At 69.9% G+C, this 227,673-nt stretch carries 196 protein-coding genes, 2 tRNA genes, 3 pseudogenes and 3 riboswitches (2 of these 204 cut by a window edge); of the genes and pseudogenes, 92 read left to right on the plus strand and 109 right to left on the minus strand.

Going from position 1 to position 227,673, the window contains the following annotated elements:
• The 5 genes from ACEJ41_RS10040 to pilG all read right to left on the minus strand — a co-directional run.
• Positions 1–5,485, minus strand: partial view of an Hpt domain-containing protein gene (locus ACEJ41_RS10040; protein ID WP_374012137.1) — the 5' portion only. 1,379 nt of this gene lie to the left of the window's left edge; 5,485 of the gene's 6,864 nt are visible here — the first part of the coding sequence; the start codon lies at positions 5,483–5,485; its stop codon lies off the left edge, out of view.
• Positions 5,486–5,567: 82 nt separating this feature from the next.
• Positions 5,568–7,604: a methyl-accepting chemotaxis protein gene (locus tag ACEJ41_RS10045; RefSeq protein ID WP_374012138.1), complete on the minus strand. Its 2,037-nt coding sequence runs from the start codon at positions 7,602–7,604 to the stop codon at positions 5,568–5,570.
• A 40-nt stretch (positions 7,605–7,644) separates the two neighbouring features.
• The gene (locus ACEJ41_RS10050; protein ID WP_374012139.1) at positions 7,645–8,175 is read right to left on the minus strand and encodes a chemotaxis protein CheW; all 531 of its coding nucleotides are present in this window, start codon (positions 8,173–8,175) and stop codon (positions 7,645–7,647) included.
• Positions 8,175–8,540 (minus strand): PleD family two-component system response regulator, encoded by a 366-nt coding sequence (locus ACEJ41_RS10055; protein ID WP_374012140.1) that lies wholly within the window; start codon positions 8,538–8,540, stop codon positions 8,175–8,177. The genes ACEJ41_RS10050 and ACEJ41_RS10055 overlap by 1 nt, the downstream gene beginning before the upstream one ends.
• A gap of 18 nt (positions 8,541–8,558) precedes the next feature.
• Positions 8,559–8,960 (minus strand): twitching motility response regulator PilG, encoded by a 402-nt coding sequence (pilG, locus tag ACEJ41_RS10060; protein WP_374012141.1) that lies wholly within the window; start codon positions 8,958–8,960, stop codon positions 8,559–8,561.
• A gap of 251 nt (positions 8,961–9,211) precedes the next feature.
• Here pilG and gshB point away from each other — a divergent pair, with 251 nt between their 5' ends.
• Together gshB and ACEJ41_RS10070 are read left to right on the plus strand one after the other, a co-directional pair.
• Entirely contained in the window at positions 9,212–10,162 is a 951-nt protein-coding gene (gene gshB, locus ACEJ41_RS10065) for a glutathione synthase (protein WP_374012142.1), read from the plus strand.
• A complete protein-coding gene (locus tag ACEJ41_RS10070) occupies positions 10,159–11,022 on the plus strand; it encodes an energy transducer TonB (RefSeq protein ID WP_374012143.1) in 864 nt (287 codons plus the stop codon). The genes gshB and ACEJ41_RS10070 overlap by 4 nt, the downstream gene beginning before the upstream one ends.
• Before the next feature lie 43 nt (positions 11,023–11,065).
• Here the strand turns inward: ACEJ41_RS10070 and ACEJ41_RS10075 are convergent, their stop codons facing one another.
• Together ACEJ41_RS10075 and pyk are read right to left on the minus strand one after the other, a co-directional pair.
• The gene (locus tag ACEJ41_RS10075) at positions 11,066–12,073 is read right to left on the minus strand and encodes a class I fructose-bisphosphate aldolase (protein WP_374012144.1); all 1,008 of its coding nucleotides are present in this window, start codon (positions 12,071–12,073) and stop codon (positions 11,066–11,068) included.
• 264 nt (positions 12,074–12,337) lie between these two features.
• Positions 12,338–13,801: a pyruvate kinase gene (pyk, locus tag ACEJ41_RS10080; RefSeq protein ID WP_374012145.1), complete on the minus strand. Its 1,464-nt coding sequence runs from the start codon at positions 13,799–13,801 to the stop codon at positions 12,338–12,340.
• 264 nt (positions 13,802–14,065) lie between these two features.
• Between pyk and ACEJ41_RS10085 the strand changes: the two genes are divergently transcribed.
• Positions 14,066–15,046 (plus strand): transaldolase, encoded by a 981-nt coding sequence (locus ACEJ41_RS10085; RefSeq protein ID WP_374012146.1) that lies wholly within the window; start codon positions 14,066–14,068, stop codon positions 15,044–15,046.
• Between the two features lie 118 nt (positions 15,047–15,164).
• On the opposite strand, the gene msrA is transcribed toward ACEJ41_RS10085, so the two are convergent.
• Both msrA and ACEJ41_RS10095 read right to left on the minus strand, forming a co-directional pair.
• Entirely contained in the window at positions 15,165–15,818 is a 654-nt protein-coding gene (gene msrA / locus ACEJ41_RS10090; protein ID WP_374012147.1) for a peptide-methionine (S)-S-oxide reductase MsrA, read from the minus strand.
• Between the two features lie 11 nt (positions 15,819–15,829).
• Positions 15,830–16,090 (minus strand): DUF2007 domain-containing protein, encoded by a 261-nt coding sequence (locus ACEJ41_RS10095; RefSeq protein ID WP_374012148.1) that lies wholly within the window; start codon positions 16,088–16,090, stop codon positions 15,830–15,832.
• Between the two features lie 124 nt (positions 16,091–16,214).
• Here ACEJ41_RS10095 and ACEJ41_RS10100 point away from each other — a divergent pair, with 124 nt between their 5' ends.
• From ACEJ41_RS10100 to ACEJ41_RS10120, 5 genes are all read left to right on the plus strand, one after another.
• Entirely contained in the window at positions 16,215–17,978 is a 1,764-nt protein-coding gene (locus tag ACEJ41_RS10100; protein ID WP_374012149.1) for a glutamine--tRNA ligase/YqeY domain fusion protein, read from the plus strand.
• Positions 17,979–17,988: 10 nt separating this feature from the next.
• Entirely contained in the window at positions 17,989–18,549 is a 561-nt protein-coding gene (locus tag ACEJ41_RS10105; protein WP_374012150.1) for a nucleoside deaminase, read from the plus strand.
• A 55-nt stretch (positions 18,550–18,604) separates the two neighbouring features.
• A complete protein-coding gene (gene rlmM / locus ACEJ41_RS10110) occupies positions 18,605–19,660 on the plus strand; it encodes a 23S rRNA (cytidine(2498)-2'-O)-methyltransferase RlmM (protein WP_374012151.1) in 1,056 nt (351 codons plus the stop codon).
• A gap of 95 nt (positions 19,661–19,755) precedes the next feature.
• A complete protein-coding gene (locus ACEJ41_RS10115; protein ID WP_374012152.1) occupies positions 19,756–20,892 on the plus strand; it encodes a Gfo/Idh/MocA family protein in 1,137 nt (378 codons plus the stop codon).
• 83 nt (positions 20,893–20,975) lie between these two features.
• Positions 20,976–21,356, plus strand: coding sequence for an EF-hand domain-containing protein (locus tag ACEJ41_RS10120; RefSeq protein WP_374012153.1), 381 nt, complete (start codon positions 20,976–20,978; stop codon positions 21,354–21,356).
• Between the two features lie 35 nt (positions 21,357–21,391).
• On the opposite strand, the gene ACEJ41_RS10125 is transcribed toward ACEJ41_RS10120, so the two are convergent.
• Together ACEJ41_RS10125 and ubiH are read right to left on the minus strand one after the other, a co-directional pair.
• Positions 21,392–22,570, minus strand: coding sequence for an FAD-dependent oxidoreductase (locus tag ACEJ41_RS10125; RefSeq protein ID WP_374012154.1), 1,179 nt, complete (start codon positions 22,568–22,570; stop codon positions 21,392–21,394).
• Entirely contained in the window at positions 22,567–23,769 is a 1,203-nt protein-coding gene (gene ubiH / locus ACEJ41_RS10130) for a 2-octaprenyl-6-methoxyphenyl hydroxylase (protein WP_374012155.1), read from the minus strand. The genes ACEJ41_RS10125 and ubiH overlap by 4 nt, the downstream gene beginning before the upstream one ends.
• 177 nt (positions 23,770–23,946) lie before the next feature.
• Between ubiH and ACEJ41_RS10135 the strand changes: the two genes are divergently transcribed.
• On the plus strand, positions 23,947–24,540 hold the full coding sequence (locus tag ACEJ41_RS10135) for a hypothetical protein (protein ID WP_374012156.1): 594 nt from the start codon (positions 23,947–23,949) through the stop codon (positions 24,538–24,540).
• 24 nt (positions 24,541–24,564) lie between these two features.
• Complete coding sequence (locus tag ACEJ41_RS10140) at positions 24,565–25,128, plus strand: cob(I)yrinic acid a,c-diamide adenosyltransferase (RefSeq protein WP_374012157.1); 564 nt, start codon at positions 24,565–24,567, stop codon at positions 25,126–25,128.
• Positions 25,129–25,932: 804 nt separating this feature from the next.
• On the opposite strand, the gene sucD is transcribed toward ACEJ41_RS10140, so the two are convergent.
• Positions 25,933–26,808, minus strand: a complete 876-nt coding sequence (sucD, locus tag ACEJ41_RS10145; protein WP_374012158.1) for a succinate--CoA ligase subunit alpha — start codon at positions 26,806–26,808, stop codon at positions 25,933–25,935.
• 171 nt (positions 26,809–26,979) lie between these two features.
• Positions 26,980–28,140 carry an ADP-forming succinate--CoA ligase subunit beta gene (gene sucC / locus ACEJ41_RS10150; RefSeq protein WP_374012159.1) on the minus strand — a complete coding sequence of 387 codons (1,161 nt, stop codon included), beginning with the start codon at positions 28,138–28,140 and terminating at the stop codon, positions 26,980–26,982.
• Between the two features lie 302 nt (positions 28,141–28,442).
• On the opposite strand from sucC, the gene ACEJ41_RS10155 reads away from it, so the two are divergent.
• The 5 genes from ACEJ41_RS10155 to ACEJ41_RS10175 all read left to right on the plus strand — a co-directional run bounded on the left by ACEJ41_RS10155 (position 28,443) and on the right by ACEJ41_RS10175 (position 33,670).
• Positions 28,443–30,044 carry a PAS domain-containing sensor histidine kinase gene (locus tag ACEJ41_RS10155; RefSeq protein ID WP_374012160.1) on the plus strand — a complete coding sequence of 534 codons (1,602 nt, stop codon included), beginning with the start codon at positions 28,443–28,445 and terminating at the stop codon, positions 30,042–30,044.
• A gap of 25 nt (positions 30,045–30,069) precedes the next feature.
• Positions 30,070–31,488 carry a sigma-54-dependent transcriptional regulator gene (locus ACEJ41_RS10160; RefSeq protein WP_374012161.1) on the plus strand — a complete coding sequence of 473 codons (1,419 nt, stop codon included), beginning with the start codon at positions 30,070–30,072 and terminating at the stop codon, positions 31,486–31,488.
• A 61-nt stretch (positions 31,489–31,549) separates the two neighbouring features.
• A complete protein-coding gene (gene rsmA / locus ACEJ41_RS10165) occupies positions 31,550–32,332 on the plus strand; it encodes a 16S rRNA (adenine(1518)-N(6)/adenine(1519)-N(6))-dimethyltransferase RsmA (protein ID WP_374012162.1) in 783 nt (260 codons plus the stop codon).
• An 89-nt stretch (positions 32,333–32,421) separates the two neighbouring features.
• Entirely contained in the window at positions 32,422–32,808 is a 387-nt protein-coding gene (apaG, locus tag ACEJ41_RS10170; RefSeq protein WP_374012163.1) for a Co2+/Mg2+ efflux protein ApaG, read from the plus strand.
• A gap of 10 nt (positions 32,809–32,818) precedes the next feature.
• Entirely contained in the window at positions 32,819–33,670 is an 852-nt protein-coding gene (locus ACEJ41_RS10175; protein WP_374012164.1) for a symmetrical bis(5'-nucleosyl)-tetraphosphatase, read from the plus strand.
• A 133-nt stretch (positions 33,671–33,803) separates the two neighbouring features.
• Here ACEJ41_RS10175 and ACEJ41_RS10180 read toward each other — a convergent pair whose 3' ends face one another.
• The 9 genes from ACEJ41_RS10180 to ACEJ41_RS10220 all read right to left on the minus strand — a co-directional run bounded on the left by ACEJ41_RS10180 (position 33,804) and on the right by ACEJ41_RS10220 (position 42,140).
• Positions 33,804–34,352 carry a dihydrofolate reductase gene (locus tag ACEJ41_RS10180; RefSeq protein WP_374012165.1) on the minus strand — a complete coding sequence of 183 codons (549 nt, stop codon included), beginning with the start codon at positions 34,350–34,352 and terminating at the stop codon, positions 33,804–33,806.
• On the minus strand, positions 34,349–35,143 hold the full coding sequence (locus ACEJ41_RS10185) for a thymidylate synthase (RefSeq protein ID WP_374012166.1): 795 nt from the start codon (positions 35,141–35,143) through the stop codon (positions 34,349–34,351). Before ACEJ41_RS10185 ends, ACEJ41_RS10180 begins: the two co-directional genes overlap by 4 nt.
• Positions 35,140–36,027 carry a prolipoprotein diacylglyceryl transferase gene (gene lgt, locus ACEJ41_RS10190; RefSeq protein ID WP_374012167.1) on the minus strand — a complete coding sequence of 296 codons (888 nt, stop codon included), beginning with the start codon at positions 36,025–36,027 and terminating at the stop codon, positions 35,140–35,142. The genes ACEJ41_RS10185 and lgt overlap by 4 nt, the downstream gene beginning before the upstream one ends.
• Positions 36,028–36,109: 82 nt before the next feature.
• Positions 36,110–36,859 carry a TerC family protein gene (locus ACEJ41_RS10195; RefSeq protein WP_374012168.1) on the minus strand — a complete coding sequence of 250 codons (750 nt, stop codon included), beginning with the start codon at positions 36,857–36,859 and terminating at the stop codon, positions 36,110–36,112.
• 27 nt (positions 36,860–36,886) lie between these two features.
• Complete coding sequence (locus ACEJ41_RS10200; RefSeq protein WP_374012169.1) at positions 36,887–37,267, minus strand: diacylglycerol kinase; 381 nt, start codon at positions 37,265–37,267, stop codon at positions 36,887–36,889.
• A gap of 173 nt (positions 37,268–37,440) precedes the next feature.
• A complete protein-coding gene (gene tsaB / locus ACEJ41_RS10205) occupies positions 37,441–38,166 on the minus strand; it encodes a tRNA (adenosine(37)-N6)-threonylcarbamoyltransferase complex dimerization subunit type 1 TsaB (RefSeq protein ID WP_374012170.1) in 726 nt (241 codons plus the stop codon).
• Positions 38,167–38,251: 85 nt separating this feature from the next.
• Positions 38,252–40,423 carry a bifunctional (p)ppGpp synthetase/guanosine-3',5'-bis(diphosphate) 3'-pyrophosphohydrolase gene (locus ACEJ41_RS10210; RefSeq protein WP_374012171.1) on the minus strand — a complete coding sequence of 724 codons (2,172 nt, stop codon included), beginning with the start codon at positions 40,421–40,423 and terminating at the stop codon, positions 38,252–38,254.
• Positions 40,424–40,569: 146 nt separating this feature from the next.
• A complete protein-coding gene (gene gmk, locus ACEJ41_RS10215) occupies positions 40,570–41,232 on the minus strand; it encodes a guanylate kinase (protein ID WP_374012172.1) in 663 nt (220 codons plus the stop codon).
• 47 nt (positions 41,233–41,279) lie between these two features.
• Positions 41,280–42,140, minus strand: a complete 861-nt coding sequence (locus tag ACEJ41_RS10220) for a YicC/YloC family endoribonuclease (protein WP_374012173.1) — start codon at positions 42,138–42,140, stop codon at positions 41,280–41,282.
• 109 nt (positions 42,141–42,249) lie between these two features.
• On the opposite strand from ACEJ41_RS10220, the gene rph reads away from it, so the two are divergent.
• The 6 genes from rph to pepQ all read left to right on the plus strand — a co-directional run bounded on the left by rph (position 42,250) and on the right by pepQ (position 49,108).
• A complete protein-coding gene (rph, locus tag ACEJ41_RS10225) occupies positions 42,250–42,975 on the plus strand; it encodes a ribonuclease PH (RefSeq protein ID WP_374012174.1) in 726 nt (241 codons plus the stop codon).
• Between the two features lie 7 nt (positions 42,976–42,982).
• The gene (gene rdgB / locus ACEJ41_RS10230; RefSeq protein WP_374012175.1) at positions 42,983–43,657 is read left to right on the plus strand and encodes an RdgB/HAM1 family non-canonical purine NTP pyrophosphatase; all 675 of its coding nucleotides are present in this window, start codon (positions 42,983–42,985) and stop codon (positions 43,655–43,657) included.
• 49 nt (positions 43,658–43,706) lie between these two features.
• Entirely contained in the window at positions 43,707–44,855 is a 1,149-nt protein-coding gene (gene hemW / locus ACEJ41_RS10235) for a radical SAM family heme chaperone HemW (RefSeq protein WP_374014118.1), read from the plus strand.
• An 86-nt stretch (positions 44,856–44,941) separates the two neighbouring features.
• Positions 44,942–47,272 carry a DUF1631 domain-containing protein gene (locus ACEJ41_RS10240; RefSeq protein ID WP_374012176.1) on the plus strand — a complete coding sequence of 777 codons (2,331 nt, stop codon included), beginning with the start codon at positions 44,942–44,944 and terminating at the stop codon, positions 47,270–47,272.
• Positions 47,269–47,619, plus strand: a complete 351-nt coding sequence (locus ACEJ41_RS10245; protein ID WP_374012177.1) for a PilZ domain-containing protein — start codon at positions 47,269–47,271, stop codon at positions 47,617–47,619. Before ACEJ41_RS10240 ends, ACEJ41_RS10245 begins: the two co-directional genes overlap by 4 nt.
• A 166-nt stretch (positions 47,620–47,785) precedes the next feature.
• The gene (gene pepQ / locus ACEJ41_RS10250; protein ID WP_374012178.1) at positions 47,786–49,108 is read left to right on the plus strand and encodes a Xaa-Pro dipeptidase; all 1,323 of its coding nucleotides are present in this window, start codon (positions 47,786–47,788) and stop codon (positions 49,106–49,108) included.
• Positions 49,109–49,200: 92 nt separating this feature from the next.
• Here pepQ and ACEJ41_RS10255 read toward each other — a convergent pair whose 3' ends face one another.
• Positions 49,201–49,800, minus strand: a complete 600-nt coding sequence (locus ACEJ41_RS10255) for a TetR/AcrR family transcriptional regulator (RefSeq protein WP_374012179.1) — start codon at positions 49,798–49,800, stop codon at positions 49,201–49,203.
• A 173-nt stretch (positions 49,801–49,973) separates the two neighbouring features.
• On the opposite strand from ACEJ41_RS10255, the gene ACEJ41_RS10260 reads away from it, so the two are divergent.
• From ACEJ41_RS10260 to ACEJ41_RS10270, 3 genes are all read left to right on the plus strand, one after another.
• Positions 49,974–50,915 (plus strand): alpha/beta fold hydrolase, encoded by a 942-nt coding sequence (locus ACEJ41_RS10260; protein WP_374012180.1) that lies wholly within the window; start codon positions 49,974–49,976, stop codon positions 50,913–50,915.
• Positions 50,912–53,383, plus strand: a complete 2,472-nt coding sequence (locus ACEJ41_RS10265) for an acyl-CoA dehydrogenase (protein WP_374012181.1) — start codon at positions 50,912–50,914, stop codon at positions 53,381–53,383. The genes ACEJ41_RS10260 and ACEJ41_RS10265 overlap by 4 nt, the downstream gene beginning before the upstream one ends.
• Before the next feature lie 91 nt (positions 53,384–53,474).
• On the plus strand, positions 53,475–53,852 hold the full coding sequence (locus ACEJ41_RS10270; protein ID WP_374012182.1) for a hypothetical protein: 378 nt from the start codon (positions 53,475–53,477) through the stop codon (positions 53,850–53,852).
• A gap of 79 nt (positions 53,853–53,931) precedes the next feature.
• On the opposite strand, the gene ACEJ41_RS10275 is transcribed toward ACEJ41_RS10270, so the two are convergent.
• Both ACEJ41_RS10275 and ACEJ41_RS10280 read right to left on the minus strand, forming a co-directional pair.
• The gene (locus ACEJ41_RS10275) at positions 53,932–55,824 is read right to left on the minus strand and encodes a M48 family metallopeptidase (RefSeq protein ID WP_374012183.1); all 1,893 of its coding nucleotides are present in this window, start codon (positions 55,822–55,824) and stop codon (positions 53,932–53,934) included.
• Positions 55,825–55,840: 16 nt separating this feature from the next.
• A complete protein-coding gene (locus ACEJ41_RS10280; protein ID WP_374012184.1) occupies positions 55,841–56,446 on the minus strand; it encodes a LemA family protein in 606 nt (201 codons plus the stop codon).
• 175 nt (positions 56,447–56,621) lie between these two features.
• Between ACEJ41_RS10280 and ACEJ41_RS10285 the strand changes: the two genes are divergently transcribed.
• Entirely contained in the window at positions 56,622–57,911 is a 1,290-nt protein-coding gene (locus tag ACEJ41_RS10285; RefSeq protein ID WP_374014119.1) for a serine hydrolase domain-containing protein, read from the plus strand.
• A gap of 493 nt (positions 57,912–58,404) precedes the next feature.
• Here the strand turns inward: ACEJ41_RS10285 and ACEJ41_RS10290 are convergent, their stop codons facing one another.
• The 7 genes from ACEJ41_RS10290 to ACEJ41_RS10320 all read right to left on the minus strand — a co-directional run bounded on the left by ACEJ41_RS10290 (position 58,405) and on the right by ACEJ41_RS10320 (position 64,286).
• The gene (locus ACEJ41_RS10290; RefSeq protein ID WP_374012185.1) at positions 58,405–59,094 is read right to left on the minus strand and encodes a hypothetical protein; all 690 of its coding nucleotides are present in this window, start codon (positions 59,092–59,094) and stop codon (positions 58,405–58,407) included.
• 782 nt (positions 59,095–59,876) lie between these two features.
• Entirely contained in the window at positions 59,877–60,272 is a 396-nt protein-coding gene (gcvH, locus tag ACEJ41_RS10295) for a glycine cleavage system protein GcvH (RefSeq protein WP_374012186.1), read from the minus strand.
• A gap of 89 nt (positions 60,273–60,361) precedes the next feature.
• Positions 60,362–61,483: a glycine cleavage system aminomethyltransferase GcvT gene (gene gcvT, locus ACEJ41_RS10300; protein WP_374012187.1), complete on the minus strand. Its 1,122-nt coding sequence runs from the start codon at positions 61,481–61,483 to the stop codon at positions 60,362–60,364.
• Positions 61,484–61,558: 75 nt separating this feature from the next.
• Positions 61,559–61,990 carry an NfeD family protein gene (locus ACEJ41_RS10305; protein WP_374012188.1) on the minus strand — a complete coding sequence of 144 codons (432 nt, stop codon included), beginning with the start codon at positions 61,988–61,990 and terminating at the stop codon, positions 61,559–61,561.
• Positions 61,991–61,993: 3 nt separating this feature from the next.
• On the minus strand, positions 61,994–62,950 hold the full coding sequence (locus ACEJ41_RS10310; protein WP_374012189.1) for an SPFH domain-containing protein: 957 nt from the start codon (positions 62,948–62,950) through the stop codon (positions 61,994–61,996).
• Positions 62,951–63,045: 95 nt separating this feature from the next.
• A complete protein-coding gene (gene hemP / locus ACEJ41_RS10315; RefSeq protein ID WP_374012190.1) occupies positions 63,046–63,243 on the minus strand; it encodes a hemin uptake protein HemP in 198 nt (65 codons plus the stop codon).
• A gap of 68 nt (positions 63,244–63,311) precedes the next feature.
• Positions 63,312–64,286, minus strand: coding sequence for an aldo/keto reductase (locus ACEJ41_RS10320; protein WP_374012191.1), 975 nt, complete (start codon positions 64,284–64,286; stop codon positions 63,312–63,314).
• Positions 64,287–64,467: 181 nt separating this feature from the next.
• On the opposite strand from ACEJ41_RS10320, the gene ACEJ41_RS10325 reads away from it, so the two are divergent.
• The gene (locus ACEJ41_RS10325; protein WP_374012192.1) at positions 64,468–65,448 is read left to right on the plus strand and encodes a ribokinase; all 981 of its coding nucleotides are present in this window, start codon (positions 64,468–64,470) and stop codon (positions 65,446–65,448) included.
• A gap of 133 nt (positions 65,449–65,581) precedes the next feature.
• On the plus strand, positions 65,582–66,574 hold the full coding sequence (gene dusB / locus ACEJ41_RS10330) for a tRNA dihydrouridine synthase DusB (RefSeq protein WP_374012193.1): 993 nt from the start codon (positions 65,582–65,584) through the stop codon (positions 66,572–66,574).
• A gap of 371 nt (positions 66,575–66,945) precedes the next feature.
• Here the strand turns inward: dusB and ACEJ41_RS10335 are convergent.
• Positions 66,946–67,995: pseudogene (locus ACEJ41_RS10335) on the minus strand (metal-dependent hydrolase); the annotation flags it as partial.
• A 128-nt stretch (positions 67,996–68,123) separates the two neighbouring features.
• On the opposite strand from ACEJ41_RS10335, the gene metK reads away from it, so the two are divergent.
• Positions 68,124–69,344, plus strand: a complete 1,221-nt coding sequence (metK, locus tag ACEJ41_RS10340; RefSeq protein WP_374012194.1) for a methionine adenosyltransferase — start codon at positions 68,124–68,126, stop codon at positions 69,342–69,344.
• A gap of 102 nt (positions 69,345–69,446) precedes the next feature.
• On the opposite strand, the gene ACEJ41_RS10345 is transcribed toward metK, so the two are convergent.
• Entirely contained in the window at positions 69,447–72,320 is a 2,874-nt protein-coding gene (locus tag ACEJ41_RS10345) for a protein kinase (RefSeq protein ID WP_374012195.1), read from the minus strand.
• A 22-nt stretch (positions 72,321–72,342) separates the two neighbouring features.
• Positions 72,343–75,057 (minus strand): phosphoenolpyruvate carboxylase, encoded by a 2,715-nt coding sequence (ppc, locus tag ACEJ41_RS10350; RefSeq protein WP_374012196.1) that lies wholly within the window; start codon positions 75,055–75,057, stop codon positions 72,343–72,345.
• 210 nt (positions 75,058–75,267) lie between these two features.
• A riboswitch (S-adenosyl-L-homocysteine riboswitch) is annotated at positions 75,268–75,391 on the plus strand.
• A gap of 38 nt (positions 75,392–75,429) precedes the next feature.
• Here ppc and ahcY point away from each other — a divergent pair.
• On the plus strand, positions 75,430–76,893 hold the full coding sequence (ahcY, locus tag ACEJ41_RS10355; protein ID WP_374012197.1) for an adenosylhomocysteinase: 1,464 nt from the start codon (positions 75,430–75,432) through the stop codon (positions 76,891–76,893).
• 100 nt (positions 76,894–76,993) lie between these two features.
• On the opposite strand, the gene ACEJ41_RS10360 is transcribed toward ahcY, so the two are convergent.
• A complete protein-coding gene (locus ACEJ41_RS10360; RefSeq protein WP_374014157.1) occupies positions 76,994–77,734 on the minus strand; it encodes a hypothetical protein in 741 nt (246 codons plus the stop codon).
• A 123-nt stretch (positions 77,735–77,857) separates the two neighbouring features.
• Positions 77,858–78,415, minus strand: coding sequence for a DUF3228 family protein (locus ACEJ41_RS10365; protein ID WP_374012198.1), 558 nt, complete (start codon positions 78,413–78,415; stop codon positions 77,858–77,860).
• A 116-nt stretch (positions 78,416–78,531) separates the two neighbouring features.
• On the opposite strand from ACEJ41_RS10365, the gene metF reads away from it, so the two are divergent.
• Together metF and ACEJ41_RS10375 are read left to right on the plus strand one after the other, a co-directional pair.
• Positions 78,532–79,356 (plus strand): methylenetetrahydrofolate reductase [NAD(P)H], encoded by an 825-nt coding sequence (gene metF, locus ACEJ41_RS10370; RefSeq protein ID WP_374012199.1) that lies wholly within the window; start codon positions 78,532–78,534, stop codon positions 79,354–79,356.
• A gap of 54 nt (positions 79,357–79,410) precedes the next feature.
• Positions 79,411–80,166 (plus strand): hypothetical protein, encoded by a 756-nt coding sequence (locus ACEJ41_RS10375; RefSeq protein WP_374012200.1) that lies wholly within the window; start codon positions 79,411–79,413, stop codon positions 80,164–80,166.
• A gap of 52 nt (positions 80,167–80,218) precedes the next feature.
• Here the strand turns inward: ACEJ41_RS10375 and ACEJ41_RS10380 are convergent, their stop codons facing one another.
• The gene (locus ACEJ41_RS10380) at positions 80,219–81,349 is read right to left on the minus strand and encodes an HD-GYP domain-containing protein (protein WP_374012201.1); all 1,131 of its coding nucleotides are present in this window, start codon (positions 81,347–81,349) and stop codon (positions 80,219–80,221) included.
• Between the two features lie 142 nt (positions 81,350–81,491).
• Here ACEJ41_RS10380 and ACEJ41_RS10385 point away from each other — a divergent pair, with 142 nt between their 5' ends.
• The gene (locus ACEJ41_RS10385; protein WP_374012202.1) at positions 81,492–82,403 is read left to right on the plus strand and encodes a branched-chain amino acid transaminase; all 912 of its coding nucleotides are present in this window, start codon (positions 81,492–81,494) and stop codon (positions 82,401–82,403) included.
• Between the two features lie 55 nt (positions 82,404–82,458).
• Here the strand turns inward: ACEJ41_RS10385 and ACEJ41_RS10390 are convergent, their stop codons facing one another.
• The 6 genes from ACEJ41_RS10390 to ACEJ41_RS10415 all read right to left on the minus strand — a co-directional run bounded on the left by ACEJ41_RS10390 (position 82,459) and on the right by ACEJ41_RS10415 (position 89,163).
• On the minus strand, positions 82,459–83,826 hold the full coding sequence (locus ACEJ41_RS10390; RefSeq protein WP_374012203.1) for a sensor histidine kinase: 1,368 nt from the start codon (positions 83,824–83,826) through the stop codon (positions 82,459–82,461).
• Entirely contained in the window at positions 83,813–84,496 is a 684-nt protein-coding gene (locus tag ACEJ41_RS10395) for a response regulator transcription factor (RefSeq protein WP_374012204.1), read from the minus strand. The genes ACEJ41_RS10390 and ACEJ41_RS10395 overlap by 14 nt, the downstream gene beginning before the upstream one ends.
• Positions 84,497–84,873: 377 nt before the next feature.
• A complete protein-coding gene (gene rimK / locus ACEJ41_RS10400) occupies positions 84,874–85,752 on the minus strand; it encodes a 30S ribosomal protein S6--L-glutamate ligase (RefSeq protein ID WP_374012205.1) in 879 nt (292 codons plus the stop codon).
• A gap of 123 nt (positions 85,753–85,875) precedes the next feature.
• Positions 85,876–87,459, minus strand: a complete 1,584-nt coding sequence (locus tag ACEJ41_RS10405; RefSeq protein WP_374012206.1) for an FG-GAP-like repeat-containing protein — start codon at positions 87,457–87,459, stop codon at positions 85,876–85,878.
• 28 nt (positions 87,460–87,487) lie between these two features.
• A complete protein-coding gene (locus ACEJ41_RS10410) occupies positions 87,488–87,802 on the minus strand; it encodes a hypothetical protein (RefSeq protein WP_374012207.1) in 315 nt (104 codons plus the stop codon).
• Complete coding sequence (locus tag ACEJ41_RS10415) at positions 87,802–89,163, minus strand: tryptophan--tRNA ligase (protein ID WP_374012208.1); 1,362 nt, start codon at positions 89,161–89,163, stop codon at positions 87,802–87,804. The genes ACEJ41_RS10410 and ACEJ41_RS10415 overlap by 1 nt, the downstream gene beginning before the upstream one ends.
• A 120-nt stretch (positions 89,164–89,283) precedes the next feature.
• Between ACEJ41_RS10415 and ACEJ41_RS10420 the strand changes: the two genes are divergently transcribed.
• The gene (locus tag ACEJ41_RS10420) at positions 89,284–90,201 is read left to right on the plus strand and encodes a hypothetical protein (RefSeq protein ID WP_374012209.1); all 918 of its coding nucleotides are present in this window, start codon (positions 89,284–89,286) and stop codon (positions 90,199–90,201) included.
• A 186-nt stretch (positions 90,202–90,387) separates the two neighbouring features.
• Here the strand turns inward: ACEJ41_RS10420 and ACEJ41_RS10425 are convergent, their stop codons facing one another.
• The 7 genes from ACEJ41_RS10425 to birA form a co-directional block, all read right to left on the minus strand.
• Complete coding sequence (locus ACEJ41_RS10425; RefSeq protein ID WP_374012210.1) at positions 90,388–90,603, minus strand: CsbD family protein; 216 nt, start codon at positions 90,601–90,603, stop codon at positions 90,388–90,390.
• A gap of 216 nt (positions 90,604–90,819) precedes the next feature.
• Positions 90,820–90,972, minus strand: coding sequence for an entericidin A/B family lipoprotein (locus ACEJ41_RS10430; protein ID WP_374012211.1), 153 nt, complete (start codon positions 90,970–90,972; stop codon positions 90,820–90,822).
• A 117-nt stretch (positions 90,973–91,089) separates the two neighbouring features.
• Complete coding sequence (rocF, locus tag ACEJ41_RS10435; RefSeq protein WP_374012212.1) at positions 91,090–92,010, minus strand: arginase; 921 nt, start codon at positions 92,008–92,010, stop codon at positions 91,090–91,092.
• A 134-nt stretch (positions 92,011–92,144) separates the two neighbouring features.
• A tRNA-Thr gene (locus ACEJ41_RS10440) sits at positions 92,145–92,220 on the minus strand.
• A gap of 40 nt (positions 92,221–92,260) precedes the next feature.
• Positions 92,261–92,938, minus strand: coding sequence for an SPOR domain-containing protein (locus ACEJ41_RS10445; RefSeq protein WP_374012213.1), 678 nt, complete (start codon positions 92,936–92,938; stop codon positions 92,261–92,263).
• 30 nt (positions 92,939–92,968) lie between these two features.
• Positions 92,969–93,709 carry a type III pantothenate kinase gene (locus ACEJ41_RS10450; RefSeq protein WP_374012214.1) on the minus strand — a complete coding sequence of 247 codons (741 nt, stop codon included), beginning with the start codon at positions 93,707–93,709 and terminating at the stop codon, positions 92,969–92,971.
• A complete protein-coding gene (birA, locus tag ACEJ41_RS10455) occupies positions 93,706–94,683 on the minus strand; it encodes a bifunctional biotin--[acetyl-CoA-carboxylase] ligase/biotin operon repressor BirA (protein WP_374012215.1) in 978 nt (325 codons plus the stop codon). The genes ACEJ41_RS10450 and birA overlap by 4 nt, the downstream gene beginning before the upstream one ends.
• Positions 94,684–94,811: 128 nt before the next feature.
• Here birA and ACEJ41_RS10460 point away from each other — a divergent pair, with 128 nt between their 5' ends.
• Together ACEJ41_RS10460 and ACEJ41_RS10465 are read left to right on the plus strand one after the other, a co-directional pair.
• Complete coding sequence (locus tag ACEJ41_RS10460; protein ID WP_374012216.1) at positions 94,812–95,093, plus strand: hypothetical protein; 282 nt, start codon at positions 94,812–94,814, stop codon at positions 95,091–95,093.
• Positions 95,060–95,842 carry a zinc-dependent peptidase gene (locus ACEJ41_RS10465; RefSeq protein WP_374014120.1) on the plus strand — a complete coding sequence of 261 codons (783 nt, stop codon included), beginning with the start codon at positions 95,060–95,062 and terminating at the stop codon, positions 95,840–95,842. The genes ACEJ41_RS10460 and ACEJ41_RS10465 overlap by 34 nt, the downstream gene beginning before the upstream one ends.
• Before the next feature lie 113 nt (positions 95,843–95,955).
• Here the strand turns inward: ACEJ41_RS10465 and ACEJ41_RS10470 are convergent, their stop codons facing one another.
• The 4 genes from ACEJ41_RS10470 to dusA form a co-directional block, all read right to left on the minus strand.
• Entirely contained in the window at positions 95,956–97,326 is a 1,371-nt protein-coding gene (locus ACEJ41_RS10470) for a sensor histidine kinase (RefSeq protein WP_374012217.1), read from the minus strand.
• Positions 97,327–97,426: 100 nt separating this feature from the next.
• Positions 97,427–98,110 (minus strand): response regulator transcription factor, encoded by a 684-nt coding sequence (locus tag ACEJ41_RS10475; protein ID WP_374012218.1) that lies wholly within the window; start codon positions 98,108–98,110, stop codon positions 97,427–97,429.
• 62 nt (positions 98,111–98,172) lie between these two features.
• Positions 98,173–98,577 carry a PepSY domain-containing protein gene (locus ACEJ41_RS10480; RefSeq protein ID WP_374012219.1) on the minus strand — a complete coding sequence of 135 codons (405 nt, stop codon included), beginning with the start codon at positions 98,575–98,577 and terminating at the stop codon, positions 98,173–98,175.
• A gap of 154 nt (positions 98,578–98,731) precedes the next feature.
• Positions 98,732–99,787 carry a tRNA dihydrouridine(20/20a) synthase DusA gene (gene dusA / locus ACEJ41_RS10485; RefSeq protein WP_374012220.1) on the minus strand — a complete coding sequence of 352 codons (1,056 nt, stop codon included), beginning with the start codon at positions 99,785–99,787 and terminating at the stop codon, positions 98,732–98,734.
• A gap of 403 nt (positions 99,788–100,190) precedes the next feature.
• On the opposite strand from dusA, the gene ACEJ41_RS10490 reads away from it, so the two are divergent.
• Both ACEJ41_RS10490 and ACEJ41_RS10495 read left to right on the plus strand, forming a co-directional pair.
• Positions 100,191–100,439 (plus strand): DUF4160 domain-containing protein, encoded by a 249-nt coding sequence (locus tag ACEJ41_RS10490; protein ID WP_374012221.1) that lies wholly within the window; start codon positions 100,191–100,193, stop codon positions 100,437–100,439.
• Positions 100,426–100,875 (plus strand): DUF2442 domain-containing protein, encoded by a 450-nt coding sequence (locus tag ACEJ41_RS10495; RefSeq protein ID WP_374012222.1) that lies wholly within the window; start codon positions 100,426–100,428, stop codon positions 100,873–100,875. The genes ACEJ41_RS10490 and ACEJ41_RS10495 overlap by 14 nt, the downstream gene beginning before the upstream one ends.
• 308 nt (positions 100,876–101,183) lie before the next feature.
• Here ACEJ41_RS10495 and ACEJ41_RS10500 read toward each other — a convergent pair whose 3' ends face one another.
• The 6 genes from ACEJ41_RS10500 to ACEJ41_RS10525 all read right to left on the minus strand — a co-directional run bounded on the left by ACEJ41_RS10500 (position 101,184) and on the right by ACEJ41_RS10525 (position 104,557).
• Entirely contained in the window at positions 101,184–101,435 is a 252-nt protein-coding gene (locus ACEJ41_RS10500) for a hypothetical protein (protein WP_374012223.1), read from the minus strand.
• A 45-nt stretch (positions 101,436–101,480) separates the two neighbouring features.
• Positions 101,481–102,059, minus strand: a complete 579-nt coding sequence (locus ACEJ41_RS10505; protein ID WP_374012224.1) for a hypothetical protein — start codon at positions 102,057–102,059, stop codon at positions 101,481–101,483.
• A gap of 59 nt (positions 102,060–102,118) precedes the next feature.
• Positions 102,119–102,592, minus strand: coding sequence for a hypothetical protein (locus ACEJ41_RS10510; RefSeq protein WP_374012225.1), 474 nt, complete (start codon positions 102,590–102,592; stop codon positions 102,119–102,121).
• A gap of 107 nt (positions 102,593–102,699) precedes the next feature.
• Positions 102,700–103,428 carry an HAD family hydrolase gene (locus ACEJ41_RS10515; protein ID WP_374012226.1) on the minus strand — a complete coding sequence of 243 codons (729 nt, stop codon included), beginning with the start codon at positions 103,426–103,428 and terminating at the stop codon, positions 102,700–102,702.
• Positions 103,429–103,592: 164 nt separating this feature from the next.
• Entirely contained in the window at positions 103,593–103,952 is a 360-nt protein-coding gene (locus ACEJ41_RS10520; RefSeq protein WP_374012227.1) for an EF-hand domain-containing protein, read from the minus strand.
• Positions 103,953–104,164: 212 nt separating this feature from the next.
• Positions 104,165–104,557 carry a hypothetical protein gene (locus ACEJ41_RS10525; RefSeq protein WP_374012228.1) on the minus strand — a complete coding sequence of 131 codons (393 nt, stop codon included), beginning with the start codon at positions 104,555–104,557 and terminating at the stop codon, positions 104,165–104,167.
• Between the two features lie 266 nt (positions 104,558–104,823).
• Here ACEJ41_RS10525 and ACEJ41_RS10530 point away from each other — a divergent pair, with 266 nt between their 5' ends.
• Entirely contained in the window at positions 104,824–106,194 is a 1,371-nt protein-coding gene (locus tag ACEJ41_RS10530; protein ID WP_374012229.1) for an SH3 domain-containing protein, read from the plus strand.
• A 35-nt stretch (positions 106,195–106,229) separates the two neighbouring features.
• On the opposite strand, the gene ACEJ41_RS10535 is transcribed toward ACEJ41_RS10530, so the two are convergent.
• The 3 genes from ACEJ41_RS10535 to ACEJ41_RS10545 are packed head-to-tail and all read right to left on the minus strand — an operon-like array spanning position 106,230 to position 109,623.
• Positions 106,230–107,315, minus strand: a complete 1,086-nt coding sequence (locus ACEJ41_RS10535; RefSeq protein WP_374014121.1) for a homoserine dehydrogenase — start codon at positions 107,313–107,315, stop codon at positions 106,230–106,232.
• 8 nt (positions 107,316–107,323) lie between these two features.
• Complete coding sequence (locus ACEJ41_RS10540; protein WP_374012230.1) at positions 107,324–108,535, minus strand: O-succinylhomoserine (thiol)-lyase; 1,212 nt, start codon at positions 108,533–108,535, stop codon at positions 107,324–107,326.
• Positions 108,532–109,623 (minus strand): homoserine O-succinyltransferase, encoded by a 1,092-nt coding sequence (locus ACEJ41_RS10545; RefSeq protein ID WP_374012231.1) that lies wholly within the window; start codon positions 109,621–109,623, stop codon positions 108,532–108,534. The genes ACEJ41_RS10540 and ACEJ41_RS10545 overlap by 4 nt, the downstream gene beginning before the upstream one ends.
• 10 nt (positions 109,624–109,633) lie before the next feature.
• Positions 109,634–109,752, minus strand: a riboswitch (SAM riboswitch).
• Between the two features lie 265 nt (positions 109,753–110,017).
• Here ACEJ41_RS10545 and ACEJ41_RS10550 point away from each other — a divergent pair.
• From ACEJ41_RS10550 to ACEJ41_RS10565, 4 genes are all read left to right on the plus strand, one after another.
• Positions 110,018–110,962 (plus strand): peptidoglycan DD-metalloendopeptidase family protein, encoded by a 945-nt coding sequence (locus ACEJ41_RS10550; RefSeq protein ID WP_374012232.1) that lies wholly within the window; start codon positions 110,018–110,020, stop codon positions 110,960–110,962.
• Between the two features lie 68 nt (positions 110,963–111,030).
• Positions 111,031–112,635, plus strand: a complete 1,605-nt coding sequence (locus ACEJ41_RS10555) for a peptide chain release factor 3 (protein ID WP_374012233.1) — start codon at positions 111,031–111,033, stop codon at positions 112,633–112,635.
• A 68-nt stretch (positions 112,636–112,703) separates the two neighbouring features.
• The gene (locus ACEJ41_RS10560; protein WP_374012234.1) at positions 112,704–113,381 is read left to right on the plus strand and encodes a hemolysin III family protein; all 678 of its coding nucleotides are present in this window, start codon (positions 112,704–112,706) and stop codon (positions 113,379–113,381) included.
• 83 nt (positions 113,382–113,464) lie between these two features.
• The gene (locus tag ACEJ41_RS10565; protein WP_374012235.1) at positions 113,465–115,450 is read left to right on the plus strand and encodes an AsmA family protein; all 1,986 of its coding nucleotides are present in this window, start codon (positions 113,465–113,467) and stop codon (positions 115,448–115,450) included.
• A gap of 183 nt (positions 115,451–115,633) precedes the next feature.
• On the opposite strand, the gene ACEJ41_RS10570 is transcribed toward ACEJ41_RS10565, so the two are convergent.
• Genes ACEJ41_RS10570 through mtgA form a run of 3 tightly spaced genes read right to left on the minus strand, consistent with a single transcriptional unit; the run spans position 115,634 to position 117,826 of the window.
• Positions 115,634–116,062: a CBS domain-containing protein gene (locus ACEJ41_RS10570; RefSeq protein WP_374012236.1), complete on the minus strand. Its 429-nt coding sequence runs from the start codon at positions 116,060–116,062 to the stop codon at positions 115,634–115,636.
• Entirely contained in the window at positions 116,022–117,065 is a 1,044-nt protein-coding gene (locus ACEJ41_RS10575; protein ID WP_374012237.1) for a glycosyltransferase family 2 protein, read from the minus strand. The genes ACEJ41_RS10570 and ACEJ41_RS10575 overlap by 41 nt, the downstream gene beginning before the upstream one ends.
• A gap of 26 nt (positions 117,066–117,091) precedes the next feature.
• Complete coding sequence (mtgA, locus tag ACEJ41_RS10580) at positions 117,092–117,826, minus strand: monofunctional biosynthetic peptidoglycan transglycosylase (protein WP_374012238.1); 735 nt, start codon at positions 117,824–117,826, stop codon at positions 117,092–117,094.
• A 145-nt stretch (positions 117,827–117,971) separates the two neighbouring features.
• Here mtgA and ACEJ41_RS10585 point away from each other — a divergent pair, with 145 nt between their 5' ends.
• Complete coding sequence (locus tag ACEJ41_RS10585; RefSeq protein WP_374012239.1) at positions 117,972–118,907, plus strand: Hsp33 family molecular chaperone HslO; 936 nt, start codon at positions 117,972–117,974, stop codon at positions 118,905–118,907.
• A gap of 174 nt (positions 118,908–119,081) precedes the next feature.
• Complete coding sequence (locus ACEJ41_RS10590) at positions 119,082–119,921, plus strand: hypothetical protein (RefSeq protein WP_374014122.1); 840 nt, start codon at positions 119,082–119,084, stop codon at positions 119,919–119,921.
• A 342-nt stretch (positions 119,922–120,263) separates the two neighbouring features.
• On the opposite strand, the gene ACEJ41_RS10595 is transcribed toward ACEJ41_RS10590, so the two are convergent.
• The 6 genes from ACEJ41_RS10595 to ACEJ41_RS10620 form a co-directional block, all read right to left on the minus strand.
• The gene (locus ACEJ41_RS10595; protein ID WP_374012240.1) at positions 120,264–121,502 is read right to left on the minus strand and encodes an ABC transporter permease; all 1,239 of its coding nucleotides are present in this window, start codon (positions 121,500–121,502) and stop codon (positions 120,264–120,266) included.
• Between the two features lie 64 nt (positions 121,503–121,566).
• A complete protein-coding gene (locus tag ACEJ41_RS10600) occupies positions 121,567–122,280 on the minus strand; it encodes an ABC transporter ATP-binding protein (RefSeq protein ID WP_374012241.1) in 714 nt (237 codons plus the stop codon).
• Complete coding sequence (locus ACEJ41_RS10605; RefSeq protein WP_374012242.1) at positions 122,277–123,800, minus strand: efflux RND transporter periplasmic adaptor subunit; 1,524 nt, start codon at positions 123,798–123,800, stop codon at positions 122,277–122,279. Before ACEJ41_RS10605 ends, ACEJ41_RS10600 begins: the two co-directional genes overlap by 4 nt.
• Before the next feature lie 89 nt (positions 123,801–123,889).
• Positions 123,890–125,200: a sensor histidine kinase gene (locus tag ACEJ41_RS10610; protein ID WP_374012243.1), complete on the minus strand. Its 1,311-nt coding sequence runs from the start codon at positions 125,198–125,200 to the stop codon at positions 123,890–123,892.
• Positions 125,201–125,338: 138 nt separating this feature from the next.
• The gene (locus ACEJ41_RS10615) at positions 125,339–126,058 is read right to left on the minus strand and encodes a response regulator transcription factor (RefSeq protein WP_374012244.1); all 720 of its coding nucleotides are present in this window, start codon (positions 126,056–126,058) and stop codon (positions 125,339–125,341) included.
• A 100-nt stretch (positions 126,059–126,158) separates the two neighbouring features.
• Complete coding sequence (locus ACEJ41_RS10620) at positions 126,159–126,821, minus strand: arylesterase (RefSeq protein ID WP_374014123.1); 663 nt, start codon at positions 126,819–126,821, stop codon at positions 126,159–126,161.
• Positions 126,822–126,936: 115 nt separating this feature from the next.
• On the opposite strand from ACEJ41_RS10620, the gene ACEJ41_RS10625 reads away from it, so the two are divergent.
• Both ACEJ41_RS10625 and ACEJ41_RS10630 read left to right on the plus strand, forming a co-directional pair.
• Positions 126,937–127,548 (plus strand): ABC transporter ATP-binding protein, encoded by a 612-nt coding sequence (locus ACEJ41_RS10625; protein ID WP_374012245.1) that lies wholly within the window; start codon positions 126,937–126,939, stop codon positions 127,546–127,548.
• Positions 127,545–130,031 (plus strand): ABC transporter permease, encoded by a 2,487-nt coding sequence (locus tag ACEJ41_RS10630; RefSeq protein ID WP_374012246.1) that lies wholly within the window; start codon positions 127,545–127,547, stop codon positions 130,029–130,031. The genes ACEJ41_RS10625 and ACEJ41_RS10630 overlap by 4 nt, the downstream gene beginning before the upstream one ends.
• A gap of 105 nt (positions 130,032–130,136) precedes the next feature.
• On the opposite strand, the gene ACEJ41_RS10635 is transcribed toward ACEJ41_RS10630, so the two are convergent.
• Positions 130,137–130,547 carry a rhodanese-like domain-containing protein gene (locus ACEJ41_RS10635; protein WP_374012247.1) on the minus strand — a complete coding sequence of 137 codons (411 nt, stop codon included), beginning with the start codon at positions 130,545–130,547 and terminating at the stop codon, positions 130,137–130,139.
• Positions 130,548–130,644: 97 nt separating this feature from the next.
• Here ACEJ41_RS10635 and ftrA point away from each other — a divergent pair, with 97 nt between their 5' ends.
• Positions 130,645–131,607 (plus strand): transcriptional regulator FtrA, encoded by a 963-nt coding sequence (ftrA, locus tag ACEJ41_RS10640; RefSeq protein ID WP_374012248.1) that lies wholly within the window; start codon positions 130,645–130,647, stop codon positions 131,605–131,607.
• Between the two features lie 60 nt (positions 131,608–131,667).
• The gene (locus ACEJ41_RS10645; protein ID WP_374012249.1) at positions 131,668–132,039 is read left to right on the plus strand and encodes a DMT family protein; all 372 of its coding nucleotides are present in this window, start codon (positions 131,668–131,670) and stop codon (positions 132,037–132,039) included.
• Positions 132,040–132,058: 19 nt separating this feature from the next.
• Here ACEJ41_RS10645 and ACEJ41_RS10650 read toward each other — a convergent pair whose 3' ends face one another.
• Together ACEJ41_RS10650 and mazG are read right to left on the minus strand one after the other, a co-directional pair.
• Positions 132,059–132,382 (minus strand): YnfA family protein, encoded by a 324-nt coding sequence (locus ACEJ41_RS10650; protein ID WP_374012250.1) that lies wholly within the window; start codon positions 132,380–132,382, stop codon positions 132,059–132,061.
• The gene (mazG, locus tag ACEJ41_RS10655) at positions 132,379–133,200 is read right to left on the minus strand and encodes a nucleoside triphosphate pyrophosphohydrolase (protein WP_374012251.1); all 822 of its coding nucleotides are present in this window, start codon (positions 133,198–133,200) and stop codon (positions 132,379–132,381) included. Before mazG ends, ACEJ41_RS10650 begins: the two co-directional genes overlap by 4 nt.
• A gap of 586 nt (positions 133,201–133,786) precedes the next feature.
• Here mazG and recQ point away from each other — a divergent pair.
• Positions 133,787–135,652 carry a DNA helicase RecQ gene (gene recQ, locus ACEJ41_RS10660; RefSeq protein WP_374012252.1) on the plus strand — a complete coding sequence of 622 codons (1,866 nt, stop codon included), beginning with the start codon at positions 133,787–133,789 and terminating at the stop codon, positions 135,650–135,652.
• A 42-nt stretch (positions 135,653–135,694) separates the two neighbouring features.
• On the opposite strand, the gene ACEJ41_RS10665 is transcribed toward recQ, so the two are convergent.
• Positions 135,695–140,371: a DEAD/DEAH box helicase gene (locus ACEJ41_RS10665; RefSeq protein ID WP_374012253.1), complete on the minus strand. Its 4,677-nt coding sequence runs from the start codon at positions 140,369–140,371 to the stop codon at positions 135,695–135,697.
• Positions 140,372–140,516: 145 nt separating this feature from the next.
• On the opposite strand from ACEJ41_RS10665, the gene ACEJ41_RS10670 reads away from it, so the two are divergent.
• Positions 140,517–140,592 (plus strand) — tRNA-Lys (locus tag ACEJ41_RS10670).
• 50 nt (positions 140,593–140,642) lie between these two features.
• On the opposite strand, the gene queC is transcribed toward ACEJ41_RS10670, so the two are convergent.
• The 17 genes and pseudogenes from queC to ACEJ41_RS10755 form a co-directional block, all read right to left on the minus strand.
• Positions 140,643–141,323 carry a 7-cyano-7-deazaguanine synthase QueC gene (gene queC, locus ACEJ41_RS10675; RefSeq protein ID WP_374012254.1) on the minus strand — a complete coding sequence of 227 codons (681 nt, stop codon included), beginning with the start codon at positions 141,321–141,323 and terminating at the stop codon, positions 140,643–140,645.
• 37 nt (positions 141,324–141,360) lie between these two features.
• A complete protein-coding gene (queE, locus tag ACEJ41_RS10680; protein WP_374012255.1) occupies positions 141,361–142,020 on the minus strand; it encodes a 7-carboxy-7-deazaguanine synthase QueE in 660 nt (219 codons plus the stop codon).
• 73 nt (positions 142,021–142,093) lie between these two features.
• Positions 142,094–142,912, minus strand: a complete 819-nt coding sequence (gene ybgF, locus ACEJ41_RS10685) for a tol-pal system protein YbgF (protein WP_374012256.1) — start codon at positions 142,910–142,912, stop codon at positions 142,094–142,096.
• A gap of 3 nt (positions 142,913–142,915) precedes the next feature.
• Entirely contained in the window at positions 142,916–143,428 is a 513-nt protein-coding gene (gene pal / locus ACEJ41_RS10690; RefSeq protein ID WP_374012257.1) for a peptidoglycan-associated lipoprotein Pal, read from the minus strand.
• Between the two features lie 73 nt (positions 143,429–143,501).
• Entirely contained in the window at positions 143,502–144,821 is a 1,320-nt protein-coding gene (gene tolB, locus ACEJ41_RS10695) for a Tol-Pal system beta propeller repeat protein TolB (RefSeq protein ID WP_374014124.1), read from the minus strand.
• 460 nt (positions 144,822–145,281) lie between these two features.
• Positions 145,282–146,265, minus strand: a complete 984-nt coding sequence (locus tag ACEJ41_RS10700) for a TonB C-terminal domain-containing protein (RefSeq protein ID WP_374012258.1) — start codon at positions 146,263–146,265, stop codon at positions 145,282–145,284.
• Between the two features lie 9 nt (positions 146,266–146,274).
• Positions 146,275–146,709 (minus strand): protein TolR, encoded by a 435-nt coding sequence (gene tolR, locus ACEJ41_RS10705; RefSeq protein WP_374012259.1) that lies wholly within the window; start codon positions 146,707–146,709, stop codon positions 146,275–146,277.
• Between the two features lie 37 nt (positions 146,710–146,746).
• The gene (gene tolQ, locus ACEJ41_RS10710) at positions 146,747–147,526 is read right to left on the minus strand and encodes a protein TolQ (protein WP_374012260.1); all 780 of its coding nucleotides are present in this window, start codon (positions 147,524–147,526) and stop codon (positions 146,747–146,749) included.
• Between the two features lie 95 nt (positions 147,527–147,621).
• Positions 147,622–148,011: pseudogene (ybgC, locus tag ACEJ41_RS10715) on the minus strand (tol-pal system-associated acyl-CoA thioesterase); the annotation flags it as partial.
• Positions 148,012–148,572: 561 nt separating this feature from the next.
• On the minus strand, positions 148,573–149,178 hold the full coding sequence (locus tag ACEJ41_RS10720) for a transposase (protein ID WP_374012261.1): 606 nt from the start codon (positions 149,176–149,178) through the stop codon (positions 148,573–148,575).
• 330 nt (positions 149,179–149,508) lie between these two features.
• On the minus strand, positions 149,509–151,239 hold the full coding sequence (pilB, locus tag ACEJ41_RS10725) for a type IV-A pilus assembly ATPase PilB (protein WP_374012262.1): 1,731 nt from the start codon (positions 151,237–151,239) through the stop codon (positions 149,509–149,511).
• Between the two features lie 127 nt (positions 151,240–151,366).
• A complete protein-coding gene (locus tag ACEJ41_RS10730) occupies positions 151,367–153,286 on the minus strand; it encodes a sensor histidine kinase (protein WP_374012263.1) in 1,920 nt (639 codons plus the stop codon).
• A 2-nt stretch (positions 153,287–153,288) separates the two neighbouring features.
• Positions 153,289–155,514, minus strand: a complete 2,226-nt coding sequence (locus ACEJ41_RS10735) for an EAL domain-containing protein (RefSeq protein WP_374012264.1) — start codon at positions 155,512–155,514, stop codon at positions 153,289–153,291.
• A 247-nt stretch (positions 155,515–155,761) separates the two neighbouring features.
• Positions 155,762–156,748, minus strand: coding sequence for a diaminopimelate dehydrogenase (locus ACEJ41_RS10740; RefSeq protein WP_374012265.1), 987 nt, complete (start codon positions 156,746–156,748; stop codon positions 155,762–155,764).
• A gap of 247 nt (positions 156,749–156,995) precedes the next feature.
• Positions 156,996–157,241: a type II toxin-antitoxin system RelE/ParE family toxin gene (locus tag ACEJ41_RS10745; protein WP_374012266.1), complete on the minus strand. Its 246-nt coding sequence runs from the start codon at positions 157,239–157,241 to the stop codon at positions 156,996–156,998.
• A 28-nt stretch (positions 157,242–157,269) separates the two neighbouring features.
• Positions 157,270–157,569 carry a type II toxin-antitoxin system RelB/DinJ family antitoxin gene (locus ACEJ41_RS10750; RefSeq protein ID WP_374012267.1) on the minus strand — a complete coding sequence of 100 codons (300 nt, stop codon included), beginning with the start codon at positions 157,567–157,569 and terminating at the stop codon, positions 157,270–157,272.
• Positions 157,570–157,902: 333 nt separating this feature from the next.
• Positions 157,903–158,154 (minus strand): pilin, encoded by a 252-nt coding sequence (locus ACEJ41_RS10755; protein ID WP_374014125.1) that lies wholly within the window; start codon positions 158,152–158,154, stop codon positions 157,903–157,905.
• A gap of 29 nt (positions 158,155–158,183) precedes the next feature.
• Here ACEJ41_RS10755 and ACEJ41_RS10760 point away from each other — a divergent pair.
• A pseudogene (locus tag ACEJ41_RS10760) lies at positions 158,184–159,076 on the plus strand (IS5 family transposase).
• A 385-nt stretch (positions 159,077–159,461) separates the two neighbouring features.
• On the opposite strand, the gene ACEJ41_RS10765 reads toward ACEJ41_RS10760, so the two are convergent.
• The 4 genes from ACEJ41_RS10765 to ACEJ41_RS10780 form a co-directional block, all read right to left on the minus strand.
• The gene (locus ACEJ41_RS10765; protein ID WP_374012268.1) at positions 159,462–161,330 is read right to left on the minus strand and encodes a sulfatase-like hydrolase/transferase; all 1,869 of its coding nucleotides are present in this window, start codon (positions 161,328–161,330) and stop codon (positions 159,462–159,464) included.
• On the minus strand, positions 161,320–161,943 hold the full coding sequence (locus ACEJ41_RS10770) for a class I SAM-dependent methyltransferase (protein WP_374012269.1): 624 nt from the start codon (positions 161,941–161,943) through the stop codon (positions 161,320–161,322). Before ACEJ41_RS10770 ends, ACEJ41_RS10765 begins: the two co-directional genes overlap by 11 nt.
• 108 nt (positions 161,944–162,051) lie before the next feature.
• The gene (locus ACEJ41_RS10775; RefSeq protein ID WP_374012270.1) at positions 162,052–162,465 is read right to left on the minus strand and encodes a pilin; all 414 of its coding nucleotides are present in this window, start codon (positions 162,463–162,465) and stop codon (positions 162,052–162,054) included.
• A gap of 110 nt (positions 162,466–162,575) precedes the next feature.
• Positions 162,576–163,007 (minus strand): pilin, encoded by a 432-nt coding sequence (locus tag ACEJ41_RS10780; RefSeq protein ID WP_374012271.1) that lies wholly within the window; start codon positions 163,005–163,007, stop codon positions 162,576–162,578.
• A 374-nt stretch (positions 163,008–163,381) separates the two neighbouring features.
• On the opposite strand from ACEJ41_RS10780, the gene ACEJ41_RS10785 reads away from it, so the two are divergent.
• From ACEJ41_RS10785 to ACEJ41_RS10830, 10 genes are all read left to right on the plus strand, one after another.
• Positions 163,382–164,641, plus strand: coding sequence for a type II secretion system F family protein (locus ACEJ41_RS10785; protein WP_374012272.1), 1,260 nt, complete (start codon positions 163,382–163,384; stop codon positions 164,639–164,641).
• 16 nt (positions 164,642–164,657) lie between these two features.
• Positions 164,658–165,524: an A24 family peptidase gene (locus tag ACEJ41_RS10790; RefSeq protein ID WP_374012273.1), complete on the plus strand. Its 867-nt coding sequence runs from the start codon at positions 164,658–164,660 to the stop codon at positions 165,522–165,524.
• Positions 165,525–165,719: 195 nt separating this feature from the next.
• Positions 165,720–166,001, plus strand: a complete 282-nt coding sequence (locus ACEJ41_RS10795; protein ID WP_374012274.1) for a type II toxin-antitoxin system RelE/ParE family toxin — start codon at positions 165,720–165,722, stop codon at positions 165,999–166,001.
• A 7-nt stretch (positions 166,002–166,008) separates the two neighbouring features.
• Complete coding sequence (locus ACEJ41_RS10800; protein ID WP_374012275.1) at positions 166,009–166,302, plus strand: HigA family addiction module antitoxin; 294 nt, start codon at positions 166,009–166,011, stop codon at positions 166,300–166,302.
• A 368-nt stretch (positions 166,303–166,670) separates the two neighbouring features.
• Complete coding sequence (locus ACEJ41_RS10805) at positions 166,671–167,588, plus strand: histone deacetylase family protein (RefSeq protein ID WP_374012276.1); 918 nt, start codon at positions 166,671–166,673, stop codon at positions 167,586–167,588.
• Between the two features lie 360 nt (positions 167,589–167,948).
• A complete protein-coding gene (gene lptD / locus ACEJ41_RS10810) occupies positions 167,949–170,252 on the plus strand; it encodes an LPS assembly protein LptD (RefSeq protein WP_374012277.1) in 2,304 nt (767 codons plus the stop codon).
• 2 nt (positions 170,253–170,254) lie between these two features.
• The gene (locus ACEJ41_RS10815) at positions 170,255–171,589 is read left to right on the plus strand and encodes a peptidylprolyl isomerase (RefSeq protein ID WP_374012278.1); all 1,335 of its coding nucleotides are present in this window, start codon (positions 170,255–170,257) and stop codon (positions 171,587–171,589) included.
• 4 nt (positions 171,590–171,593) lie between these two features.
• The gene (gene pdxA, locus ACEJ41_RS10820) at positions 171,594–172,574 is read left to right on the plus strand and encodes a 4-hydroxythreonine-4-phosphate dehydrogenase PdxA (RefSeq protein ID WP_374012279.1); all 981 of its coding nucleotides are present in this window, start codon (positions 171,594–171,596) and stop codon (positions 172,572–172,574) included.
• A 118-nt stretch (positions 172,575–172,692) separates the two neighbouring features.
• The gene (gene mpl / locus ACEJ41_RS10825) at positions 172,693–174,096 is read left to right on the plus strand and encodes a UDP-N-acetylmuramate:L-alanyl-gamma-D-glutamyl-meso-diaminopimelate ligase (RefSeq protein WP_374012280.1); all 1,404 of its coding nucleotides are present in this window, start codon (positions 172,693–172,695) and stop codon (positions 174,094–174,096) included.
• 66 nt (positions 174,097–174,162) lie between these two features.
• Positions 174,163–174,765 carry an LON peptidase substrate-binding domain-containing protein gene (locus ACEJ41_RS10830; RefSeq protein WP_374012281.1) on the plus strand — a complete coding sequence of 201 codons (603 nt, stop codon included), beginning with the start codon at positions 174,163–174,165 and terminating at the stop codon, positions 174,763–174,765.
• Positions 174,766–174,792: 27 nt separating this feature from the next.
• On the opposite strand, the gene ACEJ41_RS10835 is transcribed toward ACEJ41_RS10830, so the two are convergent.
• On the minus strand, positions 174,793–175,359 hold the full coding sequence (locus tag ACEJ41_RS10835) for an adenylate kinase (RefSeq protein ID WP_374012282.1): 567 nt from the start codon (positions 175,357–175,359) through the stop codon (positions 174,793–174,795).
• A gap of 146 nt (positions 175,360–175,505) precedes the next feature.
• Here ACEJ41_RS10835 and ACEJ41_RS10840 point away from each other — a divergent pair, with 146 nt between their 5' ends.
• Complete coding sequence (locus ACEJ41_RS10840; protein WP_374012283.1) at positions 175,506–176,762, plus strand: 6-phosphofructokinase; 1,257 nt, start codon at positions 175,506–175,508, stop codon at positions 176,760–176,762.
• Positions 176,763–177,157: 395 nt separating this feature from the next.
• Here the strand turns inward: ACEJ41_RS10840 and ACEJ41_RS10845 are convergent, their stop codons facing one another.
• Positions 177,158–177,610, minus strand: a complete 453-nt coding sequence (locus ACEJ41_RS10845) for a hypothetical protein (RefSeq protein ID WP_374014126.1) — start codon at positions 177,608–177,610, stop codon at positions 177,158–177,160.
• Positions 177,611–178,089: 479 nt separating this feature from the next.
• Between ACEJ41_RS10845 and ACEJ41_RS10850 the strand changes: the two genes are divergently transcribed.
• The 3 genes from ACEJ41_RS10850 (at position 178,090) to ACEJ41_RS10860 (ending at position 182,188) form a co-directional block, all read left to right on the plus strand.
• A complete protein-coding gene (locus ACEJ41_RS10850) occupies positions 178,090–180,117 on the plus strand; it encodes a sodium-translocating pyrophosphatase (protein WP_374012284.1) in 2,028 nt (675 codons plus the stop codon).
• 167 nt (positions 180,118–180,284) lie between these two features.
• Entirely contained in the window at positions 180,285–180,818 is a 534-nt protein-coding gene (ppa, locus tag ACEJ41_RS10855; protein WP_374014127.1) for an inorganic diphosphatase, read from the plus strand.
• Between the two features lie 257 nt (positions 180,819–181,075).
• Positions 181,076–182,188, plus strand: a complete 1,113-nt coding sequence (locus ACEJ41_RS10860; protein WP_374012285.1) for an HDOD domain-containing protein — start codon at positions 181,076–181,078, stop codon at positions 182,186–182,188.
• A 24-nt stretch (positions 182,189–182,212) separates the two neighbouring features.
• Here the strand turns inward: ACEJ41_RS10860 and ACEJ41_RS10865 are convergent, their stop codons facing one another.
• The 3 genes from ACEJ41_RS10865 to ACEJ41_RS10875 all read right to left on the minus strand — a co-directional run bounded on the left by ACEJ41_RS10865 (position 182,213) and on the right by ACEJ41_RS10875 (position 186,563).
• Positions 182,213–182,815: a DUF4136 domain-containing protein gene (locus ACEJ41_RS10865; RefSeq protein ID WP_374012286.1), complete on the minus strand. Its 603-nt coding sequence runs from the start codon at positions 182,813–182,815 to the stop codon at positions 182,213–182,215.
• Between the two features lie 223 nt (positions 182,816–183,038).
• Positions 183,039–184,949 carry a phosphomethylpyrimidine synthase ThiC gene (thiC, locus tag ACEJ41_RS10870; RefSeq protein ID WP_374012287.1) on the minus strand — a complete coding sequence of 637 codons (1,911 nt, stop codon included), beginning with the start codon at positions 184,947–184,949 and terminating at the stop codon, positions 183,039–183,041.
• A gap of 106 nt (positions 184,950–185,055) precedes the next feature.
• A riboswitch (TPP riboswitch) is annotated at positions 185,056–185,164 on the minus strand.
• A gap of 34 nt (positions 185,165–185,198) precedes the next feature.
• A complete protein-coding gene (locus ACEJ41_RS10875; RefSeq protein ID WP_374012288.1) occupies positions 185,199–186,563 on the minus strand; it encodes a cellulase family glycosylhydrolase in 1,365 nt (454 codons plus the stop codon).
• 316 nt (positions 186,564–186,879) lie between these two features.
• On the opposite strand from ACEJ41_RS10875, the gene ACEJ41_RS10880 reads away from it, so the two are divergent.
• From ACEJ41_RS10880 to ACEJ41_RS10950, 15 genes are read left to right on the plus strand one after another with little or no spacing between them, the layout of a single operon-like run.
• Positions 186,880–187,695 carry a prepilin-type N-terminal cleavage/methylation domain-containing protein gene (locus ACEJ41_RS10880; protein ID WP_374012289.1) on the plus strand — a complete coding sequence of 272 codons (816 nt, stop codon included), beginning with the start codon at positions 186,880–186,882 and terminating at the stop codon, positions 187,693–187,695.
• A gap of 7 nt (positions 187,696–187,702) precedes the next feature.
• Positions 187,703–188,251: a hypothetical protein gene (locus ACEJ41_RS10885; protein ID WP_374012290.1), complete on the plus strand. Its 549-nt coding sequence runs from the start codon at positions 187,703–187,705 to the stop codon at positions 188,249–188,251.
• Positions 188,248–189,657, plus strand: a complete 1,410-nt coding sequence (locus ACEJ41_RS10890) for a hypothetical protein (RefSeq protein ID WP_374012291.1) — start codon at positions 188,248–188,250, stop codon at positions 189,655–189,657. Before ACEJ41_RS10885 ends, ACEJ41_RS10890 begins: the two co-directional genes overlap by 4 nt.
• A complete protein-coding gene (locus ACEJ41_RS10895) occupies positions 189,654–190,214 on the plus strand; it encodes a hypothetical protein (RefSeq protein ID WP_374012292.1) in 561 nt (186 codons plus the stop codon). Before ACEJ41_RS10890 ends, ACEJ41_RS10895 begins: the two co-directional genes overlap by 4 nt.
• Complete coding sequence (locus ACEJ41_RS10900; protein ID WP_374012293.1) at positions 190,211–190,846, plus strand: hypothetical protein; 636 nt, start codon at positions 190,211–190,213, stop codon at positions 190,844–190,846. Before ACEJ41_RS10895 ends, ACEJ41_RS10900 begins: the two co-directional genes overlap by 4 nt.
• Position 190,847: 1 nt before the next feature.
• Positions 190,848–191,606 carry a type II secretion system protein gene (locus tag ACEJ41_RS10905; RefSeq protein WP_374012294.1) on the plus strand — a complete coding sequence of 253 codons (759 nt, stop codon included), beginning with the start codon at positions 190,848–190,850 and terminating at the stop codon, positions 191,604–191,606.
• A 32-nt stretch (positions 191,607–191,638) separates the two neighbouring features.
• On the plus strand, positions 191,639–193,378 hold the full coding sequence (gene mshL / locus ACEJ41_RS10910; RefSeq protein WP_374012295.1) for a pilus (MSHA type) biogenesis protein MshL: 1,740 nt from the start codon (positions 191,639–191,641) through the stop codon (positions 193,376–193,378).
• Complete coding sequence (locus ACEJ41_RS10915) at positions 193,378–194,247, plus strand: tetratricopeptide repeat protein (protein WP_374012296.1); 870 nt, start codon at positions 193,378–193,380, stop codon at positions 194,245–194,247. The genes mshL and ACEJ41_RS10915 overlap by 1 nt, the downstream gene beginning before the upstream one ends.
• Positions 194,244–195,689, plus strand: coding sequence for an AAA family ATPase (locus ACEJ41_RS10920; protein ID WP_374012297.1), 1,446 nt, complete (start codon positions 194,244–194,246; stop codon positions 195,687–195,689). The genes ACEJ41_RS10915 and ACEJ41_RS10920 overlap by 4 nt, the downstream gene beginning before the upstream one ends.
• Complete coding sequence (locus tag ACEJ41_RS10925; RefSeq protein ID WP_374012298.1) at positions 195,676–197,379, plus strand: GspE/PulE family protein; 1,704 nt, start codon at positions 195,676–195,678, stop codon at positions 197,377–197,379. Before ACEJ41_RS10920 ends, ACEJ41_RS10925 begins: the two co-directional genes overlap by 14 nt.
• Complete coding sequence (locus ACEJ41_RS10930; protein ID WP_374012299.1) at positions 197,376–198,632, plus strand: type II secretion system F family protein; 1,257 nt, start codon at positions 197,376–197,378, stop codon at positions 198,630–198,632. The genes ACEJ41_RS10925 and ACEJ41_RS10930 overlap by 4 nt, the downstream gene beginning before the upstream one ends.
• 14 nt (positions 198,633–198,646) lie before the next feature.
• On the plus strand, positions 198,647–199,375 hold the full coding sequence (locus ACEJ41_RS10935; RefSeq protein WP_374012300.1) for a type II secretion system protein: 729 nt from the start codon (positions 198,647–198,649) through the stop codon (positions 199,373–199,375).
• Positions 199,376–199,418: 43 nt separating this feature from the next.
• Positions 199,419–202,406, plus strand: coding sequence for a hypothetical protein (locus ACEJ41_RS10940; RefSeq protein WP_374012301.1), 2,988 nt, complete (start codon positions 199,419–199,421; stop codon positions 202,404–202,406).
• The gene (locus tag ACEJ41_RS10945; protein ID WP_374012302.1) at positions 202,403–203,503 is read left to right on the plus strand and encodes a type II secretion system protein; all 1,101 of its coding nucleotides are present in this window, start codon (positions 202,403–202,405) and stop codon (positions 203,501–203,503) included. The genes ACEJ41_RS10940 and ACEJ41_RS10945 overlap by 4 nt, the downstream gene beginning before the upstream one ends.
• Positions 203,500–204,861, plus strand: a complete 1,362-nt coding sequence (locus ACEJ41_RS10950) for a type II secretion system protein (RefSeq protein WP_374012303.1) — start codon at positions 203,500–203,502, stop codon at positions 204,859–204,861. The genes ACEJ41_RS10945 and ACEJ41_RS10950 overlap by 4 nt, the downstream gene beginning before the upstream one ends.
• Before the next feature lie 7 nt (positions 204,862–204,868).
• On the opposite strand, the gene ACEJ41_RS10955 is transcribed toward ACEJ41_RS10950, so the two are convergent.
• Together ACEJ41_RS10955 and ilvD are read right to left on the minus strand one after the other, a co-directional pair.
• Positions 204,869–205,741, minus strand: coding sequence for a BTAD domain-containing putative transcriptional regulator (locus ACEJ41_RS10955; protein ID WP_374012304.1), 873 nt, complete (start codon positions 205,739–205,741; stop codon positions 204,869–204,871).
• Positions 205,742–205,867: 126 nt separating this feature from the next.
• Positions 205,868–207,721 (minus strand): dihydroxy-acid dehydratase, encoded by a 1,854-nt coding sequence (ilvD, locus tag ACEJ41_RS10960; RefSeq protein ID WP_374012305.1) that lies wholly within the window; start codon positions 207,719–207,721, stop codon positions 205,868–205,870.
• A 424-nt stretch (positions 207,722–208,145) separates the two neighbouring features.
• On the opposite strand from ilvD, the gene ilvC reads away from it, so the two are divergent.
• The 8 genes from ilvC (at position 208,146) to gdhA (ending at position 216,940) form a co-directional block, all read left to right on the plus strand.
• The gene (ilvC, locus tag ACEJ41_RS10965; protein ID WP_374012306.1) at positions 208,146–209,138 is read left to right on the plus strand and encodes a ketol-acid reductoisomerase; all 993 of its coding nucleotides are present in this window, start codon (positions 208,146–208,148) and stop codon (positions 209,136–209,138) included.
• A 9-nt stretch (positions 209,139–209,147) separates the two neighbouring features.
• Entirely contained in the window at positions 209,148–210,893 is a 1,746-nt protein-coding gene (ilvG, locus tag ACEJ41_RS10970; RefSeq protein WP_374012307.1) for an acetolactate synthase 2 catalytic subunit, read from the plus strand.
• Positions 210,877–211,140: an ACT domain-containing protein gene (locus ACEJ41_RS10975; protein WP_374012308.1), complete on the plus strand. Its 264-nt coding sequence runs from the start codon at positions 210,877–210,879 to the stop codon at positions 211,138–211,140. The genes ilvG and ACEJ41_RS10975 overlap by 17 nt, the downstream gene beginning before the upstream one ends.
• A gap of 105 nt (positions 211,141–211,245) precedes the next feature.
• Positions 211,246–212,406 (plus strand): threonine dehydratase, encoded by a 1,161-nt coding sequence (locus ACEJ41_RS10980; protein WP_374012309.1) that lies wholly within the window; start codon positions 211,246–211,248, stop codon positions 212,404–212,406.
• Positions 212,403–213,959 (plus strand): 2-isopropylmalate synthase, encoded by a 1,557-nt coding sequence (locus ACEJ41_RS10985; protein WP_374012310.1) that lies wholly within the window; start codon positions 212,403–212,405, stop codon positions 213,957–213,959. The genes ACEJ41_RS10980 and ACEJ41_RS10985 overlap by 4 nt, the downstream gene beginning before the upstream one ends.
• A gap of 155 nt (positions 213,960–214,114) precedes the next feature.
• Entirely contained in the window at positions 214,115–214,318 is a 204-nt protein-coding gene (locus ACEJ41_RS10990; RefSeq protein WP_374012311.1) for a hypothetical protein, read from the plus strand.
• Between the two features lie 126 nt (positions 214,319–214,444).
• On the plus strand, positions 214,445–215,539 hold the full coding sequence (gene leuB, locus ACEJ41_RS10995) for a 3-isopropylmalate dehydrogenase (protein WP_374012312.1): 1,095 nt from the start codon (positions 214,445–214,447) through the stop codon (positions 215,537–215,539).
• 60 nt (positions 215,540–215,599) lie between these two features.
• Positions 215,600–216,940 (plus strand): NADP-specific glutamate dehydrogenase, encoded by a 1,341-nt coding sequence (gene gdhA, locus ACEJ41_RS11000; RefSeq protein ID WP_374014128.1) that lies wholly within the window; start codon positions 215,600–215,602, stop codon positions 216,938–216,940.
• Between the two features lie 413 nt (positions 216,941–217,353).
• Here gdhA and leuD read toward each other — a convergent pair whose 3' ends face one another.
• Together leuD and leuC are read right to left on the minus strand one after the other, a co-directional pair.
• Positions 217,354–218,010: a 3-isopropylmalate dehydratase small subunit gene (gene leuD, locus ACEJ41_RS11005; protein ID WP_374012313.1), complete on the minus strand. Its 657-nt coding sequence runs from the start codon at positions 218,008–218,010 to the stop codon at positions 217,354–217,356.
• 13 nt (positions 218,011–218,023) lie between these two features.
• Positions 218,024–219,451, minus strand: a complete 1,428-nt coding sequence (leuC, locus tag ACEJ41_RS11010; RefSeq protein WP_374012314.1) for a 3-isopropylmalate dehydratase large subunit — start codon at positions 219,449–219,451, stop codon at positions 218,024–218,026.
• Between the two features lie 125 nt (positions 219,452–219,576).
• Between leuC and ACEJ41_RS11015 the strand changes: the two genes are divergently transcribed.
• Positions 219,577–220,470: a LysR family transcriptional regulator gene (locus ACEJ41_RS11015; RefSeq protein ID WP_374012315.1), complete on the plus strand. Its 894-nt coding sequence runs from the start codon at positions 219,577–219,579 to the stop codon at positions 220,468–220,470.
• Between the two features lie 495 nt (positions 220,471–220,965).
• Here ACEJ41_RS11015 and ACEJ41_RS11020 read toward each other — a convergent pair whose 3' ends face one another.
• Entirely contained in the window at positions 220,966–224,133 is a 3,168-nt protein-coding gene (locus ACEJ41_RS11020) for an efflux RND transporter permease subunit (protein ID WP_374012316.1), read from the minus strand.
• A 3-nt stretch (positions 224,134–224,136) separates the two neighbouring features.
• On the minus strand, positions 224,137–225,288 hold the full coding sequence (locus ACEJ41_RS11025) for an efflux RND transporter periplasmic adaptor subunit (RefSeq protein ID WP_374012317.1): 1,152 nt from the start codon (positions 225,286–225,288) through the stop codon (positions 224,137–224,139).
• An 86-nt stretch (positions 225,289–225,374) separates the two neighbouring features.
• On the opposite strand from ACEJ41_RS11025, the gene ACEJ41_RS11030 reads away from it, so the two are divergent.
• The 3 genes from ACEJ41_RS11030 to ACEJ41_RS11040 form a co-directional block, all read left to right on the plus strand.
• A complete protein-coding gene (locus ACEJ41_RS11030) occupies positions 225,375–226,037 on the plus strand; it encodes a TetR/AcrR family transcriptional regulator (protein ID WP_374012318.1) in 663 nt (220 codons plus the stop codon).
• 142 nt (positions 226,038–226,179) lie between these two features.
• Complete coding sequence (locus tag ACEJ41_RS11035) at positions 226,180–226,842, plus strand: protein-L-isoaspartate O-methyltransferase (RefSeq protein WP_374012319.1); 663 nt, start codon at positions 226,180–226,182, stop codon at positions 226,840–226,842.
• Between the two features lie 94 nt (positions 226,843–226,936).
• Positions 226,937–227,673: the 5' portion of a TolC family outer membrane protein gene (locus ACEJ41_RS11040; RefSeq protein ID WP_374012320.1), read on the plus strand. The gene runs 628 nt beyond the window's last position; the window shows 737 of its 1,365 coding nt (coding positions 1–737); the start codon lies at positions 226,937–226,939; the stop codon falls past the right edge of the window.

The following is a 227,673-nucleotide window of genomic DNA, read 5'->3' on the forward strand; positions in this document are numbered from 1 at the left end:
ACGGCACCATGCGCGCGCTCATCAGCCCGTCCTGCAACTCCGAACTCACCCGCGACTGCTGCTGCAGGAGGACGTCGTACTGGCGCGCCATGTCGTCCAGCACGCCTTGCAGGCCGGTCAGGTCGGCGGCCGACTCGGCCAGGCCACGGCTCAGCTGCTGCAGGGTCGAGAAGCGGTCCAGCTCCAGCGGATCGAAGGTCTGGTCGGCGCTGTCCTGTTCGCGCTGGTAGCGGGCCACGATCTGCGCTTCGGTTTCCAGGTCCAGGCGGCGCAACTGGTCGCGCAGGCGCGCGTTGGTCCGGTCAAGCTCGCCCATGGCACCGCGGAAGGCGCCCAACTGCTGCTCCAGGCGGGCGCGGTAGATCGCCACCTCGCCGGCGTGGTTGACCAGGTTGTCGAGCAGGTCGGCACGCACGCGCACCTGTTCCTGCGGCGCGCGCGCACCGGTCTTGTCCTCGGCCGAGGCCGCAGCCTCGTCCTTGACCGGCGCCGACAGCGGCGTGGCCAGGAACGGCGCGGGCACGGCGTGGGCCTGCGCCGCAACCGGCGCCGGCACCGTGGCCGCTGCCTGCGCGGGGGCTTCGGTGGCCGCCTGCTCCGGCTCGGACACTGCCGGCTCGGACGCTGCCGGTTCGGACGCAGCCTGTTCGGGCACTGCTTCCTCGGCCTCGGCCTGCTCCTGCGGTGCCTGCGCACCCGCCTGGGCTGCGCTGGCTTCGTCGTCGAGCGCGGACGTGGACGGCACGTAGGCTTCGCCGCGGATGCGCGCCTCGAACTCGTCGATCAGCGCCTGCGGCATCTGGGTGGTGCGATGGCCACGGGTGCGCACCAGCAACCGGTGCAGCGTATCGAAGCCACGCTCGAGCAGCTGGATGTCGCCGCTCTGCAGCTCGGTGCGGTGCTCGGCCGCTGCTTCCAGCAGCGATTCGATCACGTGGCCCAGGTCGCCGATGGTGGCGATGCCGGCCATCCGGGCGCCACCCTTGAGCGTATGCAGGTCGCGCTGCAGGCCGATGATCGTCTCGCGCGCGCCCATGTCCTCGCGCAGTTCCTGGATCAGGCCGTCGATGTGGTCGAGCAGGTCGCCGCCTTCCTCGACGAAGATGTCGAGCAGGTCGCGATCGAGCTCGCTGAAGTCCAGCATCGTCCCGTCGTCGTCGGCCGCCGTTGCACTGGCCGCCATCGGCTCCGGCTCCGGCTCGTGCAGCGCGGGCAGGTCCACGGCCACGGTCGCGGCCGGTACGTCGGCCTCGGCCTCAACCTCTGCTTCGGCCTCAACCTCCGCTTCGACTTCAACCTCTGCCTCGATCCCGGCGTCGTCCTCTGCCTCGACTTCGGCTTCGGCTTCGGCTTCGGCCACCGCGTCATCGGCGCTGGCCTCGGCCTGGTCTGCGTCATCCGGCTGCAGCGAGGCCTCGTCGGTGGCCGCAACCTCGGCGACCTCGTCGGCTTCGGAAACCTCGCCCGCAACCGGCTCGTCCGCGGTTGCAGCCTGGTCGGTCGCGGCATCTTCCGCGGCAGGCGCCCCGGATCGGTCGTCGGCCGATTCCGTCACCTGTTCCAGGTGCACGGCCTCGTCGGTCGGGGATGCGTCGTCGGCGCTGGCAGCATCGACAGGCGATGCCGCCTCGGCCGGCTCGAACTGGTCCTGCGGCGTGGCAACGCCATCGCCGGCCACGCTGGACGCCACTTCGGCGCCGCCGTCCTGCTCTTCGGATGCGGGCGCTTCGTCCGGCATGTCCACGGTCAGGTAGGCGCTGAGGTCGCCGATGCCGGTCAGCTCGACCGGCAGGTCCACGCCGTCGTCCATCGGCTCCACGCCATCGTCGACCAGCTCCGACTGCGGCCAGCTCACCTCCGGCAGCGCAGCGGCCAGCGCCTGCAGCCGGCCCACCAGCGCGGTGTGACGGGCAATGCGCGGCGATTCGGACTGCAGCGCGAGGATGCAACCGCGGATCGCCTCGGTGGTGCCGGCGATGGCGTCCACCGCATCGGCCTCGACCGGCTGCCCGCCGCCGAGGGCGCGCTTGATGAAGGTTTCGGCCGCGTCGGTGACGGCGGTGATTTCCGGCACGTCGGTCATCGCGAACGCGCCGTTCATGGTGTGGATGGCGCGCAGCAGGGCGTCGGTGGCAGGCGCTGGCGACTGGCGTGCCGAGGCCAGCCACGCATCCATCGTCTCCAGGTGCGAGGACACCTCCGCCTCGAGGATTTCCCGCAGCACGCTGTCCACGGAGGCGGGCGTGCCCTCGGTGATCTCTGCCGGCTCTGCGGCCACGACCGGATCGGCAACGGCGTCGGGCACGGCGTCCATCGAGGCGGGGGCCTCGTAGAACACGTCCTCGCCGGCGGCAACGCGCTCGGCCACCGCCTCCAGCCCGGCCAGATCGGCATCCAGCGGGGCGCGGCCACGCAACGCGGCGTCGAACTGCGGCAGCACGTCGCATGCGTGCTGGACCATCGCCAGTACCGCTTCGCTCGGCGCGCGGGTGCCATCGAGCACGCGGTTGAGCATGGTCTCGATCTTCCAGCTGAACTCGCCCAGCGCGGTCGCGCCAACCAGCCGGCCACTGCCCTTGAGGGTATGGAACACGCGGCGGATCGAACGCTGGCGCTCGGCATCGGCCGGCGCACTCCGCCATTCCGGCAACAGGCGGCCAAGGTTTTCCATCTCTTCCTCGAACTCTTCGAGGAAGACTTCGCGGATATCGGCATCGATGTCGTGGCTGGGATCGAAGCCACCGGCGACGGAACCATCCGCGGCACCGGCGGGTGCCGGCGGTGCCGCGACGGCAAAGCCGCCTTCGGGAAGCGTGGCCGCCGCCGCCGACATCTCGGCGAACAGCGCCTCGGCCTCTGCAGCGGCAGCGTCCGCATCGGCGTCGCCGGCCGCAGTCTCGACATCGGTCGAGACAGCGGACTCGGCAATCGGCTCGGCAGCGGGCTCAGCGGCGGGCTCGACCTCGGGCTCGGCGACGGGCTCGACATCGGTCTCGGCCACCGGCTCGACCGGCTCGACAACCGGCTCGGCCGTGGCATCGGCAGCGCTGTCCTGGACGGCGGCCTTGGCCGCGCCCTGCTTCGGACGGTAGCGCACGTTGAGGTTGAGCCACTCCTGCGATCCGTCGGCCGAGGCCTGCGTGACGGTGGCGGGCGCGTCCGCTTCGCTGGCCGCAGCGGCGGCATGCGCGAGGTCGTCTACATCGGCACCGGCATCTGCATCGGCGCTGGCATCGGCAGCAGCGTCGGCGTCGGCACCGCCGGCTTCGTGCTCCATGCCGGCTTCGGCGACGTCCAGGACAGGCTCGTCACCGGCCAGCGGCATCGCCGCTTCGATGTCGAGCGCGGTGGCCGCATCGTCGGTCGCGGCCTCGTATTCGGCCGACACCGGATCGAAGGTGAACGCCGTGGCGTCCACCTGCGGAGCGTCCACCAGCGGGGCATCCATCGCCACCGGGACCAGGGACTGCGGTTCGATCTCGAGCGGCGGAATCTCCAGCGTCTGGAATTCGGGCGCGTCGGGCTCGTCGCTGCTGACGGGTACCAGCGGGATCGGCGCGTATTCGTCTTCCAGGGCGACAAAGGCCGGCGGCCGCTCTGCCTGCACCGAGTCCCAGCCGTCGATGACCGGCGTGGGCTCCTGCGCAACCGCAGGTTCCGGCACCGGATCGGCCACCTGCTCCGGCGCTGCGGCAACGGTTTCCACAGCGTCCGCGGTTTCCGCGATTGCCTCGGCTTCCCCGGTCGGCGCGGCTGGCGCCTGGGCGGCGTCCGGGTCGGCCTCGGCGGCGTCTTCCGGCAGCGGCCAGTAGTTCAGGTTCTCGAGGCTGGCGCGCGCGATCTCGAGGATCTCGTCACGGTTCGGGCGGCGGTCGCGCAGCGCTTCGAGGTAGTACTCCAGGCTGGCCATCGCATCGGCCAGGGTATCGAGCTGGCGGCCGCTGGGAACGCGGCGGCGGGCCAGCAGCTCGACCGCAATGTAGCGGCGCACGCCTTCCAGGTAGGCGGCCGGCTGCGGCAGGTTGAGCATGTTCAGCGCGCCAGCCACTTCGTCCAGCAGGCGCGGCACCTCGTCCAGGCGCGCGTGGTCCCAGTTGGTCTCGATGAAGGCGACGAAATGCTCGCGCGCGGTGGCGAAATTGGCGATCGCCTCGTGCGCCAGCACTTCGATGGTGCGCTGGGCTTCGGCCGCGGCCGCATCCTCGGCCTGCTCGCCGTGGGCGCCCAGGCTGGCCACCTGGTCGTCCAGCGTCGCGTCCACGTAAAGCAGCGCGCCGGCGATATCCAGCAGCGCGCCCTCGGAGGCCGGCTGCTCGCCACGGGCAATGGCAGCCAGCGCATCGCGCTGCTGCTGGACCACGTCGCGGGCCACGCCCAGGCCCAGCATGCCCAGGGTGTCGGCAACCTTGGTCAATTCTTCCGCCTGCGGCTGCAGGGCGGCGGCATCGCTGCCGGTTCGCAGGTGCAGGTCCAGTGCATCCTTGACCCGCAGCAGCTCCTCCTTGACCACGGCGCCAACGGTGTTGAGCAGTTCGCGGTTGCGCCCGGCCAGGCTGCCACGCGCATGGTCCAGCTCGGCCTCGGTGGGCACGTGCGTGTCCAGGTCGAATGCGCGACGCAGTTCGTCCAGCGCCGGATGCGGGGTTCGCGCCTGGGCGACCAGGTACAGCAACTGGCGGGTCGGCTCCTGGCTGGCCACGCCCTGGGCCTCGCCCGGCACGGGGCCGTCGGCCTGCGCGTGGCGCAGTGCACGGGCAATGTCGGCGAAGGCATTGCGCAGTGCGTCGCCAGCCGGCAGGGCACCGTCGCGCAACGCCTGCGCAACGCAGGACATCACCCACAGCATGCGCCGGGATTCGTCGTAGCGTGCGTTCTCCAGCAGGTCGGCCGCGATGGCGGCCAACGCCGCCGGGTCGGACGGGGCACCCTGCTCGGACCAGCCGGCCAGTGCCTCTTCAAAGCGGGTCTGCGCCGACGCCACGTGGCCCTGGCGCTGCGCCCACGGCAGGGTCGAGGCCTGCGGCACCTGTTCGGGCAGCGGGCCGCTCAGGTCCGGGGCGAACAGCACGCTCTCGTCCAGGCCGGCGGCACCGCGTGCGGCGCGGATGTCGTTGAGCAGCGGCAACAGCACGATCGGGATGTCGCGATGCCCGTTCTGCAGCCGCTCCAGGTAGTCGGGCAGCAGCACGGTGCCGCGCATCAGGGTCGCGCAGGCTTCGTCGCGGTCGTTGGCCGCACCCTGCTGCAGGGCCTGGGCCAGCAGTTCCATCTCCTCGGCCACCATCGCCGGGGCGTACAGCTCGACCATGCGCAAGGTGCCCTGCACCTGGTGCAGGTAGCCGGCGCAGAAACGCATGCGGCTGTCGTCGGCCGGGTTCTCGACAAATGCCTCGATCTCGCCACGGGCCTGGCGCAGGGTCTCGTCCAGCTCGGGCTTGACCCAGCCGAGCACGGCGTGGCTCATCGCGTCGCGCAGCGCACTCATTGCGACCTCCCCGCCAGGTAGTCGCCACTGCGCGTGTACCGGGTCTTGCTCATTACTTCTTCCCCCGTCGGGCGCGGCATCGTCAGCCAGGCAGCTTGAAGTCGGCGACCGATCGGCGCAGGTCCGCGGCCAGTTCCGCCAGGTGCCCGATCGACTCGGCGGTCTGCCCGGCACCGCGCGTCGTCTGGCCCGAAATCTGCTGGACCACGCCCATCGTCTTGGTGATGTCGGCCGCCGCGCCGGCCTGCTGCTGGGCGGCGACCGAGATGTTCTTGATGAGGTCGTTCAGGGCGTTGGACACGCGCTCGATCTCGGTCAGCGCGGTACCTGCGTCCTCGGCCAGGCGCGCACCGGACACGACCTCGGCGGTGGTCTGTTCCATCGAGTTGACCGCTTCGTTGGTATCGGCCTGAATCGCCTGGACCAGGCCTTCGATGCGTCGGGTCGCGTTGGAGGTGCGTTCTGCCAGCCGCTGCACTTCGTCGGCCACCACCGCAAAGCCGCGGCCGGTCTCGCCCGCCGAGGCCGCCTGCACCGCGGCGTTCAAGGCCAGGATGTTGGTCTGCTCGGAAATGTCGTTGATCAGTTCCACGATCGAGCCGATTTCCTGCGAGGACTCGCCCAGCCGCTTGATGCGCTTGGAGGTTTCCTGGATCTGGTCGCGGATCTGGTCCATGCCGTTGATGGTCTCGCGGACCACGCCCGCGCCCTCCGCGGCGATGACCACCGAGCGCTGCGCCACCTCGGCCGATTCGGTCGAGTTGCGCGAGACCTGCTCGATGCTGGTGGCGATCTCGTTGATGCGGTCGGATGCGGCGGTGATCTGCTCGGCCTGGTGGTTGGAGGCCTCGGCCAGCTGCAGCGCGGTGGCCTGGGTCTCCTGCGAGGAGGCGGCGACCTGCACCGAGGTGTCGTTGATCGTGGTGACCAGGTTGCGCAGTTCGTCGACCGCGTAGTTGATGGCGTCCGCGATCGCGCCGGTCATGTCCTCGGTCACCGACGCCTTCACCGTCAGGTCGCCTTCACCCAGCGAGGCGATTTCGTCCAGCAGCCGCATGATCGCCTGCTGGTTGCGGCTGTTGAACTCCACCTGGGCCTGGTAGCGCACTTCCTGCTCGCGGGCGCGGTTGCGCACCGAGCTCCAGACGAAGCCGATCAGCGCAATCAGCGCGACCGCGCCGGACACCACGCCGATCCAGAAATTGGGGAACAGGCGGGTGTCGCGCACCGAGCCGAACGAGGCGAATGCGTCGAACACGCGACGGCTGTCGTCGAGCATGCGGCCGGCGCCACCGGTGATGCTGGCCGCCGCGGCCTGGGCGGCGAACAGGTTGCGCGAGCTGCCGAGGATCGCGTCCAGGTCCTTGCGCATCTCGCCCCAGTGCGTCTGCGACTGGTTCAGGGCCGACAGCGCCGCCGGGTTGTTGACCGCGGCCACGCCCAGTTCCTGATTGCCCTCGCGCAGGCCGTCGAGCACCTGGCCGAACACCAGCGCGTCGCGGGTCAGCGCGTCACCGGCACTGGCCGCACCCGGGCCACCGGCGCGGATCTCGGTCACGCGGCGGGCCATGGTGCCGGCCACCACCACCTGCTGCAGTGCGTTGAACACCTGCGAGGCAGGCGCGCCGGAGGCGGTCATCGCGCGCACCACCTCGTTGAGCTGGGCCTGCAACTGCGGCACCCGCCCCACGAACCGGTCGGCGTTGCCGGCCAGTGCCAGCACTGCCTGCTCGGAGGCGATGATCTGCCCGGCACTCTTGCCCAACGGGGTCCAGGTGGCCACCAGCCGCTCCAGCGGCTCGGCCACGCCCGGCTCGCTGCCGAAGCGCGATTGCAGGGTTCCGACCCGGTCCTCGATCTCGCTGCGGGTGGTGCGGAAGGCCTTGAACGCCTCGGCGTTGCCCGCCACCGCGTCGCGGCCGTGGTTGGCAAGCTGCTGCGAAAGCACCTGCAGGTCGGCCGCGCTGGTGCTGGCGCCGGTCAGGCGGCTGCCCTGCCAGGTCGCCACGCCGGTGTTCACGCCGAACAGCACCACCGACAGCGCGAGGAGTACCAGCCAGAACCCGGTGCTCACGCCGCCCAGCCGGCTGGTCTTGGGAGTCTCGGGGGTAGTGCTCATGCGTGTTCTGCCTCGATCGGTAACGGGAACAGGCGGGCCGTCAGGCCGCGGCCTGCCGGAATTCGGGGGTACGGGCCAGCCGCGACAGCGAGAACACGCCCCAGTCGGCGTCCTCGCCGTGGAAGGCACGGTCGATGAAGTGGGCGTAGCGGCCCTGCGCCAGTTGCGCCGGATCCACCGCCTGCTCCTGGTCGAAGCCGCGCTGGCCGTAGAGTTCGTCGATGGCCAGGGCCACGTCGCCACCGTGCTGGCGCATCACCAGCACGCGCTGGCCCTCGTGCAGCACCGTGCGCTCGCCTTCCAGGAACAGCTTCAGGTCGACCACCGGGAACAGGTTGCCGCGCAGGTTGCCGATGCCCAGCAGCCAGGGCTGCGCGCCCGGCACCGGGGTAACCGGTGGCATCGGCAGGATTTCGACCACTTCGTTGAACGCCGAGACCAGCCGGCGCTGGCCGACGCGATAACCGACCCCGCGCCAGGTATCGGCACCGAGCTCGCGCGCCGGCAACTGCACCACGTGCGCCAGGCTGCGCTGTTCGTAATCGGACAGGATGTCGAACGGAGTGCGCATCAGGCGGCTACCAGCTGGTTGATCCGCGCCATCAGTTCGGTCTCGCGCGGAGGTTTGACCACGTAGTCCACCGCGCCCTGGCGCATGCCCCAGGCGCGGTCCGTTTCCATGCTCTTGGTGCTGACGATCAGCACCGGAATCTTGGTGGTGGCCGTGTCCCGGCTGAGCGCGCGGGTGGCCTGGAAGCCGCTCATGCCTGGCAGCACCACGTCCATCAGCACCAGGTCGGGCAGCTGCTGGCGGGCCATCTCGATCCCGTCTTCGGCATTGGATGCGTACACGACCTCGTGGCCGGCGCGTTCCAGCCACTGCGTGAACACGGCACGGTCGGTCGGTGAATCTTCGATCAGCAGGATGCGAGCCATGGTTGCCTGCCCCCCCGGTCAGGCGTTGACATAGGTACGGATGGCGCTGAGCAGTTCTTCCCGGGTGAAAGGCTTGGTCAGGTACTGCTCCGAACCCACGATGCGGCCGCGGGCCTTGTCGAACAATCCGTCCTTGGAGGAGAGCATGATCACGGGCGTGGACTTGAACTTCTGGTTGCCCTTGATCAGTGCGCAGGTCTGATAGCCGTCCAGGCGCGGCATCATGATGTCCACGAAGATGATCTGCGGCTGCTGGTCGGCAATCTTGGCCAGCGCCTCGAAACCGTCACTGGCGGTGACGACCTCACAGCCCTCGCGCTTGAGCAGGGTTTCGGCGGTGCGACGGATGGTCTTGGAGTCATCGATCACCATGACCCGCAAGCCGCCCAATTCCCCGTTCGGGGCCGTGTTGTCTGTCATTACCCAAGTTCCCCTTGCGCGCGGCGCTTCATCGTCCGGCGTCGCTGCGATGCCGTTCTATATCCCAGCACCGCCACGGACTGTCAAGTACGGCCGCACGCGCCGGAGCAGGCAGGTGAAGGCCCCCGGCGACGCAAACCGCGCGCGTGGTCGGCAGCACGGCGCCAGACTCAAGGGCGGTGTGCGCACTCCCGGGGCATGACCCCGGATCGGCTACCATCGCAGCCTCCCCCGCACCCATGCCCTGCCCCATGCCCCTGGACGTCATCGTGGTGATGGACCCGATCGGGTCGATCAAGATCGCCAAGGACACGACCTTCGCCCTGCTGCTGGAGGCCCAGCGCCGCGGCCACCGGCTGCACTACGCCGGCCGTGGCGGGCTGTCGCTGCACGATGGCCGGGCCCTGGCGCGGGTGGCGCCGCTGTCGGTGCGCGACGATCCGGCAGGCTGGTTCGAACTGGGCGCCTGGACCGAGCTGGCCTTCGGCCCCGGGCAACTGGTGCTGATGCGCAAGGACCCGCCGTTCGACGGCGAGTACCTGTATGACACCCACATCCTGGACATCGCCGGGGCCGCCGGGGCGCAGGTGGTCAACGCCCCGCAGGGCCTGCGCGACTTCAACGAGAAGCTGGCCGCGCTGCTGTTCCCGCAATGCTGCCCCCCCACCCGGATCAGCCGCGACGCGGCCGAGCTGAAGGGCTTCGTGACCGAACACGGGCGCGCCGTGCTCAAGCCGCTGGACGGCATGGGCGGCCGCTCGATCTTCCTCACCCAGGCCGGCGACCCCAACCTCAACGTGATCCTGGAGACGCTGACCGGGGGTGGCCAGCGCCTGGCGCTGGCCCAGCGCTGGCTGCCGGAAATCAGCCAGGGCGACAAGCGCATCCTGCTGATCGACGGCGAGCCGGTGGACTACTGCCTGGCGCGGATCCCGCAGGGCGACGACTTCCGCGGCAACCTGGCCGCCGGCGGCCGTGGCGAGGGCCGGCCACTGAGCGAGCGCGACCGCTGGATTGCCGCCCAGGTCGGCCCGGAGATGCGCCGCCGCGGCATGCGCTTCGTCGGCCTGGACGTGATCGGCGACTGGCTCACCGAGGTCAACGTGACCAGCCCCACCTGCGTGCGCGAACTGGACGCGCAGTTCGGCCTCAACATCGCCGGCATGCTGTTCGACGCGATCGAGGCCGGACCGGCGGCATGAGCACGGCCGCGGCCGCACCGCCGCAGATCGGCGAGCAGCAGCGGCTGACCGCCACCCTGGTGTTGTCCCTGCTGATGCACGCCATCGTGATCCTGGGACTGGGTTTCGTGCTGGAGGACGAGGCGCCGCTGGTGCCGACCCTGGACGTGATCTTCAGCCACACCAGCACCCCGCTGTCTCCCGAGCAGGCCGACTTCCTGGCCCAGGCCAACAACCGCGGCGGCGGTGAACACGAGCGCGCCCAGCGTCCGCGCGACACCCAGGCCGGCACCATCCCGCTGGCCGAACCCGGGCAGGCGGCGCTGCCGGAGTTGCCGCGCCAGGCCAGCGCGCCACCGCCGCAGACCCGGGTGATGACCAGCCGCAGCGGCGAGGTGCCGGCGCCGGCAGCGGTGCAGGCGCAGCCGGACCTGGGGCCGGTGAGCCCGGTCCGCGCGGCGCGCGATGCGGAGATGGCGCGGCTGGCGGCCGAGGTGTACCTGCGCTCGGAGCTGTACGCCAAGCGCCCGACCCGCAAGTTCGTCTCCGCCAGCACCCGCGAATACGCCTACGCCAACTACCTGCGCGCGTGGGTGGACCGCGCCGAGCGGGTCGGCAACCTCAACTATCCGGACGAGGTGCGCCGTCGCCGGCTGGGCGGCCAGGTGGTGATCAGCGTGGGCGTGCGTCGCGACGGCTCGGTGGAAAGCACGCGCATCCTGCGCTCCAGCGGCACCCCGATGCTGGATGCGGCAACCGAGCAGATCGTGCGCCTGGCCGAGCCGTTCCCGCCCCTGCCCGACAACGGCGACCAGGTGGACATCCTGCACGTCACCCGCACCTGGGTGTTCGTGCCCGGCGGGCAACTGCGGACCGAATAACCCCAAGCCCCCGCCAGGAACAGGCAACGATTGGCAGCCTGGCTCAGCCGCCCTGCCACTGCCCCAGCGCGGCCAGGCCGTTGGCGCGGGCACGGGCGTACACCGTTTCCTGTGCCTTGCCGGTGTTGCCGGCGATGTCCTTGGCCCACAGCGCCATGGCGGCCTGCTGCATCGCCCGGCCATAGGAGAAGCTCAGCGGCCACGGATTGGGGCCGAGCCGGTTGATCGCATCCAGGTGCGCAGTGGCATCCTCGTCGCCCTGCCCGCCGGACAGGAACACGATGCCCGGCAGGATCGCCGGCACCGTGCTCTTCAGGCACATCAGGGTGGACTCGGCCACTTCCTGCACGTCGGCCTGTTCTGCGCAATCCTTGCCGGACACCACCATCGACGTCTTCAGGATGGTGCCTTCCAGCAGCACGTTCTGCTCGTACAGCGCGCCGAACACCGAACGCAGCACGGCCTCGGTGACCTCGTAGGCGGTCTCGATGTCGTGGTCGCCATCCATCAGCACTTCCGGCTCCACCATCGGCACCAGGCCCTGCTCCTGGCACAGTGCGGCATAGCGGGCCAGGGCATGGGCATTGACGTCGATGCAGGTGCCGGTGGGGATGTCATCGCCGATGTTGATCACCGCGCGCCACTTGGCGAAGCGCGCACCCAGCCGGTAGTACTCCTGCAGCCGCGCGCGCAGGCCGTCCAGGCCCTCGGTGACCAGTTCGCCGGGGAAGCCGGCCAGCGGCACCGTACCCGAATCCACCTTGATTCCCGGGATCATGCCGTGCTCGGCCATGTACCGGGCGAACGGCACGCCATCGCGGGTGGACTGGCGCAGCGTCTCGTCGTACAGGATCGCGCCGGAAATGTGCTCGGACAGTTTCGGCGTGGTCAGCAGCAGCTCGCGGTAGACGCGGCGGTGCTCCTCGCTGTTGTCGATGCCCACTGCGGCAAAGCGCTTGCCGATGGTGGCGGTCGACTCGTCGACCGCAATGATGCCCTTGCCCGGCGCGACCATGGCCAGGGCGGTTTCGGCAAGCTGCTCGATGCTCATGGGGATACCTGCGCACGACGTGGGAGGGGCCGCAGAGTATAGCCGCCGGGCCGCGACGGCCCGGCATGCACCACCCCGCCGCGATGCGGCCGCAGGCGCGGAAAACCGCCGCCACGGCGGCACGTCCCGCACGGCCGGTCCTGCCTGTGCGCTGCAGGATGGGATGGCCGGCAAGCCGGCGCCTGCACGGCAGCACGACGCGCCGGAAACGACACGGGCGCCTTGCGGCGCCCGTGTGCGTTCAAGCCTGGCCCGGCGCAGTGTTTACAGGTCGCCCAGGCCGCTGGCGCGGCCGTCGCCACCCACTTCCAGCAGGCGCAGGGTGTTGGTGGCGCCGTGGGTTTCCATGTGCTCGCCGCTGGTGAACACCACCCGGTCACCGGGCGCCAGCATGCCGGCATCCACCAGCAGGCGGATGCTGCCGCGCGCGGCCTCGCGCGGGGTCAGGCCGCGGCTGTCGAAGCCGATCGGGAACACATCGCGCATCATCGCCATGCGACGGCGCGCGCCGTCGTGGCGGGTGATCGCGTAGATCGGCGCACTGGCCCGGAACCGGGACAGGTAGCGCGCAGTGCCGCCGGACTCGGTCATGGCCACGATCGCGCGCACGCCGATGTGCTCGGACAGGAACATGGTGGCCATGGCGATGGCCTGGTCGGCGCGCTCCAGGTTGCCCTGGGCCTTGCCGAAGTCGGCCAGGGTCTGGAACTGGCGCTCGGCCCCCAGGCAGATGCGAGCCATCGCCTCGACCGCGCGCACCGGGTAGGCGCCCGCGGCGGTCTCGGCCGACAGCATCACCGCATCGGTGCCGTCGATCACCGCGTTGGCCACGTCCAGCACCTCGGCGCGGGTGGGCATCGGGCTTTCCACCATCGACTGCAGCATCTGGGTGGCGGTGATCACCACCTTGTTCTGCGCCAGCGACTCCTTGATGATCTTCTTCTGCAGGCCCGGCAGCTCGGCATCGCCGATCTCCACGCCCAGGTCGCCGCGGGCGACCATCACCACGTCCGAAGCCTCGACGATCTCGGTCAGGTTCTCGATGGCCTCGGTGCGCTCGATCTTGGACACCAGTGCCGCGTCGCAGCCATGCGCGCGGGTGATGGCACGGGCGTCATTCATGTCCTGCGCGTTGCGGCAGAAGGACACGGCGATGAAGTCCACGCCGATCTTGGCGGCGATGCCGATCAGTTCCTTGTCGTGGTCGGTCAGCGCGCCCAGCGACAGGCCGCCGCCCAGCTTGTTCAAGCCCTTGCGGTCGGACAGCACGCCATCATTGAGCACGGTGTTGACGATGCGCTCGCCCTGCACCTCCACCACCTTCAGCTGCATCAGGCCGTCGTCCAGCAGCAGCACGTCGCCGGCGCTCAGGTCGCCAGGCAGCCCCAGGTAGCTGACCCCGACCTGGGTGGCATCACCGGGCGGGACATCGGCGGCGGCGACCAGGTCGAAGCGATCGCCGGCCTTCAGCGTCACCTTGCCCTGGGCGAAGCGCTCGATGCGGATCTTCGGGCCCGGCAGGTCGGCCAGGATGCCGACCTCGACACCGGCCTGCTGCGCGGCCGCGCGCACTTCGCTGGCCCGCTTGGCGTGGCCGGCCGGGTCGCCGTGGGAGAAATTGAGGCGGACCACGTTCACGCCGGCGCGGAACAACGCCTCCAGCACGCCCGGCGGATCGGTGGCCGGTCCCAGGGTGGCAAGGATCTTGGTGCGACGGCGAGTGGTCATGAGGGCTCCTGAAAGGCAGGGAAAACTACCACATCGCCTCGCGCGGCGGCAGCGTCCCCGTTGCCGCGACGCGCGCGCGGACGGCGCCGGCACCCTTGCATGGCGCCATCGGTGCCCCCATACCTGTTGCCACAGGACACGATCGTGCGCCAGCGGATGGTTGCAGATACAACAGACCGCAGGGCTGGCGCCGCCTCCACCACCGGGCCCGCAAGGGCTTAGGATGGATAGCTGTCTCCCACGCATTCCAGAGCCCAGATTCCGATGACCGACACCACCACCACCTCTCCCTCCCGGCTCGCGCAACTTCGCGAGCTGTCCGTGATCGTCGCCGACACCGGCGATTTCGAGGCCATCAAGCGCCTCAAGCCGATCGACTGCACCACCAACCCCACCCTGGTGAAGAAGGCGCTGGTGCTGCCGGTGTACGCCGACCTGATCGACCGCGAGCTGGGCTGGGCACGCGCCCAGGGCAAGCCGGCAAGCGACAAGGCGCTGGTGGACGAGGTTGCAGACCGCCTCACCGTGGGCGTGGGCGCGATGCTCAGCACCCTGGTGCCCGGCCGCGTCTCCACCGAGGTCGATGCCGACCTGGCCCATGACACCGCCGCCACCGTGGCCAAGGCGCGCAAGTTCGTGGCCATGTACGCCGAGCGCGGGGTGCCGCGCGACCGCATCCTGATCAAGGTCGCCGCGACCTGGGAGGGCGTGGAGGCCGCGCGCCAGCTGCAGGCCGAGGGCATCGACTGCAACCTGACCCTGATCTTCAACCCGACCCAGGCGCTGGCCTGCGCCGAGGCCGGCGCGTTCCTGATCTCGCCGTTCGTGGGCCGCATCCTGGATTGGTACAAGGCGCGCGGCCAGGTGCCGGCGACCATCGACGAGGATCCGGGCGTGAAGTTCGTGCGCGGGGTGTACCGCGAATTCAAGCGCCGCGGCCACGACACGGTGGTGATGGGCGCCTCGTTCCGCTCGGCCGACCAGGTCCTGGCGCTGGCAGGCTGCGACCGCCTGACCATCTCGCCCGAGCTGCTGGAGGAACTGGAAGGCTCCACCGGCACGGTGCAGCGGAAGCTGGAGCCGGTTGCACGCGAGGACGCGGCCGCCGCGCCGGTCAACGCCACCAGCTTTGCCGCCGACCTGGCCGCCGATGCGATGGCCAACGACAAGCTTGCCGAGGGCATCGCCACCTTCGCCAAGGACCTGGACGCGCTGCGCGCCGATATCGCCAAGCGCCTGGCATAAGCCCGGGCCACCGGCGGGACCGGGCTGGCCGCGCATGCGCGTGCCGGCCCGCCTCCACGCCGGGCCGGACGCGGCCGGTGACGCAGGCCACCCGTGGCGCTCGGCCGAAGACTGCGCTTCAGACCGGGCAGGACACCCCGGTGCCCGCCAGCCCGCAATAGCCGTTGGGATTCCTGGCCAGGTACTGCTGGTGATAGGCCTCGGCATAGTGGAAGGCCGGCGCCGGATAGAGGACCTCGGTGGTCACCGGCGGATAGCCGGCCAGCCGCAACTGCTCCTCATAGGCCTGGCGGCTGGCCAGCGCCGCCTCGTACTGCACCGCCGTCTGGCAGTACACGACCGAGCGGTACTGGGTGCCCAGGTCATTGCCCTGGCGCATGCCCTGGGTGGGATCGTGGCTTTCCCAGAACACCTTGAGCAAGGTGGCCAGGTCGGCCTGCGCCGGGTCATACACCACCCGCACCACTTCGGCATGCCCGGTGCGGCCGGAGCACACTTCCTCGTAGGTGGGGTTGGGCGTGCCACCGCCGGCATATCCCACCGCGGTGGTGAACACGCCGGGCAACTGCCAGAAGCGCCGCTCCGCGCCCCAGAAGCAGCCCAGCCCCAGGTCAATGGTTTCCATGCCGGGGAAGTCGCCCTGCAACGGGCGCCCGTGCACGTGATGGGCAGCGGGCGGCACCAGTGGTTCGGCGCGGCCGGGCAGCAGGTCCTGCGGCCGCGGCGGGCGTTGCTTCCATGCGCCAACGCCCAGGTTCGGTCCGGAGTTCATGGGTTCCTCCTTCAGGCAGGCAACAGGCCGGGGACGCCATCGGGCGCCGGGTCCGCAGGCGGCTCGCGCAGGCCGGCGGCCTGCAGCGCGGCATCGGCCTGCGGCTCCCAGGCGTCGGGCACGCAGACCCGCAGCACTCCGAACAACGGCAGCTCGCCAGCACCGCCCAGCAGGCTTTCGCCGAACACGAAGGCGGGGATGCCGGCATCTTCCAGCGCATGCTTGGCCAGGTGCGCGTCGATCAGGTTCTGGGCGCGGTAGACGAGTTGCACGGCAGGATGGCTCCGACGATGGCACCGTCCAGCATACGCCGCCACCGCGCGCGGACACAGTGAACCGGCCACCGCCGACGGCCTCGGCTAGACTGTGGGATTGCCCCCGCTCCCTGCCCGCCCCATGTCCGACAACGCCTCTTCCCCTGCCACTGCCCCGCACGCGGCCGATGCCGCCGCCCCGGAGAAGCGGGACTTCATCCGCCAGATCGTCCGCGAGGACCTGGCCAGCGGCAAGCACACCGCCATCCGCACCCGCTTCCCGCCCGAGCCCAACGGCTACCTGCACATCGGCCACGCCAAGGCGATCTGCCTGGACTTCGGCATCGCCGCCGAGTTCGACGGGCGCTGCAACCTGCGCTTCGACGACACCAACCCGGCCCGCGAGGACCCCGAGTTCGTGCGCGCGATCCAGGACGACGTGCGCTGGCTCGGGTTCGAGTGGGCCAGCCTGCGCCACGCCTCGGACTACTTCGGGGTGTATTACCTGGCGTGCGAGAAGCTGATCGGCGACGGCAAGGCCTACGTGTGCGACCTCTCGCCCGAACAGGTGCGCGAGTACCGCGGCACCCTGACCGAGCCGGGCCGCGAATCGCCCTGGCGCAACCGCAGCGCCGAAGAGAGCCTGGACCTGTTCCGGCGCATGCGCGCGGGCGAGTTCCCCGACGGCAGCCGCACCCTTCGCGCGCGGATCGACATGGCCAGCGGCAACATCAACATGCGCGACCCGGCGCTGTACCGGATCAAGCACGTCGAGCACCAGAACACCGGCAATGAGTGGCCGATCTACCCGATGTACGACATCGCCCACGCCCTGGGCGACGCGATCGAGGGCATCACCCATTCACTGTGCACGCTGGAGTTCGAGGACCACCGCCCGCTGTACGACTGGTGCGTGGACAACGTCGACCTGGCCGGCAACCCGGAGCTGCTGGAGCCGCTGCTGGCCAAGGGCCTGCCGAAGGAAGCGGCCAAGCCGCGCCAGATCGAATTCTCGCGCCTCAACATCAGCTATACGGTGATGAGCAAGCGCAAGCTGACCCAGCTGGTGGAAGAGCGCCTGGTCGACGGCTGGGACGACCCGCGCATGTACACCCTGCAGGGCCTGCGCCGGCGCGGCTACACCCCTGCCTCGCTGCGCCTGCTGGTGGACCGTGTCGGGATCAGCAAGCAGAACTCGGTGATCGACTTCTCGGTGCTGGAAGGCTGCCTGCGCGACGACCTGGACGCCACCGCGCCGCGACGCATGGCCGTGGTCGACCCGCTGAAGCTGGTGCTCAGCAACCTGCCGGAAGGCCATGAAGAGTCGCTGACCTTCCCCAACCACCCCAAGGATGCCGCCCAGGGCGAGCGCCAGGTGCCGTTCTCGCGCGAGCTGTGGATCGAGCGCGACGACTTTGCCGAGGTCCCGCCCAAGGGCTGGAAGCGGCTGGTGCCCGGTGGCGAGGCGCGGTTGCGCGGTGCCGGCATCGTGCGCATCGACGAGGTGGTCAAGGACGCCAGCGGCAACGTGACCGGGCTGCGCGGCTGGCTGGACCCGGAATCGCGCCCGGGCATGGAAGGCGCCAACCGCAAGGTCAAGGGCACCATCCACTGGGTCAGCGCGGTGCACGCGGTGGCGGCCGAGATCCGCCTTTACGACCGCCTGTTTGTGGTGGAAAAGCCGGACGACGAAACCGGCGGCAAGACCTACCGCGACCACCTCAACCCCGATTCGAAGCGGATCGTCCAGGGCTGGGTCGAGCCGGCCGCGGCGCTGGCGGCGCCCGAGCAGTCGTTCCAGTTCGAGCGCACCGGCTACTTCGTCGCCGACCGCCATGACCACCGCGCCGACGCGCCGGTGTTCAACCGCAGCGTCACCCTGCGCGACGCCTGGTCGGCGCGCTGAGCACCACGCCATGCTGCGCAGCGAGATCCACCTCACCTTGCCGGCCTGGATCCACGAGGCGTTCGATCCGGATGCCGTGTTCGCCAGCGACCAGGACAAGGTGGCGCTGGCGATCGAGCTGTCGCGGCGCAACCTGCAGGAGCGCAGCGGCGGGCCGTTCGGTGCGGTGCTGTTCGGCCCCGACCACCGGGTGCTGGCCGCAGCCGTGAACCGCGTGGTGCCGCACGCCACCTCGCTGGCGCATGCGGAAAACATGGCCTACATGCTCGCCCAGCAGCGCCTGCATACGCCGCGGCTCAATGACGTGGTCTCGCCCGTGGTCCTGGCCGCCTCCTCGCAGCCGTGCTGCCAGTGCTACGGCGCCACCATCTGGGCCGGCATCGACCGGCTGCTGATCGGCGCGCGCAGCGAGGACGTGGTGGAACTGACCGAGTTCGACGAAGGCCCGCTGCCGGCCGACTGGATCGGCGAGCTGGAGCGCCGCGGCATCACGGTGCATCGCGACATCCTGCGCGAGCAGGCGCGCGCGGTGCTGCGCCGCTATGGCGAGGCCGGCGGCGAGCGTTACTGATGGCGCCTGCCCGCATGCACGTCGGCCATCCGCCGCACATCGCGCCGGGGCCGCGGTGAACGGCCTGCTCGGCTACTGCCGCCAGGGCTTCGAGCCGGAGCTTGCGGCCGAACTGGGCGAGCGCGCCGCCGCTGCCGGGATCGCCGGCTATGCCCGCGCCAGCCGCGACGACGGCCACGCCCTGTTCGTCACCGCCGACGCCGACGATGCACGGGCGCTGTGCCGGGCGTTGCCGCTGCGCGGGCTGGTCTTTGCCCGGCAGAAACTGCGCCTGCTGGCCGAGCTGCGCGGCCTGGACCCGAAAGACCGGATCACCCCGCTGCTGGCGGCACTGCCGGCCGGGCTGCGGTTCGGCGACGTGTGGGTGGAGCATCCGGACTCCGATGCCGGCAAGCCGCTGTCGGCGCTGGCGCGCAGCTTCGGCAACGCGCTGCGTCCGGCGCTGCGCAAGGCCGACCTGCTGGCCGCGAAGGAAGACCCGCGGCTGCCGCGCCTGCACGTGTGCTTCCTCGCCGGCGACCACGCCCTGCTCGCCTGCGCCGATCCACGCGACAGCGCGCCATGGCCGCAGGGCATCCCGCGCCTGAAGCTGCTGCCCGAGGCGCCGTCGCGCTCGGCGCTGAAGCTGGAGGAAGCGTTCCTGGTCCTGCTCGACGCCGACGAGCGCGAGCGCCTGCTGCGCCCGGGCATGACCGCCGCCGACCTGGGCGCCGCACCCGGCGGCTGGACCTGGGTGCTGACCCGCCACCACCTGCGCGTGACTTCGGTGGACAACGGCCCCCTGCGCCCGCACGTGCTCGACACCGGCCTGGTCGAGCACCTGCGCGCCGACGGCTTCCACTGGCAGCCGCAGCGCGCGCTGGACTGGATGGTGTGCGACATGGTCGAGCAACCCATCCGGGTTGCCGCGCGCATGGCGCAGTGGTTCGCGCAGGGCTGGTGCCGGCACGCGGTGTTCAACCTCAAACTGCCGATGAAGAAGCGCTGGCAGGAAACCCGCCTGTGCCTGGACCTGCTCGCCGACCAGGCCGGGCGCCCGCTCACGATCCGCGCGCGCCAGCTCTACCACGACCGCGAGGAGATCACCGTCTTCGCAACCTCCGCGCCGTAGCGCAGGGCCAGGCCCGCAACTGCCGCCCATTCCATGCCCGGCACGCGCTGTGGCAAGGTGGCGTACTTGGGCCACGCATCATCCTGGGAGGGAACATGCAGCTTCACGGAATCACCCGTCGCCATCTGCTGGTGGCAATGGCCGGGGTCGGGCTGGGCGCCGCACTGCCCGCGACCGCCGCATCCACGCGTGTGCAGACACCGGCGCCGCGGCGCAAGGATTCGGTGGGCGTGGCCCTGATCGGCCTGGGCTACTACGCCGGCCACCTGCTCGCCCCTGCCCTGCAGCTGACCCGCAACTGCCACCTGGCCGGCATCGTCACCGGCTCGCCGGAGAAGATTCCGGTGTGGCAGCAGAAGTACGGCATCGCCGACCGCAACGTCTACAGCTACGACGACCTGGACCGGATCGCCGACAACCCCGACATCCAGGCGGTCTACATCGTCACCCCCAACCACCTGCACCTGCCGCTGACCCGGCGCGCGGCCGCGGCCGGCAAGCACGTGTGGTGCGAGAAGCCGATGGCGATGAACGCAGCCGAAGGCGAGGCCATGATCGAGGCCTGCCGCGGCAACAAGGTGCAGCTCACCATCGGCTACCGGATGCAGCACGAGGCCAACACCCGCCGGCTGATGGCGATGGCCCGCGAGCTGCCTTACGGCCGGATCCTCAAGGTCCGCGCCGACGCCGGCTTCCACGCCTATGACGATGTCGACCCGGCCAACAAGCCGTGGCGCCTGGTCGCAAAGTACGGCGGTGGCGCGATGTACGACATGGGCGTGTACTCGCTCAACGCCGCCCGTTACGTCACCGGGCAGGAACCGGTGGCGGTGAGCGCGCGCCACGAGATCCAGCGCCCGCACCTGTTCGACGGGGTGGACGAGACCACGTACTTCACCCTGGAATTCGCCGATGGCCTGGTCGCCGAGTGTTCCACCAGCTTCGGCCGCAACATGAACCTGCTGCACGTCGATTGCGAGCGCGGCTGGTATGAGCTGGATCCATTCCAGGGCTACGACGGCATCACCGGCCGCACCAGCGATGGCCAGGTGTTCCCGAACACCGGCGTGTTGCCCTACCAGCAGGCCACCCAGATGGACAACGATGCACTGGCCATCCTCGAGGGCACCGCGCCGGTGGCGCCGGGCGAGGAAGGCCTGCGCGACCTGCGCGTGCTCGACGCGGCGTTCGCGTCCGCGCGCGAGGGCGGACGCCGCATCGTGCTGGCCTGAAACGCGGCGCGACGAAGGCGCGTTTACCGCCGCTTCACCGCGGCGCGCCTAGGGTCTGCGGCATCGTCGCCTGGGCCACCGCCATGGATCGCCGCCTTCGCCCCGCTTTCCTGATGATCGCCGGCCTGCCGCTCGCCCTGGGCAGTGCCGGCGTGCTGGCCCAGGCCGTTCCGCTGCCGCTGCCGCCGGACACGACGCCGTCGCGGGCGCCGATCCAGCGCCAGAGCGGCATGCTGGTGATCGACGGCGCGCACGACGAGCGCACCATCATCAGGTCGTTCGAACCGGACAGCGTGGTCGGCCACTACCGGATCGACTTCGAGGTGCTGGACGTGGACGGCGATGGCCTCATCGACCGCAACGAAGCGGCAGCCAATCCGACCCTGGCCGCCGAGTTCCGCGCGGTGGACGCCAATGCCGACGGCCGCCTGGACCGGGACGAACTGGCCGGCTGGATGCGCTGATCCCGCCGATCCCCTGGCTGCGCTCCCGGGCGCGGCTACGGGTCGCCCGCGGCATGGCGCCACAGCGCGTGGCGCAGCGGCGGCAGCTTGCCGGCCAGCCCCAGCAGCGGACCGCGCACCAAGGTGGCCAGCGGACGATCGTTGGAGTACAGCCGGTCGATGCCTTCGAACGCGAGCGCGGACACGGTGTTGTCACTGCGCCGGCGGCGCGCCCAGCGCTGCAGGCGGTGCGGCGCGGTCCAGTCGCTGCGGCGGCGTCCGGCGGCCTCGATTTCGGCGGCCAGTGCGGCGACGTCGCGCAGGCCCAGGTTCACGCCCTGCCCGGCCAGCGGATGCACCACGTGGGCGGCGTCGCCCAGCAGCAGCACGCGTCCGGCGGCCTGCCGCCGCACGAGTTGCCGCCGCAGCGGGAACGCGGCGCGGGCCGAGACCGGCACCAGCGATCCCAGGCGCGCGGCCGACGCATCGGTCAGCGCAATCGCGAAGCCGGCATCGTCCAGCGCCAGTACCCGCGCCGCTTCGGCGTCCGGCAGGCTCCACACGATCGAGACCAGGCCGTCGGTGAACGGCAGCAACGCCAGGGGCCCGCCAGGCAGGAAGCGCTGCCAGGCCGTGTCCTGGTGCGGCTCGGCGGCCCTGACGTAGCCGACCACGCCGCGCTGGCGATAGTCGTGCGCATCCACCTCCACTCCCGCCAGCCGGCGCAGCACCGAGCCGGCACCATCGGCGGCCACGGCGATCCGTGCGTCCAGGCGCAGGCCGTCGTCCAGGCGCAGGCGCACGCCCGCCGCATCCTGTTCCATCGCCTCCACCCGCGCCGGGCAATGCAGGCGCACGCCGGCCGCCGCCAGCGCAGACCACAGCCGGTCCACCAGCACGGCGTTCTCCACGATCCAGCCCAGCGCGTCGCGGGCCATGGACGCGGCGTCGAACTGGAGCTCGCCGCGTCCGGCCGCATCCCACACCCGCATCCGCCGGTATGCCTGCGCGCGCGCGGCCAGCACCCGCGGCCACACGCCCATGCGCTGCAGCAAGGCGACGTTGTCCGGGGCCAGCGCGAACACGCGCAGGTCCGGCTCCTGCGCCGACCATTGCGGCGCCGGCTGCGGTTCCACCAGCGCCACGGCCAGGCCGGCCTGGGCCAGGGCCAGCGCACAGGCCGCACCGACCACGCCGCCACCGGCCACCACCACGTCCAGGCGCGCGCGGCTCACCGGCACAGCTCCGGCACGTCGCCGCGAAAACCCATCGCCCCGCCCACCAGCCATGCCTGCAGCCAGCCGCTGCGATCGGCTGCCAGCAGGCCCAGGCTGCGCAACGGGCGCAGCAGCGAGGCGCGGTTGGCGGTGATCCGCGCCAATCCATCGGAGAAGGCCAGGGTGCGCGCGCGATCCTCGCCGCGGCGCTGCACGTGGCGCTGCAGCAGCGCCGCGTCACCGGGGTCGCCTGCATGCGCGTGCAGCAGCTCGGCCAGGGTCAGCGCATCGCGCAGGCCCAGGTTGAAGCCCTGTGCGCCGACCGGGTGGATGGTCTGGGCGGCGTTGCCCAGCAGCACCGCGCGCGGCGCCACCAGTGCATCGGCCACCTGCGAGGCAATCGGGTAGGTGCTGCGCGGGCCGGCTTCAAGCAGGCGCCCGGCGCGCCAGCCGAACACGCGCTGGATGCGCGCGGTCCAGGCCGCATCATCCAGCGCCGCCACCGCCTCCGCCTCGGCGGTGGGCACGCCGTGGATCACGCCATAGGCGCGATCACCGCGTGGCAGCAGCGCGGTGGGGCCGCTGTCGGTGAACCGCTCCCACGCGGTTCCATCCGGCGCACGCTCCGCGCGCATCCGCGCCACGAACAGGGTCTGGCCGTAGTCGTGGCCATGGGCGGTGATACCCAGGCACTGGCGCACCTGGCTGTGGCTGCCGTCGGCGGCCACCAGCAGGCGTGCCTGCACCCGCAGCTCGCCTTCGCCGGTAGCCAGGCGTACACCGCGCGTGTCATCGCCACCGGCATCGTCAAGCGCGATGAAGCGCGCCGGCCGGTAGCGGGTGAGCCGGGGCAACTGCGCCAGCCTGGCTTCAAGGGCCTGGCCGAAATCACGCGCCACCACCACCTGGCCGAAGGCGTCGCGGCCGTAGTCGGCGGCGGCCAGGCGCACGCTGCCGAAATCGCCGGCCCGGCTGACATGGATGCGGCGGATCGGCCCGGTTGGCGCGTGCAGCGCGCCGGTCACGCCCAGCGCGTCCAGCGCCTTGACCGAGGCGGCCGCCAGGCTGAGGTTGCGCTGGTCGAACACCGGCGGCAGTTCGCCGGCCGGACTGGCCTCGACCAGGGCGACGTCCAGCGGCAACTGCTCCAGCGCGATCGCCAGGCTGGCGCCCACCAGGCCGCCACCGACGATCAGCACGTCATGGGTTCGGATCATCGGCACATGATACGTGGACCGTCCACGGACCCGCGTGCGCCCGCCCGGCCGCCTGCACCTGCATCGGCCCGGGCCGGAGCACCGCTGCGACCGCCACCGCGCCGACCGGGTGGCCCCCGGCCCGGCGCCGGCCCCGCTCGGCTAGAATGCCTGCAGTTTCCATTCCTCACGTGCACCATGACCGTCTCCACCCAACGCGCCTTCATCCTGTCCGTCCTGGTCCTGCTGATGGCCGCCTCGCGCGCGCACGTGTTCGACCATTTCTCGCCGCCGGATGCGAGCTGGGCGGTGTTCTTCATCGCCGGTTTCCACCTGCGCGGCTGGGGCCGCTGGGTATTCCCGCTGCTGCTGGCGCTGGGGGTGGCGGTGGACTGGCAGGTGATCTCCCGCCAGGGCATGGATTTCTGGGGCCACTACTGCATGTCCGCCGGCTACTGGGGCCTGGTGCCCGCCTACGCCGCGATGTGGGCCGGCGGCGCCTGGCTGCGGCGCCACTACACCGGCGCGGACTGGGAAGCACTGGGCCGCACCGCGGCCGCGCTGGTGGCCGGCGTCGTGGTATGCCACCTGTTCGCCCAGGGCGCCTTCTACTGGACCAGCGACGTGGTCGCCGAGCCGAGCCTGGCCGGCTGGTGGAAGAACTACACCGACTGGCTGCCGGCCTACCTGTCCACCGCCGGCACCTACGTGGCGATTGCCGCGGCGCTGCAACTGGCCGCCGAACGCATCGGCCCGCTGCTGCGCGACCGTTCCGGCCGCACCGCGGACTGACGCCGCGCAAGGCCTCCGGCAGGCATGGGCAACCGGCTTTCGAAGATCTACACCCGCACCGGTGACGATGGCAGCACCGGCCTTGGCGACGGCAGCCGCACCGGCAAGGATGCATTGCGGGTGTGCGCCTTCGGCACGGTGGACGAGGCCAACTCGGCGATTGGCGTGGTCCTGGCTGCACCCGGCGTGGCGGACGATATCCGCGACCTGCTCACCTCGATCCAGCACCAGCTCTTCGACCTGGGCGGGGAGTTGTGCATTCCCGGCCACGCGGCCATCACTGCCGCCGACATCGATGCGCTGGAGCGGCACCTGGACCGCCACAACGACACCCTGCCGCCGCTCAAGGAGTTCATCCTCCCGGCCGGCGGCGAGGCGGCCGCACGCTGCCACGTGGCGCGCACGATCGTGCGTCGCGCCGAGCGTGAGGCGGTGGCACTGGCCCGGGTGGAAGAGGTTCGCGGGGAGGCGTTGCGCTATCTCAACCGGCTGTCGGACCTGCTGTTCGTGCTGGCCCGGGTGCTGGCCCGCGCCGACGGCCAGGGCGAAGTGCTGTGGCGGCACGAGCGCCGCCGCACGGCGGACTGATCCGCGGCAACGCGCGTAACTGATCCCCTGCACACTGCGCGGCAATCCGCGGCACTTCGTCGTCGCCATTACGAAAAGTCCCTTCACCCGGAAGCGAAGAGCATCCGGTTGCGATGCTGCGGCGCTTCGGCATGTGGTGTGCTGCCGCTCATGTCCCCCGGTCCCGGCCCTGCGGGCCAGGACCTCCTCCTTGACCTCCCGTCAGCACACCACATGCCAAATCGCTTTGGATCTGGCTGGCGGCCTATGGAAAAGCCGAAGCCGGGCATTAACGCCGGCGAAGCGCCCTGGCCATTCGCGCGGAGCATGGATGCGCCTTGTGGGAGCCGGCTTTGCCGGCGACCGGGCTGCATACCGCGGTCGCCGGCAAGGCCGGCTCCTACATGTGGCGGCCGATGAACGTGATACGGAGTGATGCAATGCCTGCCTTGTGCGGCGGCCGAAGCGCATCGTCGCTCTTTTGTTGTAGGAGCCGGTCTTGCCGGCGACCGCGGTGGGTGGGGTGTGTGGCAATGCCGTAGCGCGCATCGGGTCGCCGGCAAGACCGGCTCCTACAAGCGGCGGCCGATGAACGTTGGACGGCGTGGTGCGATGCCTGCTGACGGGAAGTCAAGGAGGAGGCTGTGGCCGCAGGCCGCAGCCGGGGGACATGAGCGGCAGCAGGCATCGCGCCGCACCGCCGCGACCAGGCCGCCCGCCGCCGCATTCCTGCACACCTGGCCGCATCTGTTCCCGCAAAGTGGATGAGACCCACGAAAAAGGCCGCCCGGAGGCGGCCTTCTACGTGTACGCGCGCAGTTGCGATCAGCCGCCCAGGCGGGCCTTGATCGCCGCGCCCAGGTCGCCCGGCGAACGCACCGTGGTCACGCCTGCAGCCTCCATCGCCGCGAACTTGCCCTCGGCCGTGCCCTGGCCGCCCGACGCGATCGCGCCGGCATGGCCCATGCGCTTGCCCGGAGGGGCCGATGCGCCGGCGATGAAGCCCACGACCGGCTTGCGGACGTGGTTCTTGATGTACTCGGCGCCCTCCTCCTCGGCGCTGCCGCCGATCTCGCCGACCATGATGATGCCCTCGGTCTGCGGATCCTCGTTGAACAGCTTGAGGCAATCGACGAAGTTCAGGCCGTTGATCGGGTCGCCACCGATGCCGATGCAGGTCGACTGGCCCAGGCCCACGTCGGTGGTCTGCTTGACCGCCTCGTAGGTCAGCGTGCCCGAGCGCGAAACGATGCCGATCTTGCCCGGCTTGTGGATATGGCCCGGCATGATGCCGATCTTGCACTCGCCCGGGGTGATCACTCCAGGGCAGTTGGGGCCGATCAGCACCACGTCCTCGTAACCGTTGAGCACGTTCTTGACCCGCAGCATGTCCAGCACCGGGATGCCCTCGGTGATGCACACGATGACCTTGATGCCACCGGCGGCGGCTTCCAGGATCGCATCGGCCGCGAATGCCGGCGGCACATAGATGACCGACGCATCGGCACCGGTCGCCTGCACCGCATCGACGACGGTGTTGAACACCGGCAGGCCGATGTGGGTCTGGCCGCCCTTGCCCGGGGTGACGCCACCGACGACCTTGGTCCCGTACTCGACCATCTGCTCGGCGTGGAAGGTGCCCTGCTGGCCGGTGAAGCCCTGCACGATCACCTTGGTGTTCTTGTTGATAAGAACGGACATGCTTGAAATCCTCGAATTTCGTTAAAGATGCCGGCTTCCGGAGACCAGACATCGGCTGCGCCGATGTCCCGGTGCGCTCCTCCACAACCCCCGTCTCGCCGCTTCGCGACGATCCACCCCCTTGACTCAAGGGGGGAGGCCGGATTCACGCCATATCCGTCGCCGTCAGGATCAGGCGACCGCGGCGACCGACTTCCTGGCGCCGTCGTTGATGTCGTCGGCGGGGACGATGGCCAGGCCGCTTTCCTTCAGCAGCTTCTTGCCTTCCTCCACGTTGGTGCCCTCCAGGCGCACGATCACCGGCACCTTGACGCCCACGTCCTTGACCGCGGCGATGATGCCCTCGGCGATCATGTCGCAGCGGACGATGCCGCCGAAGATGTTGACGAAGATCGCCTTGACCTTGTCCGAGGACAGGATCAGCTTGAACGCGGTGGTCACCCGCTCCTTGGTGGCGCCGCCGCCCACGTCCAGGAAGTTGGCCGGCTCGCCGCCGCTGAGCTTGATCACGTCCATGGTCGCCATCGCCAGGCCGGCGCCGTTGACCATGCAGCCGATGTTGCCGTCCATGGTGACGTAGTTGAGGTCGTGCTGGCTGGCCAGCACCTCGGTCTCGTCCTCCTGGCTCTTGTCGCGCATGGCGACCAGGTCGGGATGGCGGAAGCTGGCGTTGTCGTCGGAATTGACCTTGCCGTCCAGCGCGTACAGGTCGCCGCTGTCCAGGATCGCCAGCGGGTTCAACTCGACCAGGGACAGGTCCTTGTCGTTGAACAGCCGGTACAGCCCGGTCATGATCTTGACCAGCTGGCCGGTCTGCTTGGCGGTCAGGCCCAGGGCGAAGCCGACATTGCGCGCCTGGTACGGCTGCAGGCCTTCGACGAACTTGACGTTGAGGGTCTGGATCAGGTGCGGCGTTTCCGCGGCCACCGTCTCGATGTCCACGCCGCCCTCGGACGAGGCGATGAAGGTGATCGACTTGCTGCCGCGGTCCACCAGCACCGACAGGTAGAGCTCCTTGGCGATCTCGCCGGCCTCGGTCACCAGCACCTGGTTCACCGGCAGCGCCACGCCGGCGGACTGGTAGGTGGCCATCTTCGTGCCGAGCATGCCGATGGCGGCGTTGAACACCTCATCGGTGGTCTTGCAGAACTTGACGCCGCCGGCCTTGCCGCGGCCACCGGCGTGGATCTGGGCCTTGACCATCCAGGGGCCGCTGCCGAGGGCCTTGGCCGCATCGACCGCTTCTGCCGGGGTGGAGGCGACGCGACCTGCCGGGACCGGAATGCCATAGTCGGCAAACAGTTGTTTCGCCTGGTACTCGTGGAAATTCATGCTTCACCAGTGGGGTGGGGAATGACCGCCGGGCACGGGCGGGCCAGCCGAAGCAGGCGGGGCGTGCGGACGGGGGGCAGTATTGTCGCCGACCGGACCCGGCGGTGCAAAACGCCGGTACTGCCGCGTCCGGCCGCCATGCCACCCGCATGCCGGCCCCGTGCCGGCGGCTGCGGCCCGGCCACCGGCACAAGTCGCTGAAACCGAAGGCATTCAATTGCCAGGCGGCAGGCCGGCCAGCCGCGCAACCGGGGGCGCGGGATTCCCTATACTGGCCTGCAGCCGCGAACCGGGAACCACGCGTGCCCCACGCTTCGCTCATCCAGCGCATCGAATCGATCCCCACGCGCGAGCTCTACTTCTTCGCCCTGTACCGGGTGCTGGAGGCCGGGCTCGTGGCCGCGCTGGTGTTCAGCCCGTTGAGCGAGATGGTCGGCTCGCCGCGCAGCGCGGCATTGGGCGGCACGGTGGCCGTGGTCTACCTGCTGGCCTCGCTGGCGCTGCTGGCAGTCAGCCGCAACGAGCGCTGGCTGGTGCCACTGGTGTTCAGCGGCACCTGCCTGGACATCCTGGCCGCGACCCTTGCCACCCATGCACTGCCATCGGTGGGCGCGGGCATCGCCATGATGCTGCTGTTCAACGTGGCCGCCGCGGCGATGCTGCTGCCGCTGCGCTATGCGCTCACCGTCGCGGTGCTGGCATCGGTGGCGATGGTGGCCGAGTTCGTCTGGTCGGTCCTGGGGGGCGGCGCATCGCCGCGCTCGCTGGCCGAGCTGTCGATGTTCATCACCAGCTACCTGGCCCTGGCTTGGCTGGGCAACCAGATCGGCCAGCGCGCGCGCTCCAGCCAGCAGCTTGCCGCCCGGCGCACCGCCGAGGTCGCCAGCCTGGTGGAGATCAACGAGCTGATCATCCGGCGCATGCGCACCGGCGTGCTGGTGGTGGACGCCGACCAGCAGATCACCCTGGCCAACGAGGCCGCGGCGCTGCTGCTGGGCGAGGCCACCAGTGCCGGCGGCACCTCGCTGGCGGCGGTGGTGCCTGAACTGGCGCGGCGCCTGCAGCGCTGGCGCAACGGCTGGGACGTGGACGACACCCCCATGCAATTGCAGCCGGACCACCCGGAAGTGCAACCGCGCTTTGCCCGCCTGCTGGCCGACAGTGACGTGGTGCTGGTGTTCCTGGACGACGCCACCGTGGTGTCGCGGCGCGCCGAATCCTTGACCCTGGCCACGCTGGGCCGGTTCTCGGCGAGCCTGGCGCACGAGATCCGCAACCCGCTGGCGGCCATCAACTACGCCGTGCAGCTGCTGGAGGAAAGCCGCACCATCGACGATACCGAGCGTCGCCTGCTGCAGATCATCCACCAGCAGTGCCAGCGCACCAACGGCATCGTCGAAAGCGTGCTGGGCCTGGCCCGGCGCGAACGCGCCAAGCCCGAGAACATCGAGCTGGCCGGGTTCGTGCGCCGCTTCGTGGACGAATACCGGCAGACCCTGGCCATCGAAACCGACAGCCTGGAAGCGGTGCTGCCGCCGCATCCGGTGGCCGCCATGGCCGACCCCCGCCACCTGCAGCAGATCCTCACCACCCTGGTGCACAACGCCCTCAAGTACGGGCGGGTGATGGAGGAGCCGGCGCGGGTCCGGCTGCGCGTGTTCCAGGCCGGGCGCAATGCGCTGGTGGATGTGCTCGACCGCGGGCCCGGCATCCCCGAAGGCGTGGTGGTGCAGCTGTTCCGGCCGTTCTTCACCACCTCCGAGCACGGCACCGGGCTGGGCCTGTACATCGCCCGCGAGCTGAGCCGGGCCAACCAGGCCACCCTGGAGTACGTGTCGGTCCCCGGCGGCGGCGCCTGCTTCCGCCTGGCCCTGCCGGGCCCGCACAACATGCTGCCGGAGTGACCGTCCCGGCACGCCGGCTTGGCCCATGCCGGCCAGTCCGCTATCGTCTTGCGCCATGACCCAGAGCCGCAGCGCCCTTATCGTCGACGACGAACGCGACATCCGCGAGCTGCTGGTCCTCACCCTGGGCCGCATGGGCCTGCGCGTGGATACCGCCGCCAACCTGAGCGAGGCGCGCGAGCTGCTGGGTCGCGGCCACTACGACCTGTGCCTGACCGACATGCGCCTGCCGGACGGCAACGGCATCGAGCTGGTGGGCGAGATCGCGCGCCACCACCCGCAGACCCCGGTGGCCATGATCACCGCCTTCGGCAACATGGACCTGGCGGTGGAGGCGCTGAAGGCGGGGGCGTTCGACTTCGTCAGCAAGCCGGTGGACATCAACGTGCTGCGCGGCCTGGTCCGGCACGCGCTGGAACTGAACAACAGCGAGCGCCTGCGCGCCGCGCCACCGCAGGAGCAGGCCAGCCGCCTGCTCGGCGACTCCGCGGCCATGGACACCCTGCGCGCCACCATCGCCAAGGTCGCGCGCAGCCAGGCGCCGGTCTACATCCTGGGCGAGTCGGGCGTGGGCAAGGAGCTGGTTGCGCGCACCATCCACGAGCAGGGCGCACGCACGGCCGGGCCGTTCGTGCCGGTCAACTGCGGCGCGATCCCGGCCGAACTCATGGAAAGCGAGTTCTTCGGCCACAAGAAGGGCAGCTTCACCGGCGCCCATGCCGACAAGCCGGGCCTGTTCCAGGCCGCCAGCGGCGGCACCCTGTTCCTGGACGAGGTGGCCGAGCTGCCGCTGGCGATGCAGGTCAAGCTGCTGCGCGCGATCCAGGAAAAGTCGGTGCGTCCGGTCGGCGCGCCCGGCGAGGTGCCGGTGGACGTGCGCATCCTGTCGGCCACCCACAAGGATCTTGGCGCGCTGGTGGCCGACGGCCGCTTCCGCCACGACCTGTACTACCGGATCAACGTGATCGAGCTGCGGGTGCCGCCGCTGCGCGAGCGCACCGGCGACCTGCCGCAACTGGCCCACGCCATCCTCGCCCGCCTGGCCGCCGGCCAGGAGCGGCATCCGCCCGAACTGACCGAGGCGGCGCTGGCCGCACTGGCCAGCTACCCCTTCCCCGGCAATGTGCGCGAACTGGAGAACGTGCTCGAGCGCGCACTGGCCATGGCCGATGGTGACCGCGTCGACGCGGCCGACCTGCACCTGCCGCAGGTCCCGGTCCGGCTTGGCGCCGAATCCGGCCCGGCCCACGCCGCGCACCAGGAAGCGGTGCTGGACCTGGATCCAGGCACCGGCGCCCTGCCCTCCTACATCGAGCAACTGGAGCGCGCGGCCATCCAGAAGGCGCTGGAGGACAATCGCTGGAACAAGACCCGCACCGCCGCGCAGTTGGGCATCACCTTCCGCGCGTTGCGCTACAAGCTCAAGAAGCTGGGGATGGATTGACCGGCGGCGCCCGGTCCACGGCCGCGCAGCACCGCGCCTCCACATCCGGCGATAATGGCGCATGAGTACCCGTCACCTGCCGAAGAAGTCGCTGGGCCAGCACTTCCTGCATGACCGCAGCTACATCGAGCGCATCGTCCAGGCGGTGTCGCCCAGGCCCGGTGACCGGCTGGTGGAGATCGGCCCCGGCCAGGGCGCCATCACCCTGCCGCTGCTGCGCCGCCATGGCAGCCTGACCGTGATCGAGTTCGACCGCGACCTGATCGCCCCGCTGCTGGCGATGGCCGACGGCGTCGGCGAACTGGACGTCATCCACCGCGACGTGCTGCAGGTCGATTTCACCGCGCTGGCCGCCGGCACTCCGCTGCGCCTGGTCGGCAACCTGCCCTACAACATCTCCTCGCCGATCCTGTTCCACGCGCTGGACCACGCCGCGTCGATCACCGACATGGTGTTCATGCTGCAGAAGGAGGTGGTCGACCGGATGAGCGCCGCGCCCGGCAGCAAGGTCTACGGCCGCCTGAGCGTGATGCTGCAGGCCTGGTGCCAGGTGCAGCCGCTGTTCGTGGTGCCGCCCGGTGCGTTCCGGCCACCACCCAAGGTGGATTCGGCCGTGGTCCGGCTGCTGCCGCGCGACCCGGCCAGCGTCGGCATCGATGATCGGGCGCGCTTCGCCGATGTCGTGCGCGCGGCGTTCGGCCAGCGCCGCAAGACCCTGCGCAACGCCCTGAACGGCGTGTGCGACGCCATCCAGTTCGAAGCCGCCGGTGTCAGCCCGGATGCGCGCGCCGAGCAGATCGACGTGGCAGCGTTCGTGCGCCTGGCCAATGCCGGGGGCCGATGACCTGCGCGGGGCGCCGCGCGCTGCCGGCAGCGCGGCCCGTGCCGGCCGGCCTCGCCTCGACCGTCACGCCCTTCGCTTAAACTGTCGGCATGCAGCAGCCCGATACGCCGTATGCGATCAACGTGGACGTGACCCCGCGCTTCCTCGCCGACCAGTCCGAGCCGGACGCCGGCCGCTACGTCTTCGTCTACACCATCCGCATCAGCAACCGTGGCAGCGTCGCCGCGCGCCTGATGGCGCGCCACTGGAGCATCACCGACGGCAACGGCCGCACCGAGGAAGTCCACGGCGACGGCGTGGTCGGCGAGCAACCCTGGCTGGAGCCGGGCGAGGACTTCGAGTACACCTCCGGGGTGGTGCTGGAGACCGGCGATGGCGCCATGCACGGCCGCTACGACATGCTGGCGGCCGACGGCACCCGCTTCGACGCGCCCATCGCCCCGTTCCTGCTGACCGTCCCGCGGATCCTGCACTGAGGCCGCGGCGATGAGCATCTGGGCCATCGGCGACCTGCAAGGCTGTTACGACGCCACCCGGCGGCTGCTCGAGAAGATCCGCTTCGACCCGGCGGCCGACCGCCTGTGGTTCTGTGGCGACCTGGTCAACCGCGGCGGCCAGTCGCTGGAAACCCTGCGCCTGGTCCACTCCCTGCGCGAGCAGGCGGTGGTGGTGCTGGGCAACCACGATCTGTCGCTGCTGGCCATCGGCGAGCGCTCGCAGGCCGAGAAGCGCAAGGTCAACATGGACCTGCAGCGCGTGGTCCTGGCCGAGGACGCGGACGTGCTGCTTGGCTGGCTGCGGCAGCAGAAGCTGGTGCATGCCGACCGCGCGATGGGCTGGATGATGGTGCACGCCGGCCTGGCCCCGCAGTGGACCACCCAGCAGGCCGAGCAATACGCGGCCGAGGTCGAACGCCAGATGCAGGGCGACGGCTACCGCAACCTGCTGCGCAACATGTACGGTGACAAGCCGAACTGGTCGCCGGGCCTGCGCGGCCATGAACGCTGGCGGGCGATCATCAACTGGTTCACCCGCGCCCGTTACTGCACGCCGCGCGGGCGCATCGCGATCGACGAGAAGGGTGCGCCCGGCACCCAGGCCGCCGGCCTGTATCCCTGGTTCGCCGCTCCCGGCCGCGCCGAGCGCGACCTGAAGATCGTCTGTGGCCACTGGTCCACGCTGGGCCTCACCCTCACCCAGGGCGTGCACGCCATCGACACCGGCGCGGTCTGGGGCGGGAAGCTCACGGCCCTGCAACTGGACTGCGATGAACTGCGCGTGGTGCAGGTTGCCGGGCGCGACGTATCTGCAATCCCGCCGCACTTGCGCAAGGATTAGGTTGCGGCGGGAGGCAAGGTTGCGGCGGTGCGGCGCGATGCCTGCCGCCGCTCATGTCCCCCGGCTGCGGCCTGCGGCCACAGCCTCCTCCTTGACTTCCCGTCAGCAGGCATCGCACCACACCGTGTCACGATCATCGGCCGCCTTGTGAGGGAATTTTCTGGTATTCCACGAACTCGAAGGCGTGCGCGTGGCGGTCGTCGGCCGCGTGTGCTTCGCGCGAGGTTTCCTGCCACTGCCCTGGATCCCAGGCCGGGAAGAACGCATCGGCACCCTCCACCACGGTGTCCACATGGGTGAGGTGCATCGCATCGGCGTGCGCCATCGCCAGCGCATAGACCTCGCCGCCGCCGATCACGCACAGCTCGCCGGCGCCCTGTGCCGCTGCCAGCGCCAGCGCCTGGTCCAGCGAGGCCACCGCCTGCATCCCGGCAAACGGCACCTGGCCGCTGCGGGTCAGCACCAGGTTGGTCCGGCCCGGCAGTGCCCGGCCCAGCGACTGGGCGGTCTTGCGCCCCATCAGGATCGGCTTGCCCAGGGTCAGCGCCTTGAAGTGGCGGAAATCGTCCGGCAGGTGCCACGGCATCGCGTTGCCGCGACCGATGCCGTGGTTGCGGTCCAGCGCGGCGATGAGGCTGAGCCGCGGCGGGTGCCGGGGATCACGCCCGCCGCCCCCGCTCACACCGCCACCGGTGCCTTGATCGCCGGCAGCGGATCGTAGCCTTCGATCGCGATGTCGTCGTGGGTGAAGCCGAACAGGTCGGTCACCGCCGGGTTCAGCCGCAGCGTCGGCAGCGCGCGCGGCGTGCGTGCAAGCTGCTCGCGCGCCTGTTCGACGTGGTTGGAGTACAGGTGCGCATCGCCCAGGGTGTGGACGAAATCGCCGACCGCCAGCCCGGTCACCTGGGCCACCATGTGGGTCAGCAGCGCATAGCTGGCGATGTTGAAAGGAACGCCCAGGAAGATGTCGCCACTGCGCTGGTACAGCTGGCAGCTCAGCTTCCCGTCGGCCACGTAGAACTGGAACATCGTGTGGCACGGCATCAGCGCCATCGCCGGCAGGTCGGCCACGTTCCAGGCCGAGACGATCAGCCGGCGCGAATCGGGGTTGCGCGCGATCTCGTCCACCACCCAGCGGACCTGGTCGATCTCGCGGCCGTCGCTGCCGGTCCAGCGCCGCCACTGCTTGCCATACACGGGGCCCAGTTCGCCGTGCGCATCGGCCCATTCGTCCCAGATGCTGACCTTGTTGTCCTTCAGGTAGGCGATGTTGGTCTCGCCCTTCAGGAACCACAGCAGCTCGTGGATGATCGAGCGCAGGTGCAGCTTCTTGGTGGTCACCAGCGGGAAGCCCTGGCCCAGGTCGAAGCGCATCTGCCAGCCGAACACGCTGCGGGTGCCGGTGCCGGTACGGTCGGACTTGGCGGCGCCGTGCTCCAGCACGTGGGCCAGCAGTTCCAGGTATTGCTTCACGCCGCGTCCCCCGTGGCCGGCGGCACCGGCTGCAGCACCGGCGCGCGGTGCGAGCGCCACAGCAGCAACAGGCCCAGCGCCACCAGCGGCAGGCTCAGCACCTGGCCCATGGTCAGCCAGCCGAAGGCCAGGTAGCCGACGTGGGCATCGGGTACGCGCACGAACTCCACCACGAAGCGGAAGACGCCGTACAGCAGGGCGAACAGGCCGGACACCGCATAGCGGGGACGCGGACGGCGCGAGAACCACCACAGCGCGCCGAACATCACCGCGCCCTCGAGCAAGGCCTGATACAGCTGCGAGGGATGGCGCGCGAACGCGTCCAGCGCACCGGCATCGAACTGCGCCTTCAGCGCCGCCGGGTCCAGGCCGCGGAAACGTTCCGGCAGGCCGGTCGGGAACACCACGCCCCAGCCGGCCCCGGTGTACTTGCCCCACAGCTCGCCGCCGACATAGTTGCCGATGCGGCCGAAGCCCAACCCCAGCGGCACCAGCGGCGCAACGAAATCCATGGTGTCGAAGAAGTGCAGGCGCTGCCGGCGCGACCAAAGCCAGCACGCGGCCAGCACGCCAAGGAATCCGCCATGGAAGCTCATGCCGCCGTCCCACAGGCGCGGCACCATCAGCGGGTCACGCAGCGCGTCGTCGAGCGCGTAGAACAGCACATACCCGAGGCGGCCGCCCAGGATCACCCCGAGCATCCCGTAGAACAGCAGGTCGGAAAACCCGTTGGCGTCCACGCCCGGCACGCGGCCCGCGTTGACCCGCCGCTGCCCCAGCCACCAGGCGGTGGCGAAGGCCAGCAGGTACGTCACCCCGTACCAGTGCACCTGCAAAGGCCCGAGCGACAACGCGATGGGGTCGATCTGGTGAAGGACGATCATGGTGCCTGCCAGTGCTGCGAAGGTCCTATTGTGCCGTTGTCGCCGGCGCGCAGGCCATGGCCGGCCGGCGCACCGTTGCTCATCAGAACTCGCCGGCGCCCGGCACCTGCTTGCGCAGCGCGCTGCGGCGCATCAGCAGGTTGAGCGTCTCCACCAGCACCGAGAAGGCCATGGCGAAGTAGATGTACGGCTTGGGCACATGCACGTCGATGCCGTCCAGGATCAGGATCATGCCCACCAGCAGGATGAACGCAAGCGCCAGCATCTTGATGGTCGGGTTGGCATCGATGAAGCGGCCCAGCGGGTTGGCCGCCAGCAGCATGATCGCTACCGCCAGCAGGATCGCCACCACCATCACCGGGATGTGCTCGGCGATGCCCACCGCGGTGATCACCGAATCGAGCGAGAACACGATGTCGATGATGGCGATCTGCACGATCACCACCCAGAACACCTGCGAACTCTTGGTGGTGCGCGGATCGTCGTCGTGGCCGCCGGTGATCAGCTCGCGGATTTCCATCGCGCCCTTCACCAGCAGGAACGCGCCGCCCAGCACCAGCACCAGGTCGCGGGTGGAAATGCCCATGCCGAACACGCTGAACAGGTCGTGCTGCATCCGCGCAAGGAACGCCAGCGAGACCAGCAGCAGGATCCGGGTGATGCACGCCACGCCGATGCCGAACTTGCGGGCGAAATCGCGCCGCTCCGGCGGCAGCCGCCCCACCGCGATGGAAATGAACACCAGGTTGTCGATGCCCAGCACGATCTCGAGCGCACTCAGGGTGACCAGGGTCAGCCAGACGTTGGGGTCGGCCAGGAATTCAAGGTTCATCGCAGGTTCCTACGTTCGTTTCACACATCAAAGCAGCCGCGGGCCGAGGACCAGGCCCCAGCACAGCAGCACGTTCATCATCAATACGAAGACCGCGGCCGACCCCATGTCCTTGGCCCGCCCGGCCAGCTCGTGGTATTCGGCGCCATAGCGCTCGATCACCGCTTCCACCGCCGAATTGAGCAGTTCGGCGGCCGGCACCAGCAGCAGCGAACCGAGCAGCAGCGCGCGCTCGACCCCGTTGGCCCCCAGCCACAGCGCCAGCGGCGCCAGCACCACCAGCAGGTAGACCTCCAGGCGGAAGGAGGATTCGTGGCGCCATGCCGCGCGCAGGCCCTGCCAGGACCACTGCGCGGCCTTGAGCACGCGCGCGGGCCGGCGCGGGAGATGCCCGGTTTCGTCGGCCATCGGTCAGCGGCCCGGCCGCGCACGGGTGCGGGTGGGCGCCGGACAGGGGCGCGGCGAGGGAATCGACGGGAGCTGCATGGGTGGGGCGACGGCGGCAGAAGCGGCGATTTTGCCACATCCCCCAGCGCGGGCCCGCCACGCGCAGCGGATCGCAGGCGCGGCCGGCGGGGTGATCACGCCTGCGCACGCTTCCCGCGCAAGGCCTGCTGCTCGGCCAGGGTCAGGGCCACGTTGTCGCGCAGGTAGGCCGGCTCGACCCGTTCGGGCGCCAGGGCCTCCCCGCGCGCATGCGCCGCCACGGCCAGGCGCGCCAGCACCGCCGCGCGCGGCAGGGCCTGCGCATCCACCTGCTGCAGCGACAGGTGTTGCACCAGTGCGCCGTCGGCGGCGGCGAACCCGGTCCCCACGCCCTGCCACGCCCCGTCGCCGCCGGCTTCACCGGCCAGCAGCGGCAGCGCCACCTGGTCGGGCCGCAGCACGCGCTCGCCATCCAGCGCCACGATGTGGCCGCCCTCGCGGCCGTAGGCACCGACATAGACCTCGCCCATGCGTGCATCGATCGCCGCCAGGATCCTCGCCGGCCCATCGGCGCGCGCAGCGGCGGCCAGGATCGCCAGGGTCGACACCGGCACCAGCGGCCGCTCCAGTGCCAGGGCGATGCCCTGCGCCAGCGCAATCCCCAGGCGCACGCCGGTGAACGCCCCGGGCCCGCGGCCCACCGCGATTGCATCCAGTTGCGTGCGCGCGATCCCGGCCTCGGCCAACAGCGCCTCGGCGAAGGGCAGCGCGAGCTCGGCATGCCGCCGCGGCGCCACCTCGAAACGCTCGCGCACCTCGCCGTCCAGGTACAACGCGACCGAACAGGCCTCGGTGGCGGTTTCAAGGGCGAGCAGCTTCATCGGATGCGGGACCACGCGGTGACAGGCCGCAAAGGGTAAACGATGCATGGGGCGCGCACGCCCCGCGATTGCCGCGCGCGTGCGGTTACTGGCGGCGCACGCCCTGCACCACGGCGAGGCGGCGCAGGCGGCGGATGACGTCGGCCAGGTGGGTACGGTCGCGGACCTGGATGGCGAAGCGCAACTGCGCCGCGTTGATGTCGCGGTCCAGGTAATCCACGCGCTCGATGTTGGAGTGGCTCTGGGCGACCGCCGCGGCCAGCTGGGCCAGCACCCCGGTGTGGTTTTCCACGTCGACGATGAGCGAGGTGTCGTAATCGCCCGAGACGTTCGGATCCCAGTCGATCGGCACCCAGCGCTCGGGCGACTTGCGGAACTCGGCCAGGTTCGGGCAGTCCAGCCGGTGCAGGACTACGCCCTTGCCGGCGGTGTGGTAGCCCATGATCTCGTCGCCGGGGATGGGCTGGCAGCAGTTGGCGAAGCTGACCACCCCGCCCTCGGTGCCGTTGATCAGGATCTTTTCCTGGAGCCGCCCGGACGGGCCGCCGCTGCGCAGTTCCGCATAGGCCATCAGCGCCTGTGCGGCCTGGCTGGGCATCCAGTTGCCCAGTGCCACCTCGGCCAGGAACGCCTCCAGCCGCGGGAACCGGTGCTCGCCCAGGAACGCCTCAAGCCGTTGCGGCGGCAATTTCTCCAGCGAACTGCCCATCGCCTCCAGCGCACGGTCGAGCATGCGATGGCCCAGTTGCACCGCGTCCTCGTGTTCAAGCTGCTTGAGCTGGTGGCGGATGGCGGTGCGCGCCTTGCTGGTGACCACGAACTCCAGCCATTGCGGCTTGGGCGCGGCCGAGCGCGCGGTGATGATCTCCACCGTCTGCCCGCTTGCAAGCCTGGTCTTGAGCGGCACCAGCTTGCGGTCCACGCGCGCGGCCACCGCCTGGTTGCCCACATCGGTGTGCACCGCGTAGGCGAAGTCCAGCGCGGTGGAGCTGCGCGGCAGCGACATGATCCGGCCCTTGGGCGTGAACAGGTAGACCTCGTCCGGGAACAGGTCGACCTTCACGTTCTCCAGGAACTCCAGCGAGGAGCCGGCCGCGCGCTGCGATTCGATCAGCTCCACGATCCAGGCGTGGGCCCGGCTCTGCGCGCTGTTGGGGCTGTCGCCACCATGCTTGTAGGTCCAGTGCGCGGCGATCCCGCGCTCGGCGATCAGGTCCATCTCCTCGGTGCGGATCTGCACTTCGATCGGCGAGCCGTAAGGACCGAACAGGACCGTGTGCAGCGACTGGTAGCCGTTGGCCTTGGGGATGGCGATGAAGTCACGGAAACGCCCGTCCAGCGGCTTGAACTGCGCGTGCACCGTGCCCAGCGCGTGGTAGCAGTCGGGCACGCTGCGCACCACCACCCGGAACCCGAACACGTCCATCACCTGGTCGAAGCTTTTGCCTTCGCCGAGCATCTTGTTGTAGATGCTCCACGGGGTCTTGATCCGGCTCACCAGCCGGTGTTCCAGGCCTTCGCGGGCCAGGCCCTGGGACAGCTTGACCTCCACCTGCGCCATCGACTCGCGGCGCATCACCGGCTGGCTGCGGATGTGTTTTTCCAGGATGTCGTGGCGCCACGGATACAGCGCGCGGAAGCCCAGGTTCTGCAGCTCGGACTTGACCAGGCTCATGCCCAGGCGCTGGGCGATGGGCGCGTAGATCTCCAGCGTCTCCAGGGCGATGCGCCTGCGCGCTTCACGGCTCTGCGCGCCCAGGGTGCGCATGTTGTGCAGGCGGTCGGCCAGCTTGATCATGATCACGCGCAGGTCGCGCGACATCGCCAGCAGCATCTTGCGGAAGCTCTCGGCCGCCGCCTCGTGGCGGTCGCGGAACTTGAGCTTGTCCAGCTTGGTGACGCCATCGACCAGCTCGGCCACGTCCTCGCCGAACGCCGCGGCGATGTCCTTGCGGGTGAGCGGGGTGTCCTCGATGGTGTCGTGCAGGATCGCCGCGATCAGCGACTCCACGTCCAGGCCCAGTTCGGCCAGCACCCCGGCCACCGCCACCGGATGGGTGATGTAGGGTTCGCCGGACTTGCGGGTCTGGCCGGCGTGCGCACCGTCGCCCATCCGCCAGGCCTCGCGCAGCAACGGCAACTGCTCGCGCGGCAGGTAGGCCGCCAGGCGTTCCAGTTCGAGGACATAGTCGGGCACGGGCTCGCCCGTGGGTGGCGGCCCATTCGCGATTGCCTGGGCGGAATGGCCTGCGGTCATGCGGAAAGACTATGCCAGCGGCATGCCAGCGGCAAACCACGCCCGCGCGGCGACGGGCGCGGCCTGGCGGCGCAGGCGACCACCCGCGGCCGGCGCCGGCCGGGCCACCCATGCAGCGTCGGATGCAATGGCATCGCTTCGGCCCTTCAGGGCGCACCCGGGTCGGTCAATGCCCGGATCAGTTCACGCTGGCGCTCCTGCTGCCGCGCCAGGCGCAGGCGGCTGGCGGTGAACACCGCGCACATCTCATCCACCGCGGTATCGAATACTTCGTTGACGATGACGTAGTCGAACTCGGCGTAATGCGACATCTCCTCGCGCGCGGCGGCCAGGCGCCGGGCAATGACCTCGTCGCTGTCCTGGCCGCGCTTGCGCATGCGCTCGGCCAGCGCCTGCCGCGAGGGCGGCAGGATGAACACGCTGACCGCGTCGGGCACCTTGGCCCGCACCTGGGCCGCGCCCTGCCAGTCGATCTCCAGCAGCACGTCGTGGCCGGCCGCCAGCTGCGGCTCCACCGACTGCCGCGCGGTGCCCTTCCAGTCGCCGTGCACGCTGGCGTGCTCGAAGAAGTCACCGGCCTCGATCATCCGGGTGAATTCCCCGGCCGAAACGAAGTGGTAGTGCTGCGCGTGGCGCTCGCCCGGGCGAGGCGGGCGCGAGGTGAAGGACACCGACAGGCGGATGTTGCGGTCGCGCGCCAGGCAGGCGTTGACCAGGCTCGACTTGCCCGCGCCCGACGGCGCGGCAACGATGAACAGGGTGCCGCGCGGCGCGCCTGGATCGGTGATTGATGGTTGCTGGTCCGACATGACTCCCCGTCCTGATGCGCCTGCTGGCCGTGCCCTGGCGTTGCCGCTTACTCGAGATTCTGTACCTGCTCGCGCACCTGGTCGATCAGCACCTTCAGTTCGACCGCCGCATTGGAGGTGCGCGCATCCACCGACTTGGAGCCGAGCGTGTTGGCCTCGCGGTTGAACTCCTGCAGCAGGAAATCCAGGCGCCTGCCGGCCGGCTGCGATTGCCCCAGCACGCGCCGGATCTCGGCGATGTGGCTGCCCAGGCGATCCAGTTCCTCGTCCACGTCCAGCTTCTGCAGCCACAGCACCAGTTCCTGCTCGGCACGGCCCGGATCAACCGGGTGCGGCAACTCGGCCAGGCGCGCGGCCAGCTTGGCGCGCTGGCCTTCGCGGATGGCCGGGATCAGCCCGCTGACCTGCGCGGCGATGCGCTCGATCCCATCCACGCGCTCGACGATGGCCGCGACCAGCTTGGTGCCCTCGCGCTCGCGCGCGGCCACGAAGTCGTCCAGCACCTGGTCGAGCAGCTCCAGCGCCTGGACCTGCAGCGCCTCGGCATCGGCGTGCGGGGCCTGCAACACGCCCGGCATCTGCAGCAGCGTGGTGAACTCCACCTGCAGCCGCGGGAACTGCGCGTCCAGCCGCCGCGCCAGCTCGGCCAGGCGCGCCACCCGCGCCTCGTCCACCGCCAGGCCGGCGTCCGCATCCGGCGTGCGCAGGCGCAGCACCAGGTCCAGCTTGCCGCGCTGCACCCGCGCGGCCACCCGCTCGCGCAGCAGCGGCTCGAGCGCGCGCAACTCCTCGGCCAGGCGCAGCCCGGTCTCCAGGAAACGGTGGTTGACCGAGCGCAGTTCGCAACTCAACACGCCCCATGGAGTGGCACGTTCGCCACTGGCGAAGGCGGTCATGCTGCGGATCATGCGGAATTCCTTCTATGCAAGGCACGAATGGTAATCTAGCCGGCCTTTCCGCGGCACCTTCGCCTTGCGCAGCCACGCCTGCACCGGTGCCGCCTCCACCGGAACTCCCATGACCGTCGCCCGTCCCAGTGGCCGTACCCCGGAGCAGATGCGCCGGGTGCGCATCGAACGCGCCTTCACCCGCCACGCAGAAGGTTCGGTGCTGGTGTGCTTTGGCGAAACCCGCGTGCTGTGCACGGCCAGCGTCGAGAACCGGGTGCCGGCGTTCCTGCGCGGCAAGGGCGAGGGCTGGGTGACCGCCGAGTACGGCATGCTGCCGCGCGCCACCCATACCCGCTCCGACCGCGAGGCCGCCCGCGGCAAGCAGGGCGGGCGCACCCTGGAGATCCAGCGCCTGATCGGCCGCACCCTGCGCGCCTGCGTGGACCGCTCCGCGCTGGGCGAACGCACCATCACCCTGGATTGCGACGTGCTGCAGGCCGACGGCGGCACCCGCACCGCCGCCATCACCGGCGCATACGTGGCCCTGGTCGATGCGGTGCGCTGGCTGCGCGGCCGTCGCGAGATCACCCGCGACCCGGTGTTCGGCGCTGTCGCCGCGGTGTCGGTGGGCATCTACAAGGGGGTGCCGGTGCTGGACCTGGATTACGCCGAGGACAGTGCCTGCGACACCGACATGAACGTGGTGATGAACGACGGCGGTGGCTTCATCGAGCTGCAGGGCACCGCCGAAGGCCACGCGTTCCGCCGCGAGGAACTGGACGCCCTGCTGGGGCTGGCCGACCAGGGCATCCGGCAACTGTTCGACGCCCAGCGCGCTGCGCTGGGCGCCTGATCCGGCCGTGCCCGACCATCCTGCCCCGCGCCTGGTCCTGGCCAGCGCCAACGCAGGCAAGCTGGCCGAGCTGCGCGCATTGCTGGATGGCAGTGCCGTGCAGCTGGTGCCGCAAGGCGAGCTGGGCGTGGAGGACGTGGAGGAAACCGGGCTGACGTTCGTGGAGAACGCGCTGCTCAAGGCGCGCCATGCCGCGCGCGTGACCGGGTTGCCGGCCCTGGCCGACGACTCGGGCCTGTGCGTGGATGCGCTCGGCGGCGCGCCCGGGCTGCATTCGGCGCGCTACGCCGGCAGCCATGGCGACAGTGCGGCCAACATCGCGCGCCTGCTGGGCGAACTGGATGGTCTTCCTCTTGCTCGGCGCGGCGCGCACTTCTACGCGGTGATCGTGCTGCTGCGCCATGCCGACGACCCGCAGCCGCTGATCGCCGAGGGCGTGTGGCCGGGCACGGTGCTCGATGCGCCGCGCGGCACGGCGGGCTTCGGGTACGACCCGGTGTTCCTGGACCCGGCCCTGGCGCACACCGCCGCCGAACTGGAACCGGCACTGAAGAACCGCATCAGTCATCGCGCCCGCGCGCTGGAGCGCCTGCGCGCGGACCTGCCCGCGGTACTGGCCGCGCTGGGCCAATCCGGCCGCGCTACTCCAGCCGCCGCAGCCGCCGATGTCCGCCTGCGCTGACCCGGCCGGGCACCCGGCGCCAGGCGCGGACGACGCCACCGGCGCGGCCATGCTGATGCCGCCGCCGCTGTCGCTGTACGTGCACCTGCCGTGGTGCGTGCGCAAGTGCCCGTACTGCGATTTCAACTCGCACGCGGCCGGGGGCGAGCTTCCGTTCGACGCCTACGTCGACGCCCTGGTGCGTGACCTGGAACATGACCTGCCGCTGGTCTGGGGCCGCCCGGTACACAGCGTGTTCTTCGGCGGCGGGACCCCGAGCCTGTTTCCGCCTGCGGCCATCGACCGCTTCCTGCAGGCCGCCTCGGCACGCCTGCGCATCGCCCCGGACGCGGAGATCACCCTGGAGGCCAACCCCGGCACCGCCGAGCACGGCCGCTTCGACGGTTACCGCGCCGCCGGGGTGAACCGGGTCAGCTTCGGCATCCAGAGCTTCGACGATGGCTGCCTGCAGCGGCTGGGCCGGATCCACGACAGCAGCGAGGCCGAGGCGGCGGTGAAGCTGGCCCAGGACGCCGGCCTGGACAACCTCAACCTGGACCTCATGTACGCCCTGCCCGGCCAGGACCTGGCCATGGCCGAGGCCGACCTGGCGCGCGCCTTCGCCCTGCAGCCGGCGCACATCAGCCACTACCAGCTCACCCTGGAACCGAACACGGTGTTCTTTGCCCGGCCGCCGCAGGGCATCCCCGACGACGACCTGGCCTGGGACATCCAGGAGCGCTGCCAGGCACTGCTGGCCCAGGCCGGCTACGCCCATTACGAGACCAGCGCCTACGCACGGCCCGGCCGGCAATGCGCGCACAACCTCAACTACTGGCGCTATGGCGACTACCTGGGCATCGGCGCCGGCGCCCACGCCAAGATCACCCTCGGCGCCGAGCAGGCGATTCTGCGCCGCTGGAAGCAGCGCCACCCGGCAGCGTGGATGGAGGCGGCCGGCAGCGCCGCGGCGATCGGCGGCGACGAGCGGATCGAACCGGCCAGGCGGCCTTTCGAGTTCATGCTCAACGCGCTTCGCCTGCATGAAGGCTTCGCCCTGGCCGACTTCGAGGCCCGGACCGGGCTGGCCCGCCACGCCCTGGAGCCGGCCCTGGCCGAGGCGGCCCGGCGCCAGTGGCTGGTGGCGGAGGCCGGAAGGGTGCGCCCGACCGCACTGGGCCGGCGCTTCGCCAACGACGTCATGACCTTGTTCCTGTAACCGCACAGATCGGCCATACTCGGCGGTGTGGCCGCCATCGCGGCACATCCCGCCCGATGCCCGCGTACAGGGAAGCAGCCATCCGGATGTCCGCCAGTCCCCGCACCAATGTCCGCCGCAGCCCCCCCTGGACGCTGGCCACCGCCGCCCTGCCCGGGCGCGTGCGCCACCTGCTGGGCGTGGTCAACACCGCCGCGGCGCAGCACCTGTCCGGTGCGCTGGACCTGGCCCTGGAAGACCTCGAGCGGCAGTTGTTCAAGCAGGCCGAGCGCGCCGGCAGTGGCCCCCAGCAGAGCGACTGCTACGCCGAGCTGCAGTACCTGCGCCAGCATCGCGCCGACCTCATCCCCAGTTACCTGGCCGCACTGGAGGCCGAGCTTGCGCACCTGCGCACCGAGCCCGAACCCGCACCGCTGCCGCCCGAGCCGGAGGATCCGCTGGAGTACCGGCAGCTGACCCTGGTCGAGGACACCGACCTGGACCGCGACATCGTCCTGCGCGAGATCGCCCGGCGCGAGATGCAGCGCGGCGGCACCGCGCTGCTGCTGCTGGGCCAGCGTTTCGGCGTGCTCGCCGGGCGCCCGGCCTACGATCCCGAACAATTGCCGATCGGCCCCTTCGCCCTGTGCCGCCTGCTGCGCGAGACCGGCGACGCCATGCACATGAACCCGGACTCGCAACTGCTGCTGTATCGCATGTTCGAGCGCCAGGTGATGAGCCGCTACGGCGAACTGGTCGACCAGCTGAACGTGCTGCTGGACCGGGAAGCCGTGTTGCCCGGCCTGGTCTACCAGGCCTACGTGCCACGCACGCCGGGGCAGAACCGGCGCGGCCCGGTCACGGCCACCGCACCCGGGCAGCGCCCGCTCACCGGCTGGCACGGGCAGGGCAGCGCGTCCGGCTGGGCTGGCGCGCTGATCGCCGGCCTGGCGGCAACGCCGTCCGGCTCGGCGGACATGCAGATGGCCGCGACCAGTGCCGATGCCGCCGCCGTGGCCGGCTTGTCGCAGAAGGACGTGTTCGATGCGTTGCAGGGCATGCTGGCAAGCCGGCGCCAGGCCAATGCCGCGGACGGCGCCACCCGGCGGCCGGCACCGGGCCAGATCCTGCCCCTGGAGGCGGTGACCAACGCGCTTGGCGCACTGCAGTCCACCGCGCCCGCGCGCCTGCCGGGCAAGCGCCGGCGGACGATGGAGGACCTGCACCACTCCATGCTCGAGCAGGTGCGCCGCGCGCACGGGCCGCAGGCGGGGCTGGCACCGGAACACAGCGACACCTTCGAGCTGCTGGGCATGCTCTACCGCGAGGTCGGGCGCGAAGTGCACGAGGGCGCCCCGGCCCAGGACCTGCTCGAACGCCTGCAGGTGCCGGTGGCACGCGCAGCGGTGCAGGACCCCAGCTTCTTCGTGCGCGACCAGCATCCGGCCCGCGAGCTGCTCAACTCTGTCGCCGAATCCGGCGCCAGCTGGCTGGACGAGGACGATACCGACCCGCAACTGGTGCAGCACCTGGAACGCACCGTGGACCGGGTGGTGGAGGAATACGACGGCGACGAGGCCGTGTTCGAGCGCGCCTATCGCGAGGTCCAGGAACACCACCGCACCCAGGCGCGCAAGGCCGAGCTCAGCGAGCGTCGCCAGGTCGAAGCCGCACGCGGCCGCGACCGCCTGGAAACAGCCAAGAAGCGCGCCGCCGCGGCGATCACCTCGCACCTGGGCGAGCGCAAGCCGCCGCAGTTCATGCAGGCGCTGCTGGGCCAGGCCTGGGCCGACGTACTGACCCTGACCGCCCTGCGCCATGGCGAGGATTCGCCCGAATGGCAGGCACGCGACGCGGCCACCGCACGCATCGTGGAGATCACCTGCACGGCCGACGCACCAGCCGACCCGGCCCTGGCCGAGCAGATCGACACCGCGCTGCGCCAGGTGGGCTACCACGCCGAGGAAGCCAGTGCGATCGCGCGCCGGCTCTCGCGCAGCGACGACGACGAGACCACCTCGCGCACCGAGCTGACCGCCAAGCTCAAGGCGCGCGCGCGCCTGGGTGAAGGCGAGCCGGCCGAAACGGCGGTACCGCCGCCGGCAGCGGCGCCGCTGTCGGAGAAGGAACAGGCCTGCTACCAGCAATTGCGCGCCCTGCCGTTCGGCACCTGGTTCGAGTTCGTGCGCAACCAGCAGGGCGACGTGCACCGGCAGCGCCTGTCCTGGTACAGCCCGGTCACCGACAACGCATTGTTCGTCAACGCCCGCGGGCAAAAGCTGGGCGAGCATTCACTGGACGTCCTGGCGCGGCTGATGGCGCGGGGCCAGGCGCGGGTGGTGACCGAGGGCAACGGGCGCCTGATCGACCGTGCCTGGCACTCCACCCTGCGTGCCCTGCGCAGCCTGGCCGGCGGGCGCCCGGGAGCCAAGCCATGATCCACGAAGCCCGTCGCGCACCACGCCGCCAGGCCGCCGACAGCATGCCGGTGGTGGACGTGATGACCGAGGAGGTCATCGGCCACCTGGGCAACCTGTCCGAATCGGGGATGCTGCTGCTGGCATCCACTGCGCTGCTTGAAGATGCGCTGTACCAGTTCCGCTTCCACCTGGGCACGCGCGGCCACGCACCGGTGCTGGTCGGCGCGCACCTGCTCTGGTCGGGCGCGGCCAACACGCCCGGCCAATCCTGGTGCGGCTTCCGCTTTCTGACCATTTCCGACGAACAGCGCGAGCACATCCGCAAATGGGTCCAGGACGGCGTCGGCACCTCGACCCGCGCGTAGCGCGCCTGCCGGTGCGAGCGCGACATTCGCCACGGCAACCTGCCCGCGGCGCCGGCATCGGTGCCCGCGTTGCGCCCGGGCGCAATGGAGGCAATGCCGACCGTGTCACAGGCGCCGGGCCCGGCATCGTGCACACTGGCCGCATCCCATCCGTCCACCGCGCCCGATGAATCCGACCGACCCGGCATCCCTGTATCCGCAGCATCTGGCCACGCTGTGCGCACGCGCCGACGAGGCCCTGGCGCGCTGTGGACGCGACCACCTGCTCATCCCCAGCGGCCGCCGCCACTACCAGGTGTTCGACGACCGCGACTACACCTTTGCGGTCAACCCGCACTTCAAGCACTGGTTGCCGCTGACCACGGTCACCGACAGCTGGCTGGTCCATACCCCCGGGCAGCGGCCCAGGGTGGTGTACGTGCAGCCGCACGACTACTGGCACGTGGTGCCCGAATCGCCCAATGGCTGGTGGGTGGAGCACGTGGACGTGCACGTGGTCCGCACTCCCGAGCAGGCCTTGCCGCTGTTGCCCGCCGTGGCCGCCCGCTGCGCGATCCTGGGCGAGGCCGGCAGCGCCCTGGGCGACTACGTGCCCGACAACCCGGCACCGGCGCTGGACTACCTGCATTACCAGCGCGCATTCAAGACCCCCTACGAACTGGCGTTGATGCGCACCGCCCAGCGTCGCGCCGCGCGCGCGCACCAGGCCGCCGAAGCCGCCTTCCGCGCAGGCGCCAGCGAGTTCGAGATCCACATGGCCTACTGCACGGCCGCGCGCCAGGACGCCACCGAAGTGCCGTACCCGAACATCATCGCGCTCAACGAGCACGGTGCGGTGCTGCACTACACCGAGCTGGACCGCGCCCCGCCGCCGGAGTCGCGCAGTTTCCTGATCGATGCCGGCGCCAGCCACTGCGGCTACGCGGCGGACATCACCCGCACCCACGCCAGCGATCCGGGCAGCGAGTTCCAGGCGCTGGTCGACGCAGTCGATGCCGCGCAGCAGGCGATGTGCACGACAGTGCGCGCCGGTGCCGACTACCGCCAGTTGCACGTGGATGCGCACCTGGCGCTGATGGCGATCCTGCGCGACTTCGGCGTGCTCCGGGTCTCGGCCGAGGCCGCGCTGGCCACCGGCGTGAGCGCGGCGTTCTTCCCGCACGGCCTGGGCCACCTGATCGGGCTGCAGGTGCACGATGTGGCCGGCTTTGCCGCCAGCGACCGCGGCGGCACCATCGCGCCGCCGCAAGGCCATCCCTACCTGCGCATGACCCGGGTGCTGGAGCCGGGCATGGTGGTGACCATCGAACCGGGCGTGTACTTCATCGACATGCTGCTGGATGAAGTCAGGAAGAACGGCCACGCCGACAGCGTGGACTGGGACAAGGTGGCTGCGTTGCGCCCCTATGGCGGCATCCGCATCGAGGACGACGTGCTGTGCACCACGGGCGAACCGGAAAACCTGACCCGGCCCGCATTCGACGACTGAGCACGGCCGGCGACCCGGGGCCCTCCCGCTGCACACCGGCGTTCCCGGCATGACGGTCGCCGGCAAGGCCGGCTCCTGCAGCGCGCGCGGGCTTACACCGGAATCAGCGTGTTGATCACGTGCTCGAGGTATTCCTCGAACTCCTCGTGGGTCATCTTCGGCTGGTGCGGGCGCAGTTGCAGGAAGCCCACATAGGCGGCGTAGGTCAGGCGCGCGCGATGCTGCGATTCGCCACGGCCCAGGCCCGCCTGGCGGAACGAGGCGGTCAGGTAATCCAGGCGCCGCTGCGACACGCGCTCCACCACCGGCGCCACCGCCGGATGCTCCAGGGCCTTGAGCAGCTCGCTGTAGATGGCATGCGGCTTGGTCTCGTGGCCGACCATCTGGAACAGCAGGCGCAGGCGCTCGCGCGGATCGGGCACTTCCTCCAGGCTGCCGAACACCTGTTCCTGTTCCACTTCCTCCCATCGGTCCAGCGCCGCCTGCATCAGCGCGTCGCGCGACGGGAAGTGCCAGTAGAAGCTGCCCTTGGTCACGCCCAGGCGGCGCGCAAGCGGCTCCACCGCCAGTGCCGACACGCCCGACTCGGCAATCACGTCCAGCGCGGCCTGGGCCCAGTCGCCTGCGCTCAGGCGCGCAGTGCGGGCGGGAGGGGTGCCGGGGTCGGCGGCGGGTACGTCGGAGGCGGGCATTGTGATCATCATCCAAATTTAACCATACGCTGCACGACTGTACAGTATGCGGTTGCCCCGGCAACCAACAGCGCCCGGGCAAACAGCCAAGGTCTGGCGCGGGCACCGGCGCCACGGCACACACCATACGCGGCGGTATTGACTTTCACGCAAGGCGACACATACTTCAAGGTATGGTCGCGCCCGCATGCATCGACGACACCTGCACCGAGCTGGAGCTGTCCGGCTCCGGCATCGCCCTGGCCGCCAGCCGGCATGCGCCGCCCGGCCGAGCATCGACCACCCCCGCCGTGGTGTACGCGCACGGCTTCGGCCAGACCCGCCGCGCCTGGTCGGCCACGGCCGCCCGCCTGTCCGTGCACGGACATGCCGGCCTGGCGTATGACGCACGCGGCCACGGCGGTTCCGGCCGCAATCCCGCCAGCGAGCCTTACACCGGCCGCCAGTTCACCGACGACCTGATCGTGCTGTCCGGCGCCCTGCCCCGCCCGCCGGTGCTGGTGGCCGCGTCGATGGGCGGGCTGTTCGGGTTGCTGGCCGAGGCGCGCTGGCCCGGGCTGTTCCGGGCGATGGTGCTGGTGGATATCACCCCGCGCTGGGAAGGCGCAGGCTTGCAGCGCATCCTCGGTTTCATGACCGCGTTCGCCGACGGCTTCGACTCGCTCGACCAGGCGGCCCGGAGCATCGCCGCCTACCTGCCCCAGCGGCGCACGCGCAAGTCGCCGGACTCGCTGCGCGAACTGCTGCGCCGCGACGCCGACGGACGCTGGCACTGGCACTGGGACCGGCGCCTGGTGGATGAGCTTGCGCGCGACAGCGCCAGGCACCAGGACGACATCGCCGCGGCCACGCGCGCGGTGCGTTGTCCGCTGCTGCTGGTCAGCGGCGGCCGCAGCGACCTGGTCTCGCCGCGCACCGTGGCCGATTTCCTGGAACTTGCACCGCACGCACGCCACGTGCAGTTGGCCGATGCCACGCATATGCTGGCCGGTGACGACAACGGCCGCTTCACCGCCACCGTCGTGGACTACCTGGCGGACCTGGACCGGATCGAGGGGACCGGATGTTCCCCCACGCATCGGGCCGACCCGCCCGTCACCGGAGCACGCTCATGAGCATCGCCGTACCCATCCTGGCCTTTGTCCTGATCAGTGGTTTTGCCGCCTACCACCGCCTGCGCCTGGCCACCTGGGCGGCGCTGCTGGCCACCGCCCTGGTCGCCTGCTGGCTGCTGGGCGCACACCGCACCACCACCGCCGTGGTCGCGATCGCCTCGCTGGTGGTGACACTGCCGCTGCTGCTGCCGTTCATCCGCAAGCCACTGGTCACCGGGCCGCTGTTGCGCGTGTTCCGCCGGATCCTGCCGCCGCTGTCGCAGACCGAACGCATCGCCCTGGAAACCGGCTCGGTCGGCTTCGAGGGCGAGCTGTTCACCGGCGACCCGGACTGGCAGATGCTGCTCGACTACCCAAGGCCGCAGCTCACCGCCGAGGAGCAGGCCTTCCTCGACGGCCCGACCGAAGAGCTGTGCCGGATGATCGACGACTGGCAGATCACCCACGTCCATGCCGACCTGCCACCGGAGCTGTGGGAGTTCATCAAGAAGAACAGGTTCTTCGGCATGATCATCCCGAAGGAATACGGCGGCCTGGGCTTCTCGGCGCTGGCCCACCACAAGGTGATCCAGAAGATCGCCTCCATCTCCAGCGTGGTCAGTTCCACCGTGGGCGTGCCCAACTCGCTGGGTCCGGGCGAGCTGCTCAACCACTACGGCACCCAGGAGCAGAAGGACTACTACCTGCCGCGCCTGGCCGTGGGCGAGGAAGTGCCCTGCTTTGGCCTCACCGGCCCGTTCGCCGGCTCCGACGCCACCTCCATTCCCGACTTCGGCATCGTGTGCAAGGGCGAATGGAACGGCGCCAACGTGCTCGGCGTGCGCCTGACCTTCGACAAGCGCTACATCACCCTGGCGCCGGTGGCCACGCTCATCGGCCTGGCCTTCCGCATGTACGACCCGGAGGGCCTGCTGGGCGACGAGCGCGACATCGGCATCACCCTGGCGCTGCTGCCGCACGATACCGCCGGGGTAGACGTGGGCCGCCGCCACTTCCCGCTCAACTCGCCATTCCAGAACGGGCCGATCCACGGCCGCGACGTGTTCATCCCGCTCAGCCAGCTGATCGGCGGTGCGGAAATGGCCGGCAAGGGCTGGAACATGCTCAACGAATGCCTGGCCGTGGGCCGCTCGATCACCCTGCCCTCCACCGCCTCCGGTGGCGCCAAGTTCGGCGCCCGGGTGACCGGCGCCTATGCGCGCATCCGCAAGCAGTTCGGCCTGTCGATCGGCCGCTTCGAGGGCGTGGAGGAAGCGCTGGCGCGGATCGGCGGCAAGGCCTACACCATCAGCGCACTGTCCCAGGCCACCGCCGCGGCAGTGGATCGCGGCGACGTGCCCTCGGTGCCGTCGGCCATCGCCAAGTACCACTGCACCAACATGGGCCGGGAGGTGGCCTCGGACGTGATGGACGTGCTGGGCGGCAAGGGCATCATCCTGGGCCCGCGCAACTTCGCCGGGCGCAACTGGCAGGCGGCACCGATCAGCATCACGGTCGAGGGCGCCAACATCATGACCCGCAGCCTGCTGATCTTCGGCCAGGGCGCGATCCTGTGCCATCCGTGGGTGATGAAGGAAATGAAGGCCGCGCAGGACCCGGACCACCGCGCCGGCCTGGATGCGTTCGACGAGAGCCTGTGCGGGCACGTGCGCTACGGCATCTCCAACGCGTTGCGCTCGTTCTGGTTCGGCATCACCGGCTCGAAGATCGGCGGCGCCCCGGGCGACGACTACACCCGCCCGTTCTTCCGCAAGCTGGACCGCTATGCGGCCAACCTGGCGCTGATGGCCGATGTGTCGATGCTGCTGCTGGGCGGCAAGCTGAAGTTCAAGGAGTCGCTGTCCGGGCGCCTGGGCGACGTGCTCAGCCACCTGTACATCGCCGGCGCGGTGCTCAAGCGCCACCACGACGAGGGCGCCCCGGAGGCCGACAAGCCGCTGCTGGCGTGGAGCATGTACAACAGCTTCCACAGGATCGAGCAGGCATTGAGCGATGCCCTGCGCAACTTCCCGATCCGGCCGGTGGGCTGGGCGCTGTGGGCGCTGGTGTTCCCGCTGGGCCGCCGCGCCGAGGCACCGGGCGACCGCCTGTGCCACCGCGTGGCTGCGTTGCTGATGTCGCCCAACGAGGCACGCGAGCGCCTCGGCACCGGCGTGTTCCTGACCCCGTGCGCCAACAACCCCGGCGGCCGCATCGACAGCTACCTGGCCACGGCGGTGCATGCCGAGCCGGTGGAACGCAAGTTCCTCAAGGCACTCAAGACGCGCGGGATCGAGGCGCTGGAATTCCCCGCCCAGCTTGACGAGGCGGTGGCCGAAGGCGTGATCACCGTGGAGGAGCGCGTGCTGCTGGAAGAACTGCGCCGGATCACCCTGGAGACGATCACGGTGGACGACTTCGACGTCCACGAACTGCGCGCCGCCAGCTACTACGACCAGCCCCGGCCGGACCCGCACGGCGGCGCCTGATCGCTGCCGCAAGACGGCGGGCCGCGACCCGCCGTCTTGCCTGGCAGCATGGCCGGCCACCTGCGCCATCGCCGCTCGCCCCGGAACCCGCATGCACCTGGACGTGCCCCTGCTGCTCTGCGCCGTGCACAGCTTCGGCTTTGCGGCCTTCCACCTGGCGTTCTGGAAGCTGTTCGGCTGGAAGCGCGAGTTGGCCAAGGTCGGCCTGCCGACCCGCGCGATCACCCAGATCCTCAACCTGCGCCTGGTCTATGTATTCCTCGGCGTCGGCACGGCGTGCCTGCTGTTGCCGGCCGAGCTGCGCGGCACCACGCTGGGACGCGGACTGCTGGGCTTCATGGTGCTGTTCTGGGTGGGACGCACGGTGGAGCAGTTGGTATTCCTGCGGGTGAACCATCGCCTGGTGCACCTGCTGACCGGGTTGTTCGTGCTCGGCGCGGTGCTGTTCGCGCTGCCGCTGCTGGGCTGACATCCATCACGGCAACGGCGATCACGACACTGCCGCAGTGCACCGGCCAGGCTGGCCGCCGATAGCCTCGGCCCGAGGATCAGCGCTGCTCGAGCATCACCGGCAGCGGACAGTGCAATACCGCGCACACGGTGCGCAGCAATTCCGCTTCGGCCACGCCGACCCGGCCGTCATGCGACACCGCGTCCACCAGCGCCTCGACCAGCACCTGCTTGGCCGGCGGCGCCAGTGCGTCCAGCGGCTCCCATACCGCGTCCAGGGCGCGCACGCCGTCATCCGGGGGCGCGTATGGCAGGTGGTCACGCGGCAGCACCCGCTGCAGCCCGGCCAGGTAGGCGCGCTGCGCCTGCTGCGGCTGGCCCGGGTGCCCGGCCTGGGCCAGCACCGCGAGCAGGGTGGCGAACTCGGCGCGCACGCCGGTGGCCTTGCGCCGCCCGAAGCGCGCATGCCGCGACGGGTCCAGCGCCTCGCGCACCTGCACCTGCAGCAGCCGCGACAGGCAGTACTCGAACACCGACACGCGGCCATCGGCATGCACCATCGCCTCGATCGCGGCGAGGAAGGCGTCCAGTTGCGGACGCGGATGCTGGCGCAACGCCGGGAATGCCAGCCCCGCCAGCGGCAGGCGCTGGGCCGGATGCAGCGCCTGCAGGCGCTGCCGGAGCAGCTCGAAGGCATGCACCGCCATCGCCTCGCCGCAATGCGCCACCAGGGCCTGGCGCTGGCGTGCAGCCAGGGCCGGGTCGGCATCCAGCAGCAACGCCGCCAGCAGCGGCATTGCCGTGGCCCGCGCACGCGCCAGCTCGCGCAGGGTATCGGGCAGGCCTTCCACCAGTTCGTGGGCGTGCTGGTAGTCGTCTTCACCGGGCGCGCCCACCTGCCCGGATACCTGCGCCGGCGTCACCGCCATGCGCTGCCGGGTAGGCGGCAAGCCCGGCGGCGACGCGGGCGCGGGCGCCAGGCCCAGGGCGATGTCCTCGGCCAGGCCATCGGGCGGCTGCGCCTGCCAGCGCAACTCCAGTGCCTGCAACTGGCGGGCGTCGAACTGCGGCTCAAGGCGGCGGATGCGCGCCACCAGCGGCGGATGGGTCGCCATCCAGCTGGCGGCCGCCCTGCCCTGGCCGAACAGCATGTGGCTGATCTCCTCGGCATCGGCCTTGTCGTCCAGCCGCGAGCCCGCAGGCAGGCCGCCGATCTTCTTCAATGCACCGGCCAGGCCGCTGGTCTGGCGGGTGAACTGCACCGCCGCCGCATCGGCCAGGTATTCGCGCTGGCGGCTGACCCCGGCCTTGATCAGCCGGCCGAAGAACACGCCGATGCCGCCCACCACCAGCGCCACCAGTGCGGCCAGCATCACCACGCTGACGTCGCGGCTGCGGCCGGCGCGTCCGTAGACCAGGATCCGCTGGCCGATCAGGGTCAGCATCATGATCCCGAACAGGATCCCCATCAGGCGGATGTTCAGGCGCATGTCGCCGTTGAGCACATGGCTGAACTCGTGCGCGATCACGCCCTGCAACTCGTCGCGGTTGAGCCGGTCCAGCGCGCCGCGGGTCACCGCGATCGCCGCATCCGACGGGCTGTAGCCGGCGGCGAAGGCGTTGATGCCCGGCTCCTGCTCCATCACGAACAGCCTGGGCACCGGCACGCCCGAAGCGATGGCCACTTCCTCCACCACGTTGCGCAGGCGCCGCAGCGCCGGGTCACGGGTGTCCTCGGGCACCCACGTGCCCCCCATCTGCGCGGCCACCACCGCACCGCCCGCGCGCAGCGAAGCGATCCGGTACAGCGAACCCAGGCCGATCACCGCGACCGTGGCCACGGTCGCGGCCACGGTTGCGCCGACGCTGCCGGTGACCAGCAGGGTGACCGCGTCCACCGCCAGCACGATGCACAGCACCGCAAGCGAGAACAGCACCACCAGCCGGAACGAGCCGCGTCGCGCGGCCGCCTGGTGTTCGAAGAAGTTCATGGCGACGGATGCACGCTCAGAACTGCACCTTCGGTGCCGCCCGCACCTGTTCGGCCTTGTCGGCGGGGATGTCCAGCAACGCGGCGGAGGCGAAGTTGAACATGCCGGCCACCACGCTGGAGGGGAACATCTCGCGCCGGTTGTTGTAGGCCATCACCGCGTCGTTGTACGCCTGCCGCGCGAACGCCACCCGGTTCTCGGTGGAGGACAGCTCTTCGGACAACTGCATCATGTTCTGGTTGGCCTTCAGGTCCGGATAGGCCTCGGCCACGGCCAGCAACCGGCCGAGCACGCCGTTGAGCTGGCCCTGGCTGGCCGCCAGTTCGGCCATGGCCGCCGGATCGCCGGGGTTGGCCTTGGCCGCGGCCAGGCCCGACTGCGCCGCCGAGCGCGCCGCGACCACCGCCTCCAGGGTCTCCCGTTCATGGGCCATGTAGGCCTTGGCGGTTTCCACCAGGTTGGGGATCAGGTCGAAGCGCCGCTGCAACTGGACGTCGATCTGGGCGAAGGCGTTTTTCCATGCGTTGCGGGCGGTGACCAGCCCGTTGTAGATGCCCACTGCCCACAGCGCCACCGCCGCCAGCAACCCCAAAAACACCAACAGGATCAACAAACTGCCCATTCATCTTCTCCTGGTTTGTCGAATGCGGAAAGCCGGGGATAGAATCGGCCCAAGCAGTAGATTACAGGCACCAGCAGCGATGAATGATGCGTGCGCCCGCCCCGGTTCCAGGTCCTCGTTCTTCACGCCGTGCAGCCGGTCGTTGAAGACCGCTTCGCTGGCACTGCTGCTGGCCATGGCGCTGCCATCGGTGGCACGCACTCCCACCTTGCCCGAGCAGGCGCTCTCGCCAACGCAGCCGCTCCCGTACCGCAGCTTCCCCGCCGCGCCGGTGCAGCAGGTGCATGCCGGCTTCGACGCGGCCTCCTTCGAGGCAATGGCCGAGCAGCTGGTGCAGGGCCATCGCGTGCCGGGCATGGCGATGGCGATCGTGCACGACGGCCGGGTGCTCAGCGCACGCGGCTACGGCGTCACCGACGTGGTCCAGCCACAACCGGTGGACGCGCACACCGTGTTCCGCCTGGCATCGCTGTCCAAGGCGTTTGCCGGGACGATGGCCGGGCTGCTGGTCAACGATGGCAGCCTGCGCTGGGACAGCCATGTGTCCGACTCGGTACCCGGCTTCCAGTTGATCGACGAGGAGTACGCGCGCCAGGTCACGGTGACCGACCTGCTCAGCCATCGCGTGGGGCTTGAGGCCTACAACGCGTTCGACCGCGACATCGAGCGCAATGCCGGCTACCACCAGGTCGTGCAGAAGCTGGCCGAGGCGCCGATGCGCTGCCCGCCCGGCGAGTGCTACGCCTACCAGAACGTCGCCTTCAGCCTGATCGGCGACGTGGTCTTCGCCGCCTCCGGCACGTTCTACGACCAGGCGGTGCAGCGGCGGCTGCTTGAACCGCTGGGCATGCGCGATGCCAGCCTCGGGCTGGACGGCCTGCGCAGCAGCACGCGCTGGGCACGGCCGCACGTGCGCAGCCGCAACGGCTGGGTATCGCTTGAGCCCAAGCCCACCTATTACCGGCTGTCCCCGGCGGCAGGCGTCAATGCATCGGCCAGCGACATGGCGCAATGGCTGCTGGCCCAGACCGGGCACCGCACCGATGTGCTGCCGGCACCGCTGCTGGCCACCCTGCACGCGCCGATCATCGCCACTCCCGGGCAGACGCACTCGGGCTGGCGCAACGCGCGGGTCAATTCGGCCAGCTATGCGCTTGGCTGGCGCGTGTTCGACTATGCCGGCGAGCAGGTCGTGTACCACGCCGGTGCGGTGCAGGGTTACCGCGGCCTGATCGCGCTGCTGCCCGGGCGCGACCTGGGCGTGGCCATGCTCTGGAACGGCGAGAGCAACGTGCCCTCGGGCATGCTGCCAACCATCCTCGACCGCGCCCTGGGCTTGCCGGCGCAACGCTGGCTGGACGTGGACATCGACTTCGGCAGCGACAACCTGTTGGCCGACGACGACGCCCCGGCCTCACCGGCGGCGGGTGTGTCCTCCTCCTCGTCGGTCGCCTCCCCGCGCTGACCTTCGGTCCGTCCTTCCGCCTGCCGCAATGCAGGGAAGCGGGCGGCCTGATCGCAGCGGTGCGGCGGGAGTTGATCGCGGCGTTGCGGTGGGAGGTTGATCGCGGCGTTGCGGCGCGATGCCTGCTGCCGCTCATGTCCCCCGGCTGCGGCCTGCGGCCGCAGCCTCCTCCTTGACCTCCCGTCAGCAGGCATCGCACCACACCGTGGCGCGTTCATCGGCCGCCGCGTCGTGTCACGATTATCGGCCGCCGCATGTAGGAGCCGGTCTTGCCGGCGACCGCTGTACGGGGTGGTGTGTCGCGATGCCGCAACCGGCGCCTGGTCGCCGGCAAGGCCTGCTCCTGCACGAGGCGCCCTGCCGCCAGCCGTGCCGAGCGCCGCAGCACTGCATCCGCATGCTCTCCCGTTGCTGGGAGATGGACCAAAAAAAACTCCCTCCCCGCTGGGCATCGGGGAGGGAGCCATGTTGTCGTACGGCTATCGGGGATTGATCAGATCAGCGGCGCCGGGGTTGCCGGCAGCGCAACCGGAGCAGGCTTCTTCTTGGCCGGCTTCCGGGCGGTCTTCTTGGCAGCCGGCTTCTTGGCAGCCTTCTTGGCGGCCGGCTTCCTGGCGGTGGCCTTCTTGGCAGCCTTCTTCACCGCCTTCTTGGCGCCTGCCTTCTTCGCAGTCTTCTTGACGGCCTTCTTGGCGGTCTTCTTGACGGCCTTGCGGGCAGTTGCCTTCTTGGCGGTCTTCTTCACCGCCTTCTTGGCAACCGACTTGCGGGCAGTCTTCTTCACCGCCTTCTTGGCGGTCTTCTTGGTGGCCTTCTTGGCGGTGGTCTTCTTCGCCGCCTTCTTCACCGCCTTCTTTGCGGTCTTCTTCACTGCCTTCTTGGCCGTGGCCTTGCGGGCAGTCTTCTTCACCGCCTTCTTGGCGGTGGCCTTCTTGGCGGTTTTCTTGACGGCCTTCTTGGCGGCGGCCTTCTTGGCGACCTTCTTCACTGCCTTCTTGGCGGCGGGTTTCTTCTTCGCAGCTTTCTTAACAGCCATGGTATGGCTCCTCGTCAGTGGATTACGGATGGGTAACGCCCAGTCGCGAAAACCCGCGGCGAGCTGCGCCGGGGGGAGTCCGTCGGCGCGGTACGCACGTCGATACGGATACGGGAATGCCCGCGCGTTGCGATGGCGCGGAGGCAAGGTTCGGGGTTCGCTGCTTTTTTTGGAGGGAAGCGGGCCTGATCCACCGTCGTGATCTTCTTGGCGGATGCCCGGGTCGTGCTTCGCGTTGTGGTGATGATTCGAATCACTCGCTTCGGCAGGCAGCGTCTGCTGGGCGAAACCTAATCACGGTTTTTTTTACTGTCAACACCCGCGCCGGATTTTTTTTTGCTGGCGCGCGGCCGACCTGCCCTCCGGCATGCGCCCGTCCACGCGCCGCGGCGACCCGCCTGCATCCATGCCGACGACGCGCTTTGTAAACGGATGCATAAAACAAGATGTTTTTTGCATGGCCGCCATCGCGCGTCGGTGCACGCCGGCATTTCCAACTGCGCCCGGACGCTGTCCGCCGGCGCGTCACGGCGGTGTCGACGCACGCCGAAATTTTTTTGCGGCAGCGTGTTCCTATCGCGTCGCACAAGCCGATTTGCGCAGAACTTTGCGCGTCGATCGGACGCCTTCGGCGCACCTCTTCCGGGTCGGTCGGCATGCCCGACCGACGCTGCGAGCGGCATGCATGCGTCGACCATGCGCGAAGTCGACACGCGAAGGCGGCACGCGCAAGCGGACATCGCACCCGGCGTCCGCATGGCAGATCACGCCGCATGCACGGCGGAAGGATGCGTCCGGTCCGGCGCGTACCCGGCGTCGCTGCGTTGATGCCTGCCGTCCGCATGCGGCGCACCCCGACCACAACGACGACGCCCGCCGGAAGGCGGGCGTCGTGTGTCTTGCGGGGAGGGTGCCGCGGGCGGCGCCGGTCAGCTGTCGTCGTTCTCGATCAGCTCGGCATAGTCGTCCGGCGCGAGCAGCTCGGCCAGCTGGTCGGCATCGCTGACCTCGAGCACGAACAGCCAGCCATCGCCGTAGGCGTCCTCGTTGATCGTCTCCGGCTTGTCGGCCAGGGCGTCGTTGACCTCGACCACCGTGCCGCTCACCGGGCTGTAGACGTCGGAGGCGGCCTTGACCGACTCCACCACCGCCGCCGGGTTGCCGGCTTCCAGTTCGTCGCCGACTTCGGGCAGCTCGACATAGACCAGGTCGCCGAGCAGGCCCTGGGCGTGGTCGGAAATTCCCACGGTGACGCGTCCGTTGCCCTCGACGCGCGCCCACTCGTGGGACTTGAGGAACTTGAGGTCACCAGGGATTTCGCTCATGGCAGTGCTCCGGTCGCACGCTGCTTGTGGAAGGAGCCGCCAGTCTAGCGGAGGACCCGGCGCTGTCGCAGCCCCGCGCGGGGGCGGGTTCAGCCCAGGGCGCCCTGCTGCACCTTGCCGTCACGCACCAGCGGGAACCGGGCCACCCGCACCGGCACTTCGCGGCCGCGGATATCCACCCGCACCGGCTCCACCGCACCGGCCGGCACGCGGGCGAAGGCAATGGCCTTGCCCAGGGTCGGGGAGAAGGTGCCGGACAGGATCACGCCCTCGCCGGCGGCACTCAGTACCCGCTGGCCGTGGCGGAGCACGCCCTTGTCGTCCATCACCAGCCCGATCATCTGCCGCGGCACGCCCGCCTTGCGCTGCGCCTCCAGCGCGGCGCGGCCGACGAACCCGCGTGGCTGCCCCGGCGCGACATCGTCCAGTGCCACGGTCCAGCCCAGGCCGGCTTCCCAAGGAGTGGTGGAGTCATCCATGTCCTGGCCGTAGAGGTTCATCCCCGCTTCCAGGCGCAGGGTGTCACGCGCACCCAGGCCGGCCGGCGCGACCCCCGCCGCGAGCAATGCATTCCACATCGCCACCGCATGTTCGCGTGGCAGGGCGAGCTCGAAGCCATCCTCGCCGGTGTAGCCGGTGCGGGCCAGGAACACCGGCGCGCCATCGGTGCTGCGCACCTGCGCCGCGGCGAAGCGGCCCAGCGCCTGGGCGGTGGCGCGGTCGTCGGCATGCAGCAGGCCGATGGTGCGGTCGCGCGCCAGTGGCCCCTGCACGGCGATGATCGCCAGCCCGGTGTTCTCGCGTACCTCCACGCCGAACTCCGGCGCGCGCGCGCCGATCCATGCCAGATCCTTCTCGCGGGTGGCCGCGTTGGAGACCACGCGGAACCAGGACTCGTCCATCAGGTACACGATCAGGTCGTCGATCACCCCACCGCGCTCGTCGAGCATGCACGAGTACAGCGCCTTGCCCGGCGCCTTGAGCTTCTCCACCGAGTTGGCCAGCAGCCCGCGCAGGAATTCGCGCACGCGCGCGCCATGCAGGTCGATCACCGCCATGTGGCTGACGTCGAACATGCCGGCCTGGCGACGCACCACATGGTGCTCGTCGATCTGCGACCCGTAATGGATCGGCATGTCCCAACCGCCGAAGTCGACCATCTTCGCGCCCAGCGCGCGATGGGTGTCGTTGAGCACGGTCTTGCGGGTCATGGCGGTCTCGCGGAAGGGAAGGCCGCCATTATCCCAGAGCGCGCCAAGCCCCGCGCCCGTGCCCGGACCCCGTGCTCAGGCCTCCTGGACCTTCAGCACCATGCCGTCCACCGCGATCACCCGCACCGCGGTGCCAACCGGCAAGTCCGGGCCTTCGACCAGCCAGAACGCATCGCCCAGCTTGATCCGCCCGCGGCCACCGACGATGGCCTGTTCCAGCGGCGTCACCACGCCGATGTGCTGGTGGGCGCGGCGGTTGAGCAGCGGGCTGTCGCTGGGACGCGCGCGCTTGCGGAACCAGCGCCGGTACACCTGGATGGAGACGAAGCTGAGGACCACGAACGCGGCGACCTGCCACAGCAGCGGGATGCCCGGCACCAGTGCCACGCCGACGAACACCACCATGGCGGCAAACCCCATCCACAGCATGAACGCGCCCGGCGCCAGCGCCTCGGCCGCCATCAGCGCCAAGGCCAGCGCCGCCCAGGTCATGACATCGCCGCGCATGGCTCAGTCCCCCAGCCGCGGCGGCCGCCGCGCCGCGGATGCCTGCTGCTGCCCTGCCAGCGCTTCCTTGGCCAACTCGGCGATGCCGGCGATCGAGCCGATCACGCCGCTGGCCTCCATCGGCATCAGCACGAACTTCTGGTTGGGCGCGGTGGCCAGCTTCTCGAACGCTTCCACGTACTTCTGCGCGATGAAGTAGTTGATGGCCTGGACATCGCCCTGGGCAATCGCCTCGGACACCATGGTGGTGGCCTTGGCCTCCGCCTCGGCCAGGCGCTCGCGCGCCTCGGCCTCGCGGTAGGCGGCTTCCTTCTGGCCTTCGGCCTGCAGGATCGCGGCCTGCTTGTCGCCCTCCGCGCGCAGTATCTCGGACTGGCGCAGGCCCTCGGCCTCGAGGATCTGTGCGCGCTTCTCGCGCTCGGCCTTCATCTGCCTGGCCATCGAATCGACCAGGTCGCGCGGCGGCTGGATGTCGCGGATCTCGATGCGGGTGACCTTCAGGCCCCACGGGTTGGTCGCATGATCGACCACGTTCAGCAGCTGGGCATTGATGGTCTCGCGCTGGCTCAAAGATTCGTCCAGGTCCATCGAGCCGATCACGGTGCGGATGTTGGTCTGCACCAGGGCGATCATCGCGATCTCCAGGTTGGCGACCTCGTAGGCTGCCTTGGCCGCGTCCAGCACCTGGAAGAACACCACTCCGTCGACCTTGACCACCGCGTTGTCCTTGGTGATCACCTCCTGGCTGGGCACGTCCAGCACCTGCTCCATCATGTTCACCTTGCGGCCGACGCCGTAGATGATCGGGATCAGGAAGTGCAGGCCGGGATCGAGGGTGTGGGTGTACTTGCCGAAGCGCTCGACCGTCCACTCATAGCCCTGCGGGACCATGCGCACGGTCTTGAACAGCACGATCACCCCGGCGACCAGCAGCACCAGTGCCAGAAAACTCGAAGACATCCGCTCCTCCCGGCCATGCGGCCATTCCATGAAGGCCAAGTATAGGCATGCCGGCGCCCGTCCACGGGCCCGGCGCAGCCCGGGGGAGCAACGGCCTATTTGGTCAGGATCAGCTTGTCGTTGCTGGTATGGCGCAGCCGATAGACCCGGTCGCCGTGGCGGATGAGGATCTCGCGCTGCCCCTTCAGCAGTCCTGCGCTGTCCAGTGCATCGGGCATGGCGGGAGCCGGAATGAGGGCAGCGGCAGGGCTCACCTTCCTGGAGTGCGGCAGGGAGAGGAGATGCACGTTCATGGTGGTGCTCCTGGGCTGGGGATGGGAACCATGCGGATGATAATGCTTCGCATTCTCCTGTCAAACGCTTATCGCGCCACAGCCGCCTCCAGCCGCCGCCACACCGGCTCGTCATGGCGCCCGGCCAGCTCCAGCGCGCCGAGGTTCTCCTGCAACTGCGCAACGCTGCTGGCGCCCAGGATCACGCTGCTCACATGCGGGTTGCGCAGGCACCAGGCGATGGCCAGCGGCGCAGGCCGCTCGCCCAGCTCGGTGGCCAGCGCCGCGAAGCCCTGCGCGCGCGCCAGCCGGCGGTCTTCCTCCTGGCCGATCACCAGTTCCTGCAGCCAGGCGGCCTCGGGCCGTGCCAGCCGCCCCTGCCCTTCGGCGTCACCGCCGTACTTGCCGGTGAGCAGGCCGGAGGCCAGCGGCGACCAGGTAGTGGTACCCAGGCCCAGTTCCGAATACAGCGGCGCGTACTCCAGTTCCACCCGCTCGCGATGCAGCAGGTTGTACTGCGGCTGTTCCATCGCCGGCGCGGCCAGGTGGTTGGCACGCGCGAACCTGGCGGCCTCGCGGATCAGCGCTTCGGGCCATTCGGAGGTGCCCCAGTACAGCACCTTGCCCTGGCGAACCAGCAGGTCCATCGCGGCCACGGTTTCCTCCACCGGGGTATCCGGATCGGGGCGGTGGCAGTAGTACAGGTCCAGGTAGTCCACGCGCAGGCGCAGCAGCGCGGCGTGGCAGGCATCGACCACATGCTTGCGCGAGAGCCCGCGCTGGGTCGGCCGCGGTGACTGCACCGAGCCGAAGAACACCTTGCTCGACACGCAGTAACCATCGCGCGGCAGGCGCAGGTCGGCGATCACGTCGCCCATCACCCGCTCGGCGTCGCCATTGGCATAGGCCTCGGCGTTGTCGAAGAAGTTGACCCCGTGATCCCAGGCCGCTGCCACCAGCTCGCGCGCCAGGGTGCGGCCGACCTGGCGGCCGAATGTCATCCAGGCGCCAAACGAGAGCGCCGAAAGCTGCAGGCCTGATGCGCCAAGGCGGCGGTATTGCATGGTCGGTTCTCCTGGGCAGGCGATGGCCGCAGTGTAAGCGTCGCGGACGGCGCGTACCGGATCACGACGGCGCGGCGCTGCAGGACGGCAAAGCAGGAGTACCCTCATATCGGGCGCGGCGCATCTGCGCGGCGATGGCCACGCGGCGCCGCATCGGCGCAATCGCATCGGGAGCACGTGCATGGGTTCGGTGATCGTCGTCGGTTCGTTCAACGTCGACCATGTGTGGCGCTGCACCGAACTGCCGCCGGCGGGCGCCACCGTGGCCGGGCAGTACGCCAGCGGCCCCGGCGGCAAGGGCTTCAACCAGGCCATGGCCGCAGTCCGCGCCGGCGCGGCCACCACTTTCGCCTGCGCCCTGGGCGACGATGCGGGCGGCCACCTCGCCCGCACGCTGGCCGCATCGGAAGGCATCGTGCTGCACGCGCAGGACAGCAGCCTGCCCACTGGCACCGCCGGCATCTATGTGGATGCGCGCGGGCGCAACTGCATTGTCGTGGGCGCCGGCGCCAACGGGACACTCGATCCGGCCCATGTCGTCGCCGGGCCCGCCCGCGCGGGCAGCGGCGACGTGGTCCTGGCCCAGCTCGAATCGCCGCTGGCAGCCGTTGCCGCGGCACTGGCGGCGGCGCGCGCGGTGCGGGCGACCACCATCCTCAACCCGGCACCGGCCGATGCCGCCATCGAAGCGGCCCTGCTGCACCAGGCCGACCTGCTGACCCCCAACGAAACCGAGTTCGCCGCCCTGCTCGCCCGCCATGCGGGCGACCGCGTGGATGCCGATGTGATCGCCACGCTGGACGTGGCCCGGCTGCATGCACTGGCCCGCAAGCTGCTGCCGCATGGCAGCGTGGTGGTGACCCTGGGCGCGGTGGGCGCATTTGTCTCGCATCCGGACGCGGCCAGGCGCGGCGATGCGCAGCCTGCCTACCGCATCGGCGCCGAGCGCGCGGCCACCACCGACACCACCGGTGCCGGCGATGCGTTCAACGGCGCCCTGGCCGCCTCGCTGGCGCGGGCGCCGCAAGCGCCGTTCGGCGACCACGTGCGCTATGCAAACCGCTTTGCCGCCCTGTCCACCGAACGCCCTGGCGCGGCCGCGTCGATGCCGGTGCATGCCGATATCCAGGAGCGCTTCCCCGGCCAGGCCGCGCCCGGGTGAGACGCGGGCGCCGGCTCACCGGCGCGCCGACGCACACCCGCAGCCACGGCCACAACGCACCCCTGCCGCATTGCGCGCCGCCAGCCGCCAGGCAACGGCACGCGCCGCCGCTACCGCCGCTACAATCGCGACCATGCAGATCGGCCCCTACACGATCCAGCCCAACGTGATCCTGGCGCCGATGGCGGGGGTCACCGACAAGCCGTTCCGGCTGCTGTGCAAGCGCCTGGGCGCAGGCCTGGCCGTGTCGGAGATGACCATCAGCGACCCGCGCTTCTGGAACACGCGCAAGTCGATGCAGCGCATGGACCACGCCGGCGAGCCGGACCCGGTGAGCGTGCAGATCGCCGGCACCGAGCCGGCGCAGCTGGCGGCGGCTGCGCGCCACAACGTGGACCTCGGCGCGCAGATCGTGGACATCAACATGGGCTGCCCGGCCAAGAAGGTGTGCAACGCCTGGGCCGGCTCGGCGCTGATGCGCGACGAGACGCTGGTCGCCCGCATCCTGGAAGCGGTGGTCGCGGCGGTGGACGTGCCGGTGACGCTGAAGATCCGCACTGGCTGGAGTGCCGACCACCGCAACGCGCAGGCCATCGCCCGCATCGCGCAGGACGCCGGCATCCAGGCCCTGGCCGTGCACGGCCGCACCCGCGACCAGCACTACACCGGGCAGGCCGAGTACGACACCATCGCCGCGATCAAGGCCGACGTGCGCATCCCGGTGATCGCCAACGGCGACATCGATTCGCCGCAGCGCGCCGCGCAGGTGTTGCGCGTCACCGGTGCCGACGCGGTGATGGTCGGCCGCGCCGCGCAGGGGCGGCCATGGATCTTCGGCGAGATCGCCCATTACCTGGCCACCGGCCGGGAATTGCCACCGCCCGCGCTGGGCCAGGTGCGCGCGATCCTGCTCGAACACCTGGAGGCGCTGCATGCCTTCTACGGCGAGGAACAGGGCGTGCGCATCGCGCGCAAGCACCTGGGCTGGTACGCAAAGGACCGGCCCGAGAACGCGGCCTTCCGCACCGTCGTCAACCGTGCCGATACCGCCGACGCGCAACTGCGCCTGACCGCCGCCTACTTCGACGCCCTGATCGCCGGCGAAGCCCTGTCAGCTGCGGCCTGATCGCGCGTGCCTTGCCGGCGACCTTGGCCGGCCACCCGTAGGAGCCGGTCTTGCCGGCGATCACCATGGTGAACCCGTCGCCGACCATCGGTTGCCCGTGGCGGTTGCCGATGGTGGTCATCCATGCACGCCCATGGCGATTGCCGGCGGCCGTGGTCCACCGCGTTCGCCGGCAAGGCCGGCTCCTACAAAAGCGGAGTTGCCGGACGCGACACATCCACCGGATTTGCCGCACGTGGCGCATCAATCGCATGGCCCGGGTTTGCCGGACGTGGCGCATCAACCGCATGGCCCGGATATTCCGCACGTGACGCATCAGACGGATGGCCCGGATTCGACACATCAGCCGGGCGGACCGGTCTTTCGGGATGCGGCGCATTGGCCGAATCATGTGGATCGGCCGGCTGCCGCGGGTCCGGTTCGTGCCAGATGCGGTGCCACATCGTGCCCAGCCGGCGGCGTGCCTCCCACGGCGGGCGCAGTTGCTGCGGCGCGATCGCATGCCAGCGCCCGTCCTGCTGCCGGGCCACGGCGAACACGAAGCTGTAGTCGGGTTCGGCGCCCATGCGCAGGTCGCTCAGTTCCAGAACTCCGTCGCGCACGCGCGCCTTCATGAAGCCGTGGTTGAACCAGGCCAGCCGCCGCACCGCCGCCAGCCCGCCGGCCTGCTCCAGCGCCTGCACGTCGGACTGGTAGGCGCGGAACACCATCGGCCCGCGGTCGGCCGCCAGCGAGCGCTCGCCTTCGACGAAGCCGTCGGGACTCATTGCCACCACCCGCCACAACAAGGTGTTGAACGGCATCGGCACCGAGAAGCGCGGTGCGTCCTCCAGCCCCATGGCAGCCAGCGCGCGTGCCGCGTCGCGCTCGATCATCGCCTTGGCCAGCAGCGACCAGCCCAGGTACGCGGTGCTCAGCGCCAGCCCGGCCAGCAATGCATGCCGCGCCAGCGGCCGCGCGCGCGCCAGCCAGGCCACCCCCCAGGCCAGCAGCAGCCACACGGTGTAGGCCGGGTCGATGATGAACACGCTCGACCACATCGTCGGCGCCAGCGGCAGCGGCCACCACAGCTGCGTGCCATAGACGGTGAATGCATCCAGCAGCGGGTGGGTCAGCAGCGCGGCCTGGATCGCCCAGAACCACGCGCGCGGCGCTTCGGCCACGCGACCGCGGCCGAAGCGGCGGAACAGCCACCACACCAGCCAGGCCACGAACGGCAGCACCAGCAGCGAATGGCTGAAGCTGCGGTGCACCGTCATCAGCACCACCGGGTCATCGCTGACCAGCAGGATCGGCAGCGAATCCAGGTCCGGAAGAGTGCCCAGCGCGGCGCCGGCCAGCAGCGCGGCACGACGGTGGGCAGCGGGTGCGATCGCGGCGGCAACCGCGCCGCCAAGCAGAATCTGGGTCAGTGAGTCCATGGCGCGCATTCTAGTGGCGGCCATGCCGGCAGATCGCCGCGCCCGGCCCCCACCAACCGGATGCGCCGGCGCCCGGCGGCGTGTATCATCCGCAGCCATCTTTTCATCCGAATTGAAGGATATAGCCGATGTCCAGCTACCTGTTCACCTCCGAATCGGTCTCGGAAGGTCATCCGGACAAGATTGCCGACCAGATTTCCGACGCGGTGCTGGACGCGATCCTGGCCCAGGACAAGCGCGCGCGCGTGGCCTGCGAGACGATGGTCAAGACCGGCGCGGCGATCGTGGCCGGCGAGGTCACCACCAGCGCCTGGGTCGACATCGAAGCGCTGGCGCGCAAGGTGATCAACGACATCGGCTACAACAACTCCAACGTCGGCTTTGATGGCCACACCTGCGCCATCATCAACATGCTCGGCAAGCAGTCGCCGGACATCGCCGCCGGCGTGGACCGCAAGAAGCCCGAGGAACAGGGCGCCGGCGACCAGGGCCTGATGTTCGGCTACGCCTGCAACGAGGCGCCGGAGTTCATGCCTGCGCCGATCTACTACAGCCACCGCCTGGTCGAGCAGCAGGCCAAGGTGCGCAAGAAGAAGAATTCGCCGCTGCCGTGGCTGCGCCCGGACGCCAAGTCGCAGGTCACCCTGCGCTACGACGACGCGCACAAGGTCATCGGCCTGGACGCGGTGGTGCTGTCGACCCAGCACGACCCGGGCATCAAGCAGAAGGACCTGGTCGAGGGCGTGTACGAGCACATCCTCAAGCCGGTGCTGCCGAAGAAGTGGCTGGAAACGCTGCAGAAGAAGAAGATCCACATCAACCCGACCGGGATCTTCGTGATCGGCGGGCCGGTGGGCGACTGCGGCCTGACCGGGCGCAAGATCATCGTCGACACCTACGGCGGCATGGCCCGCCACGGCGGCGGCGCGTTCTCCGGCAAGGATCCCTCCAAGGTGGACCGCTCGGCCGCCTACGCGGCGCGCTACGTGGCCAAGAACATCGTGGCCGCCGGCCTGGCTGACAAGTGCGAGGTGCAGGTGTCCTACGCCATCGGCGTGGCCGAGCCGACCTCGATCTCGGTGACCACGTTCGGCACCGGCAAGATCAGCGACGACAGGATCGAGAAGCTGATCCGCAAGCACTTCGACCTGCGCCCCTACGGCATCGTCAAGATGCTCGACCTGATCCACCCGGTGTACCAGGCCACCGCCGCCTACGGCCACTTCGGCCGCAAGCCGCAGCAGGTGTCCTACACCGACGGCGCCGGCAAGAACCAGGTCGCCACCGCGTTCTCGTGGGAGATGACCGACCGGGCCGAGGCACTGCGCAAGGATGCCAAGCTGAAGTAACAGGCGCCGGCCTGGCGCGCCGTCCGCGCAGCGCGCCACGACGATCCCGGGACGGGCCGCGAAAGCGGCCCGTTCGCTTTTGCGGGTGCGGGTACCGCGCCGCTACTCCCAGCGCCCGTCCAGCGCCAGCGTCGCGTTGTCGCGCACGCTGCGCATGCTGGCGTTGAGGGTGCCCGGGTCCAGCGCGATCACCGGGTCCAGGAAGCGGGTGCGGATGTCGTCCATGGCGGGCGCGTCGTGCAGGTGGTGCAGCGCCACGTACAGGCGCGAGGCGCTCTCGATGGTGTGCGCATCCAGCATGCCGCGGGTGCGTGCGCGGATCTCCAGCGCCCGTGCGTGCGCGTCGCGCGAGCCGCTCCAGTTGCCGGCGCCGCGCTCGATGCGGCCGATCAGGTCCAGGGTGGCGGTGCTGATCGGATGTTCGGGGCCGACCGCCTCGCCAAGGCCGGCCAGGGTGGCGTTGGCGTGGCGCCGCGCCTCGTCGTAGCGGCCCACGTAGCTGAGCAGGCTGGACATCGAGCCACGTGCAAACAGGGTGTCCAGGTGTTCGGCTCCCAGCGTGCGCAGGCAGCGGGCGTAGTGTTCGCGCTGCAGCGCCAGTGCCTCCTGCTGCCGCTCTTCCTTGCTCAGCAGGCGGATCCGGTCGACCACGAACTGGCGCGTGGCCGGGTGGTCCATGCCCAGGATCCGGCCCTGCACCCGCAGCAGCCGGTCCAGCAGCGCGTGCACGTCGGCAAAGTCCTTCGGGGTGACGGCCAGGCGCACCAGGCTGGTGGCGGCGGTGCCCCAGGCGCTGAGCGTGTCCGGGTGCTCGGCGCCGAGCCGGCGTTCGCGCGTCTCGGCCACCTCGCGCGCCAGTTCGGCGGACAGCTCGAAGTCGTTCCGGGCAAAGGCGTTTTCGGCCAGGATCAGCTGCACCGCCTGGGTGCGGTTGGACTCTTCGCCGAAGCGGCCGCGATACAGCGGCAGCAGCTCCTGCATTTCGGCCTGGGCATCGTCGCGCCGGCCCAGCTTGACCAGGGTGTCGGCGTAGTCGCGACGCAGGGTGAGCAGTTCCAGGTCGTCCTCGGGCAAGGCCGCCATCCACTCACCGCGCAGCTCGCCCTGGCGTGCCAGCGCCGCCTGCAGGCCGCCACGGGCGGCGGCCACCCGCGCGGCACCGGCTTCGGTGGCACGCCGCAACGGGTCCAGCGCGGGACGCTCGTTGGCGTCCTCCAGCGCACGGGCGAACACCCGGGTCGCTTCTTCGTCGCGTGCCTGCAGGTGCAGCGCCTGGCCGAGGTCGGCGCGCACCGACAGCAGCCTGGGGTCGGCACCGGGCAGCACGGCGGTGCGTGCTTCCAGCGCCCGCTCCAGCTCCTGTGCCGCATGCGGATAACTGCCGATCGCCATCAGCACCCGAGCCAGCGACTGGCGCATGTCCGCCGCCAGCAGCGGCGCGTCGGCGAAGTCGTGGTCCAGCCGCGACAGCGCATAGGACACCACATGCTCCTCCAGCGCGTCGCGGGCGATGGTGGGGGCGCCGACCTGGCCGAAGGCCTGTTCCAGCCGGTCCTCCAGCGGTTGCCCGGGCGGTTGCCGGGACAATGCCTCCAGCACCTGGCGCTGCTGGGTTTCGGTCAGGGCGTGGCCCATCGCGTCGATGTCCACGCCTTCGAGCATGGACTGCTGGAAATCGACGATCCGCTGCAGGTCGCGCCCGCGCTGCTCGGCCACCGCGTGCTGCACGCGCGCCTCGCGCAATGCGTACAGCGAGGCCACCAGGCCGGCCAGCACCGACAGCGCCACCACCGCCGCGCCGGCAATCGGCCAAGCGTTGCGGCGCAGGTAGCGGCGCAGGCGATACCAGCGCTCGCCGCCGCGCGCGGACACCGGCCGGCGTTGCAGGTAGCAATGCAGGTCGTCGGCCAGCGCAGCCACCGAGGCGTAGCGCTGCTCCGGCTCCTTGCGCAGCGCCTTGAGCACGATCGCATCGATGTCCGCCGGCACCGAGCGGTCGCGCCCGCGCACCGGCGCAGGATCGCCGCGGCGCAGCCGGCGGCTGGGCGGGGTGACGTCGGTGCGGACAATGGCGTGGTAGAGGCCGGCGGGGGTATCGACATCGGCGAACGGGGCGCTGCCGCAGACCAGCTGGTACAGCACCGCGCCCAGCGAGTACACGTCGGTGGCGGTGGTCAGCGGCTGGCAGGCCACCTGCTCCGGGCTGGCGTAGGCCAGGGTCAGCGCATGCTGGCCGGTCTGGGTATTGGCCGAGACATCCTCGTCCTCGATCAGCCGGGCGATGCCGAAATCGAGCAGGCGCGGCTGGCCGCGCGGGTCCACCAGGATGTTGGCCGGCTTGAGGTCGCGATGGATGACCAGGCAGCGGTGGGCGTCGGCCACCGCTTCGCAGACCTTGGCGAACAGGGCGATGCGCTCGTTCAACGGCAGCCGTTCGGCATGCAGATCGATGCGCTCGCCTTCCACGTACTCCATGGCCAGGAACGGGCGGCCGTCGGCGAGGATGCCGCCATCCAGCAGGCGGGCGATGCCGGGGTGGTCGAGCCGGGCCAGCAGTTCGCGTTCGCGGGCAAAGCGCTCGCGCAGTTCGGGCGAGGCCTCGGCCACGGCATTGAGCAGCTTCAGCGCCACCGTCTGCACGAAGCCGCCATCGCTGCGCTCGGCCAGGTAGACCACGCCCATGCCGCCGGCGCCAAGCCGGCGCAGCAGGCGGTACTGGCGCGGCGTCTGCGCCGAGGTGGCCTGGCCGCTGAGGTCGCTGCCGGGGTCGGTGGCGTCGGCCTCGGGCTGCAGCGACACCGCCAGGGTCGGGTCGGCATCCATCTCGGCCAGCAGCGCGCGGACCTCGCCGGCCAGCGCGGGGTCGTCGCCGGTTTCGCGCGCGATCAGGGCCTCGCGGGCCCGGCCGCCCAGTTCCAGGGCGTCCAGGACGATGCGCTTGATCCGCTGGTAACGGCCGTTCTCCCCCGCTTCCATCCCCACCCCCGTGGCTGTCCGGTCAACCGGTATTCTGCACTCCCTGCGAGATGCCGTTCACGCTTGCCACCAGGGCACGCAGCAGCGCCTCGTCCTGGCGGTCGCTGGCGCGCCAGCGCTTGAGCAGGTCCACCTGCAGCACGCTGATCGGATCCACGTACGGGTTGCGCAGGCGGATCGACAGGGCCAGGCGCTGGTCGTGCTGCAGCAGCCACTCGTTGCCGTTCAGGCGCAGCGCCCACTCATGGGTGAGTGCATGCTCGGCCTCGATCCGCGGGAAGAACTCCGCGTGCAGCTCCTCGCCGGCCAGGTCGGAGAACATCCGCGCGATGCCGATGTCGCCCTTGGCCAGGACCATGGAGATGTCGTCCAGGAACACCTTGAAGAATGGCCAATCGCGGCCCATCTCGCGCAGCACGTCTTCGCCATGGGCGGCCACGGCCGCACGCAGGCCGCTGCCCACGCCATACCAGCCGGGAATCACCGCGCGCGCCTGGCTCCAGGCAAACACCCACGGGATCGCGCGCAGGTTGCTCAGCGCCGCATCCTGGCCGAGCCGGCGCGAAGGCCGCGAGCCCAGGGTCATGCGCTCGATCACGTCGATCGGCGTGGCGCTGCGGAAATAGTCCATGAACCGCGGGGCCTGGACGAAATCGCGATAGGCGCGGCTGCTGGCGTCGGCCACGGTGGCCATCACGTCGCGCCACTGCGCCTCGCGTGGTTCCGCGGCGCGCGGGCGGATGCTGGACACCAGCACCGCGCCGGTGGCCTGCTCCAGCGAGCGCAGCGCCAGTGCACGGATGCCGAAGCGGCGGTGGATGGCCTCGCCCTGCTCGGTCACCCGCAGGCGGCCGTCGACGCTGCCGCGCGGCGAGGCATCCACCGCGCGGGTGGTCTTGCTGCCGCCACGGCTGAGCGAGCCACCGCGCCCGTGGAAGAAGGTCAGCTTGATCCCCAGCTCCGTGGCGGCCTGCATCAGCTCCACCTGGGCGCGCTGCAGGTTCCAGCGCGAAGCCGCGATGCCGCCGTCCTTGCCGCTGTCGGAGTAGCCCAGCATCACCGTCTGCACGTCGCCGCGCGCGGCCAGGTGCTGGCGGTACACCGGGTCGGCCAGCAGGTCGCGCAGGGTATCCGGGCCGTGGCGCAGGTCATCGACGGTCTCGAACAGCGGGGCGATGTCCAGCGGCACCATGCCTGCGTCGTCCACCAGCCCGCCGCGGCGCGCCAGCGCCAGCACGGTGAGCACGTCGGCGCGGCTGCGCGCCATGCTGATGACGTAGGCGCCGATGGCGTCGCCGCCATGGCTGCGGCGGGCGCCATCCAGCGCGGCGAACACCGCGTCCAGGCGCTGGTTGCCGGGTTCGTCCACCTGCGGCAGGACCTTGTCGCCGCCGGCATAGGCGCCCAGTACCGCGGCCTGCTCGACCGCATCGCGCGATTCCCACTGCGCGTCGTCCAGCGCGGTGGCGACCGCGCGCGCGTGCACGCTCGATTCCTGGCGCACGTCCAGCCGCGCCAGGTGGAAGCCGAACGTGCGCAGGCGCCACACCAGCCGGCGTACCGAGAACCAGCCGGCGTGGATGCCGCGATTGTGTTCCAGGCTCTTGCGGATCAGGTCGACGTCGTCGGCGAATGCCTCCGGCGAGGGATAGCCCTCGGCACGATCTTCCAGGGTGGCTTGCAGGCGCGCGCGCATCAGGTCGATCAGCAGCCGGTAGGGCATGTCGGCATGGCGCGGGCGCGCGGCGGCGGCCGCTTCGGGCAGCAGCACGCGGTAGCGCTCGACCTGCTCCATCACCCCGGCGTCCACGCCCACGGTGCTGGAGGTCTGGGTCAGCAGGCTTGCAAGCTGCTGCAGCTCGCCCAGGTACTTGCCCAGGATGCTGCGCCGCTGCGCCAGCAGCGTGGTGCGGATGGTGCCGGCGTCCACGTTCGGGTTGCCGTCCATGTCCCCGCCCACCCAGGTGCCGAAGCGCAACAGCCGCGGCAACTCGGTGGCGATGCCGAAGGTCTCGCCGATCGCCTGTTCCAGGGTTTCGTAGAACGCGGGCATCACCCGGTACAGCACTTCGGTCAGGTAGAAGCCCACGTGCTCGCGCTCGTCCTCCACCGCCGGGCGCACCGGCGAGGAATCGGCGGTCTGCCAGGTGGAGGTCAGGGCCATGCGGAAGCGTGCAAGGTCGGCGGCGCGCTCGTCCGGGGTGCGCCCGCTGTCGAGGTCGTCGATCAGCGCGGCCACCATCAGCTGCTCCTTCTCCAGCAGCGCACGCCGCACCGCCTCGGTCGGATGGGCGGTGAACACCGGCTCGATGTCGATCCGCTCCAGCCAGGTGCCCAGCTCGGCGGGGGTGACGCCCTTGTCCTTGAGCCGGTGCAACGCGTCGTGCAGGCTGTCGGGCTGGGGCACGCCGGTGCCGGCGCGCTGGTAGTCACGGCGGCGGCGGATGCGATGCACGCGCTCGGCGATGTTGACCACCTGGAAGTAGGTGCCGAATGCACGGATCAGGGCTTCGGCGTGCGCCGGCTCAAGGCCGTCCAGCAGCGCGGACAGCGAGGCCATCTCGCCACCGTTCTGGCGCCGAGCGATGGCGGTGGTGCGGACCTTCTCCACTTCATCCAGAAAAGCGGGCGACACCTGCTCGGCCAGCATCTCGCCGACCAGCGCGCCGAGGCGGCGCACCTCGTCGCGCAAGGGCAGGTCCGGGGGGGCGAATTCGAGGTTGCGGGGTGCGTTCATCGAAGCGCGCGGGCTCCCTACGGCAAAAGCGAACTCCCGAGCTTAGCCGCGTTTTGTGCGCCGCGGCAAAAGTTTCTGCAGTACCGACCCCCGCCCGCCGCCGTCCGGGGCACGTCGCCCGGCGGCCAACGCCATGCCCGGCGGGGCGTTGCCGGCCCCCACCCCCGGGCTACCACTCCGGCACCGGCCGGCCCGATATAATGCGCGACGCCCGCCGAGGGGCGCTGCGACCGAGGACCGGCGGACCATCCGCAGGCGCCGGCATCCATTGCCGCCGCCACGCTCCGCGGCCAGGCTCGGCGCGCGCGGTACGCAACAACGGCGCCCGGCCAAAGCGGGGGGACATCCCCCCACCCAACCGGAGCATCCGCCATGAACGCCGTCGCCAAGACCTTCTCATCCGAAGGCGACTACAAGATCGCCGACATCACCCTGGCCGACTGGGGCCGCAAGGAAATCGACATCGCCGAGCACGAGATGCCGGGCCTGATGTCGATCCGCCGCAAGCACGCCGCCACCGCACCGCTGAAGGGCGTGCGCGTGACCGGCTCGCTGCACATGACCATCCAGACCGCGGTGCTGATCGAAACGCTCAAGGACATCGGTGCCGACGTGCGCTGGGCCTCGTGCAACATCTTCTCCACCCAGGACCACGCCGCCGCGGCCCTCGCCGCCACCGGCACCCCGGTGTTCGCCTGGAAGGGCGAGACCCTGGAGGAATACTGGGACTGCACGCTCGACGCGCTCTCCTTCCCCGACGGCAAGGGTGCGGACGGTAAAGACAAATTCCTCGGCCCGGAGCTGGTGGTCGACGACGGCGGCGACGTGACCCTGCTGATCCACAAGGGCTACGAGCTCGAGCAGGGCGACGAGAGCTGGGTGAACTCGCCCTCGGGCAGCCACGAGGAGCAGGTGATCAAGAACCTGCTCAAGCGCGTGGCCAAGGAGCGCCCGGGTTACTGGACCCGCGTCGTCGCCGACTGGAAGGGCGTCTCCGAGGAGACCACCACCGGCGTGCACCGCCTCTACCAGCTGGCCCAGGACGGCAAGCTGCTGGTGCCGGCGATCAACGTCAACGACTCGGTCACCAAGAGCAAGTTCGACAACCTCTACGGCTGCCGCGAATCGCTGGCCGACGGCCTCAAGCGCGCGCTGGACGTGATGCTGGCCGGCAAGGTGGCGGTGGTGTGCGGCTACGGGGACGTGGGCAAGGGCTGCGCGGCCTCGCTGCGCGCCTACGGCGCACGCGTGATCGTCACCGAGATTGATCCGATCTGCGCCCTGCAGGCGGCGATGGAGGGCTACGAGGTCACCACCGTCGAGGACACCCTCGGCCGCGCCGACATCTATGTCACCACCACCGGCAACAAGGACATCATCCGCGTCGAGCACATGCAGGCGATGAAGGACCAGGCCATCGTCTGCAACATCGGCCACTTCGACAACGAGATCCAGGTCGATGCGCTCAAGGCGCTGGCCGGCGTGGAGATCGTCAACATCAAGCCGCAGGTGGACAAGTACGTAATGCCGAACGGCAACGCGATGTTCCTGCTGGCCGAGGGCCGCCTGGTGAACCTGGGCTGCGCCACCGGCCACCCGAGTTTCGTGATGTCCAACTCGTTCGCCAACCAGACCCTGGCCCAGATCGACCTGTGGGCTAGGAAGGACGAGTACGCCAACAAGGTGTACATCCTGCCCAAGCTGCTGGACGAGGAAGTCGCGCGCCTGCACCTGGAGAAGATCGGGGTGAAGCTGACCCGGCTGACCGCTTCCCAGGCCGACTACCTGGGCGTGCCGGTGGGCGGGCCGTTCAAGCCGGAGCACTACCGCTACTGAGCACGGCCGCGGCCGTGGCAACACCGCAACGGGCGCCGCGAGGCGCCCGTTTGCGTGGTGGCGCTGCTGCGTGCCGACCGTGCCGGTGCTGCTGCGGGCCTCAGCCCGGAAGCACGGCCTCGGCGCTCGCCGGGTGCGGGTTGCCGGCGTCGCGGCCGGCCGCTGCGCCGGCGCCCATCCCCGGAACCGCGGCGGTCTTCATCGCGATCGAGCGGATCGCATCGGTCACCCCGGCCAGGGGCACCTTCTCCGCCAGCCGCCGGAAGGTATCGCGGCTGTCATAGCCGGAGCCGTCCTTGAGGTACATGTCGTACATCGACAGCAGCTCCTCGCAGGCCTGCGCCAGCGCGCGCTGGCTGCCGCCGGCCAGCGCCTTGCCGAGCTGGTCATAGGTGTGCAGGCAATCGGCCAGCCACAGCAGGTCGTAGCGGGCCTTGTTCGGCTCCTGCCCGTAGTGGCCGCGGGTGTACGCGCTGTAGCTGCGGATGGTGGTGGCCACGCGGGCCACATGCTCGAGCAGGATGCCGAGTTCGCCGGACAGGTCCAGGCTGTCGATCATCACCATCGGGATCGGCCGCTCGACCGGCGCCTGTTCGCGCGCCTCGACCACCTGCTTCAGTGCCAGGTAATCAGCATGCAAGCCTTCGTACTGAGCCACGGCGGCGGCCACCTGCGCTTCCTGGCGGCGCAGCGCGGCACGGTAGCGCGCGCCCCGCTCCTGCTCATCGGCGTGCGCCTGCTGCTCCCGCCGCAGCGCCCGCCCGCGGACGAAGGCCAGCGCCGTGGCGAACACGATCCAGCCGGCCATGAAGCTGATGAGGATGATGGAAAAGATGCTCATTGACCGGCCGGGTGGGAATCGGGATCGCATTCCCGACGCGCCAGGGTGCGACCGGCGGCATAGGGATGCACATGTCAGATCGGCACCTGCCCCCGTTTACTTGAGCGTGGCCGCCGCCGGAATTCACGGGCGCCAGTTGGCGTTGTTTTCCCAGAACCGGACCGCGCGCCGGTACGCCGCGCGGTCCAGCGGCACGCCCGAGCCGCCCTCCTCCACGCCCAGCGCATTGCGCAGCATGGTGCTCGGTGCCATCGGGATCTCCTCCGGCGTGGCGGTGTACAGGCAGCCGACCACGCCCCAGTCCGCGTCGATCGGCGCCCCCTCCCGGGCCAACTGCCCGCGGTCATAGAGGATCGGCAGCAGGTACGCGGCCACCGGCGGCACCACGCCCTCGAACCAGCGCACCAGCACCGGCAGCTCCTCGCGCGAGCGCGCCTCGTAGGCCGACTGCAACCGGTGCCGGTTGGCAGCGGTGACCGGCACGGTCAGGCAACGGGTGGAGGTCCAGTTGCGGTGCACGTGCAGCTTGCAGAACGGCGCGTAGCCGTCGAGCACCTGCAGCGGTGCGTGCTCGTTGAGATAACTTTCGAACTGCTCGGGCGTGCAGTCGAGGATGGTGTTGCCACGCGGCTCGCGCGGGAACAGGCGGGTGCGGGCAAACGGCGTGAGCTGGATCGACATGCGCAGGTGCGGGCCGGGGACCTGCCGAGTCTAGCGGCAGCCCGGAGCCCGCAAGGTATTCACATTCATCGCGATAAAGAGATATTATCCACCGACCCTTCCTGGCCCGTATCGCGATGACCGCCATCAGTTTCGAGTTCTACCCGCCCAAGACCGACGAGCAGCGCGCGCAGCTGGACCGCGCGGCCGGGAAGCTGTCGGCGCACGCGCCCGAGTACGTCTCCTGCACCTTCGGCGCCGGTGGCTCGACCCTGAGCTACACCTCCGAGACCGTGCGCCACCTGCACCAGCAGCACGGCTTCGAAGCAGCCCCGCACCTGTCGTGCGTGGGCGGCAGCCGCGAGGAGATCCGCGAACTGCTGCGCCTGTACCGCGCCATCGGCTGCCGCCGGATCGTGGCCCTGCGCGGCGACCTGCCCTCGGGCATGGGCCATCCCGGCGACCTGCGCTACGCCGTCGAACTGGTCGAGCTGATCCGGGCCGAGCACGGCGACCACTTCCGCATCGAGGTGGCTGCCTACCCGGAAACCCACCCCCAGGCCACCGACGCGCTGGCCGACCTGCGCCATTTCCAGGCCAAGGTGGCGGCCGGCGCCGACGCCGCCATCACCCAGTACTTCTACAACGCCGACGCCTACTTCCGCTTCGTCGATGACGCCCGCGCGCTCGGGGTGGACGTGCCGATCATCCCGGGGATCATGCCGATCTCCAACTACGCGCAGCTGAGCCGTTTTTCCGAAGCCTGCGGCGCGGAAATCCCGCGCTGGATGGACCGGCGCCTGCAGGCCCTGGGCGAGGACGTGGCGGCGGTACGCGAGTTCGGTGCCGACGTGGTCGCCGCACTGTGCCGGCGCCTGCTGGACGGTGGCGCACCGGCGTTGCACTTCTACACGCTCAACCTGGCCAGGCCGACCGAAGCGGTGCTGCAGCGCCTGGGCTGAACGGCGCCCGTGCCGATGCTTCTCCACCGGCCACGCTGCCGCTAGGCTGCGGCCATGCATTGCCGCCCATCATTGCTGCTGATCACCGCGCTGGCCGCCCTGGCCTGGGCGGCACCGGTGCCGGTGCCGGCCGCCACTCCGGTACAGCGCTGCGTCACCAGCGACGGCCGCACGGTGTACACCGACCGGCACTGTGCGGACCTGGGCGCGGTGAGCCGGATCCCCCCGGCACGCACAGGCGGCAGCCGGCGTGACGTGCACCTGCACCGCATCGGCTGCGCGCGCACGTTGCCCGCACTGACCGGCGAAGTGGCCGCGGCGGTACGCGCGCGCGACGTGAACCGGCTGGCCAGCATCTACCACTGGGCCGGCGTGTCCAACGCGTCGGCGCGGCGCATCCTCGACCGGCTCGAGGCGGTGGCGGCGCGGCCGCTGGTGGATATCGTGCCGGTCATGGCCTACGAATCAGCCGACACCGCCGAGGCCGTGCGCGCCCTCCCTGCCCTTCCCGCTCCGCCGCCGGCGCAGGATGCAGTGGAGCCGGCAGCCTCACCTGGCCGCGCGGACTGGCGCACCCAATGGATTCCCTCCGCCGCCGCGCCGACTGCGAATAATGTGGATGCGGGCGCGGCCGTGGGCGCGGCGCCGGCAGCCTCGCCCGCGCCGGATGCCATCCCTGTCCCGGCCCCGCGCCGGCAGCCGCGGCCGGTCGCCCTGCGGGTCGAGCAGACCCTGGCCGGCAGCGCGACCCCGTCGCGCACCGTGTTCGGCCTGCGGCGCAACTTCGGATGCCTGTGGATCTCGCTGTGACCGCACGTGCACGCCATGGGCGGGGGCATGCCTGCAGGCGCGACCGCGATGGCTAACGCCAGAGCTTGCGCACCGGCGCCATCGGGAAGCGGTACTCGCTGGGCGGCAAGGTGGCGATGATCGCGTAGAGCGGATCCTGCGGGTCGCGCGCCACCGGCACTGCCCGCGGCATGCCTTCCATTCCCACCACCGACCGGATCTCCGGCAGGCTGGCGTTGTCGGTGCGGCCAACCACCACCGCGACCTCGCCGCAGGACAAGCGCACGAAACTGCCGGGCGGGTAGATTCCCACTGCCTTGATCAGCCCCGCGGCCAGCTCCGGGTCCACCTGGCGCCCGCGCTCGAGGAAGATTTCGCGCATGGCCTCGCGTGCCTGGATCGCGCCGCGGTAGGCGCGCGGGCGGATCATGGCCGAGTAGATGTCGGCGATCGCCAGCACCCGCGCCGCCTGGCTGATGTCCGGCTCGCGCAGGCCACGTGGATAGCCGCTGCCATCGACGCGTTCGTGGTGGCTGAGCACGCTGTCCAGCCACACCTCGTCGTCCACGCCGGCCCGGCGCAGCAGGTCCACGCCCAGTTGCGGGTGGGCATGCAACTGGGCCTGCTGCTCGCCGGTCAACCCGGACGCCTGCATGGACAGCGCTGCGTGCAGGGCGTGCATGCCCAGGTCGTAGCTGAGCGTGGCGGCGCGGATGGCGCGGCGCATGGCCGGATCCAGGCCCAGGCGGTCGGTCATCAGTTCGGCCAGCACGCACACGTGCAGCATGCGGCTGGAGGCGCTGTCAGTAGCCGCGCCGATCTGCAGGGCCGCAAGCATCGCGTCCTGGTCGGCCTCGAAACAGGCGAGCACGCGCCCGGCCAGGTCATGGATGGCGGCGCCGGCATCGGGCGCACGGCCGCCGACCACCGCGTCGTGCAGCAGGCCCAGTTCACCGGAAAAGGCCTCGACCTTCTCGAACACGGTCGGCGGCGGTGGCGGTGCCTCACGCTCGGCACGCCGCGCACCGGAGGCGGCCTCGCCGCCGCCATCGCGCCAGCCACGCTCGAGCACGCGCTCCCAGACCGATTCGCTGGCGATCAGCACACCCTTGGACAACAGCTTGTTGCCATGCAGATCGAAGATGTCATACGGCGCCTCGCGGCCCACCTGGATCTCCGATCTGTGCAGTGGCACCAGATCCATACCCCCCCCCACGACAGGGACTGCCTCACATCCCTATCGGGCTTAGGCCGGGGAACTTGAGCCGCCACGCGCCGCCGCGGCGTCCAGCGCAGGCGCCCCGCGCTTGCGGCAGAATAGCCTCTTCCCCCTACGGAGCAGGTCGATGCAGTTCCCCGAGAAGATCTGGCACAACGGCACGATCAAGCCATGGGCCGAAGCCACCACCCACGTGATGGCGCATGCGATCCATTACGGCTCGTCGGTGTTCGAAGGCATCCGCGCCTACGACACGCCCAAGGGAACCGCGATCTTCCGGATGACCGAGCACAACAAGCGCCTGTTCAACTCGGCCAAGATCTACGACATCGCCATTCCGTACACGCTGGACCAGCTCAACGCCGCCTGCCGCGACATCGTCAAGGCCAATGGCCTGCGCAGCGCCTACCTGCGCCCGGTGGCGTTCCGCGGCGTGGGCAGCGTGGGCATCGCCGCCGAAACCCCCATCGACGTGGCCGTGGCGGCGCTGGATTTCGGCCGTTACCTGGGCGCGGAGGCGCTGGAACAGGGCATCGACGCCTGCGTGTCGAGCTGGCAGCGGTTCGCGCCCAACACCGTGCCGGCCGGGGCCAAGGCCGGCGGCAACTACCTGTCGGGCCAGCTCATCACCCGCGAGGCGCGACGCCACGGCTACGGCGAGGGCATCGCCCTGGCATCCTCGGGCCTGCTCAGCGAGGGCGCGGGCGAGAACCTGTTCCTGGTGTTCGACGGGGTGCTGCACACCACCCCGGCCAGCGCCTCCATCCTGACCGGCATCACCCGTGATTCGATCATCAAGCTGGCCCGCGATACCGGGATCGAGGTGGTCGAACGCGACATCCCGCGCGAGTACCTGTACCTGTGCGACGAACTGTTCATGTGCGGCACCGCCGCCGAGATCACCCCGCTGCGCTCGGTGGACGGCAAGCCGGTGGGCGACGGCAAGCCGGGCGAGGTGACCCGCCGGCTGCAGAAGCTGTTCTTCGGGCTGTTCGACGGCACCACGCCGGACACGCGCGGCTGGCTGGAATACGTCTGATCGATCCGACGCCGGGCCTCGCCCCGGGCGCTGCACCCCGGTCAGGCGGGCCCGGTCAGCCTGGCCCGTTGCCAGCTTGCGCAGCCATGCTGTCGCCGAAGGCCAGGGTGGCCAGCACGCCGTCGCGGCCATCCTCGCGCGGGCGCACGCTGACTTCCCAGCCGTAGAGGTCGCACAGGCGGCTGACGATGGACAGGCCGATGCCCGCGCCCTGCGAGTGCCCGGCATGGGTGCCGCGGTAGCCGCGCTGGAACAGGCCGGCGGCGTCCTCCTCGCTCAAGCCGGGGCCGCTGTCGATCACCTGCACCGCGTCGGGCTGCAGCCGCACCAGCACCTCGCCGGCCGGGGTGTACTTGACCGCGTTGCCGACCAGGTTGCCCAGCGCCACCGACAGCGCCGCCTCCGGCGCATCCAGGATCACCCCGGGCTCGCCTTCCAGGCGCAGCACCAACGATTTGCCGCCAAGCTGGGCGCGATGCGACTCCAGCAGTTGCTCGGCCACCTTGGCCACGTCGCTGCTGCCCTGGCCGCGCTCGTTGCGCGACAGCAGCAGCAGCGAGCCGATCAGGTCGCTGCACTGCTGCTCGGCGCGCTCGATGCGCTGCAGCCGCGCACGGGTGCGCTCGTCCAGGCCCGGGCGTGACAGCAGCAGCTCCACCGCGCCCTTGATCACCGCCAGCGGGGTGCGCAGCTCGTGGCTGACGTCGGCATTGAACTCGCGGTCGCGCTGGACCACCTCGGTCAGGCGGGTGGCGTAGTCGTCCAGCGCCTCGGCCAGCTGGCCGACCTCGTCGTCGGGGAAGTGCATGGCCAGGCCTTTGGGCTGGCTGCTGCCGCGATAGGCGCGCAGGCGCCCGGCCAGTTCGGTCACCGGGCGCATCACCCGCGAGGCCGACCACCAGCCGATCAGCAGCGACAGCGCGCTGAACAGCAGGATCGAGGCGATCAGCGCGCGCTTGAGCTGGGCTTCGCCGCGGGTGGCCCGGCTCATGTCGTAGGCCAGGAAAAACCACGCCTCCGGCGTCTTGCGTACCGCCAGCCGGTAGGGGAACGACTCGCCGTCCGGGCCGATGTCGGTGACCGTGTGGTTGCCGTTGGGCAGGCGTGCCCACTCCGGGTATTCCTGGCGCACGCGGTCGAAGCGGTCGGCCGGGTACACCCAGGCCCGCATCTGCTGCACCGGCAGCTCCGGGTTGCGCGACGGCTCCATGGCATACAGCCGCGCGAACTCGTCGATGTTCTTGTTCATCACGTCCTCGACCAGCTGGCTCTCCACCCGCTGGCGGGAGTAGTCGGTGAGGAATGCGAACAGCGCGGTCAGTCCCGTGCCCAGCAGCAGGAACGAGAGGATGATGCGGGTGCGCAGCCGGCGGCGGAAGCGCCGCGAACGGCGTGGCAGCGCAGCGCCGTCAGTTGCCGCCATCGGGAGCGGCGATGCGGTAGCCGATGCCGTGACGGGTCTGGATGTAGGGCACCGGGAACGGCTTGTCGACCACCGCGCGCAGGCCGTGGATGTGCACCCGCAGCGAGTCCGAATCCGGCAGCTCCTCGCCCCACACCCGGGTCTCCAGTTCCTGGCGGGTGACCACCGCCGGGGACGCTTCCATCAGCGACTGCAGGATCTTCAGCGCGGTGGGATTGAGCTGCAGCAGCTTGCCCTCGCGCCGCACCTCCAGGGTGTCCAGGTTGTACTCCAGGTCGCCGGTGTTGAGCACCCGGGTCTGCACGCCCTTGCCGCGCCGGGCCAGCGCGTTCAGGCGCACCTCGACCTCCTGCAGGGCGAACGGCTTGATCAGGTAGTCGTCGGCGCCGGAATCGAACCCGGCCAGCTTGTTCTCCAGGCTGTCGCGCGCGGTGAGCATCAGCACCGGGGTCTGCTTGCGCGCCTCGTTGCGCAGCTTGCGGCAGACCTCGATGCCGTCCATGCCCGGCAGGTTCAGGTCCAGCACGATGGCGTCGAAGTCGTGGACCACGGCCAGGTGCAGGCCGGTCACGCCGTCGGCGGCGAAGTCCACGGTATGGCCGCGGTCTTCGAGGTAGTCGCCCAGGTTGGCGGCGATATCGCTGTTGTCTTCGATGACGAGGATGCGCACGTTCTGCTCCGGCCCTGCGGGCCCTTCGTGTGGTTGGCGCGGGCGCCACGCGGACGCCGCGTCGCGCGAGCGGTCACACCGGGCACGTCGGGCGTGGTTGCAACGGATGATGCCGGTGTCCGCGTTGCCGAGGCAAACCGGCACGCTGCGCATCCGACCGTCGCAATCCGGGCACAAAAAGGCCCAAGCGGGGTCACCGCCTGGGCCAAAGTATTGCCCCGATTACCGTATCTCTTGCACATCCGGTGGCGCGAAGGCCGCCGGCTGACGATGGAGCTGCGGTCCGGGGGAGACTAAGCCCGGATCGATTAAGCGCGTGTTAAAAACCGGCCCCGGCGGTCGGCCCCGGCACCCGTATTCATTCGCAAGTAATTGATTCACCTGGAAATACCCGAGGTGACGTACTCGATAATCGCCCCGGCGACGTCCATCTGGCACACCGATTCGATGCCTTCCAGCCCCGGGGTCGAGTTGACCTCCAGCACCAGCGGGCCGCGCGCGGACCGGACCAGGTCGACCCCGGCCACCCCCAGCCCCAGCGCCCGTGCCGAGCCCACCGCCACCGCCTGCTCCTGCTCGGTGGCCTGGGCCGCACTGGCATGGCCGCCGCGGTGCAGGTTGGAACGGAACTCGCCCTCCGGGCCCTGCCGGCGCATGGCCGCCACCACCCGGTCGCCGACCACGAAGCAGCGCAGGTCGGCCCCGCCGGCCTCGGCCACGAACTCCTGCACCAGGAAGTTGGCATACAGCCCGCGCAATGCCTCCACCGCCGCCCGCGACGCGGCCGGCTTCTCGGTCAGCATCACCCCGGCACCCTGGGTGCCCTCGTTGAGCTTGATCACGTGTGGCGGCGGCCCCAGCAGGGAGAGCAGGTCGTCGGTGTCATCCGGGTTGTCGCCAAACACCGTGGTGGGCAGGCCGATGCCCTGCGCGGCCAGCAACTGGTGCGCACGCAGCTTGTCGCGCGAGCGCAGGATGGCATCGGAGGGGTTGGGGCAGTACACGCCCATCAGCTCGAACTGGCGCAGCACCGCGGTGGCATAGCGGGTGACCGAGGTGCCGATGCGCGGGATCACCGCGTGGTATCCGGACACCGGCTTGCCCTTGTAGCGCATGGCGAACCCGCCCGGGGCGATGCGCAGGTAGCAGCGCAGCGGGTCGAGCACGCGCACCGTGTGCCCGCGCGTGCGTGCCGCCTCGACCAGGCGCCGCGTGGAATACAGCGAGCCGTTGCGGGAGAGGATCGCCAGCTTCATCGACGTCGGCATGCGCGGCCGCAGGGCCCGGCTACCGGGCGAAGGAAACGAGGTGCGGATATTAGCCGACCGCGCACGCCAGGCGTGGACTTGCCGTGACGAAATGGCGATGCCGCCGTGCGCTCACCGCGCCGGCAGGTTCTCGAACAGCAGCAGCCGCGGGCTGCCCTCGGCGGTGACGTCGCCGGGCATCTCCGGGCGGGTGGCCGGGTTGAACGGAAATCCCATCCGCTCCAGCAGCAGGTCCATGCGGAACGCCGCGGCGACCACGTCCAGGCGGCCGTCGCCGTTGGCGTCCACCACCCGCAGCGACACCAGCCCGGCCGGGCGGCTGGCGATGGGGTGGGCGGTGAAACCCTGATTGCCATCGTTCTCGTACCACACCAGGGTGTGGCGCCCGGGGTCGTTCCAGTAGTTCACCCAGCTGCTGGCCACCACGTCCAGGTCGCCATCGCCGTCCAGGTCGCCGACCGCGGCGGTGGCGGCGCCGTACAGCCGGCCGATCTCGTGGAAGCGGAACTGCATGCCGCCCAGGTTCTCCAGCCACTGCACGCCGTGGTACGGCTTGGGTTCGGTCTGCAGGTCGAATGCATCGCCGTTGGTGAACAGCAGGTCGAGGTCGCCATCCTGGTCCAGGTCCACCGGCATCAGGAACGTCGACCCGTACATGGGATGCGGCGCGCGCACGACCATGTGCTGTTCGAAGCGCCCCTGCCCCAGGTTGCGGAACACCAGCACCATCTCGTGCTCTTGCGCCACGAGGCTGACCAGGTCCAGGCGCCCGTCGCCATCCAGGTCCACCGCATCCAGGTTGAGGGCGCCGGCCATCGAGGCCAGCGTGTGGCGCATGAATTCACCGCCGCCGCGGTTCTCCAGCCACAGGATCTCGCCACGGCTGCCGCCGCCGAACACGGCCACGGCCAGGTCCAGGTCGCCATCGCCATCCAGGTCCACCGCGCGCACGTCGGTCACCCGGCCCAGGTCCTCCAGGATCGTGCGCCGCTCGAACCCGCCCGATGCCAGGCCGCGCAACATCAGTACCTTGCCCACGCGCCGCTCAGAAGGCGGCAGCTCGCCCAGTTCGGCCACCAGGATGTCCAGGCGCCCGTCGCCGTCCAGGTCGATGACCTGGGTATGCACCGGCACCTGCACCTCGGCCAGTACCGCTTCCTTCCACTGGTCGTCCTCGCGCCACACCCGCAACACCTGGTGCTGGCCGGCGTCGGAGACGATGAGATCGGTCGGTGCGCCGCTCGGTCCCGGGCCCAGGTGGGTCACCAGCGGCACGTCGGCGCGCGCACCCAGGGTGGTGGCACGGAAGCTGATCGGTGCGACGGACGGCTCCGGGTACGGCAGGCGCGGCAGTTCGGCCGGGCTGCTGCCGTAGTAATAGGCGGTGATGTGCGGCAACGCATCGGCCGGGATGAACTCGTGGCCCATGGCCACTTCCGCCATCTCGGCCATGGTCTTCACCGCGGCCGGCCAGCTGCGCTTGGGTAGGACATCCGGCGGCGGCACCAGGTGGCAGGCACCGCAGTACTGGTCGACCATCGCCATGACCTGCTGGAGGGTCCTGCGCTCCGGCGCCGGCGCGTCCTGCGCAAGGCCCGGCGCCGCCGCCAGCAGGGTCAGCCAGGCCAGGCACAGCAGCACCGGCAGCGACAGTGCAGCGCAGGCGCGCACGAGGGTGCCGCGGGCGCGACGCACGGGCTCCTCGCCTGCCGGCGCCGACCGCCTAGCCACGACCGCTCCAGCGACCGGCCAGCAGGCGCTGGCGCAACAGCAGCGCCACGGTCATCACCGCCAGGAACGCACCGTAGCCGTACAGCACCGCAAGCACCTGGCGCCAGATCGGGCCACTGCCGGCGTGGGCCATGCCCTCGGCATATCCCCACTGCATGCCGGCCACGCTCAGGACCAGGGCCAGCACCAGCACGACGGCATCGAACACGCGCCGCGCCGGTGGCCGCGGCTGCCGCGGGTAGTACCAGTACAGCACGCTGATCAGGCCGAACCAGGGCAGGAACAGCAGCAGCGACAGCCACGCCATCAACCTGCCCCTTCTGCCATTGCGCGCAGCGCATCGACCAGCACGTCCACCCCGGCCACGTCCTCGCCCAGCACGCCGATCCGTTCTCCGGCCAGCCCGACCGCGCGCTGCTCCAGCGCATGCAGCGCATCGGCGCCCTCGCGCTTGAGCCTGGCGATCAACTGGCCGGCCTGGCGCGGGGATTCCACCCCGTCGCCCTGCAACAGCAGGCGCCCTTCGGCGTCGACCAGCTTGAAATGGAAACGGCCATCGGCCTCGCGGTACTGCTTGATCTGCGGCAGGCGCGCGCTGGCCGGCTGCACCGGGCCGGCGGGTACGGCAGGTGCGATGAACGGCCCCAGCCCGACCGCGCGCTGCAGCCCGTCCAGCAGCGGCGTGGTGACGTCGCGCGCCTTGCGCGCGCCGTCCAGCAGGATGTCTTCCAGGTGCGCCGGCCGCGCGATCAGCTGCGCATAGCGCTCGCGCATCGGCGCCACCGTTTCGTCGACCACGGCAAACAGGCGCTGCTTGGCATCGCCCCAGCCAATGCCATCGGCGAAGGCGTGGCGCATTTCCTGCGCCTGCTGCGCCGTGGCGAAAGCCTGGTACAGCTGGAACAGCGCCGAGCCTTCGGTGTCCTTCGGCTCGCCGGGCGCACGCGAGTCGGTGACGATCGACATGACCTGCTTCTTCAGCTCGGCCGGCGATGCGAACAGTGCAATGGTGTTGTCGTAGCTCTTGGACATCTTGCGCCCGTCCAGGCCGGGCAGCGTGGCCACGTTCTCGTCGATCTGCACTTCCGGCAGCACCAGCGGCTCGCCCTGCCCGCCGGTGGCCGCACGCCAGGCATCGCCATAAAGGTGGTTGAAGCGCTGGCCGATGTCGCGCGCCATCTCGATGTGCTGGATCTGGTCGCGGCCCACCGGCACCTTGTGCGCGCCGAAGGCCAGGATGTCGGCGGCCATCAGCACCGGGTACATGTACAGGCCGGCGGTGACGCCGAAATCCGGGTCCTCGCCGACCTCGCGGTTGCGGTCCACCGCGGCCTTGTAGGCATGGGCACGGTTGAGCAGGCCCTTGGCGGCCACGCAGGTCAGCAGCCAGGTCAGCTGCGGGATCTCCACGATGTCCGACTGCCGGTAGAAGGTGACCTTGTGCGGGTCCAGCCCGCAGGCCAGCCAGGTGGCGGCGATCTCCAGGCGCGAGCGGGCCACGCGCTGCGGATCGTCGGCCTTGATCAGGGCGTGGTAGTCGGCCAGGAAAAAGAAGCTCTCCACGCCGGGCGCGCGCGAGGCGGCAATGGCCGGGCGGATGGCGCCGGCGTAATTGCCCAGGTGCGGGGTGCCGGTGGTGGTGATGCCGGTGAGGACGCGGACGGTCATGGCGGATACGGCTGGGGGACGCGTGGATTCTAGCCTGACCGGCGCATGCCGGCCGCGCACGGCAACCCCGTTGGCATGTGCCGGGCGTTTCCATGCACACCCCCCTTTCGGAGCGGAACGATGCACCTGCCCTCGCTGTTCCCGCTGTTGTCCCGGCGCAGCTGGCTGGCACTGCCTGCCTTGTGTGCACTGATCCTGGCCGCAAGCCCCGCGGCCATGGCCACCCGCGTCATCGGCCCGCACGCGCCGCTGGTGGAACTGAGCGTGATCGACCGCGACAGCGGCACGAGCCTGCCGCAGTACCGCCATCGCGGACAGGCCTGGCTGCCCGGCGAGCCCGGCCGGCGCTACGCGCTGCGGCTGCGCAACCTCGGCCCGCAACGCCTGCTGGCGGTGGTGTCCGTGGACGGTGTCAACGTCGTGGACGGGCGCACCGCCGACCCCCGCCAGGCCGGCTACGTGCTGGGGCCGTGGCAGACCGTGGAGATCGATGGCTGGCGCAAGTCGCTCGATGCGGTGGCCGGATTCGTGTTCGTCGATCCGGCCGCCAGCTATGCGGCCCGCACCGGGCGCCCGGCCAATATCGGGACGATCGGCATCGCCGTGTTCCGCGAACAGGCACGCATGCCGCGCCCGTCGCCTCCTGCACGGATTGCACGCGCCGCCGAAGCCGAAGCCTCGACCATGATGGATGCACCCCCGGCACCGGCACCGCGCGGGTACGGCGCCAACGGGCCGCAACAGGCCGCCTCGGCACGCGCCGATTCCGCTGCGTCTGCGGCCGACCTGCAGCACGCCCCCGAGGGCCGCAGCATGGCCAAGCCCCGCCTGGGCACCGGCCATGGCGAGCTGGAGCGCGCGCCGGCCTACCACACCGCATTCCAGCGCGAAGCCTCGCCTGCGCAATTGACCGAACTGCGTTACGACACCCACGCTGCACTGGCCGCACGCGGCATCCGCATGGGCGCGCCGCCGATCCGCTACGACGACCGGCCCCGCGCCTTCCCCGGCAGCGGCTTCGTCCCCGATCCGTGGTGATGATATTGGTGCATCGATGGCCGCCAAGGCGGGCGCCGTACATATGAAGTGACCTGCCAAGGCGGGCGCCGTACATATGAAGTGACCTGCCAAGGCGGGCGCCGTACATATGAGATGGCCCGCCAAGGCGGGCCATCATCATTGGCGCGTCATGCGCTGGATGCGCAGTGACTGGACGGCCAGGCGTCAGTGGCGATAGCGCGCGTCCAGGCCACGCTCGAAGTCGGTCACTTCGCGCTCGGCGCGGTCGCGCTCCCAGCCGTAGCTCTCCTGCAGCTTGCCGGCCAGGTACTTCGCGTCGCCTTCGGCGACATCGAACACGTCGTCGGTCAAGTCGCCCCACTTGGCCTGCATCTGGCCCTTCAGCTGTTTCCAGTTGCCGGCGATGATGTCGCGATTCATAGAGTGCTCCTGCGTGTTGTTGTGCAAACGGGCCGCGGTTGCGACCGTGCCTGCAGGTTGCGCCAGGCCGCGTTGCGTGCCGGTCCAGTGCGCGTCAATGCCGGGTTATGCGGCTGAATGCTCGCTTGCCGGTACCGGGTGCACGCATGCGGCGCGCCAGACGCAGGACGGGGCCGTCGCCGGCCCCGTCCGCAAACGCCACAGTGACGCTGCCTGTCAGCAGCGGCCGTCCTTGCAATCCTGGGCCTTGTCCTCCAGCTTCTCGCCGGCCTTCTGCACATCCTGGCCGGCACCGGCCATGGTGTTGCAGGCCGAGAGCATGGATACGGAAAACAGGCCCAGCATGGCCAGGGTGATGATGCGCTTCATGGTGAACTCCTTGTGACGGTGGACGCGCGCACAGCGGTGCGGCGTTGCCGACAATCTCGCGGCAGTCCCGTCGAACCGGCGTGAATCCCTGCCGCCAGCATTCACCCGGGCATCAGCTCAACCACGCATCAGGGTCGACTTTCCGAACAGGCTCTCCACCAGGTCCACCGCCAGTTGCGCGGTGCGGTTGCGCTCGTCCAGGGCGGGGTTGAGCTCGACGATGTCCAGCGAGCCCAGTTGCCCGGTGTCGGCAATCATCTCCATCACCAGCTGCGCCTCGCGGTAGTTCGGCCCGCCCGGCACCGCAGTGCCCACGCCCGGCGCGATTCCCGGGTCGAGGAAATCCACGTCGAAACTCACGTGCAGGTGGGTGTGCCGGTCCATGCCTTGCAGCGCCTGCTCCATCACCACTTTCATGCCGATCTCGTCGATGTAGCGCATGTCGTAGATGTCCAAGCCGTACTGCCGGACCAGGCGCTTCTCCTCCGGGTCGACCGAGCGCACGCCGATCTGCCGGACTTGCCCCGGCTCGATCGCTGGTGCGTCACCACCCAGCCGGGTCAGGACGTCCGGCCCCAGCCCGCACAGGCACGCCACCGGCATGCCGTGGACGTTGCCCGAGGGCGTGACCTGGCTGGTGTTGAAATCGGCATGCGCATCCAGCCACAACACCCGCAGGCGCTTGCCGGTGGCGCTGCAGTGGCGGGCCACCGCGGTGATCGAGCCGATGGCCAGGCAGTGATCGCCGCCCAGCATCACCGGCATGCGCCCGTCGCGCAGCTCGCGCAGGCTGGCTTCCATCAGCAGCCGGTTCCATTCGGCCACCTCCACGAGATGGCGGTAACCGGCATCGGGCGGCTGCCAGGGATTGGCGGGACCTGCCAGGTTGCCGCAGTCGCGCACATCGACACCGCGCGCGGCCAGGGCCTGGCCGATGCCGGCGATGCGCAGCGCCTCCGGTCCCATCGAGGCACCGCGATGACCGGCACCCACATCGGTGGGCACGCCGATCAGGGAAATGGCGGACGGTCTGTTCATGGCATGCACGGCGCCTTGGTGCCTGGCGCCAGTCTAGGCCACGGCCCGTGACGGCCTCGCGCGGCGCTGCAGCATCGCACCCGCAATGGGCGACGCATCACCGGGGCCGGGATGCCCACCGCGACCAGGCAAGCTGGTGCCGCTTGTCCGAATCGAACGGACGACCTACTGTTTACAAGACAGTTGCTCTACCAACTGAGCTAAAGCGGCATGCGCAGGATTCTAGCGCAGAGATGCTGGCTCAGAGCTTCTAGCGAGCATCGGTGCCGGCGGCGTCCACGGCGCCGAGCAACTGGCAGTCGCCGATCTCCACGCCCTCCAGGCGCGCGCGCACCACGTCGGCCTGGCCGCTCTCCGCTTCCAGCCACCATTGCGAGGTGGCCGCCTGGCCACGCGCGCGCATCACCGCCGGGAAGCCGGCGCGGCGCAACGCCTGCATGCGGGCCATGGCGCTGTCGCGGCTGCGGTAGCTGCCCAGCGCGATGGCGTTGGCTTCCCCGCCCTGCGGGATCACCAGGTAATCCTCGAAGCCGGCATCGGCAATCCGCTGCGCCTGCGCCTGCGCCGCGGCCGCGTCGGATGCCGGCAGTATCAGTACCCGGTAACCGGCCGCCTCGGCCGGGATCTCGTCCAGCACCGGGTCTGCAACCAGCAGGGCCAGCGCCACCTGCGCCGACTGCGCGGCGGCCAGGTCCGGGAATGGACCGATCCGCAGGCACTGCATCGGCAGCGCGCGGATATCGGCTGCGTCCTGCGCGGCCACGTCGGGCCCGACCGCCTCGGCCTGCGGCCGCAGCACCTGCAGCGGTGCCACGCCCGCTTCCACGGCCGGCACGCGATACGGCGCCGGCGCCTCGCGCAGCAGCCACCAGACGGCCACGCCAAGGTTCAGGGCCAGCAGGACGACAATCAGGACACGTGCAAGCATCAGGGTGGACCGGTACGGATCGACACGATTCTAGGCATTGCCATGCACGCTCGCCCATAGCGCCAGGCCTTCCAGCACCAGCGCCGGGTGCGCGCGTGCCTGCGGCAGCAACTCCTGCAGGGCCGGCGCACCACCGCCGTGCAGCAGCAGTACCGGCGCGCGGCCGAGCAGTTCCTGGCCCTGGCGCAGCGAACGTTCGATCAACGCCACCGCCGCGCCATCGCAACCGGAGGCCAGCGCATCGTCGGTGTCGTCGGCAAACTCGCGGTAGCTGCCACCGCTTGCCGGCAGTTGTGCCGCGCGCTGGTGCAGCGCCTGGCGCATGAGGGTTGGTGATGCGGCGATGCGCCCGCCGTGGTGGACGCCGTCGGCACCCAGCAGGTCGATGGTCAGGGCCGTGCCCACGCCCGCCACCAGCACGTCACCGCCCATCGCGCGCGCGCCGAGCAAGGCCAGGAACCGGTCCACGCCCAGCCGCTGCGGCTGCGCATAAGCCACGCGCACCCCTGCGCATTCGGCACGGCTCTCGGCCACGTGCACCTGGTCGAAGCGCTCGCGCAACAGCGACAGCAACTGCAGGGTCAGGGCCGGTGCGGCCACGCTGGCCACCCACGCGCGACGGCCGCGCGGCAATGAGCCCTGGCTTGCGTCCCCGGCCACCAGTGCATCGGCGCCGTGCGGCCAGGCCAGCAGCTGCCCGATGCCGCCATCGGCCTGCCACGGTGCCGCCTTGAAGCGGGAATTGCCCAGGTCGAACAGCCAGTCGCTCATTGCGGCCTCACGCTCACTTCGCCGGAGTGGAAGGCGCGCTCGCACCCGTCCACCTCCACCCGCAGGGCACCATCGGCGGCCAGGCCCAGCACCCGCCCATTGCAATCGGCCGGGCCGGCCAGCACCCGCACCTGGCGCCCGGCCAGCGCATCCAGTGCCGCATAACGCGGCAGGAAAGGCGCCAGGCCTTCGCGGTCGAACTGCGCCAGCGCCGGCAGCAGGGCCGCCACGACGGCGGCCGCGAGCGTGGTGCGCGACGGCGGTCCGCCTTCGCCTGCCAGCCGCGCCAGGTCGGTCCATGGCTGGTCGATGGCCGCCGCCGCCGTTTCCGGCAGGTGCACATTGATGCCGACACCCACCACCGCATGTGCCGAGCCGCCGATTTCACCGCCACCTTCCACCAGCAGCCCGGCCAGCTTGCGTCCGCCGGCAACCAGGTCGTTGGGCCATTTCAGGCCGACCTGTGCGAACCCCAGGCCACGCAGCGCCTCGGCCGCCGCCACGCCGGCCACCAGGCTCAGGCCGCCCAGCCGGGCCAGGCCGCCGTCGAAGCCGCGGCGCACCGACAGGCATATCTGCGCACCCAGTGGCGAGGTCCAATGGCGGCCCATGCGGCCGCGGCCGGCGCTCTGGCGCTCGGCCAGCAGCACCGCAACCCCCGTCGGCAACGGCCGGCGCAGCAGCTCGCTGTTGGTCGAATCCAGGCTCCAGGCCACTTCCAGCGAGTCCCGCGGCGTGAGCAGGCCACGGGCCACCAGCGCGGCACGCAGGGCGTCGCCGTCCAGCAGGTCGGGCGCGCGGTCCAGGACGTACCCCGTGCCCGGGCGGGCGTGGATCTCGAGCCCGGCCGCACGCAGCGCCCGGATCCGCTTCCATACCGCTGCCCGGGTGATGCCCGCCGCGCGCGCCAGGGCGTCGCCGGACACGCCGCCGGCACCCAGCCGGGTCAGCAGTTCACGATCGTCCAAATCCATCCCTCGCCGGCAGCGGCAGCTTCATTGCGGGGATTATGCCTGTCACGCCAGGTCCCGCCCGGCCGGCACATGCCGGCAACAGTTGCAGGCGTTATAATCCGGGTTCCGCTCCAGTCCACGGGTCCACCATGCGCCGCCTGGTCCCGCTCCTGCTGCTTGCCGCCCCTGCACTGTGCTGGGCCGCCGATACCGATGACAGTCCGGCCCCCAAGCGCGGCGCATGCGTCTACGTGCGCCCTGCCAACGCCGCGCCCGGCCACGAGGCGCCACAGGCACTGCCGGCGATACCCGCGGTAAGCCGTGGCGCACCCAAGGCTGCCCGCGGCAATGGCGGCGATGCCGAAACCACCCCGGCTCCCCGCGCCCGCACGCCGCACTGGCACAGCTTCCTGCCGGGCATGTTCCGCTGATCGGCAGGCTTTCGCGCTGGTTGCGGCCGCGCCCACCTGAAATCGACGACGCCCTCTGGGCGGCGGCCAGCGCGCAGTTGCCCTGGGCCGCGGCGCTCGATGCGCAACGCCACGCGCGCCTGCGCCAGATGGCCGCACGCTTCCTGCACGAGAAAACCATCACCCCGCTGGCCGGGTTGCAGCTGGCACCGGCGCAGCAGGTATTACTGGCGACACTGTGCTGCCTGCCGCTGCTGGAATACGGTGCGGCCGGCCTGCGCGGCTGGTCGCAACTGATCGTCTACCCGGAAGCCTTCCGCGTGCGCCGCAGCCACGTAGACGCGGCCGGCGTGCTGCACGAGTGGGACGACGAGCTGATCGGTGAGGCCTGGGACCACGGCCCGTTGATCCTGTCCTGGGCCGACGTGCAGGCCGACCTGGACGAACCCGACGCCGGCTATTGCGTGGCCGTGCACGAGATGGCGCACAAGCTGGACGCACTGGACGGCGAGCTGGACGGCACCCCTCCATTGCCGTCGCGCTGGCAGCGGCAGTGGGCGCACGACTTCCAGCGTGCCTTTGATCGGTTCCGCGCGCATGTGGAGGCCGGCCGCGATACTGCGATCGATCCCTACGCGGCCGAGGCGCCGGAGGAGTTCTTCGCGGTCGCCAGCGAGTACCACTTCTCGGCACCGGCGCTGCTGCGCGAACAGGTGCCGGAAGTGGCTGCGCACCTGCAGCGGTTCTACGGGCCCTCGCCCTTCGCCTGACCGCACCGGGCGCCAACCGCCAAAGTCGTGCGCAGCGGCAATGCCTGTCGCACCAGCGTGCGTTCGGCATCAACGGGCAATGCGCGTGCATGGGCGCATGCCCGGTGCCAGCGTCACAGCCCGGGCGGCAGGGTCACCTCGAAACGGGCGCCGCCCAGTTCGGACGAACGGCTCACGTGCAGCTCGCCGCGGTAGTCGCGCACCAGGTCCTGCACGATCGACAGGCCGATGCCGTGGCCCTGCACGCGCTCATCGCCACGTACCCCGCGCTGCAGCACCTTGGCCACGTCCTCGGTGGCGATGCCGGGGCCGTCGTCGTCCACCGCCAGCAGCAGGCCTGCACGCCGGTTGGGCGCGGCCGGGCCCGGGCGCGCGCTCAGCAGCACCCGCCGGGTGGCCCACTTGAAGGCGTTCTCCAGCAGGTTGCCCAGCAACTCCTGCAGGTCGCCCGCCTCACCGTAGAACTGCACGTCCGGGGCGATGTCGAACTCGCACAGCACGCCCTTGGCCGCGTACACCTTCTCCAGGCCGCGCACGATCTCCTCGGCGGTGGGTTCCACCGCCACCGGCGCGGAGAACAGCTTGTGCCCGCCCGAGGCGGCACGCGCCAACTGGTAGGACACCAGGTCGTTCATGCGCTTGAGCTGCAGATCCAGCTCGTCGCGCAGCACCGTCTCGCCCGCGCCGCCCTGCGCTGCGCCTGCATCAAGCTGGGTGCGAAGCACCGCCAGCGGCGTCTTCAGGCTGTGGGCCAGGTCGGCCAGGGTGTTGCGCTGGCGCTCCAGGTGCTCGCGCTCGGAATCGATCAACGCATTGATGCTCTCGGTGAGCGGTTCCAGTTCGCGCGGATGGCGCTCGCTCATGCGTTGCAACTGGCCGCGCTGGACCCGGATCAGCTCGATGATCACACGCTTGAGCGGGTGCAGGCTCCACTGCAGGATGAGCCCTTGCAGCAGCAGCAGGACCAGGCCGGCACCACCCAGGTAGATCCACAACGCACCGCGGAACACGCGCACCTGCGCGGCCAGGGTCTGGGCGTCCTCCATCACGTAGATGGTGTAGGGAAACTCGGCTTCGGGCGTGCGCTCGGCCCAGATCAGGCCGATGCCATAGCGGTACACCGAGCTCTGGCTGCCGTCGATCTGGGTGATGGGCAGCGGGCCTTCGAAGCGCTCGGCGCGCGCGGGCAGCACCCCGCCCACCTCCGGCAGCAGCGGGCCTTCGGCCGACAGCGATGCCCAATGCCCGTTGGGCAGCACCACCTCGGCATACAGGCCGCTGCCGGGACGGTGAAAGCGCGGGTCAGGGCCGAGTTCAGGCGTGTACAACGAGCCGTCGCGGCCGAAGTCGATGTTGTCCGCATACGCCATGGCAAAGCTCTTCAGCCGCTGGCGCAGGTTGTTTTCGGCGGTTTCGGCGAACGCACGGTCCAGGGCGAAGCCGGCCAGCATCAGGAATGCGACCAGGCCCAGGCTGGCAGCCATGAGCTGCCGCGCCTTGAGCGAGCGCGGCCACCACGGCCGGAATCCGATGCGTCCCCCTGCCACCTTGCCCCTCCCGCGGAGGCTGCCTGCCGGCCGCTGCTCAGCCGTCGCTGCGTGGAATGGCGAAGCGGTAGCCGCGGCCGCGCACGGTCTCGATCGGCTTCAGCTCACCCTCCGGGTCCAGCTTCTTGCGCAGGCGGCCGATGAAGACCTCCAGCACGTTGGAGTCGCGGTCGAAATCCTGCTGGTAGATGTGCTCGGTCAGGTCGGCCTTGGAGACCAGTTCGCCGGCATGCATCATCAGGTATTCCAGCACCTTGTACTCGTAGCTGGTGAGGTCCACGTTGCTGCCGTGCACGCTGACCGTCTGCGCGGCCAGGTCCAGGGCCACCGGCCCGCACTCCAGCACCGGCTTGCTCCAGCCGGCGGCGCGGCGCACCAGCGCATTGAGCCGGGCCAGCAGCTCCTCGACGTGGAACGGCTTGACCAGATAGTCGTCGGCACCGTGCTTGAGGCCCTCGACCTTGTCCTGCCAGCTCGAGCGCGCCGTCAGGATCAGCACCGGGAAGTTCTTGCCCTCGTCGCGCAGAGCCCTCAACAGCTCCATGCCCGACATCCGCGGCAGGCCCAGGTCAATGATGGCCACGTCGAACGGCACTTCCCGGCCCATGTACAGGCCCTCCTCGCCATCCTGCGCGGCATCGACCGCGAAGCCCTCGCGCTTCAGTCGCGCGGCCAGGGTTTCGCGCAGCGGCGCTTCGTCTTCGACCAGAAGGATACGCATGCACTCTCCATGAGTTTGCGGTGGTGGGGAGGCCCGGGAACACCGGGCCGGCGAACCATCGTCTACGGCGTGCCGTGATTGCCCCGTCGCGGTGTTGCGCGCCCGGGACCCGGATCGTCCATATAGCGGACACGGCCGCGGTCGTCCATGTACTTGATGCGGGTGATGTTGCGGCCTTCAAACGGTACCTGCTCGGCGCCCAGGATCTGGCCGCCGGTGCTGCGCTGCACCCGGCGCACCGCCTCGGACATGGAGCGGCGCTGCTGCATGCGTGGTTCCATCGCCCGCGCCTCCGAGCCAGGGTTGCGGTACACGGGCCCGCCCGGGCGCTGTGCGCCATGCGGCGCGGCCGCCTGCGGCTGCACCGGCATCGCCCTGGCAACGGGCTCCTGCGCGGCGGCGGCCATGGACAGCAGCAGCATCGGGACGACAGCGCAACGGCGGAACAAACGGGACATCGATCTCATCCTAACGGATTGGCTGCATCGGCCGGCCATTGGGCACGGGACGATACGGATATCGGCTGGATGGGATGTTCGTTATGACGCCGTGAATCCGGTCTGAACTTATCCACATGGCGGGCCGCTGGGGTTCAGCCATGTGGCGGAACCGGCGCCGTCCTCATGCCGCACGCCGCTGCCCGGCGGTCGCTGCCAGCGCGCGTTCCAGCACGGACCAGTCGGCGCCTGGCAGGTGCGCGCCCTCGCTCAGCACCTGGCGGAAGGCGCGGCCGCCGGGCTGGCCGTGGAACAGGCCAAGCACGTGGCGGGTGATGTGCTTGAGCGCCACGCCCTGCGCCAGTTGCGCCTCGACGTAGGGCCGCAGCGCGCGCAGCAGCTCGGCACGTGGCCGCGGCTGGACCCCGCGCAACGCCGCATCGGCCCGATGCAGGGTGTAGGGATCGTGGTACGCAACGCGCCCGAGCATGGCCCCATCGACATGCCCAAGGTGCGCCAGCGCCTCGGCCATCGAGGCGATGCCGCCGTTGACCACCACCTGCAGGTGCGGCCGCTCGCGCTTGAGCCGGTACGCCCAGTCGTAACGCAGCGGCGGAACCTCGCGGTTCTCCTTCGGCGAAAGTCCCTTGAGCCAGGCGTTGCGCGCGTGCACCACGAACATCGCGCAGCCGGCCGCAGCCACCGTGTCGATGAAGGCCATGAAACGGTCGAAATCGTGGTCGTCGTCCACGCCAAGGCGGCACTTCACCGTCACCGGCACCGCGCGATCCAGGCCCACCACCGCGGCGATCATCGCCGCCACGCTGTCGCCCACCAGCGCGGGCTCGCGCATCAGGCAAGCGCCGAAGCGCCCGGCCTGGACCCGGTCGGAAGGACACCCGCAGTTGAGGTTGACCTCGTCGTAGCCCCACTGCGCGCCGATCCGCGCCGCCTGCGCCAGCAGTGCCGGCTCGCTGCCGCCAAGCTGCAGCGCAACCGGATGCTCCACCGGATCGAAGCCCAGCAGGCGCTCGCGGTCGCCCAGGACCACGGCATTGGCATGGACCATCTCGGTGTACAGCCGCGCCTGCGGCGCCAGCAGACGATGGAACACGCGGCAGTGCCGGTCTGTCCAGTCCATCATCGGGGCAACGGACAGGCGCAGGGATGCGGCGTAGCGGGAGCCATCGTGCAGATCCAATGGCGTGCCTGCGTTCTCGTGTTGCTCAGTTGCGCTCATGATCGGCTAGTTTCGCGAGTTTTCGGACGCCCATTGCTACGCTGGATGCTACGAAAACAGCCATGTAGCATCGGCCACATGGGGACCATCGTCAGCCGTCGCCGCAAAGGCGGATCGCTAGGGTACACGGCCCAGATACACATACATCGGCAGGGCAAGTGCATCCATTCCGGGTCGGAGACGTTCGATCGGCCGCCAGTTGGCCACCGAATGGATGCGCCGCCGGGAAGCCGGGCTCGACCAGCAACGTACCCGCGGGGAGCCGCTGGCGAGGGTTCAACCCTGGTCCACGTCGAAGCGTGCCGCAGGGGCGGTGCCGGAACGCCCTGCCAGTAATCCCCAGCCTGAACCGGCCACGTCCAGCCAAGCTCCATAAACCCAAATGGCTTAGGTTCTTGATACAATGGCAACCGTCCTGAAGGTCCTGGGCTACCGGGTCGTCATTTACTCGAACGATCACCGCCCCTGCCACGTTCATGTCATGAGCGCGGAACACGAGGCCATCTTCGAGCTGAACTGCCCGGAAGGCCCACCCTCACTGAGGGAGAGCTACGGATTCAGAAAGGCCACGCTGAACCTGATTGCATCGCACCTGCAGGACAACCTGGCCGACTTGTGCAAGCGGTGGAGAGAAATTCATGGCGATTACTGACCAGCAAATGCAAGCCGCTCGCGCCCAGGCACAAAAGATCAAGAGTCATGTGCCGCAAGCGACGGGCGCCTCCTACAACCCGGACACCGGGCTGGTGTGCATTCGCCTGTCCAACGGCATCGTGATCGGGTTGCCCGCAGCACAGACGCAGGGCCTGGAAACCGCCGACGAGGACGCCCTTTCGTCCATCAACATCAGCCCCAGCGGCTACGGCATCCACTTCCCCGGGCTCGATGTGGACCTCTACCTCCCAGCCCTGATGGAAGGCATCTTCGGCACGAAGGCGTGGATGGCCGAGCGCGGACGCAAGGGTGGCCAAGCCACGACGAAGGCCAAGAAAGCCGCAGCCCGCGAGAATGGAAAGCTGGGCGGCCGCCCCCGGAAGGCCGTAGAGGCTGAAGAGCCCGCACGGCCTGGAAAGCGCAAAGCGGCTTGATCGCACACAGGAGCCATCGCCATGACACCTGAACGTCAAGACCCGCCAACTGCATCAGACGCTACCGCCACCGAAAGTCGGCAGGCCCCACCCCATTCCGATGAAAATTCACCGCTCGACGGCTGGGTCCAAGGCATGGTCCGGACGCAAATCGAACTGAGCCAAGACCCCATCCGCCACTATCACGCGAGCAAGCACGGCTTCTGAGATGGCCGACCGCCCGCTCCGCCTTGGGCTGACCCGAACCGCACTCCTCTGGAGCGCTGGAACCAGATGGCCGGGCATGCCTGGCCACGGGCGCGCGCCGCTCAGTAATGCAGCTGAAGCTCGGTGATGGCGTGGCGATGGGTGTCGTAGAGGCCCTGGAACTCCTCTTCGGACAGTTCGTCAGGCGCGTACACCGCCACCGGCGGCCAGTCGCGGCCGTCCTGGTGCAGGGGGGTGCGCGGGCCGGCACGCAGGGAGACGCTGCGTCCGTTCCAGTCGGTCACCACCGGCGCATCGACCCATTGCGCGCGCTCCCAGTGCGCCGCGTCGTAGAGCAGGATGATCGTGTTCATCGGGGTTCCTCTCGGTTGCTGAAATTCCGCTGCCGCTGCGCGCCCTCAGCGCGCGGGCTGTGCATCCGCCGCCTGCGCGTGTGACTCACGGGCGCGCAAGGCGCGCGCCAGTGCCGCGTCCGGCTGCAGCGGACGCGCCCACCGGCGGTAGCTGTCGGCCAGGGCAAGGCGCACCTGCGCAAGCTCGCGCGGGCCGGCATCGATGTCTTCAAGTACCTGTGACCACGGCGCCAGGGTGCCGGCACGCGCACGTGCGCGCACCACGCTGCGACAGGTCGCATCGATGGCACGTGCAAGGAAACAGGCGAACCAGGCATCGCCTGCGGCCCAGCCTGGCTGGGCCAGCAGGCCACGCAGGTAGTCGCGCGGGATGGCGGCGTAGCGTTCCAGTTCGGAGGCGAAGGCGGCCGGATAACGCGCCTGGTACGCATCGATATCGGCAAGGCGCGTATCCAGCCACTCGTCGCCGGTGCCATGGCCGGCATCGAGTGCCGACGTGGCGTCGGATGCGACTGCGTCTGACTGGGTCGCGGCGTGCAGCCCTGGCACCGCAAGCGGCATCGCCCCGAGGATCAACCCCAGGGCGATGCGCGTGACCGGATGCTGCTTTGGCGTGCGGCGCATGCCGCCATTCTGCCGCAGACAGCGGGCGCTGTCAGGGCAGCACTGCGGATGCGATGGTGTCAGCGCCCGCCACGCCCGTATCCGTGCCCGTGTCCGCGACGGTTGTCATGGCGGCCATGGCCGTAGCCGTTGCCGTGACGACCGCGCTGCTGGTGCCCGTAGTTGTAGCTGGCGCGGTGGTGCGGCGCCGGCTTGTGATGATGGCGCGGCGGGGCGCCGTAGTACGCACGCGGCGGCGGCGCCACGACGTGGTAACGCGGCGGCGCGTGCACCACCACCGGGCGCGAGACATGGCGGTAGTAGACCGGGCGCTGCCAGCGGTCGTACTCGACCACCACCGGATGATAGTGGCCATGCTCGTAGTAGTACGGATTGCCGCTGCGGAAGATCAGGTCGGCCAGGTCGACCAGCACGCGCACCTGTACGTCGGCGGCCTGGGCACGCATGGGCATAAGCGATGCGACACCCAGCGACAACAGCATGGCGCAGATCCAGACCGGATGCAGGCGGCGGACAATCGGCTTGGTGTTCATGGCGGCACTCTCCGTCGGGTGTGCTGTGAAGGTGCGTTGATCGGGGTGAACCGGACTTTAACCCGGCCATTTGAAAACGTTACCGCCTGCGCAGGCGGCAGAAGCGTTCAGCAGGCGTTGGCCGGCGCGGCAGCGATACGCTCCAGCGCATCGGGCAGTTGCGCGGCCGCTGGCACCGACAGCACGCGCGGATGGGCCTCGGCCAGCCCGTGCTCCGCCTCGTGCGCCCAGGTCAGCGGATAGGGCACGTGCACGCCCCAGCCGCCCAGGCGCACCACCGGCTCGATGTCCGAGCGCAGCGAATTGCCGATCATCACGAATCCGGCCGCATCGACCTCGAACTCGGCCAGTACCCGCGCATAGGTGGGTGGATCCTTTTCCGACACGATCTCGATCCGCGGGAACAGGTCGCCCAGGCCCGAGCGCGCGATCTTGTCTTCCTGATGGAACAGGTCGCCCTTGGTGATCAGCACCACCGGCCAGCGCGCGGCGATGGCGGACACGGCCTGGCGGATACCGTCGATCAGCTCCACCGGGTGCTGCAGGGTGGCACGGCCGATCTCCACCACCTGCTGCAGGTCGCGCGCGGCGATGCGGCCCCCGGTCAGCTCGATCGCCGCCTCGATCATCGACAGGGTCATGCCCTTGGCGCCGTAGCCGAACACGCGCAGGTTGCGGCGCTCCACCTCCAGCAGGTGGCGCAGGGTGCCGGCATCGTGCAGGTCGATGTAACGGCCGATGATCTGCTCGTACTGCTTCTCGGCCGCGCGGTAGTAGTCCTCGCTGCGCCACAGGGTGTCGTCGCCGTCGAAGCCGACAAGCTGGATGTCCGGCATGGAGGACGCTCGCTGCAAGGGAGCCGGCAGGATAGCAGCGGCCTGCACCATCGATCGAAGGCGAGCGGCCACCGATCCGGGCGATGTACCGGCCGCGCGCGCAGGCGAATCGCCGCCCGCGCGCACGGGCGGCGATGCACGATTCCCGGATGATTCTTGGCGGGTTATTCCTGCGCCGGGTCGTTTCGCTGGGCCTGGAGGTAGTCGCGGTATTCCTCGCCGCTCAGGTCGCCATCGGCGTTGGCATCGGCTGCGGAGAACACATGGGCCATGCCGGCATGGCGCTGCGCCTCCTGGCGGTTGAGGCTGCCGTTGCCGTCGGTATCCAGCTCGGCCCAGCTCAGGCCCTCGCCGGTGGCGGAGGAGTGCGCCGGTTGCTGCTCGACCGCGCCGGTGGCCGGCGTCTGGCTGCCCTGTGCGTAGGGATGCTGCTGTTCTTCGGGTGTGGTCTGGGCCATGGCCAACGGCGCAACCGCTGCCAGGCCCAGGATGAGCGTGCCGGTAAACAGACGTGGGTGATTCATTGGAGGCTCCTGCTCGGATGGATGTGGGTTGCGTGGACGCGCTTGGCCATCCACGCCCCCACAACCTGCCCGGCTGCGCATGAATCCTGTTTGGGCGACGATCGCCGCTTCCACGCGGCGTTAACCACAGCGCGCCCGGATGCGGTTACCGCAGCGGTTAGCGCGGCATGAGTACCGGGTTAACCCGTGGTTCAACGCCTGGGCAACAGGGGCTACGCGCCGCCCTCGGTGTCACCCTGGGCGCCCGGCGCACCATGCCGGGCGCTGAACAGCCACCAGCCCAGCACGACGCCGGCCAGCGCACCCACCATTTCCAGCAGCACCCGCAAGCCGAGGTTGTCCGGGTCGTGGATGCCGGCCAGGGCCAGGCGCGCGTACAGCGGCGACTCCAGTTTCACCATGCCCAGGTAGAACAGGTTCCAGGCATCGATGCCCGCGCCGATCGCGACCGCGATCGCGGCACTCCAGCCCAGCGCGTAGCCGATGGTCAGCCCCGCGCGGCGGCATACCCAGGACCATGCGGCATATACGGCCAGGCCGATCAGCAGGGCGATCAGCCCGGCCTCCAGGGCACCGAGCATTCCGAAGTGCAGCGGCAGGTTCATGGCAACACGGGTCGTGGCAGGCCCCACATTCTAGACGCTGCAGCACCCGGACCTGCCCACGCTGCTGCACCGCACGTCCGGCAATGATGCACATGGCACACGAAAACGCGCTGCACCAGCGTCTGCACCGAGGCGCCCCGCTACACTGCGCGCGCATGCCGCACCACATCACACCAATGCGCTCACCGGTTGTCTCCCGCACCCGGCCCCGCTGCCCGCGCACCGCGCGCCGCAACGGCCGCTGCCTGCCTGTCGCGCTGGTGGCGATGGCACTGGCACTGGCCTGGCTACCGGGTGCCGCCATCGCCCGCGACGCGCTGGTACCAGGGGCCATGGCCGGGCTGCAGCCGGACGCCATGTCGGCGGCACACTGGATCGACGCGCTGGCCGCGCCGGACCAGGTGCTGCTGGACCACGCCGGGATCCAGGCACGCAACGCGCGCTTGCGCGCACTGGACCCGTCCATCCACGACCTGGCAACCCTGCCCCACCCGCTGCCGCGCGCCTGGGTGCGCGAACGCATCATTGCCCGCTCAAGCCTGCCCGCCGGCATGCTGTACGACGCACGCGGGGATGCGCTGACCGCGCGTGCGCGACGGGCGCTGCAACAGGCCCTGGCGCTGGACGCGATCCCGCTGCAGCAGCCGGCGCGCCATGGCCTGGTGGTGCGCCGCGCCGACTTGCGGACCTTCCCCACCGCCGCGCCCGCGCACTCCAGTCCGCACCAGCGCGACATCGACCGCTTCCAGGAATCGGCGCTGTTCCCGGGCGATGCGGTGGCGGTCCTGCACCGCAGCCGCGACGGTGAGTGGCTGTTCGTGGCCAGCGAGCGCTACCTGGCCTGGATCGCGGCTGATGCGGTGGCCCTGGGGCAACGCGACGTCGTGCTCGGCCATGCGCAGCGCACGCCACACCTGGTGGCCACCGGTGCCAGCGTGCGCAGCGCGGTTGCACCGGGCGAGCCGCAGGTCTCGGCGCTGCCGCTGGACATGGGCGTGCGCCTGCCACTGCGCGTGGACTGGCCGCCGGAGCAGCCGGTCAACGGCCAGTTGCCGCTGGCCGCACACGTGGTGGACCTGCCCACGCGCGACGTCCATGGCCGATTGGCAATAGCGCCGGCCCTGATCCCGCGCGCGGCCGACGTCACCGCCGGCTACCTGCCGCTGACGCCGGCCAACCTGCTGACCCAGGCATTCAAGTTCCTGGGCGAACGCTATGGCTGGGGCCATGCGCACGGCACCCGCGATTGCAGCGGCTTCGTGTCCGAGGTCTATCGCAGCTTCGGCGTACTGTTGCCGCGCAACACCGGCGACCAGGCAGCCAGCCCGGCGCCGGAGCGCATCGCATTCGGCCCGGAAGATGGCCATGCCGCGCGCTTGGCCGCGGTACGCGCGCTGCAGCCGGGCGACCTGGTCTACATCCCCGGCCACGTGATGATGGCCGTTGGCCATCGCGATGGCGTGGCCCATGTCATCCACGACATCCATGACGGCCGCTGGCGCCAGGACGACGGGCGCATGGCCGGCGGCCGGCTCAATGGCGTGGTGGTGACGCCACTGGAGTCGATGCTGGCCAGCGATGGCCGTTCCTACATCGAACACATGGTGGCCATCCAGCGGGTCGGCGCCACGCGCTGAGCGGGTGCGGCGCAGCTGCGCGGCAACGCGCCGCGTCAGCCGGCGCCGATCCGCAACACGTCGTCCAGCAAGGCCGCCGCGGTGACCTGGGCGCCCGCGCCCGGGCCCTGGATCAGCAGCGGACGGGCGGTGTAGCGGTCACTGCTGATCGCCACGCGATTGTCGGTGCCACTGCCGGCGCACAGCGGGTGGTCGGCCGGCAGCACCTGCACGCGCACCTGTGCGCCCTGCGCATCGAAGCGCCCGACAAAGCGCAGGTGGCCGCCGCGCGCGCGCGCATCCTGCAGGCGTGCATCCAGCGGCGCATCCAGCAGCGCCAGGGCCTGGCGCACCGATGCCGCATCCGCGGCGGCCAGTGCCCCGGGCACCAGCGATTCCACCTGCACCTGGCGGATCTCCAACGGCAACCCGGCCGCACGCGCAAGCACCAGCAGCTTTCGGCGCACGTCCTCGCCGGACAGGTCCACGCGCGGGTCGGGTTCGGTGTAGCCGGCGTCGGCCGCTTGCGCCACCAGCGCAGAGAACGGCTGTCGTCCGTCGAAATGGTGGAACAGCCAGGCCATCGACCCGGACAGCACGCCCTCCACTGCATGGATGCGGTCGCCACCGGCCACCAGCGCGCGCAGGCTGCGCAGCACCGGCAGCCCGGCACCAACGGTGGCAGCGTCGCCATAGCGTGCACCGGAGGCCGCCTGCGCCTCGCTGATGGCCTGCGAGCGCGCCAGCAGGCCGCCGTGGCCCAGCTTGTTGGCGGTGACCACGTTGACGCCGCGCGCCAGCCATTCCGGGTGCCAGTTGGCGACCAGGTCGCTGGCGGTGGCATCGACCACGATGTCGCCTTCGCGCAGGGCCTCGGCCTCGGCCCATCCCTGCAGCGCCGTGGCCCGTGCAGGCGCGGCCACCGCCTGCGCCAGCGCGGCCTCCAGTGCGGCGCCGGTGCCCAGCACGGTGCGCGAGTTGGCCAGCCAGGCGAACCGCGGCAGGCGCTGGTTGCGCTCCTGCAGCATGCGATAGCGGCTGACGAATGCGGCACCGACCGTTCCGGTGCCCAGCAATGCCAGGCGCGGTTGCGAGGCCGCCGCGCCCTTGCGCGCAGCGGACGCCCGCGGCTGCAGGCCCAGCGCCGCGTTCACGCCTCCACCGGCGCACGGCCGGCACCGGCGAGCGTGCGCTCGGCGGCGCCCAGCGCGGCGGTGAGATCCTCCAGCAGGTCGGCACCGGCCTCGATGCCGATGGACAGGCGCAGCAGGCCATCGGAAATGCCGGCCTGGGCGCGCGCCTGCGGGCTCATCGCCGCATGGGTCATCGTTGCCGGGTGTGCGACCAGGCTCTCCACCCCGCCCAGCGACTCGGCCAGGGTGAACCAGCGCAGCGCATCGACGAACGCGCGCACCGCCTCGACCCCGCCCTTCAACTCGAAACTGAGCATGGCGCCGAAACCGGATTGCTGGCGCGCGGCCAGCGCGTGCCCCGGGTGCGTGGCCAGGCCCGGATAGTGGACCTTCTCCACCACCGGGTGCCCGTCCAGCAGCGCGACCACGGCCTGCGCGTTCTCCTGGTGCACGCGCATGCGCGCATCCAGCGTGCGCAGCCCGCGCAGGGTGAGGAAACTGTCGAACGGCGAGCCGGTCAGGCCCAGCGCGTTGGCCCACCACACCAGCTGCTGGTGCAGCTCGGCATCGCGCGCCACCACCGCGCCACCGACCACGTCGCTGTGGCCGTTGATGTACTTGGTGGTGGAATGGATCACCAGGTCCGCGCCCAGCGCCATCGGCTTCTGCAGCGCCGGCGAAAGGAAGGTGTTGTCCGCCGCCACCAGCGCGCCAGCCTCGTGCGCCGCATCGATCACCGCACGCAGGTCGGTGATGCGCAGCAGCGGATTGGACGGGGTTTCCACCAGCACCAGCCTGGTCGGGCGGGACAGGGCCTCGGCCAGCGCGCTCGGATCGGTGAGGTCGGCGGTGACCAGTTCGAAATGGCCCTTGGCCGCCAGCGCATTGAACAGGCGCCAGCTGCCGCCATAGGCATCGTGCGGCACCACCAGGCGCTCGCCCGGTTGCAGCAGTGCATTGAGCACCAGGTTGATCGCAGCCATGCCGGTGCTGGTGACCACGCCGCCGGCGCCGCCCTCCAGGTCGGCCAGGGCCTGGCCCAGCAGGTCGCGGGTGGGGTTGCCGCTGCGGGTGTAGTCGTACTGGCGCTTGTTGCCGAAGCCGTCGAAGCTGAAGTTGCTCGACAGCACGATCGGCGGCGTCACTGCGCCATGCGCGGTATCGCTGTCGATGCCGGCGCGCACCGCGATGGTGGCCGGGCGGCGGGCGGAAGAAGGGTCGTGGCTCATTCGGGGGCTCCGGGGCCGCGCAGGACGGCGGCAAGAATCAGGTCGATGCGGTCGGTTTCTTTGAGGAAGGCGTCGTGGCCGTAGGGCGAGCGCAACACTCGCAACTGGCCGCGCCCGGCCAGGCCCTCGACCAGGGACACCGAGTCGGACAGCGGCACCAGGCGATCGCCCTCCACCGCGACCACGGTCACCGGCACCTGGATGCCGGCCGGGTCCAGGCGGTGCAGGTCGATGGACTCGGACAGGCGCAGGAAGGCGTTGACCGGTGTGCGCGCCACGTAGCGCGAGCCGGCCACGTCCAGGTAGTCCTCGGCGGCGCAGCGCACCCGGCCGTTGACGATCTGCGCGGCAACGTCGAAACGCTCGCCGAATTCCTCCGGCGTGCGGTAGCTGAGCATGGCGAACTGGCGCGCCAGGGCCAGGCCTTGCGCATCGGCGCACTGCAACTGGCCCAGCGCCACCGCGCGGCGCTGCAGTGCGCGCCAGGCCGATGCATAGGGGTGGGGGCGATGCACGCCGCTGACCGCCACCAGCCGCTGCAGCCGCTGCGGGTGGCGCAGCGCCATTTGCAGCCCGACCATCGCGCCGTAGGAATAGCCGACGAACGCCTGCATCCGGGCGATATCCAGCGCATCCAGCAGCGCGGCCACCGCATCGGCCTGGTCGGAGGTGTCGATCGGCACGTCCAGGCCGCCGTCGGCACCGACATAGTCGAACGCCAGCACCCGACATCGCGCCGGATCCAGCGTGCGCCCGGGCGCGACCAGTGCATTGGCCCAGCCCGGCTCGGGGAAGGCCTCGCTGGCGGCGACGTGACGGTGCGCGGAAATGCCGCCGGCCACCAGCACCACCGGCGCATCGGCCACGCCCTGCAGCTCGTAATGCAGGGTGACGGTGCGGGCCCCTGCGTGGCGCATGGACAGCTCCACCGTGACCTGGCCGCGACGCGCAGGCGGCACCGCGCCGGGCGACGGCGTGGTGATGGCGGCGATGGCGGGGTCGTGCTGCACGGCGGCGTGGGTACTCGAGCGGCGGGTCGGGTTGCAACCGCCATCGAGCCTGTAGGAGCCCGTGTTCGTCGCGCGCATTGCGCGGTACGAACCATCTTCCGGAGCGCGCGTGGCGCTCCGCAGGATTTGGCACCTACGCGTGCGCTTGCGCGCTCACGGGCTGCCCCGGCATCAAAGGGCCTGTCCCTCCGCCGGTCTCGATGGCGGCCACAGACTGCCAGTGGCCCGTCGCGCTGTCAATCGCTCCATCCGGATGCAGCGATGAAATCCCGCCCTTCCCGCAACGGCCGGTGGCTGGGGATAATCGCCGGATGTCGATGCCCCGCTTCCGCCCCCTCCTGCCCGCTGGCACCCCCCGTGCGGACGGCCACGCCGCTGTGTGCGCCGGCCGGCCAGGCCGCGCATGCGCACTGCCCGCCGCCGCCCTGCCCGCAGTCGCGCTCGCGCCGCCGCGCCCGGCCGATTGCACACGATGAACGCATCCCGCTCCCGCCCGGCCGGCTTGCTGCTGGCCGGCCTGGCCATGCTGCTGCCGCAACACCCGGCCGATGCCGCCCGCCTGTGGCACTGGCGCGATGCCGAAGGGGTGGCCCACTACGGCGATCGCCCGCCACCGGACGCCGTGGCCGAGGACGCGCAGACCCAGAGCTTCCGCCGTGAACCGAGCGCGCCGGTGTCGCTGCGCATGGTCAGCCGCGGCCACTATTACGAGGCCTGGGCCGACAACCGCCTGCCCGGCCCGGCCCAGGTGCAACTGCGCCTGCGCCATGGCGACAACATCTCCGTGGCCCCTGCGCTGCCCGCGCGCACCACCGTGCCCGCCGATGGCCACGGCCTGGTGGCTCGCATCTACCCGACCGATCCACGCCTGAGCAGCGGCTTCGACCTGGTCCTGGACTACCTGCCCGGCGACCCGCAGGCGCGGCCGCTGGACTTCGAATACCGCCTGCCCTTCGACTACGCGCACGTGCGGGTGGACCAGGGCTTCGGCGGCAGCTTCAGCCACAACGACGCGCAGAACCGCTACGCGATCGACTTCGCCGTGCCCGAAGGCACGCCGGTGCTGGCCGCGCGCGAGGGCGTGGTGCTGCAGGTGGAGTCGGACTTCGCCCGCGCCGGCCTCAACCGCGAGCGCTACGGCGGACGCGCCAACTACGTGCGCATCCTGCATCCGGACGGCAGCATGGCCCTGTATGCCCACCTCCAGCCGGAAGGCGTGCTGGTGCGGCCGGGCCAGCGCGTGCGCCAAGGCCAGCGCATCGCCCTGTCCGGCAACACCGGCTTCAGCACCGCCCCGCACCTGCACTTCGTGGTCCAGGTCAACCGCGGCATGCACCTGGAGGCGATCCCGATCCGGGTGTTCGGCGCGCTGGGTGAACTGAAGTTCGCGCGCGAGGCATCCAGCCCCGCGCACTGAGGCTTGGGCAAGCCCCGTATAATTGCCGGCTACCCATCTTCATGTGCGCCGTCCCGGCGCCCGCCCCCATGCCCGAAGTCTCCACCGAAGCCGCGCGCCGGCGCACCTTCGCGATCATCTCGCACCCCGATGCGGGCAAGACCACGCTGACCGAGAAGCTGCTGCTGTTCGGCGGGGCGATCCAGATGGCCGGCTCGGTCAAGTCGCGCAAGACCGCGCGCCACGCCACCTCGGACTGGATGAAGCTGGAGCAGGAGCGCGGGATCTCGGTCACCTCCTCGGTGATGCAGTTCCCCTACGAGGGCCACATCGTCAACCTGCTCGACACCCCCGGCCACGCGGACTTCGGCGAGGACACCTACCGCGTGCTCACCGCGGTGGACAGCGCGCTGATGGTGATCGACGTGGCCAAGGGCGTGGAGGAGCGCACCATCAAGCTGATGGAGGTATGCCGGCTGCGCGACACGCCGATCATGACCTTCATCAACAAGCTCGACCGCGAGGGCAAGGACCCGGTCGACCTGCTGGACGAGATCGAGACCGTGCTGGGCATCCGCTGCGCGCCGGTGACCTGGCCCATCGGCATGGGCCAGCGCCTGAAGGGCGTGGTCCACCTGATCAGCGGCGAGGTCCACCTGTACGAGCCGGGGCGCAACTTCACCCGCCAGGATTCGACCATCTTCCCGTCGCTGGACGCGCCAGGCGTGGCCGAGCGGGTGGGTGCCGACACCCTGGCCCAGCTGCGCGAGGAGCTGGAACTGGTGCAGGGCGCGGCCGATACCTTCGACCAGGGCAAGTACCTGCGCGGCGAACAGAGCCCGGTGTTCTTCGGCTCGGGCGTGAACAACTTCGGCGTGCAGCCATTGCTGGATTTCTTCGTCGAGCACGCGCCGCCGCCGCAGCCACGCGCCACCACCGGGCGCGAGGTCGCGCCGCAGGAACCCAGGCTGACCGGCTTCGTGTTCAAGATCCAGGCCAACATGGACCCGCAGCATCGCGACCGGGTGGCGTTCATGCGGGTGTGCTCGGGCCGCTTCAGCGCCGGCATGAAGGTGCTACACGTGCGCAGCGGCAAGGACATGAAGCTGGCCAACGCGCTGACCTTCATGGCCAGCGACCGCGAGATCGCCGCCGAGGCCTGGCCGGGCGACGTGATCGGCATCCACAACCACGGCACGGTGGCCATCGGCGACACCTTCACCGAAGGCGAGGCGCTCAGCTTCACCGGCATTCCCAACTTCGCCCCGGAGCTGTTCCGGCGCGCGCGCCTGCGCGATCCACTCAAGCTCAAGCAGTTGCAGAAGGGCCTGGCCCAGTTGTCCGAGGAAGGCGCGACCCAGTTCTTCCGCCCGCTGATGAGCAACGACCTGATCCTGGGCGCGGTGGGCGTGCTGCAGTTCGAGGTGGTCGCCTACCGGCTCAAGGCCGAGTACGGCGTGGATGCCAGCTTCGAGCAGATCGGCGTGGCCACCGCGCGCTGGATCCGCTGCGGCGACGAGAGGAAGCTCGAGGAGTTCCGCGACAAGAACGCCAACAACCTGGCCATCGATGCGGCCGGCGAACTGGTCTACCTGGCGCCGACCCGGGTGAACCTGCAACTGGCCCAGGAGCGCGCGCCGGAGGTGGAATTCCTGGCCACCCGGGAAACGGCGCACACCGTGGCCACGGCCTGATCCGGCGCCTGAACCACGTCGCCGGGCATGCCCCACCGGCCCGCGTCCATGCGGTAACGTACCGCGCCATGACCGACTCCAGCCGTCTGCGGATCCTGCGCGCGCGCAAGCGCGCCGACCACCTGGTGGATATCCGCGATGAAATCGCCAGCGCCCTGACCCATGGCCTGGGCGCGATGGCCGCACTGGCGGCCGGCGCGGTGCTGATCACCCTGGCCGCCATCTATGGCGATGCCTGGCAGCTGGCCGGGGCGATCGTGTTCGGGGTGGCGCTGCTGCTGCTGTACGTCGCCTCCACCCTCTACCACGCGATCCAGCACCCGGTGGCCAAGGGCCGGCTGAAGGTGTTCGACCACTGCGCCATCTACCTGCTGATCGCCGGCACCTACACCCCCTTTACCCTGATCGGCCTGCGCGGGCCGTGGGGCTGGGGCCTGTTTGCCGCGATCTGGACCCTGGCCCTGGCCGGGGTGGTGTTCAAGCTGTTCTACACCGGCCGCTTCAAGCGCCTGTCCACCGCCATCTACATCGCCATGGGCTGGCTGGTGGTGGTAGCGATGGAGCCGCTGGTGGAGTCGCTGGAGGGCTGGACCCTGGCCTGGCTGCTGGCCGGTGGCGTGTCCTACACCCTGGGCACGTACTTCTACCACCGTGAATCGATCCGCTATTCGCACGCGATCTGGCACATGTTCGTGATCGGCGGCAGCGTGTGCCACTTCGTGGCGGTGACCCAGCAGGTGTTGTGACCACCGCGGCGCGCACGCGCCGTCGATGAACGCCCGCCGCCGGCGTTCGCATCCTGTCCACGCCTGCTGCCGATACTGGCGGCATGGAACCCCGCCTGCCCGCGACCGGCCGCATGCGGCGCCTGCGCCAATGGCGTCCCGCGCGACGCACCGGCATCGTGCTGGGCGTGATGGCCGCGGCCTTGCTGTTGCTGCTCCTGCTGTGGGACTGGAACTGGTTCAAGCCGCCGCTGGAACGCGCGGTGGGCAACGCGACCGGACGCGAGTTCCGGATCGACGGCGACCTGGACGTGGACCTGGGCCGCACCATCACCGTCTCGGCCGATCGCCTGCGCCTGGCAAATGCGCCGTGGTCGGAGCAGGAGCGCATGGGCAGCGCCGAGCGGGTGGAGATCGACATCGCGCCGTGGCCGCTGCTGGCACTGCGCCTGCGCATGAAGGAGGTGCGCGCGGTCCGCCCGGACATCTGGCTGGAGACAGCGCCGCAAGGCAGCGGTGGCAACTGGACCTTCGACAAGCGCGACGCCGCCCAGGACAGCGGCCAGCCGCGCTGGCGCCTGGACCGGCTGTGGATCGAGGACGGCCGCCTGCGCTTCACCGATGCAGCCGACAGCACCGACATCGACATCCGCCTGGCCAGCATCGCTGCCGACACGAAGGCACGACCGGGGGCCGAGGCACCGGTGGCGGTGGAAGGCAGCGGCCACTGGCGCGGCGTGACCTTCCGCCTGGAAGGCCAGGCCGCCTCGCCACTGGACCTGGCCGACACCGACACGCCCTACCGCATCGACCTGGATGCGCGCGCCGGGGCAACCCGCGCCAGTGCCACCGGCACCCTCACCAACCCGTTCCGCTTCCAGACCTTCGACCTGCGGATGCAGCTGTCCGGGCAGGACCTGGAGCACCTGTATCCACTGCTTGGCCTGGCCCTGCCGCCGTCGCCGCCGTACCGCCTGGACGGGCGCCTGCTGCGCAATGGCGACCTGTGGCACTACGAGGGCTTCGAGGGCAAGGTGGGTGACAGCGACCTGGGCGGCGACGTCAAGGTGGACGTGACCGGCACCCGGCCGGTGTTCACCGCGCGGCTGCTGTCCCAACGCCTGGACCTGGACGACCTGGCCGGCTTCCTCGGCGCGCCACCGTCCACCGGCCCGGACGAAACCGCCAACACCGCGCAGCAGGCGCAGGCCGAGCGCCTTGCGGCCAGCCCGCGCCTGCTGCCGGACACGCCCTACGACCTGGCCAAGCTCAATGCGATGGACGCCGACGTGCGTTGGCGCGCGCGCCGGATCCACGCCCCCGCCGTGCCGATGATCGAGGACATGGATGCGCACCTGCTGCTGGAATCCGGCCTCCTGCGCCTGGACCCGCTGAACTTCGGCGTGGCCGGTGGCGACGTGCGCGCAACCATCCGCATGAACGCGCGCAAGGCGCCAATCGATACCCGGGCCTCGATCGCCGTGCGCGGGGTCGAGCTTCCCAGGCTGTTCGCCAATGCCGAACTGGCGCAGGGCTCGGCCGGCCGCATCGGCGGCGACATCAAGGTGCGCGGCAGCGGCAACTCGATCGCGGCCATCTTCGGCAGCGCCGACGGCGACATCGCGCTGGGCATGGGCCGCGGCCGGGTCAGCAACCTGGTGATGGAACTGGCCGGGCTGGATGTGGCCGAGGCGCTCAAGTTCCTGCTCACCAAGGACCGGCAGGTGCCGATCCGCTGCGCCTTCGCCGATTTCGGGGTGGAGGACGGGGTGATGACCTCGCGCGCGCTGGCCTTCGACAGCACCGACACGATCATCGTCGGCGAGGGCACGGTGAACCTGGCGACCGAGCGCCTGGACCTGCTGCTCAAGCCGCGCCCCAAGGACCGCAGCATCCTCACCCTGCGCTCGCCGTTGCGGGTGGGCGGCACCTTCAAGGATCCGTCCTTCCGCCCGGACATGGGCGCGCTCGGCTTGCGCGGCGCGGTCGCCCTGGCGCTGGGCAGCATCGCGCCACCGGCAGCGCTGCTGGCCACCTTCGAAACCGGCCCCGGCGAGGACAGCGATTGCGGCGGGCAATACGCGCGCTGAGCAGGCGTTGCATCACCGCGTTGCAGGAGCCGGTCTTGCCGGCGACCGTAGAGACGGATGCCTCATCGGCTCCCGGTTTCACCAGACGCATCCGCCACGCGGGTGGGGCGGAGGAATCACCGGATCGCGGTTTCATGCAGATCCATCCGCCATGGCGGATGAACCTCACGAGGCGTGCGGCGCTCAGCCGGCGATGTAGCGTTGCAGCTGTTCCAGCTCGGCCTGCTGGTCGGCGATCACCGCCTTGACCAGATCGCCGATGGAGATCACCCCGACCACCCGCCCGTCCTCGATCACCGGCAGGTGGCGGATGCGGCGCTCGGTCATCACCTGCATGCAGCGCGGCACCGCGGTGTCGGGATCCACCGTGACCACCTGCGCGGACATGATCGCGCTGACCGGGGTATCGGCCGAGGAGCGCCCCTGCAACACGATCTTGCGGGCGTAGTCGCGTTCGGAAAGGATCCCCGCCAGTGCCGCGCCGTCGAGCACCAGCACCGCGCCGATCGACTTCTCGGCCATCAGCCGGATCGCATCGACCACCGGCGCCCCGGGCGCCACCGCAAAGACCTCAGCCGGCTTGTCCGCCAGCAGTTGACGTACCGTGCGCATGACCGCCTCCGTCGTCCGGGTGACGGCCACAGCATACCCCCGGGGGCGCCGGTTGCCACGTATCCACCAGGTACAGCGGACGCCGCTTGGCTTCCACGTACAGCCGCCCCAGGTATTCGCCGATCAGGCCCAGCGCAATCAGCTGCACGCCACCCAGGAACAGGATGACCACCATCATGGTCGGCCAACCCGCCACCCGGTCGCCCCACAGCAGGGTCTTGGCAACGACGCCCACACCGGCGGCCAGCGCCGCCAATGCGGTCAGCAGGCCCAGGTAGGTGGCCAGCCGCAGCGGCGCGGTGGAGAAACTGGTGATGCCTTCCAGGGCGAAATTCCACAGCCGCCACAGGCCGAACTTGCTGTGCCCGGCCAGGCGCGGCTGGCGACGATACGGCAGCGCCGCGCGGCGAAAGCCGACCCAGCCGAACAGCCCCTTCATGAACCGGTGCCGCTCGCGCAGTTCGCCCAGCGCGGCCAGGGCGCGCGCCGACAGCAGGCGGTAGTCGCCGGTGTCGGCCGGCACCGGAGTGCGCGACAGGCGCCCGATCACCCGATAGAACACCGCCGCCGCACCGCGCCGCACCCAGCCCTCGCCCTCGCGCGCGATGCGGGTGCCATAGACGTCGTCGTAGCCCTGCCGCCACAGCTCCACGAACTGGCCGATCAATTCCGGCGGGTCCTGCCCGTCGGCATCCAGGATCATCGCCGCACCGTGTTCCACCCGGTCCAGGCCGGCGGTCAGCGCGGCTTCCTTGCCGAAGTTGCGCGACAAGCGCAGCAGCGACACCTGCGGGTCGGATGCGGCGATGCCCTGCAGCACGTCCCAGGTGTCGTCCACGCTGCCGTCGTCCACGTACAGCACCCGCGTGCGCAGCCCGTCCAGCGCATCCAGCGCGGCGCGGATGCGCGGATGCAGCAGCGGCAGCGACTGCGCCTCGTCGTGCGCGGCCACCACCACGGTCAACGGCTCGTCGGCAGGGACGGAGGATGCAAGCGGGTCCATGCGCCGATGGTATGCGAGTACCGCGCTCAGTCCAGTCGGCGCAGGTAGTCCTGGCCGCCGAGCTGGCGCATCTGCCGCTGGATCCAGGTCGCGCGCCGCTGCACGTAAGGCCCGGGATGGCTGGCGCTGTAGCGCCGCGGCGCCGGCAGCACCGCGGCCAGGCGCGCACTCTCGGCCATCGACAGCTTGCCTGCATCCTTGCGCCAGTAGCTGCGCGCGGCCGCCTGCGCGCCGTAGATGCCATCGCCGAACTCGGCCACGTTCACATGCATCTCCAGGATCCGGCGCTTGGGCCACAGTGCCTCGATCAACACCGTGTACCAGGCCTCCAGGCCCTTGCGCAGCCAGCTGCGTCCGCGCCACAGGAACAGGTTCTTGGCCACCTGCTGGCTGATGGTGCTGGCCCCGCGCACGCGCTTGCCGCGCGCGTTGTTCGCCAGCGCCTTCTCGATCGCATCCAGGTCGAAGCCGCGGTGCGAGGCGAAGCGCTGGTCCTCGGCGGCGATCACCGCCAGTGGCAGGTGCGGGGAGATCGCCTCCAGGTCGCGCCACGCATAGGCAACCCTGAAATCCCATTGGCCCTGGCCCCAGGCTTCGGCCTGGCGCGCAAGCATGAACGCCGAGACAGGCGGGTCGACGAAGCGCAGCATCGCCACCTGGGACACGGTGACCACCACGAATGCCAGCGGCAGCATCGCCAGCCGTCGCAGCCAGCGGCGCCAGCGCGGCGCCGGAGCGGGCGCGGGAGTGTGGTTGTCCATGTCGATACAAGATCCCGGTATGGCCTGCAGGCTGCCGGCCATACCGGCCAGGCTGAGGTCCCGCGACGGCGCATCGTAACCTTGCGCCGGTAGAGCGCGGACATGCTCTATTGGAAAGCCGCCATCGCGCCCGCATCCTGTGTCCATGGATACCACTGCCAAGCCCTCATCCACCGCCTCCGGCGACGACCTGCGCGGCCGCTTCCTGCTGCCGCAGGCCGGCGTGCGCGGGGTTTACGTGCGCCTGCGCCGCAGCTGGGGCGAACTGCTCTCGCACGCCGACTACCCGCCCGCAGCGCGCACGCTGCTGGGCGAGGCGATGGCCGCCGCCGCGCTGTTCACCGGCCACGTCAAGGTCGACGGGCGCCTGTCGATCCAGGTGCGCGCCGGCGGCCCGTTGCGCACCCTGTTTGCCGAATGCACCGCCGCCGGCAGCGTGCGCGGCATCGTGCGCCTGGATGAAGGCGCCGATGCCCCGCGCGCGCCCGCCGACCTGGGCGAGGACGCGCTGCTGGCCGTCACCATCGAGAACCCGGGCCTGGACCCGCGTGAGCCGCAGCGCTACCAGAGCCTGGTGGCGCTGGACGCGGCGCACACCCTGGCCGGCGCATTCGAGGATTACTTCCGCCAGTCCGAGCAGTTGCCCACCCGCCTGTGCCTGGCCGCCGACGGCCAGGCGGTGGCCGGGCTGATGCTGCAGAAGCTGCCCGGCGAGCAGGGCGGGCAGGCCGACGCGGACGGATGGGACCGCGCCAGTGCGCTGTTCGACACCCTGGGCGAGGCGGAACTGCTGGCCACCGCGCCGACCTTGCTGGTCCACCGCCTGTTCCACCAGGAGGCGCCCGCCCTGCTGGAAGAGCGGGCACTGGCGTTCGGCTGCTCCTGCTCGGAGGAGCGGGTGGCCGGCATGCTGCGCGGCCTGGGCCAGGAAGAAGCACACGGGGCCGCCCGCGACAGCGGCGGGACCCTGGAGGTACGCTGCGAGTTCTGCGGCCACCTGTACCTGTACCCGCAGGAGCGGATCACCGAGCTGTTCGCGCAGCCCCAAGCCAATGCACCGGCGCCGGAACGCCTGCAGTAGCAAGGCTCCCGGGGCGACCCGGGGCCGCGCGGCCGGGGCCTGCACCCGGCAACTTGTTAATCAATTGTGAATCGCCTAGCATGGATTTCCCATGCCCGCGGAACTGTCCCGCGGATGTCCGGGTCTGATCGAGTCGCCATGTCCTTGCCACGCCTGCCACTGCTGGCTCTCCTGCTGACCGCGCTTGTCGCGGCCACGGGCGCGCATGCGCAGACCAGGCCGGCCGGCGCGCAAGGCCAGACCATGCTGCCGGTATGGAACAAGGGCAGTGGCAAGGTCGAGGCCCTGCTGCTGCTTGAACCAGCCGACAAGGCCGGCAAGAACCGCTGGAATTTCGGCAACCAGTCGCTCGATGCCGCGGTCGGGCTGGACGTCGGCGATTCGCTGGGCCTGCTGTGCAGCAGCACCAGCGGCGCGAACATCGGCAACCTCGCCAGCCGCTGCCTGCTGGCCAGCCTGGGCGACGATGCATATCGCGGCAGCCGGCGCCTGGCCGGCTCGGCGTCCATCGGCAACCAGAACAACCGCTTCGGCTTCGCTGCCGGCACCGCGCGCGAGAACGTCCTGCCGTCATGGCTGGAAGCCGACCGCGGCTCGGCCCTGGCCGGCGGCGGCCAGATCGAGCAGCACGACCTGCAGGTGTTCGGGCAGAAGGCCCTGGGCAGCGAGGCCTACGTCTCCATTGCAGGCACCTACGCGCGCGCGCGGCTGATCCCGCTGGCCGACGCCGGCCCCGGCCTGGCCGAACGCTGGGACAGCAAGAGCCTGAGCGTGGGCGGCGGCTACGGCCCGTTCAGCGCCAACATCGTCGGCCGGGTGGTCGACATGCGCGGCCAGCCCGGCAACAAGTGGGAAGGCCTGGGCCTGGGCCTGACCTGGCGTACCCCGTGGAGCGGCCAGCTCACCGTGGGTGCCGAGAACGTCATCACCCGCGGCCGCAACCCGTTCGCACCCTCCAACGGCGAGGCCGACCAGGGCACCGTGCCCTACGTCCGCTACGAACAGGGCCTCTGAGCCCCCCGCTGCCCGGTCGCGCCAGGCACTGATCCACCTCCGCTTTTTCTCTTGCAGCCTGTACCTGGCGCCTCCAGCCGGGACGGTCGTGGCCGGGCAACGGCTTCCCAGGCGATGCCGACGCCCGCGAAGGACGCCGCGTCCCGGGGCATGGACCAAGTGGCACATGGATGTGCCACGGCCCCGAGTAAAGACAGGATGTCGTCCCGAGGGGTGGGCCATGCCCCGGGGCGCGGCGGCCCCGTCCGAAGCGCGCACACCCCTGCGTCTTGCCACATGCGGTGAGCGGACTTTATGCATGCACGCTGCGAGCCAGCGTCCGACCACGCCCACGCGCGCTGCCTACTGCCGCAGTGCCTCGATCGGATCCAGTTGCGACGCCTTGCGCGCCGGGTAGTAACCGAAGAACAGGCCCGTGGCGATGGAGAATGCCGCCGCCAACCCCACCACGCGCCCGTTGAGTGCCACCGGCAGATCGCTCACCTGCCCCACCAGCAGCGCCCCGACCACGCCGATGGCGATGCCGATGACCCCGCCGATCAACGAGATCAGCATGGCCTCGGCCAGGAACTGCCGGCGCACATCCGTCGGCCCGGCTCCGACCGCCAGGCGCAACCCGATTTCCTTGATCCGCTCGGTCACCGACACCAGCATGATGTTCATGATGCCGATGCCGCCGATCACCAGGCAGATGGTGGCCACCGCTCCCAGCAGCTTGGACATCAGGTTGGTGGTGGCGGTGCGGGTGGCGACGATCTCGCTGATGTTGCGCACCCGGAAGTCATCCTCGTCGCCGGGACCGATGCGGTGGCGCTGGCGCAGCAGCGACTCCACCTCGCCCTGCACATAGTCCAGGTTGCGCGCGTCGGTCACGGTCAGCGCGATCTGCATCACCGCACCGGCCGGCATGCCCATCGCACCCATCAGGCGCCGGCGCGCCGTCTCCAGCGGCACCATCACCACATCGTCCTGGTCCTGGCCGAAGCCACCCTGTCCCTTCGGCGCCAGGGTGCCGGCCACGGTGAACGGCACCCGGCCCAGGCGCACCGTCTGGCCGATGCCGCTGTCCTCGCCGAACAGGGTCCTGCGCACCGTCTCGCCCAGGATCACCACCTTGCCGGCGCCGGTGTAGTCCTGCGGGTCGAAGCCGTCGCCATCGGCCAGGGTCCAGCCGTTGATGACGAAATAATCGGGCTGCACGCCCTGCCAGCTGGTCGAAAGGTTGTTCTCGGCGAACACCGCCTGGGTGTTGCCGCGCAGCGAGCCGGCCACGTACTGCACTTCGGGGATCTCGTCGCGGATGGACTGGGCATCGCCCACGGTGAGGGTGTAGAAGCTGCTGGCGCTCTGGCGCGCGCCGCCGGGTCCGCGCCCGGCACCAGGGCTGATGTCCAGGCGCTGCGAGCCCAGGCCGGACACCAGCTTGTCGATCTCCTGCTGGGTGCCCTGCCCCACCGAGACCATGACGATGACCGCGGCGATGCCGATGATCACCCCCAGCGATGTCAGCGCGCTGCGCATCCAGTTGCCACGCAGGGCGAAGATCGCGGTGCGCACGATGTCGGAAAAGGTCATGGACATGGGCGGGTCCCGGGTCGAAGGCTGGCAGCAGCCGGAAGCCACGCGCGCGAACGGACATCCACGGTCATGGCCCGCCCTCCTCGTGCAGCAGCCCGTCGCGCATCACCACGATGCGGTCCGCATGCGCGGCCACCTCGGCATCGTGGGTGATCAGGATCACCGTGTGGCCGTCTTCGCGCAGGCGCTTGAACAGGGCCAGGATCTCCTCGCCGGTGCGGCTGTCCAGCGCGCCGGTGGGCTCGTCGGCCAGCAGGATCGGCGGCGCGTTGATCAGCGCCCGGGCAATGGCCACGCGCTGCTGCTGGCCACCGGACAACTCACTGGGCCGGTGCCCGCCGCGGTCGGCCAGGCCCACCGAGGCCAGGGCCTGGCGCGCACGCTGCTCGCGCTCGGCCGGCGGTACCCGGGCATAGCCCAGCGGCATCGCCACGTTCTCCAGCGCGCTCATGCGCGGCAACAGGTGGAAGCCCTGGAACACGAAGCCGATCTTGTCCCGGCGTAGGCGCGCCAACGCCTCCGCGTCCAGCAGCGCCACATCCATGCCGTCGCAGCGGTAGCTGCCGGCGGTGGGCGTATCCAGGCAGCCGATCAGGTTCATCAGGGTGGACTTGCCCGACCCCGATGGCCCCATGATCGCCAGGAACTCGCCGGCCTCCACTCGCAGGTCCACCCCGTCCAGCGCAATCACCTCGGCCTGGGTGCCGGCGGCGTAGACCTTGCGCAGGCCGCGGATGTCGATCACCGGCACCGGCACGGCAGCCGAAGGCAGGGCCGTCATCCGCGCGCGCGCTCGCCGGTGATGATGACGTCGCCCTCCTGCAGGCCACCGCCGGACACCTCGGTGCTGCTGCCGTCGCTGGAGCCGATCCGCACCATCACCGGCTGCGGCTGGCCATCCACCAGCCGGTAGAGGGTGGCGCGACGTGCATTGACCAGTGCGGCCAATGCAGCGTCCCAGCGCGCCTTGCGTGGATCGTCCAGGCTGGCGCGGAACTCGGCGAAATCCTCCTTCATGCGCGCGGCCATGCGCTGGCGCACCTGCGATTCGATGTTGGCGTTGCCACCACCCGGCGCAGCCCCGCCCGGCGGCCCGAAGCCGCCACGGCCACCAGCACCGCCCTGCGGGCCACTGGCGCGACGCGCGTCCTGGCGCTGGCGCAGCGCGGCCAGGGCCTGCTCGAAGCGGGCCTGCTGCTCGGCGCTGGGCTGAAGCTCGGCCACCGCGCGCGCCAGGTCGTCGGCCAGGCCCTCGCCGGAACGGCGCGGGCCGCCACCGACTGCCGGACCGGTGGCAGCACCGGTGGCCGGCTTGTAGCGCAGTGCGGCGTTGGACACCTTGAGCACGTCATCGCGGCGCGCGACCTCGATCTCGGCATTGACCGTCAGCCCCGGCAACAAGGTGCCGTCGCTGTTGTCCACGTTCACCACCACCGGGTAGGTGACCACGTTGTTGGTGGTGGTGGCAGCCAGCCGCACCTGCTGCACCTGGCCACGGAACTGGCGGTCGGGAAAGGCGTCGGCAGTGAAGGCCACCGTCTGCCCCTGCTGCACCTGGCCGATGTCGGCCTCGTCCACCGCCAGCTCGATCTTCATCTGCGACAGATCCTCGGCGATGGTGAACAGTTCCGGCGCCTGCAGGCTGGCGGCCACGGTCTGCCCGGGCTCGATGCTGCGGGTCAGGACCACGCCATCCACCGGCGAGCGGATCACCGTGCGATCCAGGTTGACCTGGGTGGTCCGGGTGGACGCGGTCTGCTGGCGGATCTGGGCCTGGGCCGAGGCGACCTGGGCATTGGCCTGGTCCAGCGCGGCGCGGGCCAGGTCCACGTCGCTGCGTGCCACCAGCTGGCGCTGGACCAGTTCGGCCTTGCGCCGGTAATCGAGCTCGGCATTGCGCTGGCTGGCCAGGGCCTGGTTGAGGCTGGCGCGGGCACTGGCGACCTGGGCGTTGCCCTGTTCGATCTGTGCCTCGTAGGTCTTCGGATCGATCCTGGCCAGCACCTGGCCGCGTGTCACCTGGTCGTTGAAATCCACCAGCACCTCGAGCACCTGGCCTGAAATCTGGCTGCCGACGGTCACCGTGGAGATCGCGCTGAGGGTGCCGGTGGAGGAGATCGCCACGCGGATCGCGCCGCGCTCGACCGAGGTCGTGCGCCACGCGTCAGCGCTGCCGGCGGCGCGCTGCTTGAGCCAGTAGCCGGTGCCGGCCACGGCCAGCGCCAGCACTACCAGGGCAATGAGGACACGCGGCAACCACGCACGCGCACGGGAAGACTGCGGGGGACGGGCTGGGCTCATGCGCTGGCGGTGATCGGCAGGGTGGTCATGCATCGGTTAACGCACCGCCATCGCCGCGGTTGACAGCACCACGACCACGAGGCGCCACGCTATGCCGGCACGTCCGCGCCGGGCGCCGGCCCGACACCGGACCCGAAGTGGATCCGCGCCGTGGTCCCGCGGTCGGGCGTACTCATCAGGTCCACCTGCCAGCCGAATCGCTCGCACAGCCTGCGCACGATCGACAGCCCCAGGCCAGTGCCCTGCGGCCGTTCCGGCGCGCCGCGATAGAAAGGCTCGAACGCATTGTCCAGGGTTTCCTGGGACATGCCGATGCCGCTGTCGCTGATCGTCACCTCGGCGGCATCGACGACCACGCGCACCTGGCCGCGGTCGGTGTAGTGGCAGGCGTTGCGCAGCAGGTTGCCCAGCACCACGTGCAGGACCCGTGGCGGTGCGAACAGCATTGGCTGGCGCTGGCAGTCCACTTCCACCTTCACCGGCTTGTCGCCCAGCAGCAGGCGTGCGTTGTCTACTTCCTGCTCGACCACCTCGCACACCTGGAACCATTCGCTCTGCGGTGCCACGTCCGGCTCGCGCGCAAGGATCAGGAAGGCATCGACCACCGCCTCCATGTCGCGGCCGGCGCGCTGGATCCGCTGCACGCCGCGCGCAACCCGCGGGGCCAGGCTGTCGTCGGACAGGATCACGTCCGATGCCATGCGGATCACGGTCAGCGGCGTGCGCAGTTCGTGGCTGGCGTGGCGGGTGAAATTGCGTTCGCGCGAGACATGCGCCTGGACCCGCTCGCCCAGCGCGTGCAGGGCCTGGGCCAGTTGCCGCGCCTCGCCCTGCACGTCGGCAGGCAGGCGCTCCGGGGCAAGCTCGGCCACGTCCGGCCGGCGCGGGTCCCAGCGCCCGACCAGGCGCGCCAGCCACGCCACCGGCGACACCAGCCGTTGCGAGGAGCGGTAGGTGAACCAGGTCGCGCCGTAGATGGCGAACAGCGCCAGCATCGCCGGCAGTACCGCGAACCACAGCGCGGCGCGGGTGGCCTGGCTGCGCAGGAAGACCAGGTACAGGGTGCCGGCCTGCTGGCGGTCCACCCACACCAGTTGCCCGTCTTCCTCCAGGTCGTGGAAACCGGGCTCCAGCTCACGCAGGCCGGCCGGCAGCGACAGGCTGGAATAGCCCGTTTCCACCAGGTAGCCACGCAGGTTGTAGGTGTTGGGCGGCGGCTGCACCGGCGAGGCCTGGTGCAGTTGCCAGTAGTGCTGGGCTTCGTCCTGCAGGGTCTTCTGGATGAAGCTGTACTTGAACAGGATCGCAACCACGTAGAACGCGACCACGATCGCCAGGCTCGCCATCACCACCTGCAGGATGAAGGCGATACGGATCTTGCGGGGCAGGCCGTGTGGCATCGTGCGCAATCAGTGCAGGGGCGACCGAGTGTAGGCAACAGCACATCGTTGCTTCGTGAGCGACGACGCTGGATGGCACCTTCCCCGTGTGGCGGCGTTGACCGCCATTCATCCCCCTTGCTGGTAATGGAGCGCGCGTCAGTTGGCCGTCACCGGCTGGCCGATGTCGGCGACCCGGTAACCGGCACTCTGCACGGTATGCAGCAGCGGCCGGTCGAACGGCTTGTCGATGACCTTGCGCAGGTTGTACAGGTGACTGCGCAGGGTATCCGAATCGGGCAGGCTGTTGCCCCAGATCTCGCGTTCGATCTCCTGGCGGCTGACCACCCGCGGCGACTCGCGCATCAGGATGGTCAGCAGCTTCAGGCCGATCGGCGAGAGCTGCAGCTCGATGCCGCCACGGGTCACGCGCATGCTCACCGGGTCCAGCACCAGGTCGGCCACGGTCAGCACTTCCGAGCCGACCTGGCGGCGTTCACGCCGGATCAGGGCACGCAGGCGCGCTTCCAGCTCCTGGATGGCGAACGGCTTGGTCAGGTAATCGTCGGCGCCGTGGCCCAGGCCGGTGAGCTTGTCATCCAGCGTGTCGCGCGCGGTCAGCATCAGCACCGGCGTGGACTTGCGCGCATCGCTGCGCAGCCGCCGGCACACCTCGATGCCGTCCAGGCGCGGCAGCATCAGGTCCAGGATCACCGCGTCGTAGCTGTTCTCGGCGGCCAGGCGGTAGCCGTCCAGGCCATCGGCAGCGTAGTCGACCTCGAAGCCCCGGCTTTCCAGATATTCGCCGATCATCTCCGAAATGTTGCGGTTGTCCTCGACTACCAGGACCAACCCCGAGGTTTCTTTGCCTTGCCGCATGTCCCGCTCCGTGCTGTTTTCAGGTTTGTGAAACATGCAGGAGCCCCGGTGGATGGCGTGTGAAGAAGCCGCCATCGTGGTCGCCGGCCGGGGCCGGCACCTACAGGAGCGGCTCCAGCGCCGGCCAGACGTTCTCCAGCAGGTGCGGCTGGGCCGCGGCCGTGGGGTGCAGGCCATCCGCCTGCATCATGCCGGCCTCCAGCGCCACGCCCTCCAGGAAGAAAGGCACCAGCGCCGCGCCATGGCGTTCTGCGAGGTTTGCGTAGGTGCGGCGCAGGCGCTCGCGGTAGCCGGGGCCGTAGTTGGGCGGTACGTCGATGCCCAGCAACAGCACCCTGGCCCCCGATGCACTGGCCAACTCCAGCATCCGCTCCAGGTTGCCGGCCAGCTGCGCCGGGGCCAGGCCGCGCAGGGCATCGTTGCCGCCCAGTTCGACCACCAGTACCGACGGGCGATGCTTTTCCAGCAGGGCCGGCAGCCGGGTCAGGGCGCCGGCGCTGGTTTCGCCGCTGATGCTGGCGTTGACCACCGCGCGCACGCGCGCCGGCTCGCGGCGCAGCCGCTGTTCCAGCAGGCTGACCCAGCCCGAGCCTCTGGGTATGTTGTGTTCCGCGCTCAGGCTGTCGCCCAGCACCAGCACCGGCCCGACCGGACCTTTGGCACGGGCGGCAGGCGCGGCCAGCAGCGACCCTGACATCATCAGCGCCACCAGCACGGCCACCATCAGGTGACCTGCGCGCCGCCACTTCCCGAATATCCGCATTCCGGAGCCTCCCATCGATATCCAGTCCAGTTCCAGCATAGCCACCGCCATCCAGGTCCGCGGCGTCGGCAAGTCCGCGACCGGGCCCGAGGGCGAAGTACGCATTCTCGATGGCGTGGACCTCACCGTGGCTGAAGGCGACAGCGTGGCCATCGTCGGCGCGTCCGGATCGGGCAAGACCACCCTGCTGGGCCTGCTGGCCGGCCTGGACCTGCCCAGCCGCGGCACCATCACCCTGGCCGGCGCACGCCTGGACACCCTGGACGAGGAGGCCCGCGCGGCCTTGCGTGCGCGCGAAGTGGGCTTCGTGTTCCAGAGTTTCCACCTGCTGCCCTCGCTGACCGCCGAGGAAAACGTGGCCCTGCCGCTGGAGCTGGCCGGGCGCGAGGATCCGGCACGGGTGCAGGAAGTGCTGGCGGCGGTGGGGCTGGAACATCGCCGCCGCCACCATCCACGCCAGCTCTCCGGTGGCGAGCAGCAGCGCGTGGCGCTGGCGCGCGCCTTTGTCGGCCGCCCGCGCATCCTGTTTGCCGACGAGCCGACCGGCAACCTCGACCAGGCCACCGGCCAGCAGGTCAGCCAGTTGTTGTTCGAGCTCAACCAGCGCAACGGCACCACCCTGGTGATGGTGACCCACGACCTGGCACTGGCGCGACGCTGCCACCACGTGCACCGCCTCGACCGTGGCCGGCTGCAGCCGCTGGACGCGGGCGGGGACAACGCATGAACGTGGTCCGGCATGCGGCGCGGACGCTGCGCCGCGAGTTCATGGCCGGCGACCTGTTGACCGTGTTCGCCGCGCTGGTGCTGGGCGTGGCGGCGATGACCGCGGTCGGCACCCTGGTGGATCGGGTGACCCTGGCCTTGACCGCCAGCGCAGCCGAAGTGATCGGCGGCGACCTGGGCGTGCAGGCCCGCGCCGAACCGCCCGCCGGCTTCGCCGAGCAGGCGCGCCAGCGCGGCCTGGCCATCGCCCACCGGGTGACCTTTCCCAGCGTGCTGTTCCACGGCGAGTCCAGCCTCATGGCGACCATCAAGGGCGTGGACGGCGCGCATCCGCTGCGCGGCCGCCTGCGGGTAGCGCGCGATGTCGCCGGGCTGCACGCCGAGGACGCTGGCGGCCCGCCGGCGGGCGAAGCCTATGCCGATCCGCGCCTGCTGGCCGGGCTTGGCGTGAGCATCGGCGACACCATCGAACTGGGCGCCAGCCACGTGCGCATCACCCGGGTGCTGCTGTCCGAGCCGGATGCCTCCGGCGGACTGATGGAAATGGCGCCGCCGCTGCTCGTGCATCGCCACGACGTGGCCGCCGCCGGCCTGCTCGGCGCCGGCAGCCGCGCCTCCTACCGTTTGATGTTCGCCGGCCCGCCCGATGCAGTGGACGGCATGCGCCAGTGGCTGGAGCCGCAATTGCAACCCGGCCAGCGCCTGGTCGGGGTGGAGGATGCACAGCAGGGGCTGCGCGCCGCATTCGACCGCGCCGGCCGCTTTCTTGCGCTGGCGGCCTTGCTGGCGGTGCTGCTGGCTGGCGTGGCCACGGCCCTGGCCGCCAACCGCTTTGCCCTGCACCGGATCGACACGGTGGCAATCCTGCGTTGCCTGGGCGCGCGCCAGCGCGACATCCTCGGCTCGCTTGCCCTGCAACTTGTCCTGCTGGCGATCCCCGCCTGCGCGCTGGGCATCGGCTTGGGCATGCTGGCCCAGGTGGCACTGGTGGAAGCACTTGGCAACCTGGTGCCGGCACGCATGCCGTTGCCGCAGGCCACGCCGATGCTGGCCGGCGCGGGCATCGGCCTGCTGATCCTGTTCGGCTTCGGCCTGCCGCCGCTGCTGCGCCTGCGCGGGGTGCCGCCGATGCGCGTGCTCAACCGCAGTTTCGCCGCGCTGCCGGCGACCTCGCTGCTGGCATACGTGGCGGCACTGGCGGCCACCGTTGCGTTGACGGTGTACGCCACCGGCGACGTGCAACTGGCCGCGTGGGTGCTCGGTGGCCTGGCGGCGCTGGCGGTGATCGCCGCCGCTGCGGGCGCAGCGCTGCTGTGGCTGCTGGGACGGGTGCAGGCGCGCCTGCGCGGCGCCTGGCGGCTGGGCCTGGCGGCACTCACCCGTCGCCGCGGCCTGGCGGTGGTGCAACTGGTCGGCCTGTCGCTGTCGTTGTGCGCGCTGTTGCTGCTGGCGGTGATCGGCCCGGGCCTGCTCGGGCAGTGGCGCGACCGGCTGCCGGCGGACACGCCCAACCACTTCCTGCTCAACGTGCAGCGCGACCAGGCGCAGGCGGTGGACCAAGCGTTGCGCGGCCTGGGCGTGGCCGATCCGGACCTGCAACCGTTCGGCACCGGGCGGCTGCTGGCGATCAACGGAAAGCCGCCGCAGCGCGCGCAGGTGGACGAAGGCGACGACGGCAACGACGCCGACCGCCCGGTGAACTTCTCCTGGCGGCACGGCTTCCCGCCCGCCAACACCCTGCTGGAAGGCCAGTACTGGGATGCCTCCAGCCGCGCCGACGAGGCGTCGCTGGAAGAGGGCTGGGCACGGCGCTACGGCATGTCGATCGGCGACACGTTGACCCTGCAACTGGGCGAGCAGGAGCGCACGTTCACCGTGACCAGCGTGCGCAAGGCCGACTGGGATTCGTTCCGGGTGAACTTCTTCGTGCTGCTCAACGCCGGCGCGGTGGGTGATGCGCCCTACAACCTGATCTCCAGCTTCCACCTGCCTTCCGGCCGTACCGCGGCGCTGGCGCCGGTGGCGCGCCAGTTCCCCAATGTCTCGGTGCTGGAGATCGACGCGATCCTGGAACGGGTGCGCGAGGTGATCGAACGGGTGGCCCAGGCGGTGCAACTGGTGATGGGCTTCAGCCTGGCTGCCGGGGTGCTGGTGCTGCTGGCCGCGCTGCAGGCCACCGCCGGCGAGCGCCGCTACGACAGCGCGGTATTGCGCACCCTGGGCGCACGCCACGGCCAGTTGCGCGGCGCGGTGCTGGTGGAGTTCGGCGCGCTTGGCCTGTTGGCCGCGGTGCTGGCGGTCGCGGCGGCGGCACTGATCGGCGCGCTGGTCTCGCGCCAGTTGTTCGAACTGGCACTGGCACCGCCATGGGTACCCCTGCTGGCCGGTGGTGCCGGCGGCGTGCTGCTGAGCCTGCTGGCCGGCTGGTCCGGCACCCGCAGCATCCTGCGCACCCCGCCGGTGCTGGCACTGCGCCAGGGGTGAGCGCAGGCCTGAGCATCCGCGCGCTCGAATGCCGCAACCCGTGCAGGTGCTCCAGGTCCCCGGCAGATGCCGCACGGACATGCGGAGCGGCAGGCAGGCCGGCGATCATCCGTGCAGCGCCGTTCCCCGGGCCAGTGCAAAGCCTTCGTCAATCCAGCCGGTGATGCCGCCGGCCATCAGCTTGACCGGGCGCCCGAGCCCGGCCAGCCGCACGGCGGCCTTGGCTGCTCCATTGCAGTGCGGGCCGGCGCAATAGACCACGAACAGGCGATCGGCCGGCCAGGGCGCGAACCTGGACTGGATGATCTTGCGGTGCGGCAGGCTGATGGCACCCGGCACGTGGCCGGCGGCATAGGCATCCGGCCCGCGCACGTCGAGCAGGACGAAGCCCGGATCCGGCAGGGCCATGGCTGCGTGAACGTCCCAGCAGTCGGTCTCGAAGGCGAACTGGGCCTGGAAATGCGCGTGCGCCTGCTGCGGCGCCGCGGCGGCAATCCCGGTGACGGGGTTGGACATGATCTGGCCTGGCAGGTGGTGGCGTGCAGGTGATTGTGCCGAGCCACGGCGGCGGCGAGAATTGGCGGCGATGCCGATCTGCGATCAAATCCCGCCAATGCGCAACCGGCGCGTCGCCGTCCTCGTCTACGACGGCCTGTGCATGTTCGAGTTCGCCAGCGCGGCGGAGGTCTTTGGCCTGGACCGGCCCGAGGCCGGACAGGACTGGTACCGCTTCGAGACCGCATCGATCAGCGGCAGGCCGATCCGGACCCAGTTCGGCGGGCGGATGCAGGCCGATGCCGGGCTCGCGCGCCTGCAATCGGCCGGAACCATCATCATCCCCGGGTGGAGCGACGCCCACGCGCCAGTGCCCTGCGCGCTGGCCGACGCACTGCGCAGCGCGCATCGCCGTGGCAGCCGGCTGCTGTCGATCTGTTCGGGCGTGTTCGTGCTGGCCGCCACCGGATTGCTGGACGGCAAGCGCGCAACCACACACTGGCGCTACGCCGACATCCTGCGCCAGCGCCACCCGGCCATCGAGGTCGATCCGGACGTGCTCTACGTGGACAACGGCCGGATCCTCACCTCCGCCGGCAGCGCGGCCGGGCTGGACCTGTGCCTGCACCTGGTGCGCCGCGACTACGGCAGCGAGAAGGCCAACCTGGTGGCACGCCGGCTGGTGATCGCGCCCCACCGCGACGGTGGCCAGGCCCAGTTCGTGCAGCGACCGGTCGCCCCGCGCCCGCGCGATGCGCTGTCGCCGCTGCTGGACCACATCCGCCGCCACCTGGACCAGCCGCACCCGGTCCGTGCACTGGCCGCCCGGGTCAACATGAGCGAACGCACCTTCCTGCGCAGGTTCAAGGAAGCCACCGGCACCTCCCCGGGGCATTGGCTCACGGACGCCCGGCTGCAGCATGCCTGCGAGCTGCTGGAACGGACCGGCCTGGGGATGGACGAGGTTGCGCGCAGGAGTGGCTTCGGCACGGCGATGACCCTGCGCCACCACTTCCGGAACCGGCTCGGCACCAACCCTGGTGGATACCGGCGCCGGTTCGCTGCCAGCCGCGGCCCATGAGCCGGCGCGAGCGACGGGCGCTGCCGTATCCTGCGCTGCCCTCCCGACCGCGCCCGCGCCATGCCCGCCCTGCTCCCGTCCGCCTACGTCGTCCCGGTGCTGTTGCTGCTGGCCAGCAACGTGTTCATGACCTTCGCCTGGTATGGCCACCTCAAGTACAAGAGCGCGCCGCTGGCCATGGCGATCCTGGTCAGCTGGGGCATCGCCTTTTTCGAGTACACGCTGATGGTGCCGGCCAACCGCATGGGCAGCGGCGTGTACTCGGTGGTGCAGCTCAAGACCATCCAGGAAATCCTCACCCTGGTGGTGTTCGCCGGCTTCTCGGCCTGGTACCTGGGCCAGCCGCTGAAATGGAACCATTACGCGGCCTTCGCGCTGATCGTGGGCGCGGCCTTCCTGATGTTCTACGACGGCAGCGGCACGGCGTCCTGACACGGCCGCACGCCCGCGCTCAGACCTGCCGGGGCGCGAACATGATCACCGCCATGCCGGCCAGGCACAGCGCCACGCCGCCCAGGTCCCAGCGGGTCGGGCGCACGCCGTCCACCGCCCACAGCCAGGCCAGCGCGGTGGCGATGTAGACCCCGCCATATGCGGCGTACACGCGGCCGGTCGCGGTGGGGTGCAGGGTCAGCAGCCAGGCGAACGCCGCCAGGCTCAACGCGGCCGGCAGCAGCAACCAGGCGCTGCCATCGTTGCGCAGCCACGACCACACCAGCCAGCAGCCGAGGATCTCGGCCAGCGCGGTGACCACGAACAGGAGGAAGGTGCTCATGGCGCGGGCGCGCGCTCGGCGCGCTTGACCTGGTCCCACAAGGCTTCCTGCGCGTCCAGGTCCATGGCCGCAAGCGTGGTGCCGGCATCGGCGGCCAGGCGCTCCATCGCGCGGAAGCGGCGCTCGAACTTGTGGTTGGCGCGGCGCAGCGCCGCACCCGGATCGACCTTGGCGTGGCGGGCCAGGTTGGCGGCCACGAACAGCAGGTCGCCGATCTCGTCCTCCAGCCGCTCGCGGTTGCCGGCCACATCGCCGCGTTCGAACTCGGCCGCCACCTCGGCCGCTTCCTCCTGCAGTTTCTCCAGCACCGGCCCGGGTCCGGGCCAGTCGAATCCGGTGCGCGCCGCGCGCGACTGCAGCTTCACCGCGCGCTGCCACTCCGGCAGCCCGCGCGCGATGCCGGCCAGTGCGGACGCATCGGTCTCGCCGGCGGCGGCGCGTTCGGCGCGCTTGATCGCCTCCCAGCTGGCGGTCTGCGCCCGGGCATCGTCCACGCTGGCATCGGCAAACACGTGCGGGTGGCGGCGCACCATCTTGTCGCTGATCGCGGCGGCCACGTCGTCGAACCCGAACACGCCCTGCTCGGCGGCCATCTGTGCATGGAACACCACCTGCAGCAGCAGGTCGCCCAACTCGTCCTTCAGTGCGGCCAGGTCGCCGCGGTCGATCGCATCGGCCACCTCGTAGGCTTCCTCGATGGTGTACGGGGCGATGCTGGCGAAATCCTGCTCCAGGTCCCACGGGCAACCGCGCCGGGGGTCGCGCAGGCGGGCCATGATGCGGAGCAGGTTGTCGATCGGGCGCGGGCTCTCATCCATCCGCTGACTCTAGCGTGGCGCGGCGGCAAGGGCAGCCCCCGACATTCGGATGCGCCTGATGAGTTCCCAGGAGGCAGGCGCAGCCTTGGTTGAGAACAGCTTCGCATCACCACCACACGCCACACCGCCCCCGCGGTCGCCGGCGAGGCCGGCTCCTACAAAAAACGAGGCCGCGTGGTCGATACACCAATGGACGGCGTCCGGCCGGGGAGATGGGGCAAGTGGCACAGGGATGTGCCACGGCCCCGAGTGCGCACATGGATGTGCGCCCGAGGGGTGCACCATCTCCCCGGTCGGGCGGCGGCCCCACCCGAAGTCGAACCCCGACACACCCGCAGGCCGCATCACGCCACGCGTGCCACATCGCCCCGCGGTCGCCGGCGAGGCCGGCTCCTACAAAACGGGGCCGTGTGATCGATACACCGATGGAGCTGTCCGCCCGGGGCGGCGGCCCCGACGGAAGCGGCAATCCCAGGCGCCCCGCGCCTGCGTCCGGGCAGTACACCATCCCCAACTGCGTGGTGGCCCCAAACGACGCAGCCATCTTGCGCGCCACTGCCCCATCGCCGGCCGGTATCCTTTGCGCATGCAGGAGCAATTCAACGACGACGCCAACGTCGCCACCCTTCCACGCCACGACGCCACCACGCTGCTGCGCCGGGTGTTCGGCTACAACGCCTTCCGCAGCCAGCAGCAGGCCATCGTCGAGCACCTGGCCGATGGCGGCGATGCCCTGGTGCTGATGCCCACCGGTGGTGGCAAGTCGCTGTGCTACCAGATCCCGTCCCTGCTGCGCGAAGGCACCGGCGTGGTGGTGTCGCCGCTGATCGCGCTGATGCAGGACCAGGTGGAGGCGCTGCTGCAGTTGGGCGTGCGTGCGGCCTACCTCAACTCTACGCTCGATGCCGGCCAGGCGCGCCAGGTCGAACGCGACCTGCTGGACGGCAACCTGGACCTGCTCTACGTCGCCCCCGAGCGGCTGCTGACCGCGCGTTTCATGGACCTGCTGGACCGCAGCCGGATCGCCCTGTTCGCCATCGACGAAGCGCACTGCGTGTCGCAATGGGGCCACGACTTCCGCCCCGAGTACCGCGAGCTGACGGTGCTGCACGAACGCTGGCCGCAGGTGCCGCGCATCGCCCTGACCGCCACCGCCGACCCGCCGACCCAGCGCGAGATCGCCGAGCGCCTGGCGCTGGAACAGGCGCGGCATTTCGTCAGTTCGTTCGACCGGCCCAACATCCGCTACAGCGTTGCGCACAAGGACAACCCGCGGCGGCAGCTGCTGGATTTCCTGGCCGGGCATGCGGGCGAGTCGGGCATCGTCTACTGCCTGTCGCGGCGCAAGGTGGAGGAGACCGCGGACTTCCTCGCCGGCCGCGGCGTCGCCGCCCTGCCCTACCACGCAGGGCTGCCAGCGCAGGTGCGCGCGGACAACCAGCGCCGCTTCCTGCGCGAGGACGGCATCGTGATGTGCGCGACCATCGCCTTCGGCATGGGCATCGACAAGCCGGACGTGCGCTTCGTCGCGCACATGGACCTGCCCAAGTCGATCGAAGGCTATTACCAGGAAACCGGCCGCGCCGGCCGCGACGGCGAGCCGGCCGAAGCCTGGATGGGCTATGGCCTGGGCGACGTGGTGCTGCTGCGGCAGATGATCGAACAGGGCGAAGCCGGCGAAGAGCGCAAGCGCCTGGAACGGCGCAAGCTGGACCAGTTGCTGGGCTACTGCGAAACCGCCGGATGCCGGCGCCAGGCGCTGCTGGCGGCGTTTGGCGAGACCTACGCCGCGCCCGGAGCCGGCAGTGGCTGTGGCAACTGCGACAACTGCCTGCACCCGGTGCGCACCTGGGATGCCACCGAGGCCGCGCGCAAGGCGCTCAGCTGCGTGTACCGCACCGGCCAGCGGTTCGGCGCCAGCCATGTCATCGAGGTATTGCGCGGCGCAGACACGGAAAAGGTGCGGCAGTTCCGCCACCACGAGCTGTCCACCTACGGCATCGGCACCGACCTGGACACCAGCGCCTGGCGCAGCGTGTTCCGGCAACTGGTGGTGGCCGGGCTGCTGGAGGTGGACACCGAGGGCCATGGCGGCCTGCGCCTGGCCGCGACGGCGCGCCCGGTGCTGGGCGGCGAGCAAGCAGTGCATCTGCGCGAGGAACCGGCACGCAAGCCGGGCCGGGGCAGCGGTGGCGAACGTCGCAGCGAGAGCACCCTGCACGTGGACTCCGGCGACCGCGCACTGTTCGATGGCCTGCGCGCGTGGCGCGCGCAACTGGCGCGCGAGCAGAACGTGCCGGCCTACGTGATCTTCCATGACCGCACCCTGCGCGACATCGCCCAGTTGCGTCCCGCATCGCTGGGCGAGCTGGCGCGGGTCGGCGGCATCGGCGGCGGCAAGCTCGGCCGCTACGGCGAGGCGGTACTGGAGATCGTGCGCGAGCAGGGATAACGGGCGCGCCGCGGTCGCCGCGGTCGCCGGCGAGGCCGGCTCCTACAGGGAGGTGGTGGCGTGCAGGCGCGCCAGCAGGGCTTCGGGGCCGGAGCCCGGCTCGCGCAGGAGGGCCTTGCGCGCCGCCGATTGCGTTTCCGGGTCCAGTGCCTCCATCGCAGCCATCGGCCGGATCTCGCCGGCCACCAGCGCCGCCACCGGCACGCCATCGCGGTAGCCCACGCGCGCGCCGGCGATGCGCGGCACCTTGTCCCCGGCGACCACCGTGCCGGAGAGGTTCAGCGGGTCGAGCGCGCTGACGCACACCACTGCACCATCGTGCGGCATCTGCCGCGCCTTGCGCAGCAGGCCGATGGCTTCGGGCAGGGCGAACTGTTCGCCGGTCAGGCCGTCGATGAAACGGCCACCGCGCACTTCGCCGCGCGCTTCCAGCCGATGGTAGACGCGCAGCAGTTCGCGCCAAGGCGGCAGCCACGCCGCCTCGCGTTCGAGCACGCGCCAGCACACCACGCCATAGCGGCGCAGCAGCACGCGCGCCACGTGCTCGACCGCTTCCGGATCCGGCCTGGGCGGGCGGGCCGGACCGCTGGCGGCAGCCTCGCGCGGGGACGCGCCATGCGACGCAGCCGAAGCGGCCGTGGCAGCATCGGGCCTCACCCCGCCGGCGCCAGGCGTGCTGTCGGCGGCGGCGTTTGATGACTGCGCGCGTCGCACCAGCGTCCAGCGGCCGGCATCCTCGATCCCCAGCATCATCGCGCGACGCCGGCCGTGGCCGGGCGTGGGCCGCCGCGAGGCCGGCACCAGCAGCGCACGCAACCCGGCGAAGCTGTCGCAGTGCACGCGCCCGCGCGCCACCAGTTCGGCCAGCGCGTCCTCCAGTTCGGTCTGCAGCAGGCGGGTGCCGGCCACCATCTCGTCGTAGAAGGAAGCACCATGCACGGCGAGGAAATCGGCCACCTTCTGCGCGCGCGAAGTCAGCACCGCATCCTCGGCCGGTGACGGGGCCAGCGCGGTCCAGTGCGGCACGCTGCGCCGCGGCAACAGCAGCACCGGGGTGCCGCGCAGCGAACCGCCGTGGCCACGCGGCGCATCGGGGTCGGCCTCGCTGGCACGCAACCGGATCCACAGGGTGCGGCCCGCCGTGCACAGGTCATCCAGCCAGGCGATGGTGTAGTCCTTGACCCGCGCCGGCAGCAGCTCGGCTTCCCAGGCCGCCGCGGGTGCCTCGTAACCTTCCAGTTGCGCCAGCACGCCGGCCAGCGCATCCGGCCCGCTGGTGCGTGCATCCTCGGCCACCCGTTGCCACTGGAACAGGAAGCGCATGAAGTCGCGTGGCGCCACCGGTTCGATCTCGCGCCGCAGGCGCTTGAGCGTGTCGCGATGGATGCGCGCCAGCAGGTGGCGCTCGCACCACTCCACCGCGCCGGCCTGCGGCGAGAACCGGCCCTGCATGGCATAGCCTTGCGACTGCAGCTTCAACAGCGCCATGTCCGCAGCCAACGGGGTGATGCCGAGGCTGTCGGCCAGCTCGGCCACGGTCACCGGGCCCAGCCCGGTCAGGCGTGCGCGCAGCAGGGCGACGGCCGCATCCTCTGCGCTCCACTGCACTGCGGCCAGTTCCGCAGGCACGGCCAGGCCGGGCCGCTGCAACGCGGACGGATGCAGCGCCAGCAACTGCGGCAGCCGCTCCACCGCCACCCACCACTGCCGGCCGGCGGCCAGCACGCAGGTGGCGCGGCCATCGGCCAGCAGTCGCTGCAGCAGTGCGCCCCAGGCCGGCGCGCGCGCGGCTTCGGCCACGGTGACCACGCCCAGCCCGGTCAGTGCCTCGTGCATTTCGTCGGCGTTGCGCGGACGCGGCCAGGCTTCCTCGCGCACGCGCTGTACCGCGTCGGCGTCCAGCCGGCCCAGGTCGGTGGCCGATTGCGGATCGGCGTAGCGGCGGGTCTGCACGGCCTGGGTGCGGCGCTCCTCCAGCGGCGCGTCGTCGAGAAAGGCATAGGGCTTGGCATTCAGCGCTTCGGCCGCCAGCGGCGATGGTGCGGTCACGTCGCAGGCAACCACTTCGACCTCACCCGATTCCAGCCCGCGCAGCACCTGCAACCAGCCTTCGGTGTCCATCGCCTCGTGCAGGCAGTCGTCCAGGGTCTGCGCGACCAGCGGATGGTCGGGCACCTGGCGCTCGCCGACGATGTTCTCCAGGCACGCGACCTGGTCCGGGAACACGGTGGCCAGCAGGTCCTCGGCCTTCATCCGCTGCAACTGCGGCGGCACCTTTTTTCCACCGATGAAGCGCGGCAGCGCCAGCGCGGTGGTGGCGTTCCAGCGCCAGCGCACCGGGAACAGCGGCGCATCCAGCAGCGCCTGCACCAGCACGTCCTTGGCGGACGACGAATGCAGGTACTTCGACACCTCGATCAGCGGGAAGCTGTGGCTGGTGGACAGCGACAGCACGATCGCATCCTCGGTGGCCGCGGCCTGCAGCTCGAAGTTGAACTGGCGGCAGAAGCGCTTGCGCAGGGCCAGGCCCCAGGCGCGGTTGAGGCGGCTGCCATGCGGGCTGTGGATGACCAGGTGGGTGGAGCCGGTTTCGTCGAAGAAGCGCTCCAGCACGACGCGCTGCCGGGTGGGCATCGCCCCGCCGAGGGCGAGCGCGCTGGCGCCCAGGTAGTCGACCAGCTGGCGCGCGGCGGCGGTGGCCAGGCCGGCTTCATCGCACAGCCAGGCCAGGGCGTCCTCGGCGCCTTCGACGCTGAAGCGGACCGCGGGCTCGCCGATATCGTCCACGGCGGGCACGCCGTCTGCGACATCGGCCGGCGGCGGGTCGGCGGCCACCGGCACCGCCACCACGCGCGCGCCCGCCATCCGTGCCGCAATCTCGGCACGCAGCCGCGACACGCCGATGGACAGCTCGTCGGTGCGCCCCGGTGCCTCGCCCAGCCAGAACGGAATGCTGGGCGGCATGCCCTGCGCATCCTCCACCCGCACCCGGCCCATCTCCACCCGCAGGATGCGGTAGCTGGCATTGCCCAGTTGGAAGATGTCCCCGGCCATGCTCTCGACCGCGAAATCCTCGTTGACGCTGCCGATGAAGGTGGACTGCGGTTCCAGCACCACCGCGTAATCGCCGGTCTCGGGGATGGTGCCGCCGGACATGGTGGCGACCATGCGTGCGCCCTGGCGTCCGCGCAGGCGGCGGTTGACCATGTCGCGGTGCAGCCAGCCGGCGCGCGGCCCACGGCGGTCGCTGAAGCCGTCGGCCAGCATCCGCACCACCTCGTCGTACCTTGCCCGCTCCAGCCGCGCGTAGGGCCAGGCGCGGGTCAACCACTCGTACAGGGCATCCTCGTCCCATTCGGTGGCGGCGACTTCGGCCACGATCTGCTGGGCCAGCACGTCCAGCGGCGCCGGCGGGATGCGCAGCGCATCCAGCTCGCCGCGACGCACGCAATCCAGCAGCGCCGCGCACTCGACCAGCTCATCGCGGGTCTGCGGGAACAGCCGCGCCTTGGGCACGCCGCCCACATGGTGGCCCGAGCGTCCGGCACGCTGCAGGAACGCGGCGATCGAACGCGGCGAGCCGAGCTGGCACACCAGGTCCACGTCACCGATGTCCAGGCCCAGTTCCAGCGACGCGGTTGCCACCAGCACCTGCAGTTCGCCGCGCTTGAGCTTCTGCTCGGCTTCCAGGCGCAATTCTTTGGACAGGCTGCCGTGGTGGGTGGCGACCTGTTCGCGGCCAAGCAGTTCACCCAGGTGGAAGGCCGCGCGCTCGGCCATGCGCCGGGTGTTGACGAACACCAGGGTGGTGCGGTGCGCACGCACCAGCTCGGCCAGGCGCGCATGCACCTGCTGCCACTGGTCGCTGGACATCACCGCCGACAGCGGGGTCGGCGGAAGTTCCAGGGCCAGGTCGCGCTGGCGGGTGTAGCCGATATCGACGATGGCGCAATCGGGCACCTCGACCTGCGCAGTGCCGCCAAGCACCGCATCGCTGCCGGCCAGCGGGTCCGGGCCATGCCAGCCAGGCAGGTCCGTGCGCGCGGGATACACATTGGCCCGCCCGACGAGGAAGCGCGCTACTTCCTCCACCGGCTTCTGCGTGGCCGACAGGCCGATGCGCACCAGCGGCCGCGCGCACAGCGCTTCCAGCCGCTCCAGCGACAGCGACAGGTGGCTTCCGCGCTTGTCGTCGGCCACCGCGTGGATTTCGTCCACGATCACGCTGCGCACGCCGGCCAGCATCGCCCGGCCCGAGGCCGAACCGAGCAGCACGTACAACGACTCGGGCGTGGTGACCAGGATGTGCGGCGGCTTCCTGCGCATCTGCGCGCGCTCGGACTGCGCGGTATCTCCGGTGCGCACGGCGCTGCGGATCAGCACCTCGGGCAGCCCCAGTTCTGCCAGCGCCTGGCGGATGCCGGCCAGCGGCGCCTCCAGGTTCAGGGCGATGTCGTTGGACAGCGCCTTGAGCGGAGAGATGTAGAGCACGCTGGTGCGGTCGGGCAGCTCGCCGCCGCTGGCCAGGCCCTCGCGCACCAGCGCGTCGATCGCGGCCAGGAACGCGGTCAGGGTCTTGCCCGACCCGGTCGGCGCCGCCACCAGGGTGCTGCGCCCGGCCATGATCGCCGGCCACGCCGCCGCCTGGGCCTCGGTGGGCCCGGGGAAGGCACTGGAAAACCAGCGGGCAACGGCGGAATGGAAGGCGTGGACGGGCATGGGCGCACCCGGACTATGCGTCCGCACCTGCGCCAGCTCAACCGCAGCGCCATGTCGCACGGCAACGGGTTCAGGGATGTCGCGCCGCGGACCGCAGCCGGACGCGATCAGTTAAAATGCGCGACCGGCCCGCACGCCGGCATCCGGGCCGTTAGCTCAGTCGGTAGAGCATCGGACTTTTAATCCGCTGGTCGATGGTTCGAATCCATCACGGCCCACCAGCCCCGCCCTGGACCTCCTGCATCGCGCCCGGCCGGCGCGGCGTGCAGGCTCAGGCGTAGCGCGTGGGGTCGGCCACGCCGGCATCGGCGAAGCCTGCCGCACGCAGGCGGCAGGCGTCGCAGGCGCCACAGGCATCGCCCCGTTCGTTTGCGCTATAGCACGACACGGTCTGGGAGAAATCCACACCAAGGCGCAGGCCCTCGCGCACGATCGCGTCCTTGCCCATGCGCATCAACGGTGCATGCACGCGGATCCCGGCACCTTCCACGCCGGCCCTGGTGGCCAGGTTGGCCAGGCGCTCGAAGGCCTCGACGAATTCCGGGCGGCAGTCGGGATAGCCGGAGTAATCCACCGCGTTGACCCCGCAGAAGATGTCGGCCGCGCCCAGCACTTCGGCCCAGCCCAGTGCCAGCGAGAGCATGATGGTGTTGCGCGCCGGCACGTAGGTGACCGGGATGCCACCCGTGCCCGCGGCACCGGCGCCATCCACCGGCACGTCGATGTCGTCGGTCAGGGCCGAGCCACCGATGCTGCGCAGGTCCACGTCCACGGTCTTGTGCGCCACCGCGCCCAGCGCGCGGGCGACGCGGTCGGCGGCATCCAGTTCGGAGGTGTGGCGCTGGCCGTAGCGCACGCTCAGTGCGTGCACGGCAAAACCCTGCTCACGGGCGATGGCCAGGACCACGGCCGAGTCCATGCCTCCGGATACCAGGGCGACGGCGTTCTTCATGGGACGTGCTGCATGCGTGGGGTGGACATTGCGGAATTCAGCGGCCGGGTTCGTCGTTCCAGAGGATCTTGTGCAGCTGCATCTGGAAGCGCACCGGCAGGCGGTCGGCCACGATCCAGTCGGCCAGCTCGCGGGGCGACAGCTCACTCTTGCTCGGCGAGAACAGCACGTCGCAGCGCGCGGCCAGGCCGTGCTGCGCCACCATGTCGCGCGCCCACTCGTAGTCGGCGCGGCCGCACAGCACAAACTTGACCTGGTCGCGCGCGGTCAGCAGCGGGATGTTCTCCAGGCGGTTGCGCGCCATCTCGGCCGAACCGGGGGTCTTCAGGTCCACCACCCGCGATACCCGCGGGTCGACCTGGGCGATGTCCAGCGCGCCGGAGGTTTCCAGCGACACGTCATGGCCGGCGTCGCACAGGCGTCGCAGCAGCTCCAGGCAGCGCTTTTGGGCCAGCGGCTCGCCACCGGTGACGCAGACGTGGCGCACGCCGTGGCGTGCGACCTCGGCCAGGATGTCGTCGATCTCCCACCACTGGCCGCCATGGAAGGCATAGGCGGTGTCGCAGTACTGGCAACGCAGCGGGCAGCCGGTCAGGCGCACGAACACGGTCGGCCAGCCGGCGGTGTTGGCTTCGCCCTGCAGGGACAGGAAGATTTCGGTCAGCCGCAGGCGATTCTGCGGCGCGGGGGTATCCATGGGGTGAAATCGTACCGTGCGGGGAGTCGTGGTGCCCGCAAGCGTGGCCTGACCGTCGCGCGGCAGGACCGGATCAGCGCAGCTGGCCGAGCCTGATCGACTGCAGGCGATCGGCGGCGATGCGCGCCGCATCGGTGCCCGGGTAGCGCCCGACCACCTGGCCCAGGGTGCCTTCGGCCTGGCCGATCTGGCCATCGCCGTACTGGGACAGCCCCAGCTTGAGCAGCGCACCTGGCGTCTTGTCATGGGTCGGGTAACGGCCGATCAGCGATTCGAACTGCTGCCCGGCAAGGCGATAGTTGCCGGTGACGTAATAGCTCTCGCCCAGCCAGTACAGCGCATTGGGCGCGTAGATGCCGGACGGATGGGTGTCCAGGAACGCCTGGAACAACTGCGCGGATTCGTCGTAGCGACCGCCCTTGAGGGCATCGAAGGCGACGTTGTAGGCGGCGCGCTCATCCTCGGAACGGGCCAGCGAGCCGGGGTCACCATGCACCCGCGGCGGTTCGGTGGCCTCGGCCACCGGTGCCGGCGTCGGTGCCGGCTGCGATGCCGATGGTTCGCCTGCGCCAGGCGCGACCGGCGCGTCCGGCAAGGCACCACCTTCAAGACGGTTGAGGCGGCCGTCCAGGTCCAGGTACTGGTCGCGGTTGCGCTGCTGCAGTTGCTGGTTCTCGTGCTGCAGCCGCTCCACCGAGTCACGCAGGGCCTGCACTTCGTTGCGCAGCTGGCCCAGCTGGGTGAGCAGGTCCTGGTTGGCCTGGGTGTTGTTGGCCTGGGCCTCGAGCCGGGCAACCCGGTCGGCCAGGCTGAGTCGTTGCGCATGCACGGGCGTGGCGGCCACAAGGGCCGCCACGACCGCAAACATGCCGATGTAACGGCGGTAATGCATTGATCAGCGCGCGGTGTAGACGATCTCGACGCGACGGTTCTGCGCCCAAGAGTCCTCGCTCGAACCGGTGGCCACCGGGCGCTCTTCGCCGTAGCTCACCACTTCCAGCTGGCTGGCCGAGCCGCCGGCAGCCTGCAGGGCCGAGTTCACGGCATTGCCGCGGCGCTCGCCCAGGCCCAGGTTGTACTCGCGGCTGCCGCGCTCGTCGGCGTGGCCTTCCAGGGTGATGCGCGAGGACGGACGGTCACGCAGGTACTTGGCGTGGCAGCCGACGATAGCCTGGAACTCCGGCTTCAGCGAGTCCTGGTCGAAATCGAAGTACACGACGCGCTGGCGCAGGCAGGCGTCGGTGTCCAGGTCTTCCGGACCATACAGGCCGCTGCTGGTGGCCGGCGTGGTCGGGGTGGTCTGCGGAGTCGGCTCGGCGGCCGGCTGCTCCTTGACCTTCTTCGAGCAGCCGATGAGGGCAACGGCGGAAAGCAGGGACACCAGCAGGACACGGGTGGAACTGTTCATGATCATTTCCTTGAAGATGCACACGGGGTGGTGGTTATTACGGGTGGCGCAACGTTGCGGATCTTACCTTTTTTTAACGGGTACTGCGGTAGGGCGACCATGCCGGTTCACGCACGTCGCCCGCGGCCAGGACCAGGCGCTGGCGCACCCGGGCATCGGCCGATACCGCGTACAGCACCCCTCGTCCGCCCTCGCGCGTGGCATACAGCAGCATGCCGCCGTTGGGGGCGAAGCTGGGGGATTCATCCAGCGAGCCGGTGGACACCGTGCTCCAGCGCGGGGACCCCAGGCTGGTGTCCATTATCGCGATCCGGTAGGTGTTGCCGGCCCCCTGGGCCACCGCGATCTTCTTGCCGTCGGATGACACCGATGCGGTGGCGTTGTAGTTGCCCTGGAAGGTGACCCGGCTGGCGCTGCCGCCACTGGCCGCCACCTGGTAGATCTGCGGCCGGCCGCCACGGTCGGAGGTGAAGTAGATCGTGGAGCCGTCCGCGCTCCAGGTCGGCTCGGTATCGATGCCGAAGTGGTTGGTCAGCTGGGTCAGCTGCTTGCTGCCCAGGTCCATCACGTAGATTTCCGGATTGCCGCTGCGCGACAGGGCCAGCGCCAGGCGCCGGCCATCGGGCGAGAACGATGGAGCGCCGTTGATGCCGCGGAAACTGGAGACCAGCTCGCGCGCGCCGGTGGCGATGTCCTGGACGTAGATCGAGGAATTGCCACGCTCGAAGCTGACGTAGGCCAGCTTGCGCCCGTCCGGGCTCCACGCCGGCGACAGCAGCGGCTCGGCCGAGCGCACCACCGTCTGCGGGTTCCAGCCGTCGGAGTCGGCCACGATCAGCGCAAAGCGCATGGCGTCGCCACTGCCGCTGGCGGTGACATAGGCAATCCGCGTCCAGAACGCGCCGCGCATGCCGGTGATCTTCTCGTAGATGGCATCGGCCATCTGGTGGGCGACATCGCGCATCGCGCTGGCGCGGGCGGTCATGGCCAGGCCCAGCAGGCGCTCGGAACGGGCCACGTCGAACAGCTCGTACTCCACCCGGTAGCCGCCATCGCCGGCGTCCAGCACGCGCCCGACCACGATGTAGTCCTGCTTGAGCTGGCGCCAGGTGGGGTAGTCGATTTCCCCGCCGCGGGTTGGCCGCTGCACCATCTGCGCCTCGGGCAGGGTGCGGAACTGGCCGGAGCGGGCAAGGTCGTCACGCACCACCTTGGCCACGTCGGTGTCCGGGGTGGCGGTCGCGCCTTCGTAGGCCATCGGCACCACCGCAATCGGCAGCGCCGAGGCATTGCCGCCGACGATGTCGATCTCCAGGGCCTGCTGCTGGGCCACGGCAAACGCGGGGATCAGCAGGCAGACGAACAGGCACAACCAGCGCAACGAAGCTTTCATGGGCAGGGTCATCGGGAGCGAGGGGCCGTACAGGGATACCAGCCGGCGCGTGAACATTTTCGCAATCATGAACGAAGGACGTGTGAACGCCGGCTGCACGCCGGCCACGCAGCCCGCATCGCCCGCCGCCCGCGCCCCGCGCCACACAGGCACGCCACCCCGTGTAGGAGCCGGTCTTGCCGGCGACCGCGACGCGGCGTGACGCTCAGGGCACCGTGACGCGCGGGAGGTCGCCCGCAAGACGGGCTCCTACAACAGCAGGCACGCCACCTCGTGTAGGAGCCGGCCTTGCCGGCGACCGCGACGTGACGCCACAGGGCACCGTGACGCACAGGAGGTCGCCCGCAAGACGGGCTCCTACAACAACAGGCACGCCACCCCGTGTAGGAGCCGGTCTTGCCGGCGACCGCGACGCGGCGTGACGCCCAGGGCACCGTGACGCGCGGGAGGTCGCCCTGCCCTAGCGGTCCTGCGCCTGGAAGTGGAACACCAGGTTGCGGTTGAACACCGACTCGAAGCCGCGATACGGCAGCGGCTGGGCACGCAGCACCGCCGCTTCCAGCGAGCGCTTGCCGGCTTCGTCGTAGGGGCAGCTCGGGTCCACCTTGGCGTCCATCACCTCGCCACCCGGCAACTGCCGGATCAGCAGGGTGCACTTCTGCCCCAGCGGCACCGTGTCCGGACGGATCCACTGGTTGAGGACCGCCTGCTGGATCGCAGCGGCGTACTTGGCGGTCAGGTCGTCGCTGGTCCCGCCCTGCCCGGGCGTGCCCTGGCTGGCGGTGGCCTGGGCCGGGCGCTGCTGCGCCTGCTGCAACTGGCGCAGGCGCTGCTCGGCCAGTTGGGCCTGGCGCGCGGCCTGCTCGCGCTGGCGGCGGATCTCGGCCAGCTTTTTGTCGCGCTCGGCCTGCTCGGCCTGGGCGGCCAGGCGGCGCTGGGTTTCGGCTTCCTTCTGGCGCTCGCGCTCGGTCAGGTCGATCTGCTCCTGGCGGCGACGCTCTTCCTGCTCGCGCTCGGCCATCTCGCGCGCAACCGCGTCGCGCCGGGCCTCGTCCTGGTCCACGGTATCGGGCTCGACGATGAAGTCCTGCGCCTTCTGCTGCGGCGTGGTCGGCGCATCCTGCGGGCGAGGTGCCAGCAGCGGCTGCGGCGGCGGCACAGTGTCTTCCGGCGCGGGCTCGGCCACCGGCGCCGGCAGCGGCTCGGGCTTGGGTGCCTGTTCGGCACGCGCCTGCGCGGCCTGCACGTCCGCCTGCGAGAACTCCAGCGAGGCCTCGATCACCGGCGAGCCTGCGGCCGCCTCCACCTGGCGCTGCGGCGACCACCACCACCCCAGCCAGAACAGCAGCGCCACCGCCACGTGCAGCGCCACGGCGGCGATCAGCGGGCCGGTGAGCCCGCCTTCGCGGTCGTCCGGATTGCGATAGAAGGCGTCAGCGTGCATGGACGCGGCTCAACGCGCGGTGTTCCCGGGCTGGCTCATCAGGCTCACCCTGGGGACGCCGGCCTGCTGCACCAGCGCCATGGTGTCCATGACCTTCTGGTACTCGACCCCGCCCGGCGCGGCCACGAACACCGGCACCTCCTTGTTCTGGGCCACGAAGGCGGCAAGGCGCGCGCTCAGCTCGGTGGCATCGATGCCCTCGGCGTTGCCGCCCTGCACGGTGAGGTAGTAGCGGCCCTCGGCATCCACCGTGACCACCACCGGGTCGCGCTTGCTGTCCACCGCGCGCGCGTTGGAGCGCGGCAGGTCCACATCCACGCTCAGGCTCAGCAGCGGCGCGGTGACCATGAAGATGATCAACAGCACCAGCATCACGTCGATGTAGGGCACGACGTTGATGTCGGATTTGAGCTTGCGCCGCTTGCGCATGATGGTCGGGTTCATCGGCTGCTCCGTGCGGGCCGGCGGGGACGCGGCGCGGTCACTCTTCGGTGCCTGCCTGGCGCTGCAGGATCGAGCTGAATTCGTCGGCAAAGCTTTCGTAGCGCTGCGCCAGGCGGTCCACCCGGGTGGTGTAGCGGTTGTAGGCCCAGGTTGCCGGGATCGCCACGAACAGGCCGATGGCAGTGGCGAACAGCGCCTCGGAAATACCCGGCGCCACTGCCGCGATGCCCACCTGCTGGCCCTGGTTCACCATGTCGTGCATGGTCACCATGATCCCGAACACGGTGCCGACCAGGCCCACGTAAGGGGCGTTGGAGCCGATGTTGGCCAGCAGCTCCAGGTTGCGGTCCAGCAGGCCGACCTCGCGGGTGTAGGCCACGCGCATGGCCCGCTGCGCGCCTTCGAGCTGGGCGCGCGGGTCGTGGTGGCGCTTGTCGCGCAGGCGGGTGAACTCGCGGAAGCCGGCCTCGAAGATCGCCTCCAGCCCGCTCACCACCCGGTTGCGGTCGGCGGCCGCGGCGAACAGCTTGACCAGGTCGGCGCCGGACCAGAACCGGCCCTCGAACTCGTCGGCAGCCTGGTCGGCGCGCTTGAAGCCGCCCAGCTTGCGGAAGATGATCAGCCAGCTGATCAGCGAACCGACCAGCAGCAGCAGCACGATCAGCTTCACCGGCAGGCTGGCGCGCAGCATCAGGTCCATGTAATTGATGCCGCCATGGCTGGCAGCCGCCGTGGCGGCCTCGACCGCGACCGCGGCCGCCTCCTCGGGCAGTGCCTCGACCACGGTGGCCAGCAGGGCCAGGGTTGCTCCGATCATCCTTCGGTTTCCTTCTGCGTTGTCGTGTTGTCACCGCCGCCTGCGGCACCGCCGGCGGCTTCCCGCACCTCACCGCCAGCCATCGGACCGGCGAGCAGGGATTCCAGTTCCCCATGCAACCGCCCATCGATCGGGCACGGACGGAAATCCGCCGCACGCAGCGAGGCCACCCTGACCTCCGCCTCCAGCAGCACCTGGCCCTCGCGCAGGATGCGCTGGGCGAACACCAGGCTGGCGCGCCGCACCTGCACCACCTGCGCGGTCACCTGCAGCAGGTCGTCCAGCCGCGCCGGGCGCAGGAAGTCCAACCGCATCGAGGCCACCGCAAACAACTGCCCGGCCTGCTGCAACTCCTGCTGGCCATGGCCCATGGCCCGCAGCGCGTCGCTGCGCGCCCGTTCCAGGAAGGCCACGTAGCGGGCGTGGTAGACCACGCCCCCAGCGTCGGTATCTTCCCAGTACACGCGTATCGGAATGCTGAACATCGGGAGCCCGGCAGGCGGATGAGCCGCAAAGCATGACCGGTCCCGGCGTGACGGGCCAGCATGGGCCGGCCATTGCAGGAGCCCGCCTTGCGGGCGACCTCGTGGCGCGGAACGACTCCTGCCGCGTCATACCGCGCCGCGGTCGCCGGCAAGACCGGCTCCTACAGGAGGCCTGCCCGGCGGTCGCGAGGCCGGCATGCGTCCCGGTGGTCGCGAGGCCCGGCCATTGTAGGAGCCCGTCTTGCGGGCGACCTCGCAGTACGGAACGACCCCTGCCGCGTCACGCCGCGCCGCGGTCGCCGGCGAGACCGGCTCCTACAGGAGGGGCGGTCGGCGGGAGGTCCGGCCGTTGTAGGAGCCCGTCTTGCGGGCGAACTCGCAGTACGGAACGACCCCTGCCGCGTCACGCCGCGCCGCGGTCGCCGGCGAGACCGGCTCCTACAGGAGGGGCGGTCGGCGGGAGGTCCGGCCGTTGTAGGAGCCCGTCTTGCGGGCGACCTCGCAGTACGGAACGACCCCTGCCGCGTCACGCCGCGCCGCGGTCGCCGGCGAGACCGGCTCCTACAGGAGGGGCGGCGGCGACGCGGCCGGCTCCTGCATCCAGATGCAATCCCAGAAGGGGTAGTCGCCGGGACGGTCCACCAGGCCGGCGCGCACGGGGTTGGCGATGATGTACCGGGCCACGCTGCGCAGGTCTTCATCGCGCCGCAGCGCATGGTCGTGGAACGCGGGTTCCCATACCGGCCCGGTACGGGCAAGCACGCGGTTGGCATGGACGCCGCTTGCCGATTTCATCCGCCCCACCACGCTGCCCAGGGGTTCGTGCTGCAGTTGCAGCAGCCAGTGGGCGTGATCCGGCATCAGCACCCACGCCAGCAGACGCGCATCCGCCAACGCCGTGGGCTGGAGAAACCCGCGCACCGCCGCACATGCGACATCGAAACCGGCGAAGTACGCGCGCCGCCCGCAGGTCACGGCGGTCAGATGGTAGACCTGCCCGGGCGCCGAAGCGCGCCCCCGGCGCAGTGCCGCATGGCCACGGCGAACGGGTGACGAAGCTGTGTTCATGCGTGCAGGGTGGTCCCCCCGCACGCATGCACCAATCGGACGAATGCGCGGGCGCAGGTAGGAAATCCCCGGCGGTCGCGGTGGTGGCGAGGCCGGCATGCGTCCCGACGGTCGCGAGGCCCGCCGTTGTAGGAGCCCGGCTTGCGGGCGACCTCGCGGTACGGAACGACCCCCGCCGCGTCATACCGTGCCGCGGTCGCCGGCGAGACCGGCTCCTACAGGGGAAGCGGTCGGCGGGAGGCCCGCCGTTGTAGGAGCCCGGCTTGCGGGCGACCTCGTGGTGCGGAACGGCCCCCGCCACGTCACACCACCCAGCGGTCGCCGGCGAGGCCGGCTCCTACAGGGGGCGCGTTCCGGCGGTGGCGAGGCCGGCATGCGTCCCGGCGGTCGCCGGCGAGGCCGGCTCCTACAGAAGATGCGTCCGGGGGCTCAGTCCTTGGTGACGCGGTTGATCTCGGCCAGGCTGATGATGCCCTGCCGCACCTTGAGCAGGGCCGAGCGGCGCAGGTCGTTGATGCCGGCGCGCGTGGCCACTTCGGCGATCTGCATGGCGTTGCCGCCTTCCAGCACGATGGCCTGGATCTCCTCGCTCATCGGCATCACCTGGTAGATGCCGGTGCGGCCCTTGTAGCCCTCGGTGCAGTCCTCGCAGCCAACCGCCTCGTACACGGTGAACCCGGTCTTGATCTCGTCTTCGGTGAAACCCTCCGCCAGCAGGGCATGCTCGGGCAGGACCACCGCCTTCTTGCACTTGCTGCACAGCCGTCGCGCCAGGCGCTGGGCGATGACCAGGGTCACCGACGAGGTGATGTTGTACGGGGCGATGCCCATGTTCATCAGGCGCGCGATGGTCTGCGGGCCGTCGTTGGTGTGCAGGGTCGACAACACCATGTGGCCGGTCTGCGCAGCCTTGATCGCGATTTCGGCCGTTTCCAGGTCGCGGATTTCGCCGACCATGATGATGTCCGGATCCTGGCGCAGGAAGCTGCGCAGCGCAGCGGCGAAGGTCATGCCGCGCTTGACGTTCTGCTGCACCTGGTTGACGCCCGGCAGGCGGATTTCCACCGGGTCCTCGACCGTGGAGATGTTGCGCAGGTCGTCGTTGAGGATGCCCAGCGCGGTGTACAGCGACACGGTCTTGCCCGAGCCGGTGGGGCCGGTCACCAGGACCATGCCGTAGGGCTTCTGGATCGCATCCATGAACAGCTTCTGCTGGTCGGGCTCGTAACCCAGCTTGTCGATGCCCAGCTTGGCCGCGCTGCCGTCCAGGATACGCAGCACCACCTTCTCGCCGAACAGGGTCGGCAGGGTGCTGACGCGGAAGTCGATCTGCTTGGTCTTGGACAGGTTGAGCTTGATGCGGCCGTCCTGCGGCACGCGCTTCTCGGCGATGTCCAGCTGCGCCATCACCTTCAGGCGCGCGGCGATGCGCTGGCTCAGCTTGACCGGCGCGCGGGCCACGGTCTTGAGCAGGCCGTCGATGCGCACGCGCACGCGGTAATCGGTTTCGTAGGGCTCGAAGTGGATGTCCGAGGCGCCGCGGCGGATGGCGTCCACCAGCGCCTTGTTGACGAACTTCACCACCGGGGTGTCGTCGCCCTTGGCATCCACGCCAGAGTCGGAACCGGCGTCTTCGTCGGTGCCCACCTCCAGCGAATCCATGCCGTCGTCATCGTCGTCACCCAGCGCGCCGGAGAACTGGTCGCCGGCGTTCTGCCACTGCTCCAGGGTGCGGCGGATCTGGTCATCGTCGACCAGGATCGGTTCGACCACCAGGTTGGTGTGGAACTGGAGTTCGGCCAGGGCGGCGGTCTGGGTCGGGTTGCTGGTGCCCACGAACAACTTGCCGCCGCGCTTGAACAAGGGCAGCACGTGGTGCTTCTGCACCAGCTCGTCGCTGACCAGCTTCATCGCGTTCTGGGCCGGATCGAACGTGGAAGCATCCAGCAACGGCATGCCGAACTCGATCGCGTTGGCCGCGGCCAGTTGCGCGGCGCCCACCAGCTTCTTGTCGGCGATCCACTGGGCCAGGGGCACCTTGGCCTCGGAAGCCTGGGCCATGGCGGCACGCGCCGCCGCCTCGTCCATGGCGCCGTCCTGCACAAGGCGCCGGGCAATGCCGGTGATGCCAACCAGATTGGCGGATACCGCAGCGTTCATTCAGTCGTCCCCGGGAGGTGCCCGGGAAAAGATAGCGCAAACCGCGCGTGATGGTGGCGCCCATTCACGCTGCAGCCCCGGGCGCGATGCCGCCACCGGATGCAGCGGGCCACCGGTGGCCGTCGTCCTAGGTGACCACCGGGCGGTCCGGGCCCACCCGTGGCACGCGCACGATGAAGACGGTGCCGCCCGCCGCGCCGGCATCGCCTTCACCGGCGCTGCCGATCTCGATGCGCCCGCCCAGCACCTCGGTGACGATCTGGTGGACGATGTGCAGCCCCAGGCCAGTGCCACCCCGGTTGCGGCGGGTGGTGAAGAACGGCTCGAACACCTGCGCGCGGTGTTCCGGGTCGATGCCGCGCCCGGCATCGGCCACCTCGATGCGCACCTGCCCGGGCCCGTCGGCATGTGCGCTCACCCGCACCCGGCCCGGGCCGCCGTCGGGATAGCCATGCAGCAGGGCGTTGCCCAGCAGGTTGGAGACCACCTGCTCCAGCGGGCCGGGGTAACTGTCCATGGCCACCCCGGGCTCCAGCTCCAGTTCCAGCACGATCCCCTCGATCGGCTCGCCGCGGCGCAGGCGCGGGTCGGCGTCCAGCACCACCTCGGCCAGGTCGAAGCGCCGCTTCTCCAGCGAGGCGCGGTCCACCGCCACCTGCTTGAACCGCTGCACCAGCGCCGATGCACGTTTCAGCTCGCCGTCGGCCAGGTCGCAGGCGGCGCGTGCCGAATCCAGGAATGCATCCAGCTCAGAGCGCCGCAGCCCGGAGCGCAATTGCTGCTGCAGCGCCTCCACGCCGGTATCCACGGTGCTCAGCGCCAGCCGCGCGCTGGCCAGCGGGGTGTTCATCTCGTGCGCCACGCCGGCCACCATCAAGCCCAGCGAGGACAGCCGCTCGGCGCGCGCCAGGTCGTGCTGTGCAACCTGCAGGTGCTCGTTGGCCAGGGCCAGGGCGTCATTGGCCTGGCGCAGGCGGCGCACGTAGGCGGCCTCGCGCGCCAGGCCGCGCGCCTGCCCCATCACCACCAGCAGCACCAGCACGGTCCCCACCGCTGCCAGGCCGAGCATGATCGCCTTCCAGCGCGCCTGCGATGGCGCCGGCCGGTGCACCAGCACCCGCAACCCGGCAACGCTGGGGTCGGCATGGGCCAGCAGGTCGCCGTCGGCGCCGCCCCAGGACGCGTGCAGGGTGGAGAAGCTCCAGTTGCGCCAGTGCCCGGACGGCTGCCGTTGCATCAGCCGCCACAACTCCGGGTACTGCTTTTCCACCGTGCGCTCGGGCGACCCAAGCAGCCAGCCCCAGGCATCGCCCGGTTCCGGGCCGATCAGCCAGCCACCCTGCGGATGCACCAGGTACAGGTGGAAGCCATCCTGGCGCGCCTGCTCACGCAGCCGCTGCAGCAGGATCTCGCCGTGCACGTTGACCACCGCCACGCCGGTGCTGCCATCGGCCATCACGAACGGCGCCGCGGCGCGCAGGGTGGGCCGCAGCGGTTGTTCGATGCGGCCGTTCTCCACGTTGAGGTCCAGCGGCGACAAGTGCACCTGGCCCGGCTGCAGGCGCAGGCCGTGCTCGAAGAACGGCCGTCCACTCTTGTCCTGCAGTGCGGCCATGCGCACCTGGTACACGTGGCCACGGTCCTGGTCCAGGCGCAGCTGCTCCATCCCGCCGGCATCGATCCAGCGCACCTTGTGGTATTCGCCGCCGGCAAGCAGGAACGCGGTGTAGGTATGGGCCAGCGCCGAATCGGGCCGCCAGCCGTCTTCGGCCAGGCGCGGGGTGACGTTGGCGAGGAAGCGGGTGTCGTCGCGCAGGCGCACCGCCCAGCGCAGGATCGAGCGCGCCGCGCCCTGCACCGCATCGTGCCCGGCCTGGCGCTCGGGCGCGCTCACCGCGCGGTCCACCTCGTACCAGAGCAGCGGCAGGCCGACCAGCAGCCCCAGCAGCCAGGGCGCAGCCACCACCGCCACCCGTCGCGGGCGCGACCGCAGCGCTACCCAGCACTCGCCCAGGTAGCTGCGCAGCGCGCTCCAGTTGGCGCTCACGCTCAGGCGGCTCCGGCCTGCGCGCGCAGGCGCTGCAGGAAATCCTCCAGCGGCTCGGGCCGTGCGTACAGGAAGCCCTGTGCACACGGGCACCCCTGCTGCCGCAGCCAGGTGGCCTGGGCCGTGGTCTCCACGCCCTCGGCCACCACGTCCAGGCCCAGACAACGGCCCAGGGCGATGATCATCTCCGACACGGTGCCGTCCACCGCGCCCTGGTCGATGCTGGCGATGAAGTGGCGGTCCAGCTTGAGCCGGGTCACCGGCAGCGAATGCACGTAGCGCAGCGAGGAGTAGCCCATGCCGAAGTCATCCACCGCCAGCGGGAAGCCCAGCGCGCGCAAGCGCCGCAGCACGTTGCGGCCGGCCTGGTAGTCGCTCATCACCACGCCCTCGGTGATCTCCAGTTCGAGGCGCCGTGGCTCGATGCCGTACTGCGCGAGCAATTGCACAAGTTCCTCGACGAACTCGCGGCGGCGCAACTGCAGCGGCGAGACGTTGACCGACACCGGGATATCCGCGAACCCCGCCTGCGCCAGCGCCTGCAACGCCTGGCACGCCTGCTCGGTCACCAGCCGCCCGAGCGGCACGATCAGGCCGCTGGCCTCGGCGATGGGGATGAACCGTGCCGGCGGCACCGGCTGGCCGTCCTCGGTCCAGCGCGCAAGCACCTCGGCACCAACGATGCGTCCGTCCTCCAGGCTCACCTGCGCCTGCAGCGCAATGTGGATGCGATGCTCGCGCACCGCGCGGTACAGCGCACGCGACTCCAGGAAGCGGGCACGGTTCTCGGCCTCGCCTTCAGTCACGTATTCGGCCAGCTCGCCGCGATTACGGGCCCGGCGCAGCAGCAACAGCGCCACGGCCACCACCCCGCGAGCCTGGCCGCTGTAGCGGTCCAGGTCCACGCGCGCCGCGTCCACGCCCAGGAACGGCAGCGCATGGTCGTCCTCGCCCTGCTCCAGCGCGGCTACCGGGTCGGCGGCCAACTGCGCACTCGGGCCGAGCACGGCGAAGGTGCCTTCGTGCAGCCGCGCCACCATGCATGGCGGGGGATACAACTGGCGCAGGCGCCCGGCCATGCGTTGCAGCAGCAGATCGCCCTGCTCGGCCCCCAGCGCCAGGCTGCCATGCGTGTACTGGCCCAGGTCCACCGCAAGCAGGCTGCAGCCGCGCGCCGATGGCGCCGCCAGCACCCGCTCCAGCTCGCGCTCCAGCGCATTGCCATTGGGGATGTCCAGCAACGGGTCGCAATAGGCCACGTGGTCCAGGCGCGCGGCCAGGTCCACGTTGATCAGGCCGGCGTTGGCATGCAGCGCAAACACCCGCAGCAACTCGCGCTCCTCGTCGTCCAGGACGCGGTCGGTGGCCAGGTACACCGCGGCCTGCGGCGCCAGCTCGCCACCATCGAAGAACAGCACCTGGCCGTCGGCGCCTTCAAGCGAGGTCTGCCGTTGCAGCGCATCGAGCAGCGCCTGGCGGATGGCCGGATCGCCGATGGCCTCCAGCGGCTGCATGCACAGCGCGGTGAAGCGGCCGGCCGCACTCACCACCCGGGCGCTGGACAGGGGCGCATCGCGGTGCTCGGCGCGCACGCACACCATGCCGTCCGCCGGCACCTGCAGCAGTTGCGCCAACTCGTGCAGCATGTGCCCGGAAAATTCGCCCAGGTCATGCACGCCCGCCAGCTGGCGCCCGGCATGCACGATCTGCTGCAGCCCGCGCTTGGTCCGGCCCAGCGCGCGGATCTCGCGCCAGGTACGCAGTGTGCCGGTGACGATGCCCTGCAACCGCTCGCGGTACAGGTCGGTCTTGAGCCAGTAGTCGCTGATGTCCAGTTGCTGCAGGGTCTGCCGCATCGGCGCCATGCCCGGCTGGCCGGTGACCAGCACGATGCGCACCTCGGCATTGCCCAGTTGCTCGCGCACGCTGCGCACCAGGCGCAGGCCGGCATCGTCGGTTTCCATCACCACGTCCAGCAGGATGGCCGACACATCGGGCGTGCGCGCCAGCAATTCCTCGGCCTCGGCGGCGGAGGATGCGGTGAGCAACTGCAGGGGGCTGTCGTCGAACCGGAAATCGGAAAGCGCCAGCCGCAGCGAATGCTGGAACGCCGGGTCGTCGTCCACGCTCAGCACCGTGAACGGCGCGGCCACGCCCGCGTCGGCGGCCGTCATCTCCGGCTGGAACTCGAACATCCTGTCATCGCCCGGAGGGGCGCTACTGCTCATGTCCCATCCCCCCTTGGCCTACGCCAAGTCGACACGTGCAGCCGCAGCCTAACCCAGACACCCCGGAACGCGCGACCTGATGGCACCGTCAGTGCCATGGCCTTCACATGAGGGGAACGGCAATGCTCCGCCGGTGCCTGGATATCACGTTGTCCGCAAGCAGATCCTGGCTCGCTCAACAGACAACATGATGTCCGCTATTTTCACCCCGCCATCCGCCGGACCCGGCGGTCCGGGCCTCCCGCCTTCAGAGCAACTCCGCGCGCAATGCCTGCGCGGACTTGGGCGACAACAAGCCCGGCGCCACGTCGAACACGGTACGCGCGCCCACTTGCCCGTCCTGGCGCATCCGGTGCACCGCCCGTGCATAGGCCACCAGCACGCTGGCAGTGAACTGCGGGTTGCTGCCCAGCGCCAGCCGGTACTCCACCACCTGCGCCTGGTCGGCATCGGTATTGCCGCTGCGGATCACGAAGCCGCCATGCGGCATCGCCGCGTGGTCGCGCGCCAGGGCCTCGGCGGAAATGAAATGCACCGTGGTGGCGTAAGGCTCGAAGTAATGCGGCATCGACACGATGGCCTGGCGCACCTGCTCCGGGTCGGCGCCATCCTCCAGCACCACGTGGCATTCGCGCACATGGCGCTCGCGCACCGACAGTTCCGGACGCTCCCCGGCGCGCACCCGCGCAATCGCATCCTCGGAAGGAATCGTGTACTGCACCCCGCCGGCCACGCCCGGCACCCGCCGCAACGCATCGGAATGGCCCTGGCTCAGCCCGTGGCCCCAGAACGTATAGGTGGCGCCCTCCGGCAGCAGGGCCTCGCCGAACACGCGGTTGATCGAGAACAGCCCCGGGTCCCAGCCGCAGGCAACCAGCGCCAGCGTGCCGCCGGCACGCGCCTGCGCATCCACCGCCTCGAAGTACTCGGGGATGCGTGCATGCGTATCGAAGCTGTCCACGGTGTTGAACCGCGCCGCGAACGCCGGGCCCTGCACCGGCAGGTCGTCACGCGAGCCGCCGCACAGCACCAGCACGTCGATATCACGCTCGCGCCCGGCCAGCGCATCGATCCCGAACACGGGCGTGCCCGCATGCAGCGGCACCACGTCCTGCGGCGCGCGCCGGGTGTAGATGCCCACCAGTGACATGTCCGCATTGCGGGCGACGGCCGCCTCCACCCCACGGCCCAGGTTGCCGTAGCCGGCAACCGCGATACGAATGGCACCACTCATGATGATCAGCAAGGCTCCATGGACGCAGGCCCGCGGGGACACCGGCACCTGCCGGCAGCTCGCCATCGGACCAAAGCGCCCATTGTCGCCCACGCGCGGTTGCGCGCCGAGCCCGCCCCTTGCACGGGGCCTGCCACCTTTGTAGGAGCCCGTCTCGCGGGCGACCTCGCAGCACGGAACGACCTCGGCGCGTCACACCTCGCCGCGGTCGCCGGCAAGACCGGCTCCTACAACAGCGCGGCAACGATCAGGACGCCGTCGACGGCCATTGTTGGGCTGCATGCAGCACGCGCAGGATGGTCACAACGTGAGGGGCTTCCCTGTAGACGACAATGTAATTTGAACGGACAACCATTTCTCGCGTACCCGCGATACGTCCCGCCCGATACAGCTTGGGATGGCCCGGCAAGGCGGCTGCCTTGACTTCGATGTCATCCTTCAACCGCTGCGCAGCATCCGGGTTGTCGTCCGAGATGCGGTCGACGATGGCCAACAAGTCGGCACGTGCCGCCTCTTGCCACTCAAGAACCGGCACCGCGTTTCCGGTCGATCAGCGCTTGGGCGTCGTCCATGACCTGTTGGTGCGGGATCGCCGGGCGGGTGTCGGTCAGGGCCTCCTGAACCTTGGCGCGAAACCAGGCGTCATGGGTCTGCGGGTCGGCGGTGAGACCAGCCGGCAAACCGCCTTCCTTGGTGACACGAGTCAGCAGGATGCGTACCGCATCTGAGATGGTCAGGCCGACGTTGGCCAGCGCTTCGCTCGCCTCTGCCTTCAGTTGTTCATTGACGCGGACATGCAGCATCGAAGTCCGGGCTGTCATAGAGGAACTCCACAGGATCTGGCGGTTCTATCCTGCATCTCAATTGAGATACGGTCAAGAACCCAAGTCTGCCCCCCCCCCCCCCCTGTAGGAGCCCGTCTCGCGGGCGACCTCGCAGCACGGAACGACCTCGCCGCGTCACACCTCGCCGCGGTCGCCGGCGAGACCGGCTCCTACAACAGCGCGGCTACGCGCGAGCGCCCTTGTAGGAGCCCGCCTTGCGGGCGACATGGAGCGCCGTGCGCAGCGTGGTCGCTGCAGGCGATGGTGCGGGGAGCGCGGCGACAGCGGTCGCCGGCAAGGCCGGCTCCTACAGCGGGGCCGGCGTGGGCCTCAGGCCCGACACTCGGAGGGCACGTGCTTGTTTTCACCGGCGGTGCGCCGGCAGGCCCACTGGACCGGCTCATCGAAATTGTAGGTCGGTGCCAGGGTCAGGGTGACCGAGCCAGCAGCGGCCGTCGTGGTGACGGTAATGACGCCGTTGCCTACACAGGCCAGAGTAGAAACATTGGCCGTCGGCGCAGCCAATCCTGGTACGGCACTGCAGGCACTAGGGATGCTCTGAACAAATCCTTCGGCGACAATAGCGCAAGGTTCGACGGATGACGACGATGATGCAGCTGAGCTTCGGCGACGCGGAACACACGAACAAGCGCAAGAAGACGCGGCGCGAGACCTTCCTTGCGGAGATGGAGCAGGTGGTGCCGTGGAGTGGTCTGCTGGCGTTGATCGTTCCGCACTATCCGAAGACGGGCCAGCGCGGCCGGCAGCCGTACCCGCTGGCGACGATGCTGCGCATCCACTTCCTGCAGCAGTGGTACGCGCTGAGCGATCCGGGCATGGAAGAGGCGCTGTACGAGATGCCGGTGATGCGCCGCTTCGCCCGTCTGGGCGGGCTGGACAACATTCCGGATGAGACGACGATCCTCAACTTCCGGCGACTGCTGGAGACCCATGAGCTTGCGCCGCAGATCTTGGATCGGGTGAATGCCCATCTGGCACGCAAGGGCCAGAGCCTGAAGGCCGGCACGATCGTGGATGCGACGATCGTTGCGGCTCCGAGTTCGACGAAGAACAAGGATGGCGAGCGCGATCCGGAGATGCACCAGACGAAGAAGGGCAACCAGTGGCACTTCGGGATGAAGGCGCACATTGGCGTGGACGAGGAATCGGGCCTGGTACACCACGTGGAGTGCACGGCGGCGAACGTGAATGACGTGACGCAGGTGCACAAGCTGCTGCACGGCAAGGAAGAATTGCGGAGAAGCCGTCGAAATTGCGTGCGATGAAGAACAGGCGCGAGCGGGGTTACGCCGAGCGCTGGGAGCACTTCAAGGCCAGCGTGCGGGCGAAGGTGGAGCATCCGTTCCGGGTGGTGAAGCGCCAGTTCGGCTACACCAAGGTGCGCTACCGCGGCCTGGCGAAGAACACGGCGCAGGCGGTGATACTGTTCGCGCTGTCGAACCTGTGGATGGCGCGGCGACGTTTGTTGCAGCCGACGGGGTAACTCCGTCTGGCGGACGGGGAAACCCGTCGAGAACCGCAAAAAATGGCGTAATTTTGATCAGATCGAGGTCGATCGAGCGCTTCGAGGCTGGAGTACGGGCGTCAAAGCGCTTTGATCAGACCTTCCCTAGTGTCCAGTGCGGCAGCGACGTGAATATTCTCCGTCACCAGTCCCTGTAACCACCTGAGAGCACGAAAGCTTCTGCCACCCGCGCCCCGAGGTTGCCAAAGCCGGCAGCGGCAATGCCGATGACGGTACTTAGATGGCCGGCGACGCTCCCTGGGTGCGGCTCGAGGATTCACCGACGCAAGTCAGCGCGCCTATGAGGCCGAGCAAACGGCCACTATTGCCCAACTTGACCTCTCCCAAAGGGTCAAGGCTCCCGCTACTTGAAATGAGCCAAAACAAGCATGCTTGCCGCCGCCTGACTCCGCCAACTAACAAGTAATTCCGGCGGAACATCTTCAAGGGAGGCACGCACTTCAACACGACCCTCAATACGAGTGACAAAATCCACACCTGTATCCTGATTCCGCCGATACTTCCACACAGCACCATCCGCTGATAAATGGTATATACCAAAGTCGGGGCCTTGCTGGATCTTTATCTCCCGGGGGGACCACTTATCGTGTAGAGCCCGCCCTTTCCAGATTGGGACAGCGGGAAGGCCAAGTTCACGAAGTATCGTTGGCGCTATATCAATCTGGCCCACCAATTGATGGCCAGGAAAGTCAGGCCCCTCATAGCCATACCTTAGCAACACAAGAGGAATATCCAAAACCCCTTCGTCCAGTCCGTATTGGTGTGAAAAAAACCCATTTTCCCCAAGCATCTCTCCGTGATCTCCGGTAATCACGACCAGCGCATCATCTAGGTATCCCTTTTCCTCCAGACGTTGAAGAATTTTCGCAATCACGCTATCCCAACACGTGACTCCATTATCGTAATAATTAACTGCATGCACTGCTTTGTTTGGCGTGGGCGGGCGGTTTGGACTGCCACCAGGCCATGCGTAATAGTTGCTAGTCGGCTGATATGGACTGCAGTCCCGCTTTCGCTCGCCCAGCCCATGGGTGGACATCAGGTGAAACTGGAAAGCTGATGCTTCGCCAGGAACTGCTTGGGGAATCGACTCCAGATGATCCAATATCAATTGATCATCATTCATGTAACGAACATCCTGATGAGTCCCGTCGAAATAAGTGTCCAATTCCCCGTACATACTGCGCAAGCCGTAAAAATTGGTATGGTCACCCCCAAGCACGAAATGAACCCGGTAACCACTTTCCCTCATAACCTCCTGGAGGGTGAATGGCGCGGACCCCAGATCAGAAACGGGCCTAGATGAGGCTATTGCCATCAATCCACAACTAGATTCAGCACACGCTGACCGCACGTTCGGCACAACGTGACCCTGATGGCGCCTGACCAATGATTCCAAGTTGGGAGTTGTGTTTCGCTCATATCCGTATACAGACATATGACCTGCACGAAGCGCATCCCCGACAATCAGAATCAAATTCCTTCCCAGGTGCTTCTGCACAGCGATATATTCGCTTCTCGCTATGTTCTCCTTAGCATCTAAGGCGGCCGAATCTGCGAGGCGATGACTCTGGAGCCCCCCTGTCTTTGCAGTAATAAAGCTCAGCACTGCCGGCTCCGAAGGGTGCTCGCCCCCTCCTTGGCAGAACGACGTCAAGCGAGCCAAAGAAGTCAGAATGAGAGCAATCGCCGCCAATATGGTTATGCCCGAATTGGCACGCCGAAACAGGCGTTTAACCCAATCTCTAGGTGTAATCAATATATATATAAATACGAACAATACCGCTAGAACCATGCCTGACAGAGATAGCGGCAGCCACGCAGGGATCCCTAAGGCCCCAAGCAGGTGTGGCAACTGCTTCGCATACGCCCAAATAATGCCCCAAGTTGTAACTCTCCCCCAGGAGTTCAGCCCAATCAGGACTAAGGCATACCAAAACACTATCGCAACCAGCGGGAGCAATATCAGGAATGCGGAAAGCCCCCTGCAGAACCACTCATTCCTTATGAAGCGCCCCGCCAGAGCGCGCAACCCCAAAGGCATGGCCAATACCGCCAAGACCACCTTAAGATGAGGGAAGATTACAGCAGAAGGGGCATGAAACTGGTTTACATAAAAATAAAGGAAAACCACCACCGACAATGCATACGATGCAAGTTCGATAGCAAACGAGGCATGCCAGCTCGACCCCAGCCTCTCGCTACTTTCCATTACGGATTACAACTAACCGAGACAGCCCTAGCATATTTACCTCCTCGACTTTCTCGATTGTCCAGTCCGGATGAGGCACATGCTGGTCGAAATTAAATTCCGACCGAAACCCTATACGGTCTGCAACAGAACGGGTAATTGCTTCAAGTACACGCCACCCGCGCTGACCACTAAAATGATTTGCGACCAAGATATAGCCATTCGGCTTACACACCCTGCGAAGCTCGTCCATGAAGCGCGCTGGGTCGGGGGTCACGGATAGCACGTAAGGAACCGTAACGAGATCAAAGCTACCGTCCTCAAACCCCAAGTGTTCTCCATCCATTTCATGAAGAGTGATTTTGTGGTTTCGTAGAATTGATGCCGCCTCTCTGGCTCGATCAAGCATTTCCCGGGACACATCAACACCCACTATTTCAGCATCGGCGGGATATCTGCTCAACAATAAACCGGTCCCCACGCCAACCTCAAGAAGCGTGCCTGGCGTCAGGCGGCACACTTCATCAGCAATCCTTTTTCGGCCCTGCTCCAGGACCTTTCCAAAAAGAAAGTCATAGACGGGGGCATACCTTTTATACGCCGTGACGACATCGCCGCTAGAAATCGCTGTCATGTTATGCGGGCAACCCAATCATCAATCACCAGAGTGGAATCCTGAGGACAAATGCAGCCAGATTATTTAGCCGGTAAACTATCGAATTAAAAGCGCTCACGGGCAGCCTCAGGAACGACACTCTGCCGGAACGTACTTGCTATCCCCGACAGCAAGCATGCACGACCACACTACAACCTGATTTGGATCATATGCAGGCGACAACCGAAGTGTAACTGATCCAGCCACACTCGTGGTTGTCACGGTAATCACGCCATTTCCTATACAGGCAACAGATGCGACATTCTTCGTAGGCGACGACTGAGCAGGAGCAGCGTTGCAAGCAGTCGCGTCAACCGCATTAGCAATGTGAATATTTTCGGTGACTATGGTCTTCGCAGCGCCGGCCAGTATGATTGCCTCACTCACTCTAGCCCTAACCGTGAAGTCCTGGTAGGCCGGTAGAGCTACTGCAGCCAAGATGGCGATAATCGCAACCACGATCATCAGCTCGACTAAGGTAAAACCGCATTCACGTTTCATGACGCCCCCCCCTGATGGTGCTACGCGATCCGTGAGATTTCTTCCTGTTCAAAAAAAGGCCCCGCACGAGGGCGGGGCCTTTCAAACCTTCCGCCATTAACGACGGCCTATTAACGGCACTCGGCAGGATAGTACTTGGCCTGGCTGCCACTACCAACGCATGTCCAAGTAGTCCCAACGGCAGCGGTAGCAGCAACCGTGGGCGTAAAGGTAAGGATGGTGCCATTGGTACGGGTCGCGTTACCAGTCACCTGGATAACACCGGTAGCTCCCGTGCAAGTCATCGACGCAGTATTCCGAGAGGCGGCAGGAATGGTCACCTCAACACCCGCACACGCATCAGCCGGCAGCGCCCCGCCATTGTTGGCAATATTTTCTGCCACCGTGTTCTTGGCAGCGCCCGCAATGACGGCGAGCTCGGACACGCGCGCACGGATGGTGTAGTCCTGGTAGGCCGGCAGCGCAATCGCGGCCAGGATGGCGATGATCGCGACCACGATCATCAGTTCGATCAGGGTGAAGCCCTGCATGTTCTTCTTCATGGTTCTTAACTCCCCTCAGAGCAGTTGTGGTTAGGACACTTGCCGTTGCTATGACCCGTGTCCTTTCCGACGCGGGTGGTTGCGCGGTGGGAGCCGCGTGCTGGTAATGACGCAGAGACTGTGCCAACTCCCGGATCCCCATCCGCGCCACCATCTTACAGGCCCTTGCCGAAATTGAGGGGGCGACGGCCACAGATGGCCCGTGACGCCCGCCACACATGGCCCCGTGCCCGGAAACGTCAGAAATGGACCAATCGCGTCACATTCCGGGAGGTATGGGGGGAGGACGCCGGGGGGCGTGCCGTCCGGGCGATTAGCCGCTACCATCGGTGGGGAAGGCCGGCGCGGGGAGTGCCGGCGGGGAGACCCGAAGCATGTCAGCGACCCGTAGCGCCGTTAAGAAGACCGCACCCATCGCCCGCGACACGAACCAACTGGTTCCGTTCGTGTGGGAGGGCACCGACAAGCGCGGCGTCAAGATGAAGGGCGAGCAGACGGCGAAGAACGCCAACCTGCTGCGCGCCGAACTGCGCCGCCAGGGCATCACCCCCCGGGTGGTCAAAGCCAAGCCCAAGCCGCTGTTCGGCGCGGCCGGCAAGGTCATCTCGCCCAAGGACATCGCCTTCTTCAGCCGGCAGATGGCCACGATGATGAAATCGGGCGTGCCCATCGTCTCCTCGCTGGAGATCATCGGCAGCGGGCACAAGAACCCGCGCATGAAGAAGATGGTGGACCAGATCCGCACCGACATCGAGGGCGGCTCATCCATGCACGAGGCCATCAGCCAGCACCCGGTGCAGTTTGACGAGCTGTTCCGCAACCTGGTGCGCGCCGGCGAAGGCGCCGGCGTGCTGGAAACGGTGCTGGACACCATTGCCAACTACAAGGAAAACATCGAGGCGCTGAAGGGCAAGATCAAGAAGGCGCTGTTCTACCCGGCGATGACCATTGCAGTGGCCATCCTGGTCAGCGCGATCCTGCTGATCTTCGTGGTGCCGCAGTTCGAGGCCACCTTCCGCGATTTCGGGGCGGACCTGCCGGCCTTCACCAAGCTGATCGTGGCCGCCTCCGACTTCATGGTCGGCTACTGGTGGGTCATCCTGATCCTGATTGCCGGTTCGTTCTTCGGCTTCTTCTACTTCTACAAGCGCTCGGCCGCGATGCGGCACACGCTGGACAAGCTGGTGCTGAAGGTGCCGGTGGTCGGCGAGATCATGCACAACAGCGCCATCGCCCGCTTCGCCCGCACCACGGCGGTGACCTTCAAGGCCGGCGTGCCGCTGGTGGAGGCGCTGGAATCGGTGGCCGGCGCCACCGGCAGCAGCGTGTACGAAAAGGCCGTGTACCGCATCCGCGACGACGTGGCGGTGGGCTACCCGGTGAACATGGCGATGAAGCAGACCAACCTGTTTCCGCACATGGTGATCATGATGACCGCCATCGGCGAGGAGGCCGGCGCCCTGGACACCATGCTGTTCAAGGTGGCCGAGTACTACGAGCAGGAAGTGAACAACTCGGTGGACGCACTGGCCAGCCTGATCGAACCGATGATCATGGTGGTGATCGGCGGCCTGGTGGGTGCAATGGTGATCGGCATGTACCTGCCCATCTTCAAGCTGGCCGCAACCGTCTAAAGGACACTCCCAACGCATGGCGTTCCTCGACACCCAGCCGCTCCTGGGTTACCCGCTGGCGGCCTGCGTGGGCCTGGCGGTCGGCAGCTTCCTCAATGTGGTGATCCTGCGCCTGCCGCGACGGCTGGAGTGGGAATGGAAGCGCGACGCGCGCGAGATCCTGGAAGAGCCCGAGCTGTACGAGCCGCCGCCGCCGGGCATCGTGGTGGAGCCCTCGCACGACCCGGCCACCGGCGACCGCCTGAAGTGGTGGGAAAACATCCCGGTGCTGAGCTGGCTGATGCTGCGCGGGCGCTCGCGCTACAGCGGCCAGCGCATCTCGGTGCAGTACCCGCTGGTGGAACTGCTGACCGGCCTGCTCACCGTGGCCTGCGTGTGGCGCTTCGGCTTCGGCTGGCAGGGCTTCGGGGCGATGCTGCTGACCTGGTACCTGATTGCGCTGTCGGGCATCGACCTGCGCACCCGGCTGCTGCCGGACCAGTTGACCCTGCCGCTGATGTGGCTGGGCTTGATCGCCAGCCTGGACAACCTGTACATGCCGGCCAAGCCTGCGCTGCTGGGCGCCATTGCCGGCTACGTGTCGCTGTGGAGCGTGTGGTGGCTGTTCAAGCAGCTCACCGGCAAGGAAGGCATGGGCCATGGTGATTTCAAGCTGCTGGCCGCGCTGGGCGCGTGGTGCGGCTTGAAGGGCATCCTGCCGATCGTGCTGCTGTCCTCGCTGGTGGGTGCGGTGATCGGCTCGATCTGGCTGGCCGCCAAGGGCCGCGACCGCGCCACGCCCATCCCCTTCGGCCCGTACCTGGCCATCGCCGGCTGGCTGTTCTTCTTCTGGGGCGAGCCGATGCTGCAGGCCTACTACCGCATCTCAGGTTTGTCCCTGTAGGAGCCCGTCTTGCGGGCGACCGCGCAGTCCCACAGATCACCGGCACCCCGCCCCCTGTAGGAGTCGGCCTCGCCGGCGACCGCGCGATGCCACCGATCACCGGGCAAGCCCATCGCTGGCAAGACCGGCTCCTACAAAAGCATGCGCCGTGGGACGGATTGACCCATATCGTGTATCGATATATGATCAGTCTATATGCCGATCAGGAGCTTCCGCTGCAAGGATACGCAGACGCTGTTCGCGCGCGGGCGTGTGGTGCGCTTCGGGAACATTGAGTCCGTTGCGCGCCGCAAGCTGGCGTATCTCGATGCGGCCGTGGACCTGCACGACCTGGCGGTTCCTCCCGGCAATCGCCTGGAACCACTTCGGGGCAATCGCAAGGGCCAGTACAGCATCCGCATCAACGATCAGTTCCGGCTGTGTTTCGCCTGGACCGAAAAGGGTCCGACGGATGTCGAGATCGTGGACTATCACTGAGGTTTCCATGGATACGCTTCCTCCTGTCCATCCCGGCGAGATCCTGCATGCCGATTTCATGCAGCCACTGGGGCTTTCAAGCAATGCACTCGCGCGCGCCATCGGCGTCACACCGGCACGCGTGAACGAGATCGTCCGCGGGCGCCGCGGCATCAGCGCCGATACCGCGCTGCGCCTTGCCCGCTATTTCGGTACTTCGGTGGATGTCTGGATGAATCTCCAGCACAACTACGACATCGAGTGCGCGCGCGAAGCGCTGGGCGATACGCTGCAAAGCATCAAACCCCTGCTGGCGGCATAACCTGCTACCCCTGTAGGAGCCGGTCTCGCCGACGACCGCGCAGTCCCACAGATCACCGGCACCCCACCCCCTGTAGGAGCCGGTCTCGCCGGCGACCGCGCAGTCCCACAGATCACCGGCACCCCACCCCCTGTAGGAGCCGGTCTCGCCGGCGACCGCGCGATTTCACCGATCATCGGGCACGCCCATCGCCGGCAAGACCGGCTCCTACACGGGAGGGGCGGATCACGCCGACCGGCAACCATCCGTGCAGGGGCGGAGCACGCCAACCGGTAACGACCGTGCAGGGGCCCGCCCTCGCCAACATCCTGATCACGCCCACGCAACAGGGATTGGCGTGGCGGGCTGTGGCCGGCTACGGTGGCTGCATGCTGGCTTTCACCCATCCCGCCTGCCTGGAGCACGACCCGGGACCGGACCATCCGGAACGCCCGGCACGGTTGCGCGCGGTGCTGGATGCGCTGGCGGCGGCTTATCCCCACCTGGCCTGGCACGCGGCGCCGGCCGCGCAGCGTGGCGACCTGTGCCGGGTGCACGATGCCGCGCTGGTGGACCAGGTGCTGGAACCGGTGGCCTCGGGGCTGCGAGCGGTGGATGCGGACACGATGCTGTCGCCCGGTTCGGCGCGCGCGGCGCTGCACGCGGCCGGTGCCGGGCTGGCGGCGGTGGATGCGGTGATGGCCAACGGGGCTGATACCACTGCGTTCTGCGCGGTGCGCCCACCCGGGCACCACGCCACCGCCGACACCGCCATGGGGTTTTGCCTGTTCAACAACATCGCCGTGGCTGCTGCGCATGCGCACGAACGCCACGGGCTGGAACGCATCGCCATCGTCGATTTCGACGTACACCACGGCAATGGCACCCAGGCCATCTTCCAGGACGAGCCGGCGGTGGCCTATTTCAGCAGCCACCAGTCCGGGCTGTTCCCGAACACCGGCAATCCGCGCGAGCGCGGCGCGGGCAACCTGCACAACGTGCTGCTGCCGCCGGGCAGCGGCGGGTTCCGTTTCCGCAACGTGTGGGAGGACGTGCTGCTGCCGGCGCTGGACGACTTCAAGCCACAGTTGCTGCTGGTCTCGGCCGGGTTCGATGCGCACATGGCCGATCCGCTGGCCGACCTGATGCTGGATGCGGAGGATTTCGCCTGGCTCACCGGCCAGCTGTGCACGCTGGCCGGGCGCCACGGCGGCGGGCGCGTGGTGTCGATGCTGGAAGGCGGCTACAACGTGGACGCCCTGGCCGAATGCGTGCTAGCCCACGTCGGCGCATTGCAGCCGTCGTAGGAGCCGGTCTTGCCGGCGATGGGGCTTGCCCGGTAACGCCAGGTCACCTGTAGGAGCCGGTCTTGCCGGCGATGGGCCTTGGCCGGTAACGCCTGGTCGCCGGCAAGACCGGCTCCTACAAGTAACGCTTGGTCGCCGGCGAGACCGGCTCCTACAAGTAACGCGCGATCGCTGGCGAGACCGGTTCCTACGAGGGTCGGGTCGCGCGGTCGCCGGCGAGACCGGCTCCTACAGCTGGGGTGGCCGGGGCCGCGGGCGTGCTGCGGATGAATCCCGGGTGCGTCGCGGAGCGGGTTTCATTGCCCGCATGCACCTGCATCCGGCAAGCTACCGGCGATTTGGCCCGGATGTCTCCCACCCGTGCGACTGCCCACGCGCCTGCTGCCGCTATCCCTGAGCATCACCCTGTGCCTGCCCGCCACTGCGCTGGCGGACGATGAGAAGCCGTTGAGCTGGGCGCTGTGCCCGGCCGGCGACGTGTTGCCTCCGTTCGAGGGTGCGCCGCCCTCGGCCGGGCCGGATGCGCCCGCGCGCAACGCGCAGCCCACCGACATCGAGGGCGACCTGCTCAGTGGCACCGAGACCGAGCCGCAGTACCAGGGCAACGTGGCGCTGATCCGCGGCGACCAGTTCCTGGGCACCGACCACATGCGCTTCGACACCGAGTCGGGCACCTACGTGGCCGAGGGCAACGTGCGCTACCAGGATTCGGGCATCCGCATCGTGGCCGACCGCGCCGAGGGCGACCAGGACAGCGATACCCACGTGATCCGCAACATCCGCTACCAGCTGGTGGACCGGCGCGGCAACGGCGGCGCCGACGCGATCCACCTGCAGGGGCCGCAGGGGCAGTTGCACCACTCCACCTACAGCACCTGCGATCCGTCGCAGCAGGCCTGGGAGCTGCGAGCGCAGCGCATCGACGTGGACAGCGACGAGGGCTTCGGCGTGGCCCGCAACGCGGTGCTGCGGATGGGCCGTTTCCCGGTGCTGTACGTGCCGTGGGTGAAGTTCCCGATCGACGACCGCCGCCACACCGGTCTGCTGTATCCGTCGATCAGCACCTCCGGGCGCAACGGCTTCGATTACCGCCAGCCGATCTACCTCAACCTGGCGCCCAACTACGACATGACCCTGACCCCGCGCTGGATGAGCAAGCGCGGGGCGATGCTGGATACCGAATTCCGCTATCTCTATCAGGGCGGGCGCGGCACCATCGACGCCACCTACATGCCAAAGGACGACCTGCGCGACCGCGACCGCGGGCGCTTCGGCTACAGCGGCTTCCACAACATCAACCGGCACTGGCAGGCGCGCGCCAGCCTGGGCTGGGTGAGCGATACGCGCTACGTGGAGGATTTTTCCAACCGCCTGGCCGGCGTGTCGGCCTCCTACCTGCGCAGCACCGCAGGCGTGTACGGCAGCGGGCAGTACTGGAGCGCCGGGGCGATGGCCGAGCACTTCCAGCTCACCGACTACACCCTGGACGATTCCAACCTGCCCTACAGCCGGCTGCCGCGCGTGTACGCCAACTGGGAGCAGCCGCTGAACCAGTGGCTGGATGCGGGCATCTGGGCCGAGGCGGTGCACTTTGACCACACCGAGCGGCCCGGCGGCAGCCGCCTGGACCTCAAGCCCTATGTCTCGGCGCGGCTGGCCGGGCCGTCCTGGTACGTGACCCCGACCCTGGCCTGGCGCCACACCGCCTACCGCCTGGAACCGGAACTGGCCCGGCGCACGGGCGGCGAGACCACGCCCTCGCGCAGCCTGCCGGTGGCCAGTTTCGACGCCGGGGTGTACTTCGACCGCCACACCACCCTGGGCGGCGACACCTACCTGCACACCCTGGAGCCGCGGCTGTTCTACCTGTACGTGCCCTACCGCGAGCAGGGCACCCTGCCGCTGTTCGATACCCGGCCGTTCACCTTCAGCTGGGGCCAGTTGTTCCGCGACAACCGCTACTCCGGCGCCGACCGCCAGACCGATGCCAACCAGCTCACCGTGGCCCTGAGCACCCGCCTGATCCGCCAGGCCGACGGCCAGGAAAAGCTGTCGGCCAGCATCGGCCAGATCCGCTACTTCGAGGATTCGCGGGTGGTGGCCCCGGGCGAGACCCCGGTGGAGAAGGGCAAGTCGGCCTGGGTGGCCGACGCCAACTACATGCTCAACGACCGCTGGAACCTGGGCGCGTCGTACCAGTGGGACCCCAAGTTCCGGCGCGAGGACCTGGCCAGCGTCCGCGCCCGCTACCTGTGGCCGGGCGACGGGGTGGTCAACATGAGCTACCGCTACCGCCGCAACCTGCTGGAGCAGGCGGACCTCTCCTTCCTGTACCCGATCAACCCGACCTGGAGCGTGGTGGGGCGTTATTACCACTCGATCAAGGACGACAAGATGCTGGAAGCCATCGCCGGCGTGCAGTGGGACAGCTGCTGCCTGGCCGTGCGCGCCCTGGCCCGCCGTTACGTGCGCAACCGCGAGGGCGAACTGGACAACGCCATCCAGGTGGAGTTCGTGCTCAAGGGCCTGGGCTCGGCCGGGCAGGACACGGAGCGCACCCTGCGCCGTGCTATTCTCGGCTACCATCGCGACGACCTGTATCTGGTCCCGCCAAGCAACACCACGCCCGATCGTGACGACTACGATCCGAACCTGATCCCGTGAACATGACCCGACGCCTTCCCGCGATCCTGCTGGCGGTAGCCGCCCTGTTGTCCGCTCCCTTCCTTGCCGCTGCGCAGCAGCTGCAGCCGGTCGAAGGCATTGCCGCGATCGTGGACGAGGAGGTGATCCTGCTCAGCGAGCTGGAACTGGCCATGCGCAACGTGATGGCCCAGTACGCCGGGCGCGAGGACCAGCTCCCGCCGCGCCCCGTGCTGGAACGGCAGGTGCTCGAGCGCCTGGTGCTGGTGCGGCTGCAGGTGGCGCGCGCGCGCGCCCATGGCATCCGCATCACCGAGCAGCAGCTCAACCAGACCGTGGCCACCGTCGCCCAGCAGAACGGGCTGACCGTGGAGGCGCTGCGCCAGCGCCTGGCCGAGGACGGGCTGGGCTTCGAGGAATTCCGGCGCACGCTGGCCGACGAGATCATGGTGCAGCAGTTGCGCCAGAGCCGTGGCGAGCGGGTGAACGTGAGCGAAGGCGAGGTCGACATCGCCCTGGAGCGCCTGGCCGCCGGCGGCCAGCAGTACCGCCTGGCGCACATCGTGGTGGCCCTGCCCGACGGCGCTACCGCCGAGCAGATCGCCACCGGCCAGGGCAAGATCGACGGCATCAAGAACCTCATCGACAAGGGCGAGCTGGACTTCGCCGCCGCCGCGGTGCGCTACTCCGACAGCCCCAACGCGCTGGAAGGCGGCGACTTGGGCTGGCGCTCGCTGGACGAGATCCCGCCGGCGTTCTCCAAGGACATCCAGGCGCTGCAGCCGGGCCAGATCCTGGGCCCCGTGCGCGGCCCCAGCGGCTTCCAGCTGCTGCTGCTGGCCGACCTGCGCGACAGCAGCTACACGCCTGCCGCGCGCATCACCGAATACCACGTGCGCCACATCCTGGTGCGGATCCACGACCGCCAGGACGAGGACGCCGCGCGCGCCAAGATCGACGCCCTGCACGCCCGCATCGAAGGCGGCGAGGAGTTCCCGGCGCTGGCCCGCGAAGCCTCCGAGGACAGCACCACCCGCAACCAGGGCGGCGACCTGGGCTGGTTCCCGGCCGATGCCTATGGCGAGGAGTTCGGCAGCGAGATCACCGCGCTGGAGGACGGGCAGGTATCGCGCCCGTTCCGCAGCGAGGCCGGCTGGCACGTGATCGAGCGCGTGGCCTCGCGCGAAAGCGACGTGACCGACCTCAACCGCCGCGCCCAGGTCCGCGACACCATCGGCCGGCGCAAGCTGGAAGAGGACTACGAGCGCTACCTGCAGGAACTGCGTAGCGAGGCCTACGTCGTGCTGCGGGTTGGCGACCGCGCCGAGCCGGTCACCGGCGCCCAGACCGGCGGCTGATCCGATGACCCGCCCCCGGCTCGCGCTGGTTCCGGGCGAACCGGCCGGGGTGGGGCCGGAACTGTGCGTGCGCCTGGCCCAGCAGCCGCGCACCGATTGCCACCTGGTTGCCCTGGCCGATCCGGCCACCCTGCAGGCCGCCGCCGACGCGCTGCGCCTGCCCTTGAACCTGCTGCCCGCGCAGCAGCCGGCACGCGCACCCGGCGACCTGCCGCTGCATGCGGTGCCCAATGCGGCCGGCGTTGCCTTCGGCCGCCCCGACCCGGGCAATGCCGCCGCGGTGGTCGCAGCGCTGCACCAGGCCGCCGACGGCTGCATGGACGGCACGTTTGCCGGCATGGTCACCGGCCCGGTGCACAAGGCCACCATCAACCAGGGCGGCATCGCCTACACCGGCACCACCGAACTGCTGGCCGCGCATGCCGGCTGCGAGGTGGTGATGATGCTGGCCAATGACATCGTGCGCGTGGCCCTGGCCACCACCCACCTGCCGCTGCGCAAGGTGGCCGATGCGATCGACGCGGCGCTGCTGCGCCAGGTGCTGCGCATCACCCACGCCGCACTGCGCACCGGCTTCGGCATCGCCGACCCGGTGATCGCGGTGCTGGGGCTGAACCCGCACGCGGGCGAAGACGGCCACCTGGGCCACGAGGAAATCGAGATCCTGGCCCCGGTGCTGGAGCAGTTGCGCGGCGAAGGCATGCACCTGGTCGGCCCGCTGCCGGCCGACACCGCGTTCCTGCCGGGCAAGCTGCGCGGTTTCGACACGGTGCTGGCGATGTACCACGACCAGGGCCTGCCGGTGCTCAAGTACAGCGGCTTCGAGCAGGCAGTGAACCTGACCCTGGGCCTGCCCTACCCGCGCGTGGCGGTGGACCACGGCACCGCCCTGGACCTGGCCGGCCGTGGCATGGCCGACCCCTCCAGCCTGGAGGCGGCGGTGGCCACCTGCGCACGCCTGGCCGCGCAGCGCGCCACCGCCTGACAACCTGCAGGCGATTGCACGCCACCGCGCTTGCAGCGCGCGTGGCCGCGGCCTGCATCCGCCGCCGTGCGTGCCTGGTGGATGGTCCGCAGGTGCGCGCTTGGGCCACAATCAACCCATGAGCACGATCCACATCCTCGGCATTGCCGGCACCTTCATGGGCGGCGTGGCGGCGCTGGCGCGCGACCTGGGCTTCGAGGTCGAAGGCAGCGACCAGGCGGTGTATCCGCCCATGTCCACCCTGCTGGAACAACTCGGCATCACCGTGCAGCAGGGCTACCAGCCCGGGCACATCGCCGCGCACGCGGTGGAGGTGGTGATCGGCAACGCGCTGTCGCGCGGCAACCCGGCGGTGGAGCAGGTGCTGGACGACGGCCGCCGCTACACCTCCGGCGCGCAGTGGCTGGCCGAGCGGGTGCTGCCCGGGCGCACCACCCTGGCGGTGGCCGGCACCCACGGCAAGACCACCACCACCACGATCCTGGCGTTCCTGCTGCAGGCCGCCGGGCGCGACCCCGGCTTCCTGATCGGCGGGGTGGCCGAGGACTTCGGGGTGTCGGCGCGGCTGGGCGGCGGCGCCGAGTTCGTGGTCGAGGCCGACGAGTACGACACCGCCTTCTTCGACAAGCGCAGCAAGTTCGTGCACTACCGCCCGACGGTGGCGGTGCTCAACAACCTGGAATACGACCACGCCGACATCTTCCCCGACCTGGCCGCCATCCAGCGCCAGTTCCACCACCTCGTGCGCACCGTGCCGCGGGCCGGGCGGCTGCTGGTCAATGGCGAGGACGACCACATCGCGCAGGTGCTGGCGATGGGCTGCTGGACGCCGGTGGAGACCTTCGGCGTGGAGGGCACCGCCGCGGCCGTGGCCCGCGCCGACGCCACCGACGGCGCGGCCTTCGACTGGAGCGCGCGGCTGCTGGATGCCGACGGCAGTGCGTTCGCGGTGCTGTACCGTGGCCGCGAGGTGGGCAGCGTGCGCTGGCCGCTGCTGGGCCGGCACAACGTGATGAATGCACTGGCGGCACTGGCCGCCGCGCATGCGGTGGGCGTGGACCCGGCGCAGGTGATCCCGGCGCTGGCCGGGTTCCGCAGCGTCAAGCGCCGGCTCGAGCCGCTGGGCACCCATGCCGGCGTGGCGGTGTACGACGACTTCGCCCACCACCCAACCGCCATCCGCACCACCCTGGAAGGGCTGCGCGCGAAGGTGGACGATGCGCGGATCGTGGTGGCCATGGAGCCACGCAGCAATTCGATGCGCCTGGGCGCGCATGCCGATGCGCTGGCGCCATCGCTGGACCTGGCCGACGTGGTGGTGTTCCTGCAGCGCGCCGAGCTGCCCTGGGATGCCGGCGCGGTAATCGCCGCGGTGCGTGGCCAGGCCCTGGCCGCGCCCGACACCGATGCGCTGCTGGCCGCACTGCGCCAGCAGGTGCGGCCCGGGGACCACGTGGTGTTCATGTCCAACGGCGGCTTCGATGGCGCGCCGCGCCGCTTCGTGGAGATGCTCGCCGGTTGACACGGCCGTGCGCCGGCGGGGTTACCCTTGGCTCATCTGCATCGGTCGATTGCCGCTTCCGCCCGGATGTCCGTCTCCACCACCGTCCCGCTGCCGCTGTTCCCGCTGCACACGGTGCTGCTGCCCGGCGCCCCGCTGGGTCTGCGCGTGTTCGAACCGCGCTACCTGGACCTGGTATCGGAATGCGGCCGCGATGGCGGCAGCTTCGGCGTGTGCCTGATCCTGAAGGGCGACGAGACCGGCGCGCCGGCCACCCCGGCCGCGTTCGGGGTGGAGGCGGTGATCGAGGATTTCGGCAGCGACCGTTGCGGGCTGCTCACCCTGCGCGTGCGCGGTGGTCGCCGTTTCCGCGTGGCCGATGCGCGCGCCCGCGACAACGGCCTGCTGGTAGGCAGCGTGCACTGGTGCGATGCGCAGGCCGATGCCGGCGCGGTGGCGGCGCGGCTGCGCCCGGAACACGCGGTGATGGGCACCCTGCTGGGCGAACTGCTCGAACAGGTGGGCGGCGAGTACGCACGCAGCAACCTGCGCCGGCTGGAAGAAGCCGACTGGGTGGGCTGGCGGCTGGCCGAACTGCTGCCGCTGGGCGATGCCCAGCGGCTGGCGCTGCTGCAGGAAGACGACCCGCACCGGCGCCTGGAACACCTGCTGCTGTGGATGGACGAATAGCCGCGCGCGTCGCGGCCACGACCGCCGTTACGCCTTCTTCAGCGCCGCCAGGATCCGTGCGGTGATCTCGTCCATGCTGCCCACGCCGTCGATCCGCGACAGCACGCCGCGGTTGGCGAAGAATCCGATCACCGGCGCGGTGGAGTCGTTGTAGACCTGCAGGCGCTTGCGCACCGACTCGGGGTTGTCATCGGCGCGGCCCTCGGCCTTGGCCCGGCCGGCGATGCGCTCCACCAGCAGCTCGGTGGCCACGTCCAGTTGCACCACCGCGTCCAGCGGCTGGCCGATCTTGGCCAGCAGCCCGTCCAGCGCATTGGCCTGGGCCACGTTGCGCGGATAGCCATCAAGGATGAACCCGGTGCGGACATCGTCGCGGCCCAGCCGCGACTCGAGCATGCCCAGCAGGATCTCGTCGGAGACCAGGTCGCCACGCGCCATGACCTCCTTGGCCTGCATGCCCAGCGGCGTGCCGGCGGCCACCTCGGCGCGCAGCAGGTCGCCGGTGGAAATGTGTGGCACGCCCAGCGTGTCCATCAGGCGCGCGGCCTGCGTCCCCTTGCCCGAGCCAGGAGGGCCCAGTAGTACCAGTCGCATCGGTTGCTCCCTGGAAGAAATGCCCCACGGCAACACGGAGCGCTAGACTTCTCGCCGATCACGCCACGCTGCGCCGCATCATTCCGCCGCAGCTTACCGCATCCCGGCGCGCCGCCCCAACGTGTTTGCCTCCCGAAGGATCCGCCATGGCCAAAGGCACCCTGCTCTACGCACAGTCCGGCGGCGTCACCGCCGTCATCAATGCCACGGCCAGTGGCGTGATCGCGCAGGCGCGGGCCCGCAAGGTCAAGGTGCTGGCGGCGCGCAACGGCATCCTGGGTGCGCTGCGCGAGGACCTGGTCGATACCGGCCTGGAATCGGCCGCGGCCATCGCCGCGCTGGCCCACACGCCGGGCGGCGCATTCGGCTCGTGCCGCTACAAGCTCGGCCCGCTGGACCGCGACCGCGCCCGCTACGAGCGCCTGCTGGACGTGTTCCGGGCGCACGACGTGCGCTGGTTCCTCTACAACGGCGGCAACGATTCGGCCGACACCGCGTGGAAGGTCTCGCAGCTGGCGGCCGAGTTTGGTTACCCGCTGTCGTGCATCGGCGTGCCCAAGACCATCGACAACGACCTGGCGGTGACCGACAACAGCCCCGGCTTCGGCTCGGCGGCCAAGTACACCGCCGTGTCGGTGCGCGAGGCCGCGCTGGACGTGCAGGCCATGGCCGAAACCTCGACCCGGGTGTTCGTGTACGAAGCCATGGGCCGGCATGCCGGCTGGCTGGCCGCCGCCGCCGGCCTGGCCGGGCAATCGCCGGACCAGGCCCCGCAGGTGATCCTGTTCCCCGAGCGCGCCTACGACGAGGCTGCGTTCCTGGCCCGGGTCGACAAGGTGGTGAAGAAGGTCGGCTGGTGCGTGGTGGTGGCCAGCGAGGGCATCCGCGACAAGGACGGCAGGTTCGTCGCCGATGCCGGCGGCGGCACGGATGCGTTCGGCCATACCCAGTTGGGCGGCGTGGCCGCGCAACTGGCCGCCAGGGTCAAGGACACGCTTGGCTACAAGGTCCACTGGACCGTGCCCGACTACCTGCAGCGCTCGGCCCGCCACGTCGCCAGCCGCACCGACTGGGAACAGGCGCTGGCGGTGGGCAAGGCGGCGGTGGAGTACGCGCTCAAGGACATGAACGCGGTGATGCCGGCGATCGTGCGCACCTCGGCGGCGCCGTATCGCTGGAAGATCGAGCCGGCTCCGCTGCACAAGGTCGCCAACCACGAGAAGACCATGCCGGCCGGCTTCATCCGCAAGGACGGTTTCGGCATCACCGCCAAGGCGCGTGACTACCTGCAGCCGCTGATCCGTGGCGAAGCGCCGCTGCCGTGGGACCGCGACGGCCTGCCCCGGTACGTGACCCTGAAGAACGTGGCGGTGAAGAAGAAGCTGCCGCGCTGGGAAGGGTGAGGCAGGAGTTGCCGGCCCGGGAGGGATGAGGTGGGAATGCCGGGCCGGGAGGGTGCGACGCGGTCGCCGGATGGGTGGGGCTTGCCCGGTAACGCGCGACCACCTGTAGGAGCCGGTCTCGCCGGCGACCAGGCGTTATCGGGCACGCCCATCGCCGGCGAGACCGGCTCCTGCAGGAGGCGAAGGCGCGGCATCGATATGCCGAAGGACGTCGTGCGAAGCCAGCCCTGACACATCCGCATGTCCACGTACCGCGTCACATCACACCGTCCCGCGGTCGCCGGCAAGACCGGCTCCTACAACGGGGCGACGGGGGCGGCGGGGACGGCGGGGGCGACGGGGGGCGACGGGGGACGACGGGGGACGACGGGAGCGCGGCGGGGGTGATGGGTCCTCTATGGACAGGGTTTGCCTTCCATGGCCAGGTGCGCGGTGAACTGCGGCAGGGCGGCGCCCGCGCCGGCGGCGGCATCCTGGCGGGCCTGCTGCAGGTAGATCCGGGCCTGGCCCTGGCCATCGCGCGCCGGGGCGGCGGCACCGGGCTTGCGCCACACCTGGACCACGGCCATGCGCGAGGGGCAGGTGGCATCGGGCACGCGCACCCGGTCTTCCAGGATCCAGCCTGAGGCCGCCGCTGGCATGGCCTGCCCGGCCGGCCGGTAGCGCGCACGTGGCTGGCAGGTGGGCGAAATGGCCACCGCGCGCATCCGGTACGGCGGCGTCGCCTGGCCGGTAAACACGCCTTCCAGGCGGATGCAGGCCTCCGGGATCTGGCGCAGCGTATGCAGCACGCCCGGCGCCTGTGCGACGCCAAGCGGGCGTTCGCGCAGCGGTTGCGCGGGCTGCATCGCGGTTGCGGGCAAGCCGGCGCCGGCCGCAACCACCGCGATCGGCGGGAGCTGGCGCGCCTGCTCCCGCTGGTGCTCGCCGGCCAGCGGCTGGGCGCGCAGCGGCGCGGCCACGGCGGCCACGGCCACCAGGACCGCCAGCAGCACGGCCTGGCGGAACGCCGGGTCCGCCGCTCCATCACTGCGCCGGGGGGCGACGGACTGCATGGCGGACGGCGGGGCGGGTTTGCGGTTGCGGGGGCTCGGCATCGGCGCTGGCGTGGAATCGGGGCACCGGCAGCCTGTCAGTTCCCGGATGAACGGCGTGTGGCCTCCGCTGCCCGCTGCGTTCATACTCGGTCTGCTCCAGGGATGTTGAACACGAAGCAACGCGTCGCCGCTCGCGGGTCCGTTCCAGTTCTTCACAAGACCCGGTGGGTGCGTGTCCTCTCTGTTCGCCCGTCCGCTGGGTGGCACTCATCAATACCTTGGGAGGGGTCATGCTGGAACACTACGGTTTGGCGCTGGCATTGTTCTGCGCTGTCCTTGCAATCCTCTACGGCATCGTGTCCGCACGCTGGATCCTGTCGCAACCGGCGGGCAACGCGCGCATGCAGGAGATCGCTGCCGCGATCCAGGAAGGCGCGCGTGCCTACCTCAACCGCCAGTACCTGACCATCGCCATCGCCGGCGCGGTGCTGTTCGTGCTGGTCGGCGTGTTCCTGAGCTGGTACACCGCCATTGGTTTCGCCATCGGCGCGGTGCTCTCGGGCGCGGCCGGCTACATCGGCATGAACGTTTCGGTGCGGGCCAACGTGCGCACCGCCGAAGCGGCGCGCCGCGGCCTGGGCCCGGCGATGGACGTGGCCTTCCGCGGCGGCGCGATCACCGGAATGCTGGTGGTCGGCCTGGGCCTGCTTGGCGTGGCCGGCTACTTCTGGGTGCTGCAGTGGCTGGGCCTGCCGCTGGCCGACAACCTGCATGCGCTGATCGGCCTGGCCTTCGGCTCTTCGCTGATCTCGATCTTCGCCCGCCTGGGCGGTGGCATCTTCACCAAGGGCGCGGACGTGGGCGCGGACCTGGTGGGCAAGGTCGAGGCCGGCATCCCCGAGGACGACCCGCGCAACCCGGCGGTGATCGCCGACAACGTGGGCGACAACGTGGGCGACTGCGCCGGCATGGCCGCTGACCTGTTCGAGACCTACGCGGTCACGGTCATCGCCACGATGCTGCTGGGCGGGCTGATGATGGCCGAGGCCGGCGCCAACGCGGTGCTGTTCCCGCTGGTGCTGGGCGGGGTGTCGATCGTGGCCTCGATCATCGGCGCGTTCTTCGTGCGCACCAAGGAAGGCGGCTCGATCATGGGCGCGCTGTACAAGGGCGTGATCGTGTCCGCGGTGCTGGCGGCCATCGCGTTCTGGCCGATCACCACCGCGCTGATGGCCGACAACGTGCACGGCACCACCGCGATCTACGGCTGCGCGCTGATCGGCCTGGTGCTCACCGGGCTGATCGTGTGGATCACCGAGTACTACACCGGCACCCAGTACGCGCCGGTGCGGCACGTGGCCCAGGCCTCGACCACCGGCCACGGCACCAACATCATCGCCGGCCTCGGCGTGTCGATGAAGTCCACCGCGCTGCCGGTGATCGTGGTGTGCGCCGCGATCTGGGGCGCGCACGCGCTGGGCGGGCTGTACGGCATCGCCATCGCCGCCACCTCGATGCTGTCGATGGCCGGCATGATCGTGGCCCTGGACGCCTACGGCCCGATCACCGACAACGCCGGCGGCATCGCCGAGATGGCCGAGCTTCCGCCGGAGGTGCGCAACGTCACCGATCCGCTGGACGCGGTGGGCAACACCACCAAGGCGGTGACCAAGGGCTACGCGATCGGTTCGGCCGCACTGGCCGCGCTGGTGCTGTTTGCCGACTACACCCACAACCTGCAGGCGGCCAACCCGGGCCAGGTGTTCACCTTCGACCTGTCCGACCACTACGTGATCATCGGCCTGCTGATCGGCGGCCTGATCCCGTACCTGTTCGGCGCGATGGCAATGGAGGCCGTGGGCCGCGCCGCCGGTGCGGTGGTGGAGGAAGTGCGCCGCCAGTTCCGCGAGATCCCGGGGATCATGGAAGGCACCGGCAAGCCGCAGTACGACCGCGCGGTGGACATGCTCACCCGCTCGGCGATCAAGGAAATGATCGTGCCCTCGCTGCTGCCGGTGGCGGTCCCGATTGTCGTGGGCCTGCTGCTGGGGCCGAAGGCACTGGGCGGACTGCTGATCGGCACCATCGTGACCGGCCTGTTCGTGGCGATCTCGATGACCACCGGCGGCGGTGCCTGGGACAACGCCAAGAAGTACATCGAGGACGGCAACTTCGGCGGCAAGGGCAGCGAGGCACACAAGGCCTCGGTGACCGGCGACACCGTCGGCGATCCCTACAAGGACACCGCCGGCCCGGCGATCAATCCGCTGATCAAGATCATCAACATCGTCGCGCTGCTGATGGTGCCGCTGCTGTAAGGCGGCGCACCACCACTCCGACCCCAGGAAGCCCCGGCCCGTGCCGGGGCTTCCCGGTTCTGGACGCTGGCGGACGGGAGCGCCCGGGCACCGCATTTGTGCGATGCAGCACGGATCGGCGTAAAATGCCCGGCCTGTCTTTCACCCCCGCATCCACGGAGCAGCACATGGGCCTCGACCAGGTCAATTCCGGGCGCAACCCGCCGGACGAAATCAACGTCATCATCGAGATCCCCAAGGACTCCGAGCCGGTCAAGTACGAGGTGGACAAGGAGAGCGGAGCGATCTTCGTCGACCGCATCCTCTCCACCCCGATGCGTTACCCGTGCAACTACGGCTACGTGCCCAACACCCTGTGCGGCGACGGCGACCCGGCCGACGTGCTGGTGGTGCTGCCGCTGCCGCTGGTGCCCGGCTCGGTGGTGCGTTGCCGCCCGGTCGGCGTGCTGAAGATGAGCGACGAGGCCGGCAGCGACGAGAAGATCCTCGCCGTGCCGATCGCCAAGATTTTTTCCGGCTATGCCCACGTGAGCGACATCGGCCACGTCTCGCCGCACTGGCTGGAGCGCATCGGCCACTTCTTCGAGCACTACAAGGACCTGGAGAAGGGCAAGTGGGTCAAGCTGGAAGGCTGGGGCGACGCCGCCGAGGCCAAGCAGATCCTGCTGCAGTCCATCGAGCGCGCCACCAGCAAGGGCTGAACGGCGCGCCGCGCTGCGCCACCGTGGTGGATTGACGGCCCGCGGCGCCATCAATCCACCACATCGCCGATCACGGCGGTACCATCGGTCGTGAACGCGCCTGCCGCGCAACCGCGAACTGCCGCACAGTTCAGCACTCGCGACCCGGCCAGACCCGTTTACGGGCTCAACTTCCTGCCGCTGCGCCCGATACCCGAACATATGGCGTCACGCCAGCGTGGCGCGCGTCCGCTACACGTCCAACAGGAGAGGTATCCGTGCGCATTCTGTTCGTCGGCGATGAGACTGTCTTCCCCGTCGAGCTGGTCGACCTGGTGGCGGCCATGGGTTCGGACTGGGAGGTGGAGCGTTGCGCCAACGCCGACGCAGCCATGGCCCGCACCGCCGCCTCGCCGCTGGACGTGATCCTGGTCGCGCCCGGGCTGCCGGACCTGCCGCCGGCCACGCTGCTGGGCCAGGTCCGCACGTTGCGCCCGGAAACCTCGCGCATCGCGGTGATCGACGGCCAGCACTCCCCGGCGGCGCGGATCATCGGCCTGGCGCACCGCTTCCTGCCCACGCCGCTGGCGCCGGAAGTGCTGCTGGAGGCGATCGGCAGCCTGGAAGAACTGCGCGAACTGCTGGACAACCCCGAGCTGCGCACGCGCATCGGCCGGGTGGAGCAGTTGCCCTCCCCGCCGCAGTTGTACCTGCGCCTGATGAGCGCGCTGGAAGTGGACGACAGCGCCAGCGCCGCCGACATCGCCGGCCTGGTGTCCGGCGACCCGGGCATCGCTGCCAAGGTGCTGCAGTTGTGCAACTCGGCCTACTTCTCCGCCGGCCGCACCATCACCGACCTGCGCGCAGCCGTTACCCGCCTGGGCATCGCCACCCTGCGCGACCTGGTGCTGGCCAGCGAAGTGTTCTCGATGCCGGCCACGCCTGGCGTGGACCGCGCCGCCATGCAGGCGCGCGCACTGCTGGCCGCACGCCTGGCCAAGCGCATGCTGCCCGAGTCCAGCGCCGAGCTGGGCGCCACGGCCGCCCTGCTGGCCGACATCGGCCTGCTGTTGCCGGGCGTGCACGACGAGCGCCAGCCAGCGGTCGAAGGCGACGACCGCCCCGGCCATACCCAGGCCGGCGCCTACCTGCTGGGCCTGTGGGGCCTGCCGATGCCGATCATCGAGGCGGTGGCCTTCCACCGCACCCCGGCGCGATCGAGCACCCGCAGCTTCTGGGTCACCGGTGCGGTCCACACCGCCATGGCCCTTGCGGCCGGCGAGGAGCCGGACCAGGCGTATCTCGCGCGTACCGGCGTGATCGCGCGCCTGCCCGAGTGGCGCGAGTTTGCCGAGTCGCTGAGCGCACCGGCAACTGCCGCCATCGACTGAGGCGCAGTGCGTTAGCGCGCCCGTTCAGCGGGCGCGGTACGGATAGCGGGCGAAGATCCCGGCCATGGCCGCGTCGATCCGCGCGCCGCGCTGCTCGACGCTGTTGCGGCCTACCCGCCCCACCGCCACGCCCGTCCACACCAGGCGCCGCTGGCCGGCATCCACCAGGTCCACGTTCATCGTGCCCACGGTGTAGCGATGCACCCGGGTGCGGTCGCGCCAGTACGGCATGGCCACGTAGCTGCGCGCGCGGTAGCTGTAGTAATAGTCGTAGTCGACCTCCGGCATGCTGCTCACGTCCACGCGCTCCTGCAGGTAGGCGTTGATGTTGACCAGCAGGTCCGGCGATGACGCATCGTAGACATAACCACGCGCCTCCAGCTGCGCGCGCGCGGCCTGGCGCATCTGGTTGCTGGTGGGCGTGGAATAACCGAGCGTCTCCACCGCCAGCGGCTCGTGGAAGGCGAAGCTGCGGTAGCGGGAAAAGTCGGCCGACGGATCAAGCTCGCTGCTGATCCGCGGCCCGGTGCTGCAGGCGGCCAGCAGCAGGACCAGGCCTGCAAGCAGGATGCCGCCCAGGCGGCGGCCTATGCGACCTGGCAACGAAGCGGTGCGGGCGATGGTCATGGCCGTGCTCCTGGCGCAGTCAGAGGCAGTTGGCCGGATCATCCCCCTGCACGCGTGAACACCCTGTAGGAGCCGGTCTTGCCGGCGACCGAAAGGACGCGGGACTTGCCCATGCAGGAGCCGGTCTTGCCGGCGACCGCGACCGACCGCCTCATGGCGGTCGCCCGCAAGACGGGCTCCTACAGCGACCGCGGGATGCGGCGGTGCTGCGCGGGCAGGCGGCTCAGCCCTGCCGGTACACCTGCGCGCCCTGCTCGCGGAACTCGGCCGACTTGGCGGCCATGCCCTGCTCCAGCGCGCTGGCTTCGTCCAGGCCGTTTTCGGCGGCGTAGTCGCGCACGTCCTGGGTGATCTTCATCGAGCAGAAGTGCGGGCCGCACATCGAACAGAAGTGGGCCAGCTTGTGCGCATCCTTGGGCAGGGTCTCGTCGTGGAACTCCTTGGCCTTCTCCGGATCCAGGCCCAGGTGGAACTGGTCCTCCCAGCGGAACTCGAAGCGCGCCTTGGACAGCGCGTTGTCGCGCGCCTGCGCGCCCGGGTGGCCCTTGGCCAGGTCCGATGCATGCGCGGCGATGCGGTAGGCCATGATCCCGTCGCGCACGTCCTGGCGGTTGGGCAGGCCCAGGTGTTCCTTGGGGGTGACGTAGCAAAGCATCGCCGTGCCATACCAGCCGATCATCGCCGCGCCGATGGCGCTGGTGATGTGGTCGTAGCCGGGCGCGATGTCGGTGGTCAGCGGGCCCAGGGTGTAGAACGGCGCCTCACCGCACTCGCGCAGCTGCTTGTCCATGTTCTCCTTGATCAGCTGCATCGGCACGTGGCCGGGGCCTTCGATCATGGTCTGCACGTCGTGCTTCCAGGCGATCTTCGTGAGTTCGCCCAGGGTTTCCAGTTCGCCAAACTGCGCGGCGTCGTTGGCGTCGGCAATGCAGCCCGGACGCAGGCCGTCGCCCAGCGAGAAGGCCACGTCGTAGGCCTTCATGATCTCGCAGATGTCTTCGAAGTGTTCGTACAGGAAGCTCTCGCGATGGTGCGCCAGGCACCACTTGGCCATGATCGAACCGCCGCGCGAGACAATGCCGGTGACGCGCCTGGCGGTCAGCGGCACGTAACGCAGCAGCACGCCGGCGTGGATGGTGAAGTAGTCCACGCCCTGCTCGGCCTGCTCGATCAGGGTGTCGCGGAAGATCTCCCAGGTCAGTTCCTCGGCGCGCCCGTCCACCTTCTCCAGCGCCTGGTAGATCGGCACGGTGCCGATCGGCACCGGTGAGTTGCGTACGATCCACTCGCGGGTCTCATGGATGTGCTTGCCGGTGGACAGGTCCATCACGTTGTCCGCGCCCCAGCGGATCGCCCAGACCAGCTTCTCCACTTCTTCGGCAATGCCGGAGGACACCGCCGAGTTGCCGATGTTGGCGTTGATCTTGGTCAGGAAGTTGCGGCCGATGATCATCGGCTCGCTCTCGGGATGGTTGATGTTGCACGGCAGGATGGCGCGGCCGCGGGCGATCTCGTCGCGCACGAACTCGGGGGTGATGACCTCCGGGATGCTGGCGCCGAAGGCCTGGCCCGGGTGCTGGAACAGCAAAGGATCGGCGCGACCGGCCGGCGAGGCGGCGGCCACCGTCGCGCGATAGGCCTCCAGGCGCTGGTTCTCGCGGATGGCGACGAATTCCATTTCTGGGGTGACGATGCCGCGGCGCGCGTAATGCATCTGGGTCACGTTGGCGCCCGCCCTGGCCCGCCGCGGCAGCACGCGCGCCGGGAAGCGCACGGCAGCCAGCTTCGGGTCGTGCTCGCGCGCACGCCCGAACTGCGAGGACAGGCCGTCCAGCGCCTCGGTGTCGGCGCGATCGGCGATCCACTGCGCACGCAGGGCCGGCAGGCCGGTGGTCAGGTCGATCCGCGCGTCCGGGTCGGTGTAGGGGCCGGACGTGTCATAGACGGTGAGCGGCGGATTCTCCTCGCCACCGAACAGGGTCGGCGTGCGGCTCAGGCAGATCTCGCGCATCGGCACGCGCAGGTCCGGGCGCGATCCGGAAACGTGGATCTTGCGCGAGCCGGGAATCGACCGGGTCACGGACTCGGAAAGCTGCTCGGTCTGCTGGATCAGCGTGGTGGGAATGGCATTCATGCTCGGCTCCGCTCGGTGGATGGATCGCACGGGGGTGCGGTCATGGCGGAGGCCGCACGCGCCATGCACGTTGCGGACTCCGCCCGGAGCGGGCGGGCGGGACGGTAGCGCCCCGCGAAAAGCTTCCCTACGCCGGTATCAACCGGATCAGGTTCCAAGGGACTGTCTCAACCGCGCGCCCGTGCCGGCGCCGCGCGGTACCCCCGCTTCGGCGCCTATTGAACCACACCTCTTGCGGAGACGGGCTGCTCAGGGCAGCGCGCGCATCGCCCGGGCGTGGGCGGACACGATCTCCAGGGTCGAGGCATCGCTGTCGAACAGCGAGAACAGGCCCTGCGCTTCCTGCGGCGGATCGCCGGTGAACGGATCGCCCGCCTTCCACATCCAGTCGGTGTTGGTGGTGCGCCCGCGCCCGCCCCAGGCCCAGAAGTTGGAGCCGGCAATGGCGTCGCCCGCGCTGGCGCGCTCGAGCAGGCGCGCGTAGATGGCGCGGTAGAACTGGTCGCGTGCGGTCACCGATGACGCCGGGTCGTAGGAGCCCTTGTCGCGGTTGAGGCCAAACTCGGACAGCACGATCGGCATGCCCAGCTTGTTGGCGATGTCGATGTGGCGGTCGATGTAGGCCAGCGAGGTGGCCAGGCCGGTGTCCATGCGCGCGGCCGGGTCGTGGTGGTCCATCCAGCTCCAGTTGGATGGCCACAGGTGGAAGGTGAGGTAATCCACGTTGGGCGTTGCGTGGGCGATGATGAACAGGTCCTCGTCGTCCAGCGAACCCTTGCCGCCCTCGCTGCCGGTGCTGACCAGCTGCCGTGGCGCCAGCTTGCGGATGAAGGCGGCGGTGTCGTTCACCCAGGCGCGGTACTCGGGGAAGGTGTCGTGGCCATCGGCGTCGCTGCCCGGCCGCGGCTCGTTGGCCAGCTGCCATGACATCACCGTGGGGTCATCCACGTAGGGAACCGAGGTGATCGTGTTGGTGCGGGTGATCACCGTGCGGATGGCGTCGCGATACCACAGCTGGGCCTGCCCGATCCCGTAGAAGCGCGCCGAGTTGTCCATGAACCCGTTCCAGTCGCCGGTGAGGTCCGGGTCGTGCGTGCTCACCGAGTCGCCCGTGGCCCACGCCACGTACTGCGACATGCCGCCGGACCACTGCCAGAAGTTGTTGAGGTACAGCACCGCCTTCATGTCGCGCTTGGACATCTCCGCCAGCAGGAAGTCCAGGCCCTGCAGCAGGCGCTCGTCGTACTGGCCGGGCGCGGTCATGATCGCCGGGCGCACGCCACGCTTGAAGTCGCTGGCCTCGGACATGGCCAGCACGCGCAGGTTGTCGATGCCGGCGGCCTGGAGCTGGTCCAGCTCGGCCAGCAGGCGCGCCCGGTCGCCCAGCCCGTCGGGTGCGCCCAGGTAGGCGCCATACCAGAAGTTGGCGCCGGCAAAGCGATACGGCTTGCCGTCGATGACGAAGCCGGTGCCTTCCACCTTGACGAAGCCGGAAGACGGCGCGGCGGCCATGGCCGGTACGGCGCAGCTCATTGCCAACGCGGCCAGGAAAAGGCCACCCAGTACCGTCAGGCGACGGAACAACGGGGCGGCAGGGGTGCGGTGGTCATCCATCGGTGTCTCCCATGGTTGGCGATGTCGCGGCACGCCATCCACGAGGCGGCCTGATCGGCGCAGCGCGCGGTCGCGCCAGCATTCGGGGGAACGTTACCTTGAATCCGGGCCGATGACGAGTCCCGCACGTGCGCCGGCCCCGCGCACCGGCCCGATCCGCCGGCACGCTCCACTGCTGCCAGCCAGCGGACCATCCGCACCCGCACGGCATTCCTCTTACGGCGCTCTTACGCCGGGGCGCTATCTAACACGTGCTCACGGTGCCGGGGGTCGGCCCGCGGCCCTCGCTCCATCCGCACACATCGGGGATCCAAACATGCAAGCACGCCACATCCGCCGCCGCCAGGGCGGCTTCACGCTGGTCGAGATGGCCGTGGTCCTGGTCATCATCGGCGTCATCATCGGTGCGGTCATGATCGGCCGCGACGTCCAGCGCAACGCCGAATACACCCGGATCAAGCAGAAGTTCGTCGATCAGTGGGTGGTGGTCTACAACACCTACAACCAGCGCCTCGGCGTGCCGGTGGGCGACAGCCAGAGCGCACCGCGGCTGATGGTCAACGGCGCCAACTTCTCCGGCACCGGCGGCAACCTGTCCGGCGGCGACATGACCAACGCGCAGCTGCCCAACGCCATCTGCCGCGCACAGGCCGGTCCGAACATGACCCGCCCGTTCGAGAACGGCGCCGATTTCGACCTGCGCATGCTCGTGCGCCGCGCCGGCATCACCCTGCCGCCGGGCCGTGGTGACGGCATGGAAGACCGCTACGTCTACCTGGACACCAACGGCAACCCGCAGGAAATCCAGATCTGCTTCCAGTGGAATCCGCCGGGCACCGGCTCCGGTTCGGGCAACGTGATGGTCATCACCGGCCTGACCCCTGACCTGGCCCGCGCTCTGGACCAGATGGTCGACGGCAAGCCCGACGCCCAGAACGGCGCGTTCCGCCAGGAAGGCGTGGTGGCCCGTTCCGGCCCCAACGCCGATCCGACCGCGCCCGGCCTGGAGTGGGCTGGCAACAACACCCAGAGCATGAGCGGCGGGGCCGCCGGCGATGCCACCACCGATGGCATGAACAGCGACATCGAGCAGGTGCTGACCCTGGTCGCCCATCTGAAGATGAACCAGTAACGCCGCCATGAAGCCATCCTCCATGCTCTCGCGCCTGCGCCAGTCACGGCGCACGTCGCTGACGCTTTTTGCCATCACCCTGGGTGCCCTGGTGGTGGCCGCGGCGTGGTTCCTCGGCGCGCGTTCGTCCCTGGCCGACGCCTACCAGCGCCTGGGCAACCGCAACCAGGCGCTGTCGGAGGCGCAGGTGCGTGAGCAGGAGGCCCGGCTGCGGGTGGAATACGCGCAATCGGCCAAGCAACTGGTGACCGCCGCGCAGGCCCACGGCCTGCAACCGGATGCCTGGGGCGAGCGCCTGATCAATCTGCGCCAGAGCCAGATGGGCCGCGAGGAAGCCGCCTCGCTGCTGGGCGCGGTGGGACGCGACAGCGACCGGATCTTCGGTGCCGAAGCATTCGAGCTGTCGGTCACCCACCCGGACGAAGGCCTGTTCGATACGCCCGATGCCGTGGACCGCGCGCCATCGCCGCTGTCGCTGACCCTGCGCGGCAGCCTGCTGTTCCGCACCGCCGCCACCGGTGGCGGTGCGGCCCTCCTGCCCGAGGCCGCACCATGAGCCTGCTCCTGCTGGTCCAGCAGCAAAACAACTGGCTGACCTTCGACAGCGGCAACGTCAGCCGCAACGATGCGCGGCCGCGGCTGCAGCGCGCGGCGATGGTGGTGGCCGATTTCGAAGGCGCCGTCAGCGACGTGATCTCGCTGGAGGGCAGCCCCGCGCACGCGGTGGCCCTGATCGAGAAGCGGCTGCGCTCCGACGGCCTGATCGACGGCGAAAGCAAGATCCTGATCCACAAGACCCGCACTGTCGGCGCCGGCTACCAGACCCTGTTCACCGCGGTCCCGCTGGAAACCTGGCAGCAGACCTACGCATGGGCCGAGGCCCAGCCCGACCATTGCCTGCTGGTGCCGGCGACCTCGCTGCTGTTCAACGCGCTCAAGCCGGGCCAGGCGGTGGTGCTGCAGTCCGGGCGCCAGCTCAGCGTGCTGGCGATGCTCAAGCACGACGTGATCTACCGCAGCTCCCTGGCCTACAGCGACGACCCGGAAGACCTGGCGATGACCGCCGGCGCCCTGGCCGAGCAGTTTGCCGATGACCTGGCCCGCGGCGAGGACAACCTGGAACCGCTGGACGTGAAGTGGTGCCCGGTGCTGGTGCGCCGCCCGGACGAAGGCCAGCCCTGGCTGGACGACAGCCTGCGCGAGATCTTCTCCGCGCGCAGCGGCCTGCAGGTGGCGACCGTGCCGGTGCGCCGCGTGCTCGACGCCAGCGGCAACGAATTCCGCAGCGGCGCGGCGTGGATGGAAGCCACGGCCAGCGCGGCGATCGCGGTCAATCCCGGCGCCAGCCGCGCTGCCTATCTGGCCGAATGGGCTTTGCCGCTGGCAAGCGCGGCCTCGCTGGTGTTCGCCCTGGTGCTGGGCGCGCTGGGCACACGCTGGACCCTGAGTGCGCACGAGGCCAACAACCGCGCCGAACAACTCAACGAGCAGATCGGCCAGATCGACGCACGGGTGGACGCCATCCGCGGCGACCAGGGCGTGTCCGACAACTTCCCCGCCGTGCTGGCGTTCGTCGAACGCGCGCGCGCCCTGCAGCAGGGTGTCGACCCGGTCTCGGGCCTGGCCCAGGTCCGCGAGGCGGCCGCCAACGAGGTCCGGATCCTGCGGGTAAGGGTCGAACAGCCCGTCGCGCCCGGTACCCCCGTGCGCGCCGACGCCAACCTGCCCGACATCCGCGAGCCCACCCTGCGCGTGGATGGCGTGGTCGATCCCGGCCGCGGCATGCCGGGCATGCAGATCGCCGGTTTCGTCGAGCGCCTGCGTCGCGCCGGCTACGATCCGGTCCCGCTGGATCCGCAGGCCGGTGCCGGCGCCAGCCGCTCGGCCGGTGGCTTCTTCTCCTACCTGCTCAAGCGCGTGCCTGCGCCGGCGCCGGGCACTGCCAGCGGAGCCACCCCATGAAGATGAAGTACACCGCCGCACTTGCACTGGCGGTCTGGCTGGCAGTGGCCGGCTGGCTGGCCAGCATGGTGATCGCCAAGCCTGCCGTGCTGCGGCTGGGCAACCAGGCCGACGAAACCGCGGCCATGGCCGAACTGCGCAACGGGATCAACCGCAACCGCCAGGTCACCGAGTCGGTCTCCTCGCTGCGCCAGGCGATCCCGTACACCGGCCCGGCGCAGACGCTGATCGCCCTGCCGGCGCCCGCGCCGGCAACGCCGGCTGTCGATGCCGCCAACAGCCCGGGGCAACGCGGCTATGGCACCAGCGGCCGCGGCGGCGCGCCAGCCTCGGCCGACCCGACCACGCCGATGGTGACCCTGGTCCTGAACACCGACGGCCATCGCAGCGCCATCGTCAACGGCGAGCACGTGCGCGCCGGATCGCGCCTGGCCAGCGGCGCCCGGGTCCGCGCCATCGGCCCGGACTGGGTGCGCATCGACGATCCGTCCGGTACCGCACAGACCTACCAGGTGCGCAACGCGCTGGCACCGCAACGTGACGGGGGCATGCAGTGACCCTGCGCCGGCACACGTCCCTGCTCTGGCTTGCCGGCGCCGCCATCGTCGCCGGCCTGGTGCTGGTGTTTGCGCTGCGCACCGGCGCCGAGCGCACGCAACCGGCGACATCGGCAGCGGCACCGGCAGCCGCCGCGGCCACCACAGCCCACACCCCGGCTGCACCGGCCGCCACCACGCCCACCGACACCCCGCCATGGCTGGGCGGCGGCAGCGGCGGCAGCCAGAAGGCCGGCGCACCGGCGGCAACGCGGGCGCTGTCGGCCATTTCCGCACCGGCGCCGAGCGCGGCCGAGCAAGCCCGCACCGTGGCGACACTGCGCGAGCAGGCCGTGCGCAACGAGCGCACCGCCGACGAACTGCTGCGCCAGATCGATACGATGCAGGCCACCGGCCAGACACCGCCCGGGGTCAACCTGGAGGCGCTGCGCAGCAACCTGCTGGTGACCAAGCGTGCCCAGGTGCTGGCGCGCGAACTGGCCGAACTGACCCAGCAGCCGCAGGGGGCCGACCGCCAGCAGCGCATCCTCGCCATCACCTCCGAGTTGCAGCAACTGCAGGGGCAGTTGCGCTACGACGTGGGTACCCCCACCGCTGCCGTGCCCGCCTCCCCGCCGGGCGGGAGGCCATGACATGCGCCGGTGCGGCGTGCCCGCCCGGCACACCGGCTTCACCCTGGTCGAAGTGGCCGTGGTGGCCGGCATCCTCGGCCTGCTGGCATTGACCATGACGTCGGCCTTCGCAGGCATGGAACAGGCGCGCCAGCAGAACACCGCGCAGGCGCACGCCGAGGCCGCGCGCCAGGCGCTGCGAACCTTCGTGCTGCGCAACAAGCGGCTGCCGTGCCCGGACAACAGCACCTTCGGCGACCGCGGCCGCGAAGCCAACGGCGCAGCCAGTTGCCCCGGCGACCTGCGCGTGGGCTGGCTGCCCTACGAAAGCCTGGGCCTGCAGGTTCCGGTGCGCTCGCAGCGGCTGCGCTACGGCGTGCATCGCGGCACCAACGCCGACCTGGTCGCGCCGCTGCATGGCGCGGTGGACGGCCCGGACCTGGAAGGCACCGGTGGCCTGGCACGGGCACTGGCCACCGCCGCGATGGCCGCGCCATCCACCGACCAGCCGTATTACTCCGCCGCCAACGCCACCTCGTCCACCGATGCCTGCGCCGGTGCCGATCCGGTCAACCCGGCGTTCGTGGTGGCCGCGCCCGCCACCGACCGCGATGCCGATGGCGGCGCCCATCCCGGTTTCGACGGCCCCAACCGCGGCTTTGCCACCAGCAGCCCCTGCGTGGCTGCACCGGCCCGCCCGGCAACCGACGTCTATGACGACGTGGTCGTAGCCGAAAGCGCCACCACCCTGCTCGGCTGGCTCAGCGCCGCCACCCGATGACATTCCTCCGCCTTTCCTGAAGGTCCGAACCGATGAGCCTGAACCCGTCCACACTCCGGAACCGTACCGCGCCGCGCCTGCTCGCCATTGCGATCGGCACCCTGGTACTGGCTTCCTGCAGTACGCCGCGCAGCGTGCGCTCGCTGCCCAAGACCGAACACAAGGCGCTCGAGCGCGTCGGCACCGCCCTGGTCGAGGAATCAGAGCGCCTGGCCAACCGCCACGATGAAGTGCGCGAGCAACTGGAGCGCTATGCACCGGCACCGGAACCGCCGGCACCGATGGCCCCGGTGTACGACCCGCTGGAGAACAGCGTGGTCAGCCTGAGCATGTACGACGCCGACGTCGGCCAGTTGCTGTGGGCCCTGGCCGGCGAGCTGAAGATGAACCTGATCGTGGATCCGCGGGTGCTGGAACAGCGCCAGCGCGCCAGCCTGCACCTGCGCAACGTGACCGCGCGCGAGGTCTACAACCACATCCTCGAAGCGTTCGACCTCAACGGCGAGGTGCGCGGTGGTGCGCTGGTGGTCTCGCAGATGAGCGAGCGCATCTTCAACGTGGACATGCTCGATTCGAGCATCGCCCTGGACCTGTCCACCGGCGGCGACGTGTTCGGCGCAGGCATGCAGAGCGCCGGTGGCGGCGGCGGCCAGTCGCTGCGCGGCAACCTGACCATGACCGGTGCGGTGGGCAAGGACAACGACCCGTACAAGCAGCTCGATTCGGCGCTCAAGACCATCCTGGGCACCGACCAGCCCGCCGCCGCCGCGGCGCGCGGCCCGGACGCCCCGCCGCCGCCGGAGGCTGCGCGGTTCAACCTGGATGCCGGCAGCGGCACCCTGTACGTGCGCGCCCGCCCCTCGCAGATGCGCGCGGTGGAAGACCTGATCGACCACAGCAAGAAGAAGATGCGCCGGCAGGTGCTGGTGGAGGCGCAGATCCTGGACGTCTCGCTCAGCGACAACTCCAACTACGGCGTGGACTGGAACCTGCTGCGCAACCGCGTGGCCGGCCTGTACGGGACCGACCCGGCGATCATCACCCCGATGCCCGCGATTCCCGCCGATCCGGAACTGGGCTTTCCCGGTGATCCCAACCTGCTGCCGTACCAGCGCTATGGCCGCTTCGACGCGCAGCGCCGGCAGATCGTGTTTCCCAACCAGACCGTGGGTTCGAGCCTGGGCCGCGCCGCGGGCCTGAGCTACGTCAGCGACACCTTCTCGGCCGCGTTGAACGTGCTGCGCACCTTCGGCAACGTCAAGGTGCTGTCCAACCCCAGCGTGCGGGTGCGCAACGGCAGCCCGGCCTACCTGAGCGTGGGCACCAACATCCGCTACGTGACCAAGTCCACCACCAACGTCTCCAGCGGCGGCGGCGGCTTCAACACCTCCTCCGACATCCAGACCGACTCGCTGTTCTCCGGCGTGGTGATCGGCGTGGCACCGATGATCCACGAGAACGGCACGGTGGAACTGCTGGTGCATCCGATGCAGACCGAGGTGGTGCCGGGCAGCCTGGCACTGCAGACGTTCCCCAACGGCAACGCGGTGACCCTGCCGGTGATCAACGTCAAGGGCATCACCACCACCTTGAACCTGCGCAATGGCGACACGGTGATGCTGGGCGGCCTGATCGACCAGAAGGGCGCCACCGACGACAGGGGCATCCCGGGCCTGTCGGATATCCCCGGCATCGGCCGCCTGTTCGGCGCGCGCGGCAAGACCCACGAAACCCGTGAGCTGGTCCTGGTCCTGCGGGTGAAGGTGATCTGATGAGCCTGATCTACGACGCGCTGCGGCAGTCGGCACCCGATGGTGCCGGCACCGCCGTGCCCGCGTCGTCGCAGCGGCACCCGCCTTCGGGCTGGTGGCGTCGCCCGCTGCCGTGGCTGGTGGCCGGCGTACTGGTCGCCGGCCCGCTGGGCTTCCTGCTGGCGCGCCAGACCACGCCAGTGCAGACGCCCACCGCCCCACCTGTAGGAGCCGGCCTTGCCGGCGACCGCGGTGGCCAACCAGATCCCGCCACCCTATCCACGCCCGCCGCCACAACCGCGCTGGCGCTGACCACCGATCCCGCACCGACGGCCGCCATTTCCGCACCCGTCATTGCACCGCCGGCGGCTACCGCCACGCCGCCACCCGCTGCCGTCGCCACGGCACCGCCGCCCGCATCCACGGCCAATCGCGACATCCAGGTCGTGGCCTCGAAGATCGAGGTCTCGGTCAGGGACACATCCACACCGCAGCGTGGTGGCGTGGACGCCGTGGATGCCGACGCGGCCAAGGTGCGCGAAGCGATGGGCGCATTGCACGCGGCGGTCGGCGATGCCGACGCAGCGGCCACCGGCGCGGCGATCGCCCGCCTGGAAGCGCTGCTGCCGGCGCAGAGCCTGACCCTGCTGCGCGCCCGCGCCTGGGCCGCGCACGGCCACAGCGACCTGGCCGAGGCCCGGCGCCTGTACCGCGCCATCCTCGACCGCGTGCCCGACGACGAGCACGCCAGCATCAACCTGGCCCTGCTGGACGCGCGCCGCGGCGACGTGGACCAGGCACGCGCGCGGCTGGACCGCCTGGCCTCGCGCAACGCGCGCTCGCCGCAGGTGCTGCGTGCGCTGGCCGAGCTGGAGGCCGCACACCCATGAATCCGGCCCTGGCCCGTCACCTGCAAACGCTGGGGCTGGAGCGCGCGCCGTTCCCGCCCACGCCGGACGCGGCCGCCTACTTCCTGACCCCGCTGCTGGAACGCGAGCTGGTGGAGGCCACCCACGCACTCAACACGCGCGCCGGCTTCGTCCTGCTGACCGGCGAGGTGGGCACCGGCAAGAGCACCTTCCTGCGCCGCCTGCTGCATGCACTGGAAAGCGAAGGCGTGGCGGTGTCGCTGGTGTTCAACACCTTCCTGCAGGGCGCCGACCTGCTGGCCGCGGTGCTGCGCGACTTCGGGCTCAAGCCGCAGGACAACCCGGCCGCCGACATCGAGCGGCTCAACCGCTTCCTGGTCGAACGCTGGAACAAGCAGAGCTCCTGCGTGCTGGTGATCGACGATGCGCAGAACCTGACCCTGGAAAGCCTGGAACTGCTGCGCCTGCTGACCGGCCTGGAAACCGGCCAGGAGAAGCTGCTGCAGATCGTCCTGGCCGGGCAGCCGGAACTGCGCGACAACCTGGAGCAGCCGCGCATCCGCCAGCTCACCAGCCGCATCTGCAAGCACGTGCGGCTGGAACCGATGGACGCATCGCAGACCGGCGCCTATGTCGATTTCCGCCTGGCCGCAGCCGGTGCCGGCGACGGCATCGTCATGCAGCCCGATGCGGTCGCTGCGCTGCACCGGGCCAGTGGCGGCAACCCGCGCCGCATCCACCTGATCATGGACCGCTGCCTGTACGGCCTGTACACCCAGCCGGACGGCCGGCGCCAGGTGGATGCGCACCTGGTGCGCACCGCAGCCGGCCAGTCCGGCGCGCTGCCCGCACGGCGGCGGCGACGCCCGCCGGCACTGGCCACCGCCGCGTCGGTGGGCGTGGCCGCCTGCCTGGTGCTGGCCGGGCTGGGATTGCGCGGCGGCGAGTCGCGCGCCGAGGCCACCGCGGCGGTGACCACCGCCGCACCCGACACACCCGCGCCGGTGCCGGCCATGGCCGGGTTCGACAGTGCCTGGCAGGGCTGCCTGCAGCGTTTCGCACGCGGCCAGGCGCACCTGCAACCGGTCAGCGATGCCTGGGCGCAGCGCCTGGCCGGGCGCACGGACGTGTGCCTGCGGCGCGAGGCCGGTGGCTGGACCGCCGCCTGGCCGGTGACCCTGCGCGCCGAACACTTCGTGTCGGCCAGCGCCAACGACCGCGTGCGCGAAGTGCAGGCGCTGCTGCACGCCGACGGCCACTACGACGGCGCACTGGACGGCCTGTACGGCCCGCGCACGCGCCAGGCGCTGGCGCGCTTCCAGGCCGGCAACAACCTGCCCGCCACCGGCGCGCCCGACCCGGCCACCCTGTTCCTGCTCGACGCACGCCTGGCCGATGCGCTACCGGCCGCCCCATCCATACCATCCATCCCCACGGAATCCATGCACCATGGCCACGGTTGATCCACGGGCCGAACGCCCTGCCCCCGCAACGCCCGGCCGCGAGCAGTCGCGCCTGGGCGAACTGCTGCACGAACGCGGGCTGCTCGATTCGGCGCAGTTGCTCTATGCGCGGCAGAAGAACCAGGTCGAACAACAGAGCTTCGGCCGGCTGCTGATCCAGCACGGCCTGGCCAACGAGTCGGACATCGTCCGCACCCAGGCCGAGCTGCAAAGCATCGAGTACGTGCAGGTGGACACCCTGCACACGTCCGAGCCGCAGGTGCTGGCGCTGTTCAACCGCGAACTGTGCCAGCGCCACCAGTTCCTGCCGCTGCGCCGTGCCGACGACGCGCTGGAGGTGCTGCTGGGCGATGCCGACGCAGCGGCCGTGGCGCAGCTGGTGCTGCAGCGCTGCGGCCTGCGTTGCCGCTTCCTGCAGGGCGAGTACGGCAAGGTCGCGCGGCTGATCCGGCATACGTACTACTTTGCCCAGAACCCGGTCGAGAGCCTGCTGGGGCGCGAGATCAAGCGCCTGTCCTCGGACAGCGACCACGCTTACAGCCCCGAGCGCCTGCTCGATTACCTGCTGCACTACGCGGTGCGCGAGCGCACCACCGACATCCACATCTCGCCGTCGGACAACAGCCTGCACGTGCTGTTCCGCGTGGACGGCGTGCTGCGGCCGATGTTCGCCATGCCGCCGACCCTGTCGCGCCTGCTGGGCTACATCAAGCTGGCCGCGGAAATGGACATCTCCGAGCAGCGCCGCCCGCAGGACGGCAGCTTCCGCGCCACGGTGCTGGACTCGGCGCTGACGGTGCGCATCTCCACCATCATCACCGACGCCGGCGAGCGCATGGTGATGCGCCTGCTGCCCGAGCACAGCGACCTGGACGGGCTCAAGGAACTGGGCTTCTTCGAGGAGGACGTGGCCGCGCTGGAACGCCTGTTCGCGCGCCCGGCCGGGCTGATCCTGATCACCGGCCCCACCGGCTCGGGCAAGAGCTCCTCGCTGCACGCCGCGCTGCGCATGCAATCGCTGATCGAGCGCAACGTGCTGACGGTGGAGGACCCGATCGAGTACCGGGTGCCCGGCGCCGGCCAGACCGAGGTCAACCGCCGCGCCGGCTACGAGTTCGGCTCGGCCCTGCGCCACTTCCTGCGCCATGACCCGGACGTGATCCTGCTGGGCGAAATGCGCGATGCCGAGACCGCACAGGCCGCGCTGGAAGCGGCGGCCACCGGCCACCTGGTGCTGTCCACCCTGCACGTGACCACCGTGTTCGGCGTGGTCCCGCGCCTGCGTCCGCTGGGGCTGGAGGCGCAGATGATCGCCGACAACCTGCTGGCGGTGGTCAACCAGCGCCTGGTCCGGCAGAACTGCCCGTTCTGCAGCGAGGAAGTGCCGTTCACCGAGCCGGAACTGCGCTGGCTGGAACTGCCGCCGGGCACCTGCGGCCGCCGCGGCAAGGGCTGCGAGCGCTGCCGCGACAGCGGCTACTACGGCCGCCTGCCGGTGTACGACATCATGCTGGTGGACGACGCCCTGGCCAACGGCATCGCCGACGACGCCGGCCGCGAGGCACTGCGCAACCTGGCCCAGAACGCCGGCTTCCGCGGCATCGAGCAGGTGGCCCGCAACCGGGTGATCTCCGGCCAGACCACCTCCGAAGAAGTGTTGCGCGTGGTCGGCGTGGGGCCGACGCCATGAACGTCTACTACTACCGCCTGCTGCTCTCCAGCGGCCGCGTGCGCGCCGGCATCGCCCAGCTCTCGGTCGAGCGCGATGCCTCGGCGCGGATGTGGCTGGAGAAGAACTTCGACGCGGTAGTGCTGCACCTGTACCGGCTGCCGGGCTGGCTGGCCGAAACCCAGCGCTCGCTCTCGCACCTGATCAAGCCCAACATCCGCCCGGCCGAACTGTCCGGCATGCTGCGCGACCTGGCGGTGATGACCAGCGCCGGCATCCCGGTGCTGGAGGCATTGCGCGCGGTGGCCAACGAGGTCGGTGGCGGCCGCGCCTCCAACGCCGCGCGCCTGGCCCGGCGCCTGCTGGAGGAACTGGACGCCGGCGCCTCGCTCAGCGATGCGTTCTCGCGCTACCCGGACGCGTTCCCGGAAACCGTGCGCAACCTGGTGATGATCGGCGACGAAACCGGCACCATGGACGAGATGCTGGGCGAAGCGGCCGACCACATCGAGCGCATCTCGAAGATGACCGCCGACACCCGCCAGGCCCTGATCTACCCGGCATTCGTGTTCTCGGCAATCTTCGCCGCCGGTGGCTTCTGGATCTATTACGTGATCCCGAACCTGGCCGACCTGTTCAAGCAGATGAACGCCAAGCTGCCGCCGCTGACCATCGCGGTCATGGCCGGCGCCGAATGGCTGATCGCGCACATCGGGCTGATCCTGATGGGCCTGGTGGTGGCCGCGTTCGTGGCCTGGGTGAGCTGGCGCTACAGCCGCTCGTTCCGGCGCGCCATCCACTACACCCTGCACAAGCTGCCGATCGCCAAGACCATCATGTTTTCCTCGGGCCTGGCGTTCTTCACCGAGTACATGTCGCTGCTGATCAAGTCCGGCGTGGACATGGTCAGCAGCCTGCAGGTGATGGAGCGGGCGATGCAGGACGAGTACTACCGCGACCGGATCATCGCCATGCGCCAGGTGATGGAGCGCGGCGACCGGGTGTCGGCGGCGATGCGCCAGGTCGGCGGGTTCCCCTCGATGATGGTGCGCATGATCGGCGTGGGCGAGGAAACCGGCACCCTGGATTCGCAGTTCGCCCGCCTGTCGGCCGAGTACAGCCTGCGCCTGCAGCGGCTGATCACCAACCTGTCGGAGATCATCAAGCCGGTGGTGGTGCTGCTGGCCGGCGGCATGTTCGTGTTCCTGATCGTGGCCCTGCTGCTGCCGGTGTACGACCTGGTGCAGCAGGCCATCACCGGGCCCCAGTTCTGATGGAGACAGACACGATGGATTCCCGCATTAGCCCGCGCCGCTGCGGCGGCTTCACCATCCTGGAGATGTCGGTGGTGCTGGTGGTGATCGCGCTGATCATCGGCGCGGTGAGCGTCGGCCGCGACGTCTACCGCAGCGCCGTGGCCGAGCGCATCGGCAGCGAGTTCGTGCAGGGCTGGATCATCGCCTACGACCGTTACGTGGCGCAGACCGGCGCGGTGCCCGGCGACGACCTGGGCAACCCCACCGGCAGGATCAACGGCAATGGCGACCCGCTGTGCGACCAGGGCGGCTCCCGCGAACTGCGCGACGCCATGCTCGAGCGCGGCGTCACCCTGCCGGCCGGACGCGCCGAGGGCCTGGAGTCGCGTTACGTGTACCAGGACAGCCGCGGCATCCCGCAGGAAATCCGGGTGTGCTTCCTCACCGTCACCGACTGGGCCGAACCGTCCACCGGCAACGCCTACGTGCCGCGCGTGCGCAACGTGATGCGCCTGGAAGGGCTGACGCCGGAGCTGGCCAACCAGCTTGATACCCGCATCGATGGCCGCATCGACGCGCGCTTCGGGCGCATGCGCGAAGCCACCCCGGGCAGCCTCCAGTACCAGAACGTCACCGCCATCGGCGACCCGCCGCAGACCTATGCGTGGAGCCTCACCGAAATCCAGAACACCGGCGGCGGCCTCAACGACCCGGACGACCAGTCCCCGACCCTGGTCGCCTACCTGAAGATGAACCAGTAAGGAGCCCGACCGGCACCGCCGGCGCCCGAACAGGACTTCCGACATGAGCATGCCGCAACCTTCCATGCGCATCGCCGCCCCGACCTTCCGCCGCGCACCGCGGCACGCGGCCGGCATCGGCCTGATCCAGGTGATGCTGATCCTGTTGCTGGTGGCCACCACCCTGGCCGCCAGCGCAGTGCTGCTGCAATCCAGGCGCGCGCCGGCGCAGGCCACCACCCAGGAGCAGAGCCTGCGCTGGGCCGACGAGGCAATCACCGCGTTTGCCGCAGCCAATGCACGCCTGCCCTGCCCCGCGCGCACCGTGCACGGCGTGGAGGATTGCAGCGGCAGCCATGCCAAGGGCTGGTTGCCGCTGCGCACCCTGCTTGGCGCCTCCGGCACCGCGCCGCAGATCGGGCCGATGGCGTACATGGTCTACCGCGGCGACGCCGCCAGCCACCACGACCTGACCGACACCGGCAACGCCTACCAGCCGCCGGGCCTGGACGGAAACGTGCGCGAGATCGTGACCGCCACCGACAAGGACGGGGAGCCGACCGACACCCGTCCGTTCGCGGCGATCAACGGCCTGGACCTGTGCCGCTCACTGCAGCTTGCCGACGAGTCCACCGACGCGGCGCTGGCCCGGGTGCAGTCGCAGGATGGCGCCGCGCTGAATGTCGCCTACGGCATCGCCGCGGCCGGCCCGACCGCGGGCGATGGCGCACGCCTGGACGGCAGCAACAGCGCCACCGGCAGCGTTACCCTGGATGCGCCGTGGCGCGAGTGGGATTCGGGCTACGACGACCGGGTGCGGATCCGCACCTTCGATGGCGTGGGGCAGATGCTCGGCTGCCGGATGCAGCGCAGCAGCACGGCAACCGCCACCGCCGCGGCCACGCCACCTGCACCCTTCGCAATGGCGGCGACGGCCGCGGTGGACACCTCCCCCTACGACATCTCGCTGGCGGCCATGGACATCCTTGCCGCCGCCGTGACCGTGCACGACAGCCTGGGCGACCTGCAGGAGAACAACGTGGGCAACACCGAGGCCGCGGTGCTCGATGCCGGCTTCGCCCAGGCCGCCTCGATCGCCGCGGTGCTGCTGTCGGCCGGCCAGATCACCGACGGCGTGTCCACCATGGTCACCGCCGCCACCAGCCTGGTGCGCGCGGTGGCCACCTGCATCGCCTCGCTTGGCGCCACCTGCTGGGAAGTGCCGCTCAAGGCCACCGCATTGGGCCTGTCGATCGGCTCGGTAGTCACCAACGCGGGGGCGCTGGGCGTCAACGTCGGCGTCCTGGTACCCACGGCGATGGCGCTGGCCAAGACCATCGACGCGCGCGACCGCGCCAAGAAGGCCGCCGCACCCAAGCCCAAGGACCTGAAGTCGGCCATCGACGAACTGGCCTGCACCCTGTACGGCGGCGATCCACCCGACCTGGGCTACAACCCGTGCAACGCGAAAAGCACGGTCCAGATCGGCCCGGACGGCGAGCCGGTGCTCAAGCGCGACGGAAACGGGTTCCCGATCCCGCAGCGTGACGAGGACGGCAGACAGCTGTTCGACACCAACGGCAAGCCGCTGTACGAGTACATCTACGTGGTCGACGACAACCCGCCGGGCCTGGACGACAAGCGCGACCAGGCCAAGGCCCAGTGGGAGGCGCTGCAGGAACACTCCGACGTGCTGCTGATCAACAGGATCGAGCCGTGGAGTGGTGAGCATTCCGACGCACCCAAGTCCACCAGGATCGCGGGACGCATCAGCGAAGGACTGTCCTGGGACTTGCATGACAAGCGGTACCAGACGATCAAGGTTACGTGCGTAGCCGCGCAGGACGACAAGGGCGAGTACGTTCCGGACGGAAGCAACTGCAAGTATGTCGGCTCCAAGACCGAGACCGTCGACGGGAAGGAAGTGACCACCCTGCTGGGCACCCATGACCGCAAGGAAGAAACCGTCTTCAACTGGGACCTTGCGGTGCGCGATGCCATCGCCAAGCGCAAGCTTGCTGAGCGCTGGGCCGAGAACAACCGCCGGGTCGGCGAGATCGATCGGGAAGTTGAGGAGCTGCAGAAGAACTGGAACCAGTGGTTCGTGGGCACTGCCGACGTCGAGTCGATCTTCGCCGGAATGGTGAAGGAGCGGAACAAGTTCTGCGCCATGCCCCAAGGGGACCGGATCAACCTGGAAAAGTGCGAGAGCGCCAGGGAGGGTGTCACCTACATCGACACCTGCCGCAGGGGTACCGGTGAGGTGGACCAGAACGGCCACCGCATCACCCAGATGGACACCGATCCGCTGGCCAACTGCCGGGTGCGGATGAAGGAACGCCTGGACAACACGAAGGCCGAGAAGCAGAGCGCGGCCAATGACCGCAGCGCCACCGCCACGGCTTACAACAGCGCCCTAGCGCCCTGGATGACCTATCCCGACGGATGGTTCTACCACGCGATCGAAGTCATCAAGGACTCGGACGGCAACCCCATCCGCTACGACTGGCTGGATTCGCGCGACGACAACCGCAACACGGAGGTCTATTGGCTGAGCTGCACCATCGACGATGTCCAGACCTTCTGCGCCCATACCCGGCGCCTGCCCTACTACGCGTTCGAGCCGTACTTCAACGGCGCGACGCGCCACGGCGAGCCCTATAGCTCATCGATTCCGCGCCTGCTGGTAACCGGCAACCTGGAGATCTGGCCCAAGGACACCTGCAACTTCTTCAACAACACCTGGTTTGGAGGCAACTGGGGCAACGCCCGCTACCACGGCATCTACTGCCAGCGTTACCCCTACAACCGCGCCTACGAGGACTGGGACCGGGCCAAGGATGCCACCGTGGAGGCCGAGAAGACCTACATCGGCCTGCGCGAGCAGTTCGACAAGCTCAAGGAGGAGTACGACAACCTGCGCAACCAGGGCGAAGTAGGCCCTGATGGCGCCATCTCCAGTCCCATTGGTTTCGGCGCCGAGCCGGCCCTGGAACGCGCCGACTCGCGCGGCTCGGTGGGCGCCCGCCCGGTCCAGACGGTGACGCCATGACCACGCGCGGGCTGCGCGGCCGCCAGCGCGGCTGGTCGCTGGTCGAGCTGGCGGTGGCGCTGGTCATCACCGCGCTGCTGATGGTGTTGCTGGTCACCCTGCTGCCACTGGGCAACCAGGTGATCGACCAGGACCGCCAGCAGCGCGAGCTGGCCCAGGCCGAACAGGCACTGCTCGGCTTCGCGCGCGCGCATGCGCAGATGCCCGCCGCCGACAGCAACGGCGACGGCCGCGCCGACAGCGGTGCCAGCGCCGGCTGGCTTCCGGTCCAGGACCTGGGTCTGTCGCCGCGCATGCGCGTGCGCTACCAGGTGCAACCGCACCTGGTACTGCCTCCGGCCGACCTGTTCCGGCCGCTGGTCTCGCCGGATTTCGCCAGCCAGCTGTCCACCTCGGCCAACGGCCTGGACCTGTGCATGCGCCTGCTGCTGGACCAGCGCGGCAACGTGCCGATGGCCGGGCTGGGCATGCCGGTGTCGTTCTACCTGGCGCACTCCGGCGGTCGCGGGCATGACCTGGCGCGTGGCGCCGAAACCTGGGACCCGGCCGCGCAGGCCCTGCCTGGCGATGGCACCAGCGCGGTGCTGACCTCGGCCGCCGGGCCGGGCGAGTTTTCCGCGCGCCTGGACTGCCCGGACCTGCTGGCACGCACGCAGGGCAGCGCCCAGGCCGCGCTGGCGTCCTATAGCGCCATGCGCATGACCGACTTCAACAACCAGTTCCGCCAGTTCGACAAGAAGATCGCCCAGCTGACCCTGGACCAGGCCCAGACCGGGCTTGCCTTCGCCGCCGTGGGCCTGGCCATGGCCATCGCCGACGAGGCCATCGCCATCACTTTGGTGGCGGCGGGCTGGCCACCGGAGGGCTTTGCCATCGGCGTGGGCGTGGCCGAGAACATCGTGGCCCTGGCGTCCATCGGCTTTGCGGCCTACCAGGTGGCAATGGCCACCGCAGACCTGAAAAGCGCCGAAGAAGGCATCGACCTGGCGGAAGACGTCGCCAACGACGTCGAGCGCTACCTGGAACGGGTCAAGACACTGCACGCCAACGCCAACCAGAAAGCCATCACCCTCGACAACGCGGGGCTGACCCCATGACCTCACACACCGCTCCCCACGTCCGGCGGCGTCCCGCGCCGCGTGCACGGCAGCCGGGATTCTCGCTGATCGAACTGACCGTGGTGCTGGTGATCCTGGGCGTCATCGGGATCCTGCTGGTGCGCTGGATCGGCATGGAATCGGCCGACCGCAGCCACACCGCCCAGCGCGACCTGCTGCAACGTGCCGACGACGCCCTGCTGGCCTTCGCCGCGATCCAGTCGCGCCTGCCCTGCCCGGACGCCGACAGCGACGGACGCGAGGACTGCGCCGGCGCACTGGCCGTGGGCGCGTTGCCCTACGTGACCCTGGGCCTGCCGGACCGGCGCGCATCGGCCATCCGCTATGGCGTCCTGCGCCGCGCCGGCGAGGTGTTGACCGTTCCGGACCACGACGCGGCCACCTGGGACATGCCCGCCGATGCGGACCTGGCGGCGCTGGCAGACCGGGCCCAGACGCTGCAGATCATCGTCAACGCGCCCACCCTCGAGCCGATCAGCCAGATCAGGCTGTGGAACACCTGCAGCCACCTGCCGGCCAGTTCGCCGACCTGCGACGACCTGCCGCAGCTGCGCACCAACGGTCTGGACATGTGCGACGCGCTGCGCAGCGCCAGCCTGCTGCCGACCAGCGCCGGCTTCGTGCATACCCTGCGCGAGGACGGGTCCGGCGAGATCGCCGGCAACGTGGCCTATGCGCTGGCCATCCCGGACACGCTCAACCCGGCGCCGCTGCACACCGGTGCTTCGGTGGCCTTCCATTCCCCGCGTCGGCCGGCCGGTGGCGCGGACCATTACCAGGACAAGGTGCACGCGGTGGGCCTGGACCAGCTCTGGACCCGGCTTCGCTGCGGCGAAAGCTACGGCCCGGCGATCTATGCGCATGCAAACGTGGCCGTGGCCGCGCGCCTGACCACCCCGGCCATGCACAACTACGTCGAGCAACTCGAAATCATGCTGGACCTGGCCGAGGCCAACGACGACAGCGCCGACGCCGGACTGGTTGCCGCCGCCGCGCAGATCACCAGCGCCACCGCCGGCGTGCTGGACACCATCGGCGAGACCTTCGAGACCTACGGTGCCTGGAACTGGCGCGTGGCCGTGGCCACCGCGGGAATCGGCACCGCGGTGGGCGGCATGATCGCCGCCGCGGTCATGAAGGGCTTCGCCACCACCTACAAGAACCGGGCGGACAACCTGCTCATCGAGTTCAAGTCCACCCGCGATTTCCCGGGCATGTCGCAGACCCTGGAAACGGCGATCCAGGCCGAGGCACAGCGCGCCGACATGCTGGGCATCTATCCGGATGCCGCGGCCCGGCACGCGGCCACCCAGTTCGGCGCCGCAACCACACCGTGACCCGGTGTCAGGCGCCCAGCGAGAGCAGTTGCGCGGCGCCCACGGTGCGGCGCAGGCGCGGGGCGGACCTGCGCTGGCAGGCGCAGCGGATGCGCTCGGCCAGTTCGCTGGTCTCGCGCAGCGGCATCTCGCCCAGGTCGCCTTGCAGGCGATGGACCAGCTTGCGGTAGCAGGCCAGGGCCAGGTCCGGCTCGCCCTTCTCGGCCAGGATCCGCATCAGCGCGCGCTGATGGCCTTCGTCCCACGGGTCCTGCGCCACCAGTTGCTGGGCCAGGGCCACCGCAGTACGCCAGTCGGCAGCGGCCGCGGCCGCATCACGCATGCGCTCGCGCGCGGCGGTCAGGCGCTGGGCAAGCCAGGCGCGGCATTCGACCAGCCATTCGTCGAACTCCCCGCAGCCGTCAAAGCCCATCCCCTCCAGCAATGCGCCGGCATCGGCCAGCCAGGCTGCGGCACGGCGGTCCAAGGCGCCATCGGTGCCATTGGCGCCGGCCGCATCGATCAGGTCGATATCGAACAGGCCGGCCGACGCGGCCGGGCACAGCCGCACCGACTCGCGATCGACCTGGAGCACGCCGTCGCCCACGGCGGTGGCCACGGTGCGGTTGAGGTTGGACAGCACCTGGCGCAGGTTGGTGAGCGCGGCGCGCTCGTCCAGGTCCGGCCACAGCAGCGCGGCCAGGCGGGTGCGCGGATGGCGGCGGCCGCGCTCCACCGCCAGGTAGGCCAGCACGGCCCAGCCCTTGCGGTATTGCAGGGCGACCTCCGAGGTGCCGGTGCCGATGCGGCACTCGCCCAGCAGCCGGATCGGGACGCCGGCCACGCTGGCGGCACCCCCCGGCGCCGGCGCGCCGCGGAATGCAAGACGGTTGGTTCGCATGGTTCCCCCCCCTGTGCGGTTACTGGATGCGAAAGGCCTCAGGCCTTCCTCACCATAGCAACCGGAAGTTGCAGCCCAAACCCATCACACTTTTTTCACGCCCAGCCCCAACAGTGGCAAACCGCCTCACCCCTCCAGCAAGGTACGGTCGCGCACGGCGCCCTTGTCGGCACTGGTGGCCATCAGCGCGTAGGCCTTCAGCGCAATGCTGACCTTGCGCTCGCGCGGCTGCGCCGGGGCCCAGCCGCTGGCGTCCTGGGCGGCACGACGGGTGGCCAGTTCCTCGGCGGACACCAGCAGGTCGATGCTGCGCGCCGGGATGTCGATGCGGATGCGGTCGCCATTGCGGACCAGGCCGATGGCGCCGCCGGCCGCGGCCTCGGGCGAGGCGTGGCCGATGGACAGGCCCGAGGTGCCGCCGGAGAAACGGCCGTCGGTGAGCAGCGCGCACTGCTTGCCCAGGCCCTTGGATTTCAGGTAGCTGGTGGGATAGAGCATCTCCTGCATGCCCGGGCCACCCTTGGGACCCTCGTAACGGATCACCACCACCTCGCCCGGCTGCACCTCGTCGCCGAGGATGCCTTCCACGGCCGCGTCCTGGCTCTCGTACACCCGCGCAGGGCCTTCGAACACGTGGATGGATTCGTCCACGCCGGCGGTCTTCACCACGCAGCCATCCTGGGCGATGTTGCCGTGCAGGACAGCCAGGCCGCCCTCGTCGGAAAAGGCGTTGGCAAGGTCGCGGATGCAGCCTGCGGCGCGGTCGGTGTCCAGGCTCGGCCAGCGGGTGGCCTGGCTGAAGGCGGTCTGGGTAGGGATGCCGGCCGGGCCGGCCTTGAAGAAGGTGTGCACCGCTTCGTCGGCGGTGGTGGCCACGTCCCACTTGGCGATGGCCTCGCCCAGGGTGCGGGCGTGCACGGTGGGCACGGAGGTATCCAGCAGGCCGGCGCGCGCCAGCTCGCCCAGGATGGCCGGGACGCCACCGGCGCGGTGCACGTCCTCGACGTGGTACTTCTCGGTGTTGGGCGCCACCTTGCACAGCTGCGGCACGCGCCTGGAGAGGCGGTCGATGTCGCGCAGGGTGAACGGCACCTCGCCTTCCTGGGCGGCGGCCAGCAGGTGCAGGATGGTGTTGGTCGAACCACCCATGGCGATGTCCAGCGCCATCGCGTTCTCGAACGCGGCAAGGCTGGCGATGCCGCGCGGCAGGGCCGCCGGATCTTCCGCGCCGTACCAGCGGTGGCACAGCTCCACCGCGGTGACGCCGGCACGCTTGAACAGCGCTTCGCGGTCTGCATGGGTGGCCAGCAGGGTACCGTTGCCGGGCAACGACAGGCCCAGCGCCTCGGTCAGGCAGTTCATCGAGTTCGCGGTGAACATGCCGCTGCACGAGCCACAGGTCGGGCACGCGCTGCGCTCCACCTGCGCCACCTCCTCGTCGGTGGCATCAGGATCGGCGGCCATCACCATCGCGTCGATCAGGTCCAGCTTGCGGCCGGCCTCGGTGCCATCGGCAAGCCGGGTCTTGCCCGCTTCCATCGGCCCGCCAGAGACGAACACGGTGGGCACGTTCAGGCGCATGGCGGCCATCAGCATGCCGGGGGTGATCTTGTCGCAGTTGGAGATGCACACCAGCGCGTCGGCGCAGTGCGCGTTGACCATGTACTCCACCGCGTCGGCGATCAGCTCGCGGCTGGGCAGCGAATACAGCATGCCGTCGTGGCCCATGGCGATGCCATCGTCCACGGCAATGGTGTTGAACTCCTTGGCCACCCCGCCCACCCGCTCGATCTCGCGCGCGACCAGTTGCCCCATGTCCTTGAGATGCACGTGCCCGGGCACGAACTGGGTGAACGAGTTGGCGATGGCGACGATCGGCTTGTGGAAGTCCGCATCCCGCATGCCGGTGGCGCGCCACAGCGCGCGGGCGCCGGCCATGTTGCGGCCGTGGGTGGAGGTCCTGGAACGGTATTCGGGCATGGTGTGGAATCGCTGGCTGGAGGGCGGGCGCGGGCTGGCCTGCGCGCGCGGGATGTGAAGGGCGCAAACGCCCACCGATTGTGCTGCGTTTCCTCGGTTGCATGTGCAACCGTGGCCCCGGCGATGGCCGCGCTTGACAGCCACCAAGGGGCGTGGTTCCCTAGCGGGCATGTTGCAGCGCCACACGCCCTCCGTCGACCGCAGCACCGCGCGCCACGCCGCGCAGGAGCTCGTCCTCGTCCTTATTACCTCGTCAACAGGTGCGGGACGAAGCGGCGTGTAAGAAACAAGCCGGATTCACGAAACCCCGCACCGAAAGGCGCGGGGTTTTTTTGTTTGCGTCGCATGCTCCACAGAAATAACAGCAGAAACAATTCATTTCCGTCACATTCTTCCTCTTTTCAACTCCGCACAGGACCAAGCCATGACCAGCAGCACCTCCCTCCAGCCCAAGATCACGATCGTCGGCTACGGCAGCCAGGGCCGCGCACACGCGCTGAACCTGCGTGATTCCGGCTTCGACGTGACCGTCGGACTGCGTCCGGGCGGCCCCACCGAAGCCAAGGCCCAGGCCGACGGCTTCGTGGTCAAGGCTCCGGCCGAGGCGGTGAAGGATGCCGACCTGGTGGCGGTGCTGACCCCGGACATGGTCCAGCAGAAGCTGTACGAGGACGTGCTGCACGCCAACCTCAAGCAGGGTGCGGTGCTGCTGTTCGCGCACGGCCTGAACGTGCACTTCGACATGATCAAGCCGCGCGAAGACCTGGACGTGATCCTGGTCGCGCCCAAGGGCCCGGGCGCGCTGGTGCGCCGCGAGTACGAGATCGGCCGCGGCGTTCCCTGCATCTACGCCGTGTACCAGGACAAGTCCGGCCAGGCCGAGCAGTTCGCCCTGACCTACGCCGGCGGCCTGGGCGGCGCCCGCGCCAACATCATCAAGACCACCTTCAAGGAAGAGACCGAGACCGACCTGTTCGGCGAGCAGGCCGTGCTGTGCGGCGGCGCGTCTTCGCTGGTCCAGGCCGGCTTCGAGACCCTGGTCGAGGCTGGCTACCAGCCGGAAATCGCCTACTACGAAGTGCTGCACGAACTGAAGCTGATCGTGGACCTGTTCTACGAAGGCGGCGTGACCCGCATGCTGGAGTTCATCTCCGAGACCGCCCAGTACGGCGACTTCGTCTCCGGCCCGCGCGTGATCGACGCCTCGGTCAAGGCGCGCATGAAGGACGTGCTGACCGACATCCAGAACGGCACCTTCGTGCGCAACTGGAAGGCCGAGTACGACGCCGGCCTGCCGAACTACAAGAAGTTCCAGCAGGCCGACAAGGACCACGCGATCGAGAAGGTCGGTGCCGAGCTGCGCGCCAAGATGGTCTGGTTGCAGGCCAACACGCAGAACGACGCCGCCAAAGCCTAAGGCATACGCATGAACGCCAATTCCCCAACAGCGAAAGCGGCCGGGTTGCGCAATGGCGCAGCCTGGGTCACGCATGCGCTGGAGGCCGAGGGGGTGGACACCATCTTCGGCTATCCAGGCGGCGCGATCATGCCGTTCTACGACGCCCTGGTGGACTCCGGGCTGCGCCACATCCTGGTCCGCCACGAGCAGGGCGCGGCGCTTGCCGCCAATGGCTATGCCCGCGCCAGCGGGCGGGTCGGCGTGTGCGTGGCCACCTCCGGCCCGGGCGCGTCCAACCTGGTGACCGGCATCGCCGATGCGATGCTCGACTCGGTGCCGATGGTGTGCATCACCGGCCAGGTCGCCACTTCGCTGCTGGGGACCGATGCGTTCCAGGAACTGGACGTGTTCGGCATGACCATGCCGATCGTCAAGCACAGCTTCCTGGTGCGCACGGTGGATGAATTGCCCAACGTGCTGGCCGAGGCGTTCCGCCTGGCACGCGAAGGCCGCCCCGGGCCGGTCCTGATCGACCTGCCCAAGGACGTGCAGGTAGGCAGCGCCACGCACCTGCCGGTGCACGCGCCGGCAACGGTGGAGCCGAACCCGGCCCCGGCCGACGCGGCCCTGGCGCAGGCCATCGCCTCGATCGCATCGGCCGAGAAGCCGGTGATCTATGGCGGCGGCGGCATCGGCATTGCCGATGCGGTGGTCGAGTTCCGCCAGTTCGTGGAAGCGGCCGGCATCCCCACCGTGCTGACCCTGCGCGGCCTGGGCGCACTGCCGGGCAACCACCCGCAGTTCCTGGGCATGCTGGGCATGCACGGCACCCGCTCGGCCAATATCGCCGTGCAGGAATCGGACCTGCTGGTGGTGGTGGGCGCGCGTTTCGACGACCGCGCCACCGGCAAGCTGGCCGAGTTCGCCCCGTTCGCGCGCATCGTCCACCTGGACGCCGACGCCTACGAGATCTCCAAGCTGCGCACCGCCGATGTGTCCCTGCCGGGCGACGTGGCCACCGGCCTGCGCGCGCTCACCGCCGCCCTGCCGGCCACCCCGAGCCAGGCGCAGCAGGACTGGCGCCAGCGCTGCGACGGCCTGCGCGAGAAGCACGCCGCGCGCTACGACGCCCCCGGCCAGGACATCTACGCCCCGGCCCTGCTCAAGCGCGTCAGCGAGCTGTCGCCCGATGCGGTGATCGCCTGCGACGTGGGCCAGCACCAGATGTGGGTGGCCCAGCATTGCCGCTTCAACCATCCTCGCAACCACCTGACCTCCGGCGCGCTGGGCACCATGGGCTTCGGCCTGCCGGCGGCGATGGGCGCGCAGTTCGCCTGCCCGGAGCGGCCGGTGGTGCTGGTTTCCGGCGATGGCAGCTTCATGATGAACGTGCAGGAGCTGGTCACCGTGGCCCGCTGCAAGCTGCCGGTGAAGATGATCCTGCTGGACAACAGCTCGCTGGGCATGGTCCGGCAGTGGCAGGAACTGTTCTTCGACAAGCGCTACAGCGAGATCGACCTGTCCGACAATCCCGACTTCGGCGCGCTGGCGCGCGTGTGCGGCATCCCCGCCACCCGCATCGACCGCCGCGCCGACGTGGATGGTGCGCTGGCCGCACTGCTGGCCGCCCCCGGCCCGGGCCTGCTGCACGTGGTGATCGACGCACGCGCCAACGTCTGGCCGCTGGTGCCGCCCAACACCGCCAACAGCACCATGCTCGAATCCAATCCCAACGAACAGAAGGCGGAGTCCGCGCATGCGTTACCGGCTTGACCTGGTGCTGAAGCCCGTGGAGGGCGCACTGGTGCGCGTGATCGGCATGACCGAGCGCCGTGGCTTCGCGCCGCGCGCGATCAGCGGCGGCACCGACGGCGACGACGGGCGCTGGCGGCTGCAGCTGGTGGTGGACGGCAGCCGTCCGGCCGAAACGCTCAAGCGCCAGCTGCAGAAGGTCTATGACTGCGAGGCGGTGGACATCGTCGCCCTGGAAGACGCCGCGGCCGCCGAGGCGGTGCAGTGAATACCCGCCCGGCCGCCTCCGTGACCGCCACTGCCGCCCATGCGGAGGCAGTGGTGCGGAGGTGTCTTCTTCGACATTGCACGCGGGCCCGCGGCCATGCCGGTCATGCCTGAGGCCGGCCTCGCCAGCGCCGACACCGGGGAAGCCGACGTCGGCGACGTCGGTGTGGCCGAGGTGCTGGCCGCGCAGGCGCGGTTGCGCCCTTACCTGCCGGTCACCCCGATGCACCTTGCCGAGCGCTTCGGGGTGATGCTCAAGCTGGAAAACCTGCAGCGCACCGGCTCCTACAAGGTGCGCGGCGCGCTCAATGCGATGCTGGCCGCGGCCGAGCGCGGCGACCGCCGCCCGGTGATCTGCGCCTCGGCCGGCAACCATGCCCAGGGCGTGGCGTGGGCCGCCTACCGCCTGGGCGTGCAGGCGATCACGGTGATGCCGCACGGCGCGCCGGAAAACAAGATCGCCGGCGTGGCCCACTGGGGCGCGACCGTGCGCCAGCACGGCGACTGCTACGACGAGGCCTATGCCTTCGCCGTGCAACTGGCCGAGCAGAACGACTACCGCTTCCTGTCCGCCTTCGACGACCCGGACGTGATTGCCGGCCAGGGCACCATCGGCATCGAGATCGCCCCGCACGCCCCGGACGTGGTCATCGTGCCCATCGGCGGCGGCGGGCTGGCCTCCGGCGTGGCCCTGGCGCTGCGCTCGCAGGGCGTGCGCGTGGTCGGCGCCCAGGTCGAGGGCGTGGACGCGATGGCCCGCGCGATCAAGGGCGACGTGCGCGAGATCGCGCCGGTCAGCTCGCTGGCCGACGGCGTGCGGGTGAAGGTGCCCGGCTTCCTCACCCGGCGCATGTGCGCGCGCCTGCTCGACGACGTGGTGATCGTGCGCGAGGCGGAACTGCGCGAAACCGTGGTCCGCCTGGCGCTTGAGGAAAACCTGATCGCCGAGGGCGCCGGCGCCCTGGCCCTGGCCGCCGGCCGCCGGGTGGCGGGCAAGCGCAAGTGCGCGGTGGTGTCCGGCGGCAACATCGACGCGGCCACCCTGGCCACCTTGCTGTCGGAGGTGCGGCCACGGCCGCCGCGCAAACCCCGGCGCCGCACCGGCGAGCCCGGGCCGGCCGCCGAACCGGCGGATGCTGCAGCGCGCAAAAGCACCCCCGTGGCAAAGCGCCGCCCAACCGCTAACCTGTCCCCATCCGCCACCATTTCCGCGGCTGCGCCCTCACCGGTCCAGCAGCCCGTCAGCGAAGAGGAGTTCACCTGGTGAACGCGCCCATCTCCCCGGCCCGCATCCGGGTATTCGACACCACCCTGCGCGACGGCGAGCAATCGCCCGGCTGCAGCATGACCCCGCCGCAGAAGGTGGTGATGGCCCGCGCCCTGGCCGAGCTGGGCGCGGACGTGATCGAGACCGGCTTCCCGGCCAGCTCGCAGTCCGACCGCGAGGCCATGGCCCTGATCGGCCAGGAGCTGCGCGAACCGGTGCTGGCGGTGCTCTCGCGCTGCCTGCCGGCCGACATCGACATCTCCCTGCGCGCACTGGAAGCGGCTGCGCGCCCGCGCCTGCACGTGTTCCTGTCCACCAGCCCGCTGCACCGCGAGCACAAGCTGCGCATGACCCGCCAGCAGGTACTGGACCGGGTGGTGGAGAGCGTGGCCTACGCCAAGCGCCATATCGACGACATCGAGTTCTCCACCGAGGACGGCACCCGTACCGAGGAAGACTTCCTGCATGAAGTGGTCGCCGCGGCGATTGCCGCCGGCGCCACCACCATCAACGTGCCCGACACGGTGGGCTTCACCACGCCGGAGGAAATCCGCAACCTGTTCCGCGGCCTGATCGCGCGGGTACCGGGCGCGGACAAGGTGGTGTTCAGCGCGCACTGCCACAACGACCTGGGCCTGGCCGTGGCCAACACCCTGGCCGCCATCGAAGGTGGCGCGCGCCAGGTGGAGTGCACCATCAACGGCATCGGCGAGCGTGCGGGCAACTGCGCGCTGGAAGAGATCGTGATGGCGCTGAAGGTGCGTGGCGCGTTCTTCGAGGCCGACACCGGCATCGACACCCGTCGCCTGGTGCCGACCTCGCAACTGCTGCAGCGCCTGATCGGCATGCCGGTGCAGCGCAACAAGGCGGTGGTGGGCAGCAATGCGTTCGCCCACGAGTCGGGCATCCACCAGCACGGCATGCTGCGCCATCGCGGCACCTACGAAATCATGCGCCCGCAGGACGTGGGCTGGCCGGACACGCAGATGGTGCTGGGCCGGCACAGCGGCCGCGCCGCGGTCGAGCAGCGCCTGCGCGCCCTGGGCTATTACCTGGAAGAGGGCGAGCTGGAACTGGTGTTCACCAGCTTCAAGGCCCTGTGCGAGCAGCAGCGCGTGGTCACCGATTCGGACCTGCAGACCCTGATGCAGGGCACCGGCGACGGCGATGGCGATGGCTACCGCCTGGCCTCGTTGACCCTGAGCGACCTGGGCCAGCGCGCCAGCGCGTCGGTGGAGCTGTCCGATCCGGAAGGACGCAGCGTGGCCGAGACCGCCGAAGGCGACGGCCCGGTGGACGCGCTGTTTGCCGCACTGGCCGCCGCCACCGGCGTCCAGCTGAGCCTGGAAAGCTACCAGGTGCACAGCGTGGGCCTGGGCGCGGACGCCCGCGGCGAGGCCAGCCTGAGCGTGCGCCACGGCGACACCGAGTACGAAGGCACCGGCACCAGCCGCGACATCATCGAAGCCAGCGCGCTGGCCTGGCTGGACGTGGCCAACCGCCTGCTGCGCCAGCGCCAGGGGACGGCCAGCGAACGCCTGGCCACTGCCTGATCCATGCGCATGATGTTGCTCGCCGCCGCCCTGCAAACGGGACGCCATCCGGGACTGCCGCCACGCCGCGGCATGGATGGCGGTGGCGCCTGCATCCTTCCGCCGCCGGCAGCGGCGCGGCACCGTGTCGGACGCGACCGCGGGGCTGATACCTGATGCCGGCCGAAAGCAACCCGGCCGCCGCGTTGACGTTCGACGCGGCGGTGTACCGCGCGCTCTCGCGCAGGCGCTCGGACACGCCGTATCCGCATCCGGGCACGCCCGTGCCGGACGACACCCCCCAGGCCGCACCGGGCGGAGCCCGGGCGCCGGATGTTTCCACCGTCGCCTGCGACGGTTCGCGAAAATCGTCCGGCTGACCGGCACCGCCGCGCACGCCCCGCCGCCTGGCGGCCGCTGCGCGCGCGTGCAACGCCTTCCGGACCGCGTGCCCGCCACGGCCGCCGCCCGCTTCCATCTTCATCGCTTCCACGAGATCCACATCCATGCACGCTGACATCGTCGTACTGCCCGGAGACGGCATCGGTCCCGAGATCATCGCCGCCACCCTGCCGGTGCTCGAGGCCATCGCCACCCGCTACGGCCACACCTTCGCCTTCCACGAGCACGATATCGGCGGCATCGCCATCGACCGCCACGGCGAGCCGCTGCCGGCCGCCACCCTGGACGCCGCACGCAAGGCCGACGCGGTGCTGCTGGGCGCGGTGGGCGGGCCCAAGTGGTCCGACCCCAACGCCAAGGTGCGCCCGGAGCAGGGCCTGCTGGCGATCCGCAAGGGCCTGGGCCTGTTCGCCAACCTGCGCCCGGTCAAGCCGCACCCGGCCGCGCTGGGCGCCTCGCCGATCAAGTCCGAGCTGCTGGAAGGCGTGGACATCATGGTCGTGCGCGAGCTCACCGGCGGCATCTACTTCGGCGACAAGACCCGCAGCGACAGCGATGCCACCGACATGTGCCGCTACACCGTGGCCGAGGTCGAGCGGGTGGTGCGCAACGCCGCCACCCTGGCGCGCAGCCGCCGCGGCCAGCTCACCTCGGTGGACAAGGCCAACGTGCTGGAGACCTCGCGCCTGTGGCGCGACGTGACCGCGCGGGTGATGCGCGAGGAATTCCCGGACGTGACCGTGGAACACCAACTGGTCGATTCCATGGCCATGCACCTGCTGTCGCGGCCGCGCGCCTACGACGTGATCGTCACCGAGAACATGTTCGGCGACATCCTCACCGACGAGGCCTCGATGCTGGCCGGCTCGCTGGGCCTGCTGGCCTCGGCCTCGCTGGGCGCGGGCAAGGCCGGGGGTGACGGATCGCAGGGGGCCGGGCGCCAGGTCGGGCTGTACGAGCCCATCCACGGCTCGGCACCGGACATCGCCGGCAAGGGCATCGCCAATCCCTACGCCACCATCCTCAGCGCCGCGCTGCTGCTGCGCCATTCGCTGGGGCTGGAGCGCGAAGCGGCGGCCATCGAAGCGGCGGTCGACGCCGCGCTGCAGGCACGCGCCTTCACCGCCGACCTGGCCGCGCCCGGAAGCGCGCTGTCCACCGCCCAGGCCGCGCAGGCGGTCATCGACCGCCTCGCCTGAGCGGCCGCGCGTACCGAACACGACATCAAACATCACACCAGGGGAGAGAGCGCCATGACCATGCCCGGATCACGGGAAGAATTCCTGACGCGGGTGCAACGCCGCGACCCGCACCAGCCCGAGTTCCTGCAGGCGGTGCGTGAAGTCACCGCCAGCCTGTGGCCGTTCCTGGAGCGCCATCCCGAGTACGCCCGCGAAGGGCTGATCGAGCGCCTGGTCGAGCCCGAGCGGGTCGTCCAGTTCCGGGTGGCCTGGGTCGACGACCACAACCAGGTGCAGGTCAACCGCGCCTGGCGCGTCCAGCACAGCTCGGCGATCGGCCCGTTCAAGGGCGGCATGCGCCTGCACCCGTCGGTGAACCTGTCGATCCTGAAGTTCCTGGCCTTCGAGCAGACCTTCAAGAACGCGCTGACCACGCTGCCCATGGGCGGCGGCAAGGGCGGCTCGGACTTCGACCCCAAGGGCAAGAGCGATGGCGAGGTGATGCGCTTCTGCCAGGCGCTGATGCTGGAGCTGTACCGCTACCTGGGCCCGGACACCGACGTGCCGGCCGGCGACATCGGCGTGGGCGCGCGCGAGGTCGGCTACATGGCCGGCATGATGAAGAAGCTGTCCAACCAGGCCGGCTGCGTGTTCACCGGCAAGGGCATCGCCTATGGCGGCAGCCTGATGCGCCCGGAAGCCACCGGCTACGGCACGGTGTACTTCGTCGAGCAGATGCTGCAGTACGCCAACCGCCAGACCCATGGCGCCGACGTGCTGATCTCCGGCTCGGGCAACGTGGCCCAGTACGCCGCGTTCAAGTCCACCGAGCTGGGCGGCAAGGTGCTGACCTTCAGCGATTCGGACGGCACCCTGTACGCCGCCGACGGCTTCGACGCCGAGGCCATCGCCCAGGTCGCGGACCTGAAGAACCTGCGCCGCGGCCGCCTGGCCGAACTGGGCGAAGACCCGCGCTTCGACTACCTGCCGGGCAAGCGTCCGTGGCACATCCCGGCGCAGATCGCCCTGCCCTGCGCGACCCAGAACGAACTGGACGAGGATGACGCGCGCACCCTGGTCAAGAACGGCGTGGTGTGCGTGGCCGAAGGCGCCAACATGCCGTCCACGCTGGAAGCGGTGGACGTGTTCCTGGAGTCGGGCACGCTGTATGCGCCGGGCAAGGCCTCCAACGCCGGCGGCGTGGCCACCTCGGGCCTGGAGATGAGCCAGAACGCGCTGCGCCTGTCCTGGCACCACGCCGAAGTGGACGAGCGCCTGCACGCGATCATGAAGGACATCCACGGCAACTGCGTGCGCCACGGCAAGCGCAAGGACGGCACGGTGAACTACGTGGATGGTGCCAACATCAGCGGCTTCGTGAAGGTCGCCGACGCGATGCTGGCCCAGGGCGTGTACTGACTCCTCTGTTCCACGTTGCATGCGAAAACGCCGCCAGATGGCGGCGTTTTCGTTTCCGGGTCAGGGCCACTCACTCCGGTGGGCGCGCGCTGTCCGTCGATGTATCGATGACGGCTTCGATCAATGATGCGTCTTCGGTTGTAGGAGCCGGCCTTGCCGGCGACCGCGGCGCGGCGTGACGCCCAGGGCACCGTGACGCGCGGGAGGTCGCCCGCAAGACGGGCTCCTACAACAGCCGCGCCACCCCGCCCTGTAGGGGCCGGCCTCGCCGGCGACCGCGGCGAGGGATGACGTGGCGCGATGTAACCCGATGCGGTGTCTGGCGCTGGCAATGACCCGGGCCGTGCCGGGTCGCCGGCAAGACCGGCTCCTACACGACGAGGGAACATCGACATGCCGACGGCGCGGACGGGCTAGTTGGCCGCGATGCCCGCGTTGAACAGCCACGGCTGCGCCGCCTTGTGGCGCGCCTCGAACGCCACGATCGCGTCCTTCTCCTGCAGGGTCAGGCCGATATCGTCCAGGCCGTTGAACAGGCAGTGCTTGCGGAAGGCGTCGATCTGGAAACGGTATTGCACCCCGTCCGGGCGGGTGACCGTCTGGGTCGCCAGGTCCACCGTCAGCGCGTAGCCCTCGGTGGCCTCGCACTGCGCGAACAGCGCATCGACCTCGCCCGCCTCCAGCACGATCGGCAGCAGACCGTTCTTGAAACTGTTGTTGAAGAAGATGTCGGCGAAGCTGGGCGCGATGATCGCGCGGAAGCCGTATTCCTCCAGCGCCCACGGCGCATGCTCGCGCGAGGAGCCGCAACCGAAGTTCTCGCGCGCCAGCAGCACGCTGGCACCGGCGTAACGCGGGAAATTGAGCACGAAGTCGTGGTTGAGCGGACGGTTGGAGCTGTCCTGCCCGGGCTCGCCCACGTCCAGGTAGCGCCACTCGTCGAACAGGTTGGGGCCGAAGCCCGTGCGCTTGATCGACTTCAGGAACTGCTTGGGGATGATCTGGTCGGTGTCGACGTTGGCACGATCCAGCGGAGCGACCAGGCCGGTATGGGTGGTGAAGGCTTTCATCGTCGGATCTTCCTCAGGCTTCCGCCAGTTCGCGTACATCGACAAAATGGCCGGCCACCGCCGCCGCCGCGGCCATCGCCGGGCTCACCAGGTGGGTGCGGCCACCGGCGCCCTGGCGGCCTTCGAAATTGCGATTGGAGGTGGACGCGCAATGCTCGCCGCTGCCCAGCTTGTCCGGGTTCATCGCCAGGCACATCGAGCAGCCCGGCTCGCGCCACTCGAAGCCGGCTTCGATGAACACCTTGTCCAGGCCCTCGGCCTCGGCCTGTGCCTTGACCAGGCCCGAGCCGGGCACCACCAGCGCCTGCTTGATGCTCGACGCCACCTTGCGCCCGCGCGCCACCGCAGCGGCCGCACGCAGGTCCTCGATGCGCGAGTTGGTGCACGAGCCGATGAACACGCGATCCAGGCGGATCGCGGTGATCGGCTGGTTGGGCTGCAGCCCCATGTACTTGAGTGCGCGCAGGATCGAATCCTTCTTCACCGGGTCGGCCTCCCGATCCGGGTCGGGCACGTTCTGGTCCACGGCCAGCACCATTTCCGGCGAGGTGCCCCAGCTGACCTGCGGCTTGATGTCCTGCGCGCGCAGTTCGACCACGGTGTCGAACACGGCATCGGGGTCGGAGACCAGCGTCTCCCACACCGCCACCGCCTTGTCCCAGTCCGCGCCCTTCGGCGCGAACGGGCGGCCCTTCACGTAGTCGATGGTCTTCTCGTCCACCGCCACCATGCCCACCCGCGCGCCGGCCTCGATGGCCATGTTGCAGATGGTCATGCGGCCTTCGATGGACAGCTCGCGAATCGCGCTGCCGGCAAACTCCAGCGCATGGCCGTTGCCGCCGGCCGTGCCGATGTGGCCGATGATCGCCAGCACGATGTCCTTGGCGGTCACGCCCGGGCCCAGGGTGCCTTCCACCCGCACCTGCATGTTCTTCATCTTCTTGGCCACCAGGCACTGGGTGGCCAGCACGTGTTCGACCTCGGAGGTGCCGATGCCGTGCGCCAGCGCGCCGAATGCGCCATGCGTGGACGTGTGCGAATCACCGCAGACCACGGTCATGCCCGGCAGGGTCGCGCCCTGCTCGGGGCCGACCACGTGGACGATGCCCTGGCGCACGTCGTCCATCTTGAATTCCAGGATGCCGAAGTCCTCGCAGTTCTCGCCCAGGGTCTGCACCTGCAAGCGCGAGACCGGATCGGCAATGGCCATCAGCCCGCCTGCGCGCTCGGCGCGGGTGGTGGGCACGTTGTGGTCGGGGGTGGCGATGTTGGCGCCCACCCGCCACGGCGTGCGCCCGGCCAGGCGCAGGCCCTCGAACGCCTGCGGCGAGGTGACCTCGTGGAGGATGTGGCGGTCGATGTAGATCAGCGAGGAACCGTCGTCGCGACGGGTCACTTCGTGCATCTCCCACAGCTTGTCGTACAGGGTCTTGCCGGCCATGCGTGCCTCGGTGGTGTCTGGCGGTGGCGGGCAACGGCCCGCCGGCTGGAGGTTCATCCTGCCGGCTTGCCATTGATAACTCAAATGGATATTTTTTATCCATTCCATTCCAATTGGGAATGCACATGGACTGGCCCAATCTGGCCGCCTTCGTGGCGGTGGCCGACCATGGCGGCTTCTCGGCCGCCGCCGAACACCTGCACCTGACCCAGCCCGCGGTAAGCAAGCGCATCGCGCTGCTGGAAGACGCGCTGCAGGCGCGGCTGTTCGACCGCCTGGGCCGGCAGGTGGTGCTGACCGAGGCCGGGCGCCTGCTGCTGCCGCGCGCGCGGCAGATCCTGGCCGAGGGCGAGGCGGCGCGGCGCGCACTGGCCGACCTGGGCCAGCACATCGGCGGCCGGCTGAGCGTGGCCACCAGCCACCACGTCGGCCTGCACCGGCTGCCCAACCTGCTGCGCCGGTTTACCGCGGCGCACCCGCGCGTGGCGCTGGACATCCGCTTCATGGATTCGGAGCAGGCCTATGCCCAGGTGCTGGCCGGCGAGGTGGAACTGGCAGTCACCACCCTGGGCCCGACCGAGCCGCCGCTGCACTCGACCGGCGTGTGGCACGACCCGCTGCAGTTCGCGGTAGCGCCCGACCACCCGCTGGCGCGGATGCGGGCCACGACCCTGGCCGACATTGCGGCGCACCCGGCGGTACTGCCGGACCCCGGTACCTTCACCCACCGCATCGTGGCCCAGACCTTCGCCCGGCAGGGGCTGTCGCTGCAGTTGCGGATGACCACCAACTACATGGAGACGATCAAGATGATGGTCTCGGTGGGCCTGGCCTGGAGCGCGCTGCCGCAGACGATGGTGGACGCGCAGGTGCAGGTGCTGGCGGTGCCGGGCGTGCAGTTGTCACGCCAGCTCGGATACGTGGTGCATGGCGGCCGCACCCTGTCGCGCGCGGCGCAGGCGCTGATCGGATTGCTGCAGGAGGATTCGGCGGGCGGACAGCGCAAACCCGGCGCGTGATGCAGGTTCCTGTTGGTCGCCCGCAAGACGGGCTCCTGCAATCACACCCTTGACGTCCCCGCGTGTAGGAGCCGGTCTCGCCGGCGACCGCGGAGCGCTATGTCGTGTGGGATGTTGTTGGCGCACCTGAGGTCGCCCGCAAGACGGGCTCCTACAATCACGCCCTCGACGTCCCTCGCGTGTAGGAGCCGGTCTCGCCGGCGACCGCGGCGCGGTATGTCGTGTGGGACGTTGTGGCGCACCTGAGGTCGCCCGCAAGACGGGCTCCTGCAATCACGCCCTTGACGTCCCCGTGTGTAGGAGCCGGTCTCGCCGGCGACTGCGGCGCGGTGTGTCGTGTGGGACGTTGTGGCGCACCTGAGGTCGCCCGCAAGACGGGCTCCTGCAATCACGCCCTTGACGTCCCCGTGTGTAGGAGCCGGTCTCGCCGGCGACCGCGGCGCGGTGTGTTGTGTGGGACGTTGGCGCACCTGAGGTCGCCCGCAAGGCGGGCTCCTACAGGGCTTCCTCTGGCTTGACCCGGAACCAGGCCGCGTACAGCGCGGGCAGGAACAGCAGGGTCAGCGCCGTGGCCACCACCAGGCCGCCCATGATCGCCACCGCCATCGAGCCGTAGAACGCACTGCGCGACAGCGGGATCATCGCCAGCACCGCCGTCAGTGCGGTCAGTACGATGGGGCGGAACCGGCGCACGGTTGCATCGACGATGGCGTGCCAGCGGTCGTGCCCGGCGCCGATATCCTGCTCGATCTGGTCGACCAGGATCACCGAGTTGCGCATCACCATGCCGGCCAGTGCAATCGTGCCCAGCAACGCGACGAAGCCGAACGGCATGCGGAACAGCAGCAGGAACCAGCAGGCACCGATCAGCCCCAGCGGCGCGGTCACCAGCACCAGCAACGTGCGCGAGAAGCTGCGCAGCTGCAGCATCAGCAAGGTGGTGACCACGATCAGGAACAGCGGCATCCCGGCCTTGATCGAATCCTGCCCGCGCGCCGAATCCTCCACCGAGCCGCCGACCTGCAGCCGGTAGCCCTGCGGCAACTGCGCGCGCAGTGCATCCAGGGTCGGATCGATCTGCGCGGTCACCGCGGCCGGCAACAGTTCGTCGCTGATGTCGGCGCGCACGGTCACCGTGGGCAGGCGATCGCGGTGCCAGATGATGCCGTCCTCGAATACGTGCCGCAGCCGCGCCACCTGCGACAGCGGCACGTTGCCGCCATCGCCGGTGGGAATGGCCAGGCTGTCGAGCATTTCCAGCTGCGCGCGGTCGCCCTCGCCGCCGCGCAGCATGATGCCGACCAGCTCGTTGCCCTCGCGGTAGGTGCTGGCCGAGTAGCCGGACAGCTGCGCCGACAGGAACTGCGCCAGTTGCGCGCTGCTCACGCCCAGCGCGCGGGCGCGATCCTGGTCCACCTCCAGGCGCACCACCTTGCTGGGCTCATCCCAGTCCAGGTTGACGTTGGTGGTATGCGGATTGGCGCGCACCCGCTCGGCCACCTGGCGGGCGATCGCACGCACCTGGCCGACGTGCTCGCCGGACACCCGGAACTGCACCGGGTAGCCCACCGGCGGGCCGTTCTCCAGCCGGGTCACGCGCATCTGCAGTTCGGGGAAGCGCGGCACCACGTCTTCCAGCAACCAGTGGCGCAGGTCCTCGCGCGCCTGCAGGTCGCTGGCCAGCACCACGAACTGGCTGAAGTTGGTCGCCGGCAGTTGCTGGTCCAGCGGCAGGTAGAAGCGCGGCGAGCCGGTGCCGATGTACGCCACGTAGTTGGCCACGCCTTCGCGTCCCTGCAGCAGTTCCTCCAGCTTCCGGGCCTGGACCTCGGTGGCGCGCAGCGATGCACCTTCGGCCAGCTCCATGTCCAGCATCAGTTCCGGACGGGTGGAGTCGGGGAAGAACTGCTGCGGCACGAAGCGGAACAGCAGCAGCGACAGCACGAACAGCGCGGCGGTGGCGCCGATCACCCACCAGCGCCGGTGCAGGCATGCATCCAGCAGGCGCCGGAAGCGGCGGTAGAACGCGGTCTGGTAAGGGTCGTGGTGGTGGCCCTCGGCCGGGACCGGAGCCGGGGCAAGCACGAAGGCGTACTGCGGCCAGCGGTCGGCCTGGCGCTCGCGCCACGCACGCCGGCGCGCGGCCAGGCTGCCGGGACGCGGCGGCTTCGGGTGCGCCAGGTCCGGCAGCATCCTGTCGCCCAGCCACGGGATGAACAGCACCGCGACGATCCACGACACCAGCAAGGCGATGGTCACCACCTGGAACAGCGAGCGGGTGTACTCGCCGGTGCTGGACGCCGCCGTGGCGATGGGCAGGAACCCGGCGGCGGTGATCAGGGTGCCGGTGAGCATCGGGAACGCAGTGGACTCCCAGGCGAAACTGGCCGCACGCAGGCGGTCGAAGCCCTGTTCCATCTTGATCGCCATCATCTCCACCGCGATGATCGCGTCGTCCACCATCAGGCCCAGCGCCAGCACCAGCGCGCCCAGCGAAATCTTGTGCAGGCCGATGCCGAACCAGTACATGGTCGCGAAGGTCATCGCCAGCACCAGCGGGATGGACACCGCCACCACCAGGCCGGTGCGCAGGCCCAGCGAGAAGAAGCTGACCAGCAGCACGATGGTCACCGCCTCGGACAACACCCGCACGAACTCGCCCACCGAATCGCGCACCGCCTGCGGCTGGTCGGAGACCTTGCGCAGTTCCATGCCCGCCGGCAGCGTGCCCTGCAGGCGCGCGAACGCATCCTCCAGCGCGTCGCCCAGGCGCAGAATGTGGCCGCCATCGCGCATGGCCACGGCGATGCCGATGGCGTCCTGGCCCATGAAGCGCATGCGCGGCGCCGCCGGGTCGGAGAAACCGCGGTGCACGCGCGCCACGTCGGCCAGGCGGATGGTGCGCCCGCCGGCACGCACCGGGAACGCGGCGATCTCCTCCACGCTGCGGAACGGCCCGTCCACGCGCAACTGCACGCGCTCGGTGCCGGTCTCGTAGAAGCCGGCCGGCAGCACCGCGTTCTGCCCTTCCAGCGCCTGCTGCACCGCCTGCAACGGAATGCCCAGGGTGGCCAGCCGGGTGTTGTCGATCTCGATCCAGATCTTCTCGTCCTGCAGGCCCAGCAGGTCGACCTTGCCCACGTCGGCCACCTGCTGCAGCTCAAGCTGGATGCGGTCGGCGTAGTCCTTGAGGATGGCGTAGTCGAAGCCGGGTCCGGTCAGGGCGTAGATGTTGCCGAAGGTGTCGCCGAACTCGTCGTTGAAGAACGGGCCGACCACGCCCTGTGGCAGGGTTGCCTGGATGTCGCCGACCTTCTTGCGGATCTGGTACCACAGCTCGGGCACCTGGCTGGAGGGCATCGAGTCGGTGGCCATGAAGATCACCTGCGACTCGCCCGGGCGCGAGTAGCTGCGCACGAACTCGTAGCGGCCGGTGTTCATCACCGCCTTCTCGATCCGCTCGGTCACCTGCAGCGAGACTTCCTCGGCGGTGGCGCCCGGCCACAGCGTGTGCACCACCATCGCCTTGAACGTGAAGGGAGGGTCCTCGCTCTGGCCCAGGCGCAGGTACGACCACGCGCCGATCAGGGCCACGGCGACCATCGCGTACAGCACCAGGCCGCGATTGTTGAGCGCCCACTCCGACAGGTTGAAGCGGCGCATGGCTCAGCGCCCGTCCGCTGCGGACGGCTTTGCGGCCTGCGCTGCGGCCGGCGCCACCGGCCGGTTGTCCCGGTCCACCGGCAGCACCGGCTGGCCCTCGCGCAACAGGTGCCCGCCGGCAGCCACCACCCAGTCTTCCGGACCCAGCGCGCCATCGATGGCGACGCTGTCGCTGCCGTAGTCGTGTACCCGTACCGGCACCTGCACCGTGGTGCCCGCACGCACCACCCATACCGCCGCGCTGTCCTGCTCGCCACGCTGCAATGCCGCCAGCGGCACGCGCAGGGCCGCGCCGTCGCGGGCCGCCTGCAGGTACACGCGCGCGCTCTGGCCGAGGCTGGCGCGTCCGGCGGCGGCCTCGTCCAGCGCCACCCGCGCCGCGTAGCTGCGGGTGTGCGGGTCGGCCGCTGCGGCGATCTCGCGGATCTGCCCGGGCAGCATGCGCCCGGGGTCGTTCCACAGTTCGATCATGGCCTTGTCGCCCACCGCGTGGGCGCCGATGCCGGCCTCCGGCAGGGCGATGGCAACCTCGCGCCCGCCATCGGCGGCCAGGACGAACACGGTCTGCCCGGCCGCCACCACCTGTCCGGCTTCCACCGCGCGCGAGGCAATCACCCCGTCATGCGGCGCGCGCAGGTCGGTGTAGGCGGCCTGGTTGCTGGCCACGTCGCGTTGCGCACGCGCCGCGCGCGCCTGCCCGGCCGCCGCTTCGTAGGCGGCCTGCTGCGCCTCGAAGGCCGAGCGGCTGACCAGTTGCTGGTCGACCAGTGCGCGATAGCGCTCCAGTTCGCCCTTGGCCCGCGCCAGCTCGGCGTCCGCCGCCGCTGCCTGGGCCTGTGCGGCCTGCGCCTGCAGCGCCTGGTCGCCGGGATCCAGTTCGGCCAGGACCTGGCCGCTGGCCACCCGGGCGCCGGCATCCACGTGCCGGCGCACCAGCTTGCCGCCCACCCGGAACGCCAGCGGGCTCTCCTGGCGCGCGTGCACCTCGCCGGGGAAGGCCATGCCCGCGGCGGCTCCGGCCGCCTGCGGCTGCACCACCCACACCGGGCGCGATACGGGCGTGGCGGCCGGCTCGCCGCTGCAACCGGCCAGCACCGCCATGATCGCCCCGATCATCACCAAGACCGCACCGCTCGTGCCGTATCCCTGCTTCATCGCGTGCGTCCCGGAGTCCATGGATGGAGGATAGTGAACCGGGCGGTATGGTATAAATAGAAAACCACGTAGTCTAGTATTACTGCATGACCCGCGACACGCCCCCTGCCAGAGCGCCCGCAGCGCCGCCCCGCCCGGCCGGACCGGGCCGCCCCAAGGACCTGGCCAAACGCGCCTCGATCCTGGACGCGGCCAAGCGCCTGTTCGTCGAACTGGGCTACCAGGGCGTGAGCATGGACCAGATCGCCGCCGCCGCCGGGGTCTCCAAGCTCACCGTGTACAGCCACTTCGGCGACAAGGAGACCCTGTTCTCGGCCGCGATCGCGGCCAAGTGCCGCGAGGTCCTGCCCGACGACCTGTTCGTGCGCCCGCCGGAAGGCCCGCTGCGCGAGCAGTTGCGGGCCATCGGGCACGCCTTCTTCCAGCTGATCACCAGCGAGGAGGCGATCCGCATGCACCGCATGATGAGCACCCCGGACAGCGCCGAATACGAGCTGCGCGAGCTGTTCTGGGATGCCGGCCCGCGCCGCATCCAGGAGGTGTTTGCCGGCTTCCTGCAGACCCGCGTGGATGCCGGCCAGCTGCGCATCGACGACGTGCCGCTGGCCGCCTCGCAGTTCTTCAGCCTGCTCAAGGGCGAGCTGCATCCGATGCTGATCTGTGGCCTGTGCCCGGGCCACAGCACCGCAGAGGTGTCCCGCCACATCGACGCCACCACCGAGTTCTTCCTGCGTGCGTATGCCACCTGAGGCACCCGATGCATGACCCGGGCGAGGGTCCCGGTGACTTCCGGCACTGCGAGCCGGGCGCGCCGGCGGCGATCCTGTACGGGCCGGGTTGCACCGGCCCGGTAGTAGAATGCCCGGCCTCCCGCGCCAGATTCGAGCAGCCATGACAATCGATTACGCCCGTGCCCGTGAATTGATGGTGGAACAGCAGGTCCGTCCCTGGGACGTGCTGGACATGACCGTGCTGGACACGATCGGCCGGCTGCCGCGCGAGGCCTTCGTGCCCGCGGCGCACCGGTCGCTGGCCTATGCCGACGTCGAGCTGCCGCTTGGCCATGGCGCCAGGATGATGAAGCCGGTGGTCGAAGGCCGCACCCTGCAGGCGCTCAAGCTGCTGCCTGGCGACAGCGTCCTGGAGATCGGCACCGGCAGCGGCTACATGGCCGCCTGCCTGGGCGCACTGGCGCGCGAGGTGGTCAGCGTGGAACTGGTGCCCGAGCTGGCCGCCGCCGCGCGCGAGCGCCTGGATGCCGCCGGCCTGGGCAGCAACGTGCGCATCGAGGTGGCCGACGCGCTGCAGTACACGCCCTCGCGCCAGTTCGACGCGGTCTGCGTGACCGGCGCGGTGGCCCAGGTGCCGGAGCGCTTCCTGCAGTGGCTGCGCCCGGATGGCCGCCTGTTCGTGGTCCGCGGCCAGGCACCGGTGATGGAGGCCGTGCTGCTGCGCGCCGCCGACCAGGTCAACGCCGCGCCTGTTGAATCGTTGTTTGAAACCGAACTGGACTACCTGCAGGGCGCCAGCCCCGCGCCGCAGTTCCTGTTCTGAAGGCCACGCCACGCGGCGCGGCCACCCTTCACGTGCAATCCCCACGCAGGCCCATGATGCGATCCGGGCCACAGACAACATAAGGAAGCCGCTGATGATCCGCCGTTCCCTCGCTCTGGCCCTGGCGGCCGCCCTGGCCTCGGCATCCGCGCAGGCCACCGACCTGCTGCAGACCTATGAGATGGCGCGCAACGGTGACCCGCAGCTGGCCATCGCCGAGTCCAACAGCCTCTACACCCGCGAAGGCCAGGTGCAGGCGCGCGCGGCGCTGCTGCCGCAGCTGTCCGGCGACGCCAGCCTGCGCCGCAGCCGCAGCGAGCTGGACGGCCTGGCCGGCACCCGTACCAGTACCGCCCGCAGCTATGGCCTGAACGCGACCCAGACCCTGTTCAACTGGGGCCAGTTCTCCAACCTGCGCGCGCAGCGCTCGCTGGGCGAAGCCGCCGGCCACACCCTGGATGCCGCCAACGACGACCTGATGGTGCGCACCGCCGCGGCCTACTTCGACGTGCTGGTGGCGATCGAGTCGCTGGCCGCGGCCGAGACCAACGAGGCCGCCGGCCGGCGCCAGTTCGACTACGCCGACAAGCGCCTGGAAGTGGGCCTGGCACCGATCACCGACGTGCACGAGGCCCGCGCCCAGTTCGACGAGGCCCGCGCCAACACCATCCTGGCGCGCAATGCGCTGGCCGACGCCTACCAGGCGCTGGCCGAGCTGACCGGCCAGCCGGTGGACGACCTGCGCGCGCTTCCGGACGATTTCCGCCCCGAACTGCCGGCCCTGCGCGAGGACGCCGATGCGTGGGTCGCCGCGGCGGTCGAGCGCAACCC

This window comes from Pseudoxanthomonas koreensis, assembly GCF_041890415.1.
Lineage (GTDB): Bacteria > Pseudomonadota > Gammaproteobacteria > Xanthomonadales > Xanthomonadaceae > Pseudoxanthomonas > Pseudoxanthomonas koreensis_A.

Coding starts and splice junctions, on each gene's coding strand:
- gcvH (WP_374012186.1), bottom strand. CDS start 60,272: ATGAGCGAAATCCCTGGTGACCTCAAGTTCCTCAAGTCCCACGAGTGG.
- ACEJ41_RS10175 (WP_374012164.1), top strand. CDS start 32,819: ATGAGCATCTGGGCCATCGGCGACCTGCAAGGCTGTTACGACGCCACC.
- ACEJ41_RS10380 (WP_374012201.1), bottom strand. CDS start 81,349: ATGGATCTGGTGCCACTGCACAGATCGGAGATCCAGGTGGGCCGCGAG.
- ACEJ41_RS10585 (WP_374012239.1), top strand. CDS start 117,972: ATGGATACCACTGCCAAGCCCTCATCCACCGCCTCCGGCGACGACCTG.
- mtgA (WP_374012238.1), bottom strand. CDS start 117,826: ATGGACAACCACACTCCCGCGCCCGCTCCGGCGCCGCGCTGGCGCCGC.
- ACEJ41_RS10505 (WP_374012224.1), bottom strand. CDS start 102,059: ATGCGCCGCACGCCAAAGCAGCATCCGGTCACGCGCATCGCCCTGGGG.
- ppa (WP_374014127.1), top strand. CDS start 180,285: ATGGGCCTCGACCAGGTCAATTCCGGGCGCAACCCGCCGGACGAAATC.
- ACEJ41_RS10345 (WP_374012195.1), bottom strand. CDS start 72,320: ATGGAAGCGGGGGAGAACGGCCGTTACCAGCGGATCAAGCGCATCGTC.
- ACEJ41_RS10365 (WP_374012198.1), bottom strand. CDS start 78,415: ATGTCGATCCAGCTCACGCCGTTTGCCCGCACCCGCCTGTTCCCGCGC.
- ACEJ41_RS10605 (WP_374012242.1), bottom strand. CDS start 123,800: ATGAGCCCAGCCCGTCCCCCGCAGTCTTCCCGTGCGCGTGCGTGGTTG.
- ACEJ41_RS10720 (WP_374012261.1), bottom strand. CDS start 149,178: ATGCCGGCCTCGCCACCACCGCGACCGCCGGGGATTTCCTACCTGCGC.
- ACEJ41_RS10560 (WP_374012234.1), top strand. CDS start 112,704: ATGACCGACTCCAGCCGTCTGCGGATCCTGCGCGCGCGCAAGCGCGCC.
- dusB (WP_374012193.1), top strand. CDS start 65,582: ATGCAGATCGGCCCCTACACGATCCAGCCCAACGTGATCCTGGCGCCG.
- ACEJ41_RS10410 (WP_374012207.1), bottom strand. CDS start 87,802: ATGGCGTGGCTGTCGCTGCTGCTGTTCCTGCCCTGGTTCGGCCTGATC.
- queE (WP_374012255.1), bottom strand. CDS start 142,020: ATGGATACCCCCGCGCCGCAGAATCGCCTGCGGCTGACCGAAATCTTC.
- rocF (WP_374012212.1), bottom strand. CDS start 92,010: ATGAACAGACCGTCCGCCATTTCCCTGATCGGCGTGCCCACCGATGTG.
- ybgF (WP_374012256.1), bottom strand. CDS start 142,912: ATGCATTACCGCCGTTACATCGGCATGTTTGCGGTCGTGGCGGCCCTT.
- ACEJ41_RS10390 (WP_374012203.1), bottom strand. CDS start 83,826: ATGGCGGCAACTGACGGCGCTGCGCTGCCACGCCGTTCGCGGCGCTTC.
- ACEJ41_RS10555 (WP_374012233.1), top strand. CDS start 111,031: ATGCCCGAAGTCTCCACCGAAGCCGCGCGCCGGCGCACCTTCGCGATC.
- ACEJ41_RS10980 (WP_374012309.1), top strand. CDS start 211,246: ATGCCTGAGGCCGGCCTCGCCAGCGCCGACACCGGGGAAGCCGACGTC.
- ACEJ41_RS10775 (WP_374012270.1), bottom strand. CDS start 162,465: ATGAAACGTGAATGCGGTTTTACCTTAGTCGAGCTGATGATCGTGGTT.
- mpl (WP_374012280.1), top strand. CDS start 172,693: ATGAGCACGATCCACATCCTCGGCATTGCCGGCACCTTCATGGGCGGC.
- sucD (WP_374012158.1), bottom strand. CDS start 26,808: ATGTCCGTTCTTATCAACAAGAACACCAAGGTGATCGTGCAGGGCTTC.
- ACEJ41_RS10615 (WP_374012244.1), bottom strand. CDS start 126,058: ATGCGGCAAGGCAAAGAAACCTCGGGGTTGGTCCTGGTAGTCGAGGAC.
- thiC (WP_374012287.1), bottom strand. CDS start 184,949: ATGAATGCCATTCCCACCACGCTGATCCAGCAGACCGAGCAGCTTTCC.
- ACEJ41_RS10415 (WP_374012208.1), bottom strand. CDS start 89,163: ATGACCGTCCGCGTCCTCACCGGCATCACCACCACCGGCACCCCGCAC.
- ACEJ41_RS10915 (WP_374012296.1), top strand. CDS start 193,378: ATGAGCCTGATCTACGACGCGCTGCGGCAGTCGGCACCCGATGGTGCC.
- ACEJ41_RS10075 (WP_374012144.1), bottom strand. CDS start 12,073: ATGAGCATCGAGCAGCTTGCCGAAACCGCCCTGGCCATGGTCGCGCCG.
- ACEJ41_RS10750 (WP_374012267.1), bottom strand. CDS start 157,569: ATGACAGCCCGGACTTCGATGCTGCATGTCCGCGTCAATGAACAACTG.
- tolB (WP_374014124.1), bottom strand. CDS start 144,821: ATGAAAGCTTCGTTGCGCTGGTTGTGCCTGTTCGTCTGCCTGCTGATC.
- ACEJ41_RS10320 (WP_374012191.1), bottom strand. CDS start 64,286: ATGCAATACCGCCGCCTTGGCGCATCAGGCCTGCAGCTTTCGGCGCTC.
- ACEJ41_RS10210 (WP_374012171.1), bottom strand. CDS start 40,423: ATGACCGCAGGCCATTCCGCCCAGGCAATCGCGAATGGGCCGCCACCC.
- ACEJ41_RS10875 (WP_374012288.1), bottom strand. CDS start 186,563: ATGGATGACCACCGCACCCCTGCCGCCCCGTTGTTCCGTCGCCTGACG.
- ACEJ41_RS10630 (WP_374012246.1), top strand. CDS start 127,545: ATGAACGTGGTCCGGCATGCGGCGCGGACGCTGCGCCGCGAGTTCATG.
- ACEJ41_RS10815 (WP_374012278.1), top strand. CDS start 170,255: ATGACCCGACGCCTTCCCGCGATCCTGCTGGCGGTAGCCGCCCTGTTG.
- leuD (WP_374012313.1), bottom strand. CDS start 218,010: ATGAAAGCCTTCACCACCCATACCGGCCTGGTCGCTCCGCTGGATCGT.
- gcvT (WP_374012187.1), bottom strand. CDS start 61,483: ATGACCCGCAAGACCGTGCTCAACGACACCCATCGCGCGCTGGGCGCG.
- ACEJ41_RS10840 (WP_374012283.1), top strand. CDS start 175,506: ATGGCCAAAGGCACCCTGCTCTACGCACAGTCCGGCGGCGTCACCGCC.
- ACEJ41_RS10800 (WP_374012275.1), top strand. CDS start 166,009: ATGGATACGCTTCCTCCTGTCCATCCCGGCGAGATCCTGCATGCCGAT.
- pyk (WP_374012145.1), bottom strand. CDS start 13,801: ATGACCACTCGCCGTCGCACCAAGATCCTTGCCACCCTGGGACCGGCC.
- ACEJ41_RS10635 (WP_374012247.1), bottom strand. CDS start 130,547: ATGTCCAACCCCGTCACCGGGATTGCCGCCGCGGCGCCGCAGCAGGCG.
- ACEJ41_RS10795 (WP_374012274.1), top strand. CDS start 165,720: ATGCCGATCAGGAGCTTCCGCTGCAAGGATACGCAGACGCTGTTCGCG.
- recQ (WP_374012252.1), top strand. CDS start 133,787: ATGCAGGAGCAATTCAACGACGACGCCAACGTCGCCACCCTTCCACGC.
- mshL (WP_374012295.1), top strand. CDS start 191,639: ATGAGCCTGAACCCGTCCACACTCCGGAACCGTACCGCGCCGCGCCTG.
- lgt (WP_374012167.1), bottom strand. CDS start 36,027: ATGATCGTCCTTCACCAGATCGACCCCATCGCGTTGTCGCTCGGGCCT.
- ACEJ41_RS10240 (WP_374012176.1), top strand. CDS start 44,942: ATGTCCGCCAGTCCCCGCACCAATGTCCGCCGCAGCCCCCCCTGGACG.
- ACEJ41_RS10270 (WP_374012182.1), top strand. CDS start 53,475: ATGCACCTGGACGTGCCCCTGCTGCTCTGCGCCGTGCACAGCTTCGGC.
- ACEJ41_RS10845 (WP_374014126.1), bottom strand. CDS start 177,610: ATGCAGCCCGCGCAACCGCTGCGCGAACGCCCGCTTGGCGTCGCACAG.
- tsaB (WP_374012170.1), bottom strand. CDS start 38,166: ATGAAGCTGCTCGCCCTTGAAACCGCCACCGAGGCCTGTTCGGTCGCG.
- ACEJ41_RS10805 (WP_374012276.1), top strand. CDS start 166,671: ATGCTGGCTTTCACCCATCCCGCCTGCCTGGAGCACGACCCGGGACCG.
- ACEJ41_RS10135 (WP_374012156.1), top strand. CDS start 23,947: ATGACCGTCTCCACCCAACGCGCCTTCATCCTGTCCGTCCTGGTCCTG.
- ACEJ41_RS10085 (WP_374012146.1), top strand. CDS start 14,066: ATGACCGACACCACCACCACCTCTCCCTCCCGGCTCGCGCAACTTCGC.
- hemP (WP_374012190.1), bottom strand. CDS start 63,243: ATGAACGTGCATCTCCTCTCCCTGCCGCACTCCAGGAAGGTGAGCCCT.
- ACEJ41_RS10880 (WP_374012289.1), top strand. CDS start 186,880: ATGCAAGCACGCCACATCCGCCGCCGCCAGGGCGGCTTCACGCTGGTC.
- ACEJ41_RS10510 (WP_374012225.1), bottom strand. CDS start 102,592: ATGAACACCAAGCCGATTGTCCGCCGCCTGCATCCGGTCTGGATCTGC.
- ACEJ41_RS10790 (WP_374012273.1), top strand. CDS start 164,658: ATGGCGTTCCTCGACACCCAGCCGCTCCTGGGTTACCCGCTGGCGGCC.
- ACEJ41_RS11030 (WP_374012318.1), top strand. CDS start 225,375: ATGACCCGCGACACGCCCCCTGCCAGAGCGCCCGCAGCGCCGCCCCGC.
- ACEJ41_RS10325 (WP_374012192.1), top strand. CDS start 64,468: ATGGGTTCGGTGATCGTCGTCGGTTCGTTCAACGTCGACCATGTGTGG.
- ACEJ41_RS10740 (WP_374012265.1), bottom strand. CDS start 156,748: ATGAGTGGTGCCATTCGTATCGCGGTTGCCGGCTACGGCAACCTGGGC.
- ACEJ41_RS10070 (WP_374012143.1), top strand. CDS start 10,159: ATGAGCACGGCCGCGGCCGCACCGCCGCAGATCGGCGAGCAGCAGCGG.
- ACEJ41_RS10830 (WP_374012281.1), top strand. CDS start 174,163: ATGTCCGTCTCCACCACCGTCCCGCTGCCGCTGTTCCCGCTGCACACG.
- ahcY (WP_374012197.1), top strand. CDS start 75,430: ATGAACGCCGTCGCCAAGACCTTCTCATCCGAAGGCGACTACAAGATC.
- dusA (WP_374012220.1), bottom strand. CDS start 99,787: ATGAGCGCAACTGAGCAACACGAGAACGCAGGCACGCCATTGGATCTG.
- ACEJ41_RS10550 (WP_374012232.1), top strand. CDS start 110,018: ATGAACGCATCCCGCTCCCGCCCGGCCGGCTTGCTGCTGGCCGGCCTG.
- ACEJ41_RS10480 (WP_374012219.1), bottom strand. CDS start 98,577: ATGAGATCGATGTCCCGTTTGTTCCGCCGTTGCGCTGTCGTCCCGATG.
- rsmA (WP_374012162.1), top strand. CDS start 31,550: ATGAGTACCCGTCACCTGCCGAAGAAGTCGCTGGGCCAGCACTTCCTG.
- rimK (WP_374012205.1), bottom strand. CDS start 85,752: ATGAAGCTGGCGATCCTCTCCCGCAACGGCTCGCTGTATTCCACGCGG.
- ACEJ41_RS10500 (WP_374012223.1), bottom strand. CDS start 101,435: ATGAACACGATCATCCTGCTCTACGACGCGGCGCACTGGGAGCGCGCG.
- ACEJ41_RS10360 (WP_374014157.1), bottom strand. CDS start 77,734: ATGAGCATCTTTTCCATCATCCTCATCAGCTTCATGGCCGGCTGGATC.
- ilvG (WP_374012307.1), top strand. CDS start 209,148: ATGAACGCCAATTCCCCAACAGCGAAAGCGGCCGGGTTGCGCAATGGC.
- ACEJ41_RS10645 (WP_374012249.1), top strand. CDS start 131,668: ATGCCCGCCCTGCTCCCGTCCGCCTACGTCGTCCCGGTGCTGTTGCTG.
- gshB (WP_374012142.1), top strand. CDS start 9,212: ATGCCCCTGGACGTCATCGTGGTGATGGACCCGATCGGGTCGATCAAG.
- ACEJ41_RS10430 (WP_374012211.1), bottom strand. CDS start 90,972: ATGAAGCGCATCATCACCCTGGCCATGCTGGGCCTGTTTTCCGTATCC.
- ACEJ41_RS10520 (WP_374012227.1), bottom strand. CDS start 103,952: ATGAATCACCCACGTCTGTTTACCGGCACGCTCATCCTGGGCCTGGCA.
- pilB (WP_374012262.1), bottom strand. CDS start 151,239: ATGAACGCTGCGGTATCCGCCAATCTGGTTGGCATCACCGGCATTGCC.
- ppc (WP_374012196.1), bottom strand. CDS start 75,057: ATGAACGCACCCCGCAACCTCGAATTCGCCCCCCCGGACCTGCCCTTG.
- ubiH (WP_374012155.1), bottom strand. CDS start 23,769: ATGATCCGAACCCATGACGTGCTGATCGTCGGTGGCGGCCTGGTGGGC.
- tolR (WP_374012259.1), bottom strand. CDS start 146,709: ATGAACCCGACCATCATGCGCAAGCGGCGCAAGCTCAAATCCGACATC.
- birA (WP_374012215.1), bottom strand. CDS start 94,683: ATGGATTTGGACGATCGTGAACTGCTGACCCGGCTGGGTGCCGGCGGC.
- ACEJ41_RS10990 (WP_374012311.1), top strand. CDS start 214,115: ATGCCGGCCGAAAGCAACCCGGCCGCCGCGTTGACGTTCGACGCGGCG.
- msrA (WP_374012147.1), bottom strand. CDS start 15,818: ATGAACTCCGGACCGAACCTGGGCGTTGGCGCATGGAAGCAACGCCCG.
- ACEJ41_RS10735 (WP_374012264.1), bottom strand. CDS start 155,514: ATGAGCAGTAGCGCCCCTCCGGGCGATGACAGGATGTTCGAGTTCCAG.
- ACEJ41_RS10545 (WP_374012231.1), bottom strand. CDS start 109,623: ATGCGCGCGACGAACACGGGCTCCTACAGGCTCGATGGCGGTTGCAAC.
- gmk (WP_374012172.1), bottom strand. CDS start 41,232: ATGTCGGACCAGCAACCATCAATCACCGATCCAGGCGCGCCGCGCGGC.
- ilvC (WP_374012306.1), top strand. CDS start 208,146: ATGACCAGCAGCACCTCCCTCCAGCCCAAGATCACGATCGTCGGCTAC.
- ACEJ41_RS10945 (WP_374012302.1), top strand. CDS start 202,403: ATGACCACGCGCGGGCTGCGCGGCCGCCAGCGCGGCTGGTCGCTGGTC.
- apaG (WP_374012163.1), top strand. CDS start 32,422: ATGCAGCAGCCCGATACGCCGTATGCGATCAACGTGGACGTGACCCCG.
- ACEJ41_RS10310 (WP_374012189.1), bottom strand. CDS start 62,950: ATGTCTTCGAGTTTTCTGGCACTGGTGCTGCTGGTCGCCGGGGTGATC.
- ACEJ41_RS10375 (WP_374012200.1), top strand. CDS start 79,411: ATGCATTGCCGCCCATCATTGCTGCTGATCACCGCGCTGGCCGCCCTG.
- ACEJ41_RS11025 (WP_374012317.1), bottom strand. CDS start 225,288: ATGAAGCAGGGATACGGCACGAGCGGTGCGGTCTTGGTGATGATCGGG.
- ACEJ41_RS10120 (WP_374012153.1), top strand. CDS start 20,976: ATGGATCGCCGCCTTCGCCCCGCTTTCCTGATGATCGCCGGCCTGCCG.
- ACEJ41_RS10285 (WP_374014119.1), top strand. CDS start 56,622: ATGGCGCTGCCATCGGTGGCACGCACTCCCACCTTGCCCGAGCAGGCG.
- ACEJ41_RS10100 (WP_374012149.1), top strand. CDS start 16,215: ATGTCCGACAACGCCTCTTCCCCTGCCACTGCCCCGCACGCGGCCGAT.
- rph (WP_374012174.1), top strand. CDS start 42,250: ATGACCGTCGCCCGTCCCAGTGGCCGTACCCCGGAGCAGATGCGCCGG.
- ACEJ41_RS10260 (WP_374012180.1), top strand. CDS start 49,974: ATGGTCGCGCCCGCATGCATCGACGACACCTGCACCGAGCTGGAGCTG.
- ACEJ41_RS10575 (WP_374012237.1), bottom strand. CDS start 117,065: ATGGACCCGCTTGCATCCTCCGTCCCTGCCGACGAGCCGTTGACCGTG.
- leuC (WP_374012314.1), bottom strand. CDS start 219,451: ATGGCCGGCAAGACCCTGTACGACAAGCTGTGGGAGATGCACGAAGTG.
- ACEJ41_RS10475 (WP_374012218.1), bottom strand. CDS start 98,110: ATGCGTATCCTTCTGGTCGAAGACGAAGCGCCGCTGCGCGAAACCCTG.
- ACEJ41_RS11015 (WP_374012315.1), top strand. CDS start 219,577: ATGGACTGGCCCAATCTGGCCGCCTTCGTGGCGGTGGCCGACCATGGC.
- ACEJ41_RS10495 (WP_374012222.1), top strand. CDS start 100,426: ATGGCGATTACTGACCAGCAAATGCAAGCCGCTCGCGCCCAGGCACAA.
- ftrA (WP_374012248.1), top strand. CDS start 130,645: ATGCGCAACCGGCGCGTCGCCGTCCTCGTCTACGACGGCCTGTGCATG.
- ACEJ41_RS11020 (WP_374012316.1), bottom strand. CDS start 224,133: ATGCGCCGCTTCAACCTGTCGGAGTGGGCGCTCAACAATCGCGGCCTG.
- ACEJ41_RS10540 (WP_374012230.1), bottom strand. CDS start 108,535: ATGAGCCACGACCCTTCTTCCGCCCGCCGCCCGGCCACCATCGCGGTG.
- ACEJ41_RS10700 (WP_374012258.1), bottom strand. CDS start 146,265: ATGCACGCTGACGCCTTCTATCGCAATCCGGACGACCGCGAAGGCGGG.
- mazG (WP_374012251.1), bottom strand. CDS start 133,200: ATGGATGAGAGCCCGCGCCCGATCGACAACCTGCTCCGCATCATGGCC.
- queC (WP_374012254.1), bottom strand. CDS start 141,323: ATGAAGAACGCCGTCGCCCTGGTATCCGGAGGCATGGACTCGGCCGTG.
- ACEJ41_RS10200 (WP_374012169.1), bottom strand. CDS start 37,267: ATGGCCGACGAAACCGGGCATCTCCCGCGCCGGCCCGCGCGCGTGCTC.
- gdhA (WP_374014128.1), top strand. CDS start 215,600: ATGCCCGGATCACGGGAAGAATTCCTGACGCGGGTGCAACGCCGCGAC.
- ACEJ41_RS10610 (WP_374012243.1), bottom strand. CDS start 125,200: ATGCCACACGGCCTGCCCCGCAAGATCCGTATCGCCTTCATCCTGCAG.
- ACEJ41_RS10975 (WP_374012308.1), top strand. CDS start 210,877: ATGCGTTACCGGCTTGACCTGGTGCTGAAGCCCGTGGAGGGCGCACTG.
- ACEJ41_RS10595 (WP_374012240.1), bottom strand. CDS start 121,502: ATGTCCATGACCTTTTCCGACATCGTGCGCACCGCGATCTTCGCCCTG.
- ACEJ41_RS10765 (WP_374012268.1), bottom strand. CDS start 161,330: ATGGAAAGTAGCGAGAGGCTGGGGTCGAGCTGGCATGCCTCGTTTGCT.
- ACEJ41_RS10895 (WP_374012292.1), top strand. CDS start 189,654: ATGAAGATGAAGTACACCGCCGCACTTGCACTGGCGGTCTGGCTGGCA.
- ACEJ41_RS10600 (WP_374012241.1), bottom strand. CDS start 122,280: ATGACGGCCCTGCCTTCGGCTGCCGTGCCGGTGCCGGTGATCGACATC.
- sucC (WP_374012159.1), bottom strand. CDS start 28,140: ATGAATTTCCACGAGTACCAGGCGAAACAACTGTTTGCCGACTATGGC.
- ACEJ41_RS10490 (WP_374012221.1), top strand. CDS start 100,191: ATGGCAACCGTCCTGAAGGTCCTGGGCTACCGGGTCGTCATTTACTCG.
- ACEJ41_RS10650 (WP_374012250.1), bottom strand. CDS start 132,382: ATGAGCACCTTCCTCCTGTTCGTGGTCACCGCGCTGGCCGAGATCCTC.
- metF (WP_374012199.1), top strand. CDS start 78,532: ATGACCGCCATCAGTTTCGAGTTCTACCCGCCCAAGACCGACGAGCAG.
- ACEJ41_RS10530 (WP_374012229.1), top strand. CDS start 104,824: ATGGCACTGGCACTGGCCTGGCTACCGGGTGCCGCCATCGCCCGCGAC.
- ACEJ41_RS10045 (WP_374012138.1), bottom strand. CDS start 7,604: ATGAGCACTACCCCCGAGACTCCCAAGACCAGCCGGCTGGGCGGCGTG.
- ACEJ41_RS10920 (WP_374012297.1), top strand. CDS start 194,244: ATGAATCCGGCCCTGGCCCGTCACCTGCAAACGCTGGGGCTGGAGCGC.
- ACEJ41_RS10055 (WP_374012140.1), bottom strand. CDS start 8,540: ATGGCTCGCATCCTGCTGATCGAAGATTCACCGACCGACCGTGCCGTG.
- ACEJ41_RS10905 (WP_374012294.1), top strand. CDS start 190,848: ATGCGCCGGTGCGGCGTGCCCGCCCGGCACACCGGCTTCACCCTGGTC.
- ACEJ41_RS10885 (WP_374012290.1), top strand. CDS start 187,703: ATGAAGCCATCCTCCATGCTCTCGCGCCTGCGCCAGTCACGGCGCACG.
- ACEJ41_RS10940 (WP_374012301.1), top strand. CDS start 199,419: ATGAGCATGCCGCAACCTTCCATGCGCATCGCCGCCCCGACCTTCCGC.
- pepQ (WP_374012178.1), top strand. CDS start 47,786: ATGAATCCGACCGACCCGGCATCCCTGTATCCGCAGCATCTGGCCACG.
- ACEJ41_RS10460 (WP_374012216.1), top strand. CDS start 94,812: ATGCGCCGCCTGGTCCCGCTCCTGCTGCTTGCCGCCCCTGCACTGTGC.
- ACEJ41_RS10850 (WP_374012284.1), top strand. CDS start 178,090: ATGCTGGAACACTACGGTTTGGCGCTGGCATTGTTCTGCGCTGTCCTT.
- ACEJ41_RS10280 (WP_374012184.1), bottom strand. CDS start 56,446: ATGGGCAGTTTGTTGATCCTGTTGGTGTTTTTGGGGTTGCTGGCGGCG.
- ACEJ41_RS10935 (WP_374012300.1), top strand. CDS start 198,647: ATGGATTCCCGCATTAGCCCGCGCCGCTGCGGCGGCTTCACCATCCTG.
- ACEJ41_RS10160 (WP_374012161.1), top strand. CDS start 30,070: ATGCCGGCCAGTCCGCTATCGTCTTGCGCCATGACCCAGAGCCGCAGC.
- ACEJ41_RS10780 (WP_374012271.1), bottom strand. CDS start 163,007: ATGAAGAAGAACATGCAGGGCTTCACCCTGATCGAACTGATGATCGTG.
- tolQ (WP_374012260.1), bottom strand. CDS start 147,526: ATGATCGGAGCAACCCTGGCCCTGCTGGCCACCGTGGTCGAGGCACTG.
- ACEJ41_RS10305 (WP_374012188.1), bottom strand. CDS start 61,990: ATGCGCGGCGATGTCATGACCTGGGCGGCGCTGGCCTTGGCGCTGATG.
- ACEJ41_RS10105 (WP_374012150.1), top strand. CDS start 17,989: ATGCTGCGCAGCGAGATCCACCTCACCTTGCCGGCCTGGATCCACGAG.
- ACEJ41_RS10565 (WP_374012235.1), top strand. CDS start 113,465: ATGGAACCCCGCCTGCCCGCGACCGGCCGCATGCGGCGCCTGCGCCAA.
- ACEJ41_RS10525 (WP_374012228.1), bottom strand. CDS start 104,557: ATGAACCTGCCGCTGCACTTCGGAATGCTCGGTGCCCTGGAGGCCGGG.
- pdxA (WP_374012279.1), top strand. CDS start 171,594: ATGACCCGCCCCCGGCTCGCGCTGGTTCCGGGCGAACCGGCCGGGGTG.
- ACEJ41_RS10570 (WP_374012236.1), bottom strand. CDS start 116,062: ATGCGCACGGTACGTCAACTGCTGGCGGACAAGCCGGCTGAGGTCTTT.
- ACEJ41_RS10450 (WP_374012214.1), bottom strand. CDS start 93,709: ATGAGCGACTGGCTGTTCGACCTGGGCAATTCCCGCTTCAAGGCGGCA.
- ACEJ41_RS10220 (WP_374012173.1), bottom strand. CDS start 42,140: ATGATCCGCAGCATGACCGCCTTCGCCAGTGGCGAACGTGCCACTCCA.
- ACEJ41_RS10515 (WP_374012226.1), bottom strand. CDS start 103,428: ATGCCGGACATCCAGCTTGTCGGCTTCGACGGCGACGACACCCTGTGG.
- ACEJ41_RS10115 (WP_374012152.1), top strand. CDS start 19,756: ATGCAGCTTCACGGAATCACCCGTCGCCATCTGCTGGTGGCAATGGCC.
- ACEJ41_RS10925 (WP_374012298.1), top strand. CDS start 195,676: ATGGCCACGGTTGATCCACGGGCCGAACGCCCTGCCCCCGCAACGCCC.
- leuB (WP_374012312.1), top strand. CDS start 214,445: ATGCACGCTGACATCGTCGTACTGCCCGGAGACGGCATCGGTCCCGAG.
- hemW (WP_374014118.1), top strand. CDS start 43,707: ATGCTGATGCCGCCGCCGCTGTCGCTGTACGTGCACCTGCCGTGGTGC.
- ACEJ41_RS10785 (WP_374012272.1), top strand. CDS start 163,382: ATGTCAGCGACCCGTAGCGCCGTTAAGAAGACCGCACCCATCGCCCGC.
- ACEJ41_RS11035 (WP_374012319.1), top strand. CDS start 226,180: ATGACAATCGATTACGCCCGTGCCCGTGAATTGATGGTGGAACAGCAG.
- ACEJ41_RS10930 (WP_374012299.1), top strand. CDS start 197,376: ATGAACGTCTACTACTACCGCCTGCTGCTCTCCAGCGGCCGCGTGCGC.
- ACEJ41_RS10955 (WP_374012304.1), bottom strand. CDS start 205,741: ATGCGAACCAACCGTCTTGCATTCCGCGGCGCGCCGGCGCCGGGGGGT.
- ACEJ41_RS10445 (WP_374012213.1), bottom strand. CDS start 92,938: ATGCTTGCACGTGTCCTGATTGTCGTCCTGCTGGCCCTGAACCTTGGC.
- ACEJ41_RS10275 (WP_374012183.1), bottom strand. CDS start 55,824: ATGAACTTCTTCGAACACCAGGCGGCCGCGCGACGCGGCTCGTTCCGG.
- ACEJ41_RS10265 (WP_374012181.1), top strand. CDS start 50,912: ATGAGCATCGCCGTACCCATCCTGGCCTTTGTCCTGATCAGTGGTTTT.
- ACEJ41_RS10620 (WP_374014123.1), bottom strand. CDS start 126,821: ATGCGGATATTCGGGAAGTGGCGGCGCGCAGGTCACCTGATGGTGGCC.
- ACEJ41_RS10865 (WP_374012286.1), bottom strand. CDS start 182,815: ATGACCATCGCCCGCACCGCTTCGTTGCCAGGTCGCATAGGCCGCCGC.
- ACEJ41_RS10425 (WP_374012210.1), bottom strand. CDS start 90,603: ATGAATCGCGACATCATCGCCGGCAACTGGAAACAGCTGAAGGGCCAG.
- ACEJ41_RS10890 (WP_374012291.1), top strand. CDS start 188,248: ATGAGCCTGCTCCTGCTGGTCCAGCAGCAAAACAACTGGCTGACCTTC.
- ACEJ41_RS10770 (WP_374012269.1), bottom strand. CDS start 161,943: ATGACAGCGATTTCTAGCGGCGATGTCGTCACGGCGTATAAAAGGTAT.
- ACEJ41_RS10950 (WP_374012303.1), top strand. CDS start 203,500: ATGACCTCACACACCGCTCCCCACGTCCGGCGGCGTCCCGCGCCGCGT.
- ACEJ41_RS10140 (WP_374012157.1), top strand. CDS start 24,565: ATGGGCAACCGGCTTTCGAAGATCTACACCCGCACCGGTGACGATGGC.
- pal (WP_374012257.1), bottom strand. CDS start 143,428: ATGAACAGTTCCACCCGTGTCCTGCTGGTGTCCCTGCTTTCCGCCGTT.
- ACEJ41_RS10470 (WP_374012217.1), bottom strand. CDS start 97,326: ATGGCTGCCAGCCTGGGCCTGGTCGCATTCCTGATGCTGGCCGGCTTC.
- ilvD (WP_374012305.1), bottom strand. CDS start 207,721: ATGCCCGAATACCGTTCCAGGACCTCCACCCACGGCCGCAACATGGCC.
- metK (WP_374012194.1), top strand. CDS start 68,124: ATGTCCAGCTACCTGTTCACCTCCGAATCGGTCTCGGAAGGTCATCCG.
- ACEJ41_RS10050 (WP_374012139.1), bottom strand. CDS start 8,175: ATGCGCACTCCGTTCGACATCCTGTCCGATTACGAACAGCGCAGCCTG.
- ACEJ41_RS10420 (WP_374012209.1), top strand. CDS start 89,284: ATGCACCTGCCCTCGCTGTTCCCGCTGTTGTCCCGGCGCAGCTGGCTG.
- ACEJ41_RS10385 (WP_374012202.1), top strand. CDS start 81,492: ATGCAGTTCCCCGAGAAGATCTGGCACAACGGCACGATCAAGCCATGG.
- ACEJ41_RS10245 (WP_374012177.1), top strand. CDS start 47,269: ATGATCCACGAAGCCCGTCGCGCACCACGCCGCCAGGCCGCCGACAGC.
- ACEJ41_RS10665 (WP_374012253.1), bottom strand. CDS start 140,371: ATGCCCGTCCACGCCTTCCATTCCGCCGTTGCCCGCTGGTTTTCCAGT.
- ACEJ41_RS10195 (WP_374012168.1), bottom strand. CDS start 36,859: ATGAACCTTGAATTCCTGGCCGACCCCAACGTCTGGCTGACCCTGGTC.
- ACEJ41_RS10255 (WP_374012179.1), bottom strand. CDS start 49,800: ATGCCCGCCTCCGACGTACCCGCCGCCGACCCCGGCACCCCTCCCGCC.
- ACEJ41_RS10835 (WP_374012282.1), bottom strand. CDS start 175,359: ATGCGACTGGTACTACTGGGCCCTCCTGGCTCGGGCAAGGGGACGCAG.
- pilG (WP_374012141.1), bottom strand. CDS start 8,960: ATGACAGACAACACGGCCCCGAACGGGGAATTGGGCGGCTTGCGGGTC.